This is a genomic window from Rheinheimera sp. UJ51 (assembly GCF_020819615.1).
GTDB lineage: Bacteria > Pseudomonadota > Gammaproteobacteria > Enterobacterales > Alteromonadaceae > Alishewanella > Alishewanella maricola.
Genome location: NZ_JAJHOG010000002.1, coordinates 115,344 through 346,029, shown reverse-complemented (window position 1 = coordinate 346,029; position 230,686 = coordinate 115,344). Strand labels below are relative to the sequence as shown.

The following is a 230,686-nucleotide window of genomic DNA, read 5'->3' as shown; positions in this document are numbered from 1 at the left end:
GGCAGAATCCCACATCACATGGCTAAATAACAAGGTGCTGAGTAAGGCGGCAGGCCAACACCACAGGCTTTGTTTTAACGCTAAAAACACATAAGCCAACGCCAATAATGTCGCAATCAGTTCAATACTGTGCAGTAATTGCCAATCACTGATCACCTTACTCAGCAGTTCATTCATGGCCGTAAATCACCTGGAATAAATTTACACACAAACACCAATTTACCATAAGTTTGCATCGACCATTTCATGCATTTCTGCAAGGCTTGCATCACCGTATCGTAATCGCCAAAAATTTGGGTACTCATGGTATTGGTGATGATGTGCAAATCGGCTTGATCTGCTAACAAATCGATAAAGGCTTGGATCGGCGCTTTATAATCGTTTGCTAACGGATATTTACTGATTTCTACTGATAGTTTCATTATGCTTTCCTTAAAAACTGTAACTGGCGGTTACACCAAAACGACGTGGCTCAGCAAATTGTTCGTACACCTTAGGAGCATATTCGTCACGGGGATCGTTGCCAAAGTAAAAACCTCTGACACCGGTTTCCTCATCAAAGGCATTACGCAACCATGCCGCGATTTGCCACTGTGCTACCTGATAATTCAAGCGTAAATTAACTTGTTCGCTGGCGGCAGCTTCGGCATTATGACCGTCAGAATAATAGAAACTGCTGCGCCCTTGCACTCCGGCTTGCAGTGACCATTGCTCGTTTAAAAACCAATCTACACCGATGCTGAAATTCACTCGCGGGGCATGTGCTTGGTCACGGCCCGTTAAATCTAAGCCACCATCGGTGACATACTGGCCCAGTTTAGAACGTAAATAACCGACATTAACGAACAACTGCAACGCCGCATGCGCTTGGTAACGGTTTTCCATTTCAATACCGTAGTTACGACCACTGGCGGCATTATCAATAAAGCCGGCAAACTCAGGGCCTAAATCGGGGTTAATCCAACCTTTTACCTGCATATCGTTACGCCACATATAAAATGCCGCAACTCGAGTCAGTAAACGCTGATCTAAACTGCTCCCTTTAACACCCAACTCCGCATTAACCACGGTTTCAGGTGCAAAACTGGCTTTCGTCGCTAACAGGGCGAAATCGCCGTCATCGGCTTTGGCTAAGGCTTCACCGTTGATACCACCCACTTTATAACCACGCGACACTAAGCCATAAATCATCGCTTGCGAGTTAACTTGATAATTTAAACTGATCTTGGCTCCCCACATGGTGGCATCTGGCGTTAGGCTGATACCGGCTACATCTTGATAATCATCGCTATACTGCTCAACACGCCCGCCCACGACCATGCTAAGCTGCTCAGTTAGCGCCGAAGTGGTCTCTGCATAAACCGACAGATTATTTCGCTGTAATTGACTGTCAAATAAGCGCATTGCGCTTTCTGCGCGACGAATGCGATTCAATGTCAAATCACGACTGCTAGCATACACGCCTAATACCCAGTCGGTATTATGCCAAAGTTGTGCTGCGGGTTTAGAGACTAAACGATAATCTAAAGACGATTGCTCACGTGAACGTAAATAGCGATCTTGGTAAGAATATTCCCACGGATGAATACCGCGATAACTCCAGTCTTCATCAAAGCCGTAATCAGATTGCGCATTTAAATAGCTAATTTGCCCTTGCAGATCGACAGCAGCAAACTCTTGGTAGGCAAAGGTGAGAGCTAAAGCCTTACTACGCAGCTTATCTTCACCCGGCTCATCTGATAAAGTGACACGATTTTGATCAAGTGAAAACGCATCGTAGCCATTTTGCTGGTCAATCAGATGGGCAATCAAGCCCAGCTGCAGGTGCTCAGAAGGTAACCAACTTAATTTAAAACGACCCGTAAATTCATCAATGTTGTTGGTGTCGTCGCGCTGTAAAAAAGCATTGTCAATAAAACCATCAGACAGCGCTTGGTCCAGCGTTAAGCTAAAGGCAACTTGCTCACTTAAGGGTGCACTGTAATAACCCGACAACTGCTGGCTATGATAATTTGCGACAGTGGCGCTGAGTTGCCCTTCTGGGCTAAATACGGGGTTTTTACTGGTGAAATTCAACATACCCGCCAGCGCATTAGTACCAAAGCGCGTAGCCTCAGGGCCACGGAATACTTCTAACTGTTCCGGATGCGCGACACTGCTGATGCCCAAACCCGCATAGTCAATACCATCAATTAGGATACCGACCGAAGGGTTAACCACATCGATAAATTCACTGCGCTCGCCAATACCCCGAATTTGAATAAAACGCCCACGCGAAGCACCGGCGGCAAAGTTCACGTTAGCAAATTGTTTTAACACCTCATCAAGATGCTGTGCCGATTGGCGCTGCATCTCTTGCTCAGACAAAATGACAACACTACCCGCCAGTTGTTGGATGTTTTGCTGACGAAAGTCGCCTTGCACGGTCACGCGCTCAATTTGTTGCTCAGTCGCATGCAAGTTAAGCGCAGACAATAAAGCGATAGATAAAACAGAATAGCGAAAAAACATAGGTGATCGGCTCCGGTAAACAACACGTTGAGGATCACACTGTTCAGATTTAACGGTATTACGGCTAACACACCTTGCTAAGCAAGTGGTAAATAGCGAAACACGTTCTGATGGGGAGTTAGCACCATCCCTCCGCCGGTATGATCCGGATCAGGTTCTAAGGGTTTGCCTTACGGCATCTCAGCGCATTCAAACCGAAGTTTGAAGGTTGCACCCCTTGGTTGCTTGCATAGTCTATGTGGTTTTAAAGAAAAAAACAACGCGCCTAAGCGATATTTGTCAACGACGTGTTTAGGTGATGTGACAGGCTTACCAGCACAGGGCATCATCGCTTTTCAGGTTTTATGCTGCTTACGCTTACTGACAATCGCGGTTTAAAATCGCGGTTTATAGCTGCTGTAACTGTCTAACCGTGTTGGCAAACGGTTTCTTAGCGCCACTGGCCATTATCATGCAAATTAGCCTGTAACTGTGCAATCAACGTATCTGACGGGATCGGTCTTGAAAATAAGTAGCCTTGGCCAATATCACACTGATGCTGTGTTAAGGTTTTGCATTGCGCCTGCGTTTCAACCCCTTCGGCGACAACTTCTAAACCTAATTTGCGCACCATGGCGATAGTCGAGGTAATAATATCGAAGTCGGCTTGATTATCTAACATGCCAAACACAAAACTTTTATCAATTTTTATGGTATCAACGGGCATCTGCCGTAAGTAACTTAACGATGAATAACCGGTGCCAAAATCGTCAATCGCTAAGCGGAAACCACGACTTTTTAAGCGCTGCATACTCTTGATCGTTTCATTGATGTTGTTGGCCAGCATACTTTCTGTCAGTTCTAATTCGAATAGCGCAGCTGACAGTTGATGTTGCTGCAATAACGCATCGAGAAACGCCGGCAATTTGGCATCGTTAAGTTGTGCCGCGGAGAGGTTAATGGCCATAGTCGTGTCCGTAAAACCTGCCGCTTGCAGTTGCACCATAATACGGAAACTTTGCTCGATCACCCAATAACCTACGGGGATCATCAGATGCGCATACTCTAATACTGCGATAAATTCGTCAGGTGATACCATGCCGCGCGCGGGGCTATGCCAACGCAATAACGCTTCTAAGCCTTGTAGTTTGCGATTAGCCAGGTTAATTTTGGGTTGTAAATGCAGCGCAAACTGCTGCTGGGCTAACGCTAGCTTTAAGTCGCTTTCTAATGCTAAACGATTTTGGAAATCATCAAACATTTGCTGACTATAAAAGTGCAAACTATTGCCGCCCTTCCCTTTGGCCTGATACATGGCTAAATCAGCTTGCCGCACTAAATCATCAGGTTTCAGCTGAGCATTACGCGTACTGCTGATACCAATACTGATATTTAATTGATACTCTTCATCGCCCAGTGACATGGGCTGACGAAACGCTGCGATTAAGCGATTGGCCAATGCCGTTAAGGCATCGATATCCGCCACTTCTGTCACCACAATAAATTCATCACCACCAAAGCGGCAGATAATATCGGTTTTATCTAGCGATGCCCGCAGCCGATTACTCGCTTCAATCAGTAACTGATCGCCTTGCTCGTGACCACGAATATCATTAACTCGTTTAAATTGGTCCATGTCTAAAAACAGTAACCCTAATAAGGCACTGCTCTCGGTTAACGCGGCGATACTTTTCTTCAGTTGATATTGCAACATATTACGATTGGCTAAACCGGTTAGCCGATCGTACATCGCCATATTTTCTAGCTCACGAGTCTGGGTATTGATGTTGTCTTGCAGTTGCTCTAATTTACGACTTAACGTTTGACCGGCATCATAGAGTTGATCGACTTCGTCGCTCATGGCACCAGCAGATTTAGGTAAAGCATCGCGAAAAGCTCGATATTTATTTTCCGCTAACATCGGTAGCGCATGACAGATCAGCAATAAGCGACTGGTTAAGCGCCGCGTCAACAAGTTGGTCAGCCAGGCAAATAACACAAAGCAAAGCGTGGCCAAGGCAATCAATTGCCATTTGAAGGCATTATTTGCCGCTTGGTAAGAGCTAATGTTCTCTAGCAATAAAATCGCAAAATGCTGCTGCTGTTGTTGCACCAAGGGAATGTGATAAATAAAGTAGGGTATCTCAGCTAAGCTGAACTGGGCGCCATTACTGTTTTGCCAGCTGGCTAACTCCACCTGATCTAATGCAGGCAAATTGCCTGTGGCAGATAAGATGGTCATGGCTGCCGCATCTAAACGCACAATCGCCACTTCACTTTGCAAGGCTTGCCCCAAAGCAATAACCACATCAGCCAGCGTTTGACTTGAAACCAGTACGGCTATATTACCGTTTTGATCGGATACCGGTAGGCTTACCACATTACTGCAATGCGTCGCACAGTAAATCCGTGATTGCGGCCGCTGCTCCTGCTGCGTTTGCGTCACCATACTGGCTAATTCAGTCGGGAAGATACTGCTGGCAAAGGCCGCTTGCGAGCTATCCTCGGTAAACACCCAAAGCGCTTCAATATTCAAATAAAGACTAAGCACGTCGTAGCGTTGCTGCAATGCTTGAGTAAACACGGTGAAACCTGATTGCTGTTGCAGGCCGGTCAGCTCGGCAAAGCTTTCAAACCAAGCTTGTTGCTGATTTTGCAGCAGCAATTGATATTGGGTAAAGTGCTGCTCAACTTGCTGCCGCTTTAACGTTTGCTGCTCGGTGAAGCTGTCACCTAAACGCTGCAAGGATAAACTGGTCACCAACACGATTAGCACCAGCATCAGCGCCAGTGTTAACAGTAAAATCTTCGTTGGTAGGCTAAAAAATCGCATTTAAAACCAGTACATCAGTTGTAACGCCCATACCTGCCAATAGCGATGTTGATTTCGCTCTAGATCAGGGACCAAACTGGGTGATAAACGACCGGTACCGTCCACCCAGTGATGTTCAGCTTGTAACCGAAAGCGACTGCCCAGCTCATAGCTGGCACCCAACATTAGGCTATGTTGATAACCAAAATAGGAGGGTATACCCAGCTGCCCTAACTGACTGCCTCGTTTATCGTCTTTGTTTAGCGCCAACATATCAACACTGATTAATGCCGTCAGTTTAGGATCAAAGCGATAGCGCCCCAGTAAATAGCCGCCAATACCAATTTGAGCGCGTTCAAAACCTGGCGCGTAAAAACCGTCTATGGTCATGCGTTCTTGAAATAACTCCGATGAAAGATCCCATTTTTCGGCTTGATAACGCCAATTTAAAATAACTCTTTGTACGGTAACGTCACCGTCAGCAAAAAAATCAAAGTTGGCCTGCTTATAAGAGAACTGTGAATCAAGAAGGGAGATACCATAACTGGCTTGGCTACCAATACCCTGCCAAAACATACTGGCTTGATGAACATATTTTTGTTCTGAACTGCCTTGTATATCTGGGCTTAACAAAGTACGGGCTTGATCAGTGGTAATCTTGGTAGAACCAATACTCCAATTATATTCCAACTCACCTTGGCCTAATTGTTTATAGCCTTTAAGCGCCAAACCATCGCTCGCCACAGCAATATCACGAAACGCATCGTAATAAACCGACTGCGGTAAAATAATACTGGGCCGTGTAAAGGGCACATCACGGGTACTGGAAAAAAGCCAATGCTGATTTTTATAGCGGCCAAGAAACACATTAAGTTGATGATCAAAATTATCTATCGCACTAAAGTCTAAAAATAAATAATCTAAGCGTGCGCCTTCTGGGTAGCGATTACCACCATTTAAGTACACTACTTGCCCCGATAATTTTAAGCGTGGATACAAATCTAACTTTGCATTGAGTCCCAGCTCGGTAAGCGCCAGCGACACATCACCCTCATTATTAATCGCATTACTCTTTGCGGCTTGGGCAATACCTTGCGCAACAAAACCATGAATTTCTAAAGGCTCTGCCTGTGCCACCGCGCCAGCGAAGCAAAGCGGCATGAACCAGTAAAATCGGTTGTTACTTTTCATTAATCGTCACCACTCTCAGATTGGATGAAAGGGTATCTGTGGGAAGATAACCGATAGCACCTGGTGTTGTTTCTAGCAATATGAGCAGTTCTGCCGCGGTATCCACTTGCATGGGAAAACTGCCAATGCCGGAATAACGTTGCCGAGACCAAATTGCATCTAATTGATAAGGAAACATTTTTAATTTATCGCGGCTAAACCGCTGATGATGTGGATGGTCAGATTGCAAGACAAAAACCTGAATAGCTTGTCCATCTGTCCAGCGAGTCTGACGCATAGTAAAGATGGCTCGTAATTGCGCAGTGCTCAGCGTTGTCTCGCTCACCGATGAATGCACAACAACTTCTACTGCTTGCACGGAGCAAGCAAGTAGCAGTAAGCAACATAGTGAACGTAAAAAAGTCATTAGATACCTGTAAACCAGCTGTCGGGAAACCGATACTCTGTTCAGTCGGTGTTACATTACCGACACATATGCAGATAAAATATTGAAATTAAAGCGTTTGCGCAATAGTACATTTGGGTTGTTACAACGCAAAAAAATATTTATAAGCCCAGATACCAGGTGGCGATCGAGAAATAAACCACCACCCCCGTGACATCCGCAATAGAAGTAATCAGCGGTCCACTGGCTGTCGCCGGATCTAAATTAAAGCGGCTTAACAAAAACGGGAGTGACAAACCAATCAAGCTACCGGCCATCACCACCAGCATCATGGTACAAGAGACGACTATCGCGATATCGGCACCCCCACGCCAAAGCCCTAAACCCAGAACAGCGGCAGACATGGTGAGACCCAGCAGCCCGGCAACCAAACATTCTTTACCGAGTAAATAGCCCCAATCGCGCAATTTGATTTCACCCGTGGCTAGCGCTCGCACCATCAATGTACCGGCTTGCGCGCCAGCATTACCGCTGCTGGCAATCAATAACGGCAAGAAAAACAACAAGGCGATATAACGGGCGATCGTTTCTTCAAAATAAGCGATACCGGCACCAGAAAAAATATTGCCAAACACCAATACCACCAACCAGAATACCCGTTTTCTGTACAGTAAACCGATACCCGCATTTTTCACGTTTCCGTCTAATTTGCCGATGGTAGCTGTTTTGTGAAAGTCTTCCGTCGCCTCTTCTGCGGCAACGTCCATCGCATCATCGTAAGTCACAATACCGACCATCTGATGCTCGCTATTGACGATAGGCAGTGCTAATAAATCGTACTTAGCAATCAAACTGGCTATCTCTTCTTGCGGCAGTTCAACACTGGCAAAAATCGGATCCGTATTCATCAAATCATCAACCCGCATACTCACGGGTGCCAAAATTAAATCGCGTAAACTCACCACGCCAATAAGCTTTCTGGCTTCATCAACCACATAAGAAGAGTAAATGGTTTCTTTATCGGGTGCTTCTAATCGCAGCACTTCAATGGCTTCACGTACCGTCAGTTCAGGTGGCAACAAAGCATAATCTGAGGTCATAATGGCGCCAGCAGAACCCTCTTCATGCGCAGATAAACGTAACAAATCTTCACGTTCGGCTTGGGCTAAGGCCGGTAATAAGGTATCGCGTTGCTCGTCAGATAATTGATTAAATAAATCGGCACGTTCGTCCGAAGACATTTGCCTGATAATCGGTGAGAGTTTGCGCCGACTCACGCTGATAGCTAAACTAACCTGCACTTCAGCAGGCAAATAACCAAACACCTCAGCTTGTTCTGCACGGGGCAATACTGTTAATAAACTCCACAATTCTGTGGCAGAAAATTCAGTTAGGGCTGCAGCATAATCAGCTGGATGCACATCTTCGAGTTGTTCACGTAACAAAGGCAGCGTATCGTGTTGCAACGCATTACGCAGAGTTTTGATAAGAACAGGTAAATCCATAACAGCCTCTTATCAGCAGCACGTTTTTTTTCAGAGACTGCTTGGCAGTATGCTGAATCATGCAGGGTAAATGGAGTGTCGATACTAAGCAATTTAAGCTAAGTGCCAATGAAATGGCCAAATGCCACACGAATGATTAAGACATTGCCAATAAAACAATAAATAATGCTATTTTATGAGTTAAGTTAGCTTAACTCAACCTGAGCGTTGAAAGTTTTACAGTAGCAACGTTTTTTAAACCGAGCCACTGAAAAGGAAGATATTGATGAGTCACTCTGCAGCAAGCGCTACTACGCCCCAATGGTGGCAACCACAAACGATGGCGTTAGATGAATGCTGGCATTTTACCATCGGCCCCGTGACCTTATATTTCAAACGCTGTTTGCAAGAATGGTTATTTGGTTTTGAGCGCAGTACGCAGCCAGAACAAGCTTATCGCGTGCTTAGCCAATCTGCGGCCTGCTTACCCGAAGCCCTTAACACGCAGCGTTTTATGTTTCGCCATAGCCCCGGTCAATTTAAATTAACGCCGCATTTGCTCGAGCGCGCCGTGGTGATCAAAACGCATCAGCCGGTGAGCATTCCCGCAGGCGAACAAAGCGTATTCTATATTAGCTCACCGGTTAGTATCGAAATTAGCCTGCAAGAGCCTAACGTAGTGCTCATGGAATTACCGTTACAACGTTTATCCGATACGTGGTTTGGTGACTCTACCCAGCAAGGCGAGTTATGTTTTGCTGACAAAACACATGCCAGGCATAGCCTCGATGATATTCCCACACGGCCGCACCGTGCCGTGACCGCAGTGACAATCGAAAACCGCTCTGATCGTATGCTGACCATTGACAAGTTAAGCATCCCGCTGCCATTTCTCGCCTTGTATGGCCATCGTGATGGCAGCTTGTGGACCGATCCGCTGTTGTTACAGCACGAGAGTGTCGGGCAACTTACTCGCTTTAAAATTGGCAAAACCTTGCCGCTGGGTTTAACCAGTGCAGACTTGCTCGCCCCACCACGGCAGCATCCCGATAAAAACAGCCTAGTGCGCGCCTTTACCGGCATTTTCAGTCAATAAGGAGTCACGCATGATGGAAACGTTAATACAATTTTTTCAATCAGAAACCGTGTTGAATGGCCTACAGGCTTTATTGCTTATCGTGGTAGGTTTGTTGTTAGCTCGCTACGCCTCGCAAGCGGCAGAAAAGCTCATTAGCCATAATTTCTCTCGACATCATGCTGCGCTGTTTCGTCGCGTACTTTATTGGTTAGTGCTCGCCTTGTTTGCCGCCTCAGCACTGCATCAACTAGGGTTTTCCTTAGGCGTATTATTGGGCGCGGCCGGCGTATTATCCGTTGCCATTGGCTTTGCCTCACAAACTTCCGCCTCTAATTTAATTAGCGGTTTGTTTTTAATCGGCGAACAACCCTTTCAAATTGGCGACACCATTAAAGTAGGTGCCACTGTGGGTGAAGTGCTGTCTATCGATTTACTTTCCGTCAAATTACGCACCTTCGATAACCTGTTTGTACGGATCCCCAATGAAAGCTTGATTAAATCTGAAGTGATTAATATGACACGCTTTCCTATTCGGCGCTTCGACTTACAACTGGGTGTGGCTTATAAAGAAAACATGGCGCAAGTTCGAAAAATACTGTTTGAGGTCGCCGACAAAAACCCGCTAAGTTTAGATGAACCTGCCCCCACGTTTTTGTTTGTGGGTTTTGGTGATTCGGCACTGAATATTCAGTTTTCGGTTTGGAGTACGACACCTAATTTTCGAGAGCTACGTAATAGCCTGCAAGAAGAAATTAAGCTGGCTTTCGATGCCAATGGTATTGAAATTCCGTTTCCACATCGAACGCTTTACACGGGAAGTGAAACCGCACCTTTTCCGGTGCGGATCGTTCCCGAGCAAACAACAACCTCGCCCAATAATCCTGACGGTCACCTTAAAAACTAACGAACTTCAGCAATGCGTGTTGGCATTTCTGGCAAAAACACGCATAGTTAAGTAGAGTTTTTTCATTCCATTAGGCTACAAGGAGTCAACGCATGTGGCGTAGTTTATGCCTGTTGTCATTGCCGTTTTACAGCTTTACCTTGCTAGCCAATTGCAGCGATGAGTTTGATCTAGAACACCTTGCTGCACAAAAGCCGCAGATTAGCGCTATTCATTTCGAACAAAACAACGTGTTTGATTTGACCGAGCCTGGGGTGTTTTGGCTTCATCGCTTTGCAAATGCCAGCCATCGTATCAGCCTTGAAGGTACAATTCGTGATGATCTGTTGTTTAATGATCACGCACCGTTAAACCTAGCCGATTTGGCGGAGACCGAACGTCTGTTAAGAAGCCGGCGCTACATCCGCGACGCTCGCGTTTCGGTCAGCCGCTATTGTCCCTCAGACAACACCGTTGAAGTCATGGTAAGAACTTGGGACAACTGGTCCTTGTTACCCAAAATTGATTTTTCTAGTGAAGGGGGTGAAACCGAGTACTCACTGGGCATTGCTGAAGATAACCTGCTCGGTTATGGCAATCAAATTCACTTAGATTACAGTAAAGACAGTGAACGTAGTGGCTACTTAGTTAGCTTTGGCAGTCCCAACATTTTTGGTACGCACTGGAACACCTTTTTAAGTTACGCCAATAATTCTGATGGCGAAAATTATCGTTTTAATGTGCAGCGGCCTTTTTATCGCTTAGATTCACAATGGTCTCTTAACTTCGATCTGCTTAAAAATAAAGAACTCGTTACCGATTACCAATTAGATGAGCGGGTTAATGAGTACAATCGCACTCGGCAACAATTCGAAAGCGCTGTTGGTTTCAAACTGGTTGAACGCGGTCGCAGCATTCAGCGCTTTATTGTTGGTATGACCTTAGAAGACGTCGCCTTTAATGATACCGAGGGTACGGTGTTAGCGTTACCTGACGAGCGTAATCTTTCAGCGTTATGGCTGGAGTATCAAATTTTAGAAGATGACTTTTATAAGCTTTACAATATCAATCAATTTAACCGCGTTGAAGATATTAATGCTGGTTGGCAATTACAACTGCGCCTTGGCTATTTACAATCATGGTTAGGCGCCGACAATTCTGGCTTGCAGCTCACTGCGCATGCAGAAAAAGCGTGGCAACTGCAAGAGCATACTTGGTTATTTGGTCAGTTGAATTATCGCCGCTTAAATTGGCAAGATCAGACACAACAACTGCTGCATTTCTCTTGGCAATTAAACCATCAACTGAACGAATACAATAGCGTCGTCGCCAGTATCTCTGCAGAACGTGGCAGCAATTTATTTGCCGATGAACGCCTATATCTAGGCGGTGATACCGGATTGCGCGCTTTCCCACTGTATTATCAAAGCGGCGATAAACGGGTGATCGCCACAGCAGAATATCGGCGTTACACCGATTGGAATCTATGGCGGATCTTTGATGTCGGTTTTGCTGCCTTTACCGATATAGGCCGCAGCTGGGGCGATTCCGAACAATTTAAAGACTTAATGGCCCAACCCGATATCGATGACAAAGTGCTATTCGGCGTCGGTGTCGGTGTTCGCTTACTCTCTAGCCATTCTAGCCGTGGCACTATGGTGCATTTAGATCTGACCCGCCCATTTAGTGATAACCCAGATATTAACAACTGGCAGTGGCGTGCTACCGCAAAACGGCGTTTTTAAGATCGCATATACCTTTATGCAAACTTATTCAGTCGCTTTACACTTTACGGCCATCATTGCCATCGGCTTGTCGCCATGCAAAGTGCTTTTGACTGTTTAGCTGTGTAACTTGTCGCTGAACGCTTTTTAGACTAGTTTTGAGGGTGCCCCCGCTAGCCGTTAATGACTGGTAAGCAACACGATAAAAACCTTAGCAAGCATCCCGCCTTGGTGGGAGTCGTTTCGGGAATCGCTGTATGCTGAGCTGGGTGATCCGGCCGTAGATGGTGAAAGACTGCGGCGCATCTCACCGGTTTTTCATGGTAATAAAGTCAAAAAACCGGTATTAGTAGTGCAAGGCGCAAATGATCCGCGGGTATTGCAAATTAAAAGCGATGAAATGGTCACCGCAATTCGCGAAAATGGGGTGCCAGTAGAGTATGTGCTGTTTCCTGATGAAGGGCATGGTTTTTTGAAAAAAGCTAACCGGATCACCGCACAAAACGCGTATTTGAATTTTTTAAGGCAGTATTGATAACTCGTGAATGTAACTTCTAACAAGGCAAGTTTACCACGCAATCTAGGGCTTTTCGGCCTTTGGTTGTTGGTGATTAATGGTTTTATTGGCGCCGGTATTTTTGGCTTACCGGGTGGCGCGGCGAAGTTAGCGGGCGAATATAGCCCCTATATTTATCTGCTCTGTGCCTTACTCATTTTACCCATCTTATTATCCATGGCAGAACTGTCGAGTTATTTTCGCGGCAGCGGCGGCCCGGTGCGCTATGGCACGGCCGCCTTTGGGCCTTTTATCGGTTTTCAGGCCGGTTGGTTATATTATATTGCGCGCTTGGTTTCTTTTGCCGCCAATACCGTGTTGCTAGTCGACAGCATCAGTTATTTTTGGCCCGCGGCCAGCAATACCCTGCAACGTACCTTGCTCCTTAGTGCCATTGTTGGCAGCTTAACACTGATTAATGTGCTCGGCTCGGTGCGCGCCATGCGCTCCTTGGCGTTGCTAACAGTACTCAAATTTGCCGTATTATTACTGCTGGTGGTTACCGGGATAAGTTACTTTGGTGCACAACTGCTACCCGAAGCGGATGCCACGACGTTGTTTAATAATCACTACGATATTGGCGCTGCCGTGTTGTTATTAATTTATGCTTTTGTGGGCTTTGAATCGGTGGTGGTACCCGCTGGAGAGGCCAAAAACCCCGCCAAAGATATGCCCCGCGCCTTATTGTTGGGCTTAGGCCTCGTGACGCTGTTATATATTGCGATTCAGTTAGTGAGCGTAGCCGCCGTACCGAACATTGCTGATTCTAGCAACCCGTTACTGGATGTCGCCGCGACTTTATTCGGGCCCGTCGGTGCCATGATGTTAATGCTAGGCGTGGTCGCCTCCGTCGCCGCGAACTTATTGGGCTCTATTTTTTCTACACCGCGCGCCAGCTTCGCCTTAGCCGAAGACGGCAGCTTGCCAAACTGGTTTGCAAAAGTACAGCCGCGCTTTTTAACGCCAGCGAATTCGATTGTCTTTTTTGGGATCTTAGCGCTGATATTAACGCTTTATGGGTCATTTTTATGGCTGGCCGCTGCAACAGTGGTTTCACGCTTGTTGCTTTATGGCCTAACCTGCGCCGCCGTGCCAGTATTACGGCCCAAACTGGCCGCCAGCGACAGCTTTATTTTACCCTTTGGTTACGCCATACCACTACTGGGTATCGCGGCCTGCGTTTGGCTGGCGTTTCAGGTTAGCCTGTCATCGGTATTAGCCACCAGCGCTTTTGTGTTATTAGGCACGGCCTTGTACTTTTTGGCACGTTGGCAGGCAAAATAATGACTAATGGCTTTAGTTTAAGGCTTTAGAGCAAACTTCAGATAATTCGGTATTCAGATAGGGTCGTTTAACGTTGACAGTGCTGACAAAACACCGTGCTACGCTGACCTAAACGGATTTCTTGTAGCGGCTCACCACAGCTTAAGCAGGGCTTGCTGCCACGCCCATACACTAACAACGCCTGCTTAAAATACCCTGGCTTGCCGTCTACTTGGCTAAAATCACGCAAGGTGGTACCGCCTTGCACTATGGCGGCCGCCAGCGTTTCTTTTACTACGGTTGTTAATAACTGCAATTTCTCTGCACTGACTTGATTGGCTGGCGCTTGCGGTGCAATGCCTGCTTTAAACAGCGCTTCGTTGGCATAGATATTCCCTACGCCTACCACCACCTTGTTATCCATCAGCACCAATTTAATGGCGGCAGAACGTTTAGCACAGTGGCTGATCAGGGTTTGCGCGGTAAAGTCTGCCGTCAACGGCTCAGGCCCTAACGCCCCGAGTAAAGGATGGATGCTACCATGGGCTTGCCACAGTACCGCACCAAAACGACGCGTGTCGTTTAAGCGCAAACATTGGCCACTGCCCAGCACAAAATCGATGTGATCATGTTTCGCTGGCGCGACGCTGTTCGATACCACTTTTAAATGGCCAGACATGCCTAAATGCAAGATCACACTACCGCTTGGCAGTTCCAGCAATAAATATTTAGCACGCCGACTGACCGATAAGATCGGCTGCTGCTGGATCTCAACTACTTCATCTGGGATCCACCAGCGTAATTGCCGTTGTCGAGCAACGACCTTGGTAATCACTTGCTGCTGTAAATGCGGGCTAATACCCAGCCGGGATACTTCTACTTCTGGTAATTCAGGCACAGCCTACTCCAAGGTAAATAACAAACGCGCTTGGGCGGGCGCTAACAAATACAACTGGGTACGCCCCACTTGCTGTACTAAGTAACCGCTAGGTTGCTGATACAATAACCAGATCTGAGGCTCAAACTGCCCCACTAATTGCACACTGGCTTGAGCAATCGGTACCCAATTAGCACCTGCCGATGCATTACTTGCTACGAGTTGCGTAGTTTGCCAAGCCGCAGCCATCTCAATAGCAGACACCGTGTTAGATTGATGAGGTTGCCATTGCCATTGCCCTGCCGCTTGTACTAAACGTTTTGAGCCAATAGAAACACTCAGCAGCTGGCTAGAGTCAGGGAGCAAACTTACACGTTCAGCGCGGCCAAAATAGGTATTGCCTGACCAGTCATACAAGCTAAACATCAGCAGCAGTACAACAAAAATCAGTACATTGTTCCAATTACGACGAGACAATTTCAACATGATGATGTGTTTTAAAGAAAAGACAGCAGAATAGTAACGCAGGGGCAGTATAAAAAGCAAAAACCCGGCGAAAGCCGGGTTCTTGTAAATTCGATTATTTGATTTTCGCTTCTTTGAAAATCACGTGCTTGCGCACTTTAGGATCGAATTTTTTGATTTCCATTTTTTCTGGCATGGTACGCTTGTTCTTCGTAGTAGTGTAGAAGAAACCAGTACCTGCAGAAGAAACTAAACGGATTTTATCGCGCATTTGTTAATTCCTTATACCTTGTGACCGTTGGCACGAACGTCAACTAGGACGGCATCGATACCTTTCTTGTCAATAATACGCATACCACGAGTGGTTGTACGTAAAGTAACAAAACGGTTTTCACTTTCAACCCAGAAACGGTGAGTTTGCAGGTTAGGCAGGAAACGGCGCTTTGTCGCGTTGTTGGCGTGCGAACGACGGTTACCAACCATCGGACCTTTGCCAGTTACTTGGCATACTCTAGACATGTCAATATTTCTCCAAAATTACGTCAGCTCGAGCTATCTTTCACCCTTCTGGCCTTGAAGGTTGCCCCGAAAATGGATGAGGGCGCACTTTATACACGAAAGCGCAATCAAACTCAAGACAATTTAGCCATGAGCTAGAACGCCTTGTTGTGCCAAGTCCTCATTTACAACCAGCCACGCTCAGCAAAAGAGACGACTTCTGCATCGCCCACCACAAAGTGATCCAAGACTCTGATATCAACCAAAGCCATGGCTTGTGTTAGGCGCTCCGTTATTGCTCTATCGGCGCGGCTTGGCTCGGCCACCCCAGAAGGATGATTATGAGCCAGAATAACGGCCGCGGCATTATGCCGTAAAGCGTGTTGAACCACAATACGCGGATAGACTGGGCTGGCATCAATTGTGCCTTGAAATAAGGGTTCAGCACAAATCATACGATGTTGATTATCAAGATAAAGCACCATAAATATCTCGCGTTGCTCTTGTGACAACAAAGAACTCAAATATTTTCGTACTAATGCCGGCTCAGTAAAAACCGTTTCGCGCTGCAATTGCTGCTGTAAAAAACGTCGACTCAGCTCTAATACCGCTTGTAATTGCACGTATTTTGCTTCGCCTAGGCCTCTTGCTTGGCAGAACTCGGTTTTACTGGCGCCGAGCAACGCTCGTAAACTGCCAAATTGCTGCAACAACTGCCGAGCTAAACCCACGGCATCAGTGCCTGCAATACCGGTACGCAAAAAGATCGCGAGTAATTCCGCATCCGATAAGGCCTGCGTACCCAGTTGCAACATTTTTTCACGCGGCCGCTCAGAAAGCGGCCAATCAGTAATCGCCATAACTCGCTCCTTTTCTCGCTGCTGAACGGATGCTGAATTTCGGTTTCCATGCTATCTTATGCCAATCTAATTCTGGCTAGGGTGCTTCTGCTATGCAGCAAAGCCTTGCTTCTAAACGTATTTTACTTGGTATCAGCGGCGGTATTGCCGCTTACAAAAGTGCTGACTTAGTGCGGCGTTTAACGGAACGCGGCGCCGATGTGCGGGTGATCTTAACCGATGCTGCCCAGCATTTTATTACGCCCTTAACGCTACAAGCCCTCTCCGGAAACCCGGTAAGCCATAGCCTCCTCGACCCGTCAGCGGAAGCGGCGATGGGCCATATTGAGCTGGCAAAATGGGCTGATTTAATTATCGTAGCCCCAGCCAGTGCCGATGTGATTGCCCGCTTAGCGCATGGCTTAGCAAATGACTTATTAACCACTTGCGTGTTAGCAAGTGACGCTATCGTGGCTGTGGCACCGGCGATGAATCAGCAAATGTATAAAAATATAGCTACACAAAAAAATATAGCAACATTAAAAGAACATAAATTTCACATTTTTGGGCCGGGTTCGGGTGTGCAGGCCTGTGGTGATGTGGGTGCGGGCCGCATGTTAGAACCGCTAGACATTGTCAGTTTAGTTGAGCCGCTCCTCAATCCTAAGCAGGTTTTAACCGGCTTAACTTTCACCATTACCGCAGGGCCTACGCGCGAAGCAATTGATCCGGTGCGTTATATCAGTAATCACAGCTCTGGCAAAATGGGCTATGCCCTTGCTGAAGCGGCGGTAAAAGCAGGCGCTAAGGTCACCTTAATCAGTGGTCCTGTGCAATTGCCTGCGCCCGCCGGCGTGCAAATGATTCAGGTTGAAAGTGCTGAGCAAATGCATCAAGCCGCACTCACTGCCGCCGCGCAATCTGCCATTTTTATTGGCTGTGCGGCGGTGGCAGATTATAGGATGAGCGAGATCGCCAGCGATAAGCTAAAAAAAGGCAGTGAGCGTGAGCTGCATCTCACTTTAGTGAAAAACCCCGATATTATTGCTACCGTTGCCAGCATGAGCAAAAACCGACCCTTTACTGTCGGTTTTGCCGCCGAAACACGCAATGTGCTCGATTATGCTCGGCAAAAATTACTGAATAAAAAACTGGATATGATCTGCGCCAACGATGTTTCTAAACCTAATAGCGGCTTTAACAGCAATCAAAACGCCATTACGCTGATTTGGCCCTTAGGCGAATTAGATTTACCTGTACAACCCAAACAACAATTAGCAGAGCAGTTAATCGCCCTGATCAGTCAACATTATCTCGCATTAGAAAAGAAGCCATGATGAAAAAAGCTATTGACTTAAAAATCCTCGACCCGCGTATTGGCAACGAGTTTCCTTTACCCACTTATGCTACTCCAGGCTCTGCCGGTTTAGATCTGCGGGCTTGTGTCGAGCAAACGTTAACACTGGCCCCAGGTGAAACCGCACTGATCCCTACGGGTATTGCCATTCATATTGGCGATGCACAATTATGTGCAACCATTTTACCGCGCTCGGGTTTAGGCCATAAACACGGTATCGTTCTTGGTAACTTAGTCGGGCTGATTGATTCTGATTACCAAGGCCCGTTAATGGTCTCGATGTGGAACCGTGGTCAACAAAGCTTTAGCATTGAACCCGGCGATCGTATTGCGCAGTTGGTGTTTATGCCGGTAGTGCAAACAGAATTTAACGTGGTTGAGTTATTTGATAGCTCAGAACGAGGTGAAGGCGGCTTTGGCCACTCGGGTAAACATTAAGGATCGTCCAGCTCGCATGACAACACCAAAACGCGCTAATCGTAAAGAAGATATCTTGCAAGCTCTTGCCGCCATGCTGCAGAGTAACAGTAATGGTCAACGGATCACGACCGCGGCGCTAGCAGAAAAAGTCGGCGTATCGGAAGCCGCACTTTATCGGCATTTTCCAAGTAAAGCCCGCATGTATGAAGGCTTAATTGAGTTTATCGAAGACACCTTGCTTTCAACGGTAAACGCGATTAGCGATGAGCACAAAGATACCCGCACGCGCATCAGTTTAATGTTGCAGTTAGTGTTAGTTTTTGCCGAACGTAACCCCGGCTTTTGCCGAATTTTAACCGGCGATGCCTTACAAGGTGAGCAAGAGCGGCTTTTAGAACGAGTGGCTGCCTTGTTTGAAAAGTTAGAAGCACAATTTCGCCAATGCTTGCGTGAGCGCAAATTGCGCGAAGGCAAAGGGTTCAGTATTGACGAAGCAGAACTCGCCAATTTATTGCTAGCCACCGTCGAAGGTAAAATTAACCAGTTTGTCCGCTCGGGCTTTAAACGCTTGCCAACACAGTGCTGGAGTAATCAATGGGCGTTGCTTGAGCAAAGTGTGTTTCAATAACCGAATAAAAAAGGCACCGCAAAGTGGTAAACCCGCGGTGCCTTGTTGTAACGTTAACCGGTCACTCAACCAGTGTATTAATTCGTAAAGCTTAATTGGAGCAAAACGTTATGCTTGCGCGCTAACGTGAGCCTGAGCGCGTTGCAACGGCCAACGGTTAATGACAAGCTATCACCTGAGCAAGTCGGCAGTTTAAAGCAGCGTAAACCACTCCCACAGCGCCGCTCCCCACACTAAACCAACAATCACTAAGCTGGTAAACACCGCCGCTGAAGCGAGATCTTTTGCCCGACCTGACAATTCATGCCGCTCTAAGCCAACACGGTCGGTTAATGCTTCAATAGCGGAATTAAGCAATTCAACCACTAACACTAAACACCATACGCCAACCAGCAAGGCAAATTGACTGACCGATTGCGCTAACATCGCGGCTAATGGCACAGATAGCAAGGTTAACAGCGTTTCTTGACGAAAAGCGGATTCGTGCCGCCAGCCAGCAGCAAAGCCCTGCATAGAGCATTTAGCGGCTTTTAACACCCTAGCTAACCCAACGCCATTTGGCTTTATCATAGTGCGTTCCTAACTGTGCTTAACAGGCTGTCTTTTTATTTGGATAGCGAGCTTAGGTATTAAATCTTAAGAACAGATTAATTTACACCATACTCTGCACGATAAGCTTGTACCGCGGCCAAATGCTCAGCTAATTCCGGTTTATCCATTAAATAATGGATCAGATCCGGCAAGCTGATAATCGACACCACCTTAGTCGCAAAATCACGCTCAACTTCTTGAATCGCTGATAACTCACCTTGGCCACGCTCTTGCCGATCCAACGCAATTAACACGCCGGTTAGCGTGGCGCCTTGTGCTTGGATCAGTTGCATCGATTCACGAATAGCCGTACCCGCGGTAATCACATCATCCACCAACATGATGCGACCTTGCAGAGGTGCACCGACTAAATTGCCGCCCTCGCCATGGGTTTTCGCTTCTTTGCGATTAAAACAATAAGGCACATCGCGATCATAGTGATCCGCTAAGGCTACCGCGGTAGTGGTCGCAATTGGGATGCCTTTATACGCTGGGCCAAATAGCACATCGAAATCTAAGCCGCTATCTTGTAAAGCCGCAGCATAAAAGCGACCTAACTTTGCTAAATCAGAGCCGGTATTAAACAAGCCTGCATTAAAAAAATACGGGCTGGTGCGGCCAGACTTTAAGGTAAAGCTGCCAAACTTTAACACTTGGCGCGCTAAGGCAAACTCAATAAACTCACGCTGGAATGCTTTCATACAAACCTCTTAGGCCAATACACGTTTTTGTTCGGCGACGATATCTAGAATGGCGTTATGGCCAAGGCCTAACATCTGTTGCATTTCCTCAAAACTAAAGGGCGCCTCTTCTGCGGTGCCTTGAATTTCAATGATTTGGCCTGTTTCGGTCATCACTAAATTCATATCGGTTTCTGCCGCAGAATCTTCAGCATAATCTAAATCGGCCACCGGCGTGCCTTTGTAAATACCCACCGACACCGCCGCAACCATGAATTTTAACGGGTTCACTTTTAACACGCCTTTGTTGCGTAAATAGCTCAACGCATCCACCAGTGCCACACAAGCACCCGTGATCGATGCCGTACGCGTACCACCATCTGCCTGAATCACATCACAATCGATGGTAATGGTGTTTTCACCCAGTAAGCTTAAATCTACAGCGGAGCGCAATGCCCGGCCAATCAAGCGCTGAATTTCCATGGTGCGACCGCCTTGCTTACCCCGTGCCGCTTCACGATCATTACGAGTATGCGTCGCGCGAGGCAACATGCCGTACTCCGCCGTGATCCAGCCTTTACCTTGGCCTTTTAAAAAACGTGGCACACCTTCCACTACGCTGGCAGTACAAATCACTTTGGTATTGCCGAACTCAACCAACACCGAACCTTCGGCGTGAGCGGTAAAATTACGGGTAAATGAAAGAGGACGGATTTGACTGGCGGTTCTGCCACTTGGACGCATAAAGCTTCTCCTGACTAAAAATGTAAGGGCTATTATAAGAGCTTAGGCCGCTAAGGGCTATCTCTAGCCCAAATCAATCACGTTTTAGTCAGGTTACAAACCCATTAGGCATGATTAACAACCCACTTTAACCCATGCCCTTGCGCCGATGGCGACAGGGTAAGCTCCTGCTGATATTGGCCATTTAACCTGAAACTCAGGTATACTCGGTCATATTCTTGCTGTTTGGAACAAATCAATGATTCATAGTATGACCGCCTTCGCCCGCCACGAAACCAAAGCCAGTTGGGGTACTGCCCAGTGGGAAATCCGCTCTGTTAATCAGCGCTATTTGGAATCGTACTTTCGTTTACCCGAGCAATTCCGTGGCCTCGAAAGTTTATTGCGTGACAAACTGCGTAACAGCCTGCAACGCGGCAAAATAGAAGTGAATTTACGTTTTCATGCTAACCAAGCTGCGGGAGAACTGACACTAAACGACGTTTTTGCCGAGCAGCTGTTACAAAAAGCGCAGCAATTACTGCAAAAAGCCCCGCAAGCTCAACTTAATATTGCTGATATTCTGCGCTGGCCCGGTGTCATGGAAACACCAACAGAAGACTTAGACGCCTTGCAAGGCGAACTGCTCGCCGGTTTTGATGCCGCGCTGCTAGATTTCTTAGCCGGCCGTGGCCGTGAAGGCGCTGCCATTGAAGATATGATCCAGCAGCGCCTTACGGCCATTGGCGAGCGCGTCGCCTTTGTACGGGAACATTTACCGCAAGCCATGCAATGGCAACGCGACCGCATCACCCATCGCTTAAATGAAATTAAAGCCGACTTAGATCAAAACCGCCTCGAGCAGGAAATGGCCTTTTTAGCCTCAAAATCCGACGTGGCCGAAGAGTTAGATCGCCTAGATGCCCATATTAAAGAAACCCGCCACACCCTAAAAAAAGGCGGTGCCTGCGGCCGCCGCTTAGATTTTATGATGCAAGAGTTTAACCGCGAAGCGAATACGCTGTCATCTAAAGCTATTAGCACTGAGATTACCAATGCGGCTGTGGAGCTTAAGGTGTTGATAGAGCAGATGCGGGAGCAGATCCAAAACATTGAATAGTTTCTAATGCTTGCTCAAGCTGTTCAATACGCACCAAGCCCTGACTTAACAGGGCTTTTTATTTTTCCGGTATCCCAAGTCATTTCATACCAATTCATCTTTCAGATTAACTCAGTGACGGAACATAGATTGTAACTACTCTCATCACATAGCTAACCCTACCCCACCGCTAACTTTGCCGCTTGTTGCCACATAAAGTCTGGCATAGGTTCTTTTAGCCGCCAGGTGATATTCATGGGTTGTGAGCCGGCATGCGAGACATATTCTACTTCACCGTAATTTACAAACCCCATGGTGCGGCCATACTCATCACTGGTTTGCTCGCGCACAAATAAGAACACTCGCTTTCGAAGCTTTTGCTGTTGAACGTACTCTAAACCACGGCCACGATCGGGTCTGGCACTATTTTGCGACTGCCAATGAAACAAGTGTTCATTGATGGCATAGTCGTGATACATGGTGGTTGGCGAGAAGTGTTTTTCGTTTTTATCTAAGGTGACAAACAGTAGTTCGATATTTTGTTCCTTCAATACCAATACGCCTTCGCGCGCAGGGGCTTGCCTTTCGAAAGTGGTTGCACCAAACGCCACCAGAATTTGTTCGCGTGCATAACGGGCATGTAGCCTTAATGACACCTCAGGTAGATTTTCCATACTCAGTTGCTGGTGCTTGGTTTGCGCTAATTGCTGGGTAAGCACATCGAGCAATTCCGCCTTAACACCCAGTTTATTCAACTCAGCAAAGCTCTGCGCTAAGGAGTTAAAGCCAGCCTCTGTGCCTGTTTTTTGCCAAAAATCATAATGGCACATTAAGGGGTAACGCGAAGCGTCAGCCGTAATGGCAAAATTATTCAAGCAAAGCTGTTTTAGAAAACTTAAGTAATGATGGTCATCACAGGTCAGAATTCGGTTAAAAATGGCTCTTTTGCCCATGTGAAACCAATTGTCACGGCTTTGATCAATAACAGAGCTTGGCTCTTGAACAGAGTACTGTGTTTTTTGTACCAACTCAGCCCAACAACCGCGTTTATACAATTCATGCAAATTAATAAAGGGATGTTGGCTTAAGAAATTACATAGCGTTAACGGTAATGTTGAGTGCTGCGGATACTGCCGGATAAGCGCCAATAAACGAGTTAACGTCAACGTAGCTTGGCGAATATTACTCAGTACCATTTCTTGCGTGCGTTTACTTAACTCAATACGACAGCCCAGTGGGGCGTGCGGAAAACCTTGTTTTATTTCTTCAGTAATGGCGCGGTTTGTTCGGCCAATTAAGGCGCGAAACTTATGCGCAAAGTCATATTCGGGGCGCGAGTTGCCAACAAAATCCAGTACAGTACAGCACTGTTTGCCATCGGCTAACCGCAAGCCCCGACCAAGTTGTTGCAAGAAAATCGTTAAGCTCTCTGTTGGCCGCAAAAACAACAAGGTATCCACTTCAGGGATATCGACACCCTCATTAAAAATATCTACAACACAAAGCACATTGATTTGACCTGAGCGAATGGCCTGCTGCTTTTGCTGTCGATCCTGACTGTTATCACTGGTCAGCACATCGGCCTTAATGCCTTTTAGTAAGAATTGCTGTGCCATATAGGCGGCATGATCTTTACTGACACAAAATGCCAGCGCTTTCATCTGGCTTAGGTCAGTAATAATCTCCTGCATACTTAGCAAAATCTTGTTCACCCGAACCTGATTATGGGTATACAGATTAGTTAACTGAGCCACATCATAGCGTCCGCGCGCCCAAGGGATGCTGCGTAAATCGGTATCATCATCAATACCAAAATACTGAAACGGACAGAGATGGCGCCGATTAATCGCTTCAGGTAAACGAATTTCTGCCGCAATCACACCACCAAAGTCCGCTAAAATATCGCCACCATCATGCCGCTCCGGCGTGGCCGTTAAACCCAACAAAATGGTGGGGTTAAAATAATCTAAAACCGCACGGTAACTTTGCGCGTTGATATGGTGCACTTCATCGATCACAATATAATCGTAATAATCGGCCGTCAGGCTCAGTTGGCTTAGCTGATTATTTAAGGTTTGAATAGACACAAACAATTGTCGGTAATGGGCTGGCGAATGCCCACCTACCCAAAGCTCACCAAAACCACTGTTGCGTAACACACCACGATACGCCGCTCGGGCTTGCAGCAAGATCTCTTCCCGATGCGCCACAAACAAAAAATGCGCTTGGGGTTTAGTTTTAACAAAACGGGCAAAATCAAAGGCAGAGATCAGCGTTTTACCTGTTCCTGTTGCAGCTACTACTAAGTTTTTATAACGCTGATGGACACTGCGCTCTACCGCCAACTGTTCTAAAATCTCGCGCTGATGGGCAAAGGGCGTGAGATCAAAAAAGTGGCTTTGCGCATGTTCACCGCTGCTTCGCTGTTGTTGTAATGCTGTTTTTAGTTTTTCCTTACAAACAGCGTCACCACTAAAAGGTTCAAAATCGTTAGAAGCCCAGTAGGTTTCAAAGGTACTCAACGATTTATTGATAATATGCGAAATTTCTTGCGACGTGATTTTCAAATTCCATTCTAAGCCACTGGTTAAGGCTGAATGCGATAGATTAGAAGAGCCAATATAGCCCGTGTGATAACCGGTATTACGCAAGAATAAATAACTCTTAGCGTGTAAGCGCTCGCGCTCAGTATTATAACTGAGCTTTACTTCGGTATTGGGCAAGCTAGCTAAGTACTCAACGGCTTTGGCATCGGTCGCGCCCATATAGGAAGTGGTGATGATTTTTAACTCGCGGCCACTGGCGGTAAAGGCTTCAAGCTCCTTTCGAAAGATCCTAATCCCTGCCCACTTGATAAAAGAGACTAACCAATAGATTTTATCCGCCGATAAAATTTCGCGTTTAAGTTCAGATTCCAGTGATAAGCCGGCATTGCTACCACAGAACAGCTCGCTTTGACTAAGCCCAGTTAATGGGAAAATATCATCGATATAGCTTTTTAAGTCGGCGGCAACCGGATTTTCCAGTTCATAGAGCGCAGTTAAAATTTTCCCTTGGCTACAGAGCAAATTCTCATCGATAAATTCTTTATCTTGAATTTGCGACTTTAACCACAGTAATAATTGATTGGATAAGTCAATTTGCTGCTGCAAACGATCATCACTGTCAGGCACCGCCTCAATGGCGTATTCCAAAATATGGGATAAAAAACGCGTCAACCAAATGGATGCCTCAGCGCTCGTTAGCTCACGCTCCCCGACATAAAACTTGTCACGATCAAGACGGTTAGCGACTAATTGAGTAATAAGTTGCTCGTAAATACCTATCTGTTGCATACCCGTCCTTGTGTTAGCAGTGGAATCCCTCAACTTGGTTATGCTCGTACATAGCTGCACCATAATTGTAGAAAAAGCAGTAATCAAACACAGAATATTAAAGCTGATACCCAGGGCGATGTCTCAAAAACAGATCTTGTAACGAACCTGAGCCCCCTTGCCAGGCCAAGCTATATCGCCAAAAATATGCATAAAGCTTTTTATGAGATGCTAAGCCGGAAAGCTAAAAAAATGAGAGCAAAGACCTCTCGACTGTAAAGCTCAGCAAAGCGGCACAACTAAATTTAACTATGCTATCTAAAATTCATGAGAAAAACCCGGAAAAATAATTGAAAGTGCTTTGCAGTTAATGCTCGAACGAGTAAAAGACCAGGTAAACCATAAATAACAGTTTCCATTTTTTAACACGATAATCTAATAGGTTTCCGCCCTGTGTCATACTGGATATCTACAAGTGGGGCCTTTCAGATGAAAATATCGCCGTTAATACGTTAGAATCTTAGCAATGTTAGGAGTGTAACTATGCCAAATACAGCGACGAAAACCACCGATGAGCGCAAGCCTAAATTTACCCCTAATATGGAAAATTACAAGGTGAGTTTAAGTTATGAAGGCCTATCGTTGAAAAAAGGTAATGAACGTAAATCTATTGCCGACCTAAAACGCCAATATGCGCGATAAGTATGGCGTAGCGCACGATAGCTAGACGTTAAACCAAAGCAGAAGTACCACAATCAACTACAATCTTCATTTTGTATCCCATTGCTTTGTAACTTTTCTCCCGCTTAGCAAACATACGCTGCAGCATTGGAATATCGCTATCAACGTAATCATGGATTGTAACCAGAGTTTTACCATCTACCTCACGGTGGATCCTGCCGGCGTACTGCGCAAGCGCTCCCCTCCAGGCGATTGGCATGGCAAGAAACAAGGTATCAAGCCTTGGTAAGTCAAAGCCCTCACCAATATACTTGCCGGTTGCCACCACAACCTTCGCTGTAACCAAACGCTCGTTTGCGCCTTTGCGCTCAGCGGCTTTCATCGCGCCTGTAAGGATCACTGAATCAATCCCTTGCTCTTGCAGAAGCCTGTTAATCTGTTGCGCATGTTCGCGTCGCTCAGTTAACACCAGTGGATGCCTGCTTTCGTTAACGCTTTGCACCACATCTGCCACAATTCGATTGGTGCGCCTTTCGCTCTCCATAATCAACCGATACACGTCGGCTACTTTCGGTCGCTCTTCGGTCAGTAACGTATGCTGCTTTTCAGTAGCTTGCAGTTGATGCACCTGCACCTGCTGCTCAAATTGCTCATCCGTTTGTGATTTCACTTTGTGCCTGATAGGCCCTGCCGCCATAAAAATGATTTTCTGATGGCCATCTTGTCGGTCTGGCGTTGCTGTCAGCCCCAGCACATATTTTGCTCGAACCTCGTTTAACACCATTTCAAAACGCGGGGCTGAGACATGATGGCATTCGTCTACGATAACGTGGCCATAATCTTGTACCAGCGGCAGAACGGTGTTGTCTTTAAGGTTGATTAAGCTTTGATATGTCGCGATATCAATAACACCTGTCGGCTTTCTTTTACCACCAGCGATAACGCCTATTTCAATTTCAGGTAGAAATGAGCTTAGACGCTCCCGCCATTGCTCCAGCAACTGTCGGCTATGCACCAGAATTAACGTATTGACCTTACGCTTCGCGATAATGCCGATCGCCGTCACCGTTTTCCCAAATGCTGTAGGAGCATGCAAAGTACCCGTATCGTGCTTAGTCATCTCCTTCACTGCAACTTTCTGATTTGGCCTGAGTGTCATCAAGGGTTTTAGACCAACCAGCTTTTTACCTGTCGTACGCTTGTCATCAATAAGCACGGCTATTTTGCTCTCAGTAAGCAAAGCAATCGCCTCATCCAGGCAACCTCTTGGCAGCGATAGATAGCCCTGCTCCATGCGTGCACACGAAATAAATCTTGGGATACCATTTGTTGAAAAACGTAGGGCCTGAGTTTTAAAAAACACCGGGTTAGAAAAGCTGGCAAAGCGTTTGAGTCGTGCAGCCAGTAAATTGGGTAGCGTACTCAGCTCAAAATACACTCTGTCAGCGAGCGTCACCGTCAATTGCGTTGGCGGATTAGCCAACAGTAATGGATCTGGTTTTGCGCTGGTTTCCCAAGGCGGGCGACTATCAGGTACTTGTTGCTCTTTTTGCAGCAAAGTATTTGAGGATAGCTGGCTGAGTAGCTGGGTTAGTTCTTGTTGTTTCAGCCGTCTTATTTGTGCCAGGTGCAGCCACTGATCGGCTATCAATTTCAGTTCCAGATCAACAAATGAGCTGTTACCTGCTTGCCTGGCTTCACGCTGCAGTGGTAGCGCAATTAAATTACCAAAACCACCCTCTGGTAATACATCTTGATTCGGGAATAATCTGTCGTAGGAGTCAAACGACAGGTTAGGATAGCTTTCCATAGCTTTATCGAGCAGTGCAAACCCAAGTAATCGAGCCTCACTTGCTGGTACGCTATCATCAAAAAAGATCCAAAGGTGTGCACCTTGTCCGGAGCGGGATATTTCAATTACATGGGGGATAGCTAATTCCAGGCAGACTTTTGCGATCGCCTTAACTTCGTCTCGCCAATGGCCTTTGTCGAAATCGACGGCCAATAAATAGCAGGTGTTGTCTTGGAGTAACGGATATAAACCAACCACTTGTTGACCTGCCAGATGGCGGTAAATAACCTGATCGTTTAACTCACTAAATCGCCGATGCTGGCAGTCCATACACTTAATGCGGGGTTTGTTACAAATCCCCTGCACCCACTCGTTGTTACAAGCAACCGAATACCCTGCCCGCCCCTGTTGGCTTTGCCAACGATTGGCAAAAATATCCTGACGCCCACGAAATAGATTACGAAAAATAGCAACCTTCTGCGTTGGGGTTAAATTTGAGCCATTATCATCGACTGGCGTTACCCTGAGTAAAGATTCCTTATGAGCCAATAAAGTACGTTTTTCATGCTCAATTGCTGCCAATCTGGCATCGATAGACGCAACACTTTCGAAGTGTTTAGGATCAACATGATTGGTATACATGACAGCCCCCTCAATACTCAAGCACAAGCACAAGCATGCAATATCAGCCGATATGCTGCTTTACTAGCAATTGAACAGTTTTGAGCGCATCAGGCCAATCAACTGGTTGAGGGTGATAAACCAAAGGCCCGATAAATCGTTTATAACGTTCAGCATATTTGCGTTCCTCTAACTGGGCCAGGCCAAATAGTAGCTCTTTGCGGGGATCGGCTTTGAACTCCGGGTGTTGTTCACCAAATTGAGTTACGTCTGTCTCGATCACTGCATCGATTAATTGCTTAAATTCCGCTTTATTCGCTAACTCAGTTTTAATTTGGTAAAGATCGTAAGCATGACGAATTAACTGATCGTCATCCTTCCGCTCCATATAACGGGTTGCAACTGCCGTTCGGCGTAGCAGCGAAACAAGTTTCTCTGCGGCGGTGGAGACAAGAGAAACGCAAGCAAACCGCTCAATCTCTGGTACCTTCTTTATTACATCAGCATAAAACGAACTGACCGGATGATAAGTGGCAGGCTGCAATAGCTCAGACTCGGTCAGTTCTAATTGTATATGCGTCCGGAGTGCGTCATTGGAAGGGAATGCATTAGGATAATTGAGCTGCAATTGCAAAAAACGACGTTCATTTCGGACTACCGGATCCTGACTCTGAGTAAAAAGCCCACTATTAAGTATTTTATCCGCGATATTGAGGTGGATGCGTTTTCTCTGTGTACGCTGCGCAGAATTACTTAACAGCTTTGTCGCAGCGTCAGGCACTAACTTTAAGTCTATGTCCTCAGACATCCGGTGTGTATGTTTATATACCTTAGCCAAACAGGTACCACCAGCGAATACCAGCTGATATCCCTGGGTGTCGGTGGTACTAAGCAAACGGAGCAGTTGTATCAGGAAGTAATCTTTTTCGACAATAGCAGGGGTTGTGATGTTGAGAAAATCTGCGACTTCAGCAAAAAGTTCAGGGGCGGGCAGCATCATGAACGCTGCTCGACCTGAAGCTGCATATTACGCAACGAAATTTTGCGGTTAAAACGTCTTTTTACTATAACTGTGGCATTTACAGGAACCTGAGTGGTTTCACCTTTGTTATAACGAACCAGTTCATCTGATGGCTGCCAGGCAACCCCTAACCGCTCCAGTGCTTGTTCAGATACCGCCTTAAAGCCACCATTAGATGCCAGCATAGGTTTACCTGTGATGCTGCTGATCCGGGCTTTAGCATATAAACCATAACCAATTTTCAGTAGCTTACCCTCAGCCACTAACTCTCGCAGTGCCCGCCCTATCTGATCATAGCCACCCAATTGCTCAAAATCAGCTCGCAGAAAAACATCCTGCTTAGTACGGCTAATTTGCTGCTCAACTTGTTGCTTTAAACTTATCTTTGGCACAAGGCACCTCCGGTATAACATTGCTTAAGCTTAGCAAAAATACGACAAACTCCCAAGCAAAAATACGACACTTTGCTCAGCACTTCGTAAATTACGCCCTTCGCAGATAGTAAACACTGCAATTTATAGGATAAGATCAAGTCGCTAAGCAGCCAAAGAATCAGCTAGAGCCTTAAGATGAAAGAAAACCACTTGCAAAATAGGGTGTTACCGAACCTGTTCAACGGCCAAAGATCAAGCCCGTTAAGCAGCTCGATTTGGATACACCTGAGGGGAAGCAAATCGTTCTGAGCGAAGCAAAACGAATGATGCAGATACATAAAAGCACCTTTCGACGTTTGGCATGCCTGTAGTAGCAATAGATGTTTCCTGTTATTTGAGCGACAACTCAAGCATGAGCAAAATGGTGGGTAAAGTGGCGGGTAAAGCAACAAAAACACCAACGACTTAAAACACAAAACACAAAACACAAAACACAAAACACTGATTTAAAAAAATAAATTTACAATCTACAAGTAGATCCAGAACATCAAATAATGTAAAGCCCGCTTGTAGCGATAAGCAAGCTCAAAAATCAGGGTCATCGTTTTCACCGCTTGGGTATTTAGCTTGTAAATACGCTAAGCGGGCTTCTGCAGTAGCAAATGCGGTGCATTTGATAAATTCCATGTCATCGCTTTCTTCTTCCAGTAAAAAAGCCATCGTGCTTTCGTCAACTACCACTAAGAATTGCGTATCGGTGTCAAAGGTGTAAACCGTGCCGCCTTCAAAGCGCTTAAATACCGTCATTTTGGCAAAGTCATCTTCCGTGAAAACCACCGCAGCACCCTCTTGCTCGCTCATGCTCATTCCTTAATTTTATTGTTAAACCACTCATAACAACACGACAAGCGCCTTAACATCAACAACATTTAATCAATACTAAAAAATCTCATTCTCGACACCACAGTGACTTTAAAGTAGGCCGTTTTTTTGGTCACAGTTAGTAATTTTAACAAAGAAAGGCTAGTATATTTGCCTAGAAAAGTAGGGAGTTATTTTGAAACGGACAGTATTTTTATCAAACAAATGGCGAGTCTTACTTGTCTTATGTGCAATTGTTGCGGCGCTGTACTTCGCTGATCGGGCATCACCTTTAGCACGCGGCAAAGCTGCCGACAGCCTGACGCAGCCGTTAATCAGCCAAGATCCTGAGCTTGCTGCGCATTACCAACAACAGATAAAACCGCTGCTGGAATCTCGCTGCGTGGTTTGTCATGCCTGTTACGACTCCCCTTGCCAACTGAACATGAGCGCACCGCAAGGTTTTGCGCGCGGCGCGCACAAAGAAAAAGTGTACGATGGCACACGTTTATTAGCCGCAACACCGAACCGGCTGCATCTTGATGCCGCCACCACGCAAGAATGGCGTGAGCGCGGCTTTTTTTCAGTACTGGAAAACCAACAAGCGGATGCGCCGATCACCACCGGTTTAATCGCGAAAATGCTGCAATTAAAACAAGCACATCCGCTACCAGACGCAAATGCGATGACAGAACAATTTGATTTAAGCCTGAATCGTCAACAGCAATGCCCAACAGATAGCGAATTTGCTAGTTATGCCAAGGCGCAGCCTTATGCCGGAATGCCTTATGCATTACCGGGTTTAAATGCACAAGAACATAGCCTTTTAACCAACTGGCTTAGCGCCGGCGCTTATTTTCCAGCGGATGCGCCATTACCTGCCGCACACCAAGCCGCTGTGCAGCAACTTGAGCAATGGCTCAATACTGATGATTTAAAAACTCGGTTAAGTGCTCGCTATATTTACGAGCATTTATTTACGTCTCATTTGTATTTCAGCGCACTGCACGATGACAACGAACGGCCGCAATTCTTTCGGCTTTTGCGCTCAAAAACACCGCCAGGCCAAGCTATTGAGGTGATTGCCGGACGCCGACCTTATGATGATCCGGCAGTTGAGCGCGTTTATTATCGGCTACAAGCCGTGCGCGACACTATTGTCAATAAAACACATCAACCTTATGACATCAATGACAGCTTGCTACAAAAATGGCAACGCTGGTTTAAAGATGCCGACTATCACGTGAGTGCGTTACCCGGCTATGCCCCAGAAATCGCCGCCAACCCACTAACCGCTTTTAAAGAACTGCCAGTGAACGCGCGCTATCGCTTTATGTTAGAGCGTGCTGAAAATACCATTATGGGCTACATCAAAGGCCCTGTTTGCCGAGGCCAGGTGGCGCTTAATGTCATTAACGATCGGTTTTGGGTATATTTTATTAAACCCGAACTCGCTGAAAGTGCCGCCGTAAATGCTTTTTACCTCTCGCAACAAGATAATTTGCGCTTACCGGCCGAAGAAGAAAGTACCACCTTTGCGGTGAGCTGGGTCGGCTTTGCTGCCCGACAAGGCGATTATTTGCAAGCGCGTAGCGCTTTTTTAAATGAGCATTTACAGCAAAGTGCCTACCTAACCCCTGACGTGTTGTGGGATGGCGATGGCCAAAATCAAAATGCTAGCCTCACCGTTTTTCGGCATTTTGACAATGCGACTGTGGTAAAAGGGTTACTGGGCGAACCCCCTAAAACCGCTTGGGTTATTGATTATGCGCTGCTTGAACGCATCCACTATTTGCTCGTTGCCGGGTTCGACGTTTATGGTAATTACGGTCATCAATTGATGACACGGCTGTATATGGATTTTCTGCGAATGGAGGGTGAATCGAATTTCTTAGCCTTTTTACCCGAGGCCAGCCGCCGCCAAGAATTTGCAGATTGGTATCAGCAAGCAGGTCCGGAACTGACCGAGTTTATTAAAGGTGACATTAACCCGTTTTCACAACCCAGCGGCATCACGTTTCAAACGCCAGATCATAAAGCCGAACTATATCAATTATTTGCAGAGCAATTACACGCTGTGCAACCGCAGCGTTATCAATTAAGCGATAGCCCATTAAACAACAACAGCTTAAACCTGCTCTCTCAATTAGGGCAGCTACAAGGCACCAGTGCGACACTATTGCCTGAGCTTACCATCATTATGCTGGAACCTGCCGATGGCCGTGCCGCAGAATTATTTACGTTGATCCGTAATAGCGCCCACTTTAATGTCAGCAGCCTATTAAAAGAAGAAGAAAACCGTCATCCGGCTGCAGATACCACCACCTTAGTCAGCGGTATTTTAGGCAGTTACCCCGATGCATTTTGGAAAATATCCGAAGCACAGTTGCCTAAAGTTGTAGCACAAGTGCAGCAAATGCAAACTGAGCAACAGTATCGGCAATTACTGAACGACATTGGCATTGGTCGGCACCATCCACACTTTTGGCAGTTTAGTGACAAACTTAACCAGCTGTTTCAGCAGCGCTATCCCATTGACGGCAGCTGGCTAGATTACAATCGGTTAGAACATCGGCCATTGCAACAAGCCAAGGCCGACTAACGCTAAGCGAAATTGCCAATTTGTTTTTGGTCAGACCAGTGGTAAGCTAGACTAAAGCAAACAATTTTTAGTTTTAGATATGGCAACATCACTACGTAAAGCCAATTGGTTTTTAAAGTTATTCGCTTGGCGCTATATTCCGCTAATTGGTTTTTGTTCGCCAAAAATTGTCCGCATGGATGAAAAAACGGTAGAAATCACCATGCCGCATGCTTGGCGCACTAAAAATCATTTAGGCAGTGTTTATTTTGGTGCTTTGGCCATCGGCGCCGATTTAGCCGGGGCTTTTTCTGTGTTTAGTAAAGCCAAAGATCGCGGCGTTAATGCCAACTTTGCCTTTAAAGATGTACAAGGCCAATTTTTAAAACGCCCCGAAGCGCAGGTGCATTTTACCAGCCATGATGGCGATGTGATTGATCAGATGATTGATGAGTCATTAGCCAGCGGCGAGCGTATCAATAAGCCCGTTTCAGTGGTGGTGACCTGCCCCAGCTTACATGGCACTGAGCCAATGGCCACCTTCACGTTAACCTTGTCGATCAAGGCCAAAGCTAAAAGAAGCGCAAAAGCCTAAGCCGCGACAATTGCACGCAGCGACGACAGGCAGTAAACTTGCTTGCCTATTCTCGTTGCGCCTAAAGGTAACCACTTTGACTGAACACAACATGCAGCAACTTAGCGGCAATCTGTTTATCATTTCTGCCCCCAGTGGCACCGGTAAATCCAGTTTGATCCAAGCCTTATTGCAGCGCCATGCTGATATGCAATTAAGTGTCTCGCATACCACCCGTGCCCCACGTGCCGGTGAGCAAAATGGCGTGCATTATCATTTTACGACGGTCGACGATTTTAAAGCACGCATTGAAAATAATGAGTTTTTAGAATGGGCCGAAGTCTTTGGTAATTATTACGGTACGTCTCGCGCAGCAATCGAGCGGCAATTAGCGCAAGGCATTGATGTGTTTTTAGACATCGACTGGCAGGGCGCAAGGCAAATTCGCGAACAAGCAGCGGGCACTATTGGTATTTTTATCTTACCGCCAAGCTTAACTGAACTGCAGCAACGCCTAACAAATCGCGCAACTGACAGTGCCGAAGTGATTGCCGGGCGTATGGCAAAAGCCCAAAACGAAATGTCGCATGCCGACGAATATGACTATTTAATTATCAACGATGACTTTGCTGCTGCGTTGCATCAACTTGAACAAATTGTGCTTTGCCAGCGTCACCGCTTCGCCTCTGCACAACAACGGCAACAGCCATTACTCGATCAATTGTTGGCGAAACCGATAAAATAGCGTATATTATGCGGTCTTGTAACATACCTGATTAACCCTGAATATTTCCGGAGTGCTGAATGGCTCGCGTAACCGTTGAAGATGCTGTAGATAAAATTGGTAACCGTTTTGATTTAATTCTGGTTGCAGCACGCCGTGCTCGTCAGCTGGCCGTTGAAGGCAAAGAGCCATTCGTTGAACTTGAAAACGACAAACCCACGGTAGTGGCGTTGCGTGAAATCGAACAAGGTTTCATCACGAGCAGCATCTTGGATGCGCAAGAGCGTCGTGATCAATTACAACAAGAAGCCTCTGAAATGGCAGCTGTCGCAGCCATTATTGGTTCAGATCAGTAAAAATTCCTGTCTAATCGATGCCAGCGGCACTTTAGCCGTTGGCATTCGTTAAATTTAATCGTATATTCTAAACTTTCATCAGCTTTTAACGCTGTCGTTATGCTGTATTAGTTTGGAGCGCTTGTGTATCTATTTGAAGGTCTGAAAAATCAGATAAGTGCCTATCTGCCACAAGAGCAGGTAAATCTGGTACAACAGGCCTATGTGGTTGCCAGAGACGCGCACGCACCGCAATTTCGTTCAAGCGGTGAGCCTTACATTACCCACCCTGTTGCCGTAACTAGCATCTTAGCGGACATGAGACTCGACCATGAAACACTGATGGCCGCCTTGTTGCACGACGTGATCGAAGACACCCCAGTTAGCAAAGAAGATTTAAGCCGCTTGTTTGGTGCTACCGTTGCCGAACTGGTGCAAGGTGTCAGTAAGCTCGACAAAGTTAAATTTAAAGACTTTAAAGAGTTCGAAACCACGAACCTGCAAAAAATGTTTATGGCAATGACCCAAGACATTCGGGTTATTTTGATTAAACTGGCCGACCGTACCCATAATATGCGAACGCTCGGGGCACTGCGGCCCGAAAAGCGCCGCCGGATCGCCAAAGAAACCCTTGAGTTGTATGCGCCTATCGCCAACCGCTTGGGTATTCACAATATCAAAAATGAATTAGAAGATTGGGGCTTCCAAGCGCTTTATCCCATGCGATATCGGGCGCTCAGTACAGCGGTAAAACAGGCCCGTGGCAATCGGCGTGAACTGCTAGAAAAAGTGCAGCACGATATCCGGCACCGTATCGAGCAAGCCGGCATCAGCGCCGATGTCAGCGGCCGCGAAAAGCATTTGTATAGCATCTATCGCAAGATGAAAAACAAAGAGCTGATGTTCAACGATGTGATGGATATTTACGCCTTTCGCGTGGTAGTAGATAACATCGATAGTTGCTATCGCACGCTGGGCATTATGCATAACTTGTTTAAACCCATTGAAAGCCGCTTTAAAGACTATATCGCCATTCCAAAACAAAACGGTTATCAATCGTTGCATACTTCGTTAATTGGCCCGCATGGTATTCCTGTTGAAATTCAAATGCGTACTCGCGAAATGGACGAAATGGCCGACAAAGGTATCGCCGCACATTGGATGTATAAATCTAATGGCGAATTACCGCGCGAATCGACAGCGCAGATCCGAGCGCAACGTTGGATGCAAAGCTTACTTGAACTGCAACAATCTGCTGGTAACAGCTACGAATTTGTCGAAAACGTTAAATCTGAGCTCTATCCTGACGAACTTTACGTGTTTACCCCTAAAGGTCGTATTGTGGAATTGCCCATTGGCGCCACTGCAGTTGATTTTGCTTATGCTGTGCATACGGATATCGGTAATCGCTGCGTAGGGGCTAAAGTTGATCGGCGGCCTTACTCCCTCAGTAAACCGCTTGAAACCGGCCAAACCGTCGAAATTATGACCAGCTCAGGCGGTAAACCTAACGCCAATTGGTTGAATTACGTGGTGACTAGCCGCGCCATCTTGGGCATTCGTAACTACCTGAAAAAACAGCAACAAAATGAAGCTATTACGCTGGGTAAACGCTTGCTAACCTCAGCCTTGGGTAGTGTTAAATTAGATGACATTGCCGCAGATCGTATCGAGCAAGTCTTAGCCAATGTCAATCAACAATCCTTAGATGCGCTCTATACTGAAATCGGTCTGGGCAACCAATTACCTATCGCTATTGCAAGGCGCTTACTGGGTGAATTTGAAAGCCAAGAGCCGCAAAGCAAAACCCCACAGCTACCGAAGGGCAATGCCTTTATTGTTGGCTCTGAAGGCATGCTGATTACCTTTGCCAAGTGTTGTCGACCGATACCGGGTGATCCTATTGTGGCGAACGCCACACCGGGTAAAGGTTTAAACGTGCATCGTGCGGATTGTCGAAATATCAAAGGCTGGGAGCGTGAACCGGCGAAGTTCTTCCCGGTACGTTGGGATAACACCTCAGAGAAGCAATTCTTATGTGATATCCGCGTCTTTATTATTAATCGCCAAGGGGTGCTAGCAAAGCTGACTTCACTCATTGCTGCGCAAGACTCCAATATTCAAGATCTGTCAACCGACGATCGGGATACCGGCGAATACGTCATTAAAATAACCCTGTCGGTGCGCGATAGGGTCCATCTTGCTAACGTTATGCGCAAAATTCGTGTGCTGCCTGACGTACAAAAAGTATATAAAAGGAAATAGTTTTCATGTCTAAAGTGATTATTCGCACTGATGCGGCGCCAGCCGCTATTGGTACTTACAGCCAAGCGGTAAAAATTGGTACCACAGTGTATTTATCCGGCCAGATCCCACTCGTGCCGGCCACCATGCAATTTGTTTCAGATGATTTTGCCGAGCAAACACACCAAGTGTTTAAAAACTTAGCCGCGGTATGTGAAGCCGCCGGCGGTAGTTTAAATGACATGGTCAAAGTAAATATTTTCTTAATTGATCTTAGCCAGTTTGCTGTGGTTAACCAAATTATGAGCCAATACTTTGCCGAACCCTACCCTGCTCGTGCAGCGGTACAAGTCAGTGCTTTACCACGCGGCGCTCAAATTGAAATTGACGGCGTGATGGAAGTACCGTCTACCCACTAGGCCTGTATCTTGAGCCCAACGCGTTTAGATAATATTGCCATCGCCGTGATCAAAGGCGTTGGCAGCAAAGTAGCGGAACGGCTCGCCAAGCTGGCTATTTTTAGTGTGCAGGACCTGCTGTTTCACCTGCCGCTACGCTATGAAGATCGCACTCGCCTGTATTCCATCGCCGATTTGCAACCGCTGATCCATGCCACTGTGCAAGGTGAAGTGTTAAGTAGCGAAGTGCAATTTGGGAAAAGACGTAGCTGGTTGGTGACGCTACAAGATGGTAGCGGCCGCATCACGCTGCGGTTTTTTCATTTTTCTGCCGCGCAAAAAAATGCAGTCGAAAAAGGCTGCCAACTTCGCTGTTTTGGCGAGGTAAAACGCGGTCATCACGGCTTAGAAATGCTGCACCCTGAATATAAGGTCATAAACCCGCAGCATGCCGAGCAGCAGGTGGCTGAAACCCTAACGCCGGTTTATCCAACAACCGAAGGGCTGAAACAAGCTACGTGGCGTAATCTTACCGATGCCGCCCTCGAGTATTTAGACCGCTACGCGCCAGCAGAATACTTACCAGCGCATTTATTGAAACAGCCTTGGTCGCTGGCCGATGCGCTACGTTATATACATCGCCCGCCGCCAGATGCCGCCCTCACTTTGCTTGAAGAGGGCAAACACCCCGCGCAGCAACGGCTTATTTTAGAAGAGCTGATTGCCCAGCAACTCAGCATGTATAAACTGCGCAGCCAAGCACAACAGCAACAAGCTGTGGTATTAACTACGCCAGAGCCTTTACTGGCACAATTTTTAGCCGCCTTGCCTTTTAGCCCAACCGGCGCACAGCAGCGGGTGGTGGCCCAAATTCAACAAGATCTTGCCAAACCGCTGCCCATGCTGCGTTTAGTGCAAGGTGATGTTGGCTCAGGTAAAACGCTGGTGGCCGCCCTAGCGGCACTTACCGCTATCGGTAATGGCTATCAGGTGGCATTAATGGCCCCGACTGAATTGCTCGCCGAGCAACATGCCGTTAATTTTCAACGCTGGTTTGCGCCACTGGGCATCGAATTAGCCTGGCTGGCCGGTAAAACCAAAGGTAAAGCTCGGCAAAGTGCCTTAGATGCCATTGGCAGTGGCCAAGCCCAGATGGTGATTGGTACCCATGCGCTGTTTCAGCAGCATGTCGAATTTAGTCGTCTCGCGTTAATCATTATTGATGAGCAACACCGTTTTGGGGTGCACCAACGCCTAGCGCTACGAGAAAAAGGCGGCATTGTTGCTCACTACCCGCATCAATTAGTGATGACGGCAACGCCGATCCCCAGAACCTTGGCCATGACCGCTTATGCCGATCTCGACACTTCTATTATTGATGAGTTGCCACCGGGCCGTACGCCCGTCACCACGGTGGCCATCCCGGATAGTCGCCGCGACGAAGTGATGGCGCGCGTCCGTCAAGTGGTTACCGAGCAAAAGCGCCAAGCCTATTGGGTGTGTACACTCATTGAAGAATCTGAAGTGCTGCAATGCCAAGCCGCAGAAGATACCGCCAGTTTATTGCAAGCCGCCTTACCTGAATTAAAAATTGGTTTGGTACATGGCCGCTTAAAAAGCGCAGAAAAGCAACAACTGATGCAGCAATTTAGCCATGGCGAGTTAGATTTATTAGTGGCAACAACCGTTATCGAAGTTGGGGTTGATGTGCCCAATGCCAGCTTAATGATTATTGAAAACCCTGAACGGCTGGGTTTAGCGCAATTACACCAGTTACGTGGCCGTGTCGGTCGTGGTAGTGCAGTATCACATTGCGTATTGCTGTATCACGCGCCCTTATCTCGCACCGCACAATCGCGCTTAGCCGTACTACGCGAAAGTAATGACGGCTTTGTTATTGCGCAGCGCGATTTAGAAATTCGTGGCCCGGGTGAATTACTGGGTACCCGTCAAACCGGTTTAATGCAGTTTAAAATTGCCGATCTGACCCGAGATAGCGCCTTACTGCCGCAAGCCGGTGCCATTGCCGCGCGGCTATGGCAAGATTCACGTGAAGATAGCTTACAATTAATTAAACGCTGGCTGGCCAATAGCGAAATCTATGGCAATGCTTAACGCGCTGCAAACTCAATAAAACCCTATAACACTAAGCCGGAGTTGGTATGTCACAACCTAACCCTTTGCAACTGAGTCCTTTGCAAATTCGTCAGCAATGCCGCAGTGGCGCTTTTAGCCGCAACACCTCTGGGTTGGCGCCTGGTTTTGTGCAAGCCAATATGGCCATTATTCCCGCCGCTTATGCGGCTGATTTTTTGCAGTTTTGTCATTTTAATCCGAAACCTTGCCCCTTACTGGGCATGGCGGCAACACCTGGCGCCATTGACATGCCGCAGTTAGCTGCCAATTTAGATATTCGCAGCGACTTACCACGTTATCGGCTATTTCGACACGGCGAATTTACCGAAGAAGTTACCGACTTAGGTGCAGTATGGCGCGATGATTTAGTCACTTTTTTAATCGGTTGCTCGTTTTCATTTGAAGAAGCGCTACTGGCCGATGGCTTGGAAGTTCGTAATATTACCGAGCAGAAAAATGTCCCCATGTACAAAACCAATATTCCTTGCCAAAGCGCTGGGGTGTTTAGCAGTAATATGGTAGTCAGTATGCGGCCAATGCAGCCTGCCGCAGCGATCCGAGCCATTCAAATTTGTTCGCGCTTTCCACAAGTACATGGTGCCCCTGTGCATTTTGGCGATCCAGCCCGGATCGGAATTCAGAATATCAATCAGCCCGATTACGGTGATGCGGTTAGCATTAAAGAAGGCGAAGTGCCGGTATTCTGGGCGTGTGGCGTAACGCCACAATTAGCCATAGCGCAAGCGAAACTGGATTTTTGTATCAGTCATGCCCCAGGCCATATGCTGATCACAGACTTACCCAACAGCAAATTAGCCGTACTTTAAACGGCTGAATGGCTTGGCTTAGCGCCGAAAGGTTTTAACGGTAATGGCACCACGCCCTGAGTTTTTGGCTTGATACAGTGCCTTATCAGCCAGTAGCAGTAAATCGTCACTGGCGCCTTGCTCGCTAACCGCCACACCAATACTGATGGTATGAGACTGGCCATGCAAAGTGGCCAAATATTGCTGTTGAATGCGCTCGCTAATTTGCAGCGCATCTAGCCTTTTACAGGTCGGCAAAACCAACATAAATTCATCGCCACCCAAACGCGCTGCAAAATCATAATCGCGGATATTCAAGGTCAAGATGTTCGCCAATGCTTTTAATGCATCATCACCGGCCTGATGGCCAAAGTTATCATTTAATTGTTTAAAGTTATCAAAATCTAGCGCCATTACGCTGATATCAGAATCCGTTGATTCCTGCTCAATACAACTTTGCCATAAATCAGCAAAGCCACGTCGATTTAATAAACCGGTCAGCGGATCTTGCTCGGATAACATGCGCAGCGATTCTTTATCTTGAAAGGCTTGTTTTAAATGGCGACGCGAAGTTTGTAAGCGCCGCTGTAATTTAATTAAACGCTGCCATTGCGAAACTTGCCACGACACCGCTTCGGCAATTAATTGGATCTGCTCGTACTGTTCGGTATTAAGTTCGGTTTCGTTCACGCTGGTACCACACAAGCTGCCAATCAACCGATTGTTATATTGCACCGGTAAGGCAAAAAACGTATTCATGCCCGATTTGGCTCCAATACTGTCAGGGTACCTTTTAGCCACGCGACTTTGGATCCAGCCTTCATCATTAAAAATCAATCGGCACATCGAATCATGCCAATCGAGTTCATCACCGGCGACAATATTAATTTCGCCATCGCCCGACACCGCCACCACTTGCTGACGGCCTGCCACCGGATCGATATAGGAAACAAAAGCGGTTTCTAAACGCGAAATTCGATTCACCAGTTGGATTAAAGGTAACAAAGCCTTTTGCAAGGTTCTGAGCCGACTTTCCAATTCACTACTTTCCATAAAAAAATCCGTCGTTCCTGAAAATGGACACTGCTACTCTTTAGTAAAGCACAGGCTAAGCCAAAGCTGCAGCGAAATAACGAATATTCTCGCTAGGTTGATGCTTTTTAATCAAAAGCTGTCTTTTATGCCGCAAAACCACAGCATAGCACCACGGCAGAATAGTTTATTCTTAACAAATTAAAGCCTGAATATTTTATTATTTGCGCGGTTAGGCAACTGGACATTATATAGCGACTCACGCACACTATGGCAGTTTAGAAAGACGTTAGCGGAGCCGTTATGACAGTACAACAGATCTCGTCAACTGCAGCAGACATGCCTCGAGCCTCCCTGTTACTTAACTGCGATCTCGGCGAAAGTTTTGGTAGCTGGCAAATGGGGCGTGATCACGACGCCATGCCACATATCGATCTTGCCAATATCGCCTGTGGTTTTCATGCCGGCGATGCTAATGTTATGGCGCAAACCCTCAGCTTAGCCAAACAACACAAGGTGACCATTGGTGCCCACCCCAGCTATCCAGACTTACAAGGTTTTGGCCGGCGCAGTATGCACTGTTCAGCGGCAGAAATTCGCCATTTGTTACATTATCAAATAGCCGCACTCGATGGCATGGCGCAATGCCAAGGTATGAGCGTTAGCTACGTGAAACCACATGGCGCTTTATATAATGATATGATGAGCCAGCCTGCGGTATGGCAAGCGGTATTAGAAGCCATTGCCAGCTATCACAAACCCCTAAAATTAATGATTTTAGCCACTGCCGACGCCGCTTTACTAAAACAGCAAGCCGCGACAGCCGGTGTGTCTTTATTATTCGAAGCCTTTGCTGATCGCCGTTATACCGACCAAGGCAAGCTAACGCCTCGCGCTCAAGCCGGCGCGGTGTTACATGGCGCAGAAGTGCTCGAGCAAGTCGACCAATTACTCAAAACCGGCACCGTGACCACCGACACCGGCCGTACCCTCGCCTTGCAAGCCGATACACTGTGCGTACACGGTGATAACCTTGAAGCCATTGCGCAATTGCAACAGATCCGAATGCGAGTCAATGCATGTCAGAGATAAATCTTAACCGCTCAGATCTGTTGGTGGGCGGCTTATCCGCTGCAGATTATCATTTACAGATCGCCGGTGAAAATGCTTATATATTGTATTTAACTACGCAGCAAATTAGCCCTGGCACAGCGCTGCATATTCAAACCGCTATGCAGCTATTACAGCCGTTAGTCGGCACGGTGTTAGTAGAGTTATTACCCTCTTATGCCTCATTACTGATTACCTTTAATCCGCTGCAACATAGTCACTTAACGCTGCGGCCTTTATTGGTTAAGGCTTTAGCCAAACCTGCAGCAAAATTAGCGACCAGTACAGCCAAATGCGTAGAGTTGCCCGTGTGGTATAGCGAACAAGACGATTTAGATTTAGTACGGGTGGCCAAAGCCACAGGCTTATCGGTTGCTGAAGTGATTGCACTGCATAGCGAGTGCAGTTATCAGGTATATGCCATTGGCTTTGCACCGGGTTTTGCTTATTTAGGTGAACTCCCGGCCGCATTAGCGTTACCACGCTTAAGCACACCGCGCGCCAAAGTACCGGCCGGTGCAGTCGCCATTGCCGATCGCCAAACCGCGGTGTACCCCGCAGCTTCGCCTGGAGGTTGGCATCTACTAGGGCTTTGCCCGGTGCCGATGTTTAACGCCAAACAACAACCGGCGATGCCGGTGGCCGTGGGCGATCAGGTCAATTTTGTGCCGATCACCGCGCGCGAATATAGCTTGTTAGGCGGTCTAGTATGACGAGCATGACGGTACTGCGCATTATTAGCCCTGGGGTGTTAAGTTTACTGCAAGACCAAGGCCGCTTTGGCATGGGGGCGCTAGGTTTAACCCAAGGCGGCCCACTCGATTTACACAGCTTTCGCTGGGCCAATGCGTTAGTGGCCAACCCTGTTAACAGCACACTGATTGAACACAGTGTCGGCGGCTTAACATTACAAGCCGTTGCAAACTGCGTGATCGCGGTCACGGGTGCAGAGTTAGCTTTAACCTTAAACGGCAAGGCGGTGCAGTGCTGGCAGGCATTAGCGCTTAAAGCCGGTGACGAAATTGAACTGGGTATGTGTAGCCGTGGCTTACGGGCTTACATTGCGGTTGCGGGCGGTATTGCCGCCCCCGCTCAGTTTGGCAGTAGCGCCACCGTAATGCGCGAGGGTATTGGCGGCTTGCAGCAAAACGGTCAAAAGCTTACCGCAGGGGCTGAGCTCGCTTTAGCAACCGCAGCAAACAGCCATATCAACACCAGCAAAGCGCCGGTTGCCGCTGCCATTCGTCAACGCACTTTACCCGGCGCCACTCCTCTGCAACTGCGCTTAATTGAAGGCTATCAATCAGCGTTATTTAGCGCCACCGCGCGGGCGCAGTTTTATTTACATACTTATCAAGTCAGCCCACAGTTTGATCGCATGGGCTACAAGTTAAGCGGCCCAGCCATTCGTTGCAGTACCAGCCAGTTGTTATCCGAGGGGATCAGCTATGGCGCCGTGCAAATTCCACCCGATGGCCAACCGATAGTGCTGTTAAACGATCGGCAAACCTTAGGCGGCTATCCGAAAATAGGCAATGTGCTGTCTCTTGATTGTTGGGCTCTGGCGCAGGCCAGTAGCGGCACACAGCTTAATTTCAGCCCAATCACCGCCGCCGATGCGCATAATTCGACTCATTTAGCTGCCGCTAGGTTAAAACGCGAATATCAACACTATGGCATTAGCCCGACTGTTTTGGACACCCTATGACACACGCTGCGCCCAATACCGCCTCAAGCCACCCCATGCTGAACTTAAAGCAATTAAGCCAACAGCTGGAAAACTGCTTGGTGGAACGCAATTTGCGCGGTATGCAGCTGTTACAACCGCATTTACGCCCCGGTTATTTGCTGCGCGCCGCGCGTTTGTTTAACTTACCCGCCGGCAGTACGGTATTAATTGGCACCGGCTTTCCGGTATTAGAAACCTTTGAAACCGATGGCCCGGTCGGCGCCATTGCCCTGTATCAATGCGCACTACAAATGCAGTTAAAGCCGATTATTGTTTGTGGTGATCCGCTATTTAGCGTGTTAAGCCAGCGCTACCAGTGCTATGCACTGCGGGTCAATCAATATCAACAGTTAGCGCAAATTGCCACAGAGGCCTTAGCCGAATTAAAACCAGCCTTGGTGCTGGCGATCGAGCGCCCCGGCTTTAGTGCCAATGGCCGCTATATGAATATGCGCGGTGAAGATATATCGGAGCGCTGCGCCAGCTTTGATTATTTTTTAGAGCAAGCCGCTTGCCCCACCCTGGCTATTGGCGATGGTGGCAATGAAATTGGCATGGGTAATTTAGCCGCCGTTTTAGGCCAATTAAATATCACGCCCAGTGTTACCGAATGCGACGAACTGGTGATTGCCGATGTTTCCAACTGGGCCGCCTGGGGCATTATTGCCATGGTGTCGGTATTACGCGGCGAAAATTTACTGCAACAAGCCAACCTACTGGAACTACTACAATACCTTGTTGCTAACGGCTGTATTGATGGCGTCACCCGCGCCAATACCTTAACTGAAGATGGTTTACCTTATAGCGAGGGTGCAGCTCTGATTACCCGCTTGCAGCAATGGGTAAAGGATGCGCTAAACCCCGTTGCTACGCCAACCCTTTAATTTTTTAATTAACACGAGATATCCATGAGCACAGTCTATTTAAACGGTCATTTTATACCTGCCAGCGAAGCGAAAATATCGCCAATGGATCGCGGCTTTTTATTTGGCGACGGTATTTATGAAGTGATCCCGTCTTACCACGGCCGTTTTGTTGGGTTTGCACCGCATATCACGCGCCTGCACAATGGTTTAGCCGAGCTGAGTATTCAACATGGTATGCAAGCCGCAGAGTGGGCCGACATTTGCCAGCAATTACTGACGCTCAATCAACCTAGCATGGGCGATAACCTCGCGGTGTATATTCAGGTCAGCCGTGGCACTGATAGTAAGCGCAACCATGCCTTCCCAACCGATATCCGCCCGACGATCTTTGCTTATGCCTTTGCCATTGCGGCAGAGCCCATCGCCGATAAGCAACACGCCACCACCTATCATGCGGTAACCGGTAACGATTTACGCTGGCAGCGTTGCCATATTAAATCCACCTCGCTGCTTGGTAACGTCTTACATTATCAACAAGGTAAAGAGCAAGGCGCGCAAGAAATCTTATTGTTCGATCGTGAGGGCTTTTTAACCGAAGGCGCTGCCGTTAATGTGTTTGTGATTAAAAACGCTGAAATCGCTACCCCGCCACTCTCTAACAAGCTACTCCCTGGCGTCACGCGCTTATTACTATTACAGATTTTACGCCAGCATAGTCCGCTAAAGGTGGTTGAGCGCGACATCAGTTATGCCGAAGTATTGGCCGCCGATGAGATCTGGTTAACCAGCTCCAGCAAAGAGATTGCCCCCGTCACGCTGTTGAATAATCAACCGGTCGGTAACGGCCAAGTCGGTGACATTTGGCTACAAGCACAACAATTATTTAGCCAATATAAATATAGCATATAATACTTTTATACTATTTATTTCTGCTGCTTTATTGCGCAAAACAGCCATAAAGCTGTTATAGAGCAATAAATTAGCAATTTTTTAATTAGATTAAAAAATAGTGCTTGCGAAATGTGAAAAACCGTCCAGAATAAGTATTAGCCCAAGCGGCTAACAAAACTCAGGAGATGTAAATTATGAAACGTGTACAACAAGGTTTTACCTTAATTGAATTAATGATCGTAGTAGCGATCATCGGTATTTTGGCTGCGGTAGCATTGCCAGCTTACAATAACTACACAATTCGTTCTGCTGACAATGCATGTTTAGCAGAAGCCACTGCTCACGTTCGTGCAGCGTCTGTTGAACGTTACGAAGGTAGAGATTTTCCAGCAGGAACAGCTGCTCGATGTGAAGATCTAGATGCAATTGCTGTTGATGACGCAGGTCCTTTTACAACTGCTCCAATCGACCCAGGCAGAGGTACTATTTCTTGTGACCTAAACACATCTACCTGTGTTTTAACACCAGCTGCATAAGTTTTGCTACCTTTGACGACCCTTCGGGTTCAGATACCGAACAACAAGCCCGCCTCGTGCGGGTTTGTTTTTTTGCAAGACCTTCGGGGTCTTATGCTGTGAGACCTTCTTTGAAACCTTCGGGTTCACCCATTAGCCTCTCGGTGTCAATAGCATAAGCGAACCCGCGCGCACGCAAGTGCTCATATCTTTTTTTATTCCTTGTAAACCAATAACCTTCGCATTTTAGTTCTCGTTGGTGGTTATGCGTGTATCGCACCCGTCACTCATCAGGATCAAGGCTCTGGACTCACTGCGTCCTGCCCCTGGCTACTTATAGCCCCAGAAAACCCTCTGCTCTCCTGCTTGTCCAAGTGATGCAGCTTTGCTGCGACAGAATCATGGCTTTAAACCAACCCCTAGATGGCTCAGGCAGCAGGTGATGTTACAGATACCGAATACAGAAAACACTGCGCCCTTATAACTTGTCGCCGTTGATATTGGTGTTGATGAGATGGCGTTGCGATTAATCACGCCCCCTAAATTATCACGCTAACCAATGATCTTTTAAGTTAACCAAAAAGCAACGATGCCAATACCGAACCTCAGTGGTAATGTCATTTTTTTCAAAAAAAACCTGTTTAGTTATTAACCACTCTTGACGACTGCAAATTTTAGAGGTAAAACGTTTAAGACAACTTTAACGTAGCATATCAACTCGAAGAAACAACCAAGTTTATGTTTGAAAGCGCTGAGCTGACTTTGCTGTTATTGGTTAAAACTAGCAAAATTGACTTAGTCTGCTACTATAAATCAAAGAATGCTGCAAAAGCACACTTGATAATGAAATTATACAAACGCTATTTTTCGCCTTTTATCTGAAACGATTTAGATAGAGTCAAAAAGTAGGCTGAAGCACCGTATGATAATAATATTTATTCAAGACCGACAAGGGAGACACCAGATGAAAACAACACCAAATCGCCGTTCTTATTTGGCGCTGGCTATTGGTTTAGCATTAAGTGCTAATGCCGTGCAGGCGCAACAAGACAACACCGAGACTGAAACCGCAAATGCTGAACAAGCTGCTGAGCCCTCCGGTTTGGGCTTTGAACGTATTATCGTTACCGGTTCTGTCTCACGTAATCAAACCGTGATGCAATCTAGTGTGTCAGTGAGTGCTTTGACACTAGAAGATATTGATGCGAGTGCGCCAAGATCAACTGCCGAAATCTTCCGTATGCTGCCCGGTGTACGCAGTGAATCAACCGGTGGTGAAGGTAACGCTAACATCGCTGTTCGTGGTTTACCGGTGGCCGCAGGCGGTGCTAAATTTTTAACCTTACAAGAAGATGGCTTACCCGTAGTACAGTTTGGTGATATTGCCTTTGGTAACGCCGATATCTTTGTGCGTGCCGATGCTACCCTCTCGCGGTTAGAAGTGATCCGTGGTGGCTCAGCCAGTACGCTAGCCAGTAATTCACCTGGCGGTGTGATTAACTTTTTAAGTAAAACAGGCGCCGATAATGGCGGCAGTATCGCCATGACGACCGGTTTAAATTACGACCAATTCCGTACTGACTTTGAGTACGGTGGCGATATTAATACGGATACCCGCTTTCATTTGGGCGGTTTTGTCCGTCAAGGCGAAGGCATTCGTGATCCTGGTTATCAAGGTGAACGGGGTTATCAGTTAAAAGCCAATATCACTAAAGAATTTGATACGGGCTATGTACGGCTTTATGCCAAACACTTAAATGACCGTGTTGCCAGCTATATGCCGATGCCAATGCGTGCCGATGGTAGCTCAGTAGCGGGCTACGATTCGCAACAAGATACCCTACAATCCGTGTATTTAACCGAAACCGTGCGCTTAAATGGTGCTAATCAGATCTCGCGCGGTGATATTCGTAACGGGATGAATCCTGAAGTCAATAGCTTCGGGGTGGAAGCCGTTTTTGATTTAGATGATAACTGGACGCTAGATAACCGCTTCCGTATTAGCAGTGTTAGCGGCAATTTTATTACACCCTTCCCAGCCGAAGTGGATAATAGCCAAAGTATTGCCGACAGTATTGCAGGGCCAGGTGCGGTTGTTCGTTATGCCGTAGGACCTCAGGCTGGCGAGCGTTATGATGCCAGTGCCAATGCGATGCGTATTCATACCTTTGATGTTGAGATCAACGATTTCGGTTCAATGGTTAACGACTTAAAACTGTCCCGAAGCATTGGTGAAGTGGATGTGACTTTAGGCTATTACATCGCCGATCAGTCTATTGATATGTCTTGGCTGTGGAATTCCTATTTTATGGCCTTAAAAGGCGATAACGCAGAATTGCTGGATGTTACCGCTGCAAATGGCACAGCGTTTTCTGAAAAGGGTTTATTAGCTTATGGTGTGCCATTTTGGGGCAATTGCTGTCAACGGAATTACAACACCGATTACAGCATCAAAGCACCTTATGCTTCTGCAAGCTGGGGCTTTGGCGATTGGTCGTTTGAAGCCAGTGTTCGCCGCGATATGGGTGATGCGACAGGCACCTATGCGGGTGCTGTGCAAAGTAGCCGTGATATGAATGGCGATGGCGTCATTAGCCAAGTTGAACAAAGTGTGTCAGGTATCGACTTAGCTAACCCGCAGTTAGTGAATTATGACTGGAGTTACAATTCATACTCGGTAGGTGCTAACTATCAATACAGTAGAGACTGGGCAGTATTTGGTCGCATCAGTAAGGGTGGCCGTGCTAATGCCGACCGTTTACTGTTTGGCAAAGTTAATGCAGATGGCTCAGTAGCAGCACAAGATGCGGTAGATCAGGTAAAACAGTACGAATTTGGTAGCAAGAGCCGCCATGGTAATTTAAACCTGTTCGCCACCGTGTTTTTTGCTGAAACCGATGAGCAAAACTTTGAAGCCACGACCCAGCAGTTTTTTGACCGCGTATATGAAGCCAAAGGTGTTGAGTTAGAGAGTAGCTATCGGATTGGTGATTTCGATTTCCGCGGTTCGGTGACTTGGACGGATGCTGAAATCAGCCAAGATGCACTTAATCCAGCGGTAGTAGGTAATACGCCACGTCGTCAAGCCGACTTTATCTATAACTTATTAGCACGTTATACAATGGATAACGCACAGGTCGGTTTCACTATAGTCGGAACGACCGGTGCCTATGCGCAAGATAACAATGATCTGAAGTTTGATGCTTATACGCAGCTGAACGCCTTTGCTAACTATGAGCTAGCTCAGAACTTAACACTGTCAGTCAATGTAAATAACCTATTTGATACTGTGGGTATTACTGAAGCGGAACAAGGCAGTGTACCGGCAAACGGCATTATTACGGCCAGAACCATTAACGGTCGCACGGCTTCGTTAGGTATACGCTATCAATTCTAAGTGAGTTGTGCGCTTTTCTAACTGGCATTGTGAAAAGAGATATGTAAAGCTGCATTAACGTGCAGCTTTTTCGTTTTAGACAATCGGATCTGCGGCGGTAGCACAAGTTTATAAGCAGTTTAAGGATAGTACAGTATGGCAAAAATTACATTGAAATCACTGGCTAAGCACCTAGGGGTGTCCGTGGCAACGGTTTCAAATGCCTTTAATCGGCCAGACCAACTGTCTACTGATTTGCGCCGCCATATCTTGGCCGAAAGTGAAAAACTCGGTTTTAACGGCCCGAATGCCACGGCGCGCAGCTTGCGCACCGGCCGTTCAGATATGATTGCCATCTTACTCGCCGACTCGCTCGATTATGCCATTAGCGATCCGGTGGCGAGCCAATTGATTAAAGGCATTGCCGAAGTATTACAGCAACAGGGTAAAGATATGTTGTTGCTCTCTGGCAGCAAAGCGGTGCACAGCACAGCCGAAGCCATGCCTGATGGCTTTATTATTTACGGCCGCTCGAAAAGCCCAGAGCAACTCGACCGTATACTGGCCAGTGGTAAGCCGATGATCACCGTCGACTGTAACCTCCCCGATGTCGGTTCTGTCAATATCGATAATTACCGTTATGCCTATGACATTGCAGAATATGCCTTGCAGCAACAAGCCGGTAAGATAGCAGTATTAGGCTTACGTTTACTCGATTCAGACCGTGTCTGTCGGATGCAACCGAACGAGCTGTATCATGAAGAAGAATCTATCGCGCGGCGGCGCCTTGATGGTTATTTAGCGGCGATGCAAGCGCAAAACCGCGCCTTGCCAGCCGAACAAGTGTGGCATATCCCCGTTAATACTCATCATTATGCCGAAATCGCCGCACGTGAAGCCCTTACCCAATATCCCAGGCCGCAGTTATTACTCTGTATGAGTGATCGCATCGCCTTAGGAGCCATCGCTGCCGCGCGCCAACTGGGCTTACGCATTCCAGAGGATCTGCGTATTGTGGGTTTTGATGGCATTGAAGAAGCCGAGCGTGCCTACCCTGCGCTAACCACGATTGCCCAGCATAGTGATGAGAAAGGCCGCACTGCTGCCCGTTTGTTACTGAGCGGCCAACAGCAACAACATGTTTTGCTTGATTGTGAGTTGCGTTTACGCGACAGCTGCTAAAACGCCTGACGTGCCGACCTTCCCCCTTGTTTTAAACTCACAGTATTTTGTTTAAATATCGTGCAGAAGCCTTGCAACTTAATCGTTTAAGGTGTAATTTTAAGTTAATTAAAAACAGGCGACGACATGTACTCAGTACAGCGATCACCTGATAAAAATAACGTTAGCCTCAGGCTGATTCTTAACAAGGTAGAAACATGCAAAACTCTCAACCGCACGCTGCTGTCGTGGTGGATAACCACACCCATAATCAGGTTAAATGGATGACCTGCCTAATGTTTTTTGTGTTCGCTATGACCACAGATGCCGTTGGCGTCATTATTCCAGAAGTGGTGGCTCAGTTTAATCTAACACTGACGCAAGCCGCCGCCTTTCATTATGTACCGATGATCTTTATTGGTTTATCTGGGTTATTCCTAGGGCAACTGGCCGATCGCTTGGGCCGTAAGAAGATTATATTATTTGGTTTATTTATTTATACGTTGGCCTGTGTTGCCTTTGCATTTGGCCAAAGCTTTAACTTTTATTTGTTACTACTGGGCCTGTGCGGTTTAAGTATCGGTTTATTTAAAACCGGTGCCTTGGCGCTAATTGGTGATATCAGTAACAATGCGCAAGGTCATACCCGTTTAATGAATCGGGTAGAAGGTTTCTTTGGCCTCGGTGCCATTGCTGGCCCCGCTTTAGTGGCATTGCTACTGAGTTATGACCTCGCTTGGGAGCAGCTTTACTTGTTAGCTGGCTTTATTTGCGCGGTACTACTGCTGATTGCTTGGCGCATGGATTACCCCGGTTATGTCACGCAAGCGCAAAGCTCGATTTGGGATTGTTTAGCCTTAGTTAAAAACCGCTACGCGCTGGGCTTTTCGCTAGCAATCGCCTGTTATGTGGCAACCGAAGTGGCGATTTTTGTTTGGCTGCCGACCTTACTGCAACAATATGATGGCCAATGGACCACCATGGCAGCACATGCCATCACGGTATTTTTTATTTTACGCACGCTGGGGCGCTTTTTAGCTGAATGGCTGTTAACCCGTTTTTGTTGGACGAGTTTATTGGCTTGGTTTAGTACCGTGATCGCAGCCTGTTTCATCGTCAGTATGTGGCAAGGTATTGCTTGGGCACTGTGGCTCATGCCGCTGTCGGGGCTCTTTATGTCGATGATGTATCCCACCTTAAACTCCAAAGGCATTAGCTGCTTTCCGCGCAATCAACATGGCGCTGCCGCAGGCTTAATTTTGGCTTTTACCGCTTTAGCCGCTGCTTTAGGGCCTTTGTTAATGGGTATTGTTGGCGATATGTTTGGTGATGTGCGCTATGGCTTCTATCTGGCCACCGGCTTTGCCGTGCTGCTGTGTATCGGTTTGTGGTGGAACTTCTTGTTTAACCCGGCAGAGCAACAACTGCAAAAAGCGGCACATTAGTTTAATACTTTTCAGTTAAGCAAACCGCGTGGTACTGAATACCAAACTGATTAATATTACACATTAGCTCTGAACATTAGCTCTGAACGTTTTCTCTGTAGTTTGCCCCGCTTGCGGGGCTTTTTTTTATCAAAATTAAATCTATACAAGGCTGAAAGGAATACGGCTTAGTAGACTAAGCCGTAAATGAATAACCGCCTTTAACTCACCGTTGCGCTTAACCATAGCACTTGATAAGGCGCCAAATGTAAGCTGCGACCATGCAACAACTCACCGCTTAGCTCTTCGCGCCACTGACTACCAGGGGCACCCACAAAAACTTGCGGCTCTTCACTAAAATTGACCACACATAACATGCTTTGTTGATCTAATTGCCGCCGATAAGCGAACAAATGCGGATTACCGCTATGTAATATCTCGGTTTGCCCTGCGCCTAATACCGGTAAGCGGCTACGTGTGCGAATAAGCTGTTGCAGCTGAGCATAGATTTTACCTGAGATACTGTCGGGGTTGTGGGCCTCAGCTAACTGTTGCTCGCTAACGGCAACGCGGTTGACCCAGCGGCTATCGTCACGTTTGTGCGGATCATCCTGATAAGCATAATCATTGAGCAAACCCAGCTCGTCGCCCATATAAAGTAACGGCAAGCCGCCAATACTGAGAATAATACTGTTCAGCAAATAAATACGCGCTAAGGCAAATTGTAAATGCGTGGTGTTACCACTTTGCACAGCTTGCTCGACACCCGTTAAAGACGCCAGCATGCCAGCTACCCGGCAATCACCGGTCACTGGGTTTTGTTGAAATGGCACGCCCGTGGCAAAGCTGCCAGCAAACTGCCCAGTATAGAATTGATTTAAAAATTGCCGATGATGCTCAGGGTTAATGCCTAACTGCCAAGCGATCTGATCATCAAAAGTCCAGCCAATGTCGTCATGGCAGCGAATATAGTTAACCCAACTGCACTGTGGATCAATCGCAAAACGTCGTTGCAATGACTCGGTTAACAAGCGTGTTTTACGGGTCGCTAAGCTATTCCATAACAAAGCCATTAATAGTGGGTTATAAGATAACTGGCACTCTTGCGGCGCAATGTACTTTACCACTTCATCTGGATGCACTATGGCTTCTGATTTAAATTGTAAAGCCGGCGCTGCTATCGCTGCCACCGCATTAAAGGCACGGATCAAGGTATGCGCTTTTGGCAGGTTTTCACAAGAGGTGCCGGCTTCTTTCCAAACAAAGGCTAAGGCATCCAGCCGCAGCACTGCGGCACCTTGATTGGCCAAAAACAACATTTCTTCAGCCATGGCATTAAACACTTCTGGGTTGGCGTAGTTTAAATCCCACTGGAAGCTGTTAAAGGTGGTCCACACCCAGCGCTCGGCATGGGGTTCAAAGGTAAAGCAACCACGACGAATTTCTGGAAAGATTTCTCGTAGCGAGGGCGCATACTGATCGCGTTCTTGCTCGTCGAAAAAAAAGTAATAATCTTGGAATTGCTGCTCACCGGCTTTGGCTTTTTCGGCCCAACGGTGCTCATCCGACGTATGGTTAAACACAAAATCGAGCACAGGCCTAATCCCTGCGCTGTGCAATTTTTGCATCAGCTTAGCCAGTTGCGGCATTGAGCCGAGATGCGGCATAGTCTTGCGATAATCGGATACGGCATAACCGCCATCGCTGTTTGGCTCGGGGGCTTTAAAAAGCGGCATCAAATGCAAGTAATTGATACCGGTTTGCTGAAGGTAAGGAATACGCTGCTCTAGGCCTTTAAAATCGCCCGCAAATAAATCGACATAACACGCAGAGCCCAGCGCTGTTGGCGCTTTATGCCACTGCTGCGGATCCTCATCTTCTTGCAGCAAGAAATCCGGCCGCTGTGCCAACGCCTTGGCTAATACCTTTAGTAATTGTTCTAAATGGTAATGGCAATCGTAACGCTCACCATACAGCTGTAAGTACAATGGCAGCAACTGCGGTAATAGCTGCTGTAAACGCGCTTCGAGTATGGGCCAGCGACTTTTCGCACTGGCTTTAAGTGTCGAACTATAACGTTTAAGAATTGTTGCGCATTCAAGTTGTAACTGGCTTGTGTTTTCGAGTAATGCTGTCGCTGTTTTTTGCATGGCGATCTACCTTTGTCTTCTTGTCTTAACGCTGTATATTTGCTTTTATCTTCGAATAATTCAAGTAAAAGCTAAAAAATAAGCAATTTAATTACGACTTTACGACAGCAAACTACAGCGACTAAAAACCACGTCTTAATCAATTAAGTTTTATGCGTTTAGCAAGTGTGCTGAAAAGGGTGTCCGCACACAGTTCTGATGTTCACTCATCACCGAAAATAAGCTTAAGTAACGTGAAAGCGGGCTTAGAAAAACACGAGGTTGTTTCAGGCCTACCCGGTAACAAACGAGCAGGCCCTTGCGACGGGCTTAACCCATTAACATTTCAATATCGGCATCAACATCTGGCATGGCTAAAATATGCTTATAAACGTCGTCTAATTGCAGATGAAGAGCATGCGCCAATTTTGCTGGGAATAACTCAAATTGTTCTTTTTGAATATCCTGTTCATGCTCAATTAAATAACGGCTTAATACCAATAATGACGCATAAGGATCTAAGGTGCCGCTCTTCGCGGGTGTATATTGATGTTGAATGGCTTGGGCAATCTCTTCCGGAAAATGCCAATGCCGTGCCAGCTCGGCACCGGCTTGGGTAAAATCAAAACCTAAATGCTTCATCTCAATTTCGCGGCGGCGATTACCGGCAGCCACTTCTTGATCAATTAACACCGCCGTTTCCGGTTTAACGATGTGGATTAAATACTCCCCTACGCCGTGTAATAAACCGCACGTGTAGGCCACATCGGCATCCGCTTTAATCAGTTTGGCTAAATACTTTGCCCGATTCGCCATCCGAAACGAATAGCGCCAGTAAGCAGGTAAATCGAAACCGGGGATAGCTTTAAAACTGCCGGCTAAACCCACCGATAACACTAAGGTACGCAGGGTACTGGTGCCAAGCACTAACACGGCATCTTTGACGGAGCCAATTTTGCGATGACCGCCATATTTGGCTGAGTTGGCCAAACGCAATACCTTAGCAGTTAAGGCTTGGTCACTGTTTAAAATAGTGGCTATCTGTTCACTGCTCACGGTATCACTTTGAAAACTGGCGATAAGATCTTGTAACACTTTCGGAATTGACGGCAGGCTAGTGGCTTTTTCTATTAGTTCGCGCATAACAACATAATTCCCATAACGATTAAATGGTCTTAAGTTTCAGCATAGAGTATTTTTGCCTTGATTAGCTATTGCTTTACTGAACTTTTCTGCATTTATTTAGCAATACGCTCCTGCCGAACAGCCTTGCTGGTAAAACAAGCAATAACGCCTACACTTATTAAGTCAATTTAATCTAAGGAGTTTTGCTATGCGCAGTGTTCCTATGTTTCTTTATCCCATTACGCTTATATGCACTAGCCTGCTGCTCACAGGTTGTAAACCAAATACGCCAGCCGCCCCGGCTATGAATCCTATAGCAGAAGTTGCGGTGATCACCGAACCGCTGAAACCCGACACTTGTCTGTTAAAAGTTGGCTTTGATGCTTGGGAGCCCTACCATTATTTAGGGCAAGCCGCACAACCACAGGGCTTAGATATCGATATTTTGCAAGCGCTGACCCGCGAGCTCAATTGTGAGTTACAACTGGTGCCGGGTGACTGGGCGAATTTATTAAGCCAACTACAGGCCGGTGAACTCGATGTATTACCTGGTGCCTCAAAGAATGCTGAACGTGAACGTTATGCTTGGTTTTCTGATGCCTATCGACAAGAACAATTTGTGTTACTGACCAGAACCGATGTGGAAATGGATTATGCCGATTTTCCAGCGCTCATCGAGGCGGGCCATACTATCGGTGTGGTCAGTGGTTATTATTATGGTGACTTAATTAATCAATTGTATGGCGAAAAACCGCAAGCCTTTGTAAACGCCCAGATCAGCGAACTTAATTTAGCGCGCTTACAAGATGAAGAGATCAGCGGTGCCTTAGAAGATAGCTTTGTCGCTGCCGCGATTATTCGCCGTAAGGGGTTGAGCCAACAAATACAGCGACACACACTAAGCTTGGCGCCATCTGAGGTATATTTTATGCTCAGTAAAAAAAGTGTCTCAGAATCACAACTAGCCGAGATTAATCAAGCTATTAGCGCCTTGCAGCAAAATGGTAGCTTGGCTGAATTAATCAGTCGCTATCAGCAATAAGCCGTTTAGCTACTCTGACTTAAAAAAACGGCCTAGTAAATGCCGCCGCATGAAAGCGCACTGTTGCTGTGGTTCTGCTTAGCGAACTCACTGCCGAGTAAGGTTGACTTGGCAGTATTTTCATAAACAGAACTGACAATGTCATATCGTGCTGTGCCAAGGCTGTGCGAATAAAAAAACAATTTGACTATCTGCCGGATAATTGACAGTAAATCTTGAATAGTTAAAGGATACTGGCATACTCTTAGCTAATTGTTTAACTTCAAGCTACCGGAGTAAACGGCCACTATGGCGGTGACGAGTAATTCCACCCTGCTCAAGAAATTGATCCAGCAGAGCATAATTGATGGCGATAAAGTAACGAAACTGATTACCGAAAAGGGTAAACAGTATCGTACTTTGCCTGAACTATTAATCACCGAAAAACTGTTAGATTCGGCTAAGCTGGCGGAAGTGGCGAATAGCGTCAGCCAGCATATTATGCTGGATCTGGATTTCTTTGATGTGAGCTCTATTCCTGAAGACCTACGCAATGAAAAACTCACCCGCAAAAACGATATGCTGCCGTTGGCAAAACGCGGCCGGACTATGTACTTGGCGGTGGTTGATCCAACCAATATGGCGGCGATTGAAGATTTCGAGTTTAACGCTGGCTTAAATGCCGAAATCGTTATTGTGCAGTACGACAAATTAACCAAGCTAATTGAACGCTTATTTGAAAACGCTTATGCCAGCTTAGGCTCAGGTGATGGCGAGTGGGATCTGACGGCCATGGGCGTGGTTGAAGAAGAAACCGACGATACGCCTGCCGTACAAAGCGATAAAGAAGATCAGCCAATCATTACCTTTATCAACAAGATTTTATTAGATGCTATTCGTAAAGGCGCCTCAGATTTACACTTTGAGCCCTATGAAAAAATGTTTCGGATCCGCTTTCGGATTGATGGTATTTTAACTGAGGTGGCCAGCCCACCGGTCGCCCTGTCCACACGGCTATGTGCCCGTTTAAAGGTGATGTCACGGCTGGATATCGCCGAAAAACGCGTTCCACAAGATGGCCGCATTAAACTGAAACTCTCCGCAAAAAAATCTATCGATTTTCGGGTCAGCACTCTGCCAACCTTGTATGGCGAAAAAATCGTAATGCGGATCCTCGACTCTGATAGCGCCATGCTCGGTATCGATATCTTGGGTTATGAGGATGCACAAAAACAATTGTATTTAAATGCCTTAGCTCAGCCACAAGGCATGATCTTAGTAACCGGCCCTACCGGTAGCGGTAAAACCGTTTCGCTGTATACCGGCTTAGCGATTCTGAATACCGAAGAGACCAATATCTCTACCGCGGAAGACCCGGTCGAAATTAACTTACCCGGCATTAACCAAGTTCAGGTGAATGCCCGTGCTGGTTTAACCTTTGCTACCGCCTTACGCGCCTTTTTACGGCAAGATCCGGATGTGGTGATGGTGGGTGAAATTCGAGATTTAGAAACGGCCGAAATCGCCATTAAAGCAGCGCAAACCGGTCACTTGGTGTTATCGACATTACACACCAACTCAGCCCCGGAAACACTGACACGCTTGCTTAACATGGGCGTACCGGCTTATAACGTCGCTAGTTCGGTTTCGTTGATTATTGCCCAGCGCTTAGCGCGGCGGCTTTGCCCGAAATGCAAAGTGCAAGAAGAGATTCCGCAGGCCGAATTACTGCGCCAAGGTTATGAAGAAGATGAAGTGCATAACATCAAAATCTTTAAACCGATTGGCTGTGAGCATTGCACCAACGGCTATAAAGGCCGCGTGGGTATCTATGAAGTGATGCCGATCAGCCCAAAAATGGCGGATATAATTATGCAAAACGGTAACTCCATTGATATCGCTAATCAGGCAAAACTGGATGGTATTAATAACTTACGCCGCTCCGGTTTATTAAAAGCAGCCGCGGGTGTCACCAGCCTGGCAGAAGTTAATCGCGTAACCAAAGGCTAACGGCTTACTGACTTAGCATTAGATAGATTAAAGCGACAACCAATTTGAAATAGCGTGAATAGAGCGGGCAAAAGGATAATCACAGATGGCGCAGGAACAAAAATTTAAAATAAAAGAACTGCACACCTTTACCTATAAAGGCGTAAACCGCAAAGGTGATCGCAAAACCGGTGAAATTAAAGCCACCAGCGTTGCTGAAGCTAAAGCCCTTGTGCGCCAACAGGGCATCACCCCTTCTGCGGTGAAAAAGAAACCTAAGTCGCTGTTTGGTGGTGAGAAAAAAATCACTGCAGCCGATATTTCTATTGTCACCCGCCAGATTGCTACTATGCTGGGCGCTGGCGTACCCTTGGTGCAATCGATCGATCTCATCGCCAATGGCTCTGATAACAAAAGCCTGCGCGTTTTAATGCAAAAAATTTCGGTGAAAATTCAAGCGGGTTTACCGCTTTCTGAGACGCTACGCGAACACCCCAAATATTTTGATGAACTGTATTGTGATTTAGTGAAATCGGGTGAGCAATCAGGTGCCTTAGATCGGATTTTTGACCGCATTGCGATTTACAAAGAAAAAGCCGAAGCGCTAAAATCAAAAATTAAAAAAGCGATGTTTTATCCCATAGCAGTATTAGTCATTGCAGCCATTGTAACCTCTATTTTGCTAATCTTTGTCGTGCCGCAATTTGCTTCTATTTTTGCAGGTTTTGGCGCTGAGCTTCCTGCTTTTACCTTATTTGTTTTGGGCATATCTGAGCTTATGCAAAGTTATTGGTGGGTGGTACTGGGTGTGATTATGCTCACGGGTTATTTTGTTGGTAAAGCTTATAAAAACAACCTGAAGTTTCGCACCGCATCGGATGCATTTATATTAAAGGCCCCGGTGATTGGTAATATTTTGAACAAAGCGGCGGTAGCACGTTTTGCTCGCACTTTATCCACTACCTTCGCCGCCGGTGTGCCACTGATTGAGGCTTTAGAATCGGCTGCGGGTGCCTCAGGCAATGAGATTTACCGCAATGCCATATTAGAAGTACGCGATGAAGTCTCTTCCGGTAATCAAATGCACTCATCGATGAAACAAACTGATCGCTTCCCAGAGATGGTCATTCAAATGGTCTCTATTGGCGAAGAATCGGGTGCTTTAGACAGCATGCTATCGAAGGTCGCCAATATTTATGAGCAAGAAGTTGATGATGCGGTGGATGGCTTAACTGCCTTGCTAGAGCCAATGATTATGGCAGTGCTGGGTGTAGTCATTGGTGGCTTGATTATTGCGATGTATTTACCGATCTTCCAATTAGGCGACATAGTAGGATGAGTGAGTTAAGTTTAGTTTTTAGCACTTATCCTTGGCTTTTTTTAAGCCTAGTGGCGTTATTTAGCTTAGTGATTGGCAGCTTTTTAAATGTACTGATCTATCGGCTACCGATTATGATGGAGCGCGAATGGCAAGCGGAATTTCAAGAATATTTTCAGCCTAACCAGCAACATAAAGCGGCAACCCCTTTTAACTTAGCTGTGCCACGTTCAGCTTGCCCAAAGTGCCAACAACCGATTGCCGCTTACGATAATATCCCGCTGTTAAGTTGGCTATACTTAAAAGGCCGTTGCCGGCAGTGTAAAACCGCCATTAGTGCACGTTATCCTGCGGTAGAGTTGTTAACAGCCGTACTGTCTACCTTGGTCGCTTGGCAATATGGCCCGACTCTGACCAGTGCAGTACTGATTTTTTTAACCTGGGGCTTAGTGGCGCTAAGCTTTATTGATATTGATAAAATGCTGCTGCCGGATCAACTGACCTTACCGCTGCTCTGGTTGATGTTGTTATTTAGCATAACTAGCAGTGCCATAGTTAATCCAGAACAAGCCTTGCTTGGTGCCGCAGCCGGTTATTTAAGCCTGTGGTCGGTGTACTGGGCTTTTAAGTTACTGACCGGCAAAGAAGGTATGGGTTATGGTGATTTTAAACTGTTAGCGATTTTTGGTGCTTTGCTAGGCTGGCAGCAATTACCTCTGATTATTTTACTGTCGTCTGTAGTTGGTGCGGTGATTGGTGTGACTTTGCTCAGCATTCAAGGTAAAGATAAAGCGACCCCTATCCCCTTTGGCCCCTATATTGCCGCAGCAGGCTGGATTGCCATGCTCTGGGGTGAGCAAATGACGGGCGCCTATCTGCGTTATCTCGGCCTATGAAGCAGCCTGCTGCGATAACATCACTGCTGATTGGCCTGACCGGCGGCATAGGGAGCGGTAAAAGCACGGTAGCAGAACATTTTAAAGCGCTGGGCGCTCATTATGTTGATGCCGATATCGTTGCTCGCGAGGTGGTAAAGCCTGGCAGCCCTTGTTTAGCGGCTATCGTGCAACACTTTGGCCAAGGTATGTTGTTAGCTGATGGTCAGTTGGATCGCGCAGCATTACGCAAGAAAATCTTTGCCGATAGCGCCGCCAAACGCTGGTTAGAACAATTACTTCACCCGGCGATCCGCAGCGAGTTACTTAGCCAACTGGCGGCCAGCACGACACCTTATACACTTCTCGTGGCGCCCTTATTACTTGAGAACGGTTTAGATAAAGTGGTGTCTCGGGTGTTGGTTGTGGATGTGAGCGAACAAACGCAGTTAGCCCGCACAACCACGCGCGATAACAACAGTGAAAGCCAGGTTCGTGCCATTATGGCAGCACAAATCGACAGAGCCGCTCGCTTAGCCGCTGCGGATGATATTATCGATAACAATGGCACGGCCGCAGAGTTGTTGCCGCAAATTAGCCGCTTACATCAAGCGTATCTTGCAATGAGCCAAAAAATAGGTGAAAAACCGCAGTGACGACTGCCGAATTAATTTACGAACATCCGCTTAACGAAAAAATCCGCACCTACTTACGGGTTGAGCACTTATTTACCCAACTCAATAGCCTGGCCGACCTAGAAAATGAAGCACAGCAGCTCAGTTATTTTAGCGCCTTATTTACGCTAATTGATGTGTTAGATCGGCATGATATCCGCCCCGATTTACTGAAAGATATTGAACGCTGTGAAAATCAATTAGTGCAATGGTCACGCCATCCGTCGGTGTCTGATAAAAAGCTGCAAGTGATGCTGCAACAAGCGCTGCGTTTACAAAGCGACTTATTGCGCAGTGGCAAATTAAGTAGCCCGCTCAAAGACGATGTGTTTTTAGCGCCGCTGCGCCAACGGTTTGGCTTACCCGGTGGGTGCTGTTACTTTGATATGCCACAGCTACAATATTGGCTAGCCTTACCGCGGGCAGAACGACAACAGCAACGCGCAGAATGGCATAACGCCTTGCAACAAACGGAGCAAGCGATTAAATTTGTACTTAGCTTTGTGCGTGAACGTGGCCATTTTCAAACCATCAGCAGTGATAACGGTTTTTACCAACAAAATGCTGAACAATTTGAACTGCTGCGCATTAAATATCAGCTGTCGGGTGGCTCTTTTCCTACGGTGAGCGGTAATCGTTATCGCTATGCCATCCGCTTTATGCAATTAACCGAGCAAGCCGGCCGCAGTGTGTGTGCTGAAGCGGTAAGTTTTCAATTAGCTTGCTGTTAATTGCTGTGATGGCTTAAATAAGCTGATGTTGATGTCGCTTAACATAGCCATTAAGCTTAGCGCTGAAGCAAGGCTTAACATAGAGCCAACATGCAAGCGCTATCACTTCGCTTAACGCATACAGCGCTGATCTGTTACACTCTCTACCTATTTTGTTGCTGTCACCGATCTCACAGTAACAGCCGTTAGAGGAGCCCTACATGACCACCACCATTCAATGCCCAACCTGTAAAACACCGGTTATTTGGCAACCTGAATCCGTATTTCGCCCTTTTTGTAGCGAGCGCTGTAAGTTAATCGACTTAGGTGATTGGGCCGCAGAAAATCATCGTATTCCCGATAAAATGCCGATTGATGCAGCGTTATCAGAAGCCTATTTAGCAGAATTAGAGCAAGAAATGATAGCGCAGGATAATCAGTTTTTTAAAAATACAGATTAATGCAAAATGCGCTTAACTCAGTTCACAGTTAAGCATGAGCTTAGCTGTGAGTGTTGAGTGTTGAGTGTTGAGTGTTGAGTGTTGAGATATTAGAGAAAGTGTTGTTGCAGATGTTCAACAATTGGCTGATTGGCATCGGGCAGTGCAATAGTATCAAGCTCACTGATAGCAAACCACTTTACTGCTTGACCTTCTAAGCCTTGCGGCTCACCACTAAACTCAGTGACCAAGCGAATATCCAAAAACACTTCACGCTCTGGATATTGATAACGCAATTGCAGCAAAGGGGAACTGGCCTGCACTGCAATACCAATTTCTTCGGCTAATTCGCGAACCAAGGCGTGCTCTGTTAACTCACCTTGTTCCAGCTTACCGCCTGGAAACTCCCATTTCCCCCCTTGATGCTGTGATGCTTTACGCAAGGCAAGCAACACCTGCTGTTGACGCACAATCACGCCAACAGCCACATGCAACACCGCTTTAGCTAAGTTGGCCATGACAGTGCTTGTATTTTTTACCTGAACCACAAGGACAGGCGTCATTCCGCCCTACTTTAGCACCGTCACGCATCACTGGGGCAGCGTTTTGCATACCTTCTGGTAAATCACTAGCTAACTGCTCGGCATCCGCATGTTGATAGTTATGCGGTACATTGTCAGCTTGACGACGTTGCTCTTCAACTGCCTCAACATCTTCTGCCGCTTTCACTTGCACGCGACTAAGAATACCAATCACATCCAGTTTCAGTGCTTCCAACATGTTGGTGAATAACTCAAAAGATTCGCGCTTATATTCTTGCTTCGGATTCTTCTGCGCATAACCACGTAGGTTGATCGCTTGACGCAAGTGATCCATCGCCGCCAAATGCTCTTTCCAGTGTGTATCTAAGCTTTGTAACATAATGGCTTTTTCGAACTGACGTAGCACTTGTGGGCCGACCATCTGTTCTTTTGAATTGTAAGACGCGCTCACTTCTGCTTGAATACGCTCACGTAGCTTCTCTTCAAACAGCTTTTTGTCATCCGCTAACCATTGGCTAATCGGCAATGCCACGCCAAAGTCGGCTTGCAGACGCTGCTCTAAACCAGGGATATCCCACATTTCGTCCATAGACTGTGGCGGGATATAGTCATTAATCATGCTGTTAACAACGTCATCACGAATGGCATGAATGGTTTCACTAATATCGTCGGCATCTAACAAGTCATTACGTTGCTCATACACCACTTTACGTTGGTCATTAGCTACGTCATCAAATTCAAGTAACTGCTTACGAATATCAAAGTTACGCGCTTCCACTTTACGTTGTGCGTTTTCAATGGCACGACTGACCCAAGGGTGCTCGATAGCTTCACCTGGCGCCATACCAATACGGCGCATCATCGCCGCCATCCGATCTGAGGCGAAAATCCGCATCAAGGCATCTTCTAGCGATAAGTAAAAACGGGAAATACCTGGGTCACCTTGACGACCGGCACGACCACGTAACTGGTTATCAATACGACGCGATTCGTGACGCTCAGTACCAATGATATGCAAACCACCGGCTGCAATCACGGCATCATGGCGTTTCTGCCATTCTGCTTTCGCTGCCGCAACCACTTCGGCATCCGCATCGGCACCTAAGGCTTGTAATTCACTCTGCCAACTGCCGCCTAAGACGATATCGGTACCACGACCCGCCATGTTAGTGGCGATAGTGACCGTACCTGGGCGACCGGCATCAGCAATAATTTGTGCTTCGTTAGCGTGAAACTTAGCGTTTAATACTTGGTGGGTAATTTTGGCTTTGTTCAGTAACGTTGATAAGTATTCTGAGCTTTCAATTGACGCCGTACCTACCAACACAGGACGGCCAGTATCCCGAGCGGTTTTCACATCTTCGATAATGGCGTTGTATTTATCTTCAGCCGTTAAATACACTAAATCGGCCAAATCTTGGCGTACCATCGGCTTGTTGGTCGGTACCACTATGGTTTCTAAACCATAGATTTGTTGGAACTCAAACGCTTCGGTATCAGCAGTACCGGTCATACCGCCTAATTTGTCATATAAGCGGAAATAATTTTGGAAAGTAATAGAGGCCAGCGTTTGGTTTTCGTTTTGAATGCGCACGCCTTCTTTAGCTTCTACCGCTTGGTGTAAGCCTTCAGACCAACGACGGCCTTCCATTGTCCGGCCCGTGTGCTCATCGACAATAACAATATCGCCATCTTTTACAACGTAATCAACATCGCGTTTAAACAACTGGTGCGCACGTAAAGCAGCATATACATGGTGCAGTAGCGTAATATTTGCAGCAGAGAATAAGGTGTCATGTTCGCCAATCATGCCGCGCTCTCGCAACATGTTTTCGACTTGAATTTGACCCGCTTCCGTTAAGTACACCTGACGCGCTTTTTCATCCACGGTAAAGTGACCATCACCGTGTTTATCTTCTTCGTCTTCTTTTTCTTGGCGCACTAACTCGGGTACTAGCACGTTAATCTTTTTATACAGCTCTGAGCTGTCTTCGGCGGGACCGGAGATAATCAGTGGTGTCCGCGCTTCATCGATCAGGATTGAATCCACCTCATCGATAATGGCAAAGGCCAGATCGCGCTGCACACGTTCTTGTGGCGAGAACGCCATGTTGTCACGTAGATAGTCGAAACCGAATTCATTATTGGTGCCGTAAGTGATATCGGCGGCATAGGCTTTCTGCTTTTCTGGGTGTGCCATGCCGGGCACGTTAACACCCACAGTTAAGCCTAAGAAGGTAAACAACGGCTCGTTAGTTTGCGCATCACGCTTTGCCAGATAATCGTTAACGGTAATAACATGTACCGACTTGCCACTCAGAGCATTTAGGTAGGCAGGCAAAGTGGCCGTTAAAGTTTTACCTTCACCGGTACGCATTTCCGAGATTTTACCTTGATGCAGCACCATACCACCGACCAGCTGCACATCAAAGTGACGCATGTCAAACACGCGCTTACTGGCTTCTCGCACGGTGGCGAAGGCTTCAGGCAGGATGTCGTCTAAGGTTGCGCCGTCTTGCACGCGCTGTTTAAATTCGCTGGTTTTCGTTTTTAATTGTTCATCACTCAGCTTTTCGTATTCCGCTTCCAGCGCATTGATTTGCTGTACCTGTTTTTTTAATTTTTTTAAGAAACGGTCATTACGGCTACCAATTAATTTGGCAAAAAATTTTCCAAACATTATCCAGATACCATTTTAAGTTAAAGCTGCAATGCAGCCCTGGCCATGCCAGTATTATCGTCAGTGTGAGGTCTGGCATAATGCTCAGACATGGGCCGAAGTTAACAGGATATGGTGATGGTTTATCCTGCTTTCAAGGGCAGTGGCTACTGCTACTGCCGCAGCCTAAAAACTGTTACACTTTGTGCGTTGTTTTACTATTTCAAACAGGCTGCTGCAAATGAAACGTTATAGCCATAAACCAGAAGATTTAACTAAACTTTTTAGTCATAGCACTCTGGCTGGCGTGCAACAGCAGTTTCAATTAGTCGGTAAACTTAATGCAGAATTGTGTCAGATCCTGCAATTAACACAGCTCACCTCTTGTCAGGTCGCAACCATTAAAGAGGGGCGAGCGATTATTTTATGTAGTTCGGCAGCCTGGGCTACGCGACTAAAAATGCAACGCGACGCCATTCTAGACAATTTCCGCAAAAAAATCTTGCCTGAATTAGCAGGGATTGATATCGAAGTGTCACCCGTGGGTCAAACAAAGCCATTACACGTGCAAGAGCAACCAGCAAAACCCTATTGTGCAACCTTAAGTCATGATACCCGCTTACAGTTACAACAGGCCGCTGCGCAAACCGATGGCCCAGTGCAACAAGCCTTACAGCGCTTATTGCGCAATATGCCGGATAACACACCGCGCTAACGGCAAGGCTTAAAACCGCTTAAGTGAGATCCCATGTTAAATTGCAGACGAAAAAAAAGCCGCTTAGCGGCTTTTTCTTAGGCAAGTTGCGGTGCCAAAAAGGATATCGGCATTTCTGCCTTATCTTCGAAGGTCACAAATTCCCAGTTTTCTTGCTTGGCTAGTACCGCTGATAACAGTTGGTTATTTAAACCATGACCTGTTTTATACGAACGGAACTCACCTAAAATACTGTGGCCAGCCATGTAAAGATCGCCGATGGCATCTAACATCTTGTGCTTAATAAACTCATCGTCATAACGCAGGCCATCTTGGTTTAACACACGGAACTCATCGAGCACCACGGCGTTATCCATGCTGCCACCCAGCGCTAAATTGTTAGCACGTAAAAATTCAACTTCGTGCAGGAAGCCGAAAGTACGCGCACGGCTGATTTCTTTAATAAAGCTGGCGGCTGAAAACTCCATCACCACGTGTTGCGTGGTTTCTGAAATAATCGGGTGATTAAAGTTAATGGCAAAATCTAACTTAAAGCCATTGTAGGGTTTAAATTCTGCCCATTTATCACCGTCTTCTACCCGTACCGTTTGTTTAATACGAATAAACTTCTTCGCTAAACGCTGCTCGGCAATACCCGCTTCTAATAACAAATAGACAAATGGGTTGGCGCTGCCGTCCATAATCGGGATTTCTGCTGAATCAACATCAATAACTAAGTTATCAATGCCCAGGCCAGCAATCGCGGCCATTAAATGCTCAGTGGTAGATAACCGCACACCCTGTTCGTTAATCAAACAGGTACACATTACAGTATCGCCCACTAACGAAGGGGTGATTTTGAAATCGACTACCGGAGACAAGTCTACACGCCGGAATACAATACCGGTATTGTCAGGTGCAGGTCGGAGAGTAAGCGTAACCTTTTCACCTTTGTGTAAACCCACACCGACAGAGCTAACAGTCTGTTGAATGGTACGTTGTTTAATCATAAGTTTTTCCTGCTCAATTAGTAAGCAATCATAAACGGGCGCGCAGCATAGCACATCACTAATAGTATGCCAATTATTAGCTTAACAGCGGATGAATCTCATCTGCTTGACTATGTCCACTTTACACTGTCGCAAAGCGACAGCGATTAATCAGCCTGTTTTCTTAAAAACGCTGGGATATCGAAAATATCGATGCCGCCTTTTGCTTCTGCCTGTGGCTTAGTTTGTGGCAACTCTTCACGTTGTGCCGCAACCGCAGGAGCCGGTTGACGCACAGCATTACCGTGTTGGACATAACTTGTAGTAACAGGTTCAGCGCGATGCGTTGGTACTAAGCTGATATCTGGGCGACGATCCGCACCGATACCCGTTGCCACCACAGTTACGCGTAATTCGTCATGCATTTCTGGGTCAATAACGGCACCCACTACCACGGTCGCATTTTCTGAAGCGAAAGCTTTGACGGCATTACCAACAATTTCAAACTCTTCAATGCTGATATCTAAACCGGCGGTAATGTTTACCAAAATACCTTTCGCACCGGATAAATCGATATCTTCTAACAGTGGGCTAGAAATCGCTTGTTCAGCGGCTTCTTCAGCACGGTCAGGACCACTGGCGCGGCCAGTACCCATCATGGCAGTGCCCATTTCTGACATCACAGTACGTACGTCGGCGAAGTCAACGTTGATCAAACCTGGACGCGTAATAAGTTCAGCAATGCCCTGCACGGCACCCAGTAACACGTTATTAGCGGCTTTAAAGGCATCCAGCAAGCTAGTGCCTTTACCTAATACTTTTAATAACTTATCGTTAGGAATAGTAATTAACGAGTCAACATGTTTGCTTAACTCTAAAATACCTTCATCAGCATAAGCAGTACGCTTTTTACCTTCGAAGGGGAAAGGTTTCGTCACAACCGCAACCGTCAGAATACCTAACTCACGCGCCACTTCCGCAACGATAGGTGCAGCACCTGTACCCGTACCACCGCCCATACCGGCTGCGATAAAGATCATATCCGCGCCTTGTAGGGTTTTCTTGATGGTTTCACGATCTTCTTCTGCCGAACGACGACCAATTTCTGGATTCGCACCCGCACCTAAACCTTTGGTTACACTGGCACCCAGTTGTAAGGTGACGTTGGCAGAGGAATTACGTAGTGCTTGGGCATCGGTATTCGCCGCCACAAACTCTACGCCTTCAATATTGCTAGCAACCATATATTCCACGGCGTTACCACCGCCGCCACCAACACCAATAACTTTAATGACCGCTTCTTGGTTGTGGTTTTCCATTAACTCAAACATAGCTCTCTCTCCGTTTTTTACGCTTACTTAAAACTGACCATTGAACCAGCTGCTAATTTTTTTAAAAAAGCTGCTGACTGAATCACGGCTTTGACTGGCTGCCTTGTTCTGGCTGCGCACGTCCTTGCCATAGAGTAACAAGCCAATGACGCTGGCGTAGGCCGGGTCATTAACATATTCTTTTAAACCGGTGATGTGCATCGGATATCCGACCCGCACCGGCATTTGGAAAATATCTTCGGCAAATTCGACTGCGCCTTCCATCTTGGCGGTACCACCGGTTAACACTAAACCGGCGGCAATTTGCTCTTCTAAACCACTGGAGCGAATTTCTTCTTGCACCAGTTCAAATAATTCTTGGTAACGCGGTTCGACCACTTCCGCTAGGGTATGACGCGACATAGACCGCGCAGCTCGCCCCCCGACACTGGGTACTTCGATGCTTTCTTCTTTACCCACCATGCTGCGCAGCGCGCAAGCATACTGCACTTTGATCTCTTCCGCATGACTAATTGGTGTACGGAAAATTTTCGCGATATCACTGGTGACCTGATTGCCCGCTACCGGGATGACTGCCGTGTGGCGTAAGGCGCCATTGGTGAAGATCGAAATATCGATAGTGCCACCGCCGATATCCACCACGCAGACCCCTAACTCTTTTTCGTCGTCGGTTAACACGGCATAACTTGATGCCAGTGACGAGAAAATAAGCTGATCAACATGTAAGCCACAACGCTCGACACACTTCTCAATATTCTTCGCCATATCGTTCGCACAAGTAATAATGTGTGCCCGTGCTTCCATCCGAACGCCTGACATACCTACTGGGCTTTTAATGCCCTCTTGCATGTCGACCGAGAACTCTTGAGGTAAGACATGCAACATGCGACGCTCGGCGGAAATGGGTACCGATTTCGCTGCATGGATCACATTGGCCACGTCCTCGTTGGTCACTTCGGTATCGTTAATCGGCACCATGCCACTTTCGTTTTGGCAACGAATATGTTTACCGGTAATACCTAAATACACTGACGATACTTGGCAATCCGCCATTAACTCGGCTTCATTGATCGCGCGCTGTACTGCCTGCACCACCAAGTTCAAGTCGTTGACGCCGCCTTTATCCATGCCACGCGATACATGGGTGCCAACACCCACGATGCTCAGCTGATTGTCTGCGGTAATTTCGCCCACAACCGCCTTAATCTGGGCAGTACCGATATCCAAGCCTACAATCAAATCCCGCTCTAATGACTTTGTCATGTTTTTCTCTTTGTCTCTGTTGCACCATAGCGCACGGCAATACCCGTGTCATAACGTAAATCCACTTCCACCATGGCGGCGTTTATCTTGTGTTGCTGCATGGTGGGATACAACTCAACAAACCGCTGAAGCCGCTTTAATGATTCTTCCCTGCCCAGTTGCAGCTGTAAGCCATCGGCTAATTCTAGGCGCCAAGCAAAACGCTCGGTTAACCAAATTTGCCGCACACTAAACTCATGTAACTGCAGCAATTGCTGCATATTAGTAAACATGTTCAGGGCATCCTGCGCTGAGCCTGCTGGCCCATGCAATAGGGGTAGCGAAGTGGTCAGCTGTTCGAGTGGGGCATCAAACACCACCCCTTTGTTGTTGATCAGCTGCTCTGAATTCCACACCGCGACCGGTTGCTGCTCTGTCACCACCACCACCAAGGTATCAGGCCATTGTTTGCGCACGGCGACCTGATAAACCCAGTGTTGTTGTTGCAGGAACTGCTGCACCTGATCCACGTTCACTCTAAAAAAGTTACCGACATATTCCTGTTGAATGCGTTGCTGTAACGCTTTGGCATCCAAATGCTGAAAATTGCCATACAACTTCACTTGTGAAATCGGTACACTTTGTTGATCTTGTACCCATTGCACTAACTTCACTGTTAAATAACCTAAAAACACTAACGAGCAGCCAAAAAACACCAGCCCCGCGATAAAAGCGGCTCGGCTAGGTGTAGCTGGCTCGGTCGCAGTGTTCGTCATACTAGCGGCGCGCCGACTCAGCTTGCGTTAAAATCGCCAGCACTAACTGTTGAAAACTGTAACCGGCGGCTTTCGCTGCCATGGGCACTAACGACTTTTCTGTCATGCCCGGTACGGTATTCACTTCTAATAAATAAAATTGACCTTGCTGGTCCAGCATTAAATCAACCCGGCCCCAACCTGAAGCGCCCACGGCTTGAAAAGCCGCTAAAGCGGTTTTTTGCATTGCTTGTGTCAGCTCTGCCGTTAATGGCGCAGGGCATAAATATTCGGTGCTATTGGCCTGATACTTCGCTTCGTAATCATAAAAGGAGCGTGGTGTGCGCATCTCAACAATCGGCAATACCGCACCATTTAAGATGGCGATAGTAAATTCACGCCCTTCAATCCAGCGCTCGACTAAGACCTCTTCGTCATATTGATGCGCTGTTGCAATAGCTTGCGCTAACTCTTCAGCCGTAACTGCCACGCTCATGCCAATGCTCGAACCTTCATTGGCGGGCTTAACCATCACTTTGCCACCAAGTTGCGCTAGCATGGCGGCGTAATCTTCAGTGCCTGGCCTGGCTACAGCAAAAGCCGCCGTTGGTAATCCTTGGGCTTGAAACAACCATTTACAGCGAATTTTATCCATCGCTAAGGCAGAACCCAGCACACCGCTACCGGTATAAGGCAAGCCGCGCTGCTCTAAAGCGCCTTGCATCACGCCGTCTTCGCCGCCGCGCCCGTGTAACACAATAAACACTTTATCGGCGTCTAGGCTGCTTAAATCTTGTTGTTGTGGGTCAAATGCAAAGGCATTAACGCCAGCATCTAATAATGACGCTAACACCGCTTTGCCAGAACGTAACGACACTTCACGCTCAGCTGAAGAACCGCCAAACATCACCGCTACTTTTGCGTTTTGGCTCATAACGCAGCTCCCTTAGTCGCTTTTAATTGTTCGATATTTAATCCCAAAGCACTCAGTTGTTTTACTAAGGTGCCGATATTGCCCGCGCCCTGCGTTAACACCACATCCCCGTCTTGCAGCACATCGGCTAAACAAGCGGCTAAATCGCTTGGCTGCGCCACATAGATGGGTTCTAACTGGCCACGCGCTCGAATAGAACGCGCTAAACTACGGCTATCGGCCCCGGCAATTGGCGCTTCGCCTGCAGCATAGACTTCCAATAATAATAAGGTGTCAACTTCAGACAGTACCCGAGCAAAATCATCATACAGATCACGGGTGCGGGTATAACGATGTGGCTGATAACACATCACCAAACGTCGTTCTGGCCAAGCATTGCGCACCGCAGCAACGGTAGCGGCAACTTCTGTTGGGTGATGACCGTAATCGTCGAGCAAGATAGCTTTGCCACGACCGGTGTCAAATTCACCATACTGTTGAAAACGCCGACCAATGCCTTCAAATTTACTTAACGCCGCTAATATCGCCGGTTCCGCTATGCCTTCGTCTTGCGCTAAAGCAAAAGCAGCGGTGGCATTTAACGCATTGTGCTTGCCTGGCAAATTTAGGATCACTTGCCGGGTTTGACCTTGAGCATCACGAATACTGAACTGCGTGCGTGTGCCAGACTGCTGAAAATCGCTGATTTGAAAGTCGGCATCTTCACTAAAACCATAGGTCAGCACCGTGCGGCCAATGCGCGGGATCAAGTCACGTAATACGGGGTCATCTAAACAAATTACCGCCATGCCATAAAACGGCAGATTATGTAAAAACTCTAAATAGGTGGCTTTTAGCTTTTCAAAGTCACCTTGATAGGTGTCCATGTGATCCGCTTCAATATTGGTGATCACCGTTGCCATCGGTTGCAAATGTAAAAACGAGGCATCGCTTTCATCGGCTTCGGCAATTAAATAACGGCCCGCCCCTAAGCGTGCATTGGAACCGGCAGAATTTAACAAGCCGCCAATTACGAAAGTGGGATCGGCACCGGCTTCAGCAAAAATTGAGGCGAGTAAGCTGGTCGTCGTGGTTTTGCCATGCGTACCTGCAATAGCAATACCATGGCGAAAACGCATTAATTCACCAAGCATTTCGGCACGGCGCACCACAGGAATGCGCAACTCGCGTGCGGCTTGCACTTCAGCATTGTCATTTTTAATGGCGCTAGAAACGACCACAACACTGGCACCTTGAATATTTTCAGCACTGTGGCCAAAGAATAATTCTGCACCAAGGCTGCGCAATCTGTCGGTAACGGTGTTCGGTGCGATATCCGAGCCGGAAACCTTATAGCCTTCATTGACTAATACTTCGGCAATACCGCCCATGCCGGCACCGCCAATGCCAACAAAGTGAATGCGTTCAACCCGGCGCATCGCCAGTTTTTTCTGTTGTGGCGTGGTAATCATACTGCTTGTCCTGTTACTTGCCGACATACTGCTATTACTGCGGCAGTCGCATTGTCTCGTGCCTGCAGCCTGGCATTTTGCGCAAACTGCTGCAGCACACTTTTATCTGTTAAACACGGCGCCAATAATGGCACTATGCCTGTTTTGATGAGTTCCGACTGCGGTAATAACCAGCCCGCGTCAGCACCGGTTAAACTGCGGGCATTGGCGGTTTGGTGATCATCAATCGCGCTGGGCAGCGGTACAAAGATTGCGGCAACGCCAACGGCGGCCACTTCGCTGACGGTCAAGGCACCGGCACGACAAATCACCACATCAGCCCAACGATAAGCCGCTAACATACTGTCGACAAAGGCACTGACCTGCACCGACACACCCTTTGCTTGTAATGGCTGGTAAGCGGCTTGCACTTGCGCCAGCATGGCTTCGCCCGTTTGATGCCAAATCGCGATCTCACCTTGTGCGGCCAACGTGCTAAATTGCTCGGGTAACTGCTCGTTTAAGGCTTTCGCGCCTAAACTGCCGCCGACCACTAAAATGTTGAGCGGCTGCTCACTGGTACGCGGTTGGCGACAAGCAATCAGTTCAGCCCGCACCGGATTGCCCACCACCTGTTGTTTAGCTGAATTGGCAAACGCTGCCGGAAAAGCCACTAACACCTGCTTGGCTAAACGCGCCAGTAATTTATTGGTGCTACCGGCAACGGCATTTTGTTCATGGATCAATAAAGGCACACCGGCTAACCAGGCAGCCACGCCACCGGGGCCACTGGCATAACCACCAAAGCCAATCACTAAGCTCGGTTTTACCTGCTGGACCACTTGCCGCGCCTGTCGGATCGCCCGCCACACCATCAGCGGCGCATGCACAATGCTGCGCCAGCCTTTACCACGTAAACCCGCCACTTGGATGGCATGAAATGCCCAGCCAAAACTCGGTACTAAACGCGCTTCCATCCGATCTGCAGTGCCAAGCCAAGCAATCTCCCAGCCTTCAGCATGCAATGCTTTTGCTACTGCCTGTGCTGGAAAAATGTGGCCACCGGTGCCACCGGCCATAATCAACGCTAGCGGTTTAGTCATGCTTACCCCCGCTAACGGCCTGCTTGCCTTGCATCCGTACTTCAAAGTCAATGCGCAGCAATAAAGCCGCGGCCATTAACATGATAATTAAGCTACTGCCGCCGTAACTGACAAAAGGTAAGGTCATACCCTTGGTCGGTAACATACCGCTGGCCATACCGGCGTTTACGGCGGTTTGAAAACCAATCCAAATGGCTAAGGCATAGGCTAAGAAACCGTGGAAACTCATGCCTTTTTGTAAGGCGCGATTACCCATCATCAGCGCACGAAAAACGAGTAAGAACAACAAACTTAATAACGCCGCCACCCCCATAAAACCGGTTTCTTCGCCAATAACGGCAATGATAAAGTCGGTGTGCGCCTCGGGCAGATATTCTAATTTTTGAATACTGTTACCCAAACCTTGGCCAAACCAACCACCGCGACCAAAAGCCATTAAAGACTGGGTTAACTGATAACCACTGCCAAAGGGATCAGCCCAAGGATCAAGGAAGGCCGTGACCCGACGCCAGCGGTATTCGCTGTAAAAAATCAGTACACCCACTGCGGCAATCCCAGTGAGAATTAACGCAATAAACTGCCACAGCCGAGCACCGGCTAAAAACAGCAACACCACCGCAGTGGCGAACATCACGATCACGGTGCCTAAGTCAGGCTGCATTAACAGCAGCACTGCAAAAATAAACAGCATGATTAATGGCTTAAGAAAGCCCATTAAGTTTTCACGAACTTCTTCATGCCGCCGCACCAAATAACTGGCTAAATACACAAAGAAATACAATTTAGCCGGTTCAGCCGCCTGAATGTTGATGGGGCCTAACGCTAACCAACGGGTTGAACCGTTGACGTTTTTACCAAACAATAACACGGCCACCAGTAACGCTAAGGCGGCAAATAACAGCTGCATATTGTAGTTATGCCAAAAGCTGATGGGTAAACGCATCACGACCAAGGTCGCGCCTAAACCAATGAACATATACACTAAATGGCGCAGCGTGAAATGCAGCGGATTGTCAAATAAACGTTCAGCCACCGGAATAGAGGCACTGGTTACCATCACTAAACCCAGTGTCAGGATTAACAACAGTACGGTTAAAAACATACTGTCGTAATTACCCTGATCTTTACTCTGCCACCAAGCATCAAAGCGAGGTAACGGATTAAAACGACCACCCAGTAAAGCTGCTTTAATCATTTCAGCTCCTTTACTGCTTTGGCAAACTGCTCGCCGCGGTCGGCATAGCTTTTAAACATATCTAAGCTGGCACAAGCCGGTGATAACAACACCATATCGCCCGCTTTAGCTAACGCCGCTGCGGCGCTGACCGCTTGCTGTAATGTTTTGACTTGTACGCTGTCGGCTTTTAACGCGGCAATCGCTGGGCCATCTTGGCCTAAGGTAATCAAATGCTGCACATCTTGCTGCAATACGGTTTGTAACTCTTGCACGTCAGCGCCTTTAGCATCGCCGCCAGCAATCAAAATCAGCTTGCCTTGAATGCCGGGGCGTAAACCCGCTAAGGCGGCTAAAGTCGCGCCAATATTGGTCGCTTTTGAATCATTCACCCAGCGCACGCCATGAAGCTCGGTCACTAACTCACAACGATGCGCTAAACCGCTAAAAGTACGTAAAGTGGCCGCTAAGGCTGCACGAGAAGCCCCCGCCGCTAAGGCTAAAGCCGCAGCCGCTAGCGCATTAAATTGGTTGTGCTCGCCAAACAAGCTCATCTCAGCGACAGGCAATAACGGCTCACCCTCTACTAACAACCAAGGCGCTTGCTGATGCTGCACAATGCCGTAACCACTGGCGTTTGGTTTTAAACTCAGTGCCAAGCTAGCGTGCGACTGAGCGGGTTGCGTCATGCGATCATCCGCATTGTAAATGGCTAATTGGCTATGCCGATGAATACGCTGTTTGGCTGCCGCGTACTCGGCAATGGTGTTATACCGATCCAGATGGTCAGCGCTGATGTTTAAATTCACACTGGCGACGACCTTTAAGCTATCGGTGGTTTCTAATTGAAAGCTGGATAGCTCCAACACAAACACTTCAGCATCACTGTGGTTGATCGCTTCTAATACCGGTAAACCGATATTGCCGGCCGCAACTGCTTTGATACCGCTTTGCTGCAACATGGCCGTAGCCAACATGGTCACGGTCGACTTGCCATTAGAACCGGTGATCGCCAAGACCGGTTTGCGGTTGAAATGCGCAAACAGCTCAACATCACCAATAATCTTAGCGCCTTGTAACCGAGCAAAACGCAAGGCCGGATGCTTCACCGACAAACCCGGGCTGACGATAATCAGTTCCATCTGCGCCAGTCTATTGGCGTCTAACTCACCTAAGTAGATACCATCGACTTTCTCAACCGGGATCTGCTCTAGGCCAGCGGGTTGTTTGCGGGTATCCATCAATACCGGCTTGATCCCTTGCGCAAGCAAAAAGCGTACGGTCGCCAGGCCAGAAAGACCGAGCCCCACTACTGCAATTCGTTTTGCTGTTAGGATACTTTGCATGCTGTTATCTCAGTTTCAGGGTGGCAAGGCCAACCAGCACAAAAATGATGGATAAGATCCAGAAACGCACGATAACGCGCGGCTCTGGCCAGCCCTTTAATTCGTAATGATGATGAATAGGTGCCATACGGAAAATGCGTTGTTTACGCAGTTTGTAAGAGCCAACCTGCAGGATCACCGACAGGGTTTCCATGACGAAAATTCCGCCCATGATAAACAGCACGATCTCTTGACGCACCAAAATGGCGATCACACCTAGCACCGCACCTAATGCCAACGAGCCGACATCGCCCATGAACACCAAAGCCGGATAGGTGTTAAACCATAAGAAACCTAAACCTGCACCAATTAGCGCGGCACAAAACACCACTAACTCACCGGCATAGGGTAAATAAGGAATATTTAAATAACTGGCAAAATTAACGTTACCGCTGGCATAAGCAATGATGGCAAAAGCCCCCGCCACCATAATGGTCGGCACTATCGCCAAACCATCTAAGCCGTCAGTTAGGTTAACGGCATTACTGGTGCCGACAATGACGAAGTAACTGAGGGCAATAAATAATAAACCCAGTTGCGGCATCACATCTTTAATAAAGGGCACGAGCAGTGCCGTTTCAGCTGGCCGCTCTGCGGTGCTATACAAGAAAATGGCGGTAATAAGGGCGAATACGGATTGCCATAGGTATTTCCAGCGCGCGATTAAACCACGGGGATCTTTTCGGATCACCTTACGATAATCATCGATAAAGCCGATAGCCCCAAAGCTAACGAGTACAAATATCACCACCCAAACGTATTTGTTGGCTAAATTAGCCCACAGCAGCGTAGAGATTAACACTGAACCGAGGATCAAAATGCCGCCCATTGTAGGCGTGCCTTTTTTCGAAAAATGACTCTCTGGGCCATCATTGCGAACCACTTGCCCAATTTGCATGCGCTGCAGCGCCGCAATCAGCTTAGGCCCTAAATAAAGACTTAATAATAACGAGGTTAACACGCCTAAAATGGCGCGAAATGTCAGATAACTAAAGACATTAAAGCCGGTGTAATATTGTGTTAGATATTCTGCTAACCAGACTAACATGCTGGGATCTCCTGCTGACAACGTTCTAGCAAGTCTTGTACTACTAATTCCATCTTCGCACTGCGCGAACCTTTAACCAGCAGTGTCACTGCCGTTTCGGCTGCAATAATGGGCAGCAATTGCGTAATTAGCGTTTGCCGTTGGCTGAAATGTGCTCCTTGCTGTTTGAACACATCACTGGCGCTCTGTGATAACACACCGACAGTGAACAACAGATTAATCCCAGCCGCTTTGGCATATTCACCGATTTCTTCGTGGTATAAACGCGCATTGGTGCCAAGCTCACCCATGTCTCCGAGGATCAACCCCCGAAAGCCACTGTAACTGGCCAGTAAGTCAATGGCGGCTTTTACCGACTCGACATTGGCGTTGTAGGTGTCATCGATAATTTTTAGCGTTGAGCTAACCTGGATCAGATTAGTGCGCCCTTTCACAGCACGCATTTTTGCTAAACCTTGCTGTACCTGCTGCGCACTGATACCAATGGCGATGGCAGCTGCCGCGGCGGCAAGCGCGTTAGCCACATTATGACGCCCTGGCACCGTTAAACTTATTGGCAGCTGCTCTGTTGGCGTGTGCAACGTAAAATGCGCACAGCCGAGGCTGTCTAATTGCACTGCTGAAGCATAAAAATCGGCTTGTGGCTTATCGACGCTAAAGGTTAGGCAGGGTAAATGTGCCACCTGGGTGAGCCAGAAATCACTGTAATCACTGTCTAAAGAGATGACCGCCGTGCCTGATGCGGGAATACCCTGATAAATTTCTGCTTTAGCGCGAGCAACACCGGCAATATCGCCAAAGCCTTCTAAATGTGATGCGGCAGCATTAGTAATAAGCGCCACATCGGGTTTTACCAAAGCGGTGGTATACGCAATTTCGCCATGATGATTGGCGCCCAGCTCCATCACCGCGTAGCGATGTGCTGCCGTTAAACGTAGTAAGGTGAGCGGCACACCGATGTCATTATTGAAATTACCCGAGGTTGCTAACACCTCGGCTTGCTCACTTAAAATAGCCGCCAGCATTTCTTTTACCGTGGTTTTACCGGCACTGCCCGTCACGGCGATGGTTTTAGGAGCTAAGCGTGCTTTTAATGCCGCAGCAAACTGGCCTAAGGCTATACGCCCGTCGGGGACTAAAATATAAGGCACGTCCACCGGCGGTACTTCACTACAAATTAACGCCACCGCACCTTTACTGACGACATCAGCTAAAAAGTGATTGGCATCAAAGTTCGCCCCTTTTAAAGCAATAAATAACGCGGCACCGCTTAATGTTCGACTATCCGTGCTCACTGCATCGATTTGCACATCAGCACCCTGCCAGGTGGTGCCCAGCATTTGGGCTATCTCTGATAATTTAAGCGTGATCATGATGCCATCTCCGCCACCAATTGTTGAACATAGGCTCTTTCATCGTAATGCAGTACTTGGTTACCCATGATTTGTTCTGTTTCATGGCCTTTACCCGCCACCAAAATAATGTCGCCCTGTTGCGCTTCGGCAATGGCTAACTTGATGGCGGAGCGTCGATCGGGCTCGATGGTGTAGTTGCTTTGCGGATGCATACCCGCCGCAATATCTTGCAAAATCTGTAAGGGATCTTCGCTACGTGGGTTATCCGACGTGAGAATAATATGATCGGCTAATTGTTCTGCCAGTTGCCCCATGATGGGCCGCTTACCTTTGTCACGATCACCACCACAGCCAAATACCGCCCATAGATGATTATCACAATGCTGACGCAAGGCCCGTAGTGTTTGATCCAAGGCATCAGGTGTGTGAGCGTAATCGACCACTACTGTCGCACCGGTTTTTAGGCTGTACTGTTCCATGCGCCCAGCCACCGGTTGCAATAAAGCCGCTACCGCAATCAAGTCAGACAGGGAATGGCCCAAGGCGTGTAAACACTTCACGGCGGCCAGCGCGTTTTGCACATTAAATTCACCCAGCAACGGCAAATTTAACTCGTAGTTTTTAGCGGCATACTTTAACTGACAATAAGTCCCGTGGGCTTTTGGGCTCAAACGTTGGTAGCTCAATGCCTGCACATCCGATTTACAATCGATACTGGCACCATAAGCATGCACAGGGATCTGCATTTGCTCGGCGTAATGACGACCGGTTTCATCCGATAAATTCACAATGGCCAGCATACTTTGCTCAGGTTTGAATAATAGCGCTTTTGCCGCAGCATAAGCGGGCATACTGCCGTGGTAATCTAAATGATCACGACTTAAATTGGTAAACACTGCCGCCGCAAAATGCAAACCGGCCACGCGCTTTTGAACTAACGCATGCGAGGACACTTCCATGGCCACTAAACGCACACCTTTACTGACCATTTCCGCCAGGATGCGCTGAATATCGACAAAGTGCGGCGTGGTGTTTTTTAAGGGCGTAAGCTGTTGCCAGTTGCCATAACCTAGGGTGCCAATCACCGCGCTCTTAACACCAAGCTCGCCAGCAAGCTGAGCAATAAAGCTACTTACAGACGATTTGCCATTGGTGCCGGTAACGCCAATTAATGTCAGTTGCTGTTGTGGCTGGCCATAAAAGTCAGCCGCCAATTTCGGTAACACCGTATTAAGCCGTGGTATGGCCAACACCCGACTATCGCTCGAATGGGTGTTTTCCGTCAGTACTAAGGCGGCGCCTTGAGCCAAGGCTTTATCAATAAATAAACTGCCATCTGTGGTTGTGCCGGGTAAAGCAATAAACACATCGCCAGGCATCACGTCGCGGCTATCAATGCGTAAGTGCTGCAACTCTAAAGACGGCACTTCACTGAGGTAATTCGCTAACCAACGTTGACTATTAACCGGCATTTTGACCTCCACGAACCGCGGTGATCCTTGGGCGGCTCTGTCCATCTGGTGGCAAATTAAGCAGCTGCATCGCTGCTCCCATAATATTGGCAAACACCGGGGCAGCAATCTCGCCACCATGGTAAAAATCACCGGCAGGTTCGTTAATCACCACCACACAGGCTAATCGCGGTTGGCTGATTGGGCCAACACCGGCAAAAGAAGCGATATAATCATCACCGTAGCCGCCGGCGACGGCTTTACGAGCCGTTCCTGTTTTGCCGCCTACGCGATAACCGGGCACTTGTGCACGTGTTGCCGTGCCACCAGGACCAATATTCGCTTCCATCATTTCCAGCATAGCCAGCGCAAACTCTTCTTTTAATACCCGTTCGCCCAACTCTGGTTCCGTTTGTTTAACAATGCTCAGTGGCCGGTTAATACCGCCATTGGCCATGGTGGCGTAAGCGCGTGCCAGTTGCACAGCGGTAACCGATAAACCATAACCGTAAGAAAAGGTAGCGCGTTCAAAGTCAGACCAACGCTGGCGGAAACTAAAAATACCGGTGCTTTCACCAATAATGGAAGCGCCCGAATCTTGGCCTAACCCCATATTGTGATACAAACCAATCACATGTTGATGCGGCACTTCTAACACTAAGCGCGCTACCCCCATGTTGCTCGATTTTTGAATAATACCGGTGAGATCTAAGCGATTGTAATTAGAGGGATCGCGCACCCAACTGCCACCAATGCGCATAAAACCAGGGCTAACATCCACTACCGTATCTAAATTGGCCGAGCCAAACTCTAAAGCGCTTAAGACCGCTAACGGCTTCATAGTAGAACCCGGTTCAAAGGTGTCGGTAATGGCCCGATTACGAAAGCGATGGATGGGCGTATTACGGCGGTTATTCGGGTTAAACGAGGGGCTATTCACCATGGCTAAAATTTCGCCGGTTTGCACGTCGATCACCACTGCCGAGCCAGACGCAGCGCCATTGGATAACACCGCTTTTTTCAATTCACGATAAGCTACCGCTTGAATGCGTTGATCGATGCTCAGTACCACGGTGGCCGACTCGGTCGCTTGCTCGCGCTCTAATACTTCGATTTCACGGCCTTTGGCGTCTTTACGATAGACCTTGCGACCCGCTGTACCGGTGAGTAAATCATTAAAACGTTTTTCAACACCTTCTACGCCAACGTCATCGACATTGGTAAAACCGATTAACTGCGCGGCAACTTCGCCAGCAGGATAATAACGACGCGATTCTTGGCGGAAATGAATACCGGGCACGCGCAGCTTGCGCACATAATCGACCACTGCTGGATTAACTTGGCGCTGTAAATAAACAAAACGCCGCTGCGGGTTATCACCGATGCGGCTAAGAAGTTGCTGCGGGCTCAGTTGCAGAATTTCTGCTAGCGCATGCCAACGCCGCTCATCCCCCGGCGCGTTGCGCTCCAGTACTTCTTTAGGATCTGCCCAAATGGCTTCTACCGGTACACTAACAGCCAATGCTTCACCATGCCGATCGAGGATCATGCCGCGCATCACTTTGTCAGATTCCACGCGTAAACTGCGCAAGTCACCCTGAGTAACCAGCATATCCGGCTCAAGCACTTGTAACCAAGCGGCCCGCGCAACCAAGGCTACAAACACCGCGCTAATACTGACCAGCACAAAAGCAAAACGCCAGCCGAGTACGGCGGGCTGCGTTCTGGTTTTTGCTTGGGCCTTGCTTACCGGGCGTTTCATTGTAATTTCACCGTAATATCACGATCGCCCGTAGGGCGCTGCATATTCAGTTGTCGCCGCGCAATCTCTTCTACACGGCTGTGTTCGGCTAACGCACGTTGCTCTAACAGCAAATTGCGCCATTCGGTATCGAGCTGATCACGCTGTTGATAATTTAAGTCCTGCTGGATCGTTAATTGCCGGTTTAAATGCGACATTTGCACGACGGCCAAGGCAGACAGCAAACACGCCAACAACAACGCGATAACTAACTTGCGTTGTTGCAGTTCCTGGGCAATGATTTTGATCAGCTGGACTTGTTTCATAGCGCCTGCCTCTCTGCGATACGCAACACCGCACTTCGTGAGCGCGGATTTGCAGCCAGCTCGGCGGCAGAAGGCATAATCGCTTTACCTATTAAGCGCAGCGGGATCGCCTTATATAACTGAGCATCCGTTAACGGTAAGCCACGCGGCACCGGTTCAGGTTTGGAATGGCGACGCATAAATTGTTTTACTAGGCGATCTTCTAACGAATGAAAGCTGATCACACAAAGCCGGCCGCCAGGCTTTAACGCTGCCATTGCGCCCTGTAACGCTAAATTCACCTGCTCTAATTCACTGTTAACGTAAATACGAATGGCTTGAAAACTGCGGGTCGCAGGGTGTTTTTTCTCTTTCGGGCTTTTCGGCAGCACATTGCTAATTAAATTAGCCAGCTCACTGGTGCGTGTTAGGGGTTGCTCAGCACGGTGGGCAACGATGGCATTAGCAATACGCCAAGCCGATTTCTCTTCACCGTATTCCCGCAGGACAAAAGTAATGTCTTCGACATCGGCATGGGCTAACCACTGAGCTGCAGATAAGCCATTTGTAGGATCCATCCGCATATCCAGCGGACCATCGCGCATAAAACTAAAACCACGTTCAGCTTCGTCTAATTGTGGGGAAGACACGCCAAGGTCAAGTAAAATGCCATCGATTTTGCCGAAAATGTTTTGTTGTTCGGCGATATTTGCCAGGGCGGCGAAGGGGCTATGGGTGATGTGAAAACGCGCATCGGCGAGCAGTGGGGCTGCAGCGGCAATGGCGGAAGGATCGCGATCAATAGCGAATAAGCGGCCATTAGGCCCTAACGCTTGTATTATTTCTCTACTGTGACCGCCACGGCCGAAAGTGCCATCTAAATAGATGCCATCAGCCTTGATTGCCAGGCCTGCTAACGTTTCCGCTAACAGTACCGAGATATGTGGACTTGTGGTCATTTACAGTACAAAATCCTGTAATCGTTCTGATAACTCCACAGTACCGGCTTCTGCTTGCTCCAGCTCAATATCCGCTGCAAGCCGCTCTTGCCAGGCTGCTTCATCCCAGATTTCAAATTTATTTAATTGGCCCACCAAACGGATGTTTTTCGTTAATCCAGCGTGTTGCCGCAATGAAGCTGGCAACAAAATACGGCTGCTTTTATCCATATCACAGTCGGTGGCATTACCCAGTAATAACCGCTGTAAACGGCGTTCCTGAGGATTTAAGCTTGAGAGAGATTTCAGTTTTTCTTCTATTTCTTCCCACTCAGCTAGCGGAAATAGCAACAAACAGGGATCGTGCAAATCGATGGTGCAAATCATTTGGCCCTGAAATTCAGACATAAGGCGTTCACGGTAACGCGCTGGAAGCGCTAACCGGCCCTTTTCGTCTAATGTCAGTGTAAATGATCCACGAAACATCTTAGTTTGCCCGCCTTAAGAGTTTGCGTTGCTCGAGTAAAGTATCAGAGACGACAAAAAGGGGTGTCAGCTACCACTATCACCACAAATTTACCAAAATGATCCACAATTACCCACATATCCCCACAACGAGACAGTTTAGGGTGCCGCTTCCGCTGCTGTCAAGGTAAAAACACCGGCAAAGATCGAATAAGATCGAGCTAAAATAAGCGCTCTAGCGAAGTGGATGATTTTGGTAGGAAATTCCTTTTGCGCAGAGTGAAGCAGCGTGCTTGCTATTGTGGAATAATTTATTCAATATAAATTAACATTAGCTATCACCCCTGGCAGCGTCTTTGCCGGTGTTTAAGGGCAATAACCATGCTAAGTCTGTTGAAAATTCAAGGAATGTTGGACCAGTTGTCCGTTAGCGAGCGGAAACTCGCTGACTTTATTTTAGATAATTCGCATTTAATGCGTGATTATTCATCACAACAATTGGCAGACGCCGTTGGCATTAGCCAGTCGAGCGTGGTGAAATTTTGTCAAAAATTAGGCTACAAAGGCTATCCCGATTTAAAACTGGCCATCACCGAAGCCGTCGTGACCGCATCAACCCTACAACGTGAACAACAAGACGTAAATACAGCACTCGGTAGCGTAGCGCAGCTCGCCGAACAATTGCAGTTAGGGCTGACACAAAGCTTTCGTAATCTGCTGAGTATTAATAGCGAAAAAACCTTAAAACAAGCCGCTCGGTTATTAGATAAAGCCGATTGCATTTTATTAGCGGGTTGCGGCCACTCCGCCGTTGTCGCCGCCGATATGCAATGCCGCTTACTTGAACTGGGCAAACTGGGCTTGTATCACAGCGATCCGGCATTAAGTTTACAACTGGCACGCACCCTCACGCCTAATAGCGTGCTACTGTTGATTTCAGACAGTGGTCAAAATGCGGATATTTTGCGGTTGGAAGTGTTTGCCAGACAGCGCAAACTTAAGATTATCTCGTTAACGCGTTATCAAACCAGTGCGCAAAGCGCCGGGGCGGATTTGCAATTATTCACGCTGGGCAGTGAAACCGACGAGCAGCTGCAACAGTTGATTACACAACAAGCGCAGCAGCACCTCTGTCATTTATTGTATTTAATGCTGTGTCAGCAGCCCGCTAACCGACAACAGCTAGCGGACCATACGCAGGTGATGAGCTTAATGGAAAAGCATTAACTGCTCAGCATCTGCAAGCCTTGAATATCCGTGATGCCCAAGCCTGGGGCATCACCAATAATAATATCCGCTTCATTAAAGGTAACACTGCTGGTGACCGGGTTAAAGGCACACAGTGACGGCCCATCTAGGTCAATCTTGGTAATCACATCGGCTTTCGCTACGGCTACATGCACCGCTGCCGCCACACTAATGCTCGATTCCAGCATACAGCCAATCATACATTGCATATCATAAAACGAGCAGATATCAGCAATCTTGATGGCATTAGAAATACCGCCCGTTTTCATTAGCTTAATATTGATAATATCGGCTGCACGCATTTTGATCAGTTCAATCACTTCGCGTGGCCCAAAACCGCTTTCATCGGCCATTACCGGCGTATGTACGCGCTCGGTAATATACTTTAGTCCTTCCAGATCATAGTATTTCACCGGCTGTTCGATTAGCTCGAGCCGCACACCGGCATCTTCTAACTTATGCAGGGCATACACCGCTTCTTTCGCGGTCCAGCCTTGGTTAGCATCTAAGCGGATCAACGCCTTACCTGCCACAGCGTTATAAATCGCTTTTACCCGCTCGATATCGACCCCTATATCTTTGCCGACTTTCACTTTCAGCGTTTCAAAACCTCGGGCAACAGCATCTAAGGAATCGGCCACCATTTTATCGATGTAATCGACACTGATGGTAATGTCCGTCGTTAGTTTAGGTACACCGCCACCCAGTAACTTGTATAACGGCGTTTTATATTGCTGGGCAAATAAGTCATACACGGCCATTTCCACTGCCGCCTTCGCACTGTAGTTTTTCATAATACAGTTTTGAATAATGCGGATCAGATGGTTTAAATCACTGATGTCTTGCCCAATCAATTTGGGCTTCATCACCGTGCGGATCGCCCCGATTATCGAATCATGAATATCCCCCGTGATCACGGCCGTGGCCGGAGCTTCACCATAACCACGATGTCCCGTATCAGTCTCGATAATGACAATCACATCTTCAATTTCATTCACCGTGCGCAACGCGGTTTTAAAAGGTGTTTTTAATGGCACCTTCAGCATACCCAAACGGATATCGGTAATTTTCATAATAACCTCAGTTAACGCAACGATTTAATAGCATAAATACGATCCAGATAGCTCTGCTCAGCATTGAGATATAGCGGTGCCAAGGGCGTGACGGATACACTGTTTAAGGTGCCACGATAAAATTCGCCAGCGGCATTAACATAAGCCAGATCAAATACCGCATGGATCACAAAGGGTTCGCCCGCACTTTCACCTAAGTACAACATGACATGACCAGGACGATAAATAAAATCGCCTATTTGCGCCCGCTTAATCGCCTGTAGCTTGCTGCTGTTGCTACTTTGTTCAGTAAAACGCACATTTTGACCAAATTCGCCATAGCCTTGCTGACCTGAGTTACGCGGCATCAGCAAGCCAAAACTGCGGAAAATATCCACCAAAAAACCGGTACAGTCGACGCCGTTATAGTCGTAACCCCAACCATAGCGCTGACCTAAGTATTTAAAAGCTTGCCGCACAATATGCTCGGTGCTGTAAGGCAAGTATCCAATATGCACATCTTGATTGCGCGCCAGCAACGCCGGCACTAACTGTAACTGCCCATCGGCGTTACGTGTGGGTAATTGCACGATATAGCTGGCATGCGGATTTTGACCATAGAGGTTATGCCCCACTGCAGCGGCGGATAATAGCGGCAAGCGGGTGCCCATATCCAGCTGTAATTCCGAGATCTGCGGTTGATTTGGTACATAATTACTAAAAGCACGCGCGCCGGTGACCACTAAAAAAGGCGCTTGCTCGGCATAAGCCAGCACCTGTTGTCGAGGCGCCAGCGCCAGCGCCTCTGTCGCCACCCAACCGCTATAGTGGTAGTTTTGCACTAAAGACCAGTGACCGTCGGCGCTTTGATGTAACACTGCCACCGGCTCACCAACAAACAAGGCGGTTTCTTGTAAGCGATTTAAATCTAACGACATGCTGTCGTTAAAAACCCGCAGCGTGGTTGGCATGGCTAACAAAGCACTGCGTTTCGTTACCAATGCAAATTGTGTGCTGGTGTTTGCAGCAACACCGGCACGATTCACTTGTTGCTGGATGGGCGCCCAATCGCTTTCTTGCAGTGGTTTGCCATCGGCAAAAAAACGCGGTGACGGCGGTATAGCACTTACCTGTTCGATCACCTTGAGCAGCTCGGCCCGACTAAACTGCAGCGGAATCTCCGCTATCGGAGTCATTTCAGCTTGCTGGGCAAAGGTTTGGGCATTTCGCTGCACAATTTGACTGGGGGTAAGTAACAATTCAGCAGCATTGGGCTGCTTAGCTAACCAATATTCTGGCGACAAATGCTCGACTTTTAATAGGGGAATATCTGACGTGAAATGTTCTGTCGCAGCACTGCTTAAGCCACTCATCAGCAGCAACAAGCCGCCCGCGAAAGCATATTTTAAAGCTAAAAAACCACGCATTTGCTCGACTCTCGGTCATCAAGGAATGAAATATTCCAAATATTATTAATTTTTAGCATAAATTATTTTCAAAACCAACAAAAGATTGCTATGTTAAATTTGTGCAGAAATCAAACATCCCTGCACAGCGCCGCAAGGCTTAAGCAGCGCAACGTTATAAAAAACTATAAAGGGTGTAACATCCAGGAGAGATTGCAATGAAGTTGAACAGGCTTATTCAGTCTATTGCCCTTGCCGGCTTTAGCTCGACGGTCGTCATGGCGCAAGATACTGTAACCCCGGAAGCCGATGATGCAAAAGTTGAACGCATCAGAGTTACCGGCTCGAATATCAAAAGAACCAATATTGAAGGTTCATTACCTCTCACGGTATTCAGTAAGGCAGACATTGATGCTCAAGGCATCACCTCTGCTGAACAATTACTGATGCAACTGAACATTGCCGGTAACTCCTCAGATAACCTCGCCAGTAACGGCGGTATTGTTTCTGAAGAACAACGCGGTAATAACGGTGTTTCAGGAGCTAACTTACGGGGTCAAGGCGCAGATGCCACCCTGGTATTGTTAAACGGGCGCCGCGTTGCCACACACGGCTTAAAAGGCCGCGCAGTGGATTTAAACTCAATCCCCTTTGCCGCCTTAGAGCGCGTTGAAGTGCTTCGGGATGGCGCTTCTGCCATGTACGGTACTGATGCAATCGGCGGTGTCATTAACTTTATCACCAAGAAAGATTACACCGGTGGTGAAGCTTCTGCCTTCATGGATGTGACGGAAGCCGGTGGTGGTAACATTTACCGCACCAACCTATTATTAGGTGCCGGTGACATTAATAAAGATGGTTGGAACCTGTTTGGTACCCTGTCTTTTAAACGAAATGCCACGTTAGAAGGCTCAGATCGCGATTTTTCTAACACCTTCCAACCTAATCGCGGCTTATCACCGGATACACGCGGTACCCCTTTTGCTACCGTGTTTAACCGTGGTGCTACCCAGCCCAACTTAATTGGCACCGGTTTAGTCGATCCACGTGATGGCCAATCAGTCATTGCGGTAAACATTTTAGATTTGCCGGGTGCGGCGGGCTGTGAAAGTGGCGGCGATATGATGGGCCCTTACGATCAAAAGTTATGGAGCTCGGAATCTTCACGTTATGCCTGTGCTTGGGACTACCCTGCGGCAGCACGTATTCAACAGCCGCAAGAAAGTACAGACTTTATCAGCCGTGCCTCGTTTAAACTGAACGAGAATCACAGTGCTTATTTAGAACTGGTTGCTTCCAAAGTCGATGTCAGTAAGGCCTTTGAACCGAACCAAATTTCCCCCGGCACCACCTTTGGTCCTGCCACTTGGTATCCTAGCACCGGTGCGTCTTACAACACCATTTACAATGCTTTAGCCAATTACTTTGGCGCATCACAGCTAAATTATGGCCAACCCATAGCTTATCGCTGGCGTTGTATGGCCTGTGGTGGTCGTGAAATTGATACTGAAACTAATTCTTATCGTTTGATGGCGGCATTTGAAGGTATTATTCCTGGTATTGAGTGGGACTACACCGCAGGTTTATCACGCGCATCAAGTGAGTCAGAATCTGTCCTTGGCGGTGGATACCATTACACCGCTGAACTGCAACAAGTATTAGGCAGCGGTTTAATTAACCCCTTCTTATTACCTGGTCAAAGCCAGTCTGCCGCGGGTATCGCAGCATTAGAGGCCGCCTCCGCCACCGGTGTTAAATTGTATGGCGGCGAGTCATTAATGACGCAATTAGATGCCACCATCAGTGGCGGTTTTGGTTTTGACTTACCTGGCGGTGAATTACAAGCGGCGTTCGGTGTCGATTTACGCCGTGAAGAGTTTAAATTTAATGGTGATGAACGCGCCGAGATGCGGCCAATTTTTAACGCGCCATTCGATAATGCCAACGTGTTAGATAAAGTCAGCCGGGATATTCAGGCGGTATTTGCTGAATTCTATCTACCGATTTTCGATAGTTTAGATGTCAGCTTATCGGGTCGTTATGACAAATATGACGGTTTTGGTAGTACAACTAACCCGAAAGTGAGCTTTACTTGGCGGCCAGTAGAAGGCTTCTTAGTGCGCGGTGCTTATAGCACGGGCTTTAAAGTCCCCACCTTTAACCAGCTGTTCAACGGCGTCACAGAATCGCAATACACCGGTCTTGATTTAGCCGATCCTGCCACCTGTGCTAGCGGTATCGCCAGTGAAACATTGGCCGGTTGTGCTTCGATTCGCCCGGTAGAGATTTTCGGTGGTAAAGAAGATCTGCAACCTGAAGAATCAGAGCAGAAGAGCATCGGTTTTGTGGCTGCGCCTTATGACAATTTTAACTTCAGCGTCGACTGGTGGGAAATTGAACGTACCGACACGATCCGCTCCGCGCCTCGTGATGTGCTGATTGCAAACTACGCGCAATTCCAAGCTAACTGGATCCGTGATAGTAGCGGTCAAGTAATCGCCATCGACCGTCGTTATATTAACTCAGGCGGCACCCTAACCCGTGGTATCGAAATTGACGCTAATTTAAGCGGCGAGTTTGCCGACGGTAATTGGCGCTTAAATATGAACGGTAGCTATATTGACAGCTTCAAAACCAAAGGCTTAGATTCACTGCCTTACAGCGATAACTTAGTGGGTGAATACGTTCGTTATTACAACCTGCCGATCAAGTGGAAACATACGCTGAACCTAAGCTATGTGAAAGGCGATTGGAGCCATACGTTAAGCCAGTTATTCCGCGATGGTTACAAGGATGAATTACCGGTTAGCGTGCGTAATGGCAGCTACATTCCAGATGATTGGAACCCAGAAGTCAGCAGCTATACCACCTATAACTATAGTTTGAGCTATAGCGGCTTCGACAATGTCAGCTTTACCTTTGGCATTAAAAACATCTTTGATCGCGATCCACCTTTTACTGCACACCAAAACGACTTTGCAGCCGGTGCAGCATGGGAGCCGCGTATTGCCGATCCACGCGGCCGTTCCTTTACCTTACTGCTTGATTACAAGTTTATGTAAGGTGAGTTAACACCCCGCAATAAAAAACCGCACGTTGTTTTAGCAACGTGCGGTTTTCGTTATTAGGGGAGTCGGTCATTAAGCCGGGTTTTGTGCTCTGTTGCCAGAGTAGCAATCATTCCTCTAGGACTTAGGTCACCCTAAGCCTCAAGCAATCTACCCGCCCTCAACGCGGGCCGCGCCATAGAGGGCCTATTTGATCTTGCTCCGGGTGGAGTTTACCGTGCCACGAACTGTTGCCAGTCGCGCGGTGCGCTCTTACCGCACCCTTTCACCCTTACCTGATCTCAGGCTTTCCGAAGAAAGACTGAGCCATCGGCGGTTTGCTCTCTGTTGCACTAGTCGTAGGCTCGCGCCTCCCAGGCGTTACCTGGCACCCTGCCCTGTGGAGCCCGGACTTTCCTCCCCTTGCTTGCGCAAGCAGCGATTGCCTTGACCCACTCCGCTGTCCATTATACGCAAAAGCCGCGCCGACAACAGCATATTTGCCTGTTGCAGCACAAATGCTCGCGTTAAGTGCCATTATTCGATGGCAAAGCCGCCATGGCCAACTATAGTTAATCCGATAACGTCCCCTCAACAGCGACTCCCAGCCTTATTCGCTACCTTAGTTCAATAAGGAGCCAACATGTTTATTATTACCAATCGGCGCGTGAATGCAGGCAAAACCACCGTAAAAACCGCCTTTGGCGACAAACCCGCAGAAGGCCCCAATGAATTACGTTTAGCTGAAGCCAGCCGCGTGAATGGCAAATGGCACATCAATGTCTTTCCGGATCGAGTGAATGCCGCGGGCCAAGCAATTAGCGCCAAAAAAGCCCAGGATCAAGACAGCATGTTCGCCAGTGAGTACGTTGCTAAGCAATTGGTCAGTAAACTGAAAACTTACACCCCCTCGCGCCACCTCATGTTGTATGTGCATGGCTTTAATAACGATTTAGCCTCGGTGCTCGATCGCGCAGAGCAGCTTGAGCAAAACTATAATTTAGAAGTGGTGATTTTTAGCTGGCCCGCGAATGGTGGCGGTGTACAAGGTGTTTTAAGTTATAAAAGCGACAAACGCGATGCGCTGGCCTCAGTAGGCGCACTTAACCGAGTGCTCGAGCGTTTACAAAGTATTGTGCAGCAACTGCATGCCGATTATGTCGAACAATTAGAACAAACAACCGAGGCAAAATTTGGTGATGACGCTGAAAAGTGGGATCGCTATTTTACGGCCGCGGCCGCTGCGCGCTGCCCCTTTACCATTAATTTGATGCTACACAGTATGGGCAATTATCTGTACAAACATTTGTTAAGCTCCAGCGTTTATGCCGGTGATCAGTTAATTTTCGATAATATTGTGATGGTGGCCGCAGATGCGAACAACGCGGGGCACGCTGACTGGGTAGATAATATTCAGTGTCGCAATCGCTTGTATATCACGTTGAATGAACATGATAGTGCGCTACGGGCATCGCGCATGAAAATGGGTGAGAAACAAAGAGCGCGTTTAGGGCATTACCTACGCTGCTTAGAATCTAAAACCGCCACCTATATTAATTTTACTGGGCAGGCCCATGTCGGCACTTCGCATGCTTACTTTGAAGGTAAGCCACTGGAGAATTCGCAAGTGCGCAGTTTTTTTCAGTTAGCCTTCAACGGCCAGACTGCCGAAGACAGCCTGACCTTTGACGCAGCACGCAACCTCTACTACTTTTGAGTCGCGTTTAACGAGGGCTTTTCAGCCCTAGAGCAAATTGATATAACACATTTTTCTTTTCGTTATGAATTTGCGCAGTTAAGGCAGCGGCTTGCTTGAGCGGTAACTCCGCTAACAGGAGTTGCAGCGTACGTTGCGCCTCTGCGCTGATCTCTGAAGCTGGCTTTTCGGCTTCGGCGGCAATCATTAACACCATTTCACCTTGGCAGCGCTGCGGATCTTCGCGCAACCAGTGCTGAATTTGCGCGGCGTTGCCATAGGCAAAATGCTCGAAGGTTTTGGTCAGCTCTTTCGCTAACACCAATTGCCGCTCAGCACCCAGTACTGCGGCAACATCATCTAAAGTATCTAAAATACGCCGGGCCGTATCGTAACAAATAATGGTGCCAGCATTGGCTGGAACATCGGCTAATTGCTTTTGCCGTTGACTTGCTTTGGCGGCTAAAAAGCCAATAAATTGAAATTTATCGGTCGGTAAACCGGCAGCACACAAGGCGGTAATCAAGGCACAAGGACCTGGAACCGGCACTACGGGTACACCGGCTTCACGGCATAAACGCACTAGGCTGTAACCGGGGTCACTGATCAACGGCGTGCCGGCATCAGAAATTAACGCAACATCTTCACCAGCAAGGCATTTTTCAATAATGCTGGCGGCGCGTTGTTTTTCATTGTGATCATGTAAAGCCAGCAATCGATTGCTGATACCAAGGTGTTGTAATAACTTGCCGCTGTGCCGAGTATCTTCAGCTGCGATACAGCTAACCTGCTGTAAGGTAGCTATCGCCCGCTGGCTAATATCAGCCAGATTGCCTATCGGCGTGGCCACAACATAAAGAGAACCGCTTTGTTTGGTCATATTTCGCTAATTATTTGAGCTTAACGGGTTGTGTCAGTAAGATAACACCACGAAAACTCTATGGTACTGTGCATTGTGAAAACCAGCAAATTTAAGCCGCTATTTATTTTAACCATGGCCGCCTTAGTCAGCAGCTGTGCGCAAACCATTCCGCAGCAAAGTAGCACGACTGAGCGCGAGCTAATCACCGAGCTAGCCAAAGACGAAACCCGCGAACCGGCAACGCTTTCGGCTGAGCAATTGTTAGCTCAAGCCGCAACTTATCAAGGCGAAGCGCAACAAATTCGCTTATTAAAAGCCGCCGAAGCCGCCTTGTTCGAGCAAAACAGCACGTTGGCCTTAGCCATTACCGATACCTTACGCCAAAGTGACAGTGCGCTGATCCGCCAGCGTAATCAGGTGCTGTTGTTACAAGCTTATCTGCAACATAACGAGCTGGCGTTAGCCGAACAACTGATTGAGCAAACTAACCGCACACAACTCGCACCGAGCGATCAAGCCGCCTTTTTATGGTCCAGTGCCAAACTGTATCAACAGCAACAGCGCGCTTACGCTGCGGCCCGCAGTTTATTGCAATTAGATGAGATGCTCGGCAACAACCCTACGCTACTAAACAGCTATGCTGAATTACATGAACAGTTATGGCCGCAGCTCAGTGCCTTAAGTCATAGCGAACTGACCAACTTACAAGTAGGTGCGGGCCAGCGCGCGCGCGGTTGGCTCAATTTATTAGAAGTGGTACGCAATAAGCTGGGCAACCCCGAACAATTAAACAATGCGCTAACCGAATGGCAACAACGTTATCCGCAGTTACCGAGCTTGTCGCAATTACCAAAGGCTTTACAACAGCAATTGGCCCTAACGCCTTATCAACCACAGCGTATCGCCGTATTATTGCCGCTTAGTGGTCAATTTCAGCAACATGCTAAAGCGATTCAATATGGCTTACTGGCCGCTACCAGCGCGGATAACAGTTTACCCCGTGAATTGTTGTTTATTGATAGCCAGCAATCGGTTACCGACATTCAACAGCAATTAGCAGCGAAGCAAATCGACTTTGTGATTGGCCCTCTGTTAAAAGATCAGGTAGAACAAGTCAGTAAACAAGCCGATTGGACTTACCCAACCTTATTTTTAAACAGCCGTGACAGTCAATTACCGGCGCAACCTGACCGTTTTTACTTTGCTTTAAATTTGGAAGATGAAGCGGCGCAGATGGTGCAATTGTTTGCGCAAAAAAATTATAAGCGGCCTGTGATCATCAGCTCACGTAATGCCATTAGTCAGCGTATGCAGCAACACTTTACCCGACAATGGCAAGCACTGGGCCATGAGGCACCCGAGAGCTACCAATTTGAAGCCAAAGCTGAATTAGAAGCTTTAATTACTCGGTTATTAGAAACAGATAGCAGCCGCGAGCGTATTCGGCTGATCTCCGGTTTAATTCCTGGCAGTGTGGAAAGTGAAGCGCATAGCCGCTTAGATATTGATGCTATATATTTACTTGCCGATCCGGTGCAAACCAGAATGTTTAAACCCTTTGTCGATGTCTCGGTGATGCAAACCGCGCCAAAGCTGCCTATTTACGCCAGTTCTCGCAGCTACAGCGCCGGCGGTGATGCTAATGATTTACGCGATCTAAACGGCCTCACGTTTACCGAAACGCCTTGGTTGTTAAATGAACAGCACAGTCAAAAGGTTCGGCAGCAATACCTGGCATTGTTTAGTGAGCAGGATGAAACCCTGCAGCGATTATTCGCAATGGGCTATGACGCCTATCACATTATTGGCAGCCTAAAGCAACAGCAACAATTACCCAGTTTAAGCCATCCCGGTTTTACTGGCCGACTGACCGTCAACGCCGATGGCAGTATTAGCCGGCAATTAAGCTGGGGCAGTTACCGTAGCAACCGTTTGGTTGCGGTGCAAGAGCCGTAAGCCCGCATGAACGAGCTTGGTCAGCAATATGAAGCCTTGGCGCTGCAATTTTTGCAGCAACAAGGCCTAAGCTTGGTGCAACAGAATTTTAGCTGTAAGCTCGGTGAAATTGATTTAATTATGCGCCAAGGCCCTTACTGGGTGTTCGTTGAGGTAAAATATCGGGCGAGCACAGCGTTTGGTGGGGCATTAGCCGCCATTACGCCCGCCAAACGACAAAAAGTGTTAAAAGCCGTACAGTATTATCAACAGCAGCATCGACTTAGCCAACAGCCTTGTCGCATAGATGTGGTAGCCATTGAAGGCCAAGCGCCCTATCAGTATAACTGGCTGCAAAATGCCTTTAGTTAACAGGACCCCGGATGCAAGAACATATCAGACACCTGTTTAGTGAAAATATCCAAACCATGATCGCCACCAGCGAAGCGTTAGCCGGCCCAATTGAAAGCGGCGCGCTAATGATAGTGCAAACGCTGATTAATGGCGGTAAGGTGATTTGTTGTGGCGAAGGGGCCAGCGCTAATTTAGCCAGCCATTTTGCCCAACTGTTATTGGATCAATTTGAAACCGAGCGCCCGTGTTTACCCGCATTTGCTTTACAAGCGGATCACTCTAGCCTGCAACCGGCTAACCAACAAAATCATGATTACTTAGCGAGGCAAGTGAAAGCGTTAGGCCAAGCTGCGGATATTTTAGTGGTGATTTCACTTAATGGTGCAGAACAAAGTCTGATCCGTGCAACCGAAGCGGCACTGACCAACGATATGAAAGTGATTGCCCTCACGGTAGATAACAGCAGTGATTTATCCGGGTTATTAAATCAACAAGATGTTGAATTAAAAGTGCCGGCACACCGTCCGGCACGGGTGATTGAATGTTACACCTTTTTACTACACTGCCTTTGTGAATTGATCGATATGACGCTGTTTCCACAGCAAGGAGAGTTTTAATATGATGAAATTAGCCAGTGTTTTAGCTGCTATTCTATTGCTACAAGGTTGTGCTGCAGCCGTGGTGGCCGGTGGCGCAACCGCGGTGACCGCCGCTAATGATCGCCGCACTTTAGGTTCGCAAATTGATGATAACGGTATAGTGCTAAAAGCGCGCCGAGCATTAGGTGATAACGACATCACTGCTAAAGGCAGTAATCTGAATGTGACGAGCTACAATGGCGTGATTTTGCTCACCGGCCAAGCCAAAAGCGAGCAAGTTCGCGAGCAAGCACAACGTTTAGTGCAAGATATAGCCAGCGTAAAAATGGTGCATAACCAAATTCGCCTTGGCAACAATACCTCACTGACCACCCGCACCCGCGATAGCTGGATTGGCACTAAAGTAAAAAGTAAGTTGTTAGCCGATGATGATGTCAGTGGTTTAAACATCAAAGTGGTTACCGAAAACGCTGAAGTGTTTTTAATGGGGCTAGTAGGTGGGCCTGAAGCAGATAAAGCGGTTGATATTGCCCGTAATGTCGAAGGTGTGGTTCGGGTTATTAAAGCCTTTGAAAGCCCGCAATAAGCGGAATTAATCACACGCCATCGCTTATTTACATGATAAGCGATGGCGTTTGCTTTAACCGCTTAGCACTGCTGCAGGGCTTTTAATACCTTAGAATGAAACTCTCGGTGTTTTAAGATCAATACCACCACCACAGTTGCCCCCATAAACAAACTGCTATCAATAAACCAGGTAAGTGCCGCTAGCGAAAAATAGATGGCGCGCAAACCATAGTTAAACGAGTGGTTGGCTTGATCAATCACCTTGGCCGTGCGGCTGGTATACAAATCTTGTTCTTCTGTCGCCATCTCGCGTCCATCTGGCGCTGCACCAATTAATACCCCACAAAAACCGTATTGGCGTAATGACCAGGTAAATTGGAAAAAGGCAAACACATAAATCAACGCTAACAACAAAATCTTAATTTGAATTTGTGTTTCGGTTTGCGCGCTCCACGGGATCAACCCGCTCAGCATAGTGTTTAAGCGTTCACTCGATGTCAGCACCGTTAGCAAACCGGCCATAATTAACAAACAACTTGAAGCAAAAAAGGTCACGTTGCGCTCAAGGGTAGAAATCAGCCCGACATCCGCCATCTTATTGTCACGCCGTAACATCTGCTGCATCCAATGGTTTCGCTTCCGGCGCAGCTCAAATGACAAACAACTCACCACTTTCGCGCGGCGTTTCGCGTAGAGGGTGTAACCTCCCCAAGCTAAACTAAACCAAACTAAGGCGATAATATCTAATAAGCTCAGCACTGGACGCTCCTACCTGTTTTAACTTTGTGCATAATATAACGAAAGCGCAGTGTGCCTTAAGACTGTTTTATTAAGACTTATGCGTAAACAAACTTTGCAACTACCCCACCAGATAAGTACCGGTACCCAACGCGATATGAATACCCAGCTCGTTATGCAATTCCATACGACAAACTGCCACTTTATTGCCCGCACGGATCACTCTGGCGCTAGCAATAAACACGTTGCCACGGCCCGGCCTTAAGTAATCGGTGCGAATATCAATAGTACTCATTTTACCGAAACGTTCGTGCAACTGCTCTGGCGCAACTTGCTGCACGCGACCTAAGGCACTGGATACGGCCATCAGCCCCCCCGCCACATCCAGTACCGAAGCAATCACGCCGCCATGCAAAATTTGCTGTAACGGGTTGCCAATCAGTTGCTCTGCCCAATTAAAACGTACTTCAGCCACTTCCTCATCAAAGCGGGTTACGGTTAAACCGATGAGTTTATTAAAGGGCATTTCATTGAAAACGCCAGCAATATAAGGCACCAGTTGTTCAGGAGTCATGTCATCGTCTTATTTTTATGGATTTTTGTCAGTGTACTGCCTCTGTTGTTCACTGCAAAGCCTGCTGGGGTATAACTTTGTGGCATTTCTGCTTACAATACGCCTCTTTTTGACCGGAGATCGACACCGCGTGCTTGAGCAAATGCTACCCGCCCTAAAACAAACCTTTGGTTATGACACCTGGCGTGAAGGTCAGGCTGAAATTATTGGTGCGGCGATGCAACAACGTGATTGCTTTGTATTACTGCCAACCGGTGGTGGTAAATCACTTTGTTATCAATTACCTGCTCTACACCTACCTAAAGTGACGTTAGTCGTTTCGCCGTTAATGTCTCTGATGAAAGATCAGGTTGATGCGTTAAAAGCCAATGGTATTGCGGCCGAGTTTATCAATAGCAGTTTAAGCCGCGACGCCGTGCAAGAGGTCTTTACGCAGCTGTACGACGGCCGTTTAAAATTACTGTATGTCGCCCCCGAACGCTTGTTGCAACCCAATTTCATTGCTCGTTTACAAGAAGTAGGGGTGAGCTTATTTGCTATTGACGAAGCGCACTGTATTTCGCAGTGGGGCCATGATTTCCGCCCTGACTACATGGCTTTAGCGCAATTAAAACAGCGTTTTCCTGATACTCCGGTGATGGCCTTAACCGCCACCGCTGATCCCGGCACTCAGCAAGATATCTTGCAACAACTCGATCTAAACAACCCACTGATTTATCGCGGCAGTTTTGATCGCCCGAATATTCGTTACACGGTACAAGAGAAGTTTCGGCCATTAGAACAACTGCTGGCTTATCTGAAACAACAAGAGAATAACAGCGGCATTATTTATTGCAGTTCACGGCGAAAAGTAGATGAGTTAACCGCGCAATTAGCCGAGCGGGGCTTTCGCGTGGCCGCTTATCATGCAGGTTATGACGCAACCCAACGTGACCAGGTACAAGACGCCTTTAAACGTGATGATATCAGCATTATTGTGGCTACCGTGGCCTTTGGCATGGGTGTTAATAAACCGAATATTCGCTTTGTGGTGCATTTTGAACTCCCTCGCACTATTGAAGCTTATTACCAAGAAACGGGGCGCGCAGGACGAGATGGCGTGGCGGCAGAAGCACTGCTGTTATTTGATCCGGCTGATATCGCCAGAATGAAACGCTGGTTAGAAGCCGAAGATAACCCGCAACGCGCAGAAGTGGCGTGGCAGCGCTTTCAATCAATGGCCGCTTTTGCCGAAGCGCAAACGTGCCGCCGACTGGTGTTATTAAATTACTTTGGCGAAGCACGGCAACAACCTTGTGGCAACTGTGATATTTGCTTAAATCCGCCACAGCAATTTGATGGCACCCAAACTGCGCAACAGGCATTGTCTTGTGTTTATCGGGTAGGCCAAAACTATGGCCTGCACCATGTGATTGAAGTGCTACGTGGCAGTCAAAATCATAAAATTCAAGAGCTTGGGCACGACAAACTCTCTACCTGGGGCCTAGGTAAACAACTCAGCCATGATTATTGGTTAAGTATTTTTCGACAACTCATTCACTTTGGCTTGTTACAGCAAGATATTACTCAGCATTCGGTATTACGTTTATTGCCCGCGGCACGCCCAGTGCTGCGAGGTGAACACCCACTGCAACTGGCGGTGCCTCGCCTTCAAGCTAGCAGTAAAACGCCGGCGAAGCTTGGCCAACAAAAACATGACAAGGTATTATTTGCTCGCCTGCGAACACTGCGCAAAGCCATCGCAGAGCGCGATGACGTGCCGCCTTTTGTGGTATTTAGCGACGCCACGCTGATTGATATGTGCCACAAACTGCCCACCGATAACGCCGCCATGCTGGCGGTATCAGGGGTGGGTTTTACGAAGTTAAGTCGTTACGGCAAAGAATTTATGACCGAAATTGGGGATTATCTGGCTGATAGCCGTAACCCTCTGCTAGAGTAGTAAGCCTACATCCTATTTTTTAACCTGAGGTTCACAGCTTGTCACGTTTTCTGACCTTAGCCCGCATCGCCTTGTTATGCTTAAGCCTATGTGGCAGCGTTCATGCTGCCGGCACCTTGGATATTATTCAGCAACAACCGCATCGGTTAACCGAGCTACAGTATCAAATCACCGATGTGTCACTGTCGGCCAATGAACTGGTAGCAGACCCCGCGTTGTTCCATAACTTTTCCGCGCTAACTCCCCAACAAAATACCCTTAGGATCACCGCGCAACAAGCTGTTTGGCTGTTAGCCAAAATTAAAAACCCGTACCCTGAACCGTGGGATGCGGTGCTGAGCTATCATTTTCTCGCCGTCGACAAAGTCAGTTTTTATAAAGTCGCAACCGATATCCCTAGCGTGCAATTTCTAGGGCGCAGCGGTAGCGCATTTCCATTTAGTGAGCGGCCTTTGCCGCTCTACAGCTTTTCACAACCGCTGCGCTTTGACATTGCAGAGCAAGTCAGTGTGTTAATTAAGCTAGAAGATGCCGCCATGATAGGTACCGAATTAAGCATTTCTTCGCTTGCACCGCTGCTCGAAGCAAGCCAGCAACAGTTACAATATGACAGTATGATTAATGGCGCCCTGCTGTTACTGGCCTTACTAGCACTGTGCCGGGGTGTACAGCAACATCAACCGGCACTGTATGCCTTAGCGGGGTTTTATCTGGCCTTTTTATTAGTGCTAAGTACGCTTAATGGCCAAGCCTTTAGTCGCTTATGGCCATTACATCCAGAAATGAACGCGGTATTTATTTACATTAGTGTTGGGGCGAGCTTAGCTTGCTTAAGCTTGTTTGCCCGTTTTAGTTTACTGCGGCAAAGTTCAGGCTATGGTTTATGGCTTAATAGCGGCAGTTTCTTGCTGGCCTTGTTGCTATTATTTAGCCCGTTATTTGCCTCAGGCCCCATGAAGCTTAAACTCTTGTTTATCTGTATGACCTTAGTGTTAAGTATCACGTTGTTGCAGGCATTATTTATTAGTTTGACCACGCAGATCCGCTACACGCCACGGTTTTCCTTACTTGCAGTGGCGGCTACCTTGCAGTTATTACTACTGCAACTTAACTACATGGCCAACTTCGTGCAGTGGCTAAACACTAGCTTATTGTTTGTTTTGGCCATCTCCACTTTTTTATTACTGCATATTCCCAAAGCACGATTACAGTTTGCCCGTCGTGATCTTTGACTATATTTTCAACTACCTCTTGCAGACAGAGGCCATAGCACCCTAGAATGGCGCCGCGGCAAATCGCCGTTTCTATCGACTATTCTTTAGTTATTTCGTTCGGAGTCTTAAATGCAACGACTGCGTGAGTTATCGCGTCGTGTTGAGGCTGTGTATGGCGAAATGGCGGACACATTTTCCAGTTATCAGCAAGACAGCGGTTTAAGCTGTCGTAGTAGCTGTGGTGAGTGCTGCACTCAACCCACTATTGAAGCGACCGTGCTAGAAATGTTACCGCTGGCATTACACCTGTTTGATCAGGGTAAAGCCGAGCAAACACTGACACAACTCGAAGAGTTACCAGAAGTTTCTGGTTGCTTTTTTTACCAGCGGCTATCGTTTGATGGCAAGCAAGGGCAATGCACTGTATATCAGCAGCGGCCTAGTATTTGCCGGGTTTTTGGTGCGGCAGGATACCGTGACAAAATGGGCAAAACCTCACTTTCGGTATGTAAAACGATCAAAAGTGATAAAGCAGAAAAGTACCAACAACACCTGATTATGCTGACTGAGCATCCGCCACCGATGATGATGTCAGCCAAAGAGCAGGTCAACGAGCTAGATTATGAATTGGGTAATAAGCATTATCCGATCAATCAGGCCTTGTTATTGGCGCTAGAAAAAGTGCTATTTAAATCCTATTACAGTAGTTTTAGTACTGATTTACAAATAGCCTAATGCCCTAATGCAGACCTGACAAAGCTTTGCGCTGTGTCAGGTCTGACGTTTAAAACCCCGCTAAAACAATCTTACCCATGGCTTTACCGCTTTCTAATAGGGCATGCGCTTTACGTAAGTTAGCCGCGTTGATGGTGCCAAACTGCTGCTGCAATGTGCTTTTGACTTGGCCTTGTTCAATCAGCTTGGCGAGATCGGTTAATATCTGATGTTGTACCTGCATATCGGCAGTAGCAAATAACGACCGGGTAAACATAAACTCCCAATGCAGAGAAATACTTTTTTGCTTCAACGGCATAATATCCAAGCCACCGACCGGATCGTCAATCAATGCGAGCTTGCCCTGTGGTGCTAGCGCCTTTACTAATTCAGCATAATGCGCATCAGTGTGAGTTAAACTTGCCACGTGGCTGACGGCATCAATACCCAGCGCCTGCAACTGCGCTAACAACGGCTTACTGTGATCAATTACATAGTGCGCGCCCATCTCTCGCACCCAAGCTTGCGTTTCTGCTCTGGAAGCCGTCGCGACAATCGTTACCGTGGTTAATTGCCGCGCCAGTTGCAACAATACCGAACCGACACCACCGGCAGCCCCGACCACCAGTAACACCGGTTTCGGATGCTTTAAGCTAGGCGTAGCAATATCTAGGCGGTCAAACAACATTTCCCAGGCCGTTAGTGCCGTTAAGGGTAAGGCTGCCGCTTCTGCATAACTGAGGTTCGCCGGCATTTTGCCGACAATACGTTCATCCACCAGCTGAAATTCTGCATTTGAGCCTGAGCGCTGCAGTGCACCGGCGTAATAAACTTTATCGCCCGGCACAAAATGCTGCACTTTTTCGCCAACAGCAACAACCTCACCCGCTGCGTCCCAACCTAAAATTTTATATTCGCCGGCTGGCGGTGTGACACGTTGCCGAATTTTTGTATCAACCGGATTAACCGAGATCGCAGCGATCTTCACCAACACATCATGGCCGCTGGCCACCGGTTGCGGTACTTCAATATCCAATAATGCTGCCGCATCGCTAATTGCTAGTGAGTGTTGATAGCCAATCGCTTTCATATATCCCTCTGCTTTTTATCAAATTGAGTAACTGAAATCAGTGTGCCAAGCTTCAGCGACAAAGCGCCACCTGCCGTTGCAGCATACCAAGCTGTGCCCTCAAATAATTCAGCCGTAAGGTTAAATCGGCGCTTTGTGGGCGAATGCCTATTTTTAAACCCAGCACCGCTAAATTAACCCCTTGGCAAGCTTGTAAGGTGTCTGCCACTGCTTGCTCGGTTAACCAAGAACCCGGCTCACCAAACGCCACTAATTCATTCGTTTGTGCCGGTTGATGGCTGTCTCGCCAAGCGCCATATTCGGTGGCTTGATCAGAAATACCCGAGAACATCACGCCGGCGAGCAAGCCCTGGGCTTTGGCTGCGACGATATGCTGTAAGGCGCCGTCGGCCTGCCGAGTTTCTAACACTGAACGGCCCCAGTTAATCACAACGCCCAGCGGATGCTCTGGCGCTTGCGTGGCATTCAGTTCAGATAGCACGCTTAACTCATCGGTTAAACTTAAAAACCCTTTAGACGGCGCATGGCTGTCGATTAAGGCATCACAATGCTCTACCAGCAAACGCGCACCGTGCCAATCCCAACTTAACAAGGTTTGCATAGATGTTTTAAACGCCGCGGCAGAACCGGCACAGTTATGCCGTGCCGGCGCGCTATGTAGCATAATAGCAGTCACGGCTTGCCGTTTCAGATGGGTATTCAACTTAGCAATAGCATGATTCGCTTGGCGCATAAAGGCAATCGCGGCTTCACGACCGGCTTCATCCGTAGATGCCAAGCCAAATGTAGGTAAGGTGGCTAAAGCGTTCATCACGCCAGGAATAGTGGTAAAAACAAAATCCCACTTAGTATCAATATGCTGCAAAAACCACTGATCATCCTGCGCATGCAAACTGCCTAAAAAAGGGTGCTCTAAGCCACGAACCGATTCTAAGCTTTTTAACTGTTGATAATAAGCAGCTTCAAGTTGGGGATCCCAACCCGATACATTAGGAGAGGCGGCATAAGCCCCTAAATAAAACGACATGGCTTGAAACCTGTGTAAGAAAAAAATCTATCATACCGTGTCTTGTTAAAAAACGGCAGCCCCAGCCTAGCGGTGAAGCCTAGCGATTGTGCTGCTGCGCTAAAGTGATTACACTCGATACTCGCATCTGTGGTGTTTATAACCTGATTAGGAATCTTTATGACGTTTTTTCGCCGAACCTTACTCCTTAGCTCCGCTTTCTTAATGATCAGCGCCTGTTCACCTGAGCCAAGCAGTAATACTCCGACAACGGCCGTGGAACAAGCGGCTCCTGCTGCCCCCAGTCGCGTGTTTACCGAAGGTAGCCACTACACTGTTTTAACCAACCCGGTACTTGAAACCGCGCATCAGCGCTACATTACTGAATACTTTTGGCTAGGTTGCCCGCATTGTCAAAACTTTGAACCGACCTTACGCAATTATCTGCAAGCCAATCCGGATGTGGTGTTGGTACGCAAGCACCCCGCCCTAGGTGAGCGTTGGGCTTTTGATGCGAGTGTGTTTTATGCTTTGCAACAAAGCGGCAATGAGCAGTTAGTTGAACCGTTGTTTGAACTGTATCGGCAAACACGGGAACAACAAAACACCATGCCCGATACCAAAGCAATTAATGCGTTCATGGAGCAACATGGGCTCGATCCGAAGCAATTAACTGAACTGGCGCAATCGCCAGCCGTACGCCAAGCGATGGAGCAAGCCAACCGCGAAATGCTCGATAACCGCATTCAAGGCGTACCCAGTGTGGTGGTTAAAGGTAAGTATCTGGTGAATGGTGATTTACCGGAAGATGTGAAAACCGCTGAAGATTATTATCAGCTGTTAAATTATCTGCAAAACAAACCCTAAACGTGCAGCGGGCCAGCCTTAACCCTCTGGCCCGCTTAACGTAAACACCAAATGTTTGCGCATATCTTTTAGCACTACGCCCTTTTTCAACAATAAGCCACTGAGCTTTTTTTGCCACGGCAATAACACTGCCTGCGCCGCATCTAACGCCGCCTGCTCTACAAATTGCAAACGCACTAATAGCGAGCTGGGGAACACATTGTATTCCATGCTAAACCAACATTGTTGCACGCCGGCTAATTGCTGCATGGCTTGCTGTTCCAGCGTGGTGACGACGTCCATGACTAACGCTTGTTGTTTCTTTTGCACACTCGACAGCTTTTTCATGGTTAAACCTAATCCTTTCTGTAAATTGAGCCGCGATTCAGCCGCTGCGCCATGCCTATTGCATTTGACAACAGGTTAAGACCGCGATCTTTGCACAAAGTGCATCAGACCGCAAAGACAACCCGCCATGCTACGCTTGATGGCGGCAGATAAGCCTGTTAAAGAGTATTTTTTCGGCAGCGCTATCGTGAAATGGCAGGATGGTAGTCATCACATTGTCGCTGTTGTCGAGAGACTTTCTTTTGCGTCGCCAAAAGAAAGTATGCAACGAAAATGCGATCCCACTTCCGCTCGAAAGCGCTCTGAGGGGAATAAAATCCAAAGCGGTATTTGTTTTGCTGAAAAGCATCTTTGTATCTGAAGCGGACTTTTATCAAAGTTAAGATTTACCTCACTTTGAGCAATCAGGAATCACATGCATAATAACTCAATCTGTTTTCCAATAACCTGAGTTTATGCCTGATATTTTATCGATACGCAGCTACAGTACCAAACCTGTTGATCATTCACATGACTATTATCAGCTGGTACTTCCGTTACGGGGAAGTATTGCGATTAAAGTGGGAAACTTTAACGGCAAAGTAGCGGTTGGCGAATGTGTGATCGTTAGGAAGCATGAAAATCATCTTTTTACAGCGCCCCCTGAAGCGCGGTTTGTTGTTGCTGATATGAACTGCCTCCCAGTAAAAATTGATTCTTTTGACGGAGTGGTATTTGCGATTAATAAAACGCTGTCGTGCTATTTGCTGTTCATTGAAGAGCAATTACAGCAACAGTTAAACTTACAACTTGAACAATCTATGTTTCATACTTTTTATTTGTTGCTGTCTGAACAAACGTTGATGCCGAAGCTGGATGCTCGTATCGCTAACGCAATTCACTTTATACAAATGCATGTTCAACAAGTGCTTAGCATAGAGCAACTAGCGCAAGTGGCGTGTTTAAGCAGTACTCAGTTTAAAGTTTTATTTAAAAAGTACACCGGCATGACGGTGATGAACTTCGTCAGTAAATTGCGTATGGAGAAAGCGCAAGCTTTGCTACGACATACTGATTATCCAATTAATATTATTGGCGAAAAAGTTGGCTACCCAGAACAGGCTGCATTTAGCCGCAAATTTTCAAAACACTTTGGCCTTCCTCCAACACGATTTAAATCATAACTTCCGTCTTCATCGATATAAAAACCGTCCTTTTGGTAAAAAGCTAAGTGTATTTCCCTTGTAATATACACCTAAGTCATTCTTAGTGTTATGGGGTAAAAGTAGCAATGGCAAGTGCGCGTTTTCACAGTATTCTAGCGGTAATAGTGGCGAGTTTTTTGTGGGGAACTACCGGAACCGTTGCTCATTTTTCTCCCGATATTAGCCCATTAGCGATTGGCGCTTTTGCCATGGGCGGAGGCGGCGTACTTCTTTGTATTTTAGCGAGAAAAGAGCTAGATAAGAATTTACCTTTAATGAGAAAAATGCCAATTGTGCTTATCGGCGGTGGTTTGTGCGTGGCCTTGTACCCATTAGCCTTTTATACTGCAATGCGCTGGTCAGGTGTTGCCATTGGCACTGTCGTATCAATTGCAAGCGCACCACTTTTCTCTGCAATATTAGAGCGTCTTTTTTGCAAAAAGAATGTATCGGCGAGATGGTGCGTCAGTTTTGTCATTGGCGCAAGCGGCGTTGTATTGCTTAGTATGGGAAAGTCAGCTGATGGCTACTTACCGATTGATGTTAGCTTGCAGCGGCTAGGTATTATGCTTGGTTTGGTAGCAGGTTTAACGTATGCAGCCTACTCTTTGCTGGTAAAGCATATGATCAACAAAGGAGTAAGCTCAACATCTTCAATGGCGGGGATATTTGGTATTGCGGCTACATTGCTTCTACCGTCCCTATTTTTTACCGGTGAAAACTTGTTCCGCACGCCTGAAAATACTTTGGTTGTACTATATATGGCATTCGTGCCGATGTTTTTAGGTTATTTATTGTTCGGGTTTGGGCTTAAGTCAGTTGAAGTAAGTTCAGCTACTCTAATTACCTTGATTGAACCGCTCGTTGCAACGCTTTTAGCCGTTTGGATTGTAGGAGAGGTATTTACGTTTAAAGGTTGGCTGGGAATGCTGTTGGTTTGTGTATGTATTGTTATTCAGTCTGTAAACTTTAAATCTGCATTGCGCAGTGCGTATTGAAATAAGATGTTCATCTGACTTCAATAGTGGCGAATTCAGGAGTGTTATTGCGATTGCTATCACGGGTAAATTTTTATTCAGTAAAACTCAGCGACCGCAATTCGCTTATATTGTAAATCGCCTGTACGCTAAAAACGGAAATGTTTAGGGGGCGAGACTAAGCCCTCATATCCTGTCTTTGCCCCTAAATCTTTTGGTCATCATTTCAACAGCCCAGCCTAAGTGGCTAGTCCGTATTTTCACCTGCGGTGAGATACTTTCTTTTGCGTCGCCAAAAGAAAGTATCCAAAGAAAATGCGACCCCACTTCCGCTCGAAAGCCCAACTGCTCATGCGCTGCCCAAGGCGAAAACGTAACTCGCGCGGCGCTACCGTCGCCGCACTCAAACACCCGTTTTCTTAAAACCTTGGCCAACGATGTTCAGTCGGCTCGCTCTAAGGGGAATAAAAATTCGCTTAGCTGAATAGCTTGTTTGTACCATTTGCAGACGTTCACCAACATTCATCTCAATTGGTACTATGGGCAGTTTCAGTACGTTACCTCTGAGTACCCTATTTTAAAGGCATTATTGTTCTAACCCAATGACTTGATTGGCAAGCTAATCCAAAAGCCGATGCTCGCGACATCTACATCAAGCCATGCTTGCGAAGGCAATGACCTCCCTAACAGCTTGGCAAATCAAATAAATTGAGTCCAACAAGACTGAATATAAGCCCTTTAAAACAGGATTCATTTCATTGATTAACCTGGTCTTACAACCTCTTTTCCATGGAAGTTTGAACTAGATTAAACTCTAGAAATCTACCTTAGTAAAAAAATTTGGAACCTTAAGGTGTCAAGTGGCAACCTTAAGGTGTCAAATTGGATTCTTAAGGTTACAATAGGCATATACGTTTCAAATAAATCGTTACCAGAAAAAATAAGGAAAGCTGTTATGCCAGCTCTAAAAACTACTGCTGAATTAGAATACGAATATCTTAAGTGGCATGGATACATTCATTTACTAGCTGGGATTTTAATTTTATCTGTGATATCAGCAAATCTTTTCGAGCTTGTGAATGGAAGAGTTTTGGGGCTCATCATTGTCATTGCTTCAGGAATAATATTTACCGTAATTTATTTATTAGCATCATGGAAACTACAGGGAAATTTTTCATTTTCGAAGCAAGCATGGAGAGGTACATTTGAAGATGAATTTTTGAATATGGTAAGCCTCAAAGCGTATAAAGTCGGTTATATTGCCGTAATCTTAGCATTTATACCGGGGGTGTTAGGTGTTTATAATTTTGTTCCTCTCTCACGAGAAGATTTAATTACATGTTTTTTGGGAATAAGCGCTGTCGCTTACGGAATTACAATAGTAGTAGGGTTGAGAAAGGACAATGAGTAGAATAGTTTCAAATAACATTGTTGTGCATCGCGCTGAAAAGGGTATTTCTCAACAAAAGCTAGCAGCTGCTATTGGCGTATCTCGAAAAACAATTAGTACCATTGAAACAGGCAGGTTCACGCCTTCTGTTCAGATTGCTCTGTGCATTGCAGAGTATTTTAATACGCCGGTTGAATCCATTTTCAGACTAGAAAAACCTTCTAACTAATTAATTTATATCAAATAGGTAACGAGTATCACAGTGCTATTAGAAATCCTTTACCGAATCGTCACTCGACATGGGTCCGTAACGGATTGCTGAGTATCGATAAGCTTCGAGGTCAGATACCGAGAGTGCAACCCTGAACGAGTCTATCGGTTTAGCCGCTGAGATCTACGAAGGCTCAAACACCGACCTGCAGAGCCCGAAAGCTAAGAAAAAGTAGCTTCGGGGGTCAGATACCGAGAGTTTGTGGGACCAGTCATTAGCATTAATTTTGCTAACACTGCTATGCTTTTAAGCCCATTACGTTGCAAGCCGAGCAAGTTTGCACGATCAAGGTTTTAAGACGAGGGGTGTTTGAGAGAGGGGCGGTAGCGCCGAGCGAGTTACCTCGTCGCCTTGGTCGGACAAAATTGAACGGGCTTTCGCCACAACGTGGGTCGAATTTTCTTTGGTAACTTTCTTTTGGCGAAACAAAAGAAAGTTACTCGCCAATGGCGAAAAAGTTGTTTCTTTAATAAGTTATTGCGGACATGCGCAAAACATTTTGGCGCAGCTGGAATGCCTGTTACTCGCTCAAAGCTAGCCTTATGTTTATCATTTATAACTCGAAATTTCCGGGGCAAGCCAAGCGAGTGCAGATAAATTTACGACTATTTATTCTAATTCTTCCTCTGCATCAGAAAAAATAGGCTCGTACTCTAACTGGTGACGCATCCATTCATTAGCGACTGAAGCATCGCTTTCAATTTTTTTCTCTATCTCTAGTGTTTCGCGATACTGAGTTGCAGCGGCTGTTAATGTCCAACTGCATTTATGGCCGCGTTCTTCAACATGGGTTTTGATCTTAGAAATATCGATTTTAAAAAACTCTTTTCTTGGGTTTATTTTATTCATTTGCGCACGAAGAAAGTAGCGATGTAAGTCACGCTCAAGCGCGGGTGCATCTTCGCTCCAGATCATGGCATGAACATCAAAGGGGAATGGTACGCTAGCATCGCCGAGCTCTCGAACCCTATCAAGTGGTTCTAAACGTCGCGTCATACCAACTTTATAGATGTTTTCACCAAATGACCCGACATTAGAAATTACATAAACATGGCCAGTTCTAGTTTGTTGAGCCATGGATAAGGCGCGTTGGTTCCTTGCTTCCGCTTCCGTAAGCTTACCCTGAAGCTCACTTAGCTTTTGCTCATACTCAGCACGTTGATCTTCGGTTGCTTTTTCCAGTTGGGTGAGCAATTTGCTCACTGCTTTTTGGATTGCCGCCTCTTCCTTCGCAGCATCTTTAATAGCACGTTCAAATTCACGCTGTGCCTTTTGCTCTTCTCTTATCTGATCACGTATTCTACGCTGCTCTTCTCGTTCATTTTCGCGTATGGTATTAACCGCTGTTGCCCAATGAAGCTCATCAATTCGGGACGTTAAATATTCTTCAGTGATTTGGGCGTTTCTAAACGCTTTACCATTTTGATTTACAAGTGATGCAGCGTCTCTTATTTCAGCTTCTAATTTTCCAAAGTTATCAGTTTTAGATCGCGATAAAATTGAATCAACCTTGCCGTTAAATGCATCAATAACAAAATTGATAGCCGTTTTAGCTCTGCCTTTTTCAACATAATCACAGGTAGCTGCACGCTCGGAAGTCACAAGCAGTTTTGTTCGTTCTCTTGCAAGTTTTAGCTCTTTACCTGCATCGTCAAACGCATACATCTCTGCCAGTTCATCAAGTAATCCATATGTTGGCTTCATGTACTCATCGCCATAGCCATTGATAACGTTTTTCAATGCTTGGATCACGCCTTCTAAACGATCAGCTTCCTTTAAAGCTCTGTAAGCATCACCAGCAATTTCCTCAGCACTTTCTTTTGCTTTGTTTATGATAATGTCTGCTTGTGCATTAGCCTCAGTCAAAAGTGCTGATGCTCGTTCTCTTTTAGATTTAGTATCAGCGTTAGTGTCTCGTCGGAGTACATCGACTTCCAGTTGAGCTTTATCAATAATCGATTTAGATTCATTAGCTGCGCGTTCCAGTAGTTCAGTAATTTGTTGCTGACAATCGTGTTCCCGAGTGAGGATTTCAGATTTTAAACGGTCAAGCTCTATAGAAGCATCTCTAACATCAGAGAATTGGGATAATGAGTTAACCTCAGCGCTTAAATCTTCAACCTTCTTGTTAAGTTTAGTCTTTACCGAATGAAGCCTTTCAATTAATAAAATTATTGTGACTAAAAAAATGATTGTAATGAGGATAAAAATTTGTTCCATATTGGTCTCACGTCCTTGTTTATAAAGTTGCTTGGGCTAATTAGCCAAGCAAAAATAACATATCATCAAAAAAATATACTCAAGTATCTGTAAATATGATTAATACATTACACCTATTATGAGGCTTGGCTGGCTAAGGTTTTTCCCACATTACTCTGTAAAACTTAGCTTCGAGTAACCTAGCTTCGGAGTCATATACCAAGACCAGTCCGATGTGCTTTTAAGCCCATTACGTTGCAAGCCGAGCAAGTTTGCACGACCAAGGTTTTAAGACGAGGGGTGTTTGAGTGAGGGGCGGTAGCGCCGAGCGAGTTACCTCGTCGCCTTGGGCGGGCAAAATTGAACGGGCTTTCGCCGCAACGTGGGTCGCCTTTTCTTTGCGAGACTTTCTTTTGGCGATGCAAAAGAAAGTCTCTCACCGCAAGGTGACAGCTTAGCTAAACGCTTACCACTGGGTGGTTATGCTACAGATAACCGAACCGCAACAAACAATTAAATAACAGTACTTAACGCGCTATCGCATGTCAAAATCAGTTAAGCGCTACGATGAAAAGAGTCACTTTGTGTAATGACAATAAAGTTTGCCCGTAAGGGTAAAACAAGACAATATAGTTTGCCCGTAAGCGATGAATCAATCAATAAAGCTTACCAGTAAAACGTAAACTCAATATTCCTCCATGCACACTCACTAGCTGCAAATCAGTATGACAAAACATAGCGATCAGACATTAACTGACGAGCAGATCTCAACTGCTGGAAATTTAACGCGTGCGGTAAGCCTTGAAGCTGCTGAGTAATTGCGGGTGCCAGACGGTGCCACTTAGTAACATTAGGTAACTATTCGGTTGTTGTTTACGGTAACAAGATGAAAATGAACCCACTTATAAAAAACGAACACGAATATGAAGCTGCTTTAGAAGCAAATGAGCAACTGATGGAAGCTGAGCCAAAACACGCCTGAAGGTGAAAAGTTTAATGCCTAGGCAAAAATAATCGAAGAGTATGATCATATTTATCACAAGCTCAAGGATTAATCCAGTGCTTGGTTGTTATTTGAATCGTCACAAAGTGCCAAAAGCAGTCATAGATTATTTTAAATCGGGCCCTGAAAGCAGACACTCAGTGTCTTCGTGTCAGATCTAAAAAGTACGATGTAGCAGAAGCCCATTAGTCGCTAGTTTAAAATCTGTTAATGGGTGGAAAGAAGTCATTGACAAATTATGATCTTTTAAATAATTCAATTGCCCTTAAAAATAGAATATTTGGGTGAGTTTCAAGCCCAAAGCGGGAATTGAGTGATACTTAGACCACTACAGAATATTCGTATAAGTCGACTCGTTAGTAATCAGCAAAAATACTATTAGGTATTAAAAATACATGAGCAGACACTGTCCATATTTTCTTGCAACTGTCGTCATAACTGAACTCAATAAAATATCAACGTTATTCTGTGAAGTTGGTCACATCAACAAATGAATATTGATATGACCGATGATTTGTTATTTAGCAGTGTTCCCATGAACGAAACGATACAGCACAGGTAAAACGAATAGTGTCAAAAGTGTCGATGAAATAATCCCACCTATAACAACTGTAGCAAGCGGACGTTGTACTTCTGCGCCCGTGCCTACGTTAAGTGCCATCGGCACAAAGCCTAAACTAGCAACCAACGCTGTCATTAACACTGGTCTTAGCCGAGTTATCGCACCATCAACGATAGAGTGAACAAGTTCACCCGTCTCCTCAAAACGTTGACGAATAAATGACAACATCACCAAGCCATTTAGCACAGCGATACCGGAAAGCGCTATGAAGCCAACGCCAGCCGATATAGATAGAGGCATATCACGCAACCAGAGTGCTAAAATGCCGCCGGTGAGCGCTAGTGGTACACCTGTAAATATAATCAGGGCGTCTTTAACTGAGCCAAAGGCGATGACCAGAAGCGTTACGATAATAAATAAAGTAGCCGGTACAACGATGGATAACCTATTGCTGGCACTTTCAAGCTGTTCAAATGTGCCGCCATAGTCAAGCCAATATCCGGCTGGTAAATCAACCTGTTGGGCAATCATTTGCTTAGCTTCTTGCACGAATGAACCCAAGTCGCGTTCCCTGACATTAGCGGTAACAACCACTCGTCGCTTACCATTTTCTCTACTTATTTGACTAGGCACAGAGGAAAAGCCCAATTCTGCTACTTCTGACAGCGGAACGTATTCGCCATTTGCCGTTACAAGTGGAATATCACCCAATTCTTCAAGGTTCGCTCTGATGTTTTCATCAAACCTTACAATGAGACCAAATCGTCGGTCGCCTTCGTATATAAGTCCAGCTTCACTCCCTCCAATCCCTGCATGTAACCAAACCTGTAAATCCGTAATGTCCAAGCCGTGCCTTGCAAGCATGATGGGTTTAGGATTGATAGTAAAGATGGGAACATCGTCGACTTGTTCCAGACGAGCATCGGCTACCCCTTCAATCGTTTGCAATACCTGCAATATCTGGTTGGCAGAGGTGACTAGTGTGTCCAAGTCATCACCAAATACCTTAATCCCTAAATCAGCGCGTACCCCACTTATTAGCTCGTTAAATCGCATTTGAATGGGCTGTGTGAATTCGTAGTTATTGCCGGGGATTTCGCTTAGCTCTTGTTCTAATTGCTCAACGAAATCCGTTTTGGATAAACTAGGATCTGGCCATTCACTTCGCGGCTTTAACATCACAAAGGTATCCGTCACATTCGGCGGCATCGCGTCAGTGGCCACCTCGGCAGTGCCGGTTTTTGCAAACACGGTTTTAACTTGTGCATACTCCATGATTTTGGTTTCGAGTTGTTTTTGCATCTCAACAGCTTGCTCGATACCGGTTCCCGGCACGCGCATGGCATGCAGCGCAATGTCTCCCTCGTCAAGTTGCGGAATAAACTCTGTCCCAAGTCGTGTGGCTAACACAATGCTCACCACCACAAGCGCCGTTGCCGCACCTATCACTAACCAGCGCATCTTCAATGCGCCATGCAACAAAGGCGCGTAAACACGTTTAGCGCCAACAATAATTGGGCTTTCTTTTTCACTTATTTTGCCGTTCATGAATATGGCAACCGCAGCTGGCACAATAGTGATAGAAAAAACCATTGCTGATAGCAATGCGATAATGACAGTCGCCGCCATCGGGTGAAACATCTTGCCTTCTACCCCAGACAATGAGAACAACGGGATGTATACGACCGTGATAATCAGCACACCAAACAAACTGGGACGGATCACCTCATTGGTGGCTTCAAGTACTAATACCAAACGGTATTTAAGCGACAAAATCGCACCTGTGCGTTTTTGTTGCTCTGATAAACGACGAATACAGTTTTCAACGATGATCACTGCACCATCAACAATCAGCCCAAAGTCTAGTGCACCTAGGCTCATTAAGTTTGCCGACACGCCAGCCTGCACCATCCCTGTAATTGTCGCTAGCATCGCAAGTGGAATGACCGCAGCGGTGATCAAAGCAGCGCGAACATTACCCAGCAGAAGGAACAGAACAACAATAACTAACAGTGCTCCTTCAACCAAATTTTTCTGCACCGTGGCAATCGCTTTATCGACCAAGCTTGTGCGATCATATACGGCTTGGATAATGACACCATCGGGTAAACTGCGTTGGATCTCAGCAACCTTTTCAGCGACAGCTAACGCAACAGCGCGTGAGTTTTCTCCCACTAGCATCATTGCAGTGCCGAGCACTGTTTCAACCCCTTCACTGGTCGCCGCACCTGTGCGCAGCTCTTTGCCAATAGCAACAGAGCCAATATCTTTTACCTTTACCGGCACCGAATCGATACGAGTAACTACGACATTTTCGATATCTTCAATCGTTTGCAGTTGAGCTTGTGAGCGCACCAATATCTGACGTCCATTTTGCTCAATAAATCCGCCACCTTGGTTAGCGTTGTTTCTCGCTAATGCGGTTGATAAATCAGCCATGCTGACGTTAAAGCTCAGCATTTTTTGTGGTGAGGGATTGACATGATATTGCTTGGTATAGCCACCAATTGCGTTCACTTCTGTCACGCCTTTCACCAGCGCTAATTGAGGCTTAACTACCCAGTCGTGAATCTCACGCAATGCCATCGCATCAAAAACACTTCCGTCACGTTGCTGTGAGCCTTTATTTGCGCTTAGGGTATACATAAATATCTCCCCTAAGCCGGTTGCTATGGGTCCCATCTCAGGCTCAAGCCCTTCGGGTAGCTGACTTTTTATCGCACCCAATCGTGCATTAATAAGGTTTCGAGCAAAGTATAAATCGGTTCCTTCGTCAAACACGGCTGTGACCTGAGATAAACCATAGCGAGATAGTGAACGGGTATATGTTAAACTGGGTAACCCAGCTAATGCGGTTTCTACCACAAACGTGATACGCTGCTCCGTTTCAAGAGGCGAATAGCCTTGTGCTTGAGTATTGATTTGTACTTGCACATTAGTAATGTCAGGCACCGCATCAATAGGTAATTTGTGGTAGCTCCACAAGCCTAAGCCTGTGATAAACAGGATCAACAACATCATGATCCCGCGCCGTTCAATAGAGATTCTAAGGATAGACTCAATCATACTGCTACCCCCTGTCGATTTTGCAACGGCTGACTACGAAAGCAAATAGCGTTAGCCATCAATAATGGTTTAGTGATCATGACCAGCCTCCGACTTCTCTAAATCTGCCTTTATCACGTAGCTATTTTGGCTAACAATGTGCTCACCTATCGCCAGCCCTTCTAACACAGCAATGTGCAAATTATCAGCTACACCTAGCCTAACGGGGCGTGGATGATACTCATTACCGAGTTTGACAAAGACAACTTGCTTGCCTTCAAAGATTTGAACTGCCGATTTGGGAATGCGCATTGAAACATCCGTGGTGGCGATGGTGATCTGTGCTTTAACGAGTGTACCAATAGGCCAATTGCCATCATTATTGGCAAGTTTAACAAATGCTAAGGTATATGGCTTTGCTTCGCTAGCAGGTGCAATATGACTAATTGAAGAAGTTTGCGCGATGTCTTCGTAGTTTAAGATTACCGCTTGTTCAGCGGCTACCGAAATTCGCTGGCTCGGAAACAATTTCAATTGTGCCCAAACGGTATCATAATTCGCAATTGAAAACAGGATCTGCCCATTGGATAGCTCACCTGCATTGGCATGACGCGCAATGACCGTGCCGGAAAACGGCGAGGTTAGCTGATATTGTTTTAGACTCTCATTTGACTCAACCGTAGCAAGTACATCCCCTTTTTTTACACGATCACCAAGCGTTACTGTTACCTTAGTTATCACACCATCAAACCGTGCTCTAATGTGACTAAGTGATGCAGGATCGCTAATAATATCCCCGTACACTGTGACTGTACTGTCAATCTGACCACCACTGACCACCGTTGTTTGAATACCGGATTGTTGAGCCACTTTGTCTGACATTACAACCATCTTTTGGTCGTTGTGCGTGCCATTTTCGCCGTGGTCATCCTCGCCCGCTTGGCTAATGAATGATAGTAAAATTAAAAGTGCCAATAGCACACCAGTTAATGTTAGCTTAGGGCTGACTTTATTAAAAAATGTGTGCTCAATGATTTTTTTATACATAATTATTGCTCTATAAAATTAGTGTTAGAAACGACGTCGTCGGTGCTTTTTGTCATCGCTATACCCGTTAGTGCTTCGATATCGGCATTTCGTTGATGAGCTATTTTGGCCGCCTGAATAAGGGCGAGTTGTGCACTGAGCAATTCTTTGCGCGTGGTCACCCACTCTAAGTAGCTAAAACGCCCATCGGAATATGCCGCTTCGACTAAACCCAGAGCTTCTTTCAGTGGAGGAATAACATCATTTTGTAAGGTATTAACTTCCAACAAAGCACGATTGCGAGCATCAATGGCTTGATTCACTCGATGATAAAGCTCACGCTCACTGGCTTGTTTTTGAAGTTCGATTTGGTCAAGACGAGCCTTCTGAGCTTCGTATTCACCTAAATTGCGGGTATTTGTAAATAACGGGACACTAGCACCTGCCACAAAAGCGAGTTCGTCGATGCCGTTCATTCGCCTAACACCCGCTGTCCATGTGATATCAGGGGAATTGCTCGCTTGTGTCAGCCTAATTTGGGCATCTTGCACTCTGGATTGCTGTGCAAACTGCGCAATATGTGGACTTTTAGATAGAGCTCCTATTAAATAATTGAATTCATTCGAGCCTGTGGGTGTGGGTAACGTATAGAGTTGTCCATAAACGCCTGTAAAAACAGGGTTTGTATCTCCCCACATAATCGAAAGACTTTTAATATTGGATTGCAGTTGCTGTTGTACAGTGACGACATTAAGGCGAGCCTCCGCTAATGACGCTTGTGCACGTTTTTCCTCTAACAACGGCGATGCGCCGGCTTCCACACGCTTAACAACAGCCTGATAGGCATAGTTAGCAAGCTGTTCGGCTTGTTGCATGGCGCTGAGCGTTTCTTGTGTTGCCAGTACATCGATGTAGCGACGCGTGACCTCAGCCAACAGATCGAGACTGACAATTTGCCTTTGGATGGCGAGCTGATTACGCTTAGCGTCAATGACTTGCCCTCTAGCGTGTAATTTGTAACCAAGCTCTATTACTGAGGATAAGGTCAGCGTTACCTCCGCTTCTTTAATGCCGGAGACTTCACCCGTACCTAATACATTTTCGACTTCCACGCCCAGAGAGTAAGCAGGCTTGAGCGCAGCCGTTTTGGCATCACTCTTTAGAATTTGTTGTTTGACCGAAAATTCGTACAAAAGTGGCTCATTTGCCATAGTTCTTTTGATTGCGTTTTCAAGTGTTATGGTCTGAAATACATTTTCATTCATGGATGCAAACGCTGTGCAACTCATGAGCAGAAATACCCCTGTCATACTCCATGCTTTAACACACAGGAGAGATTGAAATTTAATTTTCATAATGTGTCCAAAAAATTACATTTAACTATGCCGCTCAACCAACATTGAGAGGCTCAAACGAATTAATATAAGTTAAATTATTTTAAGAACAGGCTTTAGGGGGGCGCAGTAATCGATTGACAGGCGCGTCAATCACGGTGTTGAGGTAGAAAAACTGGTGGGATTGTTGGGTGGCATCAATAGACGCTAACGACGATTGGCCTAACCATTGAACATGTGTGCCATGACAATGCCCACAATGGTGACAGTCTGCCGGGTTGTGATGTGCATTATATTGCCCAGCAGTATCTTGCTCAGCGCCACCATTTACATCATCAGCAGATGGTGAGTGGCGGCTATCGTCCTTATGATGCTCGTGCTCATATTGAAGATGTTCTGTATCGACCACGTGGAAATCCTGTAAATTCGCGATAGCCGAAAATGACTGCAACAAAATCAGCATAATCGTTATGTATGCGAAGACAGATGTATTTTTCATCGAAAGTGTAAAAGACCTATAATTGTGTGGTTCTAAAAGCTTTGAGTAAAACTAAAGTCGAATGAACAAGTCAAAAGAATCATCACACATGCAACACGCTCAGTGTATCGCCTATTGTCCATCATGTAAGCTTTCATCTTGATGATTTTTCATCGCGACATGCTTCATCGGCAAATTCAAATTCGATAGTTGTGTGCACAAATTCAAAGCGCGACAAGGTTTCTTGAAAATGCGTTTTTAAGGCTTTCAATTTATCAATGGTGACATCCTGCTTTAAGACTAAATGCACCGACATCACGTTGTTCTCGCCATCCAGTGACCAAATATGAAAATGGTGGATGGCGTTTATCTCTGGCTCAGCAGTGAGCACATCACGGACCTCTTGCATTTGCTTTTCGTCGGGCGTCCCTTGTAAAAACAAAAGCAAGGTTTCTTTTAAATTGCGGACCACATTAAACAATATAAATAGAGTGAAACCAATTGACAAAATTGGGTCAAGAATAGGCCATGGTTTAAACATCAGGACTATGGAGACGATGAGCACAGCCACCCAACCTAATACATCTTCTAATAAATGCCAATTAAGTATTCGCTCATTCAGAGAGGTGCCCTCACTTAATTTGTAGGCTGCAAAACCATTCACTGCAATGCCGAAGATACTTAACAACAGCATGCCCTGAGCCTGCGGCATTTCGGGCTCGGACAGTCTTGGTATCGCTTCTACCAGTATCCAAATAGAGCCCACGGTAAGCACAAGGCCGTTTATTAATGCGCCAAGCAATGAGAAACGCTTATAGCCATAGGAAAATGTGTTGTTGGCATCTTTGTAGCCGAGTTTATTTAACACCCAAGACGTGCCGATAGATAAACTGTCGCCCAAATCATGGACGGCATCGGCCATGATGGCCGTGCTATTAGTTAGCCACCCACCAATAAACTCAATAATGGTGAACATTACATTTAAAAAGAACGCCCAACCGATGCGTTTCGATGCATTATTGCTACTGCCATGGTTGTGAGAATGTCCTGAGTGGTTATGCACGCTTCATCCTTATTTTTATGTCTGCCAAAATAGCCTGATTTTCTGCTGATATCGGCATAGGCTTAAACGGGCTGACACTCGCCCCACCGGTGTTACCCAGAGGGACCCAACCCAACATTGTTTTTGTAGCCGCACCAATGAGGCGAAATGCCTGACCAAACGCTTCCTTTAAATCGTGCTGACGGATGCCATGGCGCAGCATTTTATAATGCACCAAACAATGAAAATAGGTTGATTGCTGGCCGATAACGTGCGCATCTTCGAGTAACGCAAAGCTGCGTTGGGTATCGTTTAGCGTAGCGGCTTTGTTAGCGTCAATTAACTTCCGATTGATGTAAGGTTTGGCAGCTTCATAGAATGTCATACTTATTCCTCACTTGTTTGACTATGCTTGGTGGCATTGGCGATTTCTTGTTTGGCATCTTTTAAAATCATAAATGCACCACGGATAACAACAACAGCCACCACCGTGCCAATAAGCAAATCTGGCCAGCGTATATTTAACCACCAAACTAACGCACCTGAGATTATTACGCCGGTATTAGCGATAACATCGTTTGCCGAAAATATCCAACTTGCTCGCATGTGGACTTCATCATTTTTATGATTGCGAATAATCATTAAGCAAACAACATTGGCAATTAGGGCAACACCACCCATACCCATCATCAGCAATGATTCAGGCTCACTGCCCAGTACTGAGCGGCGAACAATATCGAGTAAAATCATAACACCCAACATGAGCTGAAAATAACCACTTATCTCGGCGGCATTGGCCTTGTGCAAGATGGATTTGCCAATCGCATAAAGACCAATCCCGTAGACCACCGCATCGGCTAGCATATCAAGTGAATCAGCAATGAGCGCAGTGGAGTCGGCGACAATACCCACACTCATTTCTACAAAAAACATAACTGTATTGATCCCAAGAAGCCAATACAGTACTGCCTTTTGCGAGGCGTCGTTGACTTCTACATCACACCCGCATCCACTCATATCCAAATCCAGTAATCCTATTGAATGACGCCAGTCTAAAGCCTATACTTAGTATAGAGTCAAGAATAACTTTGGAGACTTATGAAAATCGGAGAGCTGTCTACTAAAACTGGATGCAGTATCCAGTCTATTCGCTTTTATGAGCGAAATGGGTTACTTAAATCACCAGAACGTACAGAAGCCAACTACCGCCTCTATGATGAAGATTCATTGCGCCAAATAACCTTCATAAAACAATGTCGTTCTTTGGATATTTCAATAGCTGAGATAAAAGAGCTTATTTCCAACAAGCAAGAGCCCAATGAGAGTTGTGAAAGCATTAATGAAATGATTGATAAACATCTGATTGAGGTTACTAATCGAATAAAAGTGCTAACATCGCTAAAATCAACATTAAAAGAAATGAAAAATTCTTGTAGACATAATCAAAAAATAAAGGACTGTGGAGTGCTGCGAATACTTGGTGAATAGGCAATGGTAAATTAATCGTTTTATATTCTGTTTGGGCATAAAACTAGATTAGAAGCTGTAACAATTTTAGGTCCGGCTTACCTCAGAATCAGCCATCCTCAGGAAGTCAGGAAGTCAGGAAGTCATTTTAGTAGCGCTGAAAATCAAAGAAAATCGAGCGTCTTTTTACCAGCAGAAGTGATAAATCTAATCTGGGCTCCTCGGCATATCGTTATGACCATTACCAAAAAATATTACAGATTGACCAAATGTCTTCTTTTGGGTTTTTTGGCAATATATTCTTGCTGAATCATTTTCTGCGGTCCTCAATTAAAGTAGATATGTGAAGACTGGTTACTCGTTGCTCCGTGAATCACGAATCGGAGAAATATTATGATTTTACAAAGAGTTGAAAGTGAGAAAAGAATTCCATGGAATAAAGGAAAACTTATTGAGCAAAAACTGCCTTTAAAGGCTTCACAAGTCTGGTCAATCAGGACACTGCTTTTGAGGTCTGGAAATAAACGAGATTTAGCATTATTCAATCTTGCCATTGATAGCAAATTACGAGGATGCGATTTGGTTTCTCTAAAGCGCTCTGATGTCGCACACAGCAATCGCGTTCTCAGCAGAGCTACTGTAATGCAAAAGAAAACGCACAGCCCGGTTACCTTTGAGATAACGGATAAGACACGTACTGCTTTAGATGTATTGTTTGAAGAAGCAGGTATCAGACATGACGACTACATTTTCAAATCAAGGCTACATAACTCTCAGCATATAACAACGCGAACATACGCAAGGATTGTGGGACACTGGGTTGAGTCAATAGGGTTAGATGCCTCAGATTATGGAACACACTCCTTGAGGCGGACCAAAGCTTCGTTACTTTACAAGATGAGACATAATTTAAGAGAAATACAGATTTTACTTGAGCACAAGAAAATCGAAAGTACAATTCACTATTTAGGTATTACCTTCGAGGATGCTTTAGAGAGTTCGGAGCATCTTGATTTGTAACGAATAAAATTTAAGTTGATTCAAGGAAGTAGCTAGATCACGTATCTAACCACTTTACACATTTACGGCATGGCCGTGTAAAATATGTCATGATACTTATTGAAACCAGCATCTTTACGGAGTTACTTTTTAGTTATTTAGGTGACGAGGACTATCGTGGTTTGCAAAATTATTTACTACAACATATTGAAGTCTTTTCAGACCTTTACTAATCCCTAGAAAAAGCATTGTCTCGCCGTTGTCTGCTTTTGAATTTGGATCTAGACGACTTTAGTGATCTGCTTTTCGCTCATAGCAGCACATAGCTGAAGTTAGTTAATTGTTGGTACTTTCGGGTTAAAGTTCTGGAGCACAAAGATTGCATCGAGTGGTCAGTGTTTGGTGAAAACAGTGATAACTCAGTGTGTTTTTTTCACCGTTCTCATGGAATACAAAAAACCTTTAGTATCGAATAAACTAATTGCGCTGGCTGAAGAAACTGCGTTAGATCAACAAATGGACATATGATGTCAAAAGCAGATGATTAAATACTTCAGTTTAGCAAAATGCTACTAATTGAAACCGCCCATTTCTCGCTCTGTGATCCAATCATTCAATGCCTCAATACCAGAACCATGAAATTTTTTAATAATCTCTGATGGCGTTAATCGTTCAAAAGCTACAATCGGCTCACCGATATACCATGCCCATGCAGCCTGATCAGAATTAAACCAAGGTCGCACCCGACGCAATAGTGCATGGATCTCGATTAACCTCGTTTGCACTTTCGATTGCTTAACGCGCTCTGACCTTTTAAGAGACTGAGGAGAAAGATCAACAAAGTCAGCAAGATGTTCTATTGAAGTAAAAAACGCCGCAGCCCAGGCCTTAGGTTGTTCAACCCCCTGATCTGGTGCAGTACCTATCTTGAATGGCGTCAATTTGTATCCTCATAACGGTTAATAACAAAACAAACTATAAAATAGATTTTTCAACGTTAAAAAACAAGACACTGAATATTTTATTGACTGATGCTATTATTTAATGAATAAACCGAGCAGCGTTTGTATTTGTTGGATTAAAGTGTGGCATATCACTACACTCTGAAGACCTTCGGGAACACGGTGATAGTCATTCGAATCGATTTGCCTTTTATATAACAATGCCAATCTTGCTGTATCCTAGTAAAACACTAAGGCTATTACACGTAAAAGAATACCATGAGTTATACCGTTGAAATCATCAAAGATAACTTAATCCCTGTCCCTGATGCGCTCTGTGCTGAGCTAGGCTTTGCCGTAGGGGATATATTGGTTTGTGTGATGGATAAAGATCGTTCAGAAATCAGTATGACAAAGTATATCGACCAGACATTAACTGACGAACAAATATCAGCTACAGGAAATTTAACGCGTGTGGTAAGCCTTGAAGCTGCTGAGTAACAGCGGACGCTAGGTGGGCGGTCCCACTGAGTATCATTAGGTAATAAGATGAAAATGAACCAAGCTATAAATAACGAACACGAACATGAAGCGGCTTTAGAAACAATTGAACAGCTTCTTGAAGCTGAGCCGGGCACGCCTGAGGGTGATAAGTTTGATACCTTGGCAAAGATGATCGAAGAGTATGAAGATATTCATCACCGACTTAACGAATAAGTCAGTGCCCGATTTCTTTTCAAATCGTCACTAAGTGCCAATTAAAGACATTCATATTGCTATTTCACTTGTGATTTAATTGCAGTATTTATATCCAATTCCATGAAATTACCTGCCAGTACTTTGTTAAAAAGCTCACCTCCTATTTGTTGGTAAATTGCAGTAATAAATTACAATCCTTGCAAACCATTGTTACCATACAATGCAGTGAGTTAGGACCAAGTCTTGCAATCTATTCAGATCACCAGACACATTACTAAATAACTTCCAAATAGTAGATCACTCAGGGAAGGGAACTCAATGCGGTTTGCGCGATCAGATCAGTCGCCAAACAAACCAAACCCACAAACGCATTGAGTATGAACAGGATAGCATTTTTATATGGCGCGGAAACCCGCCGATTGAAGAAGATTATTCATAAAACACGAGATAGAGACCTTTGCCGCCGTGCGAATGCCGTCTTACTGGTGTTGAAAGGTAAAACCAAGTCAGAGGTTGCGAGCTTACTGCAAGCGGGTCGGTCATCGCTTAACCGCTGGTTGAAATGGTATGACGTTGCCGGTGTTGATGGTCTAAAAACGAAAGGCGTTGGTCGACCCGTTAGGCAGAATCGGGATTTTATCTGTGGTGTGCTGAAAATACTGCTTAAGTACACGCCAAGGACACTTGGATATCAGCGTTCACGCTGGAGTACAGAGTTGTTTGCGCTGTTACTGAATAAGTTATGTAACATTCAGATCCACAGTTCAACAATCAGACGCTGGTTGCCCAAAGCAGGAATTGTCTGGCGGCGAGCTGCGCCGACTCTTTATATCCAAGACCCGGATAAAAAGGAGAAACTGTCGGCCATCCGGGAGGCGCTGGCAGATAACAGTATTGACCACCCGGTGTTTTACCAGGATGAAGTGGACATCCATCTGAATCCTAAAATCGGTGCAGATTGGGGGCATCGTGGCAAGCAGTGCGTATTTCGGTTTGTCCGGCCACCTGTTCCGGTTTCATCCGGCCAGGTGTTTCGGTGTGATCCGGCCAGCATGATCTTACCTTCGTTTATGTTCTCTTTTTACCCGACTTCTTCTCCCTGAACCAGTGTTTTTTTACGTTGTGACTCACCTGTTAATTCCAGTCGGTGGGCGTTGTGGATCACTCTGTCTAACAGCGCATCTGCAACCGTCGGGTTATCCATTAATCCGTACCACTCCGAGACCGGTAACTGACTGACTATAATTGTGCTGCGTTGCTCGTAGCGATCTTCAATCACGTCCAGTAAATCGCTGACTTGTTTACCTTTAAATCCCTCAAGGCCCCAATCATCCAAGATCAACATATCCACCTTTTGTAGCTGTACCAGTTGCTTAAGATAGCTGCCATCGGCATGCCCCATTTTCAGGCTCTCCAATAACCGGCCTAAGCGGTAATACAGCACGCGTTTATTTTGTCGGCAAGCTTGCTCACCTAAGGCGCAGGCAAGATAGGTTTTGCCGCTGCCGGTGGGGCCGGTTATCAGGATATTCTGATGATACGTTAGGTGATGTCCTTGCATAAGTGGCGTAATTTGTTCAGCTCGCAAGCCGCGCTTTGCTGGATAGCGTAAGCCTTCAGGTGTCGCTTTAAGGCGCAGATTAGCCAGTTTTCGTAACCGTTGTAAGCGGGTGTTATCCCGCGCCAGATGTTCTTGCTCGACAAGTAATCCCAGTCGTTCATCGAAGCTCAGCTCGGCATAAGTATGGGGTGTAAGGCGTTGTTGCTCCAGCGCACTGGCCATGGCAGCCAGCTTAAGCTGCCGCAGTTGGATAAGTAGTGTATCCATTAGTGTTGTCCTTATTGGTAGTATTTTGAGCCACGGATGTTGATGTGTGTGCCAGGGATAATGGTGTTGGTTTCATCCGGTTGCCTGCGCATATCTTCACCGGTTTTAAGCAGCTTTTTGATGACCGGTATATAAGGTAGCTGGCGACTGATGGCCAGTGCGCAGGCACTTTCCAGCCTGTCACTACCGTAGCGTTTTTGCTCACTCAGTAGCGCCAGGCAGGCGCGCTGTGCCTGAACCAGATGGTCTTTACTGCGTTCAACGGCTAATACCACCGCCAGGGTGTTGGAGCCAATATGCTTGGCCCAGCTGCGAATACGCTCTGGGTTCCACTCCTGATAGGCTGCATGGTTTTCTGGCATATGCGCTATGTCAGTCGTGTGCCGGTAAGCGTTATGGCTGCGGGGGTGCTGTGCGACACATTTCGCCTGATGGTAAACCTTCACCAGCGTTTGCGTGGCACTGATTTCAACCCGCTCACCGACTAAACGGTGTGGCACCGAGTACCAGTGATAGTCGTATTGTACGTGGTAGTCTTTGGCCACTTTCGCAATACGGTAATCTGTGTACTCATAAGCATAAGGCGGCAATGGTTGTAATGCAGGCGCATCCAGCAAGGTAAACAACTGCTCACGGCTGGCACCGTTGTAATGCTTCATGGGCCGCTGGTTAAGCTCAGTATTCAGTGCCCGGATAGCCTGATTTAATGCAGCCAGTGAGTAAAACACCTGATGGCGCAGCCGAGCTAATACCCAGCGCTCAACTATCAGCACAGCCGATTCGACTTTGCCTTTATCATGCGGTTTGCGTGGTCGGGTGGGCATTAGCGCACAGCCATAATGTCTGGCCAGGGCTTTGTAATTGTCGTTAAGTACCGGCTCGAACTTATCCGCTTTATCAACCGCTGCTTTGAGATTATCGGGTATCAATAACGCCGGCACACCACCTAAAAATGTCAGGCAGCGGCTGTTCGCCATCAGCCAGGATGCCATATCCTGACCTTTACAGGCTTCAATATAGGTGTAATTAGATGCACCCATAGTGGCGACGAAGATAGCGGCCGGTTTTATCTCGCAGGTTTGAGGGTTCACAATCGGCACCGTCGGGCCACAGAAGTCGATAAACAGCTTCTCACCGGCTTCATGATGCTGCCGCATTGAGCGTTTTTGTACAGCACACCATCGACGATAATGTTCGCAGAATTGCGTGTAACCAAGCGCTTTATTGCCATGCTCAGCTTGATACTCCTGCCATAACAGCAGTTTGGTGACGCCTTTTCTGCGCAGCTCAAGGTGTACCTGCACCCACAACGGCAAGACCCGCTGTGTACTGTAATCACGGCCAGGGAATAACTGTTTGTCGAGACTATCAAGCGGATAATCGGTAGCCAGCGGCCAGCTCAGGCCTAAATTGTTAAAGCGGATAACCAAATCACTGATGGTTGCCCGGCCAATATTTAGCGCCTGAGAGATTTGCCGATCGCTTAACTTGGCCTCGAATTTGAGGCGAAATATATCCAGATAAGTTTGCATATCTGTCCTTACCATTTTCTTTTTACGTGTCATGACTACTCCGGCGAACAGTTAAAAAACTGTTATGCCAAAGTCCGTAAAACGAAGGAAGAACAAACTGGCCGGATGATACCGAAATGGGTGGCCGACTCATGCCGAAATCGCTGGCCGGATCATCCCGAAATACGCAAGCAGCGTAAAGTGGTAACACCAGGACAGAACAAGAAACATTATCTGGCGGGAGCATTACACGGCCAGACAGGGCAAATCGTTTATGTTGGTGGCGAGCGCAAGACCAGTGATTTATTTATTGCGTTGCTGGAAAAGCTTAAAGGTCAGTATCGTCGGGCTAAGAGCATTCGGTTAATCGTGGATAATTACATCATCCACAAGAGCAAAAAAACGCAGAAGTGGCTGAGTGACAACCCAAAGTTCAAGTTACTGTTCTTGCCGGTTTATAGCCCATGGCATAACAAAATTGAAAAACTGTGGCATGCACTGCACGAGACGATAACCCGGAATCATCAGTGCAAAAACATGGATGATTTACTGGAGCAGGTTTACTATTTTATGGACACTGCCGCACCGTTTCCGGGCGGCAAACATGGACTAAAGCGGGTGTATCACAATTAGGATCAGCTATTTAGCATTTATTTGTATAAGTAAATTCGTTTTTAAGCAGTTCTCTGTAACATTAATTTAAAAATGAAAACAATCTTAAGTTCCTAACTAATATGTTATTTTAGTTAATTACACCATGTTATTATATGTTTTTTTTAATCTTATATCACAAGGGTTACTTAAATACTCCTCATCTACATAACCATCTTTATCAAGTACAAACATTTTAATGGGTGCAATTGAGCACTTATCGCCTCTGTTCAATTGATAACACTTTGAACAGTTCTCACCTTTCTTTTTAATTATTCTCTCACTTAAAGAATTATTTTGGTTAATTCCAAATGTATGGAAAATCACTTCTGCTCTTTCATCCATAAATTTATTAAAATCTGAAGCATTAAAACTCATGAAGTTCGTGAGTTCAGAATACATATTAAACTCATGCACTTTCTTTTTTCTACCGTCAGCAAAGTAAAATTTTTCTTTTAAGTAAATTCTAGCGATACCGTAAAATTGATTACTGATAGTTTTATAAAACTCATTAATTATGCATGGCATAAAATGAAAATCAAAACTTTCAACTTCTTCTTTTATAAATTTCATTTCACTTTGATTGAAGTTTTTTTTAAAGTATGTCCCTTTCAAAATACAGCTTAATTTTACTAAAGTATCTATCCTTGAGGTAGATTCTAATATTCCAAGTTCTATATTGTGAATTGTACACTTCGATCCATAAAGCCATTCAGACTTGATATATCCAAATCCATTATTCTTAATAGCCGCTTTGATACATAAATTACAAAATGCAATTGTAACCTTTCCTTTGCTATAATTTACAGGGTGATATGATTTAGGAAAAACATCATAGACTTCATTGACATAAAGTGTTGGATTTTCTAACAAACTTGCTTTTTTAATTCCAATGCCAGACAAACGTAAATATCCTATTAATTCTTGATCTGGTATAGAGCTGTACTCAACTTTAACCTCTTTTGGAAAGTATGGATATCGATGCCAAAGGCCATCAGAACCAATCACTGATGAAAAATCAGAGAAACCGTTAACAATGATATTTCGATAAATCCAACTTTGTAGAGCTTCCCCCTTAACAAATTTCAATCTATACCCTTCCATATTTTGCAGACATGATCACGAACCTTGGCAACAAGATCGGCATACTTGGTGCCAGTAAGTTTTTACAGTTAAAACATGCGATAAACGCGCTTAAACAATAACTTTTTCCATCCCAACTCGGCCTTTATTCCATACTTAGTCTTTAGGCCATGTAAGCGCCCAAAAATGCAGTGCTTTTCATCACGAGAGCATTGCAGCGCACCGATGACAATATAGGGCTGAGACGGGCCTGAGGTATGGCGGCTTTCATCGCAATAGACGTTTTATGTTTTCACATTAACTCCCTGAGAACTTTAACATTCAACACGTCTAAAGAATCGTATTTTGAAAGTATAATATTAACTATCACCTTTAATTTCTGGCACAGGCTCAATAAGACCACGGGTACGCCATCTGTTACCATTCACCAGCGACTCAAACTCAACCCCATTGGAAAGGGTCAAATTATCCGCATGGTCAGTCACTATAATTTGCGGACTAAAGCCATTGTTTGATTTAAGATCATTGCAATAAATCGATAGCTGGCTGAATAGATTTTCAACTGCTTTAATATCCTCGTCGACACTTTGACCAACATGAAGAGCTTTACGCTGTTCAGTCTCTTGGTTTTTTTGTTCTTCAAAGGTGGCAGAATTATCGCGGTTGAAGTTAGGGAAATACACCTGGGTGGGCTGGTCCAAAAACAGTACTGAAGGGATAGCACATTTATCACCCAGTTCAGCAAAATACTTATGCAATGCTAAAAATAAGGTCACGTGACAGTAAAGCCAGTTTGCGCCACTACCCATTGACCGTAGATAGATTTTTTCGTCGTCAGGTGTTAAATGGTAAAGATCGAACGTTTCAAATGAAAAGTGAAGATTAATTGGTTTGTAACTGGCTTCAAATTCAAAATGACTGCCAATTTCAGCCATATATTCGTTTACTTTGACCGATGCTCGAGCGAGACCTTTTTCCACATCGTACTCTTTAAGCTCATCAGTAATCTGCTTGAGTTGTTTTTTTACCTCTCTGGTTTCTTTTTCAAGCTCGGAGTCGTCGACCATATTAAGGGTATCAAGAAGCGCAAATAGCTTTGCCTTTTGCATGACAATACTTTCATACAGGCTCTTTTGTTCTGTTAACTGCTTCTCGTTTTTTTCAATCTCTGTTATTTGATGATTGAGCTCACTCAATGCTCTACTTACAACTTCACTAGTACGTTGTACCTCAACCAAAGAGGATTCAAATTTTGCTTTCATCGGGCGAGCTTGCGCTAGATTTCCCGAAACTTTTGTGATGGCCTGCTGAAGTTTTTCAGCACTTTCACGCAAACTGTCTTTTTCGGTTTGACAAAACGGGCATACTGACGCAGAGATATGTACATGTTTAGGTGAGCTAAACTGTTTTACGTTATCAACAAATCGCTCTTCTTCATGAATATGCTTATTAATCGAAAAGGCTTGACGTTGTAACTGCCTCAACTCAGCCGTTTTTTGATTACGAGCTTGTTTCAACTGCGCGTAACGTTGCGTGATTGCATCGGAATTATGATTAATTTTCTCGGCAACTATAATGCCATCGAGTTTGTCTTTGGCATCCTGCGGGTGGCGAAGTACCTTATCCAAAGATAATGGCTCTTCTTTAAAACCCATGGAGGCATAAAGTTGACTTAAAACAGGGCCAACCCTTTGCTTAAAACTTTCAGAAGTAAGCTTGTTGGTTTCCTTTTGGCGCTCTAAACGTTTTACCTCTGCATTTAACCGCTCTTTTTCTTGATATAGGTGAAAGAACTTTTGATCTACAAGGCCTAAAAAGATCTTAGTATGCTCGATAGCCTGATCTCGCTTTGCCTTTTCGTCGAATCGGTAAAATAATGCATGCTTGTTTGCAACAAGATTTTGATGTTGAAGCATATAAGATGAAAAGCTACGCACCGATGGTGTAGGTGCTTTTTGATTAAACCGCCGATTAGTCCTCGCTGCCAAAGATTCATCAACATCATCAATATCTAAGAAAAAATCCCTTAAGTGCTTTTTATATTCGTCCAATGGGCGGAAATAGCTAGCATTGAAGTAGGCTCGGTCAATTTCCGTCGTGTTGAATGCCTCAACGCGACGGAAGAACGCTTTTGACGCCAAATCTGGATCACGGGCAATCACCATATCTTGTTCATTAACAGCAAGCGCTACATAATAAATGTCGGCACTGATGGTAATAACGCCCTTAGGAATAGTGTTTTCACCGCTGCCAAAGCAATAATCAAAAATCTCAATTAAGGCACTTTTACCTGTCGATGACTTACCGGTAACAACATTAAGCCCAGCCTTAAAATTCACTGGGTGCTTGATCCCTTGTTTATCAATTACACCAATTTCATGGATAAGTGTTTTCATTGCGGCTTCACTCCTAAAAACGCATAAATCTCGACCACTGAGTGACCGCTAAATAATCGCCCCAATTTTTCTGCACTTATTTGATGGATAAAAACTGAGTCAGCCTCACCACCTTTATTAAGGGAAAGCAATTGCTCATCAACCAATAGCCAGTCATTGATTAAGCAATATTGAATACACAGCTTTGTTAAGGCTTGAAACCCATCAATTCGCTCTTGTAGGTCATAGAGTTTTCTACGGTCGTCAAAAATTGACCAAATTGAGCTTCGCTTGTTCGAGTTAAGAAGCTTATGACTGTAAAGAGGATGGCTACAAAGCGGAATGACCAACGGAGCAAGCAACAAGTTGTTTTTTGACTCATCCAAATGCGTGTAAAACGAAGCAAGATATGGCCCATATTCAAACGGGTTGTACTTTAATTCGTATAGTGCATCGACAATACTACTCATAGCTCAACTTTCCATTTCAAATTTTGTTCGTCATCGTCCATGACATCGTGTAGTAAGCCATTTCTAAATACAAAATCTGGATTCGGATAGCCGTCGATACCAAATGGCGTGTCGCTGGTCACTTCATCATATAAATCTTTCGATAAAGCCAAAGCGCAGCCTTGTTTTCGACAGGCTTTGCGGTATTTTGCAGAAAAGTTTCGAAGCAATTGATCTCGGTACTTACGAACGGTTTCCCTGAATTGTGGAAATCCATTTAGCTCTTCAATCAATGAGTTTCTTAATTCCAGCCAATTACCAATCGCTTCCGGCAATATTTCTTCATACTCAATTTCAAGTATTTTCTGTGCAAACAATTCAGTTAAGTACAAGTCGACGTCTTCATCAGTCGCAACGCTGCCAGCAAAATCTGGAATGGTGAATAGAGTTGGGCCCCATTTTGCAGTCAAAGTCTCTCGCTTTTGATCAAAAGCTAATTTATCAATTACCCATTCTGAACTATTAGCCTGCTCGTATACAAAACCGATCAAAGCCTCAGCAAAAGCCTGTCGATTCGAGAGCGGAATATAACCACTGAGTTTATTGAAGTAATTTGTTTTAAGTGTATCTAAGTCCGCTGATTCAACGTGTAGTACGACTTTTGCGAGCACTGTTTTCAGAGTCTCCTGAGTAGAATCGAGCATCACAGCTTTCTGCAATTTAATAATGCCAGACGGCTTTTCAGCATGAAGCTGCTCATTAGTACGCTCGGCAAAAATGTCTTTTAGCACCTGTAATCGTTGTTCGGCAGTTTGTGTATTCCAATCTTTGAGCCGTGTGGTTGTACCAAAAGCCTGCGTAGTATGCAGTACCAAAACACCATATTGACCATGATCAAACTCGGAAGCTAACCAGTTCTTGAGCGTTTTCCAGAGATTTTCGTGGTGGTCGGTAAGTGTCGCTGAATAGTCTTTAACTTCCGTTTGGGTGGAAGCTATAGCATCAGGCGATATTAGGCTCACATCACCGTCTTTTTCAAACCATACGGATTGGCCTTCTTCCAATGCAAAGCACTTATCCAAGCCAATCAACACCTGGTAATGAAAAGCCAAGGCAGTTGTTAGTGCGGCATTTTTGGTGTGACCACCACTCATACTCCCTCCTTAGAGCTCGCCTTTAAAGGCTGAATCGAGAATTGATGCTTTTAGTTGCTGCATCATTGTTATTTTTTCAGAGATTTCGGTTTTGCTCTTTCTTGCTTTGGTTATCAAAGCGTTGCAATCGGAAACCGCTTTAACAATATCGTCATCATTATTTGGGAAAGGAATTGCCAAATTTTTAAGGTCTGTTATTGATAAGTTAGGTTGATTCAGAGACTTAGACTTTTCAAGTACATATTCTTTAGTACGGGATGACTGCAAGTAAAGATAAATGAAATCTAATACGTGTTTGTTGTGTGAAGTTATTGCAGCGACACGCTGATTCACTAGCGCTCCGCTATAAGCTTCAGGTACTCGGCAAACTTTCAACCCGCCATTAATTATCGGACGAGTTAATGCGATTACGATATCGTTCGCCTTTGCTGCAAATCTCTGATATTCACTTTCATAGCTAGCTGGCAGAAACTCTTCTGCATTTTCAGAAAACTCATTAACGCCGACGTTGGTTATTTTGATCGGCTTTATTCCGAATACCGAAGTAAAGTCACCGCTTTTGAATGCATAGCCAGATATGAAATCAGCCAACTTTGAGAAGGGTAACTCGGGGTTTGTTTTTGTGAGCTCAGCAAAATATACATCAAGCCCATTCTGAGATAACGTATCAGCCAATGTGACGCTTTCCTGCAAATGCTCGATGGCGGTGTCGATGCGGGTGAACAGTGCATCGAGTTTTTCGACGATACGTTTTTGCTTTTCGATGCTTGGTATCGGTATTGAAGCCTTCTTAAGATTTCCATCAGTAATCGCGGGGTATGAAGCGCCACCGACATAGGGTTCAATTTGCGCTTGAACAAAATCTGTTATAACAAAATAAAACAAATAGGCAGGTAAAACATTTTTGTTAGCTCTGAGAACACAGAAACCTGTCGATGCCACTGGTGAGCTATATTCATCCCGAACCAACGCTATGTTTTTTAAGTTTGGTCGTGTCGTCGCAAATATCACGTCGTTTTGCTGTACATGCTTTTTCGCTCGTGATGGAGCATCTTTCCCTAGAATTTCCTTTGGGTCTGTAACTGTAAATCGATAACGATCTACTGATGATATATCAATGTACGTCCATAACTGTTCTGCGTGTTTTAACGGGTTCAAGTTTTCCGTTTTAACAACAACATCTGCTAACTTTTGCCACTCCCATCCATCCGGCAATGAATACAAAACCTGTTCCATGCTTATTTCTCCGCCAACAGGTCTTCGATCTCATCCAGCAGGCCAGATACCAATTTTTCCTTGGTACGGATCAGCTTAAGGATATCGCTTGGCGCTGAATGCTCGGTATCTTTTTGCTTGGCTGGATTTTTGGCGGATAGGTCATAATCTTCAGCCAGTTTGCTGGCCGATACGATCCAGGAACGGTCTGTAGTTTCGCGGCTACTGTAAAGCTCGACAAACTCTTTTAAGTGTTCATCGGTGATTGGTTTGTTTTTGGTGAGCTTTTGCTCTGGCTCGCATTCGTAATACCAAACATCACTTGTGCCGCCGCTGCGCTCAAAAAACAGCACGTTGGTTTTAACGCCGGAATACGGCAAAAATACGCCAGCAGGCAGGCTTAATATGGTGTGCAGGTTAAAGTTTTCCAGCAGCTCTTGTTTAACTTGTTTAAAGGCGCTGTTGGTTTGGAACAGCACGCCTTCAGGAATTACAATTGCTGCTTTTCCACCGGTTTTCAGGGTTTTCATAAAGTGCTGCATAAACAGCAATTCGGTGGCGTTGGCTTTAATAGGAAAGTTTTGTTGGATTTGATCCTTTTCTTTGCCGCCAAACGGTGGGTTAGCCAGGATAATATCGTAACGATCCTTTTCCTGAATATCGCGAATGTTCTGCGTCAGGGTGTTTCCACGATAAAGGTTAGGTGACTCAATACCATGCAGGATCATGTTCATCATACCCATGACATAAGCTAAAGAGGTTTTCTCAAAACCAAAAAAGGTATCACGCTGAATGAAGTTCCATTGCTCGGTCGAAAGTTCGCTTTTTTTAGTTTTTAGATGATCAAATGCTTCAACTAAAAAACCACATGAGCCAGCAGCGGCGTCGTAGATGGTTTGACCTGGCTGTGGATCAATAACTTTAATCATGGCCCTGACAACAGCGCGAGGTGTATAAAACTCGCCTGCATATCCACCCGCATCCCCCATATTTTGCAATAAGCCTTCGTACACGAGTGACAATTCGAACATCTCATCGCTAGACTGAAAGTTCAGTGTATCGACAATATCCAGTACTTCTCGCAGGGTATGGCCTGAAGCAATTTTGTTGTCGAGATATTGAAACGTGGCACCGACTTTATAAGCAAACGACTTAGGATCCGCACCACCTGTTGTAGCGCTATTGGCAAAACTTTTCAGGTATGGAAAAAGCTGTTCATTAACATAATTAATTAAATCATCACCCGAATCTGCTTTAAGATTTTTGGTTCCATCAGAGTTTTTCGGGCATGCCCAAGTTGACCAGCGATGTGCGTCATCTAAAACGGGCAGATATTCTTTACCTGAGAGCTCGGCTTCGTCACGTTTTTCAGCTTCATAATCATCTAAAAATTTTAGAAACAACACCCATGATGTTTGTTCGGTATAGTGCATCGCACCGCTGATGCCATCGTCGCGGCGCAGTATGTCTGTAATTCGGTCAATCTTTTGTTGTAATGACATGGCTTATAGTTTTCCGATAATAAAATTATACATATTGGTGATGTCTTCGCTGATTTCGTCTGGTGGAATCAGGTCGATATAGGCTTGTAGCTTCTCAATGGCGAGCCCTACACCTTCGGTATTAATCAGAGGGTCAATGACTCCTTTGGCGTTCAATCGGCAGATATCGTCGTTATCACCAGGATTATTAGGTTGTAAATAAAACGGGGCCCTCAATAACTCAGCAGTGTTGATTTGGTCTATAACCTCGTGACGAGATAAAGCTGTATGAGAAAGCAAATAGTTTTTAATCTCTCGGCGTTTCCAAGCAAGTAAATGCGGCCTAACCCTCATGCCTTGTGGCCAATTAATGGCATTGAGTAAGTCACGGTATATTTGCCCGTTTACTTGCACTCCATTTGCAACGTTCCAGTCCAAGGCTGCTTCATCTCTGTCACAAATCATAAAAATTTGGGTTGTAACTAGTTGGGATTCAATTTTGCTTAATCCATGAAGCCACTCGATTTTGCCTTTAGCAAAGGTTTCAGTAGAACTTGCGTAACTGGACGACTTTTTCATTGCGTGAACAACAGATAATCGTTCAATGTCATGGCCCGCGCGAGCTGCTAATTTGGTAAAAATAATCCAATCATTGTAATCATCTAATAAGGCAATGTTGGGCAGCTTGCCACACACTTCAAACTCAACCGATTTAGCACGAGATAGCACACTGAGCCGGCTTATCAATTGTTTGATTTTATTGTCTTCATTGATGCGACCCTTCTCTATCACTTTTAAGTGTTCAATGCGGTTTTCTTTAGCCGAGATGGAGTCAAGTAAGTGTGTGGTAGTGATGGCGTGACCTTTGATACTGTGTAGCAGTGTCCAAAGTTTTTCGACATTTTTGTAATGCAGGTGTGAGTCTGCTTCATCGAGTAAGAATAACGTATTGGGAGCGTCAAAAAGGTCAATTAATGCGTATAAAAATAGCAGTTGATATTCACCATCACTAAATTGGTCAAGCTCAATACCATTTTTAAAAAACAGCTTATAGTCCGATTTATCAATAAAATAATCATTATCCGCAGCTTGAGTGAAAAAGCTCACTTCTGGGTCAAATACCACATTATTTTCTTGAGAATCATAAGTTACAGGCATTTCTGCAACAATTTCAATGTGGTCTTCATTTCGTGTTACCTTGGAATTTTCCTCTCCGGCTTTAACGGGTCTTAAAGAATCAAATGAAATCTTTAAAAGCTGATTGGCACGTATTTCAATATTTTGCTTTTTAATGGGTTGTTCAAATGCGTAGTCCTCAGAGACAAATTTACTAACAAAACTATCCAATATTTTGAAATAAGGCGTGTTAACAAGAGTATCAATATCACCGTTTTCCTCACGTTTGCGAGCATCCTCTACGCGATTAATATAGTTTTTGTCGACCTTAAATGCGCATTTTAAAAAGGTAGTTTTATCATCACGCTCTTTAGATTCCGAGACATATCCGCGTTCATATAAAAAAGAGCGTACTTTACCTTTACGTTTTGTCGCTGTTGATAAGAAGATAAGAAGTTTTGACCAAGATTTATCAAAGTACATACATTCTAAACCAAGCCCACGACCGGCTTGGCGTTCACGCTTCAAGTAAGTACTGAATTTTTCTGAGTAATTTTCATTTTGGCCAGAAGAAAAACACACCACATTTAAATGATTGTGTGCACTTTTATTTAAGCGTTGTTCAAATACGGATTGCAAAATACTGGACTTTCCGCTGCCATTTTCACCAATAAGCGTAGCGACCTTGTTAACTTGCAACGTCTGAGGCTGCTTATGTATTAAGTTGGGGCCTAAAGTTAATTCCATTTCAATTCACATAATAAAGCTGTTGTTGCAGCTGTTTGAATGCCGCCAATAAAAAGGCCGGTTTGCCACCGAAGGCATTTGAGGCGTCTTTGGTGGTGCCTAAACCTGATAATTCAATTAACGCTGGTAAGCGTTCACGCGATAACTCTGTGCTGCCTGTTTGCTCGTAACGGTTAAGCACAAAGTGTAAAAACTGTTTTGCTTTGTCTTGTTGGTATTGACTGAAAAAAGCACCGTTAGCTCGCACGTTGTCGGCACGGGCTTTTCGTGTCGCCATCGGTTGTTCAAATGCAAGAAATGCTAATAAATCGAAAATATCGCAGTCTTCAGCTTCAAACATACGCCGTAGTATGACAAGTTGGTCTTTATCAAAGCCGGCTTGGACTAACTTACCCAGTAGGGATTCACGTTCATCTGGATCAGACCAAATTTGTCGAAGCTCTTCTACTGACTTAAACAGCCCTGGTAACTGCGTAATTAATCGATCGACAAACTCCTGTACACTAAGAGGTTTGCCGTTTTCGTCGATGTAGCGTGTCTCTACATCAATAACTTTAAGTTCTCGATGTTTACTCAGTTTTATTTTTAGCCGAGGCTTGGGCTCGCCTGGTTCAGGTTTAGTGCCGTCTTCCCCACCTGGAGGTTTTGGGGTATACGGAGGCGTTGTTGGTTCACCCGTGACTCTGGGTTCGGGTGCTTCTGGTTCGCCATCCCAATCTTTATCGTAGAACTTATTTGTTGCACCACGAAAATCGATGATGGTGAAATAATCTTTGCCATCAAATACACGTGTGCCACGCCCAATTATTTGTTTAAACTCAACCATGGAGCCAACGGTACGGTCTAGCACAACGTTACGCACATTTCGGGCATCTACTCCCGTGGTAAGCATCTGTGATGAAGTAATAATACAAGGGATGTCTTTGTCGTTGTCCTGAAATTTTTCTAACAGCTCTCGACCGATTTTACCTTCGTCACTGGTTACACGAACGCAGTAAAGTGGGTCTTTGACTTTTTTATGTCGGTTAATCATCTCTCGCATGTTGAGAGCATGAGGTTGGTTTTCACAAAAAATAATGGTTTTTTCTAATGGGTTGATGTTGTCCAGAATTGCTTTAGCAACCAATTCAGTTCGCTCATCTACAATGATTTTTTTATCATAATCCGTTACTTGATAAACATCTTGGCCTGACTCACCTTCAATAACCTGATCATCTTTGGTCAGCACCAACTCATCTAAATTAGTGCGAATGCGTTTAACCCGATATGGTGTTAAAAATCCGTCGTTGATGCCGTCTTTTAGTGAATATTCGAAAGCTGGCTTCCCGAAATAATCGTAGGTATCCACGTTAGCTTCGCGCTTAGGCGTTGCGGTTAAACCAATATGTACGGCGCTGCCAAAATGGTTGAGAATGGCTCGCCACGAACCTGCTTCATTGGCACTGCCTCGATGGCATTCGTCAATCATAACTAAATCGAAAAAATCACTTGGGTAAGCTTTATAGTAACCGTCGATATTTTCTCGCTCGGCAATGGCTTGGTAAATAGCGAAGAAGATATGCGCATTTGTAGGCACTATGCCGTTGCGTTTACGTACCTCTTCACCATTAATCTTTATAATGTCGTTCTCGTATGGGTTAAAAGTATTGATAGCTTGGTCGGCCAAGATATTGCGATCAGCCAGAAATAAGATCCTGGGGCGGCGATTGCCAGGATTGTCTTTATTCCAACGAGCCTGAAAAAGTTTATGGATGATTTGAAAAGCAATAAACGTTTTTCCTGTGCCCGTGGCTAATGTTAATAACACACGTGTTTTACCTTTACCTATGGCGTCAGTGGCAGCATGTACAGCGAGTTCTTGATAATAGCGCGGTTGAATTGCGCCTTCTAAATGAAAAGGAATATTACGGAGTTGTTGGCCTAAGTTGGAATTGATACCAGCATAACGGTTTTCTATTTCTTCTGGTGTGGGATAAAAATCGATGTAATCGCCTTTACCTGTCTCTAAATCAAATTCGTAGGTTTGCTTGCCATTACTGGAGTAAACAAAGCGGACGAGCAATTTTTTTGCATAATCAATGGCTTGTTGAAGGCCTTTTGTGGGGTGTTCTGATTCTTTCTTGGCTTCTATAACGGCAAGGTAGCGGTTATCTTTATGTAATAGATAATCTACAAAGCATCGACGACCTCTCGCCCCACCTGCAAGTTTTCGACCATCGGTAAAATAATGTTCCCGAATGATGTTATTGGGTTGCCAGTATGCAGCTTTAAGTGCGGGGTCGATATAATTTGCTCTGGTATCCGCTTCTGATGACATCCCTTTATCCTTTTCCATTGTCCTTAAATTAACTGCATATCAAGGCCTGAGGCTTTAAGTCATACGGTTAAATTGTGCTTGAGCTAACTTACGAATTAAAGCTTAACTCTAAATTCACCTCTTACAAAACTCTTTCGATGGTTTATATATAAATCAATCTGGCAAATGAAATCATTTTAGGTTTGACACGTCCTAAAATTAATTTTTAATCACCTTATAAAAAATTAAGACCGACCGCATTAATAATCAACACATACGAAATACTCAGGTATAAATATTTATCTCTTAGAGGATGATTATTATTTTTTTATTGAGCTATGATACTCTTTTATTGTTAGTGGCAGCTTATGTTTGTTTTTAGTTAACCATCCATGATTGCCTAATAGTTTATCCAGTTGGGTTCTCGATAATTGAGTATTATGTTGTAGCATAATAGATTTCACTTTTTCTACCAACATGGCATCACGTTGTTGCCAATCAACCCTTGGTTTCGGAACCGGTTTTTGTGCTTTAGGAAGGTGCAACTCTAGCCATTGTTTTTCATATGCATACAACCAAAAAAAAGCGGCATTACATGAGGACTTAATCAGTTGCCTAATAGCCTTTGGTTTACGTTGGATAAAACGGGTAATTTGAAGCTTGTATCTTCGTCTTTTAGACTCATGCTTACACTGTTTACGCCAGCAGACTAACTCTGGCGATGTAGAGATTTGTTGTTCAACGCTTCCAACAGAAATACCCACTCGTTTAGCAATTGCATTTCGATGAAAGCCCTTATGGGCGAGATACATAATCTTGGATTTTATAACCTCGGTTATCAGTTTAGGTTTAAGGTTAACGGGGATATTAAGCCTTAATGCGAGAGCTTTAACATAACAACGACTTTTACCTATAAGCCGCCCCACACTTGCCATCGATTCTCCTTGATGCAGTAATGCAATACATTTACTTTCTAGTTGATCTGCTGGAGCAGAATCATTAGGTAAAGGAACATTATGTTCTTCACAAGGCAGATGCTTAGATAGCCAGAATCCCAACAAGAGGTATTTAAATGGATGTTGAGAAACCTTACCTGACAGTAAATACGAAACATATCTAAAGTCTGTTGATGACTCGGGTAGCAAATGTTGTGATTTATAAGCCATCTTTTGAGTAAATTGATAGAAATCTTCGACTAGTCTCTTCCTACGAAAATGCCCATCTTCAGTAACAAAACCTAATTTATCGAGCTGAGTTATTATCTCTTTAACATTGAAGCTCTGATTATTTGTGCTTACAAAATTAAGGTAACTGGCAGCATATTTTGCTAACTCGTAGCTAAGTAAACTGCTTTGTTTTGGGCTTATATCTACTTGAGGTAAGAAACCATGGCTCAGCTTTGACCTTTCAACTAGGGGAAGATGAACTAGCCATACTTGATGCTTATAGCAGGACTCGATACCTGGGATTTGATGGGAACGATGCCAATACGATGTACCAAACTCTTGGGTATTTTCTATTGCACATTGGGGACAAAACTTAATAGATAAAGACTCTTTTTCTTTGACACTTGTTAACTGGCAAGCCCTGATAGCATATGCTGCGTTACTAGAGACTAACCCTGATGAAATAGTTGATTGAAAAGATGGCAAGAAATGAATAAACAAGGGCGCAAGCGTCTGGTCTCTCATCAGTTCAAATGGTGACTCCTGACTAAACTCACTGAGTGGAGCAAGTCCGGCAGTCAAATAAGGGTGAATAGTTACCTTATTATTATCGAATACACTAGAGAGATAATTCTCGATTGTCATGCCGGTTAAGATGAAATGACGGACAATACGGCTAAATAAGATTTCATCAGGAAAGGCTAGGGGAAATATCATTCTTCCCCCCTAAATATATTATTAGTTACTCAATGACTAAATTTTAGACGATATTATGTAAGTTGCAGTATTTAAGATTGAGGTAATCTTTTCGAAGGGAGGTTAACTCAAGTCATTTAACGGATCATCAAGCATTAGTTTTTTTTGCCTCAAAAAACTAATGGGATCTTCTAGCCCTGTAGCCTGTTGAAATATATCAGGATCTTTTATTCTATCTAGTAAATCAACTGCACCCAGTAACTCAATCAGTTTAGAGGAAAACTCTGGGTGCTGCGGTTTTGTGATATCGCCAGTTTTATCTACAGTGAGCACTTTTTGTGGATCAACTTTTGTGCTGCGACGCTGTTTTCCCGTTGGTAACACAATAGCACTTATTAAATCTTTAACTTCATTGGTTTGTCGTGATAAACCACATGCAATGGCATTACCCGCTTCCAAGGTTGATACTGTAATTCTCTCATCTTCACTACCTATCACTAAGCGTTGCGCCTCTCGATAAGTACGGCTCGCCATATCAATATTGCCTACAGATAGCAGGTGAAGGGAGTTATTAAGCTCATCTGTCAATTCTGTATATACATTAGTCCACTGATAGTTCCAAAGCTGAGCAATAAATGCTTTCCACGAATCACTTTCCTTAGCAAGAACTGACATTGTATGGTGATACCCACTTTCAGCTCGCCTAGCGGCTTTTAGCTCTTTAAGTAAGGTCAGATCAAATGGAGGGTTAGCAACAAAGAAAAGTGGTACTCCTAATTTATTCACTAACCGATGCAAAAATCTAAGTAGATTATTCTCACCACCTGTTCGTTTAAACTGTAAGTTTTGCATCTCGTCTATAACTAACATTCCTAGAAAGCTAGATTTAATGCATTGCTCTAATTGGCGAACAAGTGCACCAATCGTTCCTGCTGGTTTAGTCTTTTCTCTATCCAATGAAAGATCTAACGCTGCTAAAATTTCTTCACACAAATCTCTTACACTTGAATTACTTGGGCAATCGACCTTTATCCAGACAACTTGCCTTCGAAGAGCTAAAGGATGCTCTTTGTATGAGCCATGCTCAATGACGTTAGGAAAGTAACTAAGCACTTGCTCAAGCATAGATGTTTTGCCTACACCGCTTTCACCAATTAGCGTTAAGCCCTCTCCTTTGGGTTGAAAGAAGCCTGTTCTAGGCTCTATTTCTGGTCTTTCATCCACCAAATAATGCAAATATTGTGCGGTAGTCGGGGTTAGTGGATTTTTTGCAGAATATCCTTTTTTGATAGCTCTCTCTATAGCCCGAAAACATGCTTGATAATCTGTTAATGGCTGTCTGATCTCTTCTATACGATTTAGATACTCATCACGAACTAAAGGGTCTGGATGATCAGCTATATCTTCAGCATAATCTGGGTAATTACTGAAATCTTCCATCACCGCTTCCCAAGGAAGCTTAGGGCGAAGGGCTTCTATAAGGGGATTACCTTGGTGCTCTGGCAGGATTGCATCATGGTAAATTGCTTTATCCGTTCTCATGATGGATCTCCTTTTGTTCTTCTTATTCTTCCAATTGGCAAGGAAACGACTTTACCGACGATTTCATTTGATGAGGAATAGTCGACAGTTTCTTGGCTTTCTGTAATTTGTTGAAGAACATTAGTAGTTGCTTTTAATTCATCTTTGCGACGTTGGCGTACATTTTTAGTTTTTTCAGCGAATGATATATTTTCAGAGCTCTTACTTCGTTCTTTAGCATTTTTAGTCATCAGTTGACGATTTTTGTGATCATCAATAGATGTTACGCTTATCGGACTTAACTCTTTTTTTGAGTCTAGCCAGTCTTGCATAAATTCAGACTCATACATCGATTTATCTTTAAACATTCGACTACGAGGCAGTAAGTGACAAAGTGTAAAACCATGGCTTTTATCTAACTTTACATAAATATGGTTAGTAGTATTCTCATCAATTCGTGCTTCTAATCGCCATTGTCCTGACGATCGAGCAACAGATGCTAAATTTCGTTCTTCAACTTCTGAACATGTATAATACAACCCATTAAAGTGAATTCCACTTCGTGTCATACTTACTGTTACAGGAGGAAGTAAACGAGCTATAATGTCATCAGGAAGTGCAGCTTGAAGCTCATGTTTATGCTTAGCAAGATGAATCTTCCAATAATTTATTGGTGTTGGTGATAAGTCATTTTCGACTAATAACGGACTTGAAAAAGCTAAGTCGTCAAAAATGGATCTATTATGCTCTAGAATGGCTTTTATTATTTCAGTAGTCACTTCTTTTAAAGTGTAGATAGCATCCTTTCTTGGGTCTCGACTACCTCTGACAATATTACCACCTCTCGTAGTCCCCAAAAATTCATGAATAACTTCTTTATTTAGAATATCAAAACGTTTCTCAACCACTCCTTTACAGTCAGGCCTGTAAGGGGGAGTGAAAGAAAGCTTAGTCATTGGATTTAGTGCTTTCTTAGGCTGTAAGCCAATCATTTCGCCATTATCACAAACCAGCTCCTTTGGAATATGTGAACAAGGCCACTCTGAATCATCGATATCCACACTAAACTGTTTGCAATAGCGAGATTTAGGTAAAAAACTATTTGATAATGCTTGTCTAGCTGCACGCCATGAAGCATGGAAGAGCGATACATGCATACCAGCTATCATCCGACTAGCTCTGTCGATAACAATGTAGATTGTTGGTCTACCTAATATATGCTGCGACCCCAGTTCTGACACAATATGAACATCAGCAACAGTGGCATCGATCTCAAAGTGAGTTCCAGGTAAATAGCTATCCTTAATAACACTTCCTAATAAACCTCTTTTATTCCTGAGGTGATCATTTTCTGTTGTCCTATCCTTAACAAACTCATCTTTGGTAAAGAGTTTCTTTGACCAATAATTAAATTGCTTAAGCGTGGGTACATGAGGCTTGGTTCCACATGCATTAGCAAGGCGAACTTCATCAGAATAACTATCTATTAGCATATTTTTATAGGTTTTTGATAACGTCAGACGGGCTTGTTTTAAGTAGTATTTTTTAAGTGCTTTCTTAAACTTACTTTTATCTATATCAGTGATTATGTATTTAACAGCCCTTTGAATCGCTAACGTTCTTGGTTGCTTAGGAGCGCCGAGTGGCTTGTCTGTTGGCTTTCTATCCTTTCCAAAACCGCCGCTTTTAGAAAATGCAGGAAGAAGAGCCATTTTATCCTGACCGTAACACCAATATTGAGTTAGAAGTCGGGACAATGCTTTACGATCAATTCCAACTTTTTTCGCATACTCTGCAAGATGTGGAACACGTTTTTTAGTCGCGTAATCAAAAACAAAAGCCCGATCTGAAACAATACTTTCAATTAGTCCATAGTTTTTATTTCTACGCGCAATATGTTCCTCTGGGATATTATCCTCTGCGACTAAAAGAAAACTAGGAAGATTAAATTCTGACTTACTGGCTTTTCGACTTTTTACATGTTCAATAAATGCTTCCGTAGAAATAGCCAAAGGCCGAGAGGTTGTTGATTCAGTTTTAAGGGGAAATAGGATGACAGATGCAACATCGTGCATAAAGTCTAAAACTCGGTATAAGCCATCTTCAGCTAAATCGGAGCCTTTAAACTCCCAAACACTGTTTCTAGGAAGTTCCATTCATAACTCCTCTTTGCACAATAGCAATCGATTTGACATCTAATACTCCTAGCTCAGGTATATTAAATGACAAATCCACATCAATGTACTTGTCAGCAATTAAGTACCGAATAAGCAATTGAGCCTCATCGTGTGAAGCTATATTCATTGAAACTAATTTATTACAGAGATCTTCGAAAAAACTTTGGCCAACATTGATAGCAGTTAATGCGCTATTTATCTGCTCATCAGAAAAACGAGTTGGATTTTCACGGAACGGGGAAGTTGCCCAATCAAGGTTACGACTTTGTACTTTGGTTAATTCATTACCTGTGAAGTAGCTAAACTTAACGCTCAGCAACTCCCAGCAAACTCTTTCAATATTAATCTTTTCAAGCACTCGTTGTTTATCAGATTCGCTTTCAGGCTTAACAGAAACTGCATGATAAGAAGTGCCATTGGTTGAATCAATAGTAAACAACTGATCCGTTGTAATGATGATGGGTTCTTTAATTTTGGGATGGGTAGGATGCTTAACCCCCAACATACTCGCCACTTTCTGCGTGTAGTTAAGAGGAAAGATAGGAAACTGCTCTCTTATATCAACGATGCTGTCAGAGAACTCAGCTAAATAGAAAAGCTCACTCTCAATTGAAGACATCATATGATGACTTCGGTGAGATTTTCTTCCAAAAATTATCGATCTAGTTCCGTGAGATTTTACATCTTGGATTCTAAGCCACGGCTTATAATCAGAGCCTTCTCCAATTCCATACTTATTTTTTAAGGCTCGTTGATAATCTTTAAAGGATTCAAGTTTTTTTCCTCGCGACATAACATTTCCTGATGTATTCCATTCAGAAAAGCATAGTACCAAAGGCCACTACGGGCAAACTTTATTGTCTGAAAATACTCTTACGGGCAAACTATTGTGCTTACGGGCAAACTTTATTGTCACTACACACACTTAACAATACTGCCCGGCTACCCAACCACTGCTCCACGCCCATTGAAAATTATAACCCCCTAGCCAACCGGTAACATCGACCACTTCGCCGATAAAATACAACCCGGGTTGCTTTTTCGCTTCCATGGTTTTAGAGGATAACTCGTTGGTGTCAACGCCACCGAGAGTGACTTCAGCCGTTCGATAACCCTCGGTGCCATTGGGTTTAAACACATATTGCGTTAATAACTCATCGAGGCGAGCAATGCTTTTAGCGTTCAGGGCTTTTAATGGCTGGTTTTGAAACAACTGTAACTCCAGCAGCTTATCCACTAAGCGCTTGGGAATTAAGCGCGCTAAGCTGGTTTTTAACTCTTGCGCCGGATGCTGTTGCTGCTGCTCGGTTAAAAACGCGGTGACATCTTGGCCGGCAGCCAAATTAACACGCAGCTCGTCACCGGGTTGCCAGTAATTTGAAATTTGTAAAATAGCCGGGCCGCTTAAGCCGCGATGGGTAAACAGCATATCTTCGGGAAACTGGGTGTCATTCGCCTCTGCCGTAACCGGAAGCGCCACACCGCTAATTTCTTCAAACACCGCTTTATCGCTGGGTTGCCACGTTAACGGCACTAAGCCCGCACGCACGGGTAACACCTTTAAACCAAACTGCTCTGCTAGCTGAAAACCAAAGGCGGTAGCGCCTAGGTTCGGCAAGCTTAAGCCACCACTGGCGATCACTAAACTGTGGCATTGCCGCACGCCTTGCGCTGTGGTGAGTTGATACTGGCCATCCACAAAACTGACCTGTTGAATATCTTGTTGTAAGCCGATTTGCACGCCTGCTTTGTCGCACTCTTGCTGCAGCATCTCGACGATGTCTTTGGCGCTGTTGTCACAAAACAACTGGCCTAGGGTTTTCTCATGGTAAGCAATACCATATTGCTGCACCAGCGCGATAAAATCCCACTGGGTATAACGGCTGAGCGCCGATTTACAAAAGTGCGGATTTTGCGATAAAAAGTTAGCGGGGCTGGCATACATATTGGTGAAATTACATCGGCCGCCACCCGACATAATAATTTTGCGACCGATGCGCTTACCATTATCCAGCACGAGGGTTTTTCGGCCGCGTTTCGCGGCTTCGATGGCACAAAATAACCCGGCGGCACCGGCGCCAATCACGATAACATCCCACTGCTGCATCTTATGCCTGACCTTTACTGTTTAGCTGTTGCTGATAACCTTGCATCACATCATTCCACGTGGCGGCTTGCCAATGAAATACCGGCAATTTACCTAATTCTTTATTAAACGAGCGCAATAACCGCGCTAAGTTTTGCTCTGTCCACGGGCCTATTGAACGGCGCTGGCATTTATCAAAATCAATTAACCACACCGTGCCGCTGCCATCTAACATGATATTGCGACAGTTCAGATCCGAGTGATACACACCTAGCTGATGCATGCGAGCAATCGCCTTACCCACCGCTTGCCATTCGGCCTGCGTCAGTGGCCTTTGCTGTAAAATGGCCGCCAAGTCTTTGCTATCGGGGATCAGTTCAATGAGTAAATCAGCGCGGTATATTAAGCCGCTACGCTGATAACGCGCGGCCACCGGCTTGGGTACCGCCAGCCCTTGCTCGCGCATCCAAGCTAACAGCTGGTATTCTTGCATGGCGCGACTATTGCCCACTGATTGCAACCAAAATTGATCATGCAACAGCTTACCGACTAAGCCACCACGGTAATAATGACGCAACACCAGCTTATGCTGCTGATGTTGCACAAAGTACGCAATATTGCGACCACTGGAACTGCCAATCACCGCGTCTTGTTGCTGCCACCACTGGCTATCAAATTGTGCGGCGCTAAGCGTTGAAAAAAACTCGGGATCAAACCAGAAGGTTTCATGCCCTTGCTGGTGAACATGATGCGGCATGCTTGCTCCTATCAGCTGTGCAATGGCTTGCAGCGTGCGTGAAGTTGCACCTTGTTGCTGCAAGAAAAATACCTGTGCTCGCTGGCCTTGCGTTTGTCGCAAGGCGCTGTCAGCAAGCAACCTTTGGCTATCGGCTAACAAGGCGGTAGCGTCTGACACGATACTCACCGCCGAGCGTTGTTGTAGATGGCGGTAGGCTTCTTTAAAATTAAACACATGTGGCCCGCTTTGCACGGCTTTGGCAAAGCTGATGGCTTCCAACGGGTTGTGACCGCCGCGCGGAATTAAACTACCGCCGATAAACACTAAATCAGCTAATTGATACCAACTGAGCAACTCCCCCATAGAGTCGCCGAGCGCCACCTCAACATTGGCTTCGGGCAAACGGTCGCTGCTGCGCCGCCACAAGCTTAACCCCGAACTCGTGACTAAGTCGGCAACCTTGTCAAAACGTTCCAGATGCCGTGGCACTAGCATCAACAGTAAATTTGGAAATTGCTGTTTTAAGGCGGGATAAAGCGCCAGCAACTGTTCATCTTCACCCGCATGCGTGCTACCGGCCACCCACACTAAGCGTTTCGCCAATACCGGCGCAAAACGTTCAACTAAGGCTTGTTGTGTAGTTGGCAAGGCCAACTCAAACTTTAAATTACCTGCCACCTGCAGCTCATTACGGTAACCTAAGGCCCGAAAGCGAGCGGCAGTAGCGCGGTTTTGGCACAACAACAGGCTAATATCCGCTAACAAACTTTGGCTAACTTTATGAAAACGCCGATAGCCTTTAGCCGACTTAGCCGATAACCGCGCATTCACCACCACCACAGGGATGTTCGCATAACGACAACCTGCTAGAAGATTTGGCCACAGTTCCGTTTCAACAATCACCACTAAGCGCGGTTGCAAGTGTCGTAAAAAACGCCCCACTGCGCCAACATAATCAAAGGGTAAGTAACAATGCTGCACACTATCACCAAACCGCTCAACAATAGTGGCGCTGCCGGTTGGCGTGGTGCAGGTTACCGTAATAGGTTGTGTGGGATAACGTTGTTGCAACTGGCGGATCAGTGGAGTGGCGGCAATCACCTCACCAACCGACACCGCATGCACCACAATACCGTGAGGATTTAGCTTTAAGGCAGCCAGTTGCCAGCTAAACCGCTCAGTTAAGCGCTGCCGATAAGCAGGATCTTTGCGCGAACGCCAAAGCAAATAAAGTAATAGCGGCAACAGCAGCAAATACAGTAGTAGCGAGTAGATCAGCCTAAACAAATCAACAACCCTTTTATAAAGCCCTTCATGGCGCTAAAGTCACTGCCAACGGCAACCTTTGCAACGGCTTTTGCCAAAACGGCAAATAGTATACCATGCAGTTATCTAGTCCGCTGCGCTTGCGCGCCACCCTTGTTGATGAGCCGTTATGAAAATTGTCCATATTATTCTCACCCACAGTTTTGCCGGTAGCGAGCGTTATGCGGTCGAGCTGGCCAACTTACAGGCCGAACAAGACCATGACGTCACCCTGATTTTGCATCAACGCGGCGCTGAGCAACGAGCCAATGCTATTGCCCATCGGGTTTCGCCTAAGGTTAACCTTAAACTGGTTAGTGGCATGAAATTCCTCGCGATCTTTCGCGCGAAACGCCTGCTGAAACAGTTAAAACCCGATGTGGCACACGCCCACCTCAGTGCTGCCTGTCGCGTATTACAGGGTGTGCCCGGCTTGTGTCTGCGCGTAGCCACTTTACACATTCATTATAAAAAACAACAGCATGCTAACCTTGATGCCTTAATCGCTATCGCCCCTTGGCAAATGGCGGCCATTCCTCTGCCGCTGCGTGAGCGCACGGTGCAACTCGATAATTGGTCAGCCGCCAAAAGCGTGCCGGTGGATGCGCGGGAACGCTTGCGCCAAGAGCATGCGATTGGCCCTGATGATGTCGTGATTGGTACTTTGGGTCGGGTGGAGCAAAGCAAAGGCCAAGAGACCTTATTACAAGCTTTTAGCCTCGCGAATATCCCCAATAGCCGTTTAGTGATTGTGGGTGAGGGCAAACATTGGCAGCAAATACGAGATAAAGCGCCAAGTACTGTGATTATGCCAGGCTTTAGTAGCGAACCTCAGCAATGGCTCGCTTGCTTTGATCTGTTTGTCAGTACCGCCCGCAGCGAACCCTTTGGTTTAGTCTTTTTAGAAGCGATGCATGCCGGTTTACCCATTGTTGCCACCACCTCAGAAGGCGCAAAATATTTACAACCGCTGTTTGCTACCGAATTAGTGCCGATTGATGATGCTGAAACCTTGGCACAGCGCATCAAAGAGCAGCTTACACAGTTACAACGCCGTCAATATCCAATGCAGCGGTTTGAACCGGCAGCTAAAGCCGCTGAAGTGTTAGCTTTTTATCAGCAACAATTGACCCTACAAAACACAGCGAAAAGCCAGGTTTGAGTCTGTGGAAAATCAATAAACCGCAATGGCGTTGCCGCACGCCAGGTTACCAAGCTAGTTTGATAACCGCGTACTGCCACGGGTATTCGGCCATTTTCGGGCACGCAACAACGCCTTAGGGCCGTAAGTTTTCAGGTTATGCCATAAATTGGCAACAATAAACTCTAGCCGTCGCCAGTAAAACACTGACCGCTTAACCTGATCATTTTGCTTACCGGCTATGGTGCTATCAAAACCCAGATCCGGTTTGAAGATCAGCGGCCACAAGCCCATCGCCTGAAAGCCTAATTGCCAACTATATTGCATGGCAACATCTACCGGCCGCCCAAAAGGCACTTCTCGCTCTAACAACAATTTAGCACCAGCCAAGCTCACCGCTTGTGCCACAGCCGAGATCGGATTCTTCTGAAAATGCACCAACTGAAAAGGCGCACTGGGGGAACTGGCAATGATTTTTTGTTGTTTATTTGGCATGGCCAGTTTTAATAAATGCCAGGGGGTGGGCACGGCCGCAATAGCCGACAATAAGGCGGGTAAATCGCCATCTACCAGAAAGTCATCTTCGAGGATCAAGGCAAAATCGAGCTGCTGAGCCACAATTTGTTGCCAGCAACGAATATGGCTAATAAAAGCGCCCTTTTCACCGGCTTTTAGCGTTTTATGATGTAAGCGTTGGTTGGCGCTGGCAGAATAATATTGCGCAATGTCGGCTGCCGACATCACCCGGCCATCGGCCGCGTCAATGCGTTCTACAGGCAGATCAGGCCATTGCGCGAGCTGCGCTAAAGCTTGCTGGTAGCGCTCGGGTGAGCGCGCCAGATTGATAATGAAAATTTTATAGCGCATTAGCGAAACTTACTGCCACATATCCTTAACCCACTGCACCGGCAGCACGCGCCGATACCACTTGCCGCTGATACCTGCGACGGCATCCGGCGGATTAGGTTTACCATGGAAAGCAACAATTTTCGCCCCTTTCGGGATTACGGCTGGCTTAAACCAGTTCATAATGCCTTTTGGCAAACAGTGCCGTTTAAAGCTTACGCACCAGCCTTCAGGCCAGTATTGTAATTTTTTTTGTGCGGCTAAGTTTTGCGTAACGAATTCTTGTTCGTTGCGTACTTTGGCTAATTCGCGCTCTTTATGATTTTTCAGTAAATCAATTAAGTCGCTGTGAGCACCAATTTCATAACGGTATACCGAGGTATTACCGGTGGCATCGGTTTTATCCCACTCTTTAATCACGAAGAATTCGCCTTTCGGCTGGAAGAAGCAATCGATGTTGTCGACAATGACCACATCTAAATCGATAAACAACGTTGGCCCCGTTAAGTCATATAACGGATCAGCAAAGCTGGTGACTTTTAACCAACCATGGCCAAAACTCCATGGCTGACGTTCATCAAAATCTTTAAAACCCACAGCCGGAATATCTTTTACTTCAATATGGCTGTCGATACCAACGGCGTCGTCGGTTAAGCAAATGAAGCGAAACGGCAAGGTCAGATTACGACTCACCATCGAATGCAGCTTATTGACGTAATCAGGGCCATACTTTTTGCCCCACTTAATACACAGTACATTTACTGTTGTCATAAATTCCTCAGATCCACTCTGTCTACATGCGCAGTTAGCAAGCTACTATGCTTACGGAATAAGGTCAAATACCTCACTACGCTCTCATACTGCCTATGATAACCGTTAAGCGACCTTGCTGCGCTGCTTTTTCTAAACAGTACTGGCATAAAGGTGATGGATTGGCGGGAAATCGCGCAGGTGTAACTGACTCGCCTTACTCAACCGCAGTTTTAACCTCTTTAAAAGCAAAACGCGCAGCTCAATGGCTACGCGTTTTACGCTGAGACTTATAGTGCAGCGAGCACCGTTTCAGCTTTACTGACTTCAAAGCTCTTTGGTGGTTCAACATTAAGCAGGCTTACTACGCCGTCATCGACGATCATTGCGTAACGCTCTGAACGAACACCGCCAAAATCACCGGTCTCCATGGTTAAACCTATCGCTTTATGGAAACTGGCACCGCCATCAGCTAAAAAGGTAATTTCTTCTGCATTTTGGCTGTCGGCCCAGGCTTTCATCACAAATGCATCGTTTACGGCAATACAAACGATAGTATCAACGCCCTTCGATTTAATTTGATCCGCCAGTGCAATATAGCCAGGCAAATGTGCAGCTGAACAGGTTGGCGTAAAGGCGCCAGGTACGGCGAACAACACCACTTTTTTACCAGCGAACACATCGCTAGTGGTTGGGCTTTGCATACCTTCTGCCGTTAATTGAGCAAAAGTCACTTCGGGTAATTTATCGCCTACTTTAATCATTGTTATATCCTTAGGTTATGGCTTGTTTAATATAAACATCAAAACGGTTATTTTTACCTTTTACCACCAGTTGCGGCTCGCGCTGAGCCAGCACTTGTGCATAGCCCGGGCGTTTTACCACAACACGGTACTTCGCCAAGGCCAACGCCGGTTCTAACAGGGCATCCGCATCGGTATCACTGCCTACCACATCATGAAAGGCACGCATTTCTTTTTTTACTAACGCAGATTTTTCACGCGGTGGAAACATCGGATCAAGATAGACCACATCGGCCGTGGGCAAGCAGGTTAACGCTTGTAGCGCTGGAGCAAAATGTAGCTGCATTCTACTGGCCAACTCGGCCGTGCTGGCATGCGCAGCCGCGCGCTGCAGGCCATCGTATAATAGTGCAGCAACCAGCGGGTTGCGCTCGACTAAGGTGACATGTGCGCCGACATTCGCCAGCACTAAGGCATCACGCCCCAGGCCGGCAGTGGCATCAATAATCTGCAAATCGCGCTTTTTATGCAGGCCACAAGCTTTGGCGATGCCTTCGCTTTTTGCGCCACCATGTTGACGGCGATAAGTCGCCGCTGCACTGGCAAAATCGACCACGATATCACCTTGTTTCGGCATGTCGGTGTGTCGAAGCACTAACTGCTGCTCAACCCAACGTAGATGCCAGCCCGTCGCGCTATCGCTTAAGGTTAAACCAAAACGTTGCGTTAACTCGGCCGACAACTCAGCGGGCAAGTCAGCAATAAGTAACACCGCACTCATTGCTGCATACCGGCATAATTTTCACCGACACTGTAAGACACGATTTGACTGATTTCCTGCAAACTCAGGCCACTTTGTTGCTGCCAATCGTTAAATTGTTGTTGGATCTGCTGTTGGCTGCGTTTACTGCTAATGCCCCCATCAAATACCCCATAAGCTTTTAAATAAGCTTCAACATCTTGGGTTAATAAAAAGGTGTCTTTACCCAAGGTGCGCAAAGCGTAAGGCCCGGTATTGCCGCCTAAGCGTGCGCCGTGTTTTTTTAAATAATTCCACAGCCCAATAATATCATCGCTTGGCCAATCCGCCACAAAGCGCGCAAAGCTGCCGTGTTGCTGCTGCACGTGATAAATCATCAATGCATTATCACGAATAGTAAAAACCTTATTTAAGTTGCGAATAATCCGCGGATCTTGCGCTCTTTTTTCCAGCATTTCGTCACTTAGCAACAGCATTTTTTCGATATCAAAGTCGAAAAACAGCTCACAAAATGCGGGCCATTTTTGCCGTACTACTCGCCAAACAAAACCGGATTGAAAGACTTTTTTACTAAACTCGGCTAAAAACACACTGTCGGGCAATTCCGCGATAGCTTTGTTCGACAAGGGTTTACCCACTAACGCCGCAAGGGCTGCTGCGCCGCCCTTACGCTCTTTTGCGCGTTGCAGAATGTCACTAAATTTTTCTACCTGACGCACTCAGCATCCCCTTAAGCGCAGCGAAGCGTTAATCTTTGCTGCTTACTGCGTAAGCTCTTTTACCAACTCACATTGGCCATTATTTAATTGTACTTGGGGTTTCATCACCACCGAGCAGTCAGACATCATGCCCTTGCGCATATTTTCAGCTTCGACCGCTTGATTATAGGCACTAATTTTTTTCAGCAAGGCGCCTTCATCACGCCCTTTGGTCGATACCGCGATATACTCTGCCGGCCCACCACAAGGTTTATGCCCCAACCCTAACACTAAGCACTGCTGCACATTATCGGCGCTTTTGTCGCGTGTTAGTTTTAATACTTCAGCGCGTAATTGCCCGACATCAGCCAGTGCCACGCTTTGTTGCTGTTGATGTGCACGCACGGCTTTAACCGGATCGGTTTGCGGGTCAATTTGCTCAACTAAAGGCGCCGGTGCAACGCGATCAACACTGGAAGGTTGCTGACACGCTAACAGCGGTAAACAACCGAAAAGCAATACGAGTTTTTTGGCATGCAACATAATGTTTTCCTTTTTCAGTAAGCCAGCCTTAGCTGGCAATCCCCATATGTCGCAATAAGGCTTCGTTAGAGGGCTCACGGCCTCGGAAACCTTTAAACAACTCCATGGGTTCGGCACTGCCACCGCGCTCTAAAATCCATTGCAAAAAGTCTTGCCCGGTAGCGGCATTAAATACCCCTTCTTCTTCGAAGCGGCTAAAGGCATCAGCGGATAAGACTTCTGCCCATAAGTAACTATAGTAGCCTGCCGCGTAACCACCGGCAAAAATATGACCAAAGCTATGTTGGAAGCGATTAAAGCGTGGCGGCATAATCACCGACACCTCGGCGCGCACTTCATCTAGCAACTGTTGCACACGGCCCCCCTCGGTTGGGTTGAATTCGGCATGCAAGCGCATATCAAACAAGGCGAACTCTAATTGTCGAATCAAAAACAACGCCGATTGGAAATTTTTCGCGGCCAACACTTTGTTTAATAGATTTTCTGGTAGCGGCTCACCCGTTTCATAATGGCCGGAGATCAGCGCTAACGCTTCTGGCGTCCAGCACCAGTTCTCTAAAAACTGACTGGGTAACTCTACTGCATCCCAAGCGACACCATTAATACCCGCCACGGCAGCTGCATCAACTTGGGTTAACATATGATGTAAACCATGACCAAACTCGTGGAATAAAGTAATCACTTCGTCATGCGTAAACAGCGCAGGCTTGCCACCTACGGGTTTATTAAAGTTACAGGTTAAATAGGCCACCGGGGTTTGTAACTGACCGTTGGGTAAAACACGTCGGCCTTGGCAATCATCCATCCAGGCGCCACCGCGTTTTTTACTGCGGGCATACAGATCAAGATAGAAACTGCCACGCAACGAGCCATCGGCGGCAAACACATCATAAAACTGGACATCAGCATGCCACACATCCACGCCAGCACGCGGTTTCACTGTAATGCCAAATAATTTCTGTAATACGGCAAACAAACCCGGTACCACTTTTGTGGCTGGGAAATAAGGGCGTAACAACTCATCAGAAACGGCATAACGCGCTTCTTTCAGCTTGTCGGCGTAGTAGGTGATATCCCAAGCATGCAACTCAGCCACGCCAAATTGTTCTTTGGCAAATTGGGTTAACTCGGCTAAATCGCGCTGCGCTTGTGGTTTAGCGCGACCCGCTAAATCCGTTAAAAAATCTAACACTTGCTGTGGCGACTCTGCCATTTTGGTCGCCAACGACTCATCGGCAGCGTTAGCAAAATCCAGCAGTTGCGCTAACTCATGTTTTAGCGCCAGGGTTTCTTCAATTATAGCTGTGTTATCAAACTGGCCCGCGGTTGGGCCTTGCTCTGATGCGCGCGTGCAATAGGCGCTGTATAACTCTTGGCGCAGTGCCTGATCGTCAGCGTAAGTCATTACGGCGATATAACTAGGAAACTCAAGGGTGAACACCCAACCGGGTAATTCACGTTGCTCCGCTTCTTCGGCCGCTGCCAATTTAGCATCTGCCGGTAAGCCCGCTAATTGTGCCTCATCTGTAACGTGCTTGAACCACGCCTGAGTGGCATCTAAAGTATTGTTAGCAAAGCTTGAGCTTAAATCAGATAAACGGCTTTGAATTTCGCCATAACGCTGTTTCTTCGCTGCCGGTAAGCCAATGCCTGATAATTTAAAATCACGCAGGGCGTTGGTGATGACTTTTTGCTGGGCCGCCGTTAACTGTGCGAACTCAGCACTGTCGTGTAACTGCTGATATTTTTGATATAAGCCCTCATGCTGGCCTAACCAGGTACTAAATTCTGACAACAGCGGCAAACAACTTTCATAAGCTTCACGCAGCTCTGGGCTATTGGCTACAGAATTGAGATGCGACACTGGCGACCACAATTTGCCCAGCCGATCGCTGTCTTGCTCTAATTCAGTAATGAGGCTGTGCCAACTGACATCCGCCGCAGCCACCACACGTGCAACCGCAGCGCGCGCGCTGGCAATGGCATGCTCAACGGCAGGCTTTATATGCTCGGGTTGGATGGCGGAAAATGGCGGTAAGTCAGTGAAGGTTAACAAGGGGTTAGCTTGAACGGCGGCAACAGATGCAGTTGTCATAAGAGCAGTTCCTTTAAATAAGCGAGATGTATGCTATGTTGGGGTTTTGGCTCGGGTTGTCAAGGCGTTAACCGCAAATTGCCGGCATTGGCTTGTAATCTGTGGCTTAACCCCTTATATCTGTCTGCAATAATTTTTACATTATAGGTTCAGTTATGTCTCGTCATTATGATTTTCTCGCCATTGGTGCCGGTAGCGGCGGTATTGCTTCAGCCAATCGCGCCGCTATGCGTGGCGCAAAAGCCGCCGTAATTGAAGCAAAAGCGGTGGGGGGCACCTGCGTTAATGTCGGCTGTGTGCCAAAAAAAGTCATGTGGTTCGGGGCACATATTGCAGAAGCCATTAAATACAGTGCAAGTTATGGCTTTGATTTAAAGCAACAAGGCTTTGATTGGGCCACCTTAGTGAAAAATCGCGAAGCCTATATTGAGCGTATTCACGGCGGCTATCAGCGCGGTTTTAGCAGTAATGGGGTTGAATATATCCAAGGTTTCGCCCGTTTTATTGATAACAAGACGGTTGAAGTGAATGGTGAGCAGATCACGGCCGACCATATCACTATTGCGGTTGGCGGTCGTCCAACCCAACCGCAGATCCCGGGTGCCGAGCTGGGTATTGATTCTGATGGTTTTTTTGCCTTAACCACTCAGCCTAAAAAAGCCGTGGTTGTTGGTGCCGGTTATATCGCGGTGGAAATTGCCGGCGTATTACATGCACTGGGTACTGAAACGCATTTATTAGTGCGTGGCGATCGGCCGTTACGCAGCTTTGATACTGACATTACTGATGCCTTACTCAGCCGTATGGCCCAAGACAAATTACCATTGCATACGCATTGCAATGTAAAAAGCGTGGAAAAACAATCTGATGGCTTATTAAGCCTGACGCTGGAAAAAGGTCAAACCATTAAAGATGTTGACTGCCTAATTTGGGCCATTGGCCGTGAGCCGACCACCGATGCCATTAATTTAGCTGCGGCCGGTGTTCAGACGGATCAACATGGTTTTATTCGTACCGATAAATACCAGAACACCAATGTCCCAGGAATTTATGCGGTGGGCGATGTCACAGGCGAAGCGCAACTTACGCCAGTGGCCGTTAAAGCAGGCCGCTTGTTAGCTGAAAGGCTCTTTAACCCGGCCTTGCCTGATGCACATATGGATTTCTCGTTAATACCTACCGTGGTATTCAGTCATCCGCCGATTGGTACTATTGGTTTATCCGAAGCCGATGCGATAGCCATTTATGGTAAAGAACAGCTGAAAATCTATCGTTCTGGTTTTGCCGCCATGTACAACGCCATTACCCCGCACCGTGCACTCAGTAGCTTTAAACTGATTTGCTTGGGCGCTGAAGAAAAAATCATTGGTTTACATGGTATTGGCGAAGGCATGGATGAAATTTTACAAGGCTTTGCTGTCGCCATAAAAATGGGGGCAACTAAAGCAGACTTTGACGCCACCGTCGCGCTACACCCGACCAGTGCCGAAGAATTTGTTACCCTGCGATAACACAAACCATGACCCGCGCAGCAGAGCCCAACGAACCGCCAACACTGCCATTAGTGTTGGCAGGGCCTATGCTGCGGGCCTTAACACCGACAACCGTGACGTTCTGGCTCGCCACTCGTGAGCCGGTTCAACTGCAACTTACACTGACCCCCACCGGCCAACAACCGCTTAGCTTTGACGCTGCAACGTTAAGTCAGTATTGCCGCAGTATTCGCTGCGCGGAAAAACTGCACTTACAATTATTGCAACTGCCGCTAACGGCAGCGTTACCCCAAGCGGTGTGGATCAGCTACGATTTACAAGTCGCGCCCCGTGCATCAGAGCCAGCCAAATGGCAAGGCTGGCAACAATGGGCGCCAGATCTTGTTTATGCTGGGCGCGATAACCCGGGCTTTATCATACAGCCGAAACTACAACGCTTGTTACATGGCTCTTGCCGCAAACCGCATGCCGACTGTGAAGATGGTTTACTTGCCGCCGATTTGCTATTGCAGCAACAAGAGGTGACTGAGTGGCCGGCATTATTGTTGCTCAGTGGCGATCAAATTTATGCCGATGATGTGGCGGCACCGATGTTACAGGCGATACATCAGTTCATTAATCAATTAGGTTTTCACAATGAAAACCTGCCCTGTTCTCGGGTTAGCGATGCCGATACTCTGCATAAGCAAACACCGCATTATTATCAGCGACATACCTTACTACCCAAAACCAAAGCCAGTGAAGCGATGCTAAGCCAGGTTTTTCGCGGAGTGAAAAAGCCGGTGTTTACCACTGATACGGCGCGTAACCATTTAATTAGCGCCGCAGAAATGCTCGGCATGTATTTACTCGTTTGGTCGCCCGCTGGTTGGCAACCTGATTCACTGGCGTTAAGTTCAACCTTAAAGTCGCAATTATCTCACGATGAACTTGAACGTTATCAGCAACAACAGCTGTTGATTGAAACTTTCGCAGCAGGGTTAGCCAAGGTAAGGCGTGTTCTGGCGCATTTACCAACAGCAATGATCTTTGATGATCACGATGTGAGCGATGACTGGAACCTCACGGCAGAGTGGGAAAAAATTGCTTATGAGCATGATTTTTCTAGGCGCATTATCGGTAATGCCCTACTGAGCTACTTGCTTTGTCAAGGTTGGGGCAACAAGCCGACCGATTTCTCCAGCGCATTACTCGATCGCGTTGAGCAAGCCTTAAGCCACAGCGGCGGCCCTGAACATGAAGCACTGATCAGTGAATTATTACAGTTTCAGCAGTGGCATTACCAATGGCCAACCGAGCCGCCGTTATTGGTGTTAGATACCCGCACTCGCCGTTGGCGTTCTGAAGTGAATATTAATCGCCCATCGGGTTTATTGGATTGGGAAGCCATTACCGAGTTGCAGCAAAACCTGCTTGGGCACGATGCTGTGGTGCTGGTAGCGCCAGCGCCGATTTTTGGGGTAAAGCTGATTGAGAACATTCAAAAAATCTTTACCTTTTTTGGTCGGCCGCTGCTCGTTGATGCGGAGAACTGGATGGCCCATCGTGGCACTGCGCATGCCATGCTCAATTTATTTCGACACCCCAAAACGCCCAAACACTTTGTGATTTTATCAGGCGATGTGCATTATTCTTTTGTGTATGAAGTGCATTTACGCAGCAAAGCCGCTGGGCCGGATATTTGGCAAATTACCAGCAGTGGCTTAAAAAACCAGTTCCCTAGCCGTTTACTGGATATTTTAGACCGGTTAAATCGTTGGTTTTATTCCCCCCGCTCGCCTTTAAACTGGCTGACAAAACGTCGGCGCATGCGCATAGTGCCGCATAAACCGGATAATGCGCAGCGTGGTGAGCGCTTATTAAATCAGGCGGGCATCGGCTTAGTCGACCTGCATGAAGATGGCTCACCAAAACGTATCGCGCAGTTAACCTGTGCCGGAAAAGCGATCGATTTTATTATCAAAAAAGAGGAAGCGCGCTGGGAGTAAGCCTTAGCTAGCACTGTGCAGATCCCGCATGATCAAAAAGGCAGCCTTAGCAGGCTGCCCTCTCTTTTTGTAGCTAAATAAGCTTATTGCTTCGGCATGGTTTTTTGGAACTCGGCTAAATCGTTCACCACTTGCTGATTAGGCAAGGTAGCAAATGGTTGATCTTTAAAGCTGGTGCCACGCATTTGCACCGAAATACGTGCGGCATCAGGGTTTAATAACGTTTGCTGATAAAAGGCTTTGACGTCATCCAAATTCACCTGCTCCACCGCGGCAATCAGTTTCGCTTTGCTATCAAACTGAAAACGCTCACGGTACCAATCACTGACAAGTGGCTGCATTTCCTCAAACAGATTCTTCGGCGGCTCATTCAAGCTTAGCAATAAACTTTGCTTTAATTGCGCAAATTGCTCAGGCGTTACCTGTTGTAAGCTAAGCCAGTATTGCTGTTTAAACTCGTCAAAGCGTTGCTGCATTTCGGCCGGACCTTTTACCGGTGTTTGAATATACAAACCAAAACCGGTGTATTCATCTAGGTCAATTGCCGTGCCGCCCACCGCATAAGCCAGTTGCTCTTCGGTACGCAGCTTATCAAAGGCTTGATTACTAAAGTGTGATGCTAACACGCTGGCTGCAGCACGCTGTGCCATGCCTTTAGTGGGATGCACATGCATATCGATAAGCGCTACGTCGGTTACATCAATATCGCGCTGCAACACGATGCTTTTACCCGGCGTTGGCTGCCAAAATGGGCTTTGTGTGTAAGCGGTGGATTGCCGTGCTGCAGGTAAAGCCGCTTGCAGCTTACTGACTAAAGCGACTACCTCTTGTTTATCATAGTTACCAAAGGCAAACACCCGTACTTCGTTGTTCAGCAGTGTGTTGCTGATCACCTGTTGTAAATCTGCTAACGTCATTTGCTTAGCGGCGGCTATCAGTTGCTCAGGGTTATAGTTACCGCCACGATAGAGACTGTTAAAAGCCCAAAACGCTTGGCGAAACGGCACTTGCCGCGTCTGGTTAGCAATACCTCGCACATAGCGATCAACCGCTTGGTCAAACCCTTCTTCGGTTATCGCCGGTGTTAACCCCGCTAACACTTGCTCTAATAACTCGGGTTGCTTATCGGTAAAACCATCTAAATTCAGTGTTAAGCCATTACCATCATTCAGCCACATGCTAATACCCGCAGCCTGCGCCTCAGTCGCTAGGGCACTTTGCGCTAAATTGTAGAGATCGCGCCATAAGGCAAAGGCGACTTTTGCCTGCACATTGTTTTGCGCCGCCGGGCTATTTAGCACAATATCTAAACGGCCTTTAGGTTGGTCGGCAAAGACTTTACTGGGGTATAACCACGCTTTAATGCCGGCTTGCTCGTGTACTAAGGTGGGTTTTTGCTGCTCGATGGGCGTTTTAATGGCAAAGCTTTCTGGCAACAAGCGGTTCACTTGCGGTAAGTTCAGCGTCACTATCGGTTGCTGCCACGCCGCTTGCTCTTCTGCACTAATACCAACAATTTTATATTTACCGACATGACGCACCAACTCGCTATCGTGTGGCTCTTGCTTACTGATATACCACAAACGCAAGTTTTCTGGGGTGAGTTGCGCTAATACCTCTTCTATCGCTGCGGCATCAAAGCGTTCATATAAATAGGGTGCGGCGACCACATCTTTGACTGGCAGTTTCAACATCGAGGCGGTTAACTGTGAAGCATAACCAAAACCATCGGTTTTTTCTAAAAATTGAAATTGGTTACTCAGGCTAGTTTTAATTTCATTAAAGTATTTACTATCAACACCTTGCTCTTTAATTAAGGCTAAGTACTGCATCACTACCGCGGTAATCGCCTCGCGCTGTTGCATACCGGCATCGGTCAGGCTCAGATCAATCGTTAGGCTGCCGTAATTACCATAAAAATCTGGGTTCGCTGACACGTTCATGCTGGAAATAAGCCCAGCTGCTTTCAACTGTGCCGCTGCCGTACCCGGCATTTCTGAACCCAGTAAGTAACTGATATATTCATTGGGTTTTACCGCGTATTTTTCTAAATTGGCCCGAATGGTAAAGTCGAGGCGTAGCTGTTTAATATCCTGATTTGGCACATAATGAATGCGCTTAGCACCAAATAAACGGTTATCTATGGGTGTTGTCACGCTGGGAATGGCAATGTCTTTATTTTCAATGGCGGCAAAATGCTTTAACGCCAGCAACTCCATTTCAGCTAACGGTAAATTGCTGATCATGGCTAACTTCATATTATTGGCCGAATAATAGCGCTGATAATATTGCAGCATCTCATCATGCAATTTACTGTCAGGTTTATCGCTTAAACTCTCTAAGCTACCGGCCAAAAAACGATTTGAAGGGTGATCACCAAACATCCGGCGCATCAATTCAAATTGACCGAGGAAATCCATTTCACGACGCATCGACTGCTCAGCATTCACGGCATTGCGTTCTTTGTCTGAGTACTCAGGGTAAAACTTTGGAGATTTGAAGAAATCTGAAAAACGATCTAAGGCTTCATCATACACATTGTTATTAATTTCAAACATGTAGTTGGTAATATCTAACCAAGTGTAAGCATTGTAAGCGCCGTTATGCAGGCTCATAAAACCGGCGTACTCGGCAGGATCAGGATAACGCTCGGTTCCCATAAACAGCATATGCTCTAAATAATGCGCTAAACCTTGCTGTGACATTGGATCTTGTAACATACCCGCGCCGACACTAAGTGACACGGCAGATTTTTCGGACGCCGGATCAGAAACTAACACTACTGCCAACTTATTGGGCAAGGTCAGCGTTTTGTATTGCCGCTGATCGTTCGGACTCACCACTATGGCTGCTGCCGCTTGTTGCATGGTTGTCACATCTAAAGAGGTGCTTTGTTGGGCACAGCCTGTCATCACCGCCAGTGCTACCGCGCTAATTACTAAAAGTTTTTTCATCATTAATTCCCTCAGTGAAAAATGTAAAAATAATGTAGACCAACCATAACCAAATAGCAAACAAATAAACCAAACGTCTCTGAGTATGGTCTGACCTGTACCGGAGTGTGGTCAAACCTGTCTCAGAGACTGGTCTTACCGGTGTCTGAGTGTGGTCGGATCTGTCTCAGAGTGTGGTCGGAGGAGTGTGTGAGTGATGGGCGCTTATCCAATAAAAAATGGCAGCGCGATGCTGCCATTTTTTCTTAAAAGCCCTGCTGATGCTCTAGAAGCTGCCGCGAAGGCCTAGAGCGAAATTACGACCGGGTAGCGGTGTAACATCTCTTAGAAACGAGGTATGCACCAGTGCTAATTCGTCCGTGATATTTTGTGCTTTCACATAAGCGACTAAAGCTTGTTGCCCCCAGTTAAAGCGATAGCTAACACTGGCATCAACCATGGTGTATCCCGGTGTCGCCTCTTCTAAAGTGGCCGTGTTATCTTGCTTAAAATAACGGCTAACGCTGAAGTCGGCATCGAACTGTTCACCTTGATAGGCCAGTTCAGTCATTAAACGCAGCGGCGGCGTACGCGGTAATTCACCGCCACTACGTAAACGAGCGCGAATATAATCGGCTTGCACGGTCAAATGATAAAACTCATCTAACTGCCAATTTACTTGGCCTTCAAAGCCATGCAACGTAACAGAATCGGTTGTATACAGATAAACCGGCAATTCATCGGCGTGATCATGCTCTGCCTCAGGCTCTTCACCTTCATGCGCAAACTCAGCATATAAACCGGTGTTGCCAGCATAATAGTAGTTATCCACGCGGTTATAAAAGGCGTTGAGCACCCAGCCAACATTGCCATGGAACTTACGTAGCGTTAAATCTAAATTGCGCGAACGCTCTAGCCCTTGCGTGGCTTCATTTAATTCAAAGCCATCGCGATCTTCATTTAATTGGAACAAAGCGCCGACTTCGTAACTACGTGTGCCAAGGTGTGGCCCAAACGAAAGTAATTCAGCAGCGCTTGGTGCGCGCTCAGCATGCGAGAACGACAGGCCAACATTATAACCTTCTTGGAAATCCCACACTAAACCGGCCGACACGCTAAATGGATTATAGCGCTCAGCAAAAGCAAAATCGGCAATCTCAGCACCATGCTCTTCACCTGCATGCTCGGCTTCATCGCCATGTAATTCTAAATCAACTAATTTCACTTCAGCGGCATCCAGTCTGACTTGCTCCACACGTGCACCTAACTGCAATAATACGGGGCCAAAGTGCCGCTCGGTCATCCAACCTAAACCCAGCGTGCGAGTCTCTGATGCAGGCGAAAAGGCCTCTTCGCCAACCGCGCCGAAATCACTAAATTTATAATGCAGACTTAAGCCACCCTTCCAGTCAAACCATGGGCGGTGCAGTAACTCGAAACGGGCTTCTTGGCTTTTATTAGTAAAAACCGTGCCCACCTCACCGTTTTCAATTTCGGTATGCTGATAGTCGGTAAAGGCCAAACGACTATTAAACTGTCTAATCCAATGATCAGTAAAATACAGTTCGCTTTGCAGCTGCACGCGATCTTGGGTTTTCTCGGCTTGGGTCAACTCTTCTTCATCACCATGGCTGTGGCCAGGCATACCAAAGTCGCGCTCTAAGCGACCATAGGCTAAACCCACAAAACCATTATCCAGTAATTTGCTACCACCTAAGGTAAAACCTTTACTGGTGCTAAAGGTATTGGCGATACGCTTGGTGCTATGCTCATCATGCTCTGCCTCATCGTGTTCGGCTTCATCATGGTCATGGTCAGAATGATCGTCTAATTCACCTTGCCAATCGCCTGGGGTACGGTAATTAATGCTATCACGCCAAAAACCATCCAAATACACCGCATAATCACTGTTGCCAGTAACCATATTACCCGCCACCAGCTTGGCCGAATCCACGCTTTGTAACTCGGTTATCCACTCTGCACGAGGCGTGCTGTTGCTTGGCACGCGTTCATCTACCACGTTAACCACACCACCAATAGCACCGCTGCCGTAAAATAAGGTTGCAGGCCCACGCAATACTTCAATTTGCTTAGCGGTACTCGCTTCAGTGGCGACACTGTGATCTGGGCCAACGCGAGAGGCATCACCCGCATCTAAACCGTTTTGCATAATTAAAACACGTGGACCATCTAAACCGCGAATAATCGGGCTACTGGCCACGCCACCTTGAAAAGTTGAATGCACACCCACTTGCTTACTGAGCGTATCGCCCAAGGTAGTGGCTTGCTGCATTTTTAATTTGTCACCTGCTAACACACTGATGGGTAATGAAGATTCAATAATAGAAGCGTGTAAAGGGCTGATGGTGACGTCGATAATTTCAATCGAGCTCGCTTGTAGCACTAAGGTCACATCGGTTAAACCGCTAGCAGGCACAGTAAATTGGGCATTACTGTGGCCATAACGGCGCGCTGAAAAGTGCACTTCAACTTGATTAACCGGCACATCTGTGAGCAAAAACTGTCCATTTTCATCTGACACCGTTTTACTGGCACTGCCAGCCACATTTAAGCTGGCATTCGCTAAGGGCTTACCCTTGCTGTCGACGATTTTCCCACTGATCGTGTTAGCGAAGGCGGAAGTGGAGGTTAAACTGGCGGCAATTAATAGCGCCAAAGCACTTTTCTGGTTCATTGGGTCCTCTCTGAGCAACGCGATAGATTAAATGTTATATCGTAACAATATACTGCAATAGTGATATTATCACAATATGCGATTTCGCTAAGCGCGATGTGTGGTCGAGGTTTTACGATAAAGCGCGGTTAATGTTCGAACTACCAGGCCAAGGCTCAGCGCAAAGTCTCCACGTTAAAACGCACAAGAAATCAAAAAAGGTACGTTAACTAACACAAAAAGGGCGGCGCAGCCGGCTATAGAAGAGGTAATAACAAGAACGGCATAAAAACTGAAGAAAGGCTGCGCGGATCGCGATGACTCGCGCAGTAATATAAAACTTAGAGTTGAGCTTGTAGATAATTAGGTAAGCCCAGCATTTTGATTAAGCGCAATTGTTGCTCTAACCAATGCGCGTGATCGGTCTCGGTATCATCTAGCAGCTGTTGTAACATATCGCGGCTGACGTAATCTTGCTCTTGCTCACACAACGCCATGGTTTGTTTTAATAACTTCTGCACGGTGTATTCAACGTTTAAATCGTTTTGCAGCATGGTCGGCACATCTTGCCCGACATGAATAGCATCACGCTTTGTCATATCAGGCACACCGCCCAAGAATAAAATACGTTCAATCAGCGCGGCAGCATGGCCTTTTTCATCGTCAAACTCATGATCGATACGAGCAAACAGCTTACTCAGGCCCCAATCATCATACATCCGAGAATGAATAAAATATTGATCCATAGCGGCTAATTCATTGGCCAGTAAAGTGTTTAACGCACTGATGACTTTTGGACTACCTTGCATTACTCACCTCCTAGTTGCGCTTGTAGATAATTCGGTAAACCCAGCGCGCTAATTTGGTGCTGCTGCGTTTCTAACCAATCTAAATGACTTTCTTCGTATTCTAAGATGTCAGTCAATAAGTCGCGGCTGACATAATCTTGTAAACTTTCACACAGGGCGATGCTTTGCTTTAACAGTGGCAGTTGCTCTAACTGAAAAGCCTCGTCGCATTGCAGCATTTCTGGCGTGTCTTCACCGATCCGCAATTTGCCCAGCGCTTGTAAATTAGGCAAGCCCTCTAGCATTAAGATCCGCTCAATCAATTTATCGGCCTGCTTCATATCTTTAATCGATTTTTTGTAGCAAACCTCGTCTAAGGCCTTTAAGCCCCAATTTTTATAGATGCGGGCATGTAAAAAATATTGATTGATTGAGGTCAGTTCTGCCGTCAGTACTTCATTCAATTTGCTCAGTACCTGAGAATCACCTTGCATAACTCACTCCTGCTAAATGCATTTAGTGATACAGCATAGTACAAAGCCATCAAACAGGCAAAAAAATCATGTATATCATTGATATACAATTAAGAATGCTTTGCATTAGCAATGTGTATTTCGTTCACGGTGCACCACCTATCCTGAAAATCCGTAACCAATCGCAACTCACTTCGTTTTCAGCAAAATTAGCGCTATGGTGAATTGAAGATGTCCGTTTTTAACGCAACACGAGAAATCACTATGCAAGCAATACGTTATATCAGCCTGCTGTGTTTAACACTGGGGTTATCACTGAGTGTTTCACTGCAAGCCGAGCAAATTAGCATTGATATAGACAACGCCATTGTTACCGAGCATCGCACGGAAATTAATGGCCAACGCGTAAACTATAAAGCCCATACCGGCACCCAGCCTGTTTGGGACGATAATGGTCATCCTACGGCCACGCTGTTTTATACGTATTATCAACGCACCGATATTAAAGATAATACTAAACGGCCGTTACTGATTTCCTTTAATGGCGGGCCTGGCTCGGCATCGGTTTGGATGCATATCGCTTACACCGGCCCAAAATCGTTAGTGATTGACGATGAAGGCTTCCCGATCCAGCCTTACGGCGTTAAAGCCAACCCGCACTCGGTGCTGGATGTGGCCGACATTGTGTTTGTTAACCCGGTAAACACCGGCTTCTCACGTGTGCTACCTGGCCCTGACGGTAAAATGCCATCGCGCGAACAACAGCAAAAAATGTTCTTTGGCGTCAATGCCGACATTCGTTACTTAGCAGCTTGGGTGAATACCTTTGTTAATCGCTATGAGCGCTGGCCCTCACCGAAATTTTTAATTGGTGAGAGCTATGGCACTACGCGGGTTTCGGGCTTGGCATTAGCCTTACAAAATAACGAGTGGATGTATTTAAACGGCGTGATTTTGGTTTCGCCTACCGATATCGGTATTGAACGCCAAGGCCCGGTTAAAGCAGCCAATCGCCTACCCTATTTCGCTGCGGCTGCGTGGTATCATCAAGCACTGGCCAGCGATTTACAGCAAAAAGATTTGTACGATATTTTGCCTGAGGTGGAAAACTTCACTTTAAATGAGTATCTACCGGCTTTGGCGCGCGGTAATTCCTTAGCCGATGCGGAAAAACAGCGTATTGCTGGTTTAGTCAGCCGCTACTCGGGTATTAGTGTACAAAATGTGCTGCGGGCCAATTTGGATATCAGCACAGCGTATTTTTGGAAAGAGCTATTACGTGATCGTGGTCAAACGGTCGGACGCTTAGACTCACGCTATCTTGGCCTTGATAAAAGCGATATTGGCGAGCGCCCTGACTATTGGGCAGAGCTAACCTCATGGTTACATTCATTTACCCCAGCGATTAATCATTACCTGCGTACCGAGTTAAATTACAAAACCGACATTAAATACAATATGTTCGGTGATGTGCGGCCTTGGGATAGCAGTAATGACAATACCGGCGAAAACCTTCGTCAAGCCATGGCGCAAAACCCCTACTTACGGGTGTTAACGCAATCGGGTTATTATGATGGCGCCACCAACTACTTTGACGCTAAATATAATATGTGGCAGCTGGATCCCAGCGGCAAAATGAAGGACCGTTTAAGCTTCAAAGGCTATCGTAGTGGCCATATGATGTATCTGCGCAGTGAAGACTTAAAGAAATCAAACGATGATTTACGCGAGTTTATTCTGCAATCATTACCCGCGACTGGCCAAGCTGCGAAATATTAATCTGGCGATAGCGCCTTAGGCTTAACGCCATTAAAAAAGCCGGTGAAGCAAACTTCACCGGCTTTTTTTATGCGGCTTAACAACGCGTTAAACTTATTCTGCGTTATTCGCAAGCGTACTACTGGCTGAGTTTTTCGCCAGTAAGCTTTGCTGTTCCATTTGTGCCGTCAGTTGCTTCACACGTTTAGCAAAGCTGGCTCTGGATTCTGCAGATACCGGCTTCGCTAATGGAATATGCGCCGTCATCGGATTCACGGGCCGGTTATTGATATGCAGTTCGTAATGTAAATGCGGCCCTGTGGAGCGGCCAGTATTACCCGATAAGGCAATACGTTGACCACGGGTAACCCGCTGCCCGCGCTGCACATTAAAGCGGCTTAAATGTAAGTAACGGGTTTTGTAATTACCAAAATGCTGGATCTCGATATATTTACCCGCATAAGGATGATTTTCAATCCGAGTGACCACGCCATCTGCAGGGGCTAACACCGGCGAACCCACCGGTAACGGGAAGTCTGTGCCATTGTGCGGTGACACCCGTTGCGTGATCGGATGTAAGCGGCGCGGGTTAAAATGCGAGCTGATGCGCTGTTGCTTTTGCAGCGGGTAGCGCGAGAACGCACGCTCTAAACTGTCGCCATTTGCATCATAATATTGGCCATCTTCATGCATAAAGGCGCTGAGGGTTTGCCGACGATTCAAAATGCGGATGCCTTCAATGCGGCTTTGCCCGGTACTTTCTTCACCCACGAAGTTTTCACTGCGCAGCACTTGAAACTGGGCGCCGGCTTGGATATCACGCGAAAAATTCAAGCGCTCTTTAAACAGTTGATTAATGTTATAGATATCCGCATCGCTTAAACCCGCGCGCTGCGCGGAAACATAAAAGCTGCCGTACACTTCACCCACCAGAATATCGCTTTGCCACACGCCTTCATCCACGATTTCTTGATAAGCAAACTCATCTGCAGCGACCCGCTGATACACCACTTTTTTACCGGCATGAATATACAGTTCCATGCTTTGTAATTCACCAACATCATCTAACTGCAAGGTCAGTCGATTACCCGGGTGCAGCACGTCAAGCGCCAGCAAGGATTCATCAGAGGCCATCACCTGCTGCACCGTTTGGTAACTGAGGTTATAACGCGCAAAAATACGGCTTAAACTATCGCCACGCGATATCTGGTAAACTTTGACAAAGGGATCTTCAACCGGCTCGGTTTGCAGTTGTTGATGTACCCAACTTAACGCTTGCTCTAACGGCAGTAATTCGAAATTTTGCGGGGCATATTGTAAGCCCATCCCAAGCATCAGCGGTAATACGCCCATGCCACTTGGCTGTGTTTGCTGTGGTTTTGGTAACACCAGCAAGACACTCAAGCCCAGCAAACAACCCAACATCAGGCGTTGATGCAAGGCCGGCACACGACGCCGAAAATCATTGATGAAGTTATTAACCATTTTGCATTCTTTCTTATCGGTTGATGAAGGTGAATGTGGTTGCGGCATTCACTTAGCAAGGCATCACCGCGAAGGCTCGCAGCGGCACTGAAAAAAAATCATTCTATGCCATCAGCCAACGTTTTGCATCCCCACTTTAGCGCTGTTTAACAGATATAATAGCGAGTTTGTTGCATGTTATCGCAAGCACCTGCCCGAATCGACAGAGAGCTGATATAGTCTGACGGAATTTTCCTCAACTTACAGGTATCGTTATGCTGCGTAAAACCGTCGCACTTCTCAGCTGCCTTTGCAGTTTGTCGCTCAGTGCCGCCCCGGTGGTACTTCATAATATCCAAGGCTATGGCTTTGATGAACAACGACAATTAGTCAAATTCCAAACCTTAGTGTTTGATAACGAAACGGGTCAAGTGTTAGCGCGGGGCGATAGCACCTTACGCCAACAGTATGCCCAAGCGACGCAATGGGATGGCCAAGGTAAAACGGTACTCCCAGGCCTGATTGATGGTCATGGCCATGTCCTCGGCTTAGGCGATTACCTTAATCAAGCCGATTTACGTGGCATTAGCAGTGAAAAACAATCGGCTGCCAGTGTCGCGGCATTTGCGCAAAGTAACCCAAAACAACAATGGGTAATGGGCCGCGGTTGGAATCAGGTGCTTTGGGATAGCAAAGCCTTCCCAAGCAAAACCAGTTTAGATGAAATGGTCGCTGACAGACCGGTTTATTTGGTTCGTGTTGATGCGCATGCGGCTTGGGTAAACAGTAAGGCACTGGCCTTGGCGGGGATCACGAAAGATACCATCGACCCTCCTGGCGGTGAAATTATTCGCGATGCCAATGGCGAACCCACCGGCGTGTTAATTGATAATGCCATGGGCTTAGTACAAAGTAAGATCCCTGCGCCAACCAACGAAGATAAACAAGCGGCGCTAGACAAAGCTTTCGCCCACCTATTAGCCTTAGGCATTACCTCAGTACATGATGCTGGCGTAAGCTCAGAGCTGGCCGCCTTGTATCAGCAGTTGCAACAACAGCAACAACTCGGTGTGCGTATCTATCCGATGCTGTCGGCCAAAGATCCGCAACTCGCCGATTGGTTTAAAAAAGGTATAGTGGATGACAGCACTGACTGGTTAGATATTCGGTCGGTAAAAATTTATGGTGACGGTGCCCTGGGTAGCCGTGGTGCAGCGTTACTTAGCGACTACAGTGACCGTGCAGGCCAACAAGGGTTGTTAGTAACACAGCCCGATGCCCTCACCGAAATTATGCGTTTAACCATTGGCGCTGGCTTTCAGGCTAATGTGCATGCCATTGGCGATCGCGCCAATCGTTTAGCTTTAGATCGCTTTGAACAACTCAGCCCGCTGGCTGATTTAGCTAAAGCGCGGCATCGGATTGAACATGCGCAAATTGTTTCACCCAAAGATATTCCGCGCTTTAAAGCCTTACATGTGTTACCGGCAATGCAAGCAGTGCACGCCACGTCAGATATGAATATGGCCGGTGATCGTTTAGGTGTGGCGCGTTTACGTGGGGCTTATGCATGGCGAACCTTTATCGACCAAGGCAGCATCATTGTGGGTGGTTCAGATTTCCCTGTGGAATTGGCCAACCCGTTTCATGGTTTACATGCCTCAGTGACACGGCAAGACCAACAAAATCAGCCCGAAGGCGGTTGGATGCCAGAGCAACGCCTCACCTTGGTGGAGGCATTACGCTCCTTTACCGTTGATGCGGCCTATGGTGCGTTTCAAGAAGATAAAATGGGGCATTTACAACCGGGCAGCTGGGCCGATTTTATCTTAGTTGATCGGGATATTTTTAACGTACCGGCGACGGAACTGTGGCAAACCACCACCTTAGAAACGTGGATCCACGGCAAACAACGTTATAAAAAATAACCCAGTAAAAAGCCGCGATTAACGCGGCTATGGATGGCGCTGCTGGCGAAAGCCGCAGCGCAAATAGCTTAAGGCAGTTTATTCTTCGATAACTTCTTCGAGTTCAGAGAAATCTGGGCTCGCTTTGCGGTTATGTTTATCACGTAATTTACCGACAATCGAAGCTAACTTACGTTGTAGCTTATCGGCAGCGCCCGTTACGGCTTGGCCAACCGTTGCAGCATGTTCGGTTACGGCAACAGGTTCAACACCTTCTAATCGAGCCTCTAACAAGCAGCGTTTATCATGGCCATCACGCTTAATGCTGCTGTTCTCATCACTTAAATGCACTTCAACCCGAGTAATATGATCGGCAAAACGGCTTAATTTGCTGTTTAACGTATCACGGGTAAACTCGGCCAAACGTTCATCGGCCTGGATATGCCGGTCACTGTTTATCTGTACTTGCATAGGCTACTCCTTTTGAAAACGGTGTGTTGTCACTACCAGTGCAGCTCACAATCACACCGCATGCACTTTATAATTGGAGACAATCAACCTAACAGTCAAGGGTAAAAGCAGAAAATAACCGACATATTTTCAGACAGCACCGCAAAGTCTGGTTAAAATAGCCCAATGTTGGATCACGAAAGTCAGCAATATGATAAGCATTAAATGGGCTAAGCTGATTAAATCGCTTCAGCTAAAAAAACACCGTAAAGCCGAGCAACTGTTTTTTGTTGAAGGTGAAAAAGCCGTATTAGAAGTACTCGAATCGGGTTGGACAGTGCGCGCCCTCTTTGCCACCGAACGCTTTATTACCGCACAGCCACAGGCCATTAAAGCAGCACAACTCCTGCAAGCCTGCAGTAGTGATGAGCTGGTAAAATGTGGCACTTTTAGTAGTAATGACGCGGCCTTGGCAGTGGTGGCAATGCCGCAATGGCCTGCTTTTAGCCCGACAGCCACTAGCTGGACCTTGGTGCTCGATAACATTAATGATCCAGGTAATCTGGGCAGTATTATTCGCATTGCCGACTGGTATGGTATTCGTCATATTGTCTGCTCACCTGACACGGCCGACTGCTTTAACCCTAAAGTGATTGCGGCGGCTAAAGGCTCTTTTTTACGGGTACAACTGCACTATTTGCCGTTAACAGAAGTATTAAGCCACGCCCAGCAACCCATTTATGGCGCCTATTTGGGTGGCGAGTCCATCCATCAATTAAGCTTAAACAGCTTAGGGGGCTATATCGTAATGGGCAATGAAGCCAACGGTATTAGCCAAGACGTTGGCCACTGGGTCAATCGTCAAATCACTATTCCGGCCTTTGGTAACGCAGAATCGTTAAATGTTGGCATCGCCGCTGCCGTGATTTGTGATAATTTAATGCGCTTAACCGCGCAATCTGAAGAGAGCAACTTATGACCTTTCCTACCATCGAAGCCTATGTTGGCAATACGCCATTGGTGCGCTTGCAACGTATGGCCAGTCACACGCAAAGCGTGGTGTTATGTAAGCTCGAAGGCAATAACCCTGCCGGTTCAGTGAAAGATCGCCCGGCAATGAATATGATTGCAGAGGCCGAGCGCCGTGGCACTATTCAGCCAGGGCAGCGTATTATTGAAGCGACCAGTGGCAATACCGGTATTGCTTTGGCCATGGCGGCTGCCATCAAAGGCTATCCAATGACCCTTATTATGCCCGCCAATGCCACTGAAGAGCGTAAAGCCTCTATGCGAGCCTATGGCGCAGAATTGATTTTAGTCAGCAAAGAACAAGGCATGGAAGGTGCGCGTGATTTGGCCATGCAAATGCAAGCTGATGGCAAAGGTATCGTTTTAGATCAATTTAACAATACGGATAACCCTGCTGCGCATTACCACAGCACGGGGCCTGAGCTTTGGCAGCAAACCGAGGGGAAAATAACCCATTTCGTTTCCAGCATGGGCACTACCGGTACCATCATGGGCACTTCGTGTTATTTAAAAGAACAAAACCCGGCGATTCAAATCATTGGTTTGCAGCCCGCCGAAGGCGCCAGTATTCCGGGGATCCGTCGTTGGCCGGCTGAATACCTGCCGGGCTTTTTTCAAGCCGAACGTGTTGATCAAGTGATCGATATTGAACAAGACGCCGCACTGGATACTATGCGGCGCCTGGCCAAAGAAGAAGGCATTTTCGCCGGTGTCAGCTCAGGAGGCTCGGTGTTCGCGGCTTTGCAAATCGCTGAACAAAATCCAGGCTCAATAGTGGTTGCGATAATTTGCGATCGCGGAGATCGCTACCTATCATCCAATATTTTTTAAGCGCAGCGCAGCGTGAGTTTTGAATATCTGGCGCTGCTTGCCGCGGCTTGCTGGGCCTTTGGCAGTTTATTATCGGCGCAAGCCGCGACGCATCTGGGTGCCTTTGCCTTTAATCGCTATCGCATGCTGGTGGCGATGCTGTTGCTTTGGGGCATTTCGCTCCTTACCGAGGGTTGGCGCACATTAGACAGTGCTAGCATCTTGCTGTTAACGGTTTCCGGTGTCATTGGTATTGTGATTGGCGATACCGCACTGTTTGCCGCGATGAATCGCTTAGGCCCGCGCCGTGCCGGTGTATTGTTCGCTACCCATGCGTTATTTTCCGTGGTTCTGGCTTACTTTTGGCTTGGTGAAACCCTCTGGGGGTTAACCTTGGTTGGCAGCAGTATGCTAATGGGTGGCGTGATGATTGCGATTTTATTTGGTAAACGTCGCGCAGAACAACACATCTGGGAAACCAATCAATATGGCTTAGCCAGTGGCGTAGCCTTAGGCTTGCTGGCGGCATTTTGCCAAGCGGTTTCTACCTTAATGCTAAAACCACTGATGCTAACCGCTATTGATGCGATTGCCGCTTCAGCGGTGCGCATGAGCAGCGGTTTTCTATTACATCTGCTGATTTTTTTACTCGGTTTTCAGGTGGCGCGTAGCCATTTGCCGATTACAGCACGCATTTTATGGTTAGTGATTATCAATGCCAGCTTATCGATGGTGCTGGGCATGACCTTGATTTTGCAGGCCCTAAAATACGGTGATGCCGGCATGGTGGCGATGCTGTCATCGATTAGCCCGGTGTTAGTGCTGCCGATGTTATGGTTAGTGTATAAACGCACACCGGCTTGGGGCGCATGGTTAGGCGCTTTATGCACCGTTGTGGGCACCATGTTGATTTTATGGCATTAAATGCAGGCATTTCTGCCATGCCCGTCAGTAAAATTGCAGCATTCCCTGTCGTTCGGCCGTAGCAACCCACTAGCTTGCTCTGATATAGTGCAGTTTCGATAGAAAAAGAGGTTTACAGCATGCAATGGCAGGTCCTTACCTTCGCTGAATTAGACACCCTGACACTTTATTCATTACTGCAACTGCGAGTAGATGTCTTTGTCGTGGAGCAGAACTGTCCTTATCCGGAATTGGACGATAAAGATTTACACCCGCAAACACGCCATGTGATGTTGAAAAAAGGCGACAAAGTGATCGCTTATTCACGTATTTTAGCGCCAGATGTCAGCTTTAAAGGCTTTCCAGGTATTGGTCGCGTGTGCATTTCTCAAACCGCACGCCGATTGGGTTTAGGTAAAATCTTAGTCGAAAGAACATTAGCGGAAGTCGCCAACTTATGGCCTGATACCGATGTGCATATTTCAGCGCAGTGTTATTTACAACGCTTTTATCAAGATCTCGGTTTTGCTGCTGCCAGTGAGCCTTATCTGGAAGATGATATTCCACATTTAAAGATGATCCGTGCTGCGCACTAAGTTGCTGCTACCGATGTAAAAGCGGATGAGCAGTAAGCAATAAAAAACCCGCCATATCTCAGTAATACCGATCAGTTTAGTGTTTAACTGATCGGCATCACCGAATCACGGCGGGTTTTTCTAATAAGCAGCGGCCTGCTTAGAACCGATAACGGAAGCCCGCTTCGACAGAGCGTTCAGTGCCGACATAAATACCTTGGCGTAAACCCGTAATGTAGTCTTTATCTGTCAGGTTTTTCACTGAACCAAAAACGGTAAAGCCTTCAAATACCTGATACTGCGCAAACAAATCATACACAGTGTAAGCCGGTAACAAGCCTCCCCAAATGCCGCCTGCCGCGGTTGTTGGAATAGCCACTTGGTTACTGGCATCACCATATTGTTCACCACGGTGATGTGCCGATAAACTCAAGCTTACGGCTTCGATGTTGTAGCTTAGTGCCATATTAGCGAGTAACTTAGGCGCATAAGGTAAGCGATTACCTGCAAAATCCCCGGTTTCAAACTCAGACGTCGGCACCCAGGTTGCATTACTGTCGATTCGAAACCCCGCACCGAGGTTGTAGCCGAGTACCAATTCCATCCCTGCATGCTTAGTGGCACCGGCGTTCGACTGGGATAAATTCGGGTTACTGTTACCGGTTACTACTTGATTAGTGAAGTCCATATAAAACGCGGCGGCTTCATAATTCAACTCGCCCGCATTACCACGTATGCCAAACTCGTAATTCGTCGATTGCTCACCTTCTAACAACTGATCAGCCAAACCATCTAACGCCACACCATTAGATGCCGGCGAAAACGCACGGTACACACCACCATATAACTGGCTGGCTGGGGTTAACTCATAAGTAGCACCGACACCTGGCAAAAACTCCGTATTGCTGGTTTTGGCCGTTGCACCGTTATCGGTTAACACCACACGTTTTTGCTCGTAGGACTCTACACGTAAGCCTGGGGTCACGGCTAAAGCGCCGGTTAACTGGATACGGCTTTGCGCATAAGCAGCAATACTGGTGGCAGAATCAATAATATGCCGGTCGTTAACACCTGAGCGATCCGACAAACGCGTTGCACGAATGCGGTTATCATCGGCCTCTTCTTTCATTAAACGTAAGCCAAGCTCCGTCGCAGCAGCGGCGCCCATGAAGTCTTGATCAAAGCTTAAACGGCTTTCAATACCAACACGTTCAAAACTGCGGTTATTGCCGGTTAAGGTATCAGCATATACCCAACGACCAGCAGCATTAGACGCCGCCGTATCAACATCATAACGCCAGTAATCGCGTGTAATATCACTCCAATACACGAGGGTATTGAGTTTAGTGGTGTCGCTTAGCAGCAATTCATGGTTTAAATCAAATGCCGTACGATCAGTTAAATACCAATCATCGGGTGCAGCGTTATAACGCTCACCATTTTCAAAAGCGTCTAAAAAAATACCACGATAGGAAATATTGGCATCGTTTTCATGATAAGCAAATTTCAGCCCGACTTTTTGCGTGTCACTTAAAGCAATACCGGCTTTGACCATCACATCTGACATGTCATAGCCTTTATCCATAAAGCCGTCGCTGCTTGCTTGCGTGGCAACAATACCCGCAAAAGCGTCTTCAGCGGCGTTAGTGGCGCCCGCCTCTACATTCACTTCTTGCATATTGAACGAACCAACACGCGCAGATAACTGTACGCCATCATCCGGATTTTTTGTGATGTAGTTCACTACGCCGCCGATGGTAGAAGGGCCATAACGTAATGAGGCCGAACCTTTTAACACTTCGACCGACTCCACACGCTGAATACGGGTATTAAAATAGCGATCGTTACCAATAAATAAACCCGGTGCCACTGGCACACCGTCTTCTAATAATAGCGATTTTGATTCACTGGCCGATAAACCGCGCATACCAAAGTTGGCGACAATGGCGGTTTCTTCTTCGCTTTTAATGTTAATGCCTGGCACGCGACGCAGTACGTCTTCGGTAGATAAGGGTTGTACTTGCTCTATTTGCTTGCGGTCAATCAAGATAACTGAGCCGGTTTCATCAAACACATGGCTCTGCTGTTGGCCTTTGACTTTCAGCACTTCGATAGCCGGCATAATTTTACTGGCTTGTTGATCAGGGCTGGTCACTTCAGCGGTTTCGGCTTGAGTACTCGCAGCAGCGAATGAGCATAAAATGGCAGCAGCAATTGGATGATAATTCAGATATTTCATAGCAACCTATCTAATTTAATAATGGTTCAACAAGTAAAGTGGGCGCAAGAATAGCACTCATCAATACCAATGACAATTATTATCATTTAGATTTGCGTAAGCATTGCTAAATTACCGAGTGGGCGCGGCGTATAATTGCTCTGCCCGATTAAACAAGATCCAACTGGTGAGGATATATTTGTCGTTCGATACCGGCGTACAACCGCGGTGCGTGTGCGTGAAGTAAGCCGGTGCAATCACCATGCGGCCCTGTTGCGGTTGAATGGATTTCTGTTGATAAAAAAACTCGGTTTGACCGCCTTCTGTCACATCATTTAAATAAAACATAAATAATAACGTGCGATGCAACGGCTCGTTATCTGGCAGTTGTGGGTAAACCTCACAATGCCAATAGTTATAGTTGCCTTTTGCCTGTTGATATTTTTGCGCTTGGATCGGCCCTAACCGATACAAGGTACGCATAAAACCAAAGGTTTGCTCTTGGCTAAACTGGCCAAAATTATCATGGTTCACCGGCTGCGGTTGCTGAGTGATGGGATCTTGCGTAGTAATCCCAACCGGGGCAATCAAGGCAAAATGGTATTTTTTAAAATACTCATGCGCATAATGCGAGGTAATCTGTATTACTTGCTGCAGTAGTTGTTGATACTCAGGATATTGATTTAAATATAAGTCAGTACTGATTTTTTTACTGGTATCTACCCCAGAGCCGGTACGACCCGCTTGTTTATGTGGGCTTTTGTCAAAAGCACGGATCAACTGTTGGCAAAGAGCCGGGCTTAGCGCATTATCGTATACTTCGATAAAATCGGTCATTTAGGCAATCCTGACTATGTTTACTGAAACTTTGCAGCCCCGCTTCTCAGAAACCGATGCACTGGGCCATATAAATAACACGGTATTTGCAACCTGGTTTGAAAGCGGTCGCCAAGGCGTTTTTCGCATTTTCACTCCAGATTTAGACGTCAAACGTTGGACGCTGATTATCGCCAGCATTCACATTAATTACCATGCCCAAACGCACTATAACGCCCCTGTAGAGCTACGGACTTGGATCAGCCGTATCGGCGGTAGTTCCTTTGATATTTATCAAGAGGCTTGGCAAAACGGCCAAAAATGCGCATCCGGCACTGCCGTTATGGTGAAGTTCGATTATACACAACAACGCGCCAGTAAGCTGACAACAATAGAGCAAGCCGCGTTAAACTCGCATTTACTGCCCACGCCTTAGCGTTAACGGGGGGCAATTGGTCGAAAGCCACTAGCCAGAGGCGACAATCCCCCGTAAGTTAGCTTGGTACTAGCCACCAACGGAGCCATTAAATGAACTATAAAATCCCCCTGTTGTGTTTCAGCGTGTTAATTAGCATGCCGCTGCAAGCCTTTGATCGGATCACGGGCAAAGACTTTGCCAGCCGCTCAGAAGTGATCGCAACCGAAGCAATGGCCGCAACCAGCCATCCGTTAGCCACACAAATCGCTCTGGATATCATGAAACAAGGCGGTAATGCCATTGATGCAGCCATTGCCGCTAACGCCGCACTGGGTTTAATGGAGCCAACCGGCAATGGTATTGGTGGTGACTTATACGCCATTATCTGGGATGCGAAAACCGCACGTTTGCACGGTTTAAACGCCTCTGGCCGTTCACCGATGGGGCTGAGTTACGATACCTTAAAAGCCGAGCTGGATAAGCTGGGCCGCCACGATTTACCACCACATGGCATGTTGCCGATCAGTGTGCCAGGTGCGGTTGATGGCTGGTTCGAGATGCATCAAAAATTTGGCAAATTACCTATGCCGAAAATTCTGCAGCCTACCATTCATTATGCCGAAAAAGGCTTCCCCGTTACCGAACTCATTGCTTATTACTGGGATCGTAGCGTGCCGATTTTAAGTAAACAACCGGGCGATTTTAGCGGCACTTATACCATTAATGGTCGTGCGCCGGCTAAAGGCGAGATTTTTAAAAACCCCGCGCTCGCCAATACCTTAAAAGCCATTGCTAAACATGGCCGCGATGCTTTTTATCGTGGTGAGATCACCCGCAAAATTGACAGCTTTATGCAACAAAACGGCGGCTACTTACGCTATGACGATTTTGCCAAACATCGTTCAGATTGGGTTGAGCCAGTAGGGGTTGATTACAAAGGCTATACGCTGTGGGAATTACCGCCAAATGGCCAAGGGATTGCGGCCTTACAAATGCTGCAAATTCTAAAAAACTTTGATTTAGCCAAGCTGGGTTTTAACAGCGCCGAAAGTATTCACTTAATGGTGGAAGCGAAAAAGTTGGCGTTTGAAGATCGCGCGAAGTTTTATGCCGATATGGATTTTAATCAATCACCGATTGCCGGCCTGATCTCAGAAGCCTACGGCAAAGAGCGGGCAAAACTGATTGGTGAGCGCGCCGCACAACGGGTTGATGCGGGTAACCCGAATCTGTACGAAGGCGATACTATCTATATGACCACGGCAGACAAAGACGGCAATATGGTGTCGCTTATTCAAAGTAATTATCGCGGCATGGGTTCAGGCGTTACCGTACCGGGCCTGGGCTTTATCTTTCAAGATCGCGGCCAATTATTCTCGATGGATAAACAACACGCCAACGCTTATCAACCTGGCAAAAGACCTTTTAATACCATTATCCCGGCCTTTATTACCAAAGATAACAAACCATTAATGAGCTACGGTGTCATGGGAGGAGCGATGCAACCGCAAGGTCATGTGCAAATCTTAGTGAATATGGTCGACTATGGCATGAACCTGCAAGAAGCGGGTGATGCCGCCCGCTGGCAGCATTTAGGGAGCACTGAGCCAACAGATGGCCAAGACGCTTACCTGCAAAATGGCGGTTATATAGAGGTAGAACGCGGTGTGCCCTTTGAAACCGTGCGCGAGTTACAGCAACGCGGCCATGACATCCGCTGGGGCTTAGGTGGCTATGGCGGCTATCAAGCTATTATGCGCGATCATGCCAACGGCGTTTGGATTGGCGCCTCTGAATCACGCAAAGATGGGCAAGCTGCAGGTTACTAACGCGTTATAAGCTGACGGCATCCGCCGTCAGCGACACCTTGGCATCATGGTGTTGCTCGATATGCCGAATGGCTTGTGTTACATCACCATCAAAAGGCACTGCCGACGCAGTACGTTGTTTACGCAAGCTAATTCGCTCCGCGGCTTTTAAATAACGCATAATCTCTTCTTCACTTTTTAATTGCAGCCGTGGCACCCGCACCGGTTTACCCGTTTCGCTGTCTTTGGCAATCATCGTGAAGTACGACGAATTACAATGCTTAACCAGACCCGTTTGAATATTTTGGGCATCAACACGGATCCCCACCACCATCGAACTCGCGCCCACATAATTGACAGAGGCGTTTAGTGTGACTAACTCACCTACTTCAATAGGGTTAAGAAAGTCGACGCGATCTACCGATGCGGTGACGCAATATTTACCGCTAAACTTAGAGCCACAAGCAAAGGCAATTTGGTCCATTAACGACAACAAGTAACCGCCGTGGATTTTACCACTAAAGTTAGAATGGGAAGGCAACATCAGCTGCGACAAGGTAATTTGTGAACATTTCACTGTTTTGTATGCGTTATCCATGGCAAGCACTCCAATATATGTGTGTCACAACTTAGTTTAGTTGCTCTGTTAAGGGTTTGTCTTGCACTAAGATCCATGGCGAAATCACCACTGCCCAAAGCTCCGTTTTTGCCTGATACCATTGCTGCGCTTGTTGCTCTGTGGTGCGACGAATACTGCCCTGACTTAACCAATCGGCAACTTGTGCTTTATTATCCTGACTAAAAGCAAACGCCACTTCAATTAAATCGGCCACCGGCTCCACGCTGATCACATTGCCCGCAGCATAAAACTTTTGCAACTCGAGCCAACTGATACGCGCCGTTTCGGCAATAATTTTGGCACGGATTAAGGTAGGATCTTCAGCCTCCTCAATCAAATGGGCGTCAGGTGGGGTAATCGCAGTCATAACATCCTCAACGTCGTTTAAGCTCTCATTCTTGCTCGTCTTGCTGCTCAGTGATCTGTTGTGCACTGAGCTCGTGTTTTTTCAATAATTTATAAAAATCGGTTCTGTTGCGCCCGGCTAAATCGGCGGCACGGGTCACATTCCCTTCGGTCATTTGCAGCACCCGCGTCAAATATTGCCGTTCAAATTGATCACGTGCTTCGGTCAGCGTCGGCCAGTAACTGGTGTTTTGTGATAACGCTTGCTCAACTAACGCCGCGCTAATAATCGGGCTTTGCGTTAAAGCAACGCATTGCTCCACCACGTTAACTAACTGCCTGACATTTCCCGGCCACTTCGCGGTGGCGAGAATTTGCAGTGCATCGTCTGAGAAGCGTGTTACTTTCACGTGATGCCGATCGGCGCTTTGCTGCAGTACATGCCGAGCTAATAACGGAATATCTTCCGCGCGCTGCTCTAAGCCTGGTAATTGTAGGTTTACCACATTTAAACGATAGTATAAATCTTCCCGGAATTGACCTTCAGCCATCGCTTGCTGTAAATCGCGATGCGTGGCCGATAACACCCGTACATTAATGGGGATCGTTTTAGCACTGCCAACCGGGCGAATTTGTCGCTCTTGCAACGCGCGAAGCAGTTTCACTTGCAGCGCCACCGGCATATCACCAATTTCATCTAAAAATAAAGTACCGCCATCCGCTTCACGAAATAAGCCCAAGTGCTCTGTCACCGCCCCAGTAAAAGCCCCTTTACTGTGACCAAATAACTCAGATTCTAACAAATGCTCGGGTAAGGCACCGCAGTTAATCGCGACAAAGGGTTTGCTGCCACGTGGGCTGGCCTGATGAATAGCATTGGCTAACAACTCTTTACCGGTTCCGCTGGCACCGGTAATTAACACGCTAACATCACGCTGAGCGACACGATAGGCTTGCTCCAGCAAGTCTTGCATCAGCTTGCTGCGAGTAATAATGGCGGCACGCCACTGCGCTTGCTCGGGTAACGACTGATTTAAAGCCCGCTGTAACACCTCCCGTAACTCAACCGGGTTAAGCGGTTTAGTGAGGAAGCCAAAAACGCCGCGCTGCGTAGCCGCTACCGCTTCTGGAATAGACCCATGTGCGGTCATTAACACCACAGGCAAACCTTTATAGCGCTTGGCAATTTCATCAAATAAACTCATGCCATCTAAACCGGGCATGCGCAAATCGCTTAGCACCACATCAACCGTTTGCTTGGTTAACATGCTTAACGCCATTTCAGCACAATCGGCATTTAAAACCTGATAGCCTTCACCTTCTAAACGTAAGGTTAATAAGCGCAGTAAACTCGGATCATCATCGACCAATAATAAACGTGGATTATCTTTAGCCATGGTTTGCTCCATTGCCATTCTCAGGCAGCGGTTGCTGATTCAACTCTGCCTCGATTTGCGTTAAAGCATCGATTTTCTTTTGCAGTTCACGATTGGTTTTTTGGGCCCTATCGATCATATCTTGTTGTTGTGCATTTAAACGGGTCACTGCACTGACGGCAGACTCGGCCTCTAATAACTTTTGATTAAAAGTCAGCTCCCAGCTAAACAACGCGACAAGGCGAGGTGGCAATGACGATAATAATTCTGCTAAGTGCGTTTGCACTCGAAAGCGCGTGACATAAGGCATATCAGGATGCAAATTAAGCAAAGCTTGCTGAAATTGAGCCAATTTATCCAGCTCTGGTAGGCTGCGTAACCGTGCCCGCTCGGGCATCGGATCGATTAAAATTTGCTGCTTGTAATCCAACCACGCTTGTAAACTGGTGGCAGAATCATTTAAGGCCAATTCAAAAACGACTTCAGGCTCAGGTTCAACTACGGCTGGCACAGCTTCAGGTTCGGGCTCTACCGATGTGGTGGTGCTGGGTAACTCTGGTAAGGTTGTTAATTGACACCCAGCCAGTGTCAGCAACATCAGCAGTAGCACTGCATTTTTCATAGCGGTTTTTCTCCTAAAAACGGCAAGTGAACACGGATACACACATCCGCATACACGACATCGACGATATCCGCGTGGCCCCCTAACAAACGAGCACAATCGGCCACAATAGACAGGCCTAAGCCAGAGCCTTGTACCGAGTCGAAACGTGGCGTGGTGCCACGCTGAAAGGGTTCAAACAACTTTTCGCGCAGTGCCACCGGAATGGGTGCGCCATTGTTCGCCACTTCTAACAAGATCATATCGTCTTGCCGATACAATTTTACCCAAACGGGACTACTTTCAGCGCCGTAAGCTTGAGCGTTATTGATCAAATTATCCAAAATGCGTCGGAACAAGGTGGCATCGGTATAAAGCGTATTCAGCTGGCAATCGAGTTTCACTTGTTGCTGACGCTGCTGCAGCGATAACGCATGATCATTAAAACAGGCTTGCAATAATTGTTGTGGTGTTTGCCAAGCCCATTCTGGCTGGGCTTGTTGCAATAATCGATTGTAATCGAGCAATTGTTCAGTCAACACGCTGAGTCGATCGGCACTGCCATTTAGCAGGGTCACCACTTCTAATTGTTGCGGTGTTAATGGGCCAACCAATTGCTCGGTTAGCAAGGCGCAACCTTCACGAATACTCGACAGGGGCGTTTTTAATTCATGAGAGGCGTGGCGCAGTAAAATCAATCGCAGCGCTTCTAACTGTTGTAAACGTGAACTTAGCCAGCGTAATTGTTCGCCCAGTTCGGTTAATTCACGAGGGCCGCGCAGTTTTTCATCGGGAAATTGATGCTTCGGTTGGCCAATCGCACGGATCATCCGATCAAGCTTTTTCACCGGCGCCGTAATACGGTTAGAACTCCACAGCACCAGCAGTAAGGTCAGCAGCACCAAAGCAAAGGTTTGCCAAGCAAGTTGTTGCTGGGTGTGCGTGACAAATTGCTGCTGTTCAGACAATTGCCGTTCTAGCAGATCCCAAATTTGCTGAGTGATCCGCTGCTGCTGTTGGCGAATTTGCTGCATTAAACCTTCAGGCGTATTGGTGAGTTCTTCACTTAGGCGTTGGCGCAGCGTTTCTAAAGCCGCTTCTTGCTCGGCGCATAAATTCAGTTGTGGTAAATCCTGACAAACCTGTTGCAGTAATTGCTGCTGATTCTCGATATGCGTTAAAGCCACTCTGCGGATCGCCTCGGTGCGCACCACACCGTATTGCCGCACGGCTCGTTCGATATCAATCACCACGCTTTGCATGCTTTCCGATTGTCGAACGTAAGATACTGAACGTTCTGCCGAAGTAATAGCAAATGAGCTGACGCCACTGAGCGATTTATTACTTTGCCACAGCAGCACACCCACCGGGATCAGTGCTAAAAAGAAACTGAGCAAGACCAGCTGGCGTAACGAGGCAGTTTGGATTGAAAAACGCATAACGACCGAACTCAGACTAAAAGACAGTGCTGGCTAGTTTACTGAAAAAACGCGCCTTTGTATTGCAGATATAAAAAAGGCCAGCAATGCTGGCCAAGGCAGATTCAGCATAACGCTGAAGATCAGATAAAGCTTACTGCGCCAACTCGGTGGTTAACGCGGCAGTAAAGGTGGTTTGTGGAGCCGGTGCCAGGTGCACAGCTTGTTCTTGCTCCCACGCTTGCACACTGCTGTTATTTAAATCGATACGACGCAGCATAGTGAACACAATAGCCATGTTAGCAACCAGAAACAGGGTAACAAAACTTAAAAACATATCCATGATACTTCTCCGCAAATGACGCCTTGTTGCAGGCGGTTAGAACTGTCTCAGGAGAATCGCGTAAAGGTAAAACTGCTTTGCCTTTACGCTATTCCCCTGCAGTCGTACCATAGATAATGCACGGCGCGTGCCAACATTAAAAATAACTTTAATATCATATACTTGAGTTGGATTCGCGAGATTTCAGTGTGGTGAGTTTGATGGGGGTGTTGCCAAATGGCGACACTAAAAACAGCATAAAACCGATAATGTTTAAAATCAATAACTTAGGCTGTATGCTTTTTGCGACACACAGCCTAAGCCGCTGTTATAACTAAATAAAACCGTAGCGCTGCGCTACGCGATCGAAATATTCTAAGCAGTGTTTGGCGTATTGACGCTTTTCCACGTAGCTTCCAGGGAAAAAGCTCTTCTTAAAACCATAAGCCACCATATCTTTCAGCCGCTTTAATGGCACATCAAAGTTATCTAGCGCCAGCTGATATTCTTTACTCACTGTGGTATTCGACACTAAGCGGTTGTCAGTACAAATAACCGTGGCAATACGGTGCTCTAACATGTCTTTAAATTTATGCTGGCGAATATCGGTAATAGCCGGATTGGTTTGTAAGTTACTGGTTAAGCACACTTCAATTGCAATCCGCTTATCGGCAATGTAAGAAGCCAAATTCTGAATATAACTGGCTTTATCTAGAATAGCGGGGTCTTTAATCATATCGGGCATAAACATCGAATAACCGTGGCCAATACGATCGGCATAACATTCTGTGATGGCTTCAAACACACTTTCTGCGCCATAAGCCTCACCCGCATGTAAGGTTTTTAATAAAAAGTGTTGATGCGCGTATTCATACACTTCTTTAAACTTGCCAGCAGGATAGCCTGCTTCTTGCCCGGCCAAATCTAACCCAACAATCGGGATGCCTTCTTCGTCACGCAACCGCACACTGGCGCGCACTAATTCCATCGCCGCTAGCTTAATCACATCCATCGGTGCAAAATCACGCATCAACTGAAATAAATTGGTGTAATAAGGTGAAAACCCTTTATTGCCAAACATGCGCATTGCGCAATTGATAATGCCGTAATGAAACGGTGGCCGCTCGCCACGCAACACCCGCTCTGTGGCATTGTACTCTTGCATAGCGCGTTTTAAGCCATTGTTCACCGCGTGCATGATTTGGTCAAAGTCGATGCCCCGCGTTAAATCGATTAATAGCTGAGGGGCAAAACGTACCTCGATATAATTGACGCCCTCGGCTTGGTTATCTAACGCCAGTTCATAAGCCGCTTGCTCTAAGTTTTCCGGATCGCGCAGCACTGCACAGGTATATTGAAAGCAGTGTAGATACTCACCTAAATTTTGGTAACGGTCTTTAAACACCAACTCTTTAAGGCCACTGATACTTTGTGACGGCAATGCCACCTGACTGCGCTGCGCCATCTCAATTAAACTGTCTAAACGCAGGCTACCATCCAGATGCAAGTGCAAGTCGGATTTCGGCATATCTTTAATAAAATCGGCAGAGTATCTAGGCATAATGATTCCTTCTAATAATCCATGCAGAATAGCATAGAAGACTTCGGCAACGCACATGGCTTAAGTATGGGTGCAACTTAAAACGCCGGATCCACGGCTAACAAAAGTAGCTATGGCAGCAAACTACGTTTATGCTTTTAAAAGGTTACTTTTTTCATTCGACGATATAAAAGCGCCGTTCAACAACGGACTGTTATGACACAACTCGTAAAAGCCTAGGCTAAAAACGGAGATTTTATGCACTTGAACACTTTTACCATTCGCACAAGACTAATATTAATCGCTTCAGTCGCCGTAACAGCCCTAGGATTTATGTTATTCCTTATGCAATATCAAGAGCGAACCTTAAGTCAGCTAGCTCAAGCAGATAAACTCATCGCTGAACTGAATAGCGGCATGCTGACCTTACGGCGCCATGAAAAAGATTTTTTACTACGAAAAGAATTACGCTATCAACAGCGACATCAAGATACTCAACAACAACTCACCCAAAAAATTACTGTACTGCAAGCGCTATTAAAGTCACTCTCGATAGAACAACAACAAACGCAAGAATTTGCCGCTTTAGTTCAGCTTTATGCGCAAGCTTTTGATCAGTTAATTTTGACTGAACAACAGATTGGCTTAACCGCAAAAGAAGGGCTAATGGCAAGCTTAATGGAAACTAGCCAACTATTACACAACAGTTTGAGCGACCGCCCCTTTGAACAAGGTTTATACTGGCAGATCCGCTCCGTTGAAAAAGATTTCATCACCTATCTGCAGCAAGAAAATGCTGAGCGACACCTTACACTTAGCCGCCAGTTATCCGCCACATTAACCCCAGCAGAAGCACTTTTATACACCGACTATCAAACTGTCTTTCAACAACTCGTGGCGCTATTCCAGCAACGAGGTTTAACCCCAAGTGAAGGGCTAGAGGGGAATATGCGCCAACAAATCCAAGCAACAGAAACCTTACTTGCAGATATGTCGGAGCAGCTTAGCCATCGTTTTGAGCTGGCTATACAAAAAATTAATAGATTGAGCCTTGGCCTCTTTGTGCTGATCATCCTTTTGGTGATCTCTTTGGTAAGTTTAATTGCTCGCAGTATCAATAAACCCATTAGTCAAGCCTCAAGCGATTTAGCAAAGATACGCACCAATAAAGATTTTACGCTACGCTTGCAACTCACTGGTAAAGATGAAATTTCTGTACTCGGTCAGGATATGAATTCCTTGCTTTCCGATGTCCAAAATTTAGTAAAATCGGTAAATCATTCTTTAGCGACATTAGATAAAGTCACGGTTGAACTTGCAAAGACTGCAGCGAGTACCGCAGAAGTGACGCAAGCACAACAAGGTGAAACCGATATGGTCGCGACGGCAGTAACCGAGATGGGCGCCACCATACAGGAGATTGCGACAAATACTGAAGCAGCGTCCAGTACGGCGCAAACGGCCAATGAGCATGCGCAAAAAGGACAGCAGCAAGTTAATGATACTGTTACCTATGTACATGCTCTTGCTGAGCGTTTACAACACGCCAATTTATCTGCAGTTGAGTTACAGAAAGACAGTACCAGTATTGGTTCAGTGCTAGACGTCATCAGAAGTATCGCCGAACAAACCAATTTGCTGGCATTGAATGCCGCCATTGAAGCCGCGCGGGCGGGTGATGCCGGTCGAGGCTTTGCGGTGGTTGCAGATGAAGTAAGAACACTTGCACAGCGAACCCAGCAATCGACCCATCAAATTGAAGGTATTATTCAGAAACTGCAAGAACGCACTAAGGGCATTACCAAGATCATGCAAGAATGTGGTGACGAGGGGGTTCGTAGCGCAACTCAAGCAGCGGCAGCCAGCGAGTTACTCCAAACCATCACTAACGCTGTAACAAATATAATGGATATGACCACTCAAGTCGCTACCGCAATTGAAGAGCAAAGCTCTGTTGCAGCTGAGGTCAATCGTAATGTGGTGAAAATTCGGGACTTATCTGAGGATACGGCTGACGCAGCAGTAAAAACCAATCAATTAAGTGACGATGTGGCCAACCAAGCTAAAGCGCTAAGGCTAGAAGTGAACAAGTTTCGCGCCTGAAAAAGCGCCAGCATCACTGGCGCTATCTAACACCTTACACTTTAAAGCGGCTAACCAACTCGTTTAGTTGCGTCGCTAAACGAGAAAGCTCTGAAGCACTGGCCGTAGTTTGATGCGAGCCGGTTGCCGTTTGATTGGCGAGATCGCTAATGGTAATGATATTTCGATCAATTTCCCGTGCCACTTTCGATTGCTCTTCGGCTGCGCTGGCGATAACGTGGTTTTGATCACTAATACTGGTAATGTTTTCCGCAATACGCGTTAACGCCGTAGCCGCTTCAATTGCCACGTTTTGTGCATTATCCACATTGCTGCTAATTAAGCCCATTGCACTAACGGCCTCTTTTACCGAGGCTTGCACCTGATTGATCATTAACTCAATTTCCCCAGTCGAGGTTTGAGTACGATGCGCTAAACTTCGCACTTCATCGGCGACCACGGCAAAACCACGGCCGGCATCCCCCGCTCGCGCGGCTTCAATGGCGGCATTCAGTGCCAGTAAGTTCGTTTGCTCTGCTACGCTACGGATCACCTCTAACACCTGGTTAATCGAAGACACTTTTTCAGCTAAGACATTAATCACACTGGTACTTTGCCGGACATCGGCATTCATCTTGTCGATAACAGTGCGGGTTTGCAGTACTTTTTTACTGCCATCTTCTGCTAAGGCAGCGGATTGAATAGACGCTTCCGAGGTTTGCATGGCCGTTGCCGCCACTTCATCCACCGCAGAGCTCATTTCGGTTATCGCAGTAGCAGCTTGTTGCACTTCATCATTTTGAAGTTGAATCGCACGAGCGGATTCATCCGTCACCGCATTTAACTCTTCCGCAGCAGAAGCCAGCTGACTGGCTGAGCTAGAGATATGACCAATCGCTGCACGCAAATTAGTTTGCATTTGCGCTATGGCTTGCGCCAATGTCGTCAGTTCATCATTACCATCACGACAAACATCCCGCGTTAAATCACTGTCGGCAATAAACTGGGCTGACTCAATAACCTGAGATAAGGGCTGATTAATGCTTTTGGAAATCACCAGCGCTATCGCGACAGCAATAATGACGGCTAACACAATTAAAGCGATAACAATCCACTTAGCGCTTTCATAAGCCGCAATCGAAGCGGTTCGAGCATCAGCGACAGACTGCTGATTTATGTTAGTTAATTTTAATAAGTCTTGGGTAATGGTATTCGCTAGGCTATTCATCTGTGGCAACAGATCTAAGGCTGCACCCGTTTCATCTTGCTTTAGTAAATCAATTACTTGCTGTTGAATATCTAAATAACGTTCTTCTGATTTTTTAAAGTCAGTAAACACTTGTCTTTCTTCTGCAAGCGTTATTGCACTTTCATAAGCTGATACGTTTTTCATAACTTCTGCCCGGACATTTTCAACTAATTGTAAGGTTTCACCTTCACGTCGAATATCCGTTGTTAGCATCAGTCTTAAGGTAAATACCCGCAAGCGGGTCACATTTAGATTTAAGTCTGCCAAGTTCATCAACGAAGGTAGAATATTGGTTTCGACTTGACTCGCTCGGGCGCGAATATCAGACATCGTGTTCAGGTTATATACGCCTAAACCCGCTAACATCAAAACGAGCGCCCCAAATGCGCTGAGCAATCGTTTTTGAATACTTAATGACCTGAACATAAGGTTCCTCATTGATTTATTTAGAGATAGTTTACGCCAATAAAAACTACCCCATAAAATAAAGGGTCTGTTTATTACTTTACTCTAGCAGTAAATACACGGTATGGCAGCTTTTAATCGGCAAGGTTGTTATAAATCCAATACTAACAACCACTGCCCCGTCTCTTGGCAATGTTATCTAGTAAACCAATTTGACCAGCCTGCCGCTTGCCACATCGCTATTATGCCTTGAAATGTTGAGTCACATTTTGCCGTACGAAACGAACCGTATGCACAGGGATTGGACTGATAAAAGCAAACTTGCATAAACTTCAGCTTTTTTAAGGCCGTGTGATTTAACAACGAGAGAAAGACAAGCAGGACGAAAAATATGGCGATACATAATGACATTACAGAGAATAAACAAACAGAAGTGAGTGTGGCAAAGGAGGATATAGCGCAGAAATAAAATGGTGCCCGGGGCCGGACTTGAACCGGCACGAGGTTTCCCTCGAGGGATTTTAAATCCCTTGTGTCTACCGATTTCACCACCCGGGCAACGAGTACTGATTAGTACCGACAGAACGGCGCGAATATTATGCAAGCTCAGCCACTTTTGCAAGTGATTTCTGAAATTATCTGCTAATCAGCGCGCAACTGATGCTTTATCGAACAAAATCAACTGTGTCAGCCTTTCACGACAACGATTTCATCCCAGCTTCAGCTAACGCTCAGCCTCTTTACAGGGCTTATTATAAATTTTCCAGAAACACATTGATCAGGATCAAAATCTGAGCGTACAATAGTTTCAGAAATTTCTGAAAGTTCAGTAAGGACTGATTTATGCAAATGACACCAATGATTGAATCCTTTGTTTACCACTTCGGTGAGATGGGAAGTCGCTGGGGATTTAACCGCACCGTTGGGCAAATTTATGCCTTGCTGGTGGTGAGTGAAGAGCCGATCTGCGCTAATGACATTGCCGAGTTATTGGGTATTTCTCGTGGCAACGTCAGCATGGGTTTAAAAGAGCTGGGCAGCTGGCAGCTAGTGCAAGTGCAACATAAAGCCGGTGATCGCAAAGAATACTATTGTTGTCGTGGCAGTATTTGGGACATGGCCAATAAGGTGTTTGAAGAGCGCCGTAAGCGTGAAATGGACCCAACGCTGTCACTGCTGCGCGACATTATGATGGATGAAGCGGCAAATAAAGAAGAGCGCTTCGCACAACAACGCATTACCGAAATCCATGATTTGCTCGAAAACATTACCGACTGGACACAAAGCTTGCAGTCGTTATCGCCTGAAAAGTTAAACACCTTAATGAAGCTCGGCTCTGGTGTTGGCAAGGTGTTGGAATTTACCGAAAAGTTTCGCTCGAAAAAAGACGCTCAATAGCGTATTGCTGAGGTGGTTATGTTAGACACGTTAATTCTGTCGCGTATTCAATTTGCGGCCAATATTAGTTTTCATATCCTGTTCCCAACCATTACCATTGCCTTAGGTTGGTTGTTATTTTACTTCAAGTTACGCTTCGACTTTTCAAAGCATCCGGTTTGGATGCGCGCTTATCGCTTTTGGGTAAAAGTGTTTGCGCTAACCTTTGCACTGGGTGTCGTTAGCGGCATTACCATGTCGTTTCAGTTTGGCACTAACTGGCCTGGTTTTATGGAAACCATCGGTAATATTGCTGGGCCCTTACTGGCCTATGAAATCTTAACGGCGTTTTTTCTTGAAGCTACCATGCTCGGCATTATGCTATTTGGTTTTCATAAAGTGCCGCGCTGGGCGCATACCCTTGCCACTTTTTTAGTCGCCTTAGGCACCACCTTCTCGGCATTTTGGATCTTAGTGCTGAATTCATGGATGCAAACGCCTGCCGGTTTTGAAATGCGCGATGGCGTAGTGCATGCCACCGACTGGTTAGCGATTATTTTTAACCCGTCTTTTCCCTATCGTTTTATGCATATGTTGCTGGCCTCGGCCCTCACCGTTTGTTTCCTCGTGGCGGGTATTTCTGCCTATCGCTTATTGCGTGGCGATAATAAAAAAGCGCCGAAACTAACGCTGAAAACGGCCCTATTTACGGCCGCAATTTTAGCGCCCACCCAAGCTTTGGTCGGTGATTTTCATGGCTTAAACACCTTAGAACATCAACCGCAAAAGATCGCGGCGATGGAAGGGATTTGGCATACCGAAAAGGGCGCACCACTGGTGTTATTTGCCATTCCCGATGCTGAAACCCAGCAAAACCGCTTCGCGATTCAGATCCCCAAACTCGCCAGTTTAATTTTAACGCACGATGCGGATGGCGAACTGAAAGGCTTAAATGAGTTTGTCGGCGAGCATCCGCCCGTTGCGCCGGTGTTTTATAGTTTTCGCGTTATGGTGGGTATCGGCATGTTAATGCTGTTAGTGGCGTGGTGGAGCAGTATCAAACTGGTGCGGCATAAAACGCTGACACCGCTGCATTTAAAAGTATTGATCGGTATGACGTTCTCGGGCTGGATCGCCACCCTAGCCGGCTGGTATGTCACCGAAATTGGTCGGCAGCCCTACTTAGTATATGGCTTATTAAAAACACGTGACGCGGTAACTACCGTGCCGAGTGAGCATGTCGCGCTAACCCTAGGCTTATATTTAGTGCTGTATGCCGTGTTGCTGGTGCTCTATATCAAAACGCTGTTCTGGTTAGCCAAGCGTGCGGTAGAAGTAGAAGAGTATGATCTGACGATGCCAGGTTTACCTGAAAACGCGCCAGCCACTGACAAAGCCACAGGAGCTTCAGCATGATGAATTGGTTAACGGCAGAACATTTGGCCCTGGTTTTTGGTGGCCTAACGGCCCTGTCGATTTTACTCTATGCCATTTTAGATGGTTATGATTTAGGTGTCGGCATCACCCTACCTATGGGCAACCAAGCTTGGCGCGATACGGCCATTGCCTCGATTGGCCCGTTTTGGGATGCCAATGAAACTTGGCTCGTATTGGCGGTAGGTTTGTTACTGGTTGCCTTTCCCGCCGCGCACAGCGCTATCTTACATGCGTTATATTTGCCCACGGCCATGTTACTCATCGGCTTAATTTTACGCGGTGTTGCCTTTGACTTTCGGGCTAAGGTAAAAACTCAGCGTAAAGTGTACTGGGATTACACCTTTAAAGCCGGATCGCTGTTAGCAACCTTCAGTCAGGGCTTTATGCTGGGCATTTATGTGATGGGTTTACAGTATCATACGGGCAGTATTATTTTCGCGTGCTTCAGCGGTCTGTGTGTTACGGCCGCCTATGCGATGATTGGTAATGCCTGGCTGATTGGCAAAACCAGCGGTGAACTGCAACTGCATGCCATTAAGCACTGTAAAATAGCGGGCGTGTTAACGCTAAGCGGGATCTTGGCGGTGAGCCTGATTAACCCTATGGTCAACGCTAACGTGTTACAAGTGTGGACTGAACCGCCATTAGCCTATTTCTTTGCTGCGATCCCGTTGTTGTGCTTTGCCATGTTTGTTATTGGTTATTTGGCCTTAAAACGTTTACCACTGCCAAAAGATGCCGGTGCTTGGTTGCCCTTTGCCATTTGTAACGTGATTTTTATCAGTAGTTTTATCGGTTTAGCCCTAAGTTTCTATCCGTTTGTCGTGCCAAACCAAATGACGCTTTATCAAGCAGCCAGCTCGCGGGAATCGCTACTGATTATTTTCTTTGGCGCAGTAGTGGTGATTCCGGTGATCGCGGCCTATACCGCAGTAGCCTATTACGCCTTTAGAGGTAAAGCAGACGGCTTAAAGTATTATTAAATGCCGCCGAGAACACGCGGCCTTTAGAATATTTAAAGGGCGTTTGAAATGAAAAAAACCAAAAGCTGTTTACAGCTTTTGGTTTTTTAGTAAAACAAGGTAAGGATTAAGCTTTACGACGACGAGTAGCGCCCAAACCTAATAAACCCAAGCCGATTAAAGCAAGAGTAGTCGGTTCTGGTACTGCAGTAACGTCAGCGCCTCTTGGGATCTCATTGCTTAAAAATATACCATTGCCATTATTCAAAGAGCTAAACTGAACGAGTGGAGAGCCGCTATACACGTCAAAATTTAAAGCACCACCGTTTGTCTTAAACACTTGAAAATTAAAGGTCTCTCCCGCAGCTAAGGTAAAATCCAAACCATCAAGATAACCACCCGTAACATACGAAGTGAAGTCACCAGCAGCATTTATTGAGTCATATGTACCTGACTCAAATGAGTGAAAACGAAATGGGCTGCCATTGGGTAATTCAATATTACCGTATATTTCTTGAACACTACTAAAAGTCCAACGGATAAACCAGTTAGTATTATTATTCCAAATGTAAAAACTATTAGCCGTTGAAAGATTAGCATTCCTTGCAAGAGCAGTACCTGCTGAATTCCAAGTCGAAGAATCGGCACTGATTAAACCGGCATGAGCTGACGAGACCGGTAGAAAAGCCGCTGAAAGGGTAAATGCTAGCGAAAGTGCTAATACCTTAAGTTTCATCTGTACTCCAAATATCATTTGATGGGTCATTATTCACGATTAAGAATTCGAGGTTGTTTAGAGATGGCAAGAAACAACACTAAAAAACAATGCAAAATAAATGCCAAAAATTAAACAGTTGATTTTTAAGAGTTTAAAAAAAGAGGTCTAACCAGACTGTAAAAAAAGCTGTCACTTTAGCAACCCGTTAGACAAAGTAACTACACATAAACCGATCCTAATAAATAGGTCTACGCGTAGCTACTTAGCCTGGATTATACAAAAACCTAGTTAACTCAACGCTGTTATGTCGATTACCGGCTAAATGTTATAGTTTACTGTTTTCAACACTCACGGCTTTTGCATCAGGCTTATCACGCAAAATTTTATCTAAGTAACCCATCGCAAAAGCCGACAACACAAAAGTAATGTGGATCAATAAGTACCATTTAATCTTATCGTTATCGATAGATTCGGTATTCATAAACACTTTTAGCAAATGAATGGACGAAATTGCAACAATAGACGCCGCTACCTTGTTTTTCAGTGAGTTAGAGTCTAACTTACCCAACCAACCTAACTTGTCATCATGGCCGTGTAAGTCGAGCCGCGAGACAAAGTTTTCATAACCTGAAAACATCACCATCACCAACAAACCACCGACCAAAGCAATATCAATTAAGCTTAGGGTGATCAGGATCAGTTCTACTTCTTTCATGCTAAAAATCATTGGGATAACATGAAATATTTCCTGAAAAAACTTAATGGCTAATGCCATTAAACATAAACTCAAACCCAGATATATCGGCGCCATGATCCAGCGCGTGCCATACATCAGTCTTTCAAAGTAACGTTCCATGCAATTTCCTGTTTATCGGTTTAAGTAAGCTGTCGCGCATGTAAACACGAGCGACGGGCAACTGCGAGCATTTTATTCCCAAGCAATAGAAGACGGCAACTTCGGCGTTGACAACAAACTCATAAAACGCTGCCAGCGCTCATCTTCAGAGCCGGCTTGCTCGATATAGTTCTTCACTAAATCCTTGCCCCAATTGTAGTTGATCACATAAGCGCCATAGGTATCAACAAACCGGATGCCTTGCTTGGCTTCTGCTTCACTTTGCAACAAGTAACGTTGGCGTAAGCTTTGTGCCGTTGCCGCATCAATTTCACCATTGAGGTATAACCGCGCAATTTCATTACCGGCATAGCTTAGTTGAGCCATTAACTTTAAAAATTGCTCATACTCTGCAGCCAACGCAGCATCTAAGCCCGCTAACGGATAGAGCACATCACGCTCGAATTGCATCTTTTGCTCACCAGGGAACGCCATACTAATGCCATAGTTTGCCGTACCTTCCGCGATTAACGACTGCGGACTAAATAAGGGGTAAACGCTAAATTCGACCCACTGTAACTCGTTTTTTAATTTCTGTTCTAACAATGCATTGTAGGTGTGATGCCCTGGATACCCTTCATGACACCCCAAGTCGACCGCGCGCGAGATATCAATGGGCCGCTCAATATTAATTTGGATCAGACTATAAGCCGCACCTTGATACCAGTTATAGCCACTCCAAGGTTTGTCTTCGACAAACTCCAACGTAAAACGCTCCTGCTGGGGTAAATCTATGCGACTGAGCGTGCGAGCCTGACACTCCGCTATCGCCCGCTCAAAGACCTGCTGTTGTTTATCTTGCGGGATCACAAAGCCCGCGCGGTATGCAACCACTCGCTCGGTTAAATCCCCCTCGCCTGGCACTAGCGCATCTAGCTCGGCTAAAACAGTATCAAAACTGGCCAAATCACGTTGCGGCGGCAAGGTGTCATACAATTGTTGTGCTTGTTGCTCAAAACTGGCCCGCTCGCCCGTTGCCAGCGTTTGCGCATGGCTGACTAAGGCCGTTAATTGCGTAATTAAATAGTGCTGGCGTAATCGTAGCTGCGCATCCGTTGTACTTAACGCCCTGATTTCAGCCTGTAAAGCACTGCCCGCAGTGGCAATCTCTGCCGCTGATTGCGCAGCCGTTTTGGCCTGTTCTGCCCATTCGGCAGGGCCATAATAGGCATCGACATAACTTTTATCATGCTCGCCCAGTGCCAAAACTAAACTGACATAACGCTGAGCCAAAGGCGACCACGCATCTGTTGTCACAACGGGTTCTGGCGCTTTTTGACACGCGCCCAATAATGTGGCCATGGTTAGGGCCGAGAAAATCAGTTTTACTTGCACAAGACGTTCCTTAAAAATCAGCAAGCCTTAATCTAACGTTGTCGCGGCTTGGGTGCAACGTGGTTAAGTAAAGAGCCCATCGAAAATCGAACAGCACACTGAAAATGGCGCAGCCTACAACCAAAGTTTTTATCCATTTAGCCATCTATACTGTTGCACTGCAAAAATAACCATGTTATTAATATGGCGTTCTGTAAATAAGGCAGCAATACAGTAAATGAATTCTTCAGTTGTGACCTACATCATTAGCCTACTCCTCGTGCTCCTCTGCGCTGCACGGGGTCGTGCTTATTGGTGAGCGTTCACTACCGATAAACTAAAACCCCGTGCCTTGGCCGGGGTTTTTTTATTACTTCCGGCATGTTGTACGCCTAAGGCCATTAAAAGGAAAGCGTGATGAGTGCTGATAACAAAATTTGGATTTTCGATACCACCTTGCGTGATGGTGAGCAGGCGTTACGCGCCAGCTTAAGCCAAAAGCAAAAAATTCAACTGGCGCATGCTATTGCCCGCTTAAATGTTGATGTAATGGAAGTAGGCTTTCCGGTATCCAGCCCCGGTGACTTTGCCTCAGTGCAGCGTATTGCCCGTGAAGTGAAAGGGCCGGTTATTTGTGGTCTTTCTCGCGCAGTCAGTGCTGATATTGAAGCCTGTGGCGAAGCGTTAAAAGACGCCGAGCGCCGCCGTATTCATACTTTTATCGCCACCTCGCCTTTACACTTACAATACAAATTGCGCAAAACCTTAGCCCAAGCCACCGAGCAAGCTGTCGCTGCTATTAAATTAGCCAGCCGCTATACCGACGATATCGAATTCTCCTGTGAAGATGCCGGGCGAACGCCGATTGATGATTTGTGTTGGATCGTTGAGCGAGCCATTGCTGCCGGCGCGACCACCATTAATATCCCCGATACCGTCGGTTACACCATCCCGAACGAGTTTGCTGCCATTATTCATAGCTTAAAAAGCAAAGTGCCGAATATTGATAAAGCACGCTTAAGCGTGCATTGCCATAACGACTTAGGCTTAGCGGTGGCGAACAGTATCAGTGCCATTCAAGCCGGGGCACGCCAAATCGAATGTACGGTCAATGGTATCGGGGAACGTGCTGGTAATTGCTCACTAGAAGAAGTGGCGATGATCATCAATACCCGCAAAGACGTGTTAGCGCCTTTGTACACCGATATTAAAACCACAGAGATTTATCGTAGCTCTCATTTGGTTAGCCAAATTTGTAATATGCCGATCCAACCGAATAAAGCCATTGTCGGTGAAAATGCCTTTGCCCACAGCTCGGGTATTCATCAGGACGGCGTGTTAAAAGCACAGAACACCTATGAAATTATGTCGCCAGAGCACGTCGGTATTCGACAAAACGAATTAAACCTAACCTCGCGCTCGGGTCGCCATGTAATTCAACATCGTTTAGCCGAGTTGGGTTACACCAAAGAGGATTATCAACTAGAAGAGGTTTATCAAAGCTTCTTGGCTTTAGCCGATCAAAAGGGTCGGGTATTTGATTACGATTTAGAAGCCTTGGTGTTTTTCCAAAACTTACAAGAGCAAGACGAATTCTACAAATTAGAGTTTTTAAGCTCTTCTACGCATACCGGCCATGTGGCAAGCGCCACAGTGGGCTTAAGTTGTGAAGGTAAGGTAGTAACCGAAGCGGCAACGGGCAATGGCCCAGTTGAAGCCGCTTTCTTAGCCGTGCAACGCATTAGCCAGTTGCAGATCAAGATGGTCGATTTTAATTTGTCGGCCAAAGGCAGTGGCGAAGATGCTTTAGGCCAGGTCGATATTACCGCGGAATATGAAGGGCAACGCTTTCATGGTGCGGGTTTAGCCACCGATATCGTCCTTGCCTCGGTGCTGGCCTATGTGCATGTGCTGAATATGATCCAACGCGCTCAAACGATTCATGCCCACAAGCAAGCGAAAAGTCACGAATCACACATTAACAAGACAGCAGGTGAATAATGAGTAAGCATTATAAAGTAGCCGTATTGGCCGGTGATGGCATCGGCCCAGAAGTTATGGCCGAAGCCATTAAAGTGTTAAACGTAGTGGCAGAAAAGTTTCAGTTTAGCTTAAGCCTTACAGAAGCTTTAGTCGGTGGCGCTGCGATTGATGCAACCGGTGAGCCCTTACCTGCGGCAACCTTAGCACTTTGTAAAAACAGTGATGCTATCTTATTTGGCTCGGTCGGCGGCCCTAAGTGGACCGGTTTAGCGCCAGACAGTCAACCAGAGCGTGGCTCATTGTTACCCCTGCGCAAAACCTTTGATTTGTTTTGTAATATGCGCCCTGGGCAAATTTATCCGGCCTTTGCAGAGTTATCACCGCTACACCCCCGCGTAAGCTCGCTAGGCATGGATGTGTTATGTATTCGTGAACTGACCGGCGGTATTTATTTCGGCGAGAAAGGCCGTACCGCCGTTGATGCCTTTGATATTCAGCGCTACAGCGTGCCAGAAATCGAACGCATTGCCCGCGTCGCCTTTACTGCAGCCGGTAAGCGTAGCAAAAAAGTGACGTCTATTGATAAAGCCAACGTGCTGCAAACCAGTATTTTATGGCGCGAAACCGTGGAGCGCGTAGCCAAAGAGTTTCCGGACATCACTTTAGAGCATATGTATATCGATAACGCCGCCATGCAGCTTATCCGTAGCCCACAACAATTTGACGTGATGTTGTGCGACAACTTGTTTGGCGATATTTTATCGGACGAAATTGCGGCCATTGCCGGTTCATTAGGTCTATTACCCTCTGCCAGCTTAAACGGTAGTGGTTTCGGTTTATATGAGCCCGCGGGCGGAAGCGCCCCAGATATTGCCGGCAAAGGTATTGCTAACCCTATCGCACAAATTCTCAGTGTCGCCTTAATGCTGCGTTACAGCTTTGCGGAAGAAGCCGCGGCGCAAGCTATTGAGAAAGCAGTACAGTCTTGCTTAGAGCAACACATTGTTACCCGCGATATTAACCCGAAATCGACTTATGGAACGGCCGCCGTTGGCGCTGCCATTGTTGCCACTTTACGCCAGGAGAACAACTGATGGGCCAAACGCTATATCAGAAGATTTATCAAAGCCATGTTGTGGGTAAAATTAATGCCAGCACCGATTTATTATATGTAGACCGGCATTTGATCCACGAAGTGACCTCGCCTCAGGCTTTCTCAGGTTTAAAATTGGCTGGGCGTCATGTGCGTCGTACCGATCTCACTTTTGCCACCATGGATCACAACGTATCCACGCAAAAGCGCAGTTTAGATGCCGCCGGTGAAACCTCGCGCAAACAACTTGAAGCGCTGGCCGAAAACTGTGCCGAAAACCAGATCCCGATTTTGGATTTAACCCATCCCGATCAAGGCATTGTGCATGTTATTGGTCCTGAGCAAGGCTTAACTCAGCCAGGTATGATCATCGTGTGTGGCGACTCGCACACCTCAACGCATGGCGCTTTTGGTGCCTTAGCTTTTGGCATTGGTACTTCAGAAGTGGAACATGTATTAGCCACACAAACACTGCCACAACAACAAGCTAAAACCCTGAAAGTCGTAATCAATGGTCAATTATCTGCACATGTCACCGCAAAAGACGTTGCCTTAGCGGTAATTGGTAAGCTCGGCACTGCCGGGGGTAATGGTTATGTTGCCGAATTTACTGGCGATACCATCAGCGCCATGAGCATGGAAAGCCGCATGACCCTGTGCAATATGAGCATTGAGATGGGCGCAAAAGCCGGCTTGATCGCACCAGATGACGTTACTTTTGCTTATTTAAAAGATAAAGCCAATGCGCCTCAAGGTGAGCATTGGCCTGCCGCAGTCAGTTATTGGCAAAGCCTGCATTCAGATAGCGATGCGGTATTTGATCAAACCGTGCAGATTAATGCCGCCGATATTGCACCGCAAGTGACTTGGGGCACTAGCCCTGAGCAAGTCATTTCGGTCGATACGCCGGTGCCTGCCCCAGAAAGTTTTGCGGACGAAACGAAACGCGATGCCGCAGCACGAGCGCTGCAATATATGGGTTTAAGTGCCGGTCAAAAATTAACAGATTGCCAAGTGGATGTGGTGTTTATTGGTAGCTGTACCAACAGCCGCATTGAAGATTTACGTGCCGCCGCCAGTGTGATTAATGGCAAAACCGTCGCGGCGGGCGTACGCGCGTTAGTCGTACCCGGCTCAGGTATTGTGAAACGCCAAGCCGAAGCGGAAGGCTTAGCCGATATCTTTAAAGCTGCCGGTTTTGAATGGCGTGAACCCGGTTGCTCCATGTGCCTTGGCATGAATGACGATCGCGTAGAAGCCGGACAACGCTGTGCTTCTACGAGCAATCGTAATTTTGAAGGCCGCCAAGGTCGTGGCGCCCGCACCCATTTAGTTAGCCCTGCTATGGCAGCGGCCGCGGCAATTGCCGGTAAATTTGTTAATATCACGCAAGGAGACTGGGCATGAGTCAGATTTTTAAAGCCGGGTTAGTCTGCCCATTAGATAAAAACAATGTGGATACCGATCAGATCATCCCAAAACAGTTTTTAACCTCAGTCAGCCGTGATGGTTTTGCCGAAGCGCTATTTTATGATTGGCGCTATGTGACAGACGGCGTCCCGAATACCGACTTTGTGCTGAACTTCCCGCAATACCAAGGCGCGTCTATTTTGTTAACCCGAGCAAACTTTGGCTGTGGTTCAAGCCGCGAACATGCGCCGTGGGCACTGCAACAGTATGGTTTTCAAGTGATTATCGCCGAGAGCTTTGCCGATATTTTCTTTAATAACAGCGTGAATAACGGCATGTTATTAATTCAGCTAAGCAAAACCAATATTGAACTGCTGTTTAAACGCTGTGCCCAAGGGCCGCAACAATGGCAGATCGATTTAGCTAGCCAAGAAATTCTGTTTGGTAATAACGCCGCAATGGGATTTAGCATTGACCCAGATATTAAACAACGCTTATTAAGTGGTTTAGACTTTATCGGCTCCAGCGAGCAACTAGGTGCAGAAATTTCCGCCTTTGAAGCGCAGCGCAAAGCCCGTTTACCCTGGTTAGGCTAAAACGGTATTGGTCACAAGCAGCCAATCATTACGCTGCTTGTGACACTATTCTGGATTGACTAGCAATAGCATATTGCCAAACTCTAACATCTGCTCAGCGCTTTGCACCTGCTCTGGCCACTCACCTTGCTGTAACTGCACAAAACTTAACGGTTGCTCTAATTTAAATTGAAAGGTTAACGCGCGCGGATCGGCCAAAAAAACCAATAGCGGCTGGCTAATGGCACTCGGTAAGCTGGGATGCTGCGTTAAAAACTGCTCTAACTGCCCTTTTAACGCTTCCACTTGTGCGGTTTGCTCGGTTTGCCGGAGCGCCTGATACAAGGCTTGTAAAAACCCCCCATTAACGATATTCAACTGCCCTTCTGCTACTAAACCTTCGGTTAAGGCTTGTGTTAACTGCTGACTATAAGCATCCGACTGACTGAATACTTGCTGCGCTTCAGCGTCCATCGCCGTCCACTGTTTGGCAAACTGCCAAAACCGCTGCATCTTTTGCATCTGCAATTGAAAATTTACCGAGAAGCCCTCGCCAATATACAATTGCTGCGTTAAACGCAAGTTGCCGCTTTTCCCCGAGTAATGATATTGATAATCCGTATTGATGAATAAGCCTTTGGCGAGTTTGGCCAACTCGGGCGGCAAAAACATCTGCATCCCGTCAGAGAGTTTTAACCCCACAATCGATACCTGACCATTATCGGCTAACGTACCCGGCTCAAAGCCACGTACTTGCAGCTGCGCTACTTCTGCCAAAACACCGACGGCCGCCACATCAACTTGAACACCTTCAATCCGGTAATCATCTTGCCAATAATTGGCTTTAATCCGCTGATAGCTCAAACTTAGCCCAGGCATCAAGCCAGCAGACGCCATTTCAGCATAAGATTGGTTAATATAGTCAATTTGCTGACCAATGATCTTAGCCGCTTGGTAATTAACATACTGATAGATAGCCACGCAAACCACTGCGGCTAAGCCAATGTCTAATAACAGTTTATTCTTTCGCATACTCAAACCAACCCCAAAAAAATCTTGCCTACCATAGGCGATGTGCCGCGAAAAGTCATGCGCTTTGTCGACACAGGTTCGACCTTTATGTATTTGTTAGATTAACCTGCTGCGATTTACAGCAAAGGATGTTGCCACAGCACCATCAATGTTAAAATGCATGCCGCACGCCATACCAGACAGGACGGATAACGCAGTGACAGACTATTTCCATTGGTTCGATTTATTAGGCATCGCTGTATTTGCTGTGTCGGGAACTTTGGCAGCATGGCGTAATCACATGGATGGCTTCGGCGTGATTGTATTAGCCACCGTTACCGCCATTGGCGGCGGAACACTGCGCGATCTCATTTTAGATGTGCCGGTGATCTGGATGAACAACAACAGCTACTTTTTTGCCATCTTTGCCGCAGCCGGTGCCACCATCTTACTGGTACGTAATCGTCTGACCATTCCCAATAATACGTTACAAATTGCCGATGCCATTGGGCTGGCCTTTTTTGTGATTATGGGTACGCAAAAAGCGCTGGATCACGGCACCTCGACCATGGTGGCCATTATGCTCGGCACCATGAGCGGCGTGTGTGGTGGCATGATCCGTGATGTACTGTGCCGGGAGATTCCCATGGTGTTTCGCGGCGAGCTGTATGCTTTTACCTGTATTTTTGGTGGTGCGGTGTATACCAGCCTATTGGCGCTGCATATCGCCCCTATTTATGCCATGCTCGCCGGTATGACAAGCCTGCTATTACTGCGCTTAGCCGCCATTAAATGGCAACTGACCATTCCGGTATTTGGCCGCAACTCGCAGGAGTTGAACGAGCCTTAATCTGATTATTACAGCGCTTCCCAAACGCCTGAGGTATCACGCTCGTGCTAAACCCTACTCAGGCTAACCTGGCATCTTCAGCACACTGCAGCTAGGCTAAAGGCATCCTTTAATAACAGGAGTCATTATGTCTACCCGCACCGAACGCGATTCCATGGGCGAGTTACAAGTGCCAAGTAGCGCGCTTTACCAAGCACAAACGCAACGCGCCGTGCAAAACTTTCAAATCAGTCCAAAAACGCTGCCGCTGGGCTTTATTCGGGCTTTGCTGCAAATTAAACAAGCCGCAGCCCACAGCAATGCCCAATTGGGATTGCTAAACACCGCTCAGGCCAATGCCATTGTCAAGGCGGCTGAAAAGCTACTCAGTAACACTGATTTAAGCCAGTTCCCCGTCAGTGTCTATCAAACCGGCTCGGGCACCAGCAGCAATATGAACGTGAATGAAGTGCTGGCGACCGTGGCGAGTCATTTAGCTGGCGAGCGCATTCATCCCAATGATCAGGTCAATTTTGGCCAAAGCAGTAACGACACTATCCCCACGGCGATACAATTGAGTAGCTTATTGGCGTTAGAGCAGCAATTATTTCCGGCACTACAGTCGTTACAAGAAGCAATTAACACAAAATCTGCCGAAATAGGCCATATTGTTAAAACCGGCCGCACCCATTTAATGGATGCCATGCCGGTGACCTTTGCGCAAGTGCTCGGCGGCTGGCACAGTCAGCTGAGTCATGCGCAAACCCAGTTACAGCAGCAAGTGCCGCTGCTAAGCCAATTAGCGCAAGGTGGCACCGCAGTGGGTTCAGGTATTAATGCGCATAAAGATTTCGCCGTCCTGTTTGCCAAGCAACTAAGCCAACAAACCGGCTTAAGCTTAACGCCCAGCTCTAACTTCTTTTTTAATTTAAGCTCGCAAGATAGTGCGCTCGCGCTCTCCGGCGCGTTAAAAACCTTAGCCGCAGCACTGTTAAAAATCGCTAACGATTTACGCTGGATGAACTCTGGGCCGTTAGCAGGCTTAAGCGAAATTAGCTTAGCGGCTTTACAACCCGGTTCGTCGATTATGCCGGGTAAAGTCAACCCGGTGATCCCCGAAGCGGTGGCGATGGCCTCTGTGCAAGTGTTTGCCTGTGATACCGCCATTAGCATGGGGGCGCAATCGGGTAATTTTGAGTTAAACGTGATGCTGCCACTGGTGGCCGATAATCTATTAGAAGCGATCAGTTTACTCAGTGGCAGTTGCCAAGCATTGGCCACACAAGCCATAGCGGATTTTACGGTTAATGAGCAGCATATTGCGCAAACGGTGGCGAAAAACCCGATCTTGGTGACCGCACTCAACAGTAAAATTGGCTATGACCAAGCCGCTGCGATTGCCAAACAGGCTTATCAGCAGCAACGCCCCATTATTGATGTGGCGGCGGAACTGACTGAGTTAAGCAGGGATGAGCTGAAGGAGCTATTAGATCCAAAGCAATTAACGGGAGCATCGTAGCAACAAGATCCGATATAATCTTTTCACCTGAGCACAAGAAGTTAGCTTAAGCAAACATGACCACCTACACTACCCTGGCCGCGCCGGTTGAGCATCGGCTCACTGAAAAGAACAGTGATTTTCTGACCTTTTTGCAGCCGGTCACTGATCGTGAGATCGCCTTGCAGTGGCTACAGCATTATCGTGAACGCTACAAAGATGCTAATCACGTATGCTGGGCCTATATTATTGGCAATACTCGCCAGCCTTTAACCCAAGCCTTTAGTGATGATGGCGAGCCCAGCGGCACCGCCGGTAAACCGATGTTGCATGTACTAACTGAGCGCGAATTAGGTAATACCTTGGCCGTAGTCGTGCGCTATTTTGGTGGGGTGAAACTGGGTGCGGGTGGCCTGGTGCGCGCTTACTCGGCTGCGGTGTCGCAAGCCGCTAATTTAGCTGAGTTAACCACTGTTAGCCCGCAAAGCGAGTTAACCGTTCGGGTTAGTTTCGCCGCTGAAGCCCGCTTGCGACAAATGCTACAGCAATACGGCGGTGAAGTCTTAGCGATTCGGTATCAACAACAAGTGGAGATCAGTATTCGCCTACCCGAGCAGGCCGAGGATGAGTTTATGCAACAACTGAATAATCTGACCGCCGGCCAAGCGCAGATCATCACCCCCTCTTGCAGCAAGTAACCTTTGTGGATTCCACACTCGCCCCTGACGCGCATTCATGCTGCATTGCTCAGATCGGTTAAAACGCTAGCTAAAAAGATAACACCCGTTATAGCGCCAGCAACCTAGCTAACCTTTCAAATAAAAATAAATTGTTTACACTATTTAATTAATTGTGTATCAATATGACTAAACATCACCTACCTCGTTAAAAATTCAAACTGCTTCGGCTGTTTTTAAAGGATTATTTATGAAGAAGTTTTTGATAAGCCTGCTACTTTACTCACTGAGTTTTTTAATGCTGGCACAAGCTCCTAACCTGGAGTTTTCAGCAACCAACATTAATACACCAAATGGCTGGTTCGTTAATGGTAGTGAGCCAAACCTCTTAAGTGACCAACATCCCACGCAAACCGCGCAAAGTTTACGCCTGAGCCGAGCCAAACCCACCACCAAGGATGACTATGCGTTTGCAATGATGCAAATACCCTTTAGTTATATTGGCAAGACGCTGACCTTAAAGGGGTGGATTAAAACGGAACCTGCTACTGAAAATGGCAGCCCTGCACTTTGGATCAGGCTAAACGGCAATGGCAACGCACTGGCTTTTGCAAATACGGCAGAGAGCCCCGTTAAGGTGAGCCAAAACTGGCAGCAGGTTGAACTATCAATAGATGTGGTAGCAGAGGCAGAAAGTCTTAGCTTTGGTGTTTTTTTAAGTGATGTAGGTGAAGCTTATTTTGCCGATCTGCAGTTAACGCTTGATGGCATCCCCATAGCACAAGCTAAGCAGCGTGTTTTTGTAGCAAACGCATCGCACGAATTTGAACAGGAATCTGGCATTCGCATCACTAATCTAACCAGCACACAGCAGCATAACTTAGCGGCATTAGGGAAAGTCTGGGGCTTTATAAAATATTTTCATCCAGAATCGGCAAAAGGCAATGTCAGTATGGATGCTGAGTTATTTCGCTTGTTGCCCCAAGTACTCTCTGTATCTGCTCAAGGTAAGGATCAAATATTGCTTGATTGGATCAAGGCACTTGGCGAAATAACACCTTGTCAGCAATGCAAAAATCATCAAGATGCCGCATTAATTCATCCTGCACAGTTCTGGCAAAGTTGGGGCTTATCCGCTGAACTGAACCAGCAACTCGCCACAATTTATGCCACCGATATTCCACAGCCACATTACTGGGTAAAAAAAGCAGCTGGTGTTGGCAATCCCACTTTTAATGAAAAAGTATACCCTGATATCAACTACCAAGATTCCGGCTTTAGGTTACTCACCTTATACCGACTATGGAATATCATTCAATACTACTCACCCTACCGTGATTTAACAGAACAGCCTTGGGAAAAGGTTTTACAGGATGCGATACCGGCAATGCTGCTGGCAAAAACAGAACTAGAGTATCAGCTGGCATTATCCCAAGTAATTTATGCCATACATGATACGCATACCCAGTTAAAGCTTAATAATGCGAACCTGATAACGAACTATGTTGGTGGCAAAAGGCCGCCTGTAGACGTGCGCTTTGTTGAGCAGCAAGCGGTTGTCTACAAAGTTTATCAGAACGCACCAGACATTAAGGTAGGCGATATCATTACTCAAATTAATGGTCAGCCGGTTAGTGAGCGCTTAGCCTATTTACAACCGTTGGCGGCAGCTTCAAATGAACCTACCCGCCTAATGAAAATGTCTAGTTTGTTGCTTAATAGCAACGAGGAGCAATTAACCGTAAAGGTGTTACGAGGGACAAAAGAACTAACAATACCATTACCATTGTTGGCGAGAAATGCGATTAAGCGCCAATACTATTATAACGAGCATGGTGACACAGCCTATCAGCGACTGAGCCCTGAGATTGGCTATATCCGCTTAGATAAAATGGCTGATGTAGATGTCGATACCATGATGCAAGAACTTGCTGACACCAAAGGGCTGGTGATCGATATTCGTAACTATCCATCACAGTTTGTGGTTTTTAATCTTGGCCGCCATCTTTATCCAAAGCCTTTCGAGTTTGTACGCTTTACTAATATGCAAGCGGATCATCCAGGCAAGTTTACTTGGACACCAGCATTAAGTGTTGGCGAAACTAACCCAAACTATTACCAAGGTAAAATAGCGATCTTAATTAACGAGCATAGCCAAAGCCAATCTGAATATACCTCGATGGCTTTACGTGGTGCGCCTAAAGCCAAGGTGTTTGGCAGCACCACCGCAGGGGCAGATGGGAATATATCGCATATTCCTCTGCCAGGTGGTCATTCAACATGGTTAAGCGGTATTGGCGTATTTTATCCAGATAAAACCCCAACACAGCGGATTGGCATTGTGTCTGATGTTGAAGTGAAACCCACTATTGCAGGGATAGCCGCAGGCCGCGATGAAGTACTGGAACAAGCGCTGCTGTACTTAAAAGCGAATTAACACCGCCAGTACAGGCAAAGTCCAGAGCAAATCGGCAGTAAATAGCGCGCTGCTGTTTTGCTTTTGCACCCAAAGCCCTATGCCGCTTGCTGCCGTGCTGCGGTTTAAATAACCATTCCACACCATGGATGCACGAATGAGTAGACTACCCCAGCTTGATATGATCCGCGGCTTTGCTGTGCTTGGCCTGATTTTGATGAATATCTATGCCTTTGCGCTGCCGCCGCCTTACTCCCATAGCCTGCATTGGTCCGAAGGTGTCAGCTCGCTGGATACGCTGCTGTTTAGTGTGCAAACGCTGCTGTTGCAAGGTCGTTTTTTAACGCTATTTAATTTGTTGTTTGGTGTCAGTTTATGGCTTATTTACCAACGCTATGGCATCGCCTATGTAAAACGCCGATTATACTGGCTGGCGCTGTTTGGTTTACTGCATGGCTGGCTATTGTGGTTTGGCGACATTTTACTGTGGTATGCGTTAGCCGGGCTTTTTATGCTTTACCGCGGCTACCTAGCGTTAGATAGTGCAGCGCTCTGGCGTAAAGCACGCCAGTTTTTTGTGCTTGGCTTGTTGCTACCGGTATTCTATGCCGGTTATCTCTGGTTTGACCCGACCGTAATCACCCCGATGGACAGCGATGAACTGCTAAGACAACAGCAATTATGGACCGGGCCTTATCTTGCACAAGTTATCGAAAACATCAGCTTCAGCGGCTATTACGCCATATCTTATCTACTGTCGATGTTCTGGTATAGCCTGGCTTTAATGTTATCGGGGATCGCGCTATTTAAGACACAATGGTTTCAGCGAGGCTTTAGCCCTGTGGTCACTGCTGGATTATTTGCCGTTGGTTTGTTATTAAGTGCCAGCATTGTTTATTTGGATTATCGGACTGATTATTTTTACGATCTGAATACCGCCCTGCCCTGGAGTTACTTAGCCGAAGTATTGATGGCACTGAGCTTTGCAAGTGCGCTGATCCATCTAAAACAGCAGCCCCTGTTACAGCGTTGGTTAATTCCCTGTGGCCGCTTGGCCTTTAGCCTATATCTTACCCAAACCGTTTTAATGGTGCTGCTATTTCGCGTGCTGCGCCCCGACTGGTTCGCCAGCTTAGACAGGTTAGCCTTAACCGCGATTGCCTTGGGCATGATAGCCTTGCAATTGCTGCTCAGCCGCTGGTATCTGCAACGTTTTCAACAAGGGCCGCTTGAATTACTGTGGCGGCATTTAAGCAAACAACCCGCCGCGGTGGCGAGTGCTGGTAATTATCATCATTCCATGGATAATAACGGCCAATAATTGAAAACGACAGCGCCTGCAGTAGGCGCTGACAGGAAATGCTTATGTCACAATTACTTCGTATTGTGCTGATCCATACCCACCTGCCCGGTGTGGTCGAATTACAGTTGGATCAACACACCAATATTTGTGGTACCAATGCCTCAGGCAAAACCACCTTACAACGCTTAGTGCCGGTATTTTATGGTGAGCAGCCCAACCGCGTAGTACCGAAAACCCGTAAAAAATTCGATGAATTTTACCTGCCGTTTTCTAACAGCTACTTAATTTATGAATATCAGCGCGAGAGCGGTGATATTTGCCAAGTGGTACTGACCCGGAAAAGCGAAGGCGGTGTTGACTATCGCTTAGTGGCCGCGGCTTATCAAAGCGACTTTTACCTGACTCAAAGCGATGAAGGCGTAAAAGCACTCAGTTACAGCGATTGGGCCAGTGCCATGCGCGCTCGGCCGGATGTGCAAGTGTCAGCCAAAATCAGTGCCACCAGCGAGTACCGCAGTATTATTCAAAATGATGCGGCGGCATTGCGTGGTAACAACGCCGATAGCGTAAAGCTAAGGCGTTTAGCCGCAACCTTTAGCTTGGTTAGCAGTGGCCATAAATTACGCCACATTGAAAAGCTGGTGAGTGCCGTGCATGCCAAAGAAGGCAAAATGGACACGCTAAAAGCCATGCTGGCCGCTATTTTTGAGGAAGATGGCGTTACCTTACCTACCACTAAGGTTAAAAACACCAAGGCGCGCGAGTGGATCCAGCAAATGCGTCAGTCGATGCGGTTGGACAAGCTACAACAAGATTTTGAACGCTTAAAGCAATTAGCACTGCAGTTAGATGGCGCCGAAGGGCAGCTCAGTGCATTGTTACCGTTGTTACAACAAGATGAGCAACAGCAGAAACTGCGTAAGGCCGATGCCGAACAGCAGGTTAATCAGTTACGAGGTGAACTGCTGGTGTTAAAAGAACACTTTAATGCACAGCAACTTGAACACAATGGCAAACTGAGTAAAACCGAAGCCGATTTGCATGAAACCAGTGCGCGTTTAGATCAGTTACAACAGCGTTTCGATGATTATGACGCCAAAGATATGCCTAAGCTGCAACGCGATACTGATGCACTGCCCCTGTGGCGCGACACCTTGCAAGAAGTGGTCGAGCAGTATCAATTAATGGTGGAACAGCATGGTGATTTAGAACGGCAGTTAGAACAGCGTAAAGCCAAACTGGCCGAAGCGTTTAATCGCTTAAGTGAGCAGCATCGTGCCAAAGCGCGGCAATTGCAGCAGCAAAAAGACCAGACGCGAGAGCAGCAAGAAAACAAACTGGCGCTACTCGAGCAAAGCTTTCAAAGCCGCTTACAACAAGCCCAACAACAATTTGCGGACCAACTGACGCAACTGAGCAGTACCATTGCCGTACTCCAAAGCCAGTTGAATACTTCCCCCCTCACCGAAGCTGAACACGATGAATTGCGTGCGGCCGAACTGCGTTTAGAACAAGCCCAGCAGCAAGCCCAGCAGCAAGCTCGGCAACTCCAGCAGTTGCAACAACAGCATCAAAAGGCTCGGCAAGAGCGTGAACAGGCTAATCAGCAGTTAGAGCAAAGCCGCAAGGGGCTGCATAGCGCCGAGCAACAATTACAGCAACTCAACCGACAACTGACACCGGAACAAGGAAGTTTGCGCCACTACTTGCGCTTGCACTATAACGGCTGGGAGCAAAAGCTAGGCAAGGTGATCGATGAGCGCTTATTAGAACGCCAAGACTTACAGCCGCATTTGGCGGAATTGAGCGACAGCCTCTATGGTTTAAAGGTCGATCTCAGCGCCATTGACACCCCCGATTATGCACAAGATGAAGCGGCCATTCGCCATCGTATTCAAACGGCGGAGCAACAGCTACAACAAGCCCAGGCCAACAAGCTGCAAGCCGAAAAGCTTTTAAAAGAGCGTTTCGAACAGGCCGAGCTGTGTCGTGCTCAAGTGGAGCAAGCCGAGTGGCAACTCACTCAATCTGAGCAAAACATTGACTATGCCCGTGACGCTCGCAATCGTTTACAAGCACAGCAACGCGAATTAACCAAACAACGGCAAAGCAGTGTGCGCGACACGTTGCAAAGCCAGCAGCAACAACTGGAAAAATTAAAGCAGCAGCAACAAGCTGATTTAGGCGCGCTAAAAGAAGATCATCAAAGCCAAAAGCTTGAATTAAAAACCGACTGGCAAGCAGAGTTATACGTTTTTGATGAACAAATTGACGAATTAGAGCGTCAACTTGAGCACAAACGCGACGATAACAAAAATCAAATTAAAGACCTGCAACAAGCCTTTAATGAAGAGTTATCGGCAAAAGGCATTGATCCGCGTCGTTTAACTGAGCTGAAGCAAAAACAAGATCAGCTAAAAACTGACATCAAAGCCACAGAGAATCGTCATGATGAACTGAATAATTGGCAAAAATTTATGGCGCTGGATTGGCAGCAATTACGGCCCCAGTTGCTCGCTCAAGAAACCGAATTAAAACAACAACAACGCAGCGGTAAACAAGCTTTAGAGCAGTTAAAAGCAGAATACAGTGCTCGCCAAAAGCAGCTAGAAGAACAAAAACGCCAGCAACAAGAGTTGATGAGCCAAGCAGAACAGTTACTTAACCAATTAAAACCGGTACTCACTAAACTGCAAGAACTGCATTTAGCCAGTATTACCCCTGCAACCATGGCACCGTCTGCCGACAGTGTTGAGCGCTTAGCTCGCGCCAATGAAGCCTTAGAGCAGCGTAGCAAATTGGATAGCGCTTTAAAATTTGCCTTCGAGCAGTTTGAAACCGTGCTGAGCAAAGATGCTGGCCCAGAGTTTTTAGACCGGCTCGAGCATGAGAAACGCAAATTGCCGGATTACGCCGGTAAACGCCAACAACTGCCTATTTTGCAAAACCTGCTAGAAATCTTAAAAGGTGCGCAACAGCAATTACTTGAAATGGGCGAGAACATTGGCGGCGATTTAAAGAAATTCTTCACGGTGTTTAGTGATATTAACCGCCGTATTGCGCTGCAAAGCCGCCGGTTAAGTGAAGCGGTGGCGGATGATCTGGTACTAGAAGGCATTAGCCGCTCTGAAGTACGTATTTTATCAACTATCGACGAGTTGGGCTTTTGGCAGCCATTGAAACAGTTCGCCAAATTGTATGATGAATGGGCGGCGTCAGGTAAGGCTTTGCCATCAGAACATTATTTGAATGCCTTAGCTGATGTAGTCGATTTACTGCGCGCTGACGAGCAATACAGCATCGAATCGCTGCTCAGGTTAGAGCTACATTTAAGCGAAGGGGGCTCGGAATTAGTCATTAAAAACGATCGGCAACTGCTGGAATCGTCTAGTCATGGTATGGCTTACCTGATTTTATGTAAGTACTTATTGGCGTTCACCCGTCTCTTACGTGGCGAAGCTAAAGTGATGATCCATTGGCCGATTGATGAAATTGGCACCTTGGCCTACCACAACGTCGAAAAACTGTTTGCGGCCTGTAGCAGCAACGATATTGTCATTGTGGGAGCTTTCCCTAATCCAGAATCCGACGTGTTAATGCTGTTTCAACATCGCTATTTAATTGAGCCGAGCCAACAAGATCCAAGCCAGCGCCAGCTTAAACGCATTCAGCCGAAAGTCAGTCGTTTAGCCGAGCGATTAGCCCAGAAACAGCAGGAGGTAAGCTAATGTTACAACATGGACCTTTATTAGAGCGCCTGCTGGCCGGTGATTTTATTTGTCAGATCACTGATGAAGATGCTTATCGGCATTTAAGCCAAGAACAAACGCAGCAAGAGATTAACCATTATTTACGCCCACTGAATCGCCGCTTAGTCAGTAACGATGATCACAGTGTGTATTTCTTAGGGTTTCATGAGCTAACTAAAGAGGCACGTGAACACTTAAGCAGCCAATTTTCTTTAACCGTACAATCTTTGCTGCCGTTATTAGAGTGGCTACAACTGGTGCAAGAAACCTTAGGCCGCGACAGTGCGCTGACCGCTGGTGATACGATTAAATTGCAAGAGTTTGTGCTGCGCACCGAAGATAACCAAAGCTTGCGCCAGCGTTTAAATACGCTTGCCAGCGATCGCTTTTTTAATAGCCAAAGCGAGCAGTTAGATAACCAGGTTAAACTGATTTTCCGCCGCTTAAAAGAGCACGGTTACTTATTACAACCTCATGCTGAACGCCAGTACTATGTGGTTACCGGTAAAATTGATTACCTTATTGATCTCATTCGTTTTATCCGCGATGAAGAGCATTTGCCGGTTGATGACACCCCCACTCAAGAGGCGCTGATCTAATGGCGCCTTTAGAACCGGCTATCGCTTCAAACCTATTTAGCATCGGCGCTGAACGTTTAGCGTTATTGGGCAAGCATCATAAAGCCTTGATGCAAGGTTATGTCGATGGCTTTATTGACGAAAGTGCTTTTAGCGAAGGGGCGTTAAAAAAACTGATTGCTGCGCGCATCTTATGGCGCCCAGATGAACAGCAACCGTTGGCGCTGCGGCCATTAGTTAGTGAATTAATTGCCAGTATGGTGGCTGATGAAAACCGCCGTCAGATCAATGCCGACGTTGCTGAAAAGCTAGAGCAGATCCGCAACCGGGTACAAGCCTATCGTGATGCGCAGTTTAAAGGCGATTACAGCGTGGCCGAGCTACAACTGCAACGCTTAACCGAACATGTGCATGACTTAAGTGGCCAGTTTGAAGAAGCCATCGACAGCTTATGGCATCGGCTTAACAGCGACTTTGGCTTTGTCAGTAGCCTCGATGATAAAATTCGTGAAAACGAACGCGCGCAAAAACAATTACGCCGCTTGCTCGATGGTTTAGATTTACTCGACTTTCACGAACTGATTGAGTTGTCGGAAGGAAATAATCACCTGCGAAAACTGCTGGTCAGTCAATTACAAAACCAATTAAGCTCGCATCACAGCAGCTTATTAGAAGTACAAAAACGCTTGGTCGAACTGCTGGCAAAATTCCGCCAACAACAAGCCCGCTCGTTGTTAATTGCTAATATGGCCGCGTTTTTACGGCAGCACCCTAAATATCAGCCTGCCGATTATCCTCATCGCAGCGACGTGCCAAGCTTGTTCAACCAAGCTGCCAGTATTAAACCGCAAGCCGCCATTGCGCTAGATAAGGCCACAGAGCGACAAGTGCTGGCAGAATTAGTTAGAGCACTACCACGCCCAAGCAGCGTGACCATAACCGATACACAAAGCGCCAGCTTTAGCTTGCTGCTGCAAGACGAAGAAATTGCTGCGCGTCAGCAAGCGCTGAAAACGGATGTTGAAAACTTTTATCTGCGGGTGATTGATCAAGGTGGCAAGATCAGTGCCTTAGATTATCTGAGCACTCAGCAATTAACCTGGGATAGCGAGATCTGGCTGTATCAGATCATAGCCGAATATCAGGCGTTACCGCTGGATGAAAAACAGATGTTTAGCATCACACGCGAAGAAGCCCCAGCCAGTGCCTTTAACGGCCTGTTGCTGATCCGCGATATTAATATTGGTTTAAAGGCAGCCTAATGCAGGCGGCACTTGGCTTACAGGCGCTGAACTGGCTGGCACAGCTAGAGCAGCGCCTTAAGCGCGATGGTCAGGTTGCCATTAGCAGCAAGGGCAAAGTCGCTCGACAAGTTATTGCTTGGTGTATCGAGCAACAGTTACTGCCAAGCCACAGCGCCAACTTACCCGTTGTGCAGTTTAATCTGGCACTATTAGCACACATTGCCGAAGCACAACTGCAATTACAGCAAGTCTGTTTTCGCGCTAAGGTCAGTGAGCAAGATCGGCTGCAGCAAGGGGAGTACGCTAACCAAGAGCTGAAAAGTGCCGGGGCAAGCCCGCGACAAACCAGAGTATTGCTGAGGCTGAATACTGCCATCTCGCAAGCGGGGTTAACCATAGCAACCGTTGATCTTGATTGGCGTGAGCTGCAGCTAAGCGATTATGACGCCTTAGTCATCGTCGAAAACCTCGATTGTTTTTATCAGCTCACGCGCTTTCGCTTACACCACCGCTACCCAAACCCGCTGGTGATCTATCGGGGCGATAGCCACTATAGTACCGGTGGCAAAGCCCTGAACGACGCATGGCAACACACCGGCAAACCTAGCCTGTATTTTGGTGATGCCGATTTAGCGGGGTTAGCTATTGCCTTTAGTCTGAACTGCCAAAGCATCCTGTTACCTGAGTTTGCACAGTTTAAGCAATGTGCTAGCGTCGACATGCAGGCTGATCAGCAACTAAAGTATCAAGATCAGCTGTTACGCGCAGAGGTTCATCCCGCATTTAAACCCTACCAACAGCTTATTTGTCAGCAATTAAAGGGCTTGCGCCAGCAGCAAATGCAAGGCTTGGCGCTTTATGCCATCAACTTGCGCTAACACAGCGGCTTGAAAGTAAGCCGCTGCCAAAGCCGTTATGACTCTACTTTGTCGACAGGGGCTAACTTTGCTTTTGCAGCGAGCTTATGACTCAGTTTGCCCGTTACCGCCCAAGCGAGCAGAGCAAACCACGCTATCCAAGACATGCCTGCCGGAATGTTTAACAGCGCGATTTTACCCAGATGCTGCCGATTAAAAATTGCGGCTAACACGCTGGGTAAAAACCAGACGGCCAGAAACAACACACCAAAACCGACTAACCCAAGGGTGTTCATTTGTTGTAGTTCAGCGATGAAGGCATTAATGGTATCCATGGTATAACTCCTTATTTTGTGGAAGTCGCCGCGATGTCGGCGGTAGGTAAAAATTGGTTAGCCGCGTCTTGTAACGAGGCCACAGTGTGCAATTTGCCGCCTTGCACCACGCTCTGAATACGTTGTAATGCGCTTAAATCCTGCAAGGGGTTATCTGCTAACACGATAAAGTCTGCCGCATAGCCTGCACTCAACTGGCCAATCTCTTGGCCCAAACCCAAGTGGCGTGCTGCATCACTGGTGGTTAATTGCAGTACCTGCCAAGAGGTTAGGCCTGCTTGTAGATGTAATTGCATTTCACGCAATAAAAATGGGCCACTACTAACCGCATCAGTACCCAGTAATAAAGGTACACCGGCTTCATACAGGCGGCGGATCAACTCCAGTACTTTGGGTAGTTGCTGCTGTGCAGCCGCGAAATCTTGCTCGGTCCAGTTGTATACCAACATGCCCATATTGGCGCGCCAGCTTTGCCGCACATCAGGATGCAATACGCTTAGCGCATGCTCTGGATATATTTGGTTTGAATCAGCAAAGTGATAGAGCAATTCATTGAAGGTCGCCGTCAGATCCACCCGAATCTGTTTCTCAGCCAAAGTACGAAACAACCTTTGTAAGGCTGGGCTGTCAAAATCGACATACTCAAACCACTGATAAACATAGCGGGTGTCGTAGGGGTTCTTGCGCAGCGCTAAATACTCGGTACGCGCCGGTTCCGCTAACAACTCGGCACTGGTCGGTAAAGCATGCGTTAAGGCATCAATACCCAAATCGGCCGCATATTGCCAGCTCACGCCATCTAAATGCGCGATGGTTTTTAAGCCCGCCGCTTTTGCTAACTTAATACCTTGTGCCAACTCGGCTTGCGTTAAGCCCTGATATAACTTTATAACGTTAACACCGAGTGCTTGCTGCCGTGCGATCTCGGCTTGCCAACTGGCTTCAGTACTTGGATAAACTGAACCGCCAATAATGGGGGTTGGCTCAAACACTTCACCGGCGTATAGCATTCTAGGCCCTAGCCAAGCCCCCTGTTGCTGCTTGGCAACATAATGCGCATTGGCGGCCGCTTCACCAGCTGGATTAAAAATGGTGGTCACACCCGCCGCTAAGGTGGTTAAAGCATGGTACTGCGTAAGCTCTGGCGTGCCCGTCACCGCTAACACCGGTTGGCCGTTGCGCATTTCTACCCGATGCGGCCCTGCGGTCATATGCAAATGAGCATCCACCAGCCCCGGCAACACATACTGCTGCTGTAAATCGATCTGCGTGGTCGCTGCAGGTAACGCTCCTTGACCGCTTTGCACAATACGCCCGGCTTTAACTAACAACCAAGCATCACGGGTTTGTTGCTGTGTGGCCGGCTCGATGACCGTTGCATTGTGGTAAAGCAACGTATCAGCCAGCACACTTTGGCTCAGTAGTGCCGAAAAAAATAACGGCTTGATAACACCCTTTCTCATTACGCGCTCCTTTTGTTGCGTGAATCTTTTGTCGGTTATCTAATAAGTCGTGCGAGTTGAAAAAACTGTTACAAAAAAAATTATTTTTATTTTTGTAACAGTTAGCACGTTGCGGCAGACTAGAACTAAAAAATGGCTCACGCGCGATCAGGCGATGCAGCCGAATCACTTAAGGATAAGTCGCTATGGTTTTAGTAAAGCATTATGACTGTTGATCTCGCGCTGCAACTTTGGCTGCAGTATCAAGCCGCGATTAGCCGCACGTTAATGAGCTATGAAGCCGATCCGTCTTTACGCCAAGATTTGGCACAAGAAGCCTATCTGGCTTTGCACCGATCCGCAGAGAAATTAAGCCAAATAGAGAACAAACGCGCCTATTTGTTTCGAATTGTGCATAACGTAGTGGTCGACCATATCGCCGGCGCGACCCGCATGGCCTGGCAACCGTTAGAAGAGCAGCATCTAAACGAATTACAAAGCGATTGCCCCTCAGTGGCATTTTCCTCACAGCAACAAAACAATGTGTTGTTACAAGCCGTGCGGCAATTGGCACTATCCCATCGGCAAGTACTTACCTTGGCGATGGAAGATATTGATGAAAAAGAGATCGCCGATATTCTAGGCATCAGTTACGGTGCCGTGCGAGTAAGAATGAATCGCGCCAAAACGGCTTTACAGGAGATCTTGCAACATGCAACCGCCCTTTGATTTTAAGCAGCTCAGCAAAGCGTGGCAGCAACAACCCACGCAGCCACTGGCCACGGATTTACGCGCAGCCAAACGCCAGCAAAATTATCAACGTTGGCAATACTGGGCCGAACTCGCTGCTGCGGGGCTACTGCTAATATTGGGCTGCAGCCAATTGTTCGGGGAGCGAGCCCTATTAGATATGTTTCTAGCGCTCTTTTTGTTTGCTGGGGCCATCAGCATCGTACTGACCAGCGTGAGCCTGCACCGCCCTTTGCTCAATTATTCTGACTGGAGTAGCCAAGGCTTGCTGCTCTTTCGTTTAGAAAAATGCCGAACCACCGTGCGCTATTTGCGTTACAACCAATACAGTTGCTTGGCGTTGCTGTTGTTTGTGATAACACTGTGGGGCTTAGCCTGGTGGCAGCCAGCGCAAGTACCAAACATCTTGCTGCAAGTATACAGCTTCTTAGTGCTTCCAGGCTGCGCTTGGGGTTGGTGGCTATTCGGCAGGAAACGGCAACAAGCCATAGCAAAATTGCATCATTTAGAGCGCTTGTATGAGGAGCTTTATGACGCAGTATAAGGCACGGCGCTAAGGCGCAAACTAGTGCTATAACTGCCAGATAAAATGACAAGGTGTTAAGGCCTATTTTATCTTAGCGGGCAACGCCAACGTGTCTGCAAGAGCGGTTAACCCTGTTAGCGAACCTTTTGCTGATTACCTTTATTGACTGTTTTTCGGCCGTGCTAAGTTTAATATCAGGTTATGCTAACGGTTTTAGCCAATTTGTGCTTATATTAAAGTAACTTAACGCATTATTACTGACTGCCTACGCGCTGGTGATCTCTACCTTTTGTAAATGGTGAGCCAATGCGTTTGCGAAGCACAGGCTTAGATGGCGGGCCCCCCATGGCAGCGTATTTACTTGCAATCGACCAAGGTACGACGAGCTCTAGAGCCGTCCTGTTCAACTTACAAGGCCAACCGCAGGCCAGTGTCAGTGAGACGTTCGAACAACATTTTCCAAACAATGGCTGGGTAGAACATAACCCCGAAGATCTGTGGGCGTCGGTGCTGCGTTGTTGTCAACAAGTACTTGCTAAGCAACAGATCACGGCAGCCCAGGTAAAAGCCCTGGGCATTACTAATCAACGAGAAACCACGTTGGTTTGGCACAAAAGCACGGGCAAACCCCTTTACCCGGCCATCGTGTGGCAAGATCGACGCACCAGTGACTATTGTCAGCAACTATTGACCCCACGATTAGCTGACAGCATCAGCAATAAAACCGGTTTACTGCTTGACCCTTACTTTTCTGCTAGCAAAATCCGCTGGATCTTAGATAACGTGCCCGGCGCCCAACAACAAGCCGAACGCGGCGAGCTCGCTTTTGGCACGGTAGACAGTTTTTTACTCTGGCATCTCACCGCCGGCCAAGTGCATCGCACCGATGCCACCAATGCTTCCCGCACCCTGCTATTTAATATTCACAACCAGCAGTGGGACCCAGAGTTACTTGAGATCTTTGGCATCCCAGCCAGTATGCTCCCCGAAGTCATGGATAGTGCTGCCGCCTTTGGCGAAACTGACGCAGCATTATTTGGTCAGCCTATTGTGATTGGCGGTATGGCGGGGGATCAGCAAGCAGCACTGATTGGTCAAGCCTGTTTTGAACCTGGCATGGCCAAAAGCACCTATGGCACAGGCTGCTTTTTAATGCTTAACACCGGCGAAAAGCCGCTAAAATCGGCTAATAAGCTGCTGACTACCATCGCTTATCGGCTAGAGGGCAAAGTGACTTATGCTATCGAAGGCAGCATTTTTATGGCCGGAGCCACCATGCAGTGGATTGTGGAGGGCTTAAAATTATTACGCAACGCGGGCGAGAGTGAAGCCATGGTGCAACATGTACCCCATGACCATGGCGTGTTCTTAGTGCCCTCTTTCACCGGTTTAGGCGCTCCGTATTGGGATGCCAACGCCAGAGGCGCTATTCTGGGCTTAACCCGCGATACCGGTATCGATAAAATTGTCGCCGCCGCCCTACAATCTGTGGGTTATCAAACTAAAGATTTACAAAAGGCCATGGAGAAAGATGGTCTGCGCCCCAACGTGCTGCGCGTCGATGGTGGTATGGTTAAAAATAATTGGGTATTAGCTTTTTTAGCCGACATTTTAGGCGCTATTGTCGAGCGCCCAGAGAACACCGAAACCACTGCATTGGGTGCCGCTTATTTAGCAGGACTGCACTGTGGGGTTTTTAGCTCTACGACACAACTGGCCAGTTTATGGCATTGCGAACGCCGCTTTGAGCCAAGTATTAGCGCCGAAGAACGACAACAACTGTATGCAAAATGGCAACATGCGGTGGCACAGGTTCGTTTATCAAACAACGATTTAATCTCGTGAAAAGCGGATGATTCAGCAAAACCTCAGCCTAGCAATAAAACCCTATTAGCAAACAGAAGGAAGTCTATCTTGGTCATGAAAGTCGATGTGGTGGTGATTGGCGGTGGCGTAAATGGTACCGGTATTGCGCACGACGCCGCGGGGCGCGGCTTAAAGGTTTTGCTGTGCGAACAAGCCGATTTAGCCTCTGCAACCTCGTCTAAAAGCAGTAAGTTGATCCATGGCGGCTTACGTTATTTAGAGCATTTTGAGTTTAGCTTGGTCAGAAAAGCCTTAGCCGAACGAGAAATTTTACTCAAAAATGCGCCGCATATCATGTGGCCACTGACCTTTTGCTTACCCTACCAGGCCCATTTACGCCCGGTTTGGATGATTTGGTTGGGGCTGTTTCTGTACGACCATCTCACCACTCGTCGTAAATTACCGGCATCGCGCAAAGTGCATTTCGATGCCACCAGCCCGCTCGAATCAACCATCAAAGTGGGCTTTGAATATGCCGATGGCTGGGTGGACGATGCCCGCTTAGTGATCTTAAATGCCTGTGCTGCACGCTCACGAGGCGCCAGTATTTATACCCATACGCGCTGCATTCAAGCACAAAGACTGGACGATTATTGGTGTTTAACTTTACGCCATCAAGATAGCGGTGATGTGTTTACCGTGCACAGCAAAGCCGTGGTAAATGCCACCGGACCTTGGGTTAGCCAGCTGTTTAGCGAAGCTTTCGCGCAGCCTAGCCCGCAAGCTATTCGTTTGGTCAAAGGCAGTCATATTGTGGTGCCACGCTTACACTTGCAGCCACAAGCTTATATTTTGCAAAATGAAGATCAGCGTATTGTCTTTGCTATTCCTTATGAAGATCACTTCACACTGATTGGCACTACCGATGTTGAATACCAGGGTGATCCTACTGCTGCTAGCATCAGCGCAGCAGAAACAGCCTATTTATTGGCGGTGATTAATCACTATTTTAAACAAAAAATTACCGAAACGGATATTGTGCATAGTTTTTCTGGTGTGCGGCCATTGCTTGAAGATGAATCCAGTTCGGCGCAAAGCGTCACCCGTGACTATAAGTTAGCACTGGATACCGTGGATGATCGCCTACCCTTAATTTCAGTTTTTGGCGGTAAAATCACCACCTATCGCACCTTGGCTGAATCCGTAGTCGATCAACTGGCGCCTTTTTTCCCGCAACAAGGCCCTCGCTGGACTGCCGCCAGTGCCTTGCCAGGTGGTGACTTTACCGAGCAAGCCGCACTTAAACAGCATTTGCTGCAACATTACCCTTGGCTTGCGCCAAGCTTTTGCCAACGCTTGGTTCGCACCTATGGCACCTTAAGTTTTCACATACTGGCAGAAGCACAAACCGAAACCGATCTAGGCCAGCATTTCTTTGCTGATCTATGGCAAGCAGAAGTGGATTACCTGCGTAGCGTCGAATGGGCGCGCTGTGCAGAGGATATTTTATGGCGTCGCACCAAACTGGGTTTACAGGCCACACCAGAGCAAGTGCAAGCCTTAACCGATTACTTACAACATCACCCCCATCCCACAGCAACCTAGCGAGTCAAGGTACGCTAAGGGGCAACACGCGCTAACACCTTAGCCGGCTGACTCAGCGGCAGGGCGATTATCGCGGCTTCGGCTGATTGCGGAAAAATACCGGTGAGTTCGGTGAAATTGACTTGATGGGTGACTAAAACGGTCGGTTGCATGACGGTGCTGCTGGCAAAATACGAAATTAACGCTGTGGTTTGCTGTTGACGACTGCCGCGACCAGCGAAAAAAGAATTGAGTATCGGTAATGGCTTAACCTCGCCTACCGCCATATAGGATGCGGTGTCTAAACAACGACACCACTGACTGCTATAAATGCTAATCGGGGCAGTAGTACGTTGCCGCAAACGTTGCCCCCAAACCACCGCCTGCTGCTGACCTTGGCTATTGAGGTTACGCTGCGTACTGCAATCTGCCAGCTGAAAATTAGCTGGATCGCCAATACCTGGCGCAAGGGCATGGCGCATCACTAACAGTGCCTCACCCTTTTGCCAAGCCTGCCAAGCGGCCTCGGTATCTGCCAACAGGTTAGCACTAAACAACAGCAATATCAGCCATTTGACAAGTTTCATTAGAGTATCCTTTTCGGGGCGACACATCTTAGTTGCCAGCCATGACGCACGATGCAAAACCCTTGTTCACAACACGTGATATAGGCTACGTGATAAACCGCTAAAACGATTAATCTGAATCTATTTCGCCATTTACCGAGGCCTATAGCAACTTGAGCGAAACTCTAGCCTGTGCGGCTTGCCTTTACCCTTACGAGCTTCTACAGTAGTTTTTTTCGTTTTTAGGATGCTAATTTATGCGCGCCTTATATCTCGCAAGTTGCCTTGCGTTTCCGACATTAGCCATGGCGGCTTCGCCAGCAACAGTGCCATTTTTTCCCGATAGTCAATATCACAACGATGTTGTCTCAATTGAGCAACGCTTAGGGCATGCGCTGGGCGAACGCATTTCAGCGCCAGCTGAGATTTTAAGTTATTTTGAAACCCTGGCCAGCAGTTACCCAGAGCGCATCAAATTAGTGAAGTATGGCGAAAGTTGGCAAGGTCGGCCGTTATTTTATGCGGTGATTGGTAGTGCTGATAACCTTGCCAAGTTAGACCGTTTAGAAAGCGATATGCGCCGCTTGGCCGATCCACGTAACTTAAACAAAGCCTCTGCAGATGCGCTAATTAATAGCTTACCCGCCAGTGTGTGGCTTGCCGGCGGCGTCCATGGTAACGAAATTAGCCCACCGGAAGCGCTGATGGGCCTAGCTTATCATTTACTCGCGGACCAAAGCGCTCAAACCAAAGCCATCTTGGCCAATACCCTGGTGTATATCGAGCCTATGCAAAACCCGGATGGCCGCAACCGATTTGTTAGCCGTTATTACGCCACAGTCGGTATTGCGCACTCCGCCGATCGTTTCTCAGCAGAGCAAAACGAACCTTGGCCAAATGGCCGCACCAATCATTATCTGTTTGATATGAACCGCGATTGGATCTCGCTGACCCAACCTGAAATCAAAAATCAGGTACGAGTGTTACAGCAGATGTTTCCGCTGATCTTTGTCGATTCGCATGAAATGGGCGGCGATCAAAGTTTTTACTTCAGCCCAGAAGCAGAACCTTACAACCCACTGGTCACCGGTGCACAACGTGAAAGCTTAGATTGGTTAGGGCAAAACAACGCCAAATGGTTTGATCAGCTTGGCTATGATTATTTTACTCGGGAAATTTTTGATGCCATGTATCCAGGCTACGGTGCCAGTTGGCCACTGTACTATGGCGGCATCGCCACAACCTACGAAATGGGCTCGGCCCGCGGACATAACTATCGCCGTACCGATGGCAGCATTTTAACGTATGCCGATGGCGTACAACGTAACTTTATCGCTTATATGTCTACGCTTGAAACCGCCAGTAAGCGCGCCAAAGACTTGTTGCAGCGCTTCTACAGCTATCGACAAACGTCACTCACTCAGGGTGAGAAAGATGGCATCCGCAGCTATATTTTCCCTGCCACCCGTGATGTTGCTGGCCACCAAAAATTAATGGGCGTGCTCACCCAACACGGCATTACCGTTAACCAAGCCACGGCCGATTTTCGGGCTTGTGGTAACAGTTATCAGCAAGGCGCTTACGTGGTGAACACCGCGCAGCCAACTTATCAGTTAATTCGCAATCTGCTAGATGACGATGTCAAAATGGCCGAAGCCTTTATTGCTCGCCAGCAAGACCGTCGCTCGAAAAACCTACCTGATGAAATCTATGACGTGACCGCATGGTCATTACCGCTGATGTATAACCTAGAGGTTAACCGTTGTAACCGCGCGGTTGATGTGGCCAGCATAACCGTTGGGCCAGACACCAAACTCGCTGGTAAAGTCACGGCTGCCGATGCCCGCTATGGCTATATTGTGCCTTGGGGCGATATGGCCGCGGCGCGTTTGTTAAGCCATGCGCTGCAGCAAGGTTTAACGGTTAAAAGCAGTGACTTGCCATTTACGCACAGCAATGGTGTGCGGTATCCCGCCGGCAGTTTAATTTTAAGCCATGCCGATAACCCGCAGTTAGCCACTAAAATTCAACAACTTGCACAAAGCAGCGGTGCTCATGTTACCGGTATTAATAGTAGCTGGATTAAAGATGGGCCAAATTTTGGTTCAGGCAACGTGCAAAACATCCCTAATGCCAGAGTAGCCCTGTTATGGGATGAACCCGCGAACCCACTAAGCGCCGGTAGCGCGCGCTTTATCTTAGAGCAAGGCATTGATTACCCGGTAACGGCTATTCGCCCGGCACAACTGTTACGTGCTGAACTGCGCCATTACGATGTACTGATTATGCCAGCAAGCCAAGGCAATTATAATCAAGCTTTGGGGGCGCAAGCTCAGCAAAAAATCCACGACTTTGTTAGTCGCGGTGGTGTATTAGTGGCGTTGGGTAATGCAACCGATTGGTTGATCCAAGGTGAAAAACCGTTACTGAATAGCAAACGTGAATTTAAAGTGAGTGAACAAAAGAAACCCGAAGCTGAAGCGCAAGTTGCAGGTATGCTGCTAGAAAGCCGCGAGTTGTATCAGCAACGCTTAGAAGCTTTTCAAGCGCAGCCTGATAGCGTGTCTGGCTTTTTAGCACGAGCGGAAGTAGACCAAGATCATTGGCTAACCGCCGGTGTACCCGCGAATGTGAACAGCATCTTTGTGGGTAACTTTATCTATCAGCCACTGACGCTGGCACATGGTCGTAATGTACTGACTTTCGCATCACCAGAAAAGCTTGTTGCCGGGGGTTTTGTTTGGGAAGAAAATCGCCAGCAAATTGCTCATAAACCGTTGTTAATGGTGCAAGCGCAAGGTCGTGGCCAGGTTATTGCGTTTACACAAGAGCCTAATTTCCGCGCCTATGTCGACGGCATGCACCTGTTGTATATCAACGCGGTATTCCGCGGTGCGGCGCACGCCACGCCACTGCGATAATGGTTTCAGCGTTTCATGGTTCGCTAAAAAGCGGCAGGCTGGAAAACCTGCCGCTTTTTTTGGCCCGCTACTCGGTGTATTGCTTTACCACGCGTGCTGCCAATGCGGCATTTTCTAATTTCAAGATCACCTCTTGTTTTAAGATGATCTGACCCTGCACGTTTGAATCGGCACTGATGGTTAAGGTTGCCGGTTTGTGCTTATCCTTACCAAACCAGCTAAACCAACTTTTGCGGGCAGTGCGCTCGGCATACACCAGATCGCCCTGAACTACTGAGCCTGCCAGCAAACTAACATTACCGTTTAACGTCGTTAGATTTCCGGCGATTTGGCTGCCTTCAATTTTCAAGGTGCCATTCACCGTACTAACATCGCCCGCTACGGTACTGCTGTTGATCACCATGTCGCCATTCACCGTACTCAGTTCGCCCATCACCTTGCTACCTGAGGCCAGTTTAATACTGCCATTTACTGTTGAGGCCTCTCCGGTAACCTGCGCTCGCTCTGCCAAAGTAATGCTACCATTTACCGTAGACGCCGATTGTACCTGGCTATCTTCCGCTAAATTGATGCTGCCATTCACGGTGCTCACCTCGCCCGCTATGCTGCCAGCGGCAAGTTTAATACTGCCATTCACTTTAGAAATATCTTCGATACTTTGCGGGGCAGTCTCTGCCGCCACCGCAGAAAAAGGCATAACACCGCCAACATAACAGGCAGCGAAGGTTAAGCTAACAGCAAGGGTTAAGGTGCTCAGTTTCATAAATAGTACTCGCAAATAATTAAGATAGGTTGAGCATTGCAAAAACACAGCCAACTTAATAAACCTATTAATAACAGTATCTTAAAAATAGACATCAAACTTAAGTTAGTCGTTTTCACTAGAAAATAGTCGAAAACTTTATCAAAACGGCGTTAATTCACTCGCTGTGCCAGCACCCAGCGTCACATTTTTACACCGTTAGATCTAACGGCAGCAACGCTTTCACCTGCGGTGAGATACTTGCTTTTGCAGCACAAACAAGCATCTAAAGAAAATGCGCGCCAATTCCGCTAGAGAGCTCGGCTCACGCTAAAGGGCAGCCCTAGCCAAGCCACCGAAACCTTGTTGCAAATATCATTTTAATGATTGATTTGCACTGGCGTTTGCCAGCCTTGTGCTACTTTATCAGCACATACCGGATTACCTTCAGCAACCAGTGACTCGGCAAAAAACCATTCTTTAAAGACTTGCCACTCATCATTTATCGGGCTTTGACACTTCCCATTCGCCTGCTCAGCAAATACTGCATCATTACATTGCGGCGTATCATCTAACTTACCGTGATAAGCATACGCATAAACGACCTGACAATGGCTACTGACGTAGGTACGAAACACCACTAACCAACCTTGTTGATAACGTACCACACTAAAACTAGGAATATTGTGTTGTACAGCAGTCGCAATAATCTCAGGAGCTTGCACGTCCTTTAGCAGCGTTAACTCACCGTTTTGCCGCTGGCGAATTTGAATGGTCTCGCCCCGCCGCCAGGCGAAGCCATCATACTCAGTATCTGCTGCAGCCTTAGTCAGTGCAGATAAACCCTTAACATCGCGCTTCACTTCTTGGCGGATAGTGCGCTCTACTTGCGCCGCTTCAGAAAGGGTTTGCATTTTATCGCAGGCCACTAATAGCCCTAACATGAATATAACTAACACTATTTTACGCATAATGTTCACCTTAATTTAGCCCTTCGGGGTCAGATACCGAGCCCTCCCGAGCTCTCAGAGCTTAACGTTTTCACCGTTGGCGAGATACTTTCTTTTGTTTCGCCAAAAAAAGTCTCCAAAAAATGCAAGACCCCACTTCTGCTCGAAAGTCCGACTGCTCATGCGCTGCCCAAGGCGAAAACATCTCTCGCGCTATGCTTCGTCGCCGCACTCAAACCCCCGTTTTCTTAAAACCTTGGCCAACGATGCTCAGATGGCTCGCTGCAAAGGGGGTAGTTAATATCTAGAGTTGGAAAAGAGCGAGTTAAAAGCAAAGTAAACTTTGGCTGTAAACGTCTTTCTCAGGATGAAAAAAGGCCGCATAGTTTCTGCCCCTAACACTGAACACTGTCGTCGGCAAAAGTTATTAACCATGGTGCAATATTTGATGCCAACAACACAATCACAAGTTTCTTTTATGGTTAAATATTAGCCGTTAAGAATATTTGCTTATACTATCGTCAGAAATTTTTACACTAGCGAGAGTGAATAAAAGTTAATACTACATAATTACCTGTTATTTAAATTAATTATTTTATGGCGCAGTTATTGCTTATTTTGGGTTGCATAAAAAATAATAACCAATAAAAAGGGTGCTTTATGAACAGTAAAACTAAGCTTGGCTCGTTGTTGAATTTAATTTTTTTGTTATTCTCCATGCTTTTTTTTGTATCTACAGTAAAGGCTGACATTATTCGTTTTAATTTTGATACGGAATCCTTTTTTAATCGAACGGCTGTATCGAATGGTTTCACGCACAACTCAGATGGCTCAGGCAATGCATTTGGTAATACTGGCTTAAATGGTTCGGTGACTGGCTCAATTGATATTAATCGCTCAGCCACTGGTGAAAGCACTATCAGTAACTATTTGTTACAAGTTATTATGCCGCACGGTATTGCACCAGGATTTAACTTTCCTCAGTGGACTATCCAATATTCATCTTCAACGCTAATGCAGCCCGGGGCTGGCGCAACAGCGCTTTTATACAGCAATGGCTACATGTTCATCCAACAAGAATTTATGTTTGACCCGTTCTATGGTCCTGCCACCCCGCAAAACACGTGGTACAACCCCTTAGTAAGGCAAGAGTATTTGTTTCGCGTAGATCTTATGATGAGTGGTGTTCCTGGTGCTGGCCCTAATGGTGGCTTTGGA

General features: G+C 46.5%; 196 protein-coding genes, 1 tRNA gene, 1 other RNA gene, 2 pseudogenes and 1 riboswitch (2 of these 201 only partly in view). Of the genes and pseudogenes, 91 read left to right on the top strand and 109 right to left on the bottom strand.

Annotation, left to right across the window (positions count from 1 at the left end; genetic code table 11):
• The 7 genes from pnuC to mgtE all read right to left on the bottom strand — a co-directional run.
• Positions 1 to 177, bottom strand: the start of a protein-coding gene (gene pnuC / locus LMJ53_RS03605; protein ID WP_229584841.1) for a nicotinamide riboside transporter PnuC. The gene continues 462 nt to the left of window position 1, outside the view; the window shows 177 of its 639 coding nt (coding positions 1-177); the start codon lies at positions 175 to 177; its stop codon lies beyond the left edge, outside the window.
• Positions 174 to 422 carry a hypothetical protein gene (locus LMJ53_RS03600; protein ID WP_226749345.1) on the bottom strand — a complete coding sequence of 83 codons (249 nt, stop codon included), beginning with the start codon at positions 420 to 422 and terminating at the stop codon, positions 174 to 176. The genes pnuC and LMJ53_RS03600 overlap by 4 nt, the downstream gene beginning before the upstream one ends.
• 10 nt (positions 423 to 432) lie before the next feature.
• Positions 433 to 2,511, bottom strand: coding sequence for a TonB-dependent receptor (locus LMJ53_RS03595; RefSeq protein WP_229584840.1), 2,079 nt, complete (start codon positions 2,509 to 2,511; stop codon positions 433 to 435).
• A 110-nt stretch (positions 2,512 to 2,621) separates the two neighbouring features.
• Positions 2,622 to 2,739, bottom strand: a riboswitch (TPP riboswitch).
• 202 nt (positions 2,740 to 2,941) lie between these two features.
• Positions 2,942 to 5,323, bottom strand: a complete 2,382-nt coding sequence (locus LMJ53_RS03590; RefSeq protein WP_229584839.1) for a putative bifunctional diguanylate cyclase/phosphodiesterase — start codon at positions 5,321 to 5,323, stop codon at positions 2,942 to 2,944.
• The gene (locus tag LMJ53_RS03585; protein ID WP_229584838.1) at positions 5,324 to 6,493 is read right to left on the bottom strand and encodes a hypothetical protein; all 1,170 of its coding nucleotides are present in this window, start codon (positions 6,491 to 6,493) and stop codon (positions 5,324 to 5,326) included.
• The gene (locus LMJ53_RS03580; RefSeq protein ID WP_229584837.1) at positions 6,483 to 6,899 is read right to left on the bottom strand and encodes a hypothetical protein; all 417 of its coding nucleotides are present in this window, start codon (positions 6,897 to 6,899) and stop codon (positions 6,483 to 6,485) included. The genes LMJ53_RS03585 and LMJ53_RS03580 overlap by 11 nt, the downstream gene beginning before the upstream one ends.
• A 140-nt stretch (positions 6,900 to 7,039) precedes the next feature.
• Entirely contained in the window at positions 7,040 to 8,383 is a 1,344-nt protein-coding gene (mgtE, locus tag LMJ53_RS03575; RefSeq protein WP_226749340.1) for a magnesium transporter, read from the bottom strand.
• Positions 8,384 to 8,648: 265 nt separating this feature from the next.
• Between mgtE and LMJ53_RS03570 the strand changes: the two genes are divergently transcribed.
• From LMJ53_RS03570 to LMJ53_RS03550, 5 genes are all read left to right on the top strand, one after another.
• Complete coding sequence (locus LMJ53_RS03570) at positions 8,649 to 9,458, top strand: DUF432 domain-containing protein (protein WP_229584836.1); 810 nt, start codon at positions 8,649 to 8,651, stop codon at positions 9,456 to 9,458.
• Between the two features lie 10 nt (positions 9,459 to 9,468).
• Positions 9,469 to 10,344, top strand: coding sequence for a mechanosensitive ion channel family protein (locus LMJ53_RS03565; protein WP_229584835.1), 876 nt, complete (start codon positions 9,469 to 9,471; stop codon positions 10,342 to 10,344).
• Positions 10,345 to 10,436: 92 nt separating this feature from the next.
• Positions 10,437 to 12,068, top strand: a complete 1,632-nt coding sequence (locus LMJ53_RS03560; protein WP_229584834.1) for a BamA/TamA family outer membrane protein — start codon at positions 10,437 to 10,439, stop codon at positions 12,066 to 12,068.
• 166 nt (positions 12,069 to 12,234) lie between these two features.
• Positions 12,235 to 12,582: an alpha/beta hydrolase family protein gene (locus LMJ53_RS03555; RefSeq protein ID WP_324295585.1), complete on the top strand. Its 348-nt coding sequence runs from the start codon at positions 12,235 to 12,237 to the stop codon at positions 12,580 to 12,582.
• Between the two features lie 6 nt (positions 12,583 to 12,588).
• A complete protein-coding gene (locus tag LMJ53_RS03550) occupies positions 12,589 to 13,887 on the top strand; it encodes an APC family permease (RefSeq protein WP_229584833.1) in 1,299 nt (432 codons plus the stop codon).
• A gap of 67 nt (positions 13,888 to 13,954) precedes the next feature.
• Here LMJ53_RS03550 and mutM read toward each other — a convergent pair whose 3' ends face one another.
• The 5 genes from mutM to radC all read right to left on the bottom strand — a co-directional run bounded on the left by mutM (position 13,955) and on the right by radC (position 16,566).
• Entirely contained in the window at positions 13,955 to 14,764 is an 810-nt protein-coding gene (gene mutM, locus LMJ53_RS03545) for a bifunctional DNA-formamidopyrimidine glycosylase/DNA-(apurinic or apyrimidinic site) lyase (protein ID WP_229584832.1), read from the bottom strand.
• Positions 14,765 to 14,767: 3 nt separating this feature from the next.
• Complete coding sequence (locus tag LMJ53_RS03540) at positions 14,768 to 15,229, bottom strand: hypothetical protein (RefSeq protein ID WP_229584831.1); 462 nt, start codon at positions 15,227 to 15,229, stop codon at positions 14,768 to 14,770.
• Between the two features lie 94 nt (positions 15,230 to 15,323).
• On the bottom strand, positions 15,324 to 15,479 hold the full coding sequence (gene rpmG / locus LMJ53_RS03535; RefSeq protein WP_008219722.1) for a 50S ribosomal protein L33: 156 nt from the start codon (positions 15,477 to 15,479) through the stop codon (positions 15,324 to 15,326).
• A gap of 11 nt (positions 15,480 to 15,490) precedes the next feature.
• Positions 15,491 to 15,727 carry a 50S ribosomal protein L28 gene (gene rpmB, locus LMJ53_RS03530; protein WP_026349251.1) on the bottom strand — a complete coding sequence of 79 codons (237 nt, stop codon included), beginning with the start codon at positions 15,725 to 15,727 and terminating at the stop codon, positions 15,491 to 15,493.
• 164 nt (positions 15,728 to 15,891) lie between these two features.
• Positions 15,892 to 16,566 (bottom strand): RadC family protein, encoded by a 675-nt coding sequence (radC, locus tag LMJ53_RS03525; protein ID WP_229584830.1) that lies wholly within the window; start codon positions 16,564 to 16,566, stop codon positions 15,892 to 15,894.
• 92 nt (positions 16,567 to 16,658) lie between these two features.
• Here radC and coaBC point away from each other — a divergent pair, with 92 nt between their 5' ends.
• From coaBC to slmA, 3 genes are read left to right on the top strand one after another with little or no spacing between them, the layout of a single operon-like run.
• On the top strand, positions 16,659 to 17,882 hold the full coding sequence (gene coaBC, locus LMJ53_RS03520; RefSeq protein WP_229584829.1) for a bifunctional phosphopantothenoylcysteine decarboxylase/phosphopantothenate--cysteine ligase CoaBC: 1,224 nt from the start codon (positions 16,659 to 16,661) through the stop codon (positions 17,880 to 17,882).
• Entirely contained in the window at positions 17,882 to 18,340 is a 459-nt protein-coding gene (gene dut / locus LMJ53_RS03515; RefSeq protein ID WP_324295584.1) for a dUTP diphosphatase, read from the top strand. The genes coaBC and dut overlap by 1 nt, the downstream gene beginning before the upstream one ends.
• A gap of 16 nt (positions 18,341 to 18,356) precedes the next feature.
• A complete protein-coding gene (gene slmA, locus LMJ53_RS03510; protein ID WP_229584827.1) occupies positions 18,357 to 18,950 on the top strand; it encodes a nucleoid occlusion factor SlmA in 594 nt (197 codons plus the stop codon).
• 192 nt (positions 18,951 to 19,142) lie between these two features.
• Here the strand turns inward: slmA and LMJ53_RS03505 are convergent, their stop codons facing one another.
• The 3 genes from LMJ53_RS03505 to rph all read right to left on the bottom strand — a co-directional run bounded on the left by LMJ53_RS03505 (position 19,143) and on the right by rph (position 20,965).
• Entirely contained in the window at positions 19,143 to 19,520 is a 378-nt protein-coding gene (locus LMJ53_RS03505) for a diacylglycerol kinase (protein ID WP_226749329.1), read from the bottom strand.
• A 77-nt stretch (positions 19,521 to 19,597) separates the two neighbouring features.
• Positions 19,598 to 20,242, bottom strand: coding sequence for an orotate phosphoribosyltransferase (gene pyrE, locus LMJ53_RS03500; protein ID WP_226749328.1), 645 nt, complete (start codon positions 20,240 to 20,242; stop codon positions 19,598 to 19,600).
• A gap of 9 nt (positions 20,243 to 20,251) precedes the next feature.
• Positions 20,252 to 20,965, bottom strand: coding sequence for a ribonuclease PH (gene rph, locus LMJ53_RS03495; protein WP_229584826.1), 714 nt, complete (start codon positions 20,963 to 20,965; stop codon positions 20,252 to 20,254).
• A 238-nt stretch (positions 20,966 to 21,203) separates the two neighbouring features.
• On the opposite strand from rph, the gene LMJ53_RS03490 reads away from it, so the two are divergent.
• Positions 21,204 to 22,064: a YicC/YloC family endoribonuclease gene (locus LMJ53_RS03490; RefSeq protein ID WP_324295581.1), complete on the top strand. Its 861-nt coding sequence runs from the start codon at positions 21,204 to 21,206 to the stop codon at positions 22,062 to 22,064.
• A 158-nt stretch (positions 22,065 to 22,222) separates the two neighbouring features.
• Here the strand turns inward: LMJ53_RS03490 and LMJ53_RS03485 are convergent, their stop codons facing one another.
• Complete coding sequence (locus tag LMJ53_RS03485; protein WP_229584824.1) at positions 22,223 to 25,378, bottom strand: DUF3427 domain-containing protein; 3,156 nt, start codon at positions 25,376 to 25,378, stop codon at positions 22,223 to 22,225.
• Positions 25,379 to 25,900: 522 nt separating this feature from the next.
• On the opposite strand from LMJ53_RS03485, the gene LMJ53_RS03480 reads away from it, so the two are divergent.
• Positions 25,901 to 26,059: a hypothetical protein gene (locus LMJ53_RS03480; protein WP_226749319.1), complete on the top strand. Its 159-nt coding sequence runs from the start codon at positions 25,901 to 25,903 to the stop codon at positions 26,057 to 26,059.
• Between the two features lie 28 nt (positions 26,060 to 26,087).
• Here LMJ53_RS03480 and LMJ53_RS03475 read toward each other — a convergent pair whose 3' ends face one another.
• From LMJ53_RS03475 to LMJ53_RS03460, 4 genes are all read right to left on the bottom strand, one after another.
• Positions 26,088 to 28,493, bottom strand: a complete 2,406-nt coding sequence (locus LMJ53_RS03475) for a TOTE conflict system archaeo-eukaryotic primase domain-containing protein (RefSeq protein ID WP_229584823.1) — start codon at positions 28,491 to 28,493, stop codon at positions 26,088 to 26,090.
• Between the two features lie 22 nt (positions 28,494 to 28,515).
• Positions 28,516 to 29,451 (bottom strand): nucleotidyl transferase AbiEii/AbiGii toxin family protein, encoded by a 936-nt coding sequence (locus LMJ53_RS03470; protein ID WP_229584822.1) that lies wholly within the window; start codon positions 29,449 to 29,451, stop codon positions 28,516 to 28,518.
• A complete protein-coding gene (locus LMJ53_RS03465; protein WP_229584821.1) occupies positions 29,448 to 29,864 on the bottom strand; it encodes an S-adenosylhomocysteine hydrolase in 417 nt (138 codons plus the stop codon). The genes LMJ53_RS03470 and LMJ53_RS03465 overlap by 4 nt, the downstream gene beginning before the upstream one ends.
• A gap of 567 nt (positions 29,865 to 30,431) precedes the next feature.
• Positions 30,432 to 30,707: a hypothetical protein gene (locus LMJ53_RS03460; protein ID WP_229584820.1), complete on the bottom strand. Its 276-nt coding sequence runs from the start codon at positions 30,705 to 30,707 to the stop codon at positions 30,432 to 30,434.
• Positions 30,708 to 30,903: 196 nt separating this feature from the next.
• Between LMJ53_RS03460 and LMJ53_RS03455 the strand changes: the two genes are divergently transcribed.
• The 8 genes from LMJ53_RS03455 to LMJ53_RS03420 all read left to right on the top strand — a co-directional run bounded on the left by LMJ53_RS03455 (position 30,904) and on the right by LMJ53_RS03420 (position 40,526).
• Positions 30,904 to 33,309: a fatty acid cis/trans isomerase gene (locus LMJ53_RS03455; protein ID WP_229584819.1), complete on the top strand. Its 2,406-nt coding sequence runs from the start codon at positions 30,904 to 30,906 to the stop codon at positions 33,307 to 33,309.
• Between the two features lie 79 nt (positions 33,310 to 33,388).
• A complete protein-coding gene (locus tag LMJ53_RS03450) occupies positions 33,389 to 33,883 on the top strand; it encodes a DUF4442 domain-containing protein (protein ID WP_226749315.1) in 495 nt (164 codons plus the stop codon).
• A 91-nt stretch (positions 33,884 to 33,974) separates the two neighbouring features.
• Complete coding sequence (gene gmk, locus LMJ53_RS03445) at positions 33,975 to 34,607, top strand: guanylate kinase (RefSeq protein WP_420778841.1); 633 nt, start codon at positions 33,975 to 33,977, stop codon at positions 34,605 to 34,607.
• A gap of 59 nt (positions 34,608 to 34,666) precedes the next feature.
• Positions 34,667 to 34,942 carry a DNA-directed RNA polymerase subunit omega gene (rpoZ, locus tag LMJ53_RS03440; protein ID WP_226749314.1) on the top strand — a complete coding sequence of 92 codons (276 nt, stop codon included), beginning with the start codon at positions 34,667 to 34,669 and terminating at the stop codon, positions 34,940 to 34,942.
• A 123-nt stretch (positions 34,943 to 35,065) separates the two neighbouring features.
• Complete coding sequence (spoT, locus tag LMJ53_RS03435; RefSeq protein ID WP_229584817.1) at positions 35,066 to 37,186, top strand: bifunctional GTP diphosphokinase/guanosine-3',5'-bis pyrophosphate 3'-pyrophosphohydrolase; 2,121 nt, start codon at positions 35,066 to 35,068, stop codon at positions 37,184 to 37,186.
• 5 nt (positions 37,187 to 37,191) lie between these two features.
• Positions 37,192 to 37,584 (top strand): RidA family protein, encoded by a 393-nt coding sequence (locus LMJ53_RS03430; protein ID WP_226749312.1) that lies wholly within the window; start codon positions 37,192 to 37,194, stop codon positions 37,582 to 37,584.
• Between the two features lie 9 nt (positions 37,585 to 37,593).
• Complete coding sequence (gene recG / locus LMJ53_RS03425; protein WP_229584816.1) at positions 37,594 to 39,678, top strand: ATP-dependent DNA helicase RecG; 2,085 nt, start codon at positions 37,594 to 37,596, stop codon at positions 39,676 to 39,678.
• A gap of 47 nt (positions 39,679 to 39,725) precedes the next feature.
• Positions 39,726 to 40,526: a putative hydro-lyase gene (locus LMJ53_RS03420; RefSeq protein WP_229584815.1), complete on the top strand. Its 801-nt coding sequence runs from the start codon at positions 39,726 to 39,728 to the stop codon at positions 40,524 to 40,526.
• Between the two features lie 18 nt (positions 40,527 to 40,544).
• Here the strand turns inward: LMJ53_RS03420 and LMJ53_RS03415 are convergent, their stop codons facing one another.
• Positions 40,545 to 41,558 (bottom strand): sensor domain-containing diguanylate cyclase, encoded by a 1,014-nt coding sequence (locus tag LMJ53_RS03415; RefSeq protein WP_229584814.1) that lies wholly within the window; start codon positions 41,556 to 41,558, stop codon positions 40,545 to 40,547.
• A 282-nt stretch (positions 41,559 to 41,840) separates the two neighbouring features.
• Between LMJ53_RS03415 and LMJ53_RS03410 the strand changes: the two genes are divergently transcribed.
• The 9 genes from LMJ53_RS03410 to LMJ53_RS03370 all read left to right on the top strand — a co-directional run bounded on the left by LMJ53_RS03410 (position 41,841) and on the right by LMJ53_RS03370 (position 52,630).
• Complete coding sequence (locus LMJ53_RS03410; RefSeq protein ID WP_229584813.1) at positions 41,841 to 42,629, top strand: 5-oxoprolinase subunit PxpA; 789 nt, start codon at positions 41,841 to 41,843, stop codon at positions 42,627 to 42,629.
• On the top strand, positions 42,617 to 43,360 hold the full coding sequence (locus tag LMJ53_RS03405; protein WP_229584812.1) for a 5-oxoprolinase subunit B family protein: 744 nt from the start codon (positions 42,617 to 42,619) through the stop codon (positions 43,358 to 43,360). Before LMJ53_RS03410 ends, LMJ53_RS03405 begins: the two co-directional genes overlap by 13 nt.
• Complete coding sequence (locus tag LMJ53_RS03400) at positions 43,357 to 44,355, top strand: biotin-dependent carboxyltransferase family protein (RefSeq protein WP_229584811.1); 999 nt, start codon at positions 43,357 to 43,359, stop codon at positions 44,353 to 44,355. The genes LMJ53_RS03405 and LMJ53_RS03400 overlap by 4 nt, the downstream gene beginning before the upstream one ends.
• Entirely contained in the window at positions 44,352 to 45,260 is a 909-nt protein-coding gene (locus tag LMJ53_RS03395) for a glutamate cyclase domain-containing protein (protein WP_229584810.1), read from the top strand. The genes LMJ53_RS03400 and LMJ53_RS03395 overlap by 4 nt, the downstream gene beginning before the upstream one ends.
• Positions 45,261 to 45,284: 24 nt before the next feature.
• Positions 45,285 to 46,151: an aminotransferase class IV gene (locus LMJ53_RS03390; RefSeq protein ID WP_229584809.1), complete on the top strand. Its 867-nt coding sequence runs from the start codon at positions 45,285 to 45,287 to the stop codon at positions 46,149 to 46,151.
• 176 nt (positions 46,152 to 46,327) lie between these two features.
• Complete coding sequence (locus LMJ53_RS17065) at positions 46,328 to 46,669, top strand: pilin (RefSeq protein ID WP_324295580.1); 342 nt, start codon at positions 46,328 to 46,330, stop codon at positions 46,667 to 46,669.
• Between the two features lie 943 nt (positions 46,670 to 47,612).
• Entirely contained in the window at positions 47,613 to 50,045 is a 2,433-nt protein-coding gene (locus tag LMJ53_RS03380) for a TonB-dependent receptor domain-containing protein (protein ID WP_229584808.1), read from the top strand.
• A 135-nt stretch (positions 50,046 to 50,180) separates the two neighbouring features.
• Positions 50,181 to 51,206 (top strand): LacI family DNA-binding transcriptional regulator, encoded by a 1,026-nt coding sequence (locus LMJ53_RS03375; RefSeq protein ID WP_229584807.1) that lies wholly within the window; start codon positions 50,181 to 50,183, stop codon positions 51,204 to 51,206.
• 197 nt (positions 51,207 to 51,403) lie between these two features.
• Positions 51,404 to 52,630, top strand: coding sequence for an MFS transporter (locus tag LMJ53_RS03370; protein WP_229584806.1), 1,227 nt, complete (start codon positions 51,404 to 51,406; stop codon positions 52,628 to 52,630).
• A 200-nt stretch (positions 52,631 to 52,830) separates the two neighbouring features.
• Here LMJ53_RS03370 and LMJ53_RS03365 read toward each other — a convergent pair whose 3' ends face one another.
• A complete protein-coding gene (locus LMJ53_RS03365) occupies positions 52,831 to 54,759 on the bottom strand; it encodes an alpha-amylase family glycosyl hydrolase (protein WP_229584805.1) in 1,929 nt (642 codons plus the stop codon).
• A gap of 309 nt (positions 54,760 to 55,068) precedes the next feature.
• Complete coding sequence (locus LMJ53_RS03360) at positions 55,069 to 55,881, bottom strand: HDOD domain-containing protein (RefSeq protein WP_229584804.1); 813 nt, start codon at positions 55,879 to 55,881, stop codon at positions 55,069 to 55,071.
• A gap of 286 nt (positions 55,882 to 56,167) precedes the next feature.
• Here LMJ53_RS03360 and LMJ53_RS03355 point away from each other — a divergent pair, with 286 nt between their 5' ends.
• The 7 genes from LMJ53_RS03355 (at position 56,168) to yacG (ending at position 62,911) form a co-directional block, all read left to right on the top strand.
• Entirely contained in the window at positions 56,168 to 56,905 is a 738-nt protein-coding gene (locus tag LMJ53_RS03355) for a substrate-binding periplasmic protein (protein WP_229584803.1), read from the top strand.
• A gap of 288 nt (positions 56,906 to 57,193) precedes the next feature.
• Positions 57,194 to 58,894 carry a type IV-A pilus assembly ATPase PilB gene (gene pilB, locus LMJ53_RS03350; protein WP_229584802.1) on the top strand — a complete coding sequence of 567 codons (1,701 nt, stop codon included), beginning with the start codon at positions 57,194 to 57,196 and terminating at the stop codon, positions 58,892 to 58,894.
• Positions 58,895 to 58,979: 85 nt separating this feature from the next.
• Complete coding sequence (locus LMJ53_RS03345) at positions 58,980 to 60,212, top strand: type II secretion system F family protein (protein WP_229584801.1); 1,233 nt, start codon at positions 58,980 to 58,982, stop codon at positions 60,210 to 60,212.
• On the top strand, positions 60,209 to 61,087 hold the full coding sequence (locus tag LMJ53_RS03340; protein WP_229584800.1) for a prepilin peptidase: 879 nt from the start codon (positions 60,209 to 60,211) through the stop codon (positions 61,085 to 61,087). Before LMJ53_RS03345 ends, LMJ53_RS03340 begins: the two co-directional genes overlap by 4 nt.
• Positions 61,084 to 61,722: a dephospho-CoA kinase gene (gene coaE / locus LMJ53_RS03335; protein WP_229584799.1), complete on the top strand. Its 639-nt coding sequence runs from the start codon at positions 61,084 to 61,086 to the stop codon at positions 61,720 to 61,722. The genes LMJ53_RS03340 and coaE overlap by 4 nt, the downstream gene beginning before the upstream one ends.
• Entirely contained in the window at positions 61,719 to 62,471 is a 753-nt protein-coding gene (zapD, locus tag LMJ53_RS03330) for a cell division protein ZapD (protein ID WP_229584798.1), read from the top strand. Before coaE ends, zapD begins: the two co-directional genes overlap by 4 nt.
• Before the next feature lie 200 nt (positions 62,472 to 62,671).
• Entirely contained in the window at positions 62,672 to 62,911 is a 240-nt protein-coding gene (gene yacG, locus LMJ53_RS03325; RefSeq protein WP_229584797.1) for a DNA gyrase inhibitor YacG, read from the top strand.
• 89 nt (positions 62,912 to 63,000) lie between these two features.
• On the opposite strand, the gene mutT is transcribed toward yacG, so the two are convergent.
• Together mutT and secA are read right to left on the bottom strand one after the other, a co-directional pair.
• Positions 63,001 to 63,408 (bottom strand): 8-oxo-dGTP diphosphatase MutT, encoded by a 408-nt coding sequence (mutT, locus tag LMJ53_RS03320; protein WP_229584796.1) that lies wholly within the window; start codon positions 63,406 to 63,408, stop codon positions 63,001 to 63,003.
• Complete coding sequence (secA, locus tag LMJ53_RS03315; protein WP_229584795.1) at positions 63,392 to 66,112, bottom strand: preprotein translocase subunit SecA; 2,721 nt, start codon at positions 66,110 to 66,112, stop codon at positions 63,392 to 63,394. Before secA ends, mutT begins: the two co-directional genes overlap by 17 nt.
• A 220-nt stretch (positions 66,113 to 66,332) precedes the next feature.
• On the opposite strand from secA, the gene LMJ53_RS03310 reads away from it, so the two are divergent.
• Positions 66,333 to 66,806 (top strand): DUF721 domain-containing protein, encoded by a 474-nt coding sequence (locus LMJ53_RS03310; protein ID WP_229584794.1) that lies wholly within the window; start codon positions 66,333 to 66,335, stop codon positions 66,804 to 66,806.
• A 77-nt stretch (positions 66,807 to 66,883) separates the two neighbouring features.
• Here LMJ53_RS03310 and lpxC read toward each other — a convergent pair whose 3' ends face one another.
• From lpxC to mraZ, 16 genes are all read right to left on the bottom strand, one after another.
• Positions 66,884 to 67,795, bottom strand: coding sequence for a UDP-3-O-acyl-N-acetylglucosamine deacetylase (gene lpxC / locus LMJ53_RS03305; RefSeq protein ID WP_229584793.1), 912 nt, complete (start codon positions 67,793 to 67,795; stop codon positions 66,884 to 66,886).
• Between the two features lie 146 nt (positions 67,796 to 67,941).
• On the bottom strand, positions 67,942 to 69,105 hold the full coding sequence (gene ftsZ / locus LMJ53_RS03300) for a cell division protein FtsZ (protein WP_226752151.1): 1,164 nt from the start codon (positions 69,103 to 69,105) through the stop codon (positions 67,942 to 67,944).
• Positions 69,106 to 69,132: 27 nt separating this feature from the next.
• Positions 69,133 to 70,368, bottom strand: coding sequence for a cell division protein FtsA (ftsA, locus tag LMJ53_RS03295; RefSeq protein ID WP_229584792.1), 1,236 nt, complete (start codon positions 70,366 to 70,368; stop codon positions 69,133 to 69,135).
• Entirely contained in the window at positions 70,365 to 71,123 is a 759-nt protein-coding gene (locus tag LMJ53_RS03290) for a cell division protein FtsQ/DivIB (RefSeq protein WP_229584791.1), read from the bottom strand. Before LMJ53_RS03290 ends, ftsA begins: the two co-directional genes overlap by 4 nt.
• 1 nt (position 71,124) lies before the next feature.
• Positions 71,125 to 72,036, bottom strand: coding sequence for a D-alanine--D-alanine ligase (locus LMJ53_RS03285; protein WP_229584790.1), 912 nt, complete (start codon positions 72,034 to 72,036; stop codon positions 71,125 to 71,127).
• Positions 72,033 to 73,487, bottom strand: coding sequence for a UDP-N-acetylmuramate--L-alanine ligase (murC, locus tag LMJ53_RS03280; protein ID WP_229584789.1), 1,455 nt, complete (start codon positions 73,485 to 73,487; stop codon positions 72,033 to 72,035). Before murC ends, LMJ53_RS03285 begins: the two co-directional genes overlap by 4 nt.
• The gene (murG, locus tag LMJ53_RS03275) at positions 73,484 to 74,569 is read right to left on the bottom strand and encodes an undecaprenyldiphospho-muramoylpentapeptide beta-N-acetylglucosaminyltransferase (RefSeq protein WP_229584788.1); all 1,086 of its coding nucleotides are present in this window, start codon (positions 74,567 to 74,569) and stop codon (positions 73,484 to 73,486) included. The genes murC and murG overlap by 4 nt, the downstream gene beginning before the upstream one ends.
• Positions 74,562 to 75,764 (bottom strand): cell division protein FtsW, encoded by a 1,203-nt coding sequence (gene ftsW, locus LMJ53_RS03270; protein WP_229584787.1) that lies wholly within the window; start codon positions 75,762 to 75,764, stop codon positions 74,562 to 74,564. Before ftsW ends, murG begins: the two co-directional genes overlap by 8 nt.
• Positions 75,761 to 77,089 (bottom strand): UDP-N-acetylmuramoyl-L-alanine--D-glutamate ligase, encoded by a 1,329-nt coding sequence (murD, locus tag LMJ53_RS03265; protein ID WP_229584786.1) that lies wholly within the window; start codon positions 77,087 to 77,089, stop codon positions 75,761 to 75,763. The genes ftsW and murD overlap by 4 nt, the downstream gene beginning before the upstream one ends.
• Before the next feature lie 4 nt (positions 77,090 to 77,093).
• Positions 77,094 to 78,176 (bottom strand): phospho-N-acetylmuramoyl-pentapeptide-transferase, encoded by a 1,083-nt coding sequence (gene mraY / locus LMJ53_RS03260; protein ID WP_229584785.1) that lies wholly within the window; start codon positions 78,174 to 78,176, stop codon positions 77,094 to 77,096.
• A complete protein-coding gene (locus LMJ53_RS03255) occupies positions 78,170 to 79,549 on the bottom strand; it encodes a UDP-N-acetylmuramoyl-tripeptide--D-alanyl-D-alanine ligase (RefSeq protein ID WP_229584784.1) in 1,380 nt (459 codons plus the stop codon). Before LMJ53_RS03255 ends, mraY begins: the two co-directional genes overlap by 7 nt.
• Positions 79,546 to 81,003 carry a UDP-N-acetylmuramoyl-L-alanyl-D-glutamate--2,6-diaminopimelate ligase gene (locus LMJ53_RS03250; protein WP_229584783.1) on the bottom strand — a complete coding sequence of 486 codons (1,458 nt, stop codon included), beginning with the start codon at positions 81,001 to 81,003 and terminating at the stop codon, positions 79,546 to 79,548. Before LMJ53_RS03250 ends, LMJ53_RS03255 begins: the two co-directional genes overlap by 4 nt.
• Entirely contained in the window at positions 80,993 to 82,744 is a 1,752-nt protein-coding gene (locus LMJ53_RS03245) for a penicillin-binding transpeptidase domain-containing protein (RefSeq protein ID WP_229584782.1), read from the bottom strand. Before LMJ53_RS03245 ends, LMJ53_RS03250 begins: the two co-directional genes overlap by 11 nt.
• Positions 82,741 to 83,049: a cell division protein FtsL gene (gene ftsL / locus LMJ53_RS03240; protein ID WP_229584781.1), complete on the bottom strand. Its 309-nt coding sequence runs from the start codon at positions 83,047 to 83,049 to the stop codon at positions 82,741 to 82,743. The genes LMJ53_RS03245 and ftsL overlap by 4 nt, the downstream gene beginning before the upstream one ends.
• Positions 83,046 to 83,987, bottom strand: a complete 942-nt coding sequence (gene rsmH, locus LMJ53_RS03235) for a 16S rRNA (cytosine(1402)-N(4))-methyltransferase RsmH (protein ID WP_229584780.1) — start codon at positions 83,985 to 83,987, stop codon at positions 83,046 to 83,048. Before rsmH ends, ftsL begins: the two co-directional genes overlap by 4 nt.
• Positions 83,988 to 84,452, bottom strand: coding sequence for a division/cell wall cluster transcriptional repressor MraZ (gene mraZ, locus LMJ53_RS03230; RefSeq protein WP_226752164.1), 465 nt, complete (start codon positions 84,450 to 84,452; stop codon positions 83,988 to 83,990).
• Between the two features lie 360 nt (positions 84,453 to 84,812).
• Between mraZ and LMJ53_RS03225 the strand changes: the two genes are divergently transcribed.
• The gene (locus LMJ53_RS03225) at positions 84,813 to 85,658 is read left to right on the top strand and encodes a MurR/RpiR family transcriptional regulator (protein ID WP_229584779.1); all 846 of its coding nucleotides are present in this window, start codon (positions 84,813 to 84,815) and stop codon (positions 85,656 to 85,658) included.
• Here the strand turns inward: LMJ53_RS03225 and LMJ53_RS03220 are convergent.
• Positions 85,655 to 86,752 (bottom strand): dipeptide epimerase, encoded by a 1,098-nt coding sequence (locus tag LMJ53_RS03220; protein ID WP_229584778.1) that lies wholly within the window; start codon positions 86,750 to 86,752, stop codon positions 85,655 to 85,657. The genes LMJ53_RS03225 and LMJ53_RS03220 overlap by 4 nt on opposite strands.
• Before the next feature lie 11 nt (positions 86,753 to 86,763).
• Positions 86,764 to 88,158 (bottom strand): SH3 domain-containing protein, encoded by a 1,395-nt coding sequence (locus tag LMJ53_RS03215; protein WP_229584777.1) that lies wholly within the window; start codon positions 88,156 to 88,158, stop codon positions 86,764 to 86,766.
• A 197-nt stretch (positions 88,159 to 88,355) separates the two neighbouring features.
• Between LMJ53_RS03215 and LMJ53_RS03210 the strand changes: the two genes are divergently transcribed.
• A complete protein-coding gene (locus tag LMJ53_RS03210; protein ID WP_229584776.1) occupies positions 88,356 to 91,199 on the top strand; it encodes a TonB-dependent receptor in 2,844 nt (947 codons plus the stop codon).
• A gap of 63 nt (positions 91,200 to 91,262) precedes the next feature.
• On the opposite strand, the gene rnpB is transcribed toward LMJ53_RS03210, so the two are convergent.
• Positions 91,263 to 91,643, bottom strand: an RNA gene (rnpB, locus tag LMJ53_RS03205) — RNase P RNA component class A.
• A gap of 184 nt (positions 91,644 to 91,827) precedes the next feature.
• Here rnpB and LMJ53_RS03200 point away from each other — a divergent pair.
• A complete protein-coding gene (locus tag LMJ53_RS03200; protein ID WP_229584775.1) occupies positions 91,828 to 92,901 on the top strand; it encodes an alpha/beta hydrolase in 1,074 nt (357 codons plus the stop codon).
• A 7-nt stretch (positions 92,902 to 92,908) separates the two neighbouring features.
• On the opposite strand, the gene rsmI is transcribed toward LMJ53_RS03200, so the two are convergent.
• Entirely contained in the window at positions 92,909 to 93,760 is an 852-nt protein-coding gene (rsmI, locus tag LMJ53_RS03195) for a 16S rRNA (cytidine(1402)-2'-O)-methyltransferase (protein WP_229584774.1), read from the bottom strand.
• A 60-nt stretch (positions 93,761 to 93,820) separates the two neighbouring features.
• Between rsmI and LMJ53_RS03190 the strand changes: the two genes are divergently transcribed.
• From LMJ53_RS03190 to dolP, 4 genes are read left to right on the top strand one after another with little or no spacing between them, the layout of a single operon-like run.
• Complete coding sequence (locus tag LMJ53_RS03190; RefSeq protein WP_229584773.1) at positions 93,821 to 95,698, top strand: penicillin-binding protein activator; 1,878 nt, start codon at positions 93,821 to 93,823, stop codon at positions 95,696 to 95,698.
• Between the two features lie 6 nt (positions 95,699 to 95,704).
• A complete protein-coding gene (locus LMJ53_RS03185; RefSeq protein ID WP_229584772.1) occupies positions 95,705 to 96,049 on the top strand; it encodes a YraN family protein in 345 nt (114 codons plus the stop codon).
• Between the two features lie 11 nt (positions 96,050 to 96,060).
• On the top strand, positions 96,061 to 96,648 hold the full coding sequence (locus LMJ53_RS03180; RefSeq protein ID WP_226752173.1) for an SIS domain-containing protein: 588 nt from the start codon (positions 96,061 to 96,063) through the stop codon (positions 96,646 to 96,648).
• Between the two features lies 1 nt (position 96,649).
• Positions 96,650 to 97,216, top strand: a complete 567-nt coding sequence (dolP, locus tag LMJ53_RS03175) for a division/outer membrane stress-associated lipid-binding lipoprotein (RefSeq protein ID WP_226752174.1) — start codon at positions 96,650 to 96,652, stop codon at positions 97,214 to 97,216.
• Between the two features lie 62 nt (positions 97,217 to 97,278).
• Here the strand turns inward: dolP and LMJ53_RS03170 are convergent, their stop codons facing one another.
• Both LMJ53_RS03170 and LMJ53_RS03165 read right to left on the bottom strand, forming a co-directional pair.
• Positions 97,279 to 97,956 (bottom strand): DUF599 domain-containing protein, encoded by a 678-nt coding sequence (locus LMJ53_RS03170; RefSeq protein ID WP_229584771.1) that lies wholly within the window; start codon positions 97,954 to 97,956, stop codon positions 97,279 to 97,281.
• 100 nt (positions 97,957 to 98,056) lie between these two features.
• On the bottom strand, positions 98,057 to 98,509 hold the full coding sequence (locus LMJ53_RS03165; protein ID WP_229584770.1) for a thioesterase family protein: 453 nt from the start codon (positions 98,507 to 98,509) through the stop codon (positions 98,057 to 98,059).
• 130 nt (positions 98,510 to 98,639) lie between these two features.
• On the opposite strand from LMJ53_RS03165, the gene recQ reads away from it, so the two are divergent.
• The 3 genes from recQ (at position 98,640) to LMJ53_RS03150 (ending at position 102,400) form a co-directional block, all read left to right on the top strand.
• Complete coding sequence (gene recQ, locus LMJ53_RS03160) at positions 98,640 to 100,451, top strand: DNA helicase RecQ (protein WP_229584769.1); 1,812 nt, start codon at positions 98,640 to 98,642, stop codon at positions 100,449 to 100,451.
• A 38-nt stretch (positions 100,452 to 100,489) separates the two neighbouring features.
• On the top strand, positions 100,490 to 101,683 hold the full coding sequence (locus LMJ53_RS03155; RefSeq protein WP_229584768.1) for a 7TM-DISM domain-containing protein: 1,194 nt from the start codon (positions 100,490 to 100,492) through the stop codon (positions 101,681 to 101,683).
• A 111-nt stretch (positions 101,684 to 101,794) separates the two neighbouring features.
• Positions 101,795 to 102,400 (top strand): YkgJ family cysteine cluster protein, encoded by a 606-nt coding sequence (locus tag LMJ53_RS03150; protein WP_229584767.1) that lies wholly within the window; start codon positions 101,795 to 101,797, stop codon positions 102,398 to 102,400.
• A gap of 49 nt (positions 102,401 to 102,449) precedes the next feature.
• Here LMJ53_RS03150 and LMJ53_RS03145 read toward each other — a convergent pair whose 3' ends face one another.
• Together LMJ53_RS03145 and LMJ53_RS03140 are read right to left on the bottom strand one after the other, a co-directional pair.
• A complete protein-coding gene (locus LMJ53_RS03145) occupies positions 102,450 to 103,469 on the bottom strand; it encodes a zinc-binding alcohol dehydrogenase family protein (protein WP_229584766.1) in 1,020 nt (339 codons plus the stop codon).
• 52 nt (positions 103,470 to 103,521) lie between these two features.
• Positions 103,522 to 104,496, bottom strand: coding sequence for a DUF4862 family protein (locus tag LMJ53_RS03140; protein ID WP_229584765.1), 975 nt, complete (start codon positions 104,494 to 104,496; stop codon positions 103,522 to 103,524).
• A gap of 159 nt (positions 104,497 to 104,655) precedes the next feature.
• On the opposite strand from LMJ53_RS03140, the gene LMJ53_RS03135 reads away from it, so the two are divergent.
• Positions 104,656 to 105,342: a thiol:disulfide interchange protein DsbA/DsbL gene (locus LMJ53_RS03135; RefSeq protein ID WP_229584764.1), complete on the top strand. Its 687-nt coding sequence runs from the start codon at positions 104,656 to 104,658 to the stop codon at positions 105,340 to 105,342.
• 18 nt (positions 105,343 to 105,360) lie between these two features.
• Here the strand turns inward: LMJ53_RS03135 and LMJ53_RS03130 are convergent, their stop codons facing one another.
• On the bottom strand, positions 105,361 to 105,669 hold the full coding sequence (locus LMJ53_RS03130; RefSeq protein WP_229584763.1) for a hypothetical protein: 309 nt from the start codon (positions 105,667 to 105,669) through the stop codon (positions 105,361 to 105,363).
• 127 nt (positions 105,670 to 105,796) lie between these two features.
• Here LMJ53_RS03130 and LMJ53_RS03125 point away from each other — a divergent pair, with 127 nt between their 5' ends.
• The 5 genes from LMJ53_RS03125 (at position 105,797) to LMJ53_RS03105 (ending at position 109,449) form a co-directional block, all read left to right on the top strand.
• Positions 105,797 to 106,030, top strand: coding sequence for a hypothetical protein (locus LMJ53_RS03125; RefSeq protein ID WP_229584762.1), 234 nt, complete (start codon positions 105,797 to 105,799; stop codon positions 106,028 to 106,030).
• Between the two features lie 94 nt (positions 106,031 to 106,124).
• On the top strand, positions 106,125 to 106,832 hold the full coding sequence (locus tag LMJ53_RS03120; protein WP_229584761.1) for an AraC family transcriptional regulator: 708 nt from the start codon (positions 106,125 to 106,127) through the stop codon (positions 106,830 to 106,832).
• Between the two features lie 107 nt (positions 106,833 to 106,939).
• Complete coding sequence (locus LMJ53_RS03115; protein ID WP_229584760.1) at positions 106,940 to 107,851, top strand: DMT family transporter; 912 nt, start codon at positions 106,940 to 106,942, stop codon at positions 107,849 to 107,851.
• Between the two features lie 934 nt (positions 107,852 to 108,785).
• Complete coding sequence (locus LMJ53_RS03110; RefSeq protein WP_229584759.1) at positions 108,786 to 109,241, top strand: hypothetical protein; 456 nt, start codon at positions 108,786 to 108,788, stop codon at positions 109,239 to 109,241.
• Positions 109,234 to 109,449 carry a helix-turn-helix transcriptional regulator gene (locus LMJ53_RS03105; protein WP_229584758.1) on the top strand — a complete coding sequence of 72 codons (216 nt, stop codon included), beginning with the start codon at positions 109,234 to 109,236 and terminating at the stop codon, positions 109,447 to 109,449. The genes LMJ53_RS03110 and LMJ53_RS03105 overlap by 8 nt, the downstream gene beginning before the upstream one ends.
• A gap of 651 nt (positions 109,450 to 110,100) precedes the next feature.
• Here LMJ53_RS03105 and LMJ53_RS03095 read toward each other — a convergent pair.
• From LMJ53_RS03095 to LMJ53_RS03060, 8 genes are all read right to left on the bottom strand, one after another.
• Positions 110,101 to 111,711, bottom strand: a complete 1,611-nt coding sequence (locus LMJ53_RS03095; protein ID WP_229584757.1) for a DUF4041 domain-containing protein — start codon at positions 111,709 to 111,711, stop codon at positions 110,101 to 110,103.
• A gap of 1,499 nt (positions 111,712 to 113,210) precedes the next feature.
• Positions 113,211 to 116,321 carry an efflux RND transporter permease subunit gene (locus tag LMJ53_RS03090; protein ID WP_229584756.1) on the bottom strand — a complete coding sequence of 1,037 codons (3,111 nt, stop codon included), beginning with the start codon at positions 116,319 to 116,321 and terminating at the stop codon, positions 113,211 to 113,213.
• Positions 116,322 to 116,390: 69 nt separating this feature from the next.
• Complete coding sequence (locus tag LMJ53_RS03085; RefSeq protein ID WP_229584755.1) at positions 116,391 to 117,347, bottom strand: efflux RND transporter periplasmic adaptor subunit; 957 nt, start codon at positions 117,345 to 117,347, stop codon at positions 116,391 to 116,393.
• Positions 117,348 to 117,349: 2 nt separating this feature from the next.
• Entirely contained in the window at positions 117,350 to 118,681 is a 1,332-nt protein-coding gene (locus tag LMJ53_RS03080; RefSeq protein WP_229584754.1) for a TolC family protein, read from the bottom strand.
• A gap of 82 nt (positions 118,682 to 118,763) precedes the next feature.
• Positions 118,764 to 119,069, bottom strand: coding sequence for a hypothetical protein (locus LMJ53_RS03075; RefSeq protein ID WP_229584753.1), 306 nt, complete (start codon positions 119,067 to 119,069; stop codon positions 118,764 to 118,766).
• Positions 119,070 to 119,292: 223 nt separating this feature from the next.
• Positions 119,293 to 120,201 (bottom strand): cation diffusion facilitator family transporter, encoded by a 909-nt coding sequence (locus tag LMJ53_RS03070; RefSeq protein ID WP_229584752.1) that lies wholly within the window; start codon positions 120,199 to 120,201, stop codon positions 119,293 to 119,295.
• Positions 120,194 to 120,565 carry a DUF3703 domain-containing protein gene (locus tag LMJ53_RS03065; RefSeq protein WP_229584751.1) on the bottom strand — a complete coding sequence of 124 codons (372 nt, stop codon included), beginning with the start codon at positions 120,563 to 120,565 and terminating at the stop codon, positions 120,194 to 120,196. The genes LMJ53_RS03070 and LMJ53_RS03065 overlap by 8 nt, the downstream gene beginning before the upstream one ends.
• 2 nt (positions 120,566 to 120,567) lie before the next feature.
• Positions 120,568 to 121,197, bottom strand: coding sequence for a cation transporter (locus tag LMJ53_RS03060; protein ID WP_229584750.1), 630 nt, complete (start codon positions 121,195 to 121,197; stop codon positions 120,568 to 120,570).
• A gap of 81 nt (positions 121,198 to 121,278) precedes the next feature.
• Between LMJ53_RS03060 and cadR the strand changes: the two genes are divergently transcribed.
• Together cadR and LMJ53_RS03050 are read left to right on the top strand one after the other, a co-directional pair.
• Positions 121,279 to 121,668 (top strand): Cd(II)/Pb(II)-responsive transcriptional regulator, encoded by a 390-nt coding sequence (gene cadR / locus LMJ53_RS03055; protein WP_229584749.1) that lies wholly within the window; start codon positions 121,279 to 121,281, stop codon positions 121,666 to 121,668.
• A gap of 372 nt (positions 121,669 to 122,040) precedes the next feature.
• Entirely contained in the window at positions 122,041 to 122,667 is a 627-nt protein-coding gene (locus tag LMJ53_RS03050) for a tyrosine-type recombinase/integrase (protein WP_229584748.1), read from the top strand.
• A gap of 551 nt (positions 122,668 to 123,218) precedes the next feature.
• On the opposite strand, the gene LMJ53_RS03045 is transcribed toward LMJ53_RS03050, so the two are convergent.
• The gene (locus LMJ53_RS03045; protein ID WP_229584747.1) at positions 123,219 to 123,587 is read right to left on the bottom strand and encodes a hypothetical protein; all 369 of its coding nucleotides are present in this window, start codon (positions 123,585 to 123,587) and stop codon (positions 123,219 to 123,221) included.
• A gap of 279 nt (positions 123,588 to 123,866) precedes the next feature.
• Here LMJ53_RS03045 and LMJ53_RS03040 point away from each other — a divergent pair, with 279 nt between their 5' ends.
• The 3 genes from LMJ53_RS03040 (at position 123,867) to LMJ53_RS03030 (ending at position 125,389) form a co-directional block, all read left to right on the top strand.
• Positions 123,867 to 124,088, top strand: a complete 222-nt coding sequence (locus tag LMJ53_RS03040; protein WP_229584746.1) for a hypothetical protein — start codon at positions 123,867 to 123,869, stop codon at positions 124,086 to 124,088.
• A 48-nt stretch (positions 124,089 to 124,136) separates the two neighbouring features.
• Entirely contained in the window at positions 124,137 to 124,304 is a 168-nt protein-coding gene (locus LMJ53_RS03035; RefSeq protein WP_229584745.1) for a hypothetical protein, read from the top strand.
• A gap of 359 nt (positions 124,305 to 124,663) precedes the next feature.
• Entirely contained in the window at positions 124,664 to 125,389 is a 726-nt protein-coding gene (locus LMJ53_RS03030) for an IS630 family transposase (RefSeq protein WP_229584744.1), read from the top strand.
• Here LMJ53_RS03030 and istB read toward each other — a convergent pair.
• Both istB and istA read right to left on the bottom strand, forming a co-directional pair.
• Entirely contained in the window at positions 125,368 to 126,114 is a 747-nt protein-coding gene (gene istB, locus LMJ53_RS03025; protein ID WP_229584743.1) for an IS21-like element helper ATPase IstB, read from the bottom strand. The genes LMJ53_RS03030 and istB overlap by 22 nt on opposite strands.
• Before the next feature lie 11 nt (positions 126,115 to 126,125).
• The gene (gene istA / locus LMJ53_RS03020) at positions 126,126 to 127,679 is read right to left on the bottom strand and encodes an IS21 family transposase (RefSeq protein ID WP_229584742.1); all 1,554 of its coding nucleotides are present in this window, start codon (positions 127,677 to 127,679) and stop codon (positions 126,126 to 126,128) included.
• A gap of 135 nt (positions 127,680 to 127,814) precedes the next feature.
• Between istA and LMJ53_RS03015 the strand changes: the two are divergent.
• Positions 127,815 to 128,258, top strand: a pseudogene (locus LMJ53_RS03015) (IS630 family transposase); the annotation flags it as partial.
• Positions 128,259 to 128,375: 117 nt separating this feature from the next.
• Here LMJ53_RS03015 and LMJ53_RS03010 read toward each other — a convergent pair.
• From LMJ53_RS03010 to waaA, 15 genes and pseudogenes are all read right to left on the bottom strand, one after another.
• Positions 128,376 to 129,365, bottom strand: a complete 990-nt coding sequence (locus LMJ53_RS03010) for a hypothetical protein (protein WP_229584741.1) — start codon at positions 129,363 to 129,365, stop codon at positions 128,376 to 128,378.
• An 83-nt stretch (positions 129,366 to 129,448) separates the two neighbouring features.
• A pseudogene (locus LMJ53_RS17125) lies at positions 129,449 to 129,631 on the bottom strand (hypothetical protein); the annotation flags it as partial.
• Between the two features lie 87 nt (positions 129,632 to 129,718).
• Positions 129,719 to 131,755, bottom strand: a complete 2,037-nt coding sequence (locus tag LMJ53_RS03005; RefSeq protein WP_229584740.1) for a DUF3732 domain-containing protein — start codon at positions 131,753 to 131,755, stop codon at positions 129,719 to 129,721.
• Entirely contained in the window at positions 131,752 to 132,204 is a 453-nt protein-coding gene (locus LMJ53_RS03000; RefSeq protein ID WP_229584739.1) for a three component ABC system middle component, read from the bottom strand. Before LMJ53_RS03000 ends, LMJ53_RS03005 begins: the two co-directional genes overlap by 4 nt.
• Positions 132,201 to 133,337: a hypothetical protein gene (locus LMJ53_RS02995; RefSeq protein WP_229584738.1), complete on the bottom strand. Its 1,137-nt coding sequence runs from the start codon at positions 133,335 to 133,337 to the stop codon at positions 132,201 to 132,203. The genes LMJ53_RS03000 and LMJ53_RS02995 overlap by 4 nt, the downstream gene beginning before the upstream one ends.
• 9 nt (positions 133,338 to 133,346) lie before the next feature.
• Positions 133,347 to 134,573, bottom strand: a complete 1,227-nt coding sequence (locus tag LMJ53_RS02990) for a restriction endonuclease subunit S (RefSeq protein ID WP_229584737.1) — start codon at positions 134,571 to 134,573, stop codon at positions 133,347 to 133,349.
• A gap of 2 nt (positions 134,574 to 134,575) precedes the next feature.
• Complete coding sequence (locus LMJ53_RS02985; protein ID WP_229584736.1) at positions 134,576 to 136,054, bottom strand: N-6 DNA methylase; 1,479 nt, start codon at positions 136,052 to 136,054, stop codon at positions 134,576 to 134,578.
• 3 nt (positions 136,055 to 136,057) lie between these two features.
• Positions 136,058 to 137,896, bottom strand: coding sequence for an AAA family ATPase (locus tag LMJ53_RS02980; RefSeq protein WP_229584735.1), 1,839 nt, complete (start codon positions 137,894 to 137,896; stop codon positions 136,058 to 136,060).
• 1 nt (position 137,897) lies between these two features.
• A complete protein-coding gene (gene hsdR, locus LMJ53_RS02975; RefSeq protein ID WP_229584734.1) occupies positions 137,898 to 140,213 on the bottom strand; it encodes an EcoAI/FtnUII family type I restriction enzme subunit R in 2,316 nt (771 codons plus the stop codon).
• A 299-nt stretch (positions 140,214 to 140,512) separates the two neighbouring features.
• A complete protein-coding gene (locus tag LMJ53_RS02970; protein ID WP_229584733.1) occupies positions 140,513 to 142,075 on the bottom strand; it encodes a TnsD family transposase in 1,563 nt (520 codons plus the stop codon).
• Between the two features lie 102 nt (positions 142,076 to 142,177).
• Complete coding sequence (locus LMJ53_RS02965) at positions 142,178 to 143,596, bottom strand: ATP-binding protein (protein WP_229584732.1); 1,419 nt, start codon at positions 143,594 to 143,596, stop codon at positions 142,178 to 142,180.
• Positions 143,593 to 145,731 (bottom strand): hypothetical protein, encoded by a 2,139-nt coding sequence (locus LMJ53_RS02960; RefSeq protein ID WP_229584731.1) that lies wholly within the window; start codon positions 145,729 to 145,731, stop codon positions 143,593 to 143,595. The genes LMJ53_RS02965 and LMJ53_RS02960 overlap by 4 nt, the downstream gene beginning before the upstream one ends.
• Entirely contained in the window at positions 145,718 to 146,545 is an 828-nt protein-coding gene (locus tag LMJ53_RS02955) for a TnsA endonuclease N-terminal domain-containing protein (RefSeq protein ID WP_229584730.1), read from the bottom strand. The genes LMJ53_RS02960 and LMJ53_RS02955 overlap by 14 nt, the downstream gene beginning before the upstream one ends.
• 132 nt (positions 146,546 to 146,677) lie before the next feature.
• A complete protein-coding gene (locus LMJ53_RS02950; RefSeq protein ID WP_229584729.1) occupies positions 146,678 to 147,859 on the bottom strand; it encodes an NAD(P)/FAD-dependent oxidoreductase in 1,182 nt (393 codons plus the stop codon).
• 1 nt (position 147,860) lies between these two features.
• Positions 147,861 to 149,864, bottom strand: coding sequence for a lipid IV(A) 3-deoxy-D-manno-octulosonic acid transferase (gene waaA / locus LMJ53_RS02945; protein ID WP_229584728.1), 2,004 nt, complete (start codon positions 149,862 to 149,864; stop codon positions 147,861 to 147,863).
• A 148-nt stretch (positions 149,865 to 150,012) separates the two neighbouring features.
• Here waaA and LMJ53_RS02940 point away from each other — a divergent pair, with 148 nt between their 5' ends.
• The gene (locus LMJ53_RS02940) at positions 150,013 to 151,044 is read left to right on the top strand and encodes a glycosyltransferase (protein WP_229584727.1); all 1,032 of its coding nucleotides are present in this window, start codon (positions 150,013 to 150,015) and stop codon (positions 151,042 to 151,044) included.
• A 54-nt stretch (positions 151,045 to 151,098) separates the two neighbouring features.
• Here LMJ53_RS02940 and LMJ53_RS02935 read toward each other — a convergent pair whose 3' ends face one another.
• The 7 genes from LMJ53_RS02935 to prlC form a co-directional block, all read right to left on the bottom strand.
• A complete protein-coding gene (locus tag LMJ53_RS02935; protein WP_229584726.1) occupies positions 151,099 to 151,890 on the bottom strand; it encodes a glycosyltransferase family 25 protein in 792 nt (263 codons plus the stop codon).
• Positions 151,891 to 151,899: 9 nt separating this feature from the next.
• A complete protein-coding gene (locus LMJ53_RS02930; RefSeq protein ID WP_229584725.1) occupies positions 151,900 to 152,640 on the bottom strand; it encodes a hypothetical protein in 741 nt (246 codons plus the stop codon).
• Between the two features lie 269 nt (positions 152,641 to 152,909).
• Positions 152,910 to 153,383, bottom strand: coding sequence for a peroxiredoxin (locus LMJ53_RS02925; protein ID WP_229584724.1), 474 nt, complete (start codon positions 153,381 to 153,383; stop codon positions 152,910 to 152,912).
• Positions 153,384 to 153,393: 10 nt separating this feature from the next.
• Complete coding sequence (locus LMJ53_RS02920; protein WP_229584723.1) at positions 153,394 to 154,143, bottom strand: class I SAM-dependent methyltransferase; 750 nt, start codon at positions 154,141 to 154,143, stop codon at positions 153,394 to 153,396.
• Positions 154,140 to 154,841: a DNA-3-methyladenine glycosylase I gene (locus tag LMJ53_RS02915; RefSeq protein WP_229584722.1), complete on the bottom strand. Its 702-nt coding sequence runs from the start codon at positions 154,839 to 154,841 to the stop codon at positions 154,140 to 154,142. Before LMJ53_RS02915 ends, LMJ53_RS02920 begins: the two co-directional genes overlap by 4 nt.
• A 42-nt stretch (positions 154,842 to 154,883) precedes the next feature.
• On the bottom strand, positions 154,884 to 155,363 hold the full coding sequence (locus LMJ53_RS02910; protein ID WP_229584721.1) for a hypothetical protein: 480 nt from the start codon (positions 155,361 to 155,363) through the stop codon (positions 154,884 to 154,886).
• Between the two features lie 28 nt (positions 155,364 to 155,391).
• Positions 155,392 to 157,458: an oligopeptidase A gene (gene prlC, locus LMJ53_RS02905; protein WP_229584720.1), complete on the bottom strand. Its 2,067-nt coding sequence runs from the start codon at positions 157,456 to 157,458 to the stop codon at positions 155,392 to 155,394.
• 155 nt (positions 157,459 to 157,613) lie between these two features.
• On the opposite strand from prlC, the gene gorA reads away from it, so the two are divergent.
• Together gorA and LMJ53_RS02895 are read left to right on the top strand one after the other, a co-directional pair.
• Complete coding sequence (gorA, locus tag LMJ53_RS02900) at positions 157,614 to 158,969, top strand: glutathione-disulfide reductase (RefSeq protein ID WP_229584719.1); 1,356 nt, start codon at positions 157,614 to 157,616, stop codon at positions 158,967 to 158,969.
• Positions 158,970 to 158,977: 8 nt separating this feature from the next.
• Entirely contained in the window at positions 158,978 to 160,939 is a 1,962-nt protein-coding gene (locus LMJ53_RS02895) for an alkaline phosphatase D family protein (RefSeq protein WP_229584718.1), read from the top strand.
• An 83-nt stretch (positions 160,940 to 161,022) separates the two neighbouring features.
• Here the strand turns inward: LMJ53_RS02895 and LMJ53_RS02890 are convergent, their stop codons facing one another.
• The 4 genes from LMJ53_RS02890 to bfr (LMJ53_RS02875) all read right to left on the bottom strand — a co-directional run bounded on the left by LMJ53_RS02890 (position 161,023) and on the right by bfr (LMJ53_RS02875) (position 167,828).
• Complete coding sequence (locus tag LMJ53_RS02890) at positions 161,023 to 163,893, bottom strand: insulinase family protein (RefSeq protein WP_229584717.1); 2,871 nt, start codon at positions 163,891 to 163,893, stop codon at positions 161,023 to 161,025.
• A gap of 265 nt (positions 163,894 to 164,158) precedes the next feature.
• Positions 164,159 to 166,567 carry a TonB-dependent receptor gene (locus LMJ53_RS02885; protein WP_229584716.1) on the bottom strand — a complete coding sequence of 803 codons (2,409 nt, stop codon included), beginning with the start codon at positions 166,565 to 166,567 and terminating at the stop codon, positions 164,159 to 164,161.
• 320 nt (positions 166,568 to 166,887) lie between these two features.
• The gene (gene bfr / locus LMJ53_RS02880) at positions 166,888 to 167,355 is read right to left on the bottom strand and encodes a bacterioferritin (RefSeq protein WP_229584715.1); all 468 of its coding nucleotides are present in this window, start codon (positions 167,353 to 167,355) and stop codon (positions 166,888 to 166,890) included.
• Positions 167,355 to 167,828, bottom strand: coding sequence for a bacterioferritin (gene bfr / locus LMJ53_RS02875; RefSeq protein ID WP_226750402.1), 474 nt, complete (start codon positions 167,826 to 167,828; stop codon positions 167,355 to 167,357). The genes bfr (LMJ53_RS02880) and bfr (LMJ53_RS02875) overlap by 1 nt, the downstream gene beginning before the upstream one ends.
• Positions 167,829 to 168,038: 210 nt before the next feature.
• On the opposite strand from bfr (LMJ53_RS02875), the gene LMJ53_RS02870 reads away from it, so the two are divergent.
• On the top strand, positions 168,039 to 169,586 hold the full coding sequence (locus LMJ53_RS02870) for a S10 family peptidase (protein WP_229584714.1): 1,548 nt from the start codon (positions 168,039 to 168,041) through the stop codon (positions 169,584 to 169,586).
• Positions 169,587 to 169,679: 93 nt separating this feature from the next.
• On the opposite strand, the gene LMJ53_RS02865 is transcribed toward LMJ53_RS02870, so the two are convergent.
• A complete protein-coding gene (locus LMJ53_RS02865; protein ID WP_229584713.1) occupies positions 169,680 to 171,050 on the bottom strand; it encodes a peptidoglycan DD-metalloendopeptidase family protein in 1,371 nt (456 codons plus the stop codon).
• A gap of 254 nt (positions 171,051 to 171,304) precedes the next feature.
• On the opposite strand from LMJ53_RS02865, the gene LMJ53_RS02860 reads away from it, so the two are divergent.
• Positions 171,305 to 172,957: an amidohydrolase gene (locus LMJ53_RS02860; RefSeq protein WP_229584712.1), complete on the top strand. Its 1,653-nt coding sequence runs from the start codon at positions 171,305 to 171,307 to the stop codon at positions 172,955 to 172,957.
• A gap of 78 nt (positions 172,958 to 173,035) precedes the next feature.
• Here LMJ53_RS02860 and LMJ53_RS02855 read toward each other — a convergent pair whose 3' ends face one another.
• Entirely contained in the window at positions 173,036 to 173,407 is a 372-nt protein-coding gene (locus LMJ53_RS02855; protein ID WP_226750406.1) for an HPF/RaiA family ribosome-associated protein, read from the bottom strand.
• 190 nt (positions 173,408 to 173,597) lie between these two features.
• Here LMJ53_RS02855 and LMJ53_RS02850 point away from each other — a divergent pair, with 190 nt between their 5' ends.
• The 4 genes from LMJ53_RS02850 (at position 173,598) to LMJ53_RS02835 (ending at position 176,724) form a co-directional block, all read left to right on the top strand.
• On the top strand, positions 173,598 to 174,365 hold the full coding sequence (locus LMJ53_RS02850) for a TrmH family RNA methyltransferase (RefSeq protein WP_229584711.1): 768 nt from the start codon (positions 173,598 to 173,600) through the stop codon (positions 174,363 to 174,365).
• Positions 174,362 to 175,246 carry a cysteine synthase CysM gene (gene cysM / locus LMJ53_RS02845; protein WP_229584710.1) on the top strand — a complete coding sequence of 295 codons (885 nt, stop codon included), beginning with the start codon at positions 174,362 to 174,364 and terminating at the stop codon, positions 175,244 to 175,246. The genes LMJ53_RS02850 and cysM overlap by 4 nt, the downstream gene beginning before the upstream one ends.
• Positions 175,247 to 175,258: 12 nt before the next feature.
• Positions 175,259 to 176,149 carry a DMT family transporter gene (locus LMJ53_RS02840; RefSeq protein WP_229584709.1) on the top strand — a complete coding sequence of 297 codons (891 nt, stop codon included), beginning with the start codon at positions 175,259 to 175,261 and terminating at the stop codon, positions 176,147 to 176,149.
• 119 nt (positions 176,150 to 176,268) lie between these two features.
• The gene (locus LMJ53_RS02835; RefSeq protein WP_226750410.1) at positions 176,269 to 176,724 is read left to right on the top strand and encodes a GNAT family N-acetyltransferase; all 456 of its coding nucleotides are present in this window, start codon (positions 176,269 to 176,271) and stop codon (positions 176,722 to 176,724) included.
• Between the two features lie 139 nt (positions 176,725 to 176,863).
• Here the strand turns inward: LMJ53_RS02835 and LMJ53_RS02830 are convergent, their stop codons facing one another.
• Both LMJ53_RS02830 and LMJ53_RS02825 read right to left on the bottom strand, forming a co-directional pair.
• The gene (locus LMJ53_RS02830; protein ID WP_229584708.1) at positions 176,864 to 178,942 is read right to left on the bottom strand and encodes a TonB-dependent receptor family protein; all 2,079 of its coding nucleotides are present in this window, start codon (positions 178,940 to 178,942) and stop codon (positions 176,864 to 176,866) included.
• 111 nt (positions 178,943 to 179,053) lie between these two features.
• Positions 179,054 to 179,758 (bottom strand): 2OG-Fe(II) oxygenase, encoded by a 705-nt coding sequence (locus LMJ53_RS02825; protein ID WP_229584707.1) that lies wholly within the window; start codon positions 179,756 to 179,758, stop codon positions 179,054 to 179,056.
• Between the two features lie 16 nt (positions 179,759 to 179,774).
• On the opposite strand from LMJ53_RS02825, the gene LMJ53_RS02820 reads away from it, so the two are divergent.
• Both LMJ53_RS02820 and ggt read left to right on the top strand, forming a co-directional pair.
• Positions 179,775 to 180,173, top strand: coding sequence for an acyl-CoA thioesterase (locus LMJ53_RS02820; protein WP_226750413.1), 399 nt, complete (start codon positions 179,775 to 179,777; stop codon positions 180,171 to 180,173).
• Positions 180,174 to 180,265: 92 nt separating this feature from the next.
• Positions 180,266 to 181,984 (top strand): gamma-glutamyltransferase, encoded by a 1,719-nt coding sequence (gene ggt / locus LMJ53_RS02815; RefSeq protein ID WP_229584706.1) that lies wholly within the window; start codon positions 180,266 to 180,268, stop codon positions 181,982 to 181,984.
• Positions 181,985 to 181,988: 4 nt separating this feature from the next.
• On the opposite strand, the gene LMJ53_RS02810 is transcribed toward ggt, so the two are convergent.
• The 7 genes from LMJ53_RS02810 to LMJ53_RS02780 all read right to left on the bottom strand — a co-directional run bounded on the left by LMJ53_RS02810 (position 181,989) and on the right by LMJ53_RS02780 (position 188,205).
• The gene (locus LMJ53_RS02810; RefSeq protein ID WP_229584705.1) at positions 181,989 to 182,561 is read right to left on the bottom strand and encodes an acyl-CoA thioesterase; all 573 of its coding nucleotides are present in this window, start codon (positions 182,559 to 182,561) and stop codon (positions 181,989 to 181,991) included.
• Positions 182,562 to 182,592: 31 nt separating this feature from the next.
• The gene (locus LMJ53_RS02805; RefSeq protein WP_229584704.1) at positions 182,593 to 182,949 is read right to left on the bottom strand and encodes a DUF2288 domain-containing protein; all 357 of its coding nucleotides are present in this window, start codon (positions 182,947 to 182,949) and stop codon (positions 182,593 to 182,595) included.
• A gap of 25 nt (positions 182,950 to 182,974) precedes the next feature.
• The gene (locus LMJ53_RS02800; RefSeq protein WP_229584703.1) at positions 182,975 to 184,324 is read right to left on the bottom strand and encodes a sigma 54-interacting transcriptional regulator; all 1,350 of its coding nucleotides are present in this window, start codon (positions 184,322 to 184,324) and stop codon (positions 182,975 to 182,977) included.
• Positions 184,317 to 184,925, bottom strand: a complete 609-nt coding sequence (locus tag LMJ53_RS02795; protein WP_229584702.1) for a hypothetical protein — start codon at positions 184,923 to 184,925, stop codon at positions 184,317 to 184,319. Before LMJ53_RS02795 ends, LMJ53_RS02800 begins: the two co-directional genes overlap by 8 nt.
• Entirely contained in the window at positions 184,922 to 186,343 is a 1,422-nt protein-coding gene (locus LMJ53_RS02790; protein WP_229584701.1) for a sensor histidine kinase, read from the bottom strand. The genes LMJ53_RS02795 and LMJ53_RS02790 overlap by 4 nt, the downstream gene beginning before the upstream one ends.
• A 133-nt stretch (positions 186,344 to 186,476) precedes the next feature.
• The gene (locus tag LMJ53_RS02785; RefSeq protein ID WP_229584700.1) at positions 186,477 to 186,665 is read right to left on the bottom strand and encodes a hypothetical protein; all 189 of its coding nucleotides are present in this window, start codon (positions 186,663 to 186,665) and stop codon (positions 186,477 to 186,479) included.
• A gap of 313 nt (positions 186,666 to 186,978) precedes the next feature.
• A complete protein-coding gene (locus LMJ53_RS02780; protein WP_226750420.1) occupies positions 186,979 to 188,205 on the bottom strand; it encodes an adenosine deaminase family protein in 1,227 nt (408 codons plus the stop codon).
• Positions 188,206 to 188,517: 312 nt separating this feature from the next.
• On the opposite strand from LMJ53_RS02780, the gene LMJ53_RS02775 reads away from it, so the two are divergent.
• Positions 188,518 to 190,287 (top strand): methyl-accepting chemotaxis protein, encoded by a 1,770-nt coding sequence (locus LMJ53_RS02775; RefSeq protein ID WP_229584699.1) that lies wholly within the window; start codon positions 188,518 to 188,520, stop codon positions 190,285 to 190,287.
• Positions 190,288 to 190,321: 34 nt separating this feature from the next.
• Here LMJ53_RS02775 and LMJ53_RS02770 read toward each other — a convergent pair whose 3' ends face one another.
• The gene (locus tag LMJ53_RS02770) at positions 190,322 to 191,941 is read right to left on the bottom strand and encodes a methyl-accepting chemotaxis protein (protein WP_229584698.1); all 1,620 of its coding nucleotides are present in this window, start codon (positions 191,939 to 191,941) and stop codon (positions 190,322 to 190,324) included.
• A 450-nt stretch (positions 191,942 to 192,391) separates the two neighbouring features.
• A tRNA-Leu gene (locus tag LMJ53_RS02765) sits at positions 192,392 to 192,478 on the bottom strand.
• 285 nt (positions 192,479 to 192,763) lie between these two features.
• Here LMJ53_RS02765 and LMJ53_RS02760 point away from each other — a divergent pair.
• From LMJ53_RS02760 to LMJ53_RS02750, 3 genes are read left to right on the top strand one after another with little or no spacing between them, the layout of a single operon-like run.
• Positions 192,764 to 193,318 (top strand): GbsR/MarR family transcriptional regulator, encoded by a 555-nt coding sequence (locus tag LMJ53_RS02760; protein WP_229584697.1) that lies wholly within the window; start codon positions 192,764 to 192,766, stop codon positions 193,316 to 193,318.
• An 18-nt stretch (positions 193,319 to 193,336) separates the two neighbouring features.
• Complete coding sequence (locus tag LMJ53_RS02755) at positions 193,337 to 194,713, top strand: cytochrome ubiquinol oxidase subunit I (protein ID WP_229584696.1); 1,377 nt, start codon at positions 193,337 to 193,339, stop codon at positions 194,711 to 194,713.
• Complete coding sequence (locus LMJ53_RS02750; protein WP_229584695.1) at positions 194,710 to 195,717, top strand: cytochrome d ubiquinol oxidase subunit II; 1,008 nt, start codon at positions 194,710 to 194,712, stop codon at positions 195,715 to 195,717. Before LMJ53_RS02755 ends, LMJ53_RS02750 begins: the two co-directional genes overlap by 4 nt.
• A gap of 106 nt (positions 195,718 to 195,823) precedes the next feature.
• Here LMJ53_RS02750 and LMJ53_RS02745 read toward each other — a convergent pair whose 3' ends face one another.
• The 3 genes from LMJ53_RS02745 to LMJ53_RS02735 all read right to left on the bottom strand — a co-directional run bounded on the left by LMJ53_RS02745 (position 195,824) and on the right by LMJ53_RS02735 (position 198,644).
• Entirely contained in the window at positions 195,824 to 196,432 is a 609-nt protein-coding gene (locus LMJ53_RS02745; protein WP_229584694.1) for a PEP-CTERM sorting domain-containing protein, read from the bottom strand.
• A 307-nt stretch (positions 196,433 to 196,739) separates the two neighbouring features.
• Positions 196,740 to 197,270 carry a TIGR00645 family protein gene (locus tag LMJ53_RS02740; RefSeq protein WP_229584693.1) on the bottom strand — a complete coding sequence of 177 codons (531 nt, stop codon included), beginning with the start codon at positions 197,268 to 197,270 and terminating at the stop codon, positions 196,740 to 196,742.
• A 72-nt stretch (positions 197,271 to 197,342) separates the two neighbouring features.
• Complete coding sequence (locus LMJ53_RS02735; RefSeq protein ID WP_229584692.1) at positions 197,343 to 198,644, bottom strand: hypothetical protein; 1,302 nt, start codon at positions 198,642 to 198,644, stop codon at positions 197,343 to 197,345.
• A 396-nt stretch (positions 198,645 to 199,040) separates the two neighbouring features.
• Between LMJ53_RS02735 and leuA the strand changes: the two genes are divergently transcribed.
• The 4 genes from leuA to leuD are packed head-to-tail and all read left to right on the top strand — an operon-like array spanning position 199,041 to position 203,705.
• On the top strand, positions 199,041 to 200,624 hold the full coding sequence (gene leuA, locus LMJ53_RS02730; protein WP_229584691.1) for a 2-isopropylmalate synthase: 1,584 nt from the start codon (positions 199,041 to 199,043) through the stop codon (positions 200,622 to 200,624).
• Positions 200,624 to 201,700, top strand: coding sequence for a 3-isopropylmalate dehydrogenase (gene leuB / locus LMJ53_RS02725; RefSeq protein WP_229584690.1), 1,077 nt, complete (start codon positions 200,624 to 200,626; stop codon positions 201,698 to 201,700). The genes leuA and leuB overlap by 1 nt, the downstream gene beginning before the upstream one ends.
• Positions 201,700 to 203,106: a 3-isopropylmalate dehydratase large subunit gene (gene leuC, locus LMJ53_RS02720; RefSeq protein ID WP_420778838.1), complete on the top strand. Its 1,407-nt coding sequence runs from the start codon at positions 201,700 to 201,702 to the stop codon at positions 203,104 to 203,106. The genes leuB and leuC overlap by 1 nt, the downstream gene beginning before the upstream one ends.
• Positions 203,103 to 203,705 carry a 3-isopropylmalate dehydratase small subunit gene (leuD, locus tag LMJ53_RS02715; protein ID WP_229584689.1) on the top strand — a complete coding sequence of 201 codons (603 nt, stop codon included), beginning with the start codon at positions 203,103 to 203,105 and terminating at the stop codon, positions 203,703 to 203,705. Before leuC ends, leuD begins: the two co-directional genes overlap by 4 nt.
• Positions 203,706 to 203,750: 45 nt before the next feature.
• Here the strand turns inward: leuD and LMJ53_RS02710 are convergent, their stop codons facing one another.
• Positions 203,751 to 204,716 (bottom strand): hypothetical protein, encoded by a 966-nt coding sequence (locus LMJ53_RS02710; RefSeq protein ID WP_229584688.1) that lies wholly within the window; start codon positions 204,714 to 204,716, stop codon positions 203,751 to 203,753.
• Positions 204,717 to 204,912: 196 nt separating this feature from the next.
• On the opposite strand from LMJ53_RS02710, the gene LMJ53_RS02705 reads away from it, so the two are divergent.
• The 9 genes from LMJ53_RS02705 to LMJ53_RS02665 all read left to right on the top strand — a co-directional run bounded on the left by LMJ53_RS02705 (position 204,913) and on the right by LMJ53_RS02665 (position 217,867).
• Positions 204,913 to 205,545 carry a trimeric intracellular cation channel family protein gene (locus LMJ53_RS02705; protein WP_229584687.1) on the top strand — a complete coding sequence of 211 codons (633 nt, stop codon included), beginning with the start codon at positions 204,913 to 204,915 and terminating at the stop codon, positions 205,543 to 205,545.
• Between the two features lie 127 nt (positions 205,546 to 205,672).
• Positions 205,673 to 207,043 carry a class II fumarate hydratase gene (locus LMJ53_RS02700; RefSeq protein WP_267867431.1) on the top strand — a complete coding sequence of 457 codons (1,371 nt, stop codon included), beginning with the start codon at positions 205,673 to 205,675 and terminating at the stop codon, positions 207,041 to 207,043.
• Positions 207,044 to 207,099: 56 nt separating this feature from the next.
• The gene (locus LMJ53_RS02695; RefSeq protein ID WP_229584686.1) at positions 207,100 to 207,720 is read left to right on the top strand and encodes a YigZ family protein; all 621 of its coding nucleotides are present in this window, start codon (positions 207,100 to 207,102) and stop codon (positions 207,718 to 207,720) included.
• Between the two features lie 229 nt (positions 207,721 to 207,949).
• A complete protein-coding gene (locus LMJ53_RS02690) occupies positions 207,950 to 210,136 on the top strand; it encodes a S41 family peptidase (protein ID WP_229584685.1) in 2,187 nt (728 codons plus the stop codon).
• 136 nt (positions 210,137 to 210,272) lie between these two features.
• Complete coding sequence (locus LMJ53_RS02685; protein ID WP_229584684.1) at positions 210,273 to 211,436, top strand: DUF418 domain-containing protein; 1,164 nt, start codon at positions 210,273 to 210,275, stop codon at positions 211,434 to 211,436.
• A 44-nt stretch (positions 211,437 to 211,480) separates the two neighbouring features.
• Entirely contained in the window at positions 211,481 to 215,146 is a 3,666-nt protein-coding gene (locus LMJ53_RS02680) for an ATP-binding protein (protein ID WP_229584683.1), read from the top strand.
• Positions 215,146 to 215,766 carry a hypothetical protein gene (locus LMJ53_RS02675; protein ID WP_226750435.1) on the top strand — a complete coding sequence of 207 codons (621 nt, stop codon included), beginning with the start codon at positions 215,146 to 215,148 and terminating at the stop codon, positions 215,764 to 215,766. The genes LMJ53_RS02680 and LMJ53_RS02675 overlap by 1 nt, the downstream gene beginning before the upstream one ends.
• Positions 215,766 to 217,007, top strand: coding sequence for a hypothetical protein (locus LMJ53_RS02670; protein WP_229584682.1), 1,242 nt, complete (start codon positions 215,766 to 215,768; stop codon positions 217,005 to 217,007). Before LMJ53_RS02675 ends, LMJ53_RS02670 begins: the two co-directional genes overlap by 1 nt.
• Positions 217,007 to 217,867: a DUF7281 domain-containing protein gene (locus LMJ53_RS02665; RefSeq protein ID WP_229584681.1), complete on the top strand. Its 861-nt coding sequence runs from the start codon at positions 217,007 to 217,009 to the stop codon at positions 217,865 to 217,867. Before LMJ53_RS02670 ends, LMJ53_RS02665 begins: the two co-directional genes overlap by 1 nt.
• Positions 217,868 to 217,902: 35 nt before the next feature.
• On the opposite strand, the gene LMJ53_RS02660 is transcribed toward LMJ53_RS02665, so the two are convergent.
• Both LMJ53_RS02660 and LMJ53_RS02655 read right to left on the bottom strand, forming a co-directional pair.
• Positions 217,903 to 218,181 (bottom strand): superinfection immunity protein, encoded by a 279-nt coding sequence (locus LMJ53_RS02660; protein WP_229584680.1) that lies wholly within the window; start codon positions 218,179 to 218,181, stop codon positions 217,903 to 217,905.
• Between the two features lie 11 nt (positions 218,182 to 218,192).
• Positions 218,193 to 219,644, bottom strand: coding sequence for an amidohydrolase family protein (locus LMJ53_RS02655; protein WP_229584679.1), 1,452 nt, complete (start codon positions 219,642 to 219,644; stop codon positions 218,193 to 218,195).
• A 204-nt stretch (positions 219,645 to 219,848) separates the two neighbouring features.
• Between LMJ53_RS02655 and LMJ53_RS02650 the strand changes: the two genes are divergently transcribed.
• From LMJ53_RS02650 to glpD, 4 genes are all read left to right on the top strand, one after another.
• Positions 219,849 to 220,352 (top strand): RNA polymerase sigma factor, encoded by a 504-nt coding sequence (locus LMJ53_RS02650; protein ID WP_229584678.1) that lies wholly within the window; start codon positions 219,849 to 219,851, stop codon positions 220,350 to 220,352.
• Entirely contained in the window at positions 220,336 to 220,917 is a 582-nt protein-coding gene (locus tag LMJ53_RS02645) for a hypothetical protein (protein WP_229584677.1), read from the top strand. The genes LMJ53_RS02650 and LMJ53_RS02645 overlap by 17 nt, the downstream gene beginning before the upstream one ends.
• Before the next feature lie 288 nt (positions 220,918 to 221,205).
• On the top strand, positions 221,206 to 222,744 hold the full coding sequence (gene glpK, locus LMJ53_RS02640; protein ID WP_229584676.1) for a glycerol kinase GlpK: 1,539 nt from the start codon (positions 221,206 to 221,208) through the stop codon (positions 222,742 to 222,744).
• A 75-nt stretch (positions 222,745 to 222,819) separates the two neighbouring features.
• Positions 222,820 to 224,310 (top strand): glycerol-3-phosphate dehydrogenase, encoded by a 1,491-nt coding sequence (gene glpD / locus LMJ53_RS02635; protein WP_229584910.1) that lies wholly within the window; start codon positions 222,820 to 222,822, stop codon positions 224,308 to 224,310.
• 14 nt (positions 224,311 to 224,324) lie between these two features.
• Here glpD and LMJ53_RS02630 read toward each other — a convergent pair whose 3' ends face one another.
• Positions 224,325 to 224,876: a histidine phosphatase family protein gene (locus LMJ53_RS02630; protein WP_229584675.1), complete on the bottom strand. Its 552-nt coding sequence runs from the start codon at positions 224,874 to 224,876 to the stop codon at positions 224,325 to 224,327.
• Between the two features lie 236 nt (positions 224,877 to 225,112).
• Between LMJ53_RS02630 and LMJ53_RS02625 the strand changes: the two genes are divergently transcribed.
• On the top strand, positions 225,113 to 227,776 hold the full coding sequence (locus tag LMJ53_RS02625) for a M14 family zinc carboxypeptidase (RefSeq protein WP_229584674.1): 2,664 nt from the start codon (positions 225,113 to 225,115) through the stop codon (positions 227,774 to 227,776).
• A 67-nt stretch (positions 227,777 to 227,843) separates the two neighbouring features.
• Here LMJ53_RS02625 and LMJ53_RS02620 read toward each other — a convergent pair whose 3' ends face one another.
• Positions 227,844 to 228,539, bottom strand: coding sequence for a hypothetical protein (locus tag LMJ53_RS02620; protein ID WP_229584673.1), 696 nt, complete (start codon positions 228,537 to 228,539; stop codon positions 227,844 to 227,846).
• Positions 228,540 to 228,898: 359 nt separating this feature from the next.
• Positions 228,899 to 229,489, bottom strand: coding sequence for a hypothetical protein (locus tag LMJ53_RS02615; RefSeq protein ID WP_229584672.1), 591 nt, complete (start codon positions 229,487 to 229,489; stop codon positions 228,899 to 228,901).
• A gap of 639 nt (positions 229,490 to 230,128) precedes the next feature.
• On the opposite strand from LMJ53_RS02615, the gene LMJ53_RS02610 reads away from it, so the two are divergent.
• Positions 230,129 to 230,686, top strand: partial view of a PEP-CTERM sorting domain-containing protein gene (locus LMJ53_RS02610; RefSeq protein WP_229584671.1) — the 5' portion only. It continues 255 nt past the right edge of the window; only the first 558 of its 813 coding nucleotides appear in the window; it begins with the start codon at positions 230,129 to 230,131; its stop codon lies beyond the right edge, outside the window.

Coding starts and splice junctions, on each gene's coding strand:
- LMJ53_RS03600 (WP_226749345.1), bottom strand. CDS start 422: ATGAAACTATCAGTAGAAATCAGTAAATATCCGTTAGCAAACGATTAT.
- LMJ53_RS03595 (WP_229584840.1), bottom strand. CDS start 2,511: ATGTTTTTTCGCTATTCTGTTTTATCTATCGCTTTATTGTCTGCGCTT.
- LMJ53_RS03590 (WP_229584839.1), bottom strand. CDS start 5,323: ATGCGATTTTTTAGCCTACCAACGAAGATTTTACTGTTAACACTGGCG.
- LMJ53_RS03585 (WP_229584838.1), bottom strand. CDS start 6,493: ATGAAAAGTAACAACCGATTTTACTGGTTCATGCCGCTTTGCTTCGCT.
- LMJ53_RS03580 (WP_229584837.1), bottom strand. CDS start 6,899: ATGACTTTTTTACGTTCACTATGTTGCTTACTGCTACTTGCTTGCTCC.
- mgtE (WP_226749340.1), bottom strand. CDS start 8,383: ATGGATTTACCTGTTCTTATCAAAACTCTGCGTAATGCGTTGCAACAC.
- LMJ53_RS03570 (WP_229584836.1), top strand. CDS start 8,649: ATGAGTCACTCTGCAGCAAGCGCTACTACGCCCCAATGGTGGCAACCA.
- LMJ53_RS03565 (WP_229584835.1), top strand. CDS start 9,469: ATGATGGAAACGTTAATACAATTTTTTCAATCAGAAACCGTGTTGAAT.
- LMJ53_RS03560 (WP_229584834.1), top strand. CDS start 10,437: ATGTGGCGTAGTTTATGCCTGTTGTCATTGCCGTTTTACAGCTTTACC.
- LMJ53_RS03540 (WP_229584831.1), bottom strand. CDS start 15,229: ATGTTGAAATTGTCTCGTCGTAATTGGAACAATGTACTGATTTTTGTT.
- rpmG (WP_008219722.1), bottom strand. CDS start 15,479: ATGCGCGATAAAATCCGTTTAGTTTCTTCTGCAGGTACTGGTTTCTTC.
- rpmB (WP_026349251.1), bottom strand. CDS start 15,727: ATGTCTAGAGTATGCCAAGTAACTGGCAAAGGTCCGATGGTTGGTAAC.
- radC (WP_229584830.1), bottom strand. CDS start 16,566: ATGGCGATTACTGATTGGCCGCTTTCTGAGCGGCCGCGTGAAAAAATG.
- coaBC (WP_229584829.1), top strand. CDS start 16,659: ATGCAGCAAAGCCTTGCTTCTAAACGTATTTTACTTGGTATCAGCGGC.
- dut (WP_324295584.1), top strand. CDS start 17,882: ATGAAAAAAGCTATTGACTTAAAAATCCTCGACCCGCGTATTGGCAAC.
- slmA (WP_229584827.1), top strand. CDS start 18,357: ATGACAACACCAAAACGCGCTAATCGTAAAGAAGATATCTTGCAAGCT.
- LMJ53_RS03505 (WP_226749329.1), bottom strand. CDS start 19,520: ATGATAAAGCCAAATGGCGTTGGGTTAGCTAGGGTGTTAAAAGCCGCT.
- pyrE (WP_226749328.1), bottom strand. CDS start 20,242: ATGAAAGCATTCCAGCGTGAGTTTATTGAGTTTGCCTTAGCGCGCCAA.
- rph (WP_229584826.1), bottom strand. CDS start 20,965: ATGCGTCCAAGTGGCAGAACCGCCAGTCAAATCCGTCCTCTTTCATTT.
- LMJ53_RS03490 (WP_324295581.1), top strand. CDS start 21,204: ATGATTCATAGTATGACCGCCTTCGCCCGCCACGAAACCAAAGCCAGT.
- LMJ53_RS03485 (WP_229584824.1), bottom strand. CDS start 25,378: ATGCAACAGATAGGTATTTACGAGCAACTTATTACTCAATTAGTCGCT.
- LMJ53_RS03480 (WP_226749319.1), top strand. CDS start 25,901: ATGCCAAATACAGCGACGAAAACCACCGATGAGCGCAAGCCTAAATTT.
- LMJ53_RS03470 (WP_229584822.1), bottom strand. CDS start 29,451: ATGATGCTGCCCGCCCCTGAACTTTTTGCTGAAGTCGCAGATTTTCTC.
- LMJ53_RS03460 (WP_229584820.1), bottom strand. CDS start 30,707: ATGAGCGAGCAAGAGGGTGCTGCGGTGGTTTTCACGGAAGATGACTTT.
- LMJ53_RS03450 (WP_226749315.1), top strand. CDS start 33,389: ATGGCAACATCACTACGTAAAGCCAATTGGTTTTTAAAGTTATTCGCT.
- gmk (WP_420778841.1), top strand. CDS start 33,975: ATGCAGCAACTTAGCGGCAATCTGTTTATCATTTCTGCCCCCAGTGGC.
- rpoZ (WP_226749314.1), top strand. CDS start 34,667: ATGGCTCGCGTAACCGTTGAAGATGCTGTAGATAAAATTGGTAACCGT.
- LMJ53_RS03430 (WP_226749312.1), top strand. CDS start 37,192: ATGTCTAAAGTGATTATTCGCACTGATGCGGCGCCAGCCGCTATTGGT.
- LMJ53_RS03420 (WP_229584815.1), top strand. CDS start 39,726: ATGTCACAACCTAACCCTTTGCAACTGAGTCCTTTGCAAATTCGTCAG.
- LMJ53_RS03415 (WP_229584814.1), bottom strand. CDS start 41,558: ATGGAAAGTAGTGAATTGGAAAGTCGGCTCAGAACCTTGCAAAAGGCT.
- LMJ53_RS03410 (WP_229584813.1), top strand. CDS start 41,841: ATGACAGTACAACAGATCTCGTCAACTGCAGCAGACATGCCTCGAGCC.
- LMJ53_RS03405 (WP_229584812.1), top strand. CDS start 42,617: ATGTCAGAGATAAATCTTAACCGCTCAGATCTGTTGGTGGGCGGCTTA.
- LMJ53_RS03400 (WP_229584811.1), top strand. CDS start 43,357: ATGACGAGCATGACGGTACTGCGCATTATTAGCCCTGGGGTGTTAAGT.
- LMJ53_RS03395 (WP_229584810.1), top strand. CDS start 44,352: ATGACACACGCTGCGCCCAATACCGCCTCAAGCCACCCCATGCTGAAC.
- LMJ53_RS03390 (WP_229584809.1), top strand. CDS start 45,285: ATGAGCACAGTCTATTTAAACGGTCATTTTATACCTGCCAGCGAAGCG.
- LMJ53_RS17065 (WP_324295580.1), top strand. CDS start 46,328: ATGAAACGTGTACAACAAGGTTTTACCTTAATTGAATTAATGATCGTA.
- LMJ53_RS03380 (WP_229584808.1), top strand. CDS start 47,613: ATGAAAACAACACCAAATCGCCGTTCTTATTTGGCGCTGGCTATTGGT.
- LMJ53_RS03375 (WP_229584807.1), top strand. CDS start 50,181: ATGGCAAAAATTACATTGAAATCACTGGCTAAGCACCTAGGGGTGTCC.
- LMJ53_RS03370 (WP_229584806.1), top strand. CDS start 51,404: ATGCAAAACTCTCAACCGCACGCTGCTGTCGTGGTGGATAACCACACC.
- LMJ53_RS03365 (WP_229584805.1), bottom strand. CDS start 54,759: ATGCAAAAAACAGCGACAGCATTACTCGAAAACACAAGCCAGTTACAA.
- LMJ53_RS03360 (WP_229584804.1), bottom strand. CDS start 55,881: ATGCGCGAACTAATAGAAAAAGCCACTAGCCTGCCGTCAATTCCGAAA.
- LMJ53_RS03355 (WP_229584803.1), top strand. CDS start 56,168: ATGAATCCTATAGCAGAAGTTGCGGTGATCACCGAACCGCTGAAACCC.
- pilB (WP_229584802.1), top strand. CDS start 57,194: ATGGCGGTGACGAGTAATTCCACCCTGCTCAAGAAATTGATCCAGCAG.
- LMJ53_RS03345 (WP_229584801.1), top strand. CDS start 58,980: ATGGCGCAGGAACAAAAATTTAAAATAAAAGAACTGCACACCTTTACC.
- LMJ53_RS03340 (WP_229584800.1), top strand. CDS start 60,209: ATGAGTGAGTTAAGTTTAGTTTTTAGCACTTATCCTTGGCTTTTTTTA.
- coaE (WP_229584799.1), top strand. CDS start 61,084: ATGAAGCAGCCTGCTGCGATAACATCACTGCTGATTGGCCTGACCGGC.
- yacG (WP_229584797.1), top strand. CDS start 62,672: ATGACCACCACCATTCAATGCCCAACCTGTAAAACACCGGTTATTTGG.
- mutT (WP_229584796.1), bottom strand. CDS start 63,408: ATGGCCAACTTAGCTAAAGCGGTGTTGCATGTGGCTGTTGGCGTGATT.
- secA (WP_229584795.1), bottom strand. CDS start 66,112: ATGTTTGGAAAATTTTTTGCCAAATTAATTGGTAGCCGTAATGACCGT.
- LMJ53_RS03310 (WP_229584794.1), top strand. CDS start 66,333: ATGAAACGTTATAGCCATAAACCAGAAGATTTAACTAAACTTTTTAGT.
- lpxC (WP_229584793.1), bottom strand. CDS start 67,795: ATGATTAAACAACGTACCATTCAACAGACTGTTAGCTCTGTCGGTGTG.
- ftsZ (WP_226752151.1), bottom strand. CDS start 69,105: ATGTTTGAGTTAATGGAAAACCACAACCAAGAAGCGGTCATTAAAGTT.
- ftsA (WP_229584792.1), bottom strand. CDS start 70,368: ATGACAAAGTCATTAGAGCGGGATTTGATTGTAGGCTTGGATATCGGT.
- LMJ53_RS03290 (WP_229584791.1), bottom strand. CDS start 71,123: ATGACGAACACTGCGACCGAGCCAGCTACACCTAGCCGAGCCGCTTTT.
- LMJ53_RS03285 (WP_229584790.1), bottom strand. CDS start 72,036: ATGAGCCAAAACGCAAAAGTAGCGGTGATGTTTGGCGGTTCTTCAGCT.
- murC (WP_229584789.1), bottom strand. CDS start 73,487: ATGATTACCACGCCACAACAGAAAAAACTGGCGATGCGCCGGGTTGAA.
- murG (WP_229584788.1), bottom strand. CDS start 74,569: ATGACTAAACCGCTAGCGTTGATTATGGCCGGTGGCACCGGTGGCCAC.
- ftsW (WP_229584787.1), bottom strand. CDS start 75,764: ATGATTAAAGCAGCTTTACTGGGTGGTCGTTTTAATCCGTTACCTCGC.
- murD (WP_229584786.1), bottom strand. CDS start 77,089: ATGCAAAGTATCCTAACAGCAAAACGAATTGCAGTAGTGGGGCTCGGT.
- mraY (WP_229584785.1), bottom strand. CDS start 78,176: ATGTTAGTCTGGTTAGCAGAATATCTAACACAATATTACACCGGCTTT.
- LMJ53_RS03255 (WP_229584784.1), bottom strand. CDS start 79,549: ATGATCACGCTTAAATTATCAGAGATAGCCCAAATGCTGGGCACCACC.
- LMJ53_RS03250 (WP_229584783.1), bottom strand. CDS start 81,003: ATGCCGGTTAATAGTCAACGTTGGTTAGCGAATTACCTCAGTGAAGTG.
- LMJ53_RS03245 (WP_229584782.1), bottom strand. CDS start 82,744: ATGAAACGCCCGGTAAGCAAGGCCCAAGCAAAAACCAGAACGCAGCCC.
- ftsL (WP_229584781.1), bottom strand. CDS start 83,049: ATGAAACAAGTCCAGCTGATCAAAATCATTGCCCAGGAACTGCAACAA.
- rsmH (WP_229584780.1), bottom strand. CDS start 83,987: ATGACCACAAGTCCACATATCTCGGTACTGTTAGCGGAAACGTTAGCA.
- mraZ (WP_226752164.1), bottom strand. CDS start 84,452: ATGTTTCGTGGATCATTTACACTGACATTAGACGAAAAGGGCCGGTTA.
- LMJ53_RS03225 (WP_229584779.1), top strand. CDS start 84,813: ATGCTAAGTCTGTTGAAAATTCAAGGAATGTTGGACCAGTTGTCCGTT.
- LMJ53_RS03220 (WP_229584778.1), bottom strand. CDS start 86,752: ATGAAAATTACCGATATCCGTTTGGGTATGCTGAAGGTGCCATTAAAA.
- LMJ53_RS03215 (WP_229584777.1), bottom strand. CDS start 88,158: ATGCGTGGTTTTTTAGCTTTAAAATATGCTTTCGCGGGCGGCTTGTTG.
- LMJ53_RS03210 (WP_229584776.1), top strand. CDS start 88,356: ATGAAGTTGAACAGGCTTATTCAGTCTATTGCCCTTGCCGGCTTTAGC.
- LMJ53_RS03200 (WP_229584775.1), top strand. CDS start 91,828: ATGTTTATTATTACCAATCGGCGCGTGAATGCAGGCAAAACCACCGTA.
- rsmI (WP_229584774.1), bottom strand. CDS start 93,760: ATGACCAAACAAAGCGGTTCTCTTTATGTTGTGGCCACGCCGATAGGC.
- LMJ53_RS03190 (WP_229584773.1), top strand. CDS start 93,821: ATGGTACTGTGCATTGTGAAAACCAGCAAATTTAAGCCGCTATTTATT.
- LMJ53_RS03185 (WP_229584772.1), top strand. CDS start 95,705: ATGAACGAGCTTGGTCAGCAATATGAAGCCTTGGCGCTGCAATTTTTG.
- LMJ53_RS03180 (WP_226752173.1), top strand. CDS start 96,061: ATGCAAGAACATATCAGACACCTGTTTAGTGAAAATATCCAAACCATG.
- dolP (WP_226752174.1), top strand. CDS start 96,650: ATGATGAAATTAGCCAGTGTTTTAGCTGCTATTCTATTGCTACAAGGT.
- LMJ53_RS03165 (WP_229584770.1), bottom strand. CDS start 98,509: ATGACTCCTGAACAACTGGTGCCTTATATTGCTGGCGTTTTCAATGAA.
- LMJ53_RS03150 (WP_229584767.1), top strand. CDS start 101,795: ATGCAACGACTGCGTGAGTTATCGCGTCGTGTTGAGGCTGTGTATGGC.
- LMJ53_RS03145 (WP_229584766.1), bottom strand. CDS start 103,469: ATGAAAGCGATTGGCTATCAACACTCACTAGCAATTAGCGATGCGGCA.
- LMJ53_RS03140 (WP_229584765.1), bottom strand. CDS start 104,496: ATGTCGTTTTATTTAGGGGCTTATGCCGCCTCTCCTAATGTATCGGGT.
- LMJ53_RS03135 (WP_229584764.1), top strand. CDS start 104,656: ATGACGTTTTTTCGCCGAACCTTACTCCTTAGCTCCGCTTTCTTAATG.
- LMJ53_RS03130 (WP_229584763.1), bottom strand. CDS start 105,669: ATGAAAAAGCTGTCGAGTGTGCAAAAGAAACAACAAGCGTTAGTCATG.
- LMJ53_RS03125 (WP_229584762.1), top strand. CDS start 105,797: ATGCTACGCTTGATGGCGGCAGATAAGCCTGTTAAAGAGTATTTTTTC.
- LMJ53_RS03120 (WP_229584761.1), top strand. CDS start 106,125: ATGCCTGATATTTTATCGATACGCAGCTACAGTACCAAACCTGTTGAT.
- LMJ53_RS03115 (WP_229584760.1), top strand. CDS start 106,940: ATGGCAAGTGCGCGTTTTCACAGTATTCTAGCGGTAATAGTGGCGAGT.
- LMJ53_RS03110 (WP_229584759.1), top strand. CDS start 108,786: ATGCCAGCTCTAAAAACTACTGCTGAATTAGAATACGAATATCTTAAG.
- LMJ53_RS03105 (WP_229584758.1), top strand. CDS start 109,234: ATGAGTAGAATAGTTTCAAATAACATTGTTGTGCATCGCGCTGAAAAG.
- LMJ53_RS03095 (WP_229584757.1), bottom strand. CDS start 111,711: ATGGAACAAATTTTTATCCTCATTACAATCATTTTTTTAGTCACAATA.
- LMJ53_RS03090 (WP_229584756.1), bottom strand. CDS start 116,321: ATGATTGAGTCTATCCTTAGAATCTCTATTGAACGGCGCGGGATCATG.
- LMJ53_RS03085 (WP_229584755.1), bottom strand. CDS start 117,347: ATGTATAAAAAAATCATTGAGCACACATTTTTTAATAAAGTCAGCCCT.
- LMJ53_RS03080 (WP_229584754.1), bottom strand. CDS start 118,681: ATGAAAATTAAATTTCAATCTCTCCTGTGTGTTAAAGCATGGAGTATG.
- LMJ53_RS03065 (WP_229584751.1), bottom strand. CDS start 120,565: ATGACATTCTATGAAGCTGCCAAACCTTACATCAATCGGAAGTTAATT.
- LMJ53_RS03060 (WP_229584750.1), bottom strand. CDS start 121,197: ATGAGTGGATGCGGGTGTGATGTAGAAGTCAACGACGCCTCGCAAAAG.
- cadR (WP_229584749.1), top strand. CDS start 121,279: ATGAAAATCGGAGAGCTGTCTACTAAAACTGGATGCAGTATCCAGTCT.
- LMJ53_RS03050 (WP_229584748.1), top strand. CDS start 122,041: ATGATTTTACAAAGAGTTGAAAGTGAGAAAAGAATTCCATGGAATAAA.
- LMJ53_RS03040 (WP_229584746.1), top strand. CDS start 123,867: ATGAGTTATACCGTTGAAATCATCAAAGATAACTTAATCCCTGTCCCT.
- LMJ53_RS03035 (WP_229584745.1), top strand. CDS start 124,137: ATGAAAATGAACCAAGCTATAAATAACGAACACGAACATGAAGCGGCT.
- LMJ53_RS03030 (WP_229584744.1), top strand. CDS start 124,664: ATGAACAGGATAGCATTTTTATATGGCGCGGAAACCCGCCGATTGAAG.
- istB (WP_229584743.1), bottom strand. CDS start 126,114: ATGGATACACTACTTATCCAACTGCGGCAGCTTAAGCTGGCTGCCATG.
- istA (WP_229584742.1), bottom strand. CDS start 127,679: ATGACACGTAAAAAGAAAATGGTAAGGACAGATATGCAAACTTATCTG.
- LMJ53_RS03005 (WP_229584740.1), bottom strand. CDS start 131,755: ATGAAAACACTTATCCATGAAATTGGTGTAATTGATAAACAAGGGATC.
- LMJ53_RS03000 (WP_229584739.1), bottom strand. CDS start 132,204: ATGAGTAGTATTGTCGATGCACTATACGAATTAAAGTACAACCCGTTT.
- LMJ53_RS02995 (WP_229584738.1), bottom strand. CDS start 133,337: ATGAGTGGTGGTCACACCAAAAATGCCGCACTAACAACTGCCTTGGCT.
- LMJ53_RS02990 (WP_229584737.1), bottom strand. CDS start 134,573: ATGGAACAGGTTTTGTATTCATTGCCGGATGGATGGGAGTGGCAAAAG.
- LMJ53_RS02985 (WP_229584736.1), bottom strand. CDS start 136,054: ATGTCATTACAACAAAAGATTGACCGAATTACAGACATACTGCGCCGC.
- LMJ53_RS02980 (WP_229584735.1), bottom strand. CDS start 137,896: ATGGAATTAACTTTAGGCCCCAACTTAATACATAAGCAGCCTCAGACG.
- hsdR (WP_229584734.1), bottom strand. CDS start 140,213: ATGTCATCAGAAGCGGATACCAGAGCAAATTATATCGACCCCGCACTT.
- LMJ53_RS02970 (WP_229584733.1), bottom strand. CDS start 142,075: ATGATATTTCCCCTAGCCTTTCCTGATGAAATCTTATTTAGCCGTATT.
- LMJ53_RS02965 (WP_229584732.1), bottom strand. CDS start 143,596: ATGAGAACGGATAAAGCAATTTACCATGATGCAATCCTGCCAGAGCAC.
- LMJ53_RS02960 (WP_229584731.1), bottom strand. CDS start 145,731: ATGGAACTTCCTAGAAACAGTGTTTGGGAGTTTAAAGGCTCCGATTTA.
- LMJ53_RS02955 (WP_229584730.1), bottom strand. CDS start 146,545: ATGTCGCGAGGAAAAAAACTTGAATCCTTTAAAGATTATCAACGAGCC.
- LMJ53_RS02950 (WP_229584729.1), bottom strand. CDS start 147,859: ATGCAGCAGTGGGATGTTATCGTGATTGGCGCCGGTGCCGCCGGGTTA.
- LMJ53_RS02940 (WP_229584727.1), top strand. CDS start 150,013: ATGAAAATTGTCCATATTATTCTCACCCACAGTTTTGCCGGTAGCGAG.
- LMJ53_RS02935 (WP_229584726.1), bottom strand. CDS start 151,890: ATGCGCTATAAAATTTTCATTATCAATCTGGCGCGCTCACCCGAGCGC.
- LMJ53_RS02930 (WP_229584725.1), bottom strand. CDS start 152,640: ATGACAACAGTAAATGTACTGTGTATTAAGTGGGGCAAAAAGTATGGC.
- LMJ53_RS02925 (WP_229584724.1), bottom strand. CDS start 153,383: ATGATTAAAGTAGGCGATAAATTACCCGAAGTGACTTTTGCTCAATTA.
- LMJ53_RS02920 (WP_229584723.1), bottom strand. CDS start 154,143: ATGAGTGCGGTGTTACTTATTGCTGACTTGCCCGCTGAGTTGTCGGCC.
- LMJ53_RS02910 (WP_229584721.1), bottom strand. CDS start 155,363: ATGTTGCATGCCAAAAAACTCGTATTGCTTTTCGGTTGTTTACCGCTG.
- prlC (WP_229584720.1), bottom strand. CDS start 157,458: ATGACAACTGCATCTGTTGCCGCCGTTCAAGCTAACCCCTTGTTAACC.
- gorA (WP_229584719.1), top strand. CDS start 157,614: ATGTCTCGTCATTATGATTTTCTCGCCATTGGTGCCGGTAGCGGCGGT.
- LMJ53_RS02895 (WP_229584718.1), top strand. CDS start 158,978: ATGACCCGCGCAGCAGAGCCCAACGAACCGCCAACACTGCCATTAGTG.
- LMJ53_RS02890 (WP_229584717.1), bottom strand. CDS start 163,893: ATGAAAAAACTTTTAGTAATTAGCGCGGTAGCACTGGCGGTGATGACA.
- LMJ53_RS02885 (WP_229584716.1), bottom strand. CDS start 166,567: ATGAACCAGAAAAGTGCTTTGGCGCTATTAATTGCCGCCAGTTTAACC.
- bfr (WP_229584715.1), bottom strand. CDS start 167,355: ATGCAAGGTAGTCCAAAAGTCATCAGTGCGTTAAACACTTTACTGGCC.
- bfr (WP_226750402.1), bottom strand. CDS start 167,828: ATGCAAGGTGATTCTCAGGTACTGAGCAAATTGAATGAAGTACTGACG.
- LMJ53_RS02870 (WP_229584714.1), top strand. CDS start 168,039: ATGTCCGTTTTTAACGCAACACGAGAAATCACTATGCAAGCAATACGT.
- LMJ53_RS02865 (WP_229584713.1), bottom strand. CDS start 171,050: ATGGTTAATAACTTCATCAATGATTTTCGGCGTCGTGTGCCGGCCTTG.
- LMJ53_RS02860 (WP_229584712.1), top strand. CDS start 171,305: ATGCTGCGTAAAACCGTCGCACTTCTCAGCTGCCTTTGCAGTTTGTCG.
- LMJ53_RS02855 (WP_226750406.1), bottom strand. CDS start 173,407: ATGCAAGTACAGATAAACAGTGACCGGCATATCCAGGCCGATGAACGT.
- LMJ53_RS02850 (WP_229584711.1), top strand. CDS start 173,598: ATGATAAGCATTAAATGGGCTAAGCTGATTAAATCGCTTCAGCTAAAA.
- cysM (WP_229584710.1), top strand. CDS start 174,362: ATGACCTTTCCTACCATCGAAGCCTATGTTGGCAATACGCCATTGGTG.
- LMJ53_RS02835 (WP_226750410.1), top strand. CDS start 176,269: ATGCAATGGCAGGTCCTTACCTTCGCTGAATTAGACACCCTGACACTT.
- LMJ53_RS02830 (WP_229584708.1), bottom strand. CDS start 178,942: ATGAAATATCTGAATTATCATCCAATTGCTGCTGCCATTTTATGCTCA.
- LMJ53_RS02825 (WP_229584707.1), bottom strand. CDS start 179,758: ATGACCGATTTTATCGAAGTATACGATAATGCGCTAAGCCCGGCTCTT.
- LMJ53_RS02820 (WP_226750413.1), top strand. CDS start 179,775: ATGTTTACTGAAACTTTGCAGCCCCGCTTCTCAGAAACCGATGCACTG.
- ggt (WP_229584706.1), top strand. CDS start 180,266: ATGAACTATAAAATCCCCCTGTTGTGTTTCAGCGTGTTAATTAGCATG.
- LMJ53_RS02810 (WP_229584705.1), bottom strand. CDS start 182,561: ATGGATAACGCATACAAAACAGTGAAATGTTCACAAATTACCTTGTCG.
- LMJ53_RS02805 (WP_229584704.1), bottom strand. CDS start 182,949: ATGACTGCGATTACCCCACCTGACGCCCATTTGATTGAGGAGGCTGAA.
- LMJ53_RS02800 (WP_229584703.1), bottom strand. CDS start 184,324: ATGGCTAAAGATAATCCACGTTTATTATTGGTCGATGATGATCCGAGT.
- LMJ53_RS02795 (WP_229584702.1), bottom strand. CDS start 184,925: ATGAAAAATGCAGTGCTACTGCTGATGTTGCTGACACTGGCTGGGTGT.
- LMJ53_RS02790 (WP_229584701.1), bottom strand. CDS start 186,343: ATGCGTTTTTCAATCCAAACTGCCTCGTTACGCCAGCTGGTCTTGCTC.
- LMJ53_RS02785 (WP_229584700.1), bottom strand. CDS start 186,665: ATGGATATGTTTTTAAGTTTTGTTACCCTGTTTCTGGTTGCTAACATG.
- LMJ53_RS02780 (WP_226750420.1), bottom strand. CDS start 188,205: ATGCCTAGATACTCTGCCGATTTTATTAAAGATATGCCGAAATCCGAC.
- LMJ53_RS02775 (WP_229584699.1), top strand. CDS start 188,518: ATGTTATTCCTTATGCAATATCAAGAGCGAACCTTAAGTCAGCTAGCT.
- LMJ53_RS02770 (WP_229584698.1), bottom strand. CDS start 191,941: ATGTTCAGGTCATTAAGTATTCAAAAACGATTGCTCAGCGCATTTGGG.
- LMJ53_RS02760 (WP_229584697.1), top strand. CDS start 192,764: ATGCAAATGACACCAATGATTGAATCCTTTGTTTACCACTTCGGTGAG.
- LMJ53_RS02755 (WP_229584696.1), top strand. CDS start 193,337: ATGTTAGACACGTTAATTCTGTCGCGTATTCAATTTGCGGCCAATATT.
- LMJ53_RS02750 (WP_229584695.1), top strand. CDS start 194,710: ATGATGAATTGGTTAACGGCAGAACATTTGGCCCTGGTTTTTGGTGGC.
- LMJ53_RS02745 (WP_229584694.1), bottom strand. CDS start 196,432: ATGAAACTTAAGGTATTAGCACTTTCGCTAGCATTTACCCTTTCAGCG.
- LMJ53_RS02740 (WP_229584693.1), bottom strand. CDS start 197,270: ATGGAACGTTACTTTGAAAGACTGATGTATGGCACGCGCTGGATCATG.
- leuA (WP_229584691.1), top strand. CDS start 199,041: ATGAGTGCTGATAACAAAATTTGGATTTTCGATACCACCTTGCGTGAT.
- leuB (WP_229584690.1), top strand. CDS start 200,624: ATGAGTAAGCATTATAAAGTAGCCGTATTGGCCGGTGATGGCATCGGC.
- leuC (WP_420778838.1), top strand. CDS start 201,700: ATGGGCCAAACGCTATATCAGAAGATTTATCAAAGCCATGTTGTGGGT.
- leuD (WP_229584689.1), top strand. CDS start 203,103: ATGAGTCAGATTTTTAAAGCCGGGTTAGTCTGCCCATTAGATAAAAAC.
- LMJ53_RS02710 (WP_229584688.1), bottom strand. CDS start 204,716: ATGCGAAAGAATAAACTGTTATTAGACATTGGCTTAGCCGCAGTGGTT.
- LMJ53_RS02700 (WP_267867431.1), top strand. CDS start 205,673: ATGTCTACCCGCACCGAACGCGATTCCATGGGCGAGTTACAAGTGCCA.
- LMJ53_RS02695 (WP_229584686.1), top strand. CDS start 207,100: ATGACCACCTACACTACCCTGGCCGCGCCGGTTGAGCATCGGCTCACT.
- LMJ53_RS02690 (WP_229584685.1), top strand. CDS start 207,950: ATGAAGAAGTTTTTGATAAGCCTGCTACTTTACTCACTGAGTTTTTTA.
- LMJ53_RS02685 (WP_229584684.1), top strand. CDS start 210,273: ATGAGTAGACTACCCCAGCTTGATATGATCCGCGGCTTTGCTGTGCTT.
- LMJ53_RS02680 (WP_229584683.1), top strand. CDS start 211,481: ATGTCACAATTACTTCGTATTGTGCTGATCCATACCCACCTGCCCGGT.
- LMJ53_RS02675 (WP_226750435.1), top strand. CDS start 215,146: ATGTTACAACATGGACCTTTATTAGAGCGCCTGCTGGCCGGTGATTTT.
- LMJ53_RS02670 (WP_229584682.1), top strand. CDS start 215,766: ATGGCGCCTTTAGAACCGGCTATCGCTTCAAACCTATTTAGCATCGGC.
- LMJ53_RS02665 (WP_229584681.1), top strand. CDS start 217,007: ATGCAGGCGGCACTTGGCTTACAGGCGCTGAACTGGCTGGCACAGCTA.
- LMJ53_RS02660 (WP_229584680.1), bottom strand. CDS start 218,181: ATGGATACCATTAATGCCTTCATCGCTGAACTACAACAAATGAACACC.
- LMJ53_RS02655 (WP_229584679.1), bottom strand. CDS start 219,644: ATGAGAAAGGGTGTTATCAAGCCGTTATTTTTTTCGGCACTACTGAGC.
- LMJ53_RS02650 (WP_229584678.1), top strand. CDS start 219,849: ATGACTGTTGATCTCGCGCTGCAACTTTGGCTGCAGTATCAAGCCGCG.
- LMJ53_RS02645 (WP_229584677.1), top strand. CDS start 220,336: ATGCAACCGCCCTTTGATTTTAAGCAGCTCAGCAAAGCGTGGCAGCAA.
- glpK (WP_229584676.1), top strand. CDS start 221,206: ATGCGTTTGCGAAGCACAGGCTTAGATGGCGGGCCCCCCATGGCAGCG.
- glpD (WP_229584910.1), top strand. CDS start 222,820: ATGAAAGTCGATGTGGTGGTGATTGGCGGTGGCGTAAATGGTACCGGT.
- LMJ53_RS02630 (WP_229584675.1), bottom strand. CDS start 224,876: ATGAAACTTGTCAAATGGCTGATATTGCTGTTGTTTAGTGCTAACCTG.
- LMJ53_RS02625 (WP_229584674.1), top strand. CDS start 225,113: ATGCGCGCCTTATATCTCGCAAGTTGCCTTGCGTTTCCGACATTAGCC.
- LMJ53_RS02620 (WP_229584673.1), bottom strand. CDS start 228,539: ATGAAACTGAGCACCTTAACCCTTGCTGTTAGCTTAACCTTCGCTGCC.
- LMJ53_RS02615 (WP_229584672.1), bottom strand. CDS start 229,489: ATGCGTAAAATAGTGTTAGTTATATTCATGTTAGGGCTATTAGTGGCC.